The following is a 230,686-nucleotide window of genomic DNA, read 5'->3' as shown; positions in this document are numbered from 1 at the left end:
ACTGTAGTTCTTAACTTCTTGACTGATGGCCCCGATAAACATATCGATACCTTCAGATTCGGTCTTCTCTTCACCATATTTCCGGACTGAAACACTGCCATTGGCAACTTCTTGATCACCGACAACAAGCAAGTATGGGACTTTCTTCGTTTGTGACTCACGAATCTTATACCCCATCTTTTCGTTACGGTCATCAATGTTAACTCGGATGCCAACTGCGGCTAAACGACGCCGAACGGTTTCAGCATAAGCACCATGGGCACCATTGTTAACTGGAATAATGTTAACTTGCTTTGGTGCTAACCAGGTTGGAAAAGCGCCTTTGTAAATTTCAGTTAAGTAAGCGACAAAGCGTTCCATCGTTGAAACTAAGCCCCGATGAATCATGACTGGTCGATGTTCTTCACCATCGGCACCGACATACTTCAAATCAAAGCGTTCAGGCAACAAGAAGTCCAATTGAATGGTTGATAATGTTTCTTCGCCACCCAAGGCCGTCTTAGTTTGCACATCCAACTTAGGACCGTAAAAGGCTGCTTCACCTTCTGCTTCGAAGTAGTCTAAGCCCATGTCATCCATAGCTGACTTCAACATCTTTTGGCTGCGTTCCCACATGGCATCGTCATCAAAGTATTTTGCCTTGTTTTCAGGATCACGATAGCTTAAACGGAAACGATAATCAGAAATGTCAAAGTCATCATAAACTTGCACCATTAAACGTAAGATATTCTTGAATTCTTCTTCAATTTGATCCAACGCCACGAATGTATGACCATCATTTAATGTCATTTCACGTACCCGTGACAACCCAGTTAAAGCCCCGGATTTTTCGTAACGGTGCATCATACCAAGTTCAGCAATCCGCAATGGTAATTCACGATATGAGCGAATATGGTGATTGTAAACTTGAATATGTGACGGGCAGTTCATTGGCCGTAATTCCAATTGTTCGCCATCGCCCATATCCATTGGTGGGAACATGTCTTCACGATAATGATCCCAATGGCCAGATTGCTTGTAAACATCCAAGTTAGCTAAAACTGGCGTGTAAACATGTTGGTACCCATTAGCGACTTCTTTGTCGATAATGTAACGTTCGATTTGACGACGAATCGTGGCCCCATTTGGCATCCAGTAAGGAAGACCGTTACCGACCTTAGGATCAACGAAGAATAAATCTAAATCATTCCCAATAACCCGGTGATCACGTTCACGCGCTTCTTGCCGCCGTTTAAGATCTTCATCTAAAGCTTTTTGCTTTAAGAAAGCCGTCCCGTAAATCCGTTGTAACATTGGATTGCTGGACTTACCTTGCCAATATGCTCCGGCAACAGATAATAACTTAAAGATTTTAACCTTACCCGTTGAAGCCAACTGTGCTCCAGTTGATAAATCAACAAAGTCACCTTGCTTGTAAACAACGACTTGACCGTCATTTTCAGCAGCTTGTTCATTAACTAAATCTTGTTGGTAAGGATTATCGCCAACTAAGTCTAAGGCTGCGTCCTTTGACAGAACTTCACGAACGATTGGTAAATCTTTTTTGATGATAGCTTGCATCTTAATACTAATCGCTTCAAGGTCATCTTCACTCACTTGTTTACCATCAGCATTATCTGTGTCAAAGAAGAATCCATTCGCATTACCAGCGCCACTCCCAAAATTAACTTTTGGGAATAATTGATGGACTGCATTAGCTAATACTTGCGCCGCAGTTTGACGTAAAACAGCTAAACCTTCATCACTATCGGCTGCAATAATTTCGATGCTACCATCCGTTGTGAGGGGTTGTCGATAATCAATCACTTGATCATTGAACTTCCCTGCTACTGACCGTTTAGCCAATGAGGGACTGATAGATTTTGCGATATCTTCGGTGCTAACGCCAGCATCAAATTGCTTTTCAGCGCCATCTGGAAACTTAACCTTAATACTTGCCATAAATTGACACACTCCTTCAAAATTTACTCATTCACCAAAACACACCGCGCCGGGACGACAAAAAAGTCCCTGATACCAGCATTAACTAGTATCAGGGACGTGATTGACGTGGTTCCACCCGATTTTTCAGTGACTTAAAGCCACTGACTCATTAGCGCTAATAACGGAAGCGTTCCGGCTCGTTTGAGCATGTTCACAAAAGTGGTATCTCAACCAATCCGGTCCGGAACTTCCAGCTTAGGTTCCGGTCTCTGTCACCAATGATTGGTTGAGCATGTCTTTTGCATCTGTTTTTATTAAACCACTTTTAGGTTAAAAGTCAATCTTAATTCGTTGAATCCAACCGACGATTTTGACCGATCATTTCGATTTCAGTGGTTAAGAACCGAATCCGTTGCATAATCCGCTGGGCTTTAATCGGTTCCTCATCGCCTTTTTGTGAAACAGTTAAGTAACCATCTTGTAATTCTTGCATAGAAAAGTTAGATGAAAAACACGTTGGTAACTCTTCTTGCATCCGATATTCCAAGATAACCCCGAGCACATCATCACGAATCCAAGTTGATGAAGCATCCGCGCCAATATCATCAATCATTAAGATTGGGGCCCGCTTAATCGCATCAACTTTGTCGCCTGACGTATTATTACTAATTGACCGTTTCATTTCCACTGCAAAGCTTGGAAAATGAATGAGTGTCGTTTGAAAGCCACGAGTCGCTAGATTATTAGCCATTGCCCCAAGTAAGAATGTCTTGCCAACCCCAAAGGACCCGTACAAATATAACCCACGATGGAACCGTTTAGGCGCTTGCGTATACGCATCAATAAAGTCTAACGCCGACATCAAGGCTGTTGCCCGGTCGCCATCTTGATCATAGGCCTTTAAATCAGCTGACTGAATATTTTTAGGCATACTAATCGAACGGACCCGGTGTTTTAATTCACGTTCCGCCTGGGCTTCTTGAAATTGTGGTGTTGGTTGATAAGCAATATCAATCAAATGATTACTCATCACTAATTCTGGTTGATAACCTGGTGCTTGGGTTGGTTCGTGCCGCGCTACTTTTTGCTTTTCTTGACAAAACTCATAGAGCTTCGTAGCACTTCGCTCCATGGCGTCACTAGATAAGTCGTCCTGATGAGCTGCTAAAAACTGACGAACATCGGGATCCTGATAAACCGTCGTCATGAGTTCCTGGTATTGTTGATTTAGGTGGCGCTTATTCATCAAGGTTTTTAAGCCCTCAGAAATATTCTCCATGTGTTAGTCCTCCTCATCTGAATTAGGATCTAATTTCGCGACCCGTTCTGCCAATTGTTTGCGCTGTGCAGTTGTTAACTGATTACCGCTGCTCGTTGCAGACTTGGTTCCCGTTGTTTTTTGCGCCCATTTCGGCACAATTTCTTTCCGAGTTGGCCGACTATGCCGTTGATTATTCCGTCGCGTCGTTGACTTTGGCTGTTGCCGTTGTTGCAAGTAAGCCAAGGCCGCTTCTGGAGTCATCACGTCATGTTGTTGCCAATCATTAGCAACAGTCTCTAATAAGTTCCGGTTTAAAGCCGCTAATTCACGATTTTGTAATAAATAATAGATCACCATATTAATGACCGCATTTGGTAACACGCCTCGATTAACCAAATCATGGACCAGCCGTGTTTCACCATTAGTTACAAAGCCATGCTTGGCGTTCTTCAAATCGGCTAAAAAATCATACGGTGATTGTTGTTTCGCTAGTGCCACCAGTTGTTGTTCAGCCGTTGATAGCTGGGTTTTAGCAGTTGCCGGGGTGCTTGCTGCAGCTGCCACAGCCACATGCTGTTCAGTGGGGGCCGTCGGGCGTTCGTAGCGGCGGGCAATTAAAAGCTTCAACTGACTTTCATCAAATCGGCCCGTTGTTAGACTCGCGACTTCGCTAATCAACTTAGCCATTTCAACTTCACTAATCCCGTAAACACGACTTTCCGTCATAATCAGTTGACGCGAACTGGCGACCTGTTTTAGATCAACATAGTTTTGTTTCAAAATTTGGCCTAAAACTTGCCAATCGAATGCTTCATCAGTTAAATCAGGCGTCACTTTTGTGGTTGCTGGTTCTGGTAACTGCTGGCGCACCGCTTTAATCTCATTAGGCACATGCGTCACTTTTTGACTGTCAATATGAAAGACATCTAATAAATTCGCAGTGACCTCCGTAGCTTGCGTCAAATCCACCGCTGCCGGAGTAAATGCGGTCGCTAATTGTTGATACCGCAATTCACCGACGGCATCTAACAATAAAACACTGAGAAGATCATCTTCAAAGAATTGCGTCACCGGCATAGGAGCCTTCAACTCATAAATATAGACTTCCCCAAGTTCATCTTTTTGATAGTAACTATGGAGTAATCCTGTGGCTTCCAACTTACGCCGAGCTGCTAAAACCGTGGGCAAATCAACGTTTAGCATGCCCAATAATTCAGCGTGACTGCGGCGATTACTTAAGTCACTGGTTGAGCGCTGTAGCGGCCGTAAAGCCGCATACAGACTATAAGCCAGCGGACCAATCAGTGGTAAATAGAGCTCAGCCAAAACGGCCTGCTCCGTGGCACTTAACGCTAATGTCGGTGGGACAACTAAGCCCGCTTTCGGCGTTAAGTTTGGATCATCTTTAGGCATGTTGTTCACCAATCTTCATAACTTAATCTTTTTTGGGCTTCGGCGCATCCCCATTTTTAGGTGTTCGCTTCGCCAATTTTACTTTATCGCGTTCCATCATATCTTGTAGTTCGTTTAAGAAGACGTGCATGTCTTTAAATTGTCGATAGACGCTGGCAAAACGAATATACGAAATTTCATCAATATCTGCCAGCTTTTCCATGACGTATTCCCCAATCACTTGGCTAGAGATTTCATTCTCGCCGAGTGATCGAACTTGGTTTTCAACATCATCAACCACGCTAGTCATCGTCTCCATGCTAACGGGACGTTTTTCGGCCGATCGAATAATACCGCGCAATACTTTCTCGCGATTAAATTCTTCCCGCGCCCCATTCTTTTTAATAACTAGTAATGGGGTCGCTTCAACGCGTTCAAACGTCGTAAAACGAAACCCACAGTTTTCACATTCACGCCGTCGCCGAATCACCCGACCATCATCGGTAGGCCGGCTATCAACTACGCGGGAGCCATTATGATGACAATGTGGACATTGCATAGACTTCTCACCTCATCTTTGCTAATCATTGTTTAAGTTTCAGTTAGTTTTTATAGTTTCCAGCCATTTTAACACGCTAGTTCTTGTTTTATCAATGTTTTCCCCATTATCAATCACAATATCCGCCTGTTTAACTTTTGCAGCCAAGGGTAATTGACTCGCCATACGTGCTTTCGCTGCCGCCACCGTCAAGTGATTACGCGCCATTAACCGTTGTAAAATCACTGCATCAGCCGCAGTAACGACCATCACTTGATCACATAACTGTTCCCAGCCGTTTTCAAACAATAACGGAATATCTAAAATAATGGCTGGCGGTGCAGGGGTCACTTGGCCCAGTGACACAATTTTTTCTAAAATAGCATATTGAATCGGTAATTGCGTGATTGCCGTCAACGCAGCCATGGCTTGGGTATCACTAAAGACCAGCTGGCCTAGCCAAGACCGATTGAGCTGACCATCCGGTTGTAGCGCCTGCGGGCCGAAGTGCGCCACGATTTTTTCGGTCGTCGGCATCCCTGGGCCTTCAACTTGCCAGGCTAACTTATCAGCATCAACAATCGGCAGGCCGGCAGTTGCGAGCATTGCCGATACCGTCGACTTACCGCTTGCAATGCCACCTGTTAAACCAATTAATTGCGTCATTTTAGCCTCCTACAACAGTTGTTCGTGGGGACAAAAATGGGTCCCTCGTTGCGCCACTTTAATTTTTTCAATTAACGTCCCACAGCGTTCGCAAGGTTCCCCTTCCCGGCCATACACGTGTAGCTGATTTTGAAACTGTCCCGCTTCACCAAATGCCGTCGAAAAAGAATGCACGGTCGTACCGTGCCCCTTAATCGCCATCGCCATTTCAGCAATAATACTTCGCCGTAATGCAGCGATTTCCATTTCGGTCAAACTATTAGCCGGCCGCATCGGATGGATTTTACTCATCCATAACGTTTCATCCGCATAAATATTGCCAATTCCAGCAATCTTGCTTTGATCCAACAAAAATGGCTTAATCATTTTCTTGGATTTCGCCAAAACAGCTGTTAAATAAGCCATAGTTAACTCACTGTCAATTGGTTCGGGACCCATGGTCTTTAACCCACCGACCGTCGTTTCTTCACCGGTTGGTACTAGTGTCATCCGTCCGAACTTGCGGGTGTCGTTATACAACAAATCTCGCTGATCAGTCAGGTGAAAAATAACGTGCGTATGCTTAGTTTGACCTTCATCCTTAGGCATCACGTTATACTTACCTTCCATCCGTAAGTGCGAGACCATCGTCAAGCCATGATTAAAACGGAATAATAAATATTTCCCCCGCCGATCGACTTTTTCAATGGTCGCATTCACTAAGCGGGCTTTAAAACTATCAACATCATTATTGACAATTCGTGGCCAACGGACTTCAATGCTTGCAATTGTCGCCCCTTTGACAAGGCGATTCAGCCCACGCCGAACCGTTTCAACTTCTGGTAATTCAGGCATCTCTTCACTTCCTATTTTGCATCATACCAAGTATTGCCAAAATGACTTTCAACTTTCAATGGTACAGCTAACTTAATGGCCGAATCCATCACACTTGGCACCAACTTTTCAAGCGTTGGAATTTCAGCGGCTGGGGCCTCAAAAATCAATTCATCATGAACCTGTAACAGCATCGTCGCTTGTAGCCCAGAGGCCTTTAATTGTGCTTGCATATTAATCATCGCAATTTTAATAATATCGGCAGCGCTACCTTGAATCGGCGTGTTCATCGCTGTTCGTTCTGCAAAAGCGCGTTGATTAAAGCTAGCCGAATTAATGTCTGGCAAATACCGGCGTCGATGCGCAATAGTTTCCACGTAGCCTTGTTCTTTGGCCGTTTTAACAATATCAGTCATGTATTGCTTCACACCTGGATATTCCGCAAAGTAAGCGTCAATAAAACTGCGTGCTTGCTTGCGAGTAATGCCGATATTTTGTGATAACCCATAATCACTAATCCCGTAGACAATTCCAAAATTGACTGCCTTGGCTTGGCGGCGAATATTAGGGGTCACGTCAGCCGGTGACTTCAAATTAAAGATCCGCATTGCAGTTGCCGCATGAATATCATCACCAGCTTTAAAGGCCGCCTGCATATTTTCATCATGCGTGATGTGCGCTAAGACCCGCAGTTCAATTTGGGAATAATCAGATGAAAAGATCTGCCAACCGGCATGACTTGGCACAAAGGCTTGACGAATCCGTCGCCCTTCCTCTACTCGGACCGGAATGTTCTGGAGATTAGGGTCAACGGAAGATAATCGACCCGTTTGCGTCAACGTTTGTAAGTACCGAGTATGCACTTTTTGGTCGGTTGAGTGAATGGCATCCAATAACCCTTCGACATAAGTCGACTGAATCTTCGAAATTTGGCGGTACTGTAAGATATTCGCAACAATTGGGGCCTCAGGAGCCAACTTCTCTAACACATCAACCGCCGTTGAATAGCCCGTTTTGGTCTTTTTAAGCACTGGTAAATGCATTTCTTCAAATAAAATTTTCCCTAATTGTTTAGGTGACTTAATATTGAATTCTTGGCCAGCTTCTTGGTAAATAACTTGTTCAATTTCACTGAGCCGCTCTTTGAACTGACTCCCCATGGCCTTCAATCGACTACTATCCACCGTAATCCCAGCAATTTCCATTTGTGCTAGAACCAAAGCCATCGGTTTTTCAATATCGTGATATAACGGGGTTTGTTCATTTTCATCTAACTTCTTTAAAAGGTCTGGTTTTAATGCCGCAATTGCCGCTAACTTCCGAGCTAAATGGCTAAAGAAAATATGATTATCTTCTGGAATCGCCCGTTTAACCCCTTTACCATAGACCTCTTCATCCGTTGGTAAATCTAGGTAGCCATGCTGTTCCGCCAAGTTACCCAAGTCATTACTATTATCATTCGTATCAAGCAAGTATGAGACGAGTAATAAATCAAAGTCAACCGCCTTCAAGCTAAGTCCTAAGCGGTTCAACCCAACCATGGTTCGTTTCATATCAAAAACGTTTTTCTGAATCGTCGTGCTAGCCAATAGTTCGGCTAATTCTGGCTTGAGTAATAGCTCAACATCACGACTGATATACCACTGATCGGCATGGCCAATCGCAAAACCCGCAACCGCTGAGGTATGGTAATTGGCGGCAGGCAACTCTAAATAGAATTCCACATGGGTCTTAAATTGTGCTAACTCGTTTAAATTAGCCGTTGTTAACTCGGTGTACGCAATCGGCTTAGCTGGTTCATTCGTCGCAATTTTTATTTTTTTTAAGAAAGATTGAAAGTCCATCGCTTGATAGAATTCAGCCAATTGGTCGATATCTGGTCCCGTATACGCTAAGTCAGCCAAGCCCACGGTAATCGGGGCATCCCGCTTGATAGTCGCTAAAACCTTGGCCCGTTCAGCCAGTGCCTGATCCTCAATAAGATGTTCTTTCATCTTGCTAGGCTTCATCGCAGCAACATTTTCGAAGACCCCTTCAAGTGACTCATATTGTTTCAACAATTTCAGGGCAGTTTTTTCACCGACTTTGGTGACGCCCGGATAATTATCAGAAGTATCCCCAGTTAGTCCCTTCATATCAATGATTTGTGTCGGCGTAATGCCTAACTTTTCTTGCACGTGTTCAGGGGTATAGCGTTCAACTTCCGAAACGCCTTTAACGGTTACTGCAACCGTGGTCTGATCCGTTGTTAATTGGGTTAAATCCCGATCACCAGTCACGATAGTAGTCGTATAACCCGCCTCGTCTGCGGCTTTCGACAAGGTACCAATAATATCATCGGCTTCAAAGTCTTTTAATTCATAATGTTGAATACCATATGCATCCAACAATTTTTTAATGTAGGGCATTTGTTCAGAAAATTCACTCGGCGTTTTCGCCCGGCCACTCTTGTAACCATCAAACATGCCCGTCCGAAATGTCGTTTTACCCGCATCAAAAGCGACCAACATATCAGTTGGTTCGACCGCTTTAATCATATGATCAAGCATCGTATTAAAGCCATAAATGGCCGTCGTGTGTAAACCATCGGCGTTTACAAACCGCTCAAGTTGATTGTGTAATGCGAAAAACGCTCGAAACGCCACGCTATTCCCATCAATCAATAATAATTTTTTTGCCATTACCGAATGCTCCTTTAAGTCGAACGATTTCTTTAATTGTACCAAATTATCGTGTCTAACGGGGCGCGTATGATTTTAAAAGCTGGCCAATCTCAAATTACGGATTTACTTGCTATTAACTGCTAAAGAAAAAATCAAGATTATAGATTTGTTCCAACACTTGCAGTATCTCCAAGCACTAGTTTTTACGTATTAGAACTTATCTATTTTTGTTACTTTTGCATCCACATTAAATAGTGTTAGGGTTCCTTACTTTGACGTTTGAATGGGTCTTCATATTTCCATACACTCATGCAATCCAGCATATAATCACGCTTTTTTTAATTTTGAATATACCTCACTTACATAATTATCCAACTAATTATAAATGTCGATAAGGCTGCGAAATAACTAGCCTTTAAAAAGTGAAAATGGACGTACAGCCGAATTTGGGTTGTACGTCCATTTTTGCAGCTTGTTTTTTCTCGTTTAAGCTGACCTACTGCGGTCAACTCACGGATATTTAGTGCCATAACAACGATTCCGGCCTCTTTTCTGACCTTGTCAAGGCCTCGGACCGAGAAACGATTGAAATACAAATAAGCTTTCATTTTCCAAAAATTGGCTCCACATCAATCTTACGCTGAGCACAGATTGATCTAGCTTCTGGTGTTGACAGCAGTTTGCGTTCCTTAGCTTTAAAATACTCCCATGTTTCCATTGATCAAGATACGTCGTAGGTTTTCTTTGGACGTGAGAACGGTTGGGACCAGTTGTTGATTTTATCATATTTCTCGGCAACATATTCTTTAAACCGCCGGGTAAAACCATATTTATCAGTTTGTTCACGATAAGCATTAATGCTTAATCGTACGCCTTGAGGGTTAAGAAAATAGTCTTCACTATCATAGTAATCCCAATTCATAGCTTTACGGTCATCATTTTGCCACTGGCGGCTATTTTCTCTAAGCATAGTGCCGTATGGCACTAGTATGGTATGCACATCGAGTTCATCTTCACAATACCGATAATTACTTTCTGAACCACAACCAGCATCGGCAGCGATGATCTTTCCAAGGACTTGTCGAGATTTTAGATGGGCTAAAAATACTGGAAATGTGCGAGCATCTATCGGATTTTGAAAAAGATTGTAGCCTGTGGTGAATTGATTACTAGTGGCAATTTGTAGGTTGTATGCTGGTTTCAATTACCCGTTTTACATCGGATCTTCTTTGACTAGCATGAATGTGGCGTCATGATCTGTTTTCGAATAACTATTTCTTTGACCATAAATTGCTTGCTGTACTTGATGTTCCCGCATCTTCTGGCAGCATTCGTCTAACTTACGTTTCTCTTAGCTTTTAATGCTCTTCGCTGTTGCTTAGCTGGATTGGGAGAGCCCTTTTGGGTAACTGAACCTCGTCCGTCATCAAGTGCAACTGATCTGTCTTCAACCATGCTAATAACCGCGTCTAGCATTTCTGGAGTTAAGTCTGAATTATTAGGAACTGCATCAATCAACTTAGCTTCATGAAGTTCGCCTAATGAGGTATTTATCAAACTTTAAGAGCACAACATCACCTGAAAACATTTGGTGAGAATAACTAAGCAACTACATCTTTAACACCACTCTCACTAAACATTATGGAAAACTAGTCTCAGTAATCATCCGACAGTCGAGTTTTCCTTAAAACCGCTTAGAGAAGTTTCAGAAGAATTATCTCAGATAGGGTATCGAACAACGGTCCACACAGATCAAGGCTTCCAATATCAGCACAAGATTTTGGGAAAACCGCTCAAAGAACACCGCGTTATCTAGGCATGTCGCGCAAAGCAACATGCCTAGATAACGCGGCGGTTGAATTTTTTCCACATCATGGTCGAATCGAAATAAAACTGGATGGCAAGCAGCGTAAATTCTGTGTCTAGCTTTAAATCCTTTATCATATACCGTAATTTAAAATCTGATTGCATACTTTTATTGTCTTGAACCTGCTTCAATTTTGAACTAGCAAATAATGACATCCATCCATCTGATTCAACAATATGATTAACAAGCGATAAATCCTTTCCGTATTCAAAGTTCTCCGGATTAAATTCTCTCAGTGTGTAAAGCATGACAGCGCCCCACGCATTATACATAAGTTTAAATCTTGTAGGATTTACACGATTGTGAAAATTGTATTGTTTTGTAGATATAGCTTTACAAAATTCGCAAAAAATATTTTTGTAATATATATTTTTTATTTCAGAATACAGAAACAAGGGGAGTGTACCATTTTCAGCTCCAATACGACTCCCAGTAATAGGAACTTCAACCGCTGTAAGCTTATTTTTGTCGACAAGTTTATACCAGTCTTCAATACACTTCATACTAAGTGATGACAATTCAATACATATTGAATTGTTTTCCCTAAGACTTTTTAAGACACTTTCCTCTGACCAAAAATTAAATGACTCCCTATCATTCTTAAAACACCCGATGACTAAGTCATAATCCCCAGCAAAGGTAGACATTACCGTACAATTTATTCGTTCAGTTAAATGCTTAGATACAATACTTACATCAAAATCAGTCTTACTTAAAATGTTTTTTACAATTCCCGTAGTCATAATGCCATATCCCACAACAATTATTTTATTTTCCATATTTGAACCTCCAAAAAAAATTGCAAAAATCGATTTATGATAATATAATTAGAATATAGTTAGTATTATTAATTTCGAATGTTATTATATTTACTTTTTTTAATAAAAGTCAAATTTTTTAGGGAGAATCGTTAAAATGAAAATTTTTATTTATCGTTATTCACCGGCTAGTATTGCACTTGACCAACTAGATTTTTCTGCTTGGCTTGTGATTGCACCATTGAATCAAAGGGCAAGTTACTCAGCATACCTAACGACGCAACAATTGGAAAGTTGCTTTTTTTTAACCGATTTTCAATTGGCAACCGTTTTTAAAAAAGTCAAAGAAATTGATGTTTTTTCAAAGATAACCGAAATCACAACCTTAGCAGAAGAAGACATCCAATGGGTTGGTTTCTTAAATGATTTTTTTACCCGCAATACTCAAACTGCTTTTTTGGTAGATACCTGTTTCAAAGACAAGTATTATATGCGAACTGTTTTGCAAGATGTTATCTATCAACCAATTTTTTCTAACCTGTTGTCTAAAGCACAACTCAAAACTTTCTTTAAAACTAACGGTAAATGTTTAATCAAGCCAAGAAAATCGGCTGCCGCCAATGGCATTCAGATGATTAAAAACATGAGCGATATTGATGCTATTGATAACACTTTTTTTGATACCAGTTATCTGGTCGAAACCTATTCACCTTTAAAAAACATGTGCACGTGTGACGGTTTCTCACTTGATGGCCGAATAATTAATTTTTCGGTACATGAGTATGAATACGGCGTACTGGACAGTTTCACAAATAAGAAACCTTTTATTATCCGAACCAGTAAATTATATGCAAGAAAATCAATGATTCATAAACTATTCGCTGAAACTCAAAAAATAATTGCGACGACGGTTTATAAAAAGGCTTTTCCATTTCATTTTGAATTTTTTTACGATGAAGCATCTGACGCTTTGATTTTTTGTGAGGGCGCAAAACGTTTTGGTGGACAAGGTGTCATTAAACTAACTAAAAACGAATACCAGCTAGATTTCTTAAGCGACTTTTGGCACAACTATGATTTACCAATCAATGAACGACCTAAAACAAAAATATTTGATCCCGGTCAGCGAATTTGTGCCTGGTTTCAAGTTTTTATTCCCGGTGGAACCCTCACTAAAAAACCAGATTGGCCATCGAAGCCTTGGATTTCAGCAGTCTATGATTTTGTCCAAATAAATCAAAATTATGCCACACCACCAGATGCGTCCTCAATCTGTTGTTCAATTGCATTTGAAGCAAATTCAGAACCGGAATTCCAGCAACGAGTTAACTTTTTATCCAAACTAAGTCAAGACTATGTTTTTAAAAAATGAGGTGCTACTTATTTCAACTGAATATAAAATAATTACGTCAAAAACAGTGTCATTTATTGGTACGCTTGGCTTTAATGCTGTCTTAAACATTTGGATCTTACATTACTTTCACTCCAGCGCCATACTCGGAAACGCCAATGCCTACATTGGTGCCTCGGCATTTATATGTAGTATTGTTGGCGGTTATATTGCTGATGGCAAACATCTAAAAAGTGCATTGCTTATCTCAGATTTAATCGCTTGCCTGGTTTGTGTTATTAGTGCGGTGACACAGGCTTTCAAAGAACTACAAATAATGTATGTCATTGTATTCTTATTAAATATCAACGTTTATCTAAATTCACCACTTTTCAAAACATTATCCGGACATTTGATTGCAAAAGATCAACTGGTAAAATTCAACGTTAAGCTTTCCTTTTTGATTCAACTAGTGACAATTATTATCCCGCCAATTTTTACAAGCCTCTATAGCGCTTCGTTACTATCTTTTCAAACTGTACTATTCGTCAATGCTGCCTCCTTTTTCATTTCTTTTATTTGTGTCTACCAATTACCAAAAATTCATAATAAGAAAAAAGGTATCAATTATCAAAAAGCACTGTCAAACATCCTTAAATATCGCGTTTTATTACTCTTAATCATCACTGGTGGACTCTTAAACCTTATCCTCTCAGGATTCAATATACTTTCACCTATCTATGCCACTCAAACTTTGCATAATTCAAATCTATATGGCTATTTTCTGGCATTTGAATCGGTTGGGGGAATTCTCGGTATCTTATCAATCAAGTGGATCAAATTATCGGATAATATTTTATTCGAACGCTGGTCGCTGGTATTTTCAGCACTATCACTGCTGCTTATCATTTTTTTCAAAAGCACCCTACTATTCATTTTTTCAATTTCAATCTTGTCAATGTCTATTTCAAGATACAATGTATCCGTTCAATCCTTTATTCAAAAAAAGGTCGCACTAGTTCAACTTGGCAAAGTATTTTCAATTTCATTTATGTTTGCCAATCTCGGTACTATTATTGGAAGTTACTTATTCGGTCAACTTTTCACCCTATCATTACCAGCCGCAATTATCACAATTTGCCTTGGCTTAGTACTGATTGATTTAGTTTGGTTAGCAAAGGAGTGAACAAAATGAATTTAGCAATTTTATGTCCAGCAGGTCCCAAATACTATCATTTTATCGATTTTTTAAATCAGCAGTCAAACGACTATTTTTATTTGTTCGTGCCACAAAGTAAGCGAAAAAATTTTTCTCAGGTCTTATCCAATCGTCGTGTTAATCTTGTCGGCATTAAAGAATGGCAGCCAAAATCAGTTATTTCCTCGGTGGAAGCTAATTTCCAACAACATGCTTTCGATAGGATTATCGCCTTAGATGAATTTGACATCGAAACGGCAGCCTTAATTCGCAATCATTTACACTTACCCGGCCAAACACGTTTATCTGCGAATGCTTTTAGAAATAAAATTTCGATGAAGACTCTGCTACGTCGTCATAACATTAAAACGGCTAACTTTATTTCAACTGACAATGATACGAAGACCTTAGAAAAATTTGCACGTTCATGCAGTTTTCCTTTAGTAGGTAAACCCCAAAATGGTGCTGGTTCAGAAAACGTCGAAATTATTAGAGATCACTCCCAACTAAAGAAATATCTTGCTAAGCTTGTGTCACCAGCAAATAATATGCTGGAATCATTTATTAATATGCCAACCTATCACATTGATGGGTTAATGATTGACAATCAATTCATGTATGTCATCCCATCAAGATACTTTCACGACTGTTTAAGCTTTATTCAGGCTAAATCAGTTGGCAGTATCCAACTAAACGACTATGATCCTGATACAAAGCGCTTAGTTGAATATGCTAAACATGTTGTTTCCGACTTTCCGCATCCCGATAATCTACTATTTCATCTAGAAGTTTTTTACGATGGTCAAACTATTATTTTCAATGAGATTGGCTCCCGACTTGGTGGCGGTAAAATTCGAGATTGTCTTGCCGTTCAAATTCAACACAATCCGATTAATTTATTGCTTAACGCAGAACTCAAACGTCCTGATTATAATCATCCCTTGTCTTACACAATTTTAAAGCCTTGTGGTTTTATATTAAGTGCGCCTCAGGTGGGAACTTTGACTAATCTCCCAAATATGGCCAAAGTTATATTCAAAGACCACATCTTTGCTTGCCAGCAGTACACTCATATTAATGCGTTTTATAAATCTATTGACCTGAGTGCTTTATGCACTTTTGCGGTGGCAGTACAAAGTTCTTCGGCCCAAAACACTGAAAAGGAACTACTTGCCATTGATGATTGGATCAGAAAACAATCAACTTATCACTAGTCTCAGGCCCTTAAGTTATCTAAAAAGAGGCCCAATTCGTAAATGAATTGAACCTCAATTTTCCTCATCAACACCGGTTGATAAAGAACCTATTTTAGAACCAAATTGTACAAGAAAACGCCTAGCCACAAACGTAGCTAGGCGCAATTTTGTCTCTAATATACGGTTCTATGATATTTGGTGTTGATGGAGAAATCCAGCGACACCATTTTTGTAAAAAAAAGAGGCATACCACCTCTACGTGCTACAATCAAGTCGACGAAAACTAATTGAAAGCGAGAAGATTAATATGTCTCAAGACCAGTCTACAAGAATTCTTCTACAAATTAAAGACCAAAATATAACTAATTTTAAAATTCAAGATAATAGCCGGGATGTTTTACGGATTTACGCAGATCTTTCCTATTCAATTAGTGTTTGCCCACGTTGTGGGCAACACGAAATCGTTCGAAATGGTTTTAAAACAGTTAATATCAGAATTTCCAACATCAGCGAGCGAACGGCATTATTAATTTTACGTAAGCAACGCTTTCTCTGTCAGGCTTGCGGTCATAGCATACTTGCCCAAACCCCTGTAGTGGCCAAGCAGCATCAGCTTTCTCAACATGTTAAGCACCGTATTACTACAGCACTAACAGAAGACCGCACAATGGTCAATATTGCCGCAGAGTATAATGTATCAACTAATACTGTCAGTCGTCAATTAGTTGCTTTGGGGAAACAAACTAGACCAGCCTATGATGGTCTACCAACTACTTTATGCATCGATGAATTCCGTTCTACCGGGAAACAAATGAGTTTCATCGCTATTGATGCACAGAAACACGACCTCATTGCCATTCTTCCAGGACGTAGAACTAAAGAGATTAAGGCATTCTTCTTAAATCATTACTCCTTGAAAAATCGCCAGCAAGTGACCCAGGTTGTGATGGATTTTAACGCAAACTACTACACCATTATGCACAGTATTTTTCCTAACGCCAAAGTTGTCGCCGACAACTTTCATTTAGTTCAAATGGTCTTACGATCCTTAAACCAGACTCGTGTTCAATTGATGAAAAGATTTGCCCCAGACACTCGTGAATACCGCGTGCTTAAGTATTACTGGCGGCTCTATCTCAAAGATTATTCAAAACTTGAAAAAGATAAACCACAATGGTTTTCGCATTTAAAAGACCATCTAACTCAGGAACAACTAATCCTGGAGGGACTGGATCTGAATGAAGAATTTGCGAACACTTATTATTCAGCTCACGAATTAGTCGAGGCCATTCGTAGTCGAAACTATGTCGCATTTATTGAAGCTTTAGGTAGAGTTGAGAACGTTAGTCCTCAGCTCTTACAAACGATTAAGACCTTTATCAAGAATAAGCAATTTATTAAAAACATGACGGAATGTTCACTCTCAAATGGGCCTATTGAGGGTGTTAATCGTAAAATCAAACAAATAAAACGAACAGCTTATGGCTACTGAAACTGGATGAATTTTAATTATAGAATACAGATTGAATTCAAAATAAAAATAAAAAAAAGAGGCCCAATTCGTAAATGAATTGAACCTCAATTTTCCTCATCAACACCGGTTGACAAAGAACCTAATATACAATTAATAACGATTTAATCACGGCTAGATCCAGCAAAGATTTGAACGAAGTATAAGAACAAGTTAACGAAGTCCAAATAAAGTTGTAACGCCCCGGTGACAGCTAACCCAGTTGAAGAAACTTGGTCGCCATATTTAAGGTACATATCACGCATCCGATTGGCATCCCACATGGATAGGCCGGCAAAGATTAAGACCCCAATGTAAGAAAAGACGTAACTAATCATGGCGCTTTGCAAGAACATGTTAACGACCGAAGCAACTAACAAACCAATCAATGCCGCTATTAAGTGCGTCCCTAACTTAGACATATCCCGCTTGCTAGTGGTCCCAATCACGGCCATGGTTGCAAAAACCGCCCCAGCAGCTACGAAAGCCCCAAAAATAGTGGCTTTGGTATAAAGTGCCAACGTAACGGACATTTCAACCCCAAAAACAACGGCAAATAGCATTAATAATGAAAAACTAATTGCCGGATTGCGGGTCGCATTGACTTGAATCCCACCAATCATCGCAAACATGCTGACCATGAAAATAATCAAGAAAATTAACGGATGTTGCCCAAAAGCAGCGTTAATTTGCGTCATGAAGACGTTCATTGCCAAGTATACCGTCACTGCTGAAACTAAAACAGCTAACGTCATGTAACCATACATTTTAGTTAAGAAGCTCCGTAACCCGACTTGCGTGTTAATGGTACTTGGTTGCGGACCATTTTGAAAATTATTCATAGAATCCCTCTTTCGCCTAAAAATTTAACTGTTGATACTTCAAAAGCCTAAGTTTAAGGTACTAATTGCCGTCGTCATCACGGATTGTCACTCACTAATAATCAGTCAGTGACCGACCTGACACTAGTTTTTCAATCACATGACTGCGTCTTAATCTTTCAGACATTGCCAATCAGTCACCTCAACTTTCTTGTCATCTAGTTTATCAGATTAGTCAAAGAAGGTAAAACAGTTAGGTCGATAAAGCTTTAAAATTTTTGTAAAGGTCAACGCAATAATTAAGCGACGCTTAGGACCTAGTCCCAAACGCCGCTTACTCACCGACTGGAATGGTGTCACCATCCCAGTCGGTTTGCTTATTAGCCAATCAATGCTTCATAAGCTTTTTCATATTTTTGAATATCACCAGCGCCCATGAAGACCACAACGGCATCATGATACTGGGTTAAAGCAGACATATCGTCAACGGTCACAATTTCGCCACCATTAGGTAACTTAGCCGCCAAGTCTTTTGATGACACATCCCCGCTCTTTTCACGCGCTGAACTAAAGATGTTCGTCAAAAAGACATGGTCTGCCTGACTTAAACTCGTGGCAAACCCATCCATGAGAGCCTTGGTCCGAGAATAAGTGTGAGGTTGAAAGACCGCTAAAATTTGCTTATCTGGATACTTTTGCCGAGCAGCGTCTAAAGTGGCTTTAATTTCTGATGGATGATGTGCATAATCATCAATCATCATCATATCGCCCACTTTTTTCTCGGAGAACCGCCGCTTGACACCACTAAAACTTAATAGTTCGCGGCGAATTTCATCTAAATCAACTTTTTCAAAGTAAGCCACCGCAATTACGGCCGTGCTATTCAAGACATTATGTTCTCCAAACAACGGAATTTCGAATTCACCCAGTGAGTCACCATGATAAGTCACCTCAAAAGATGACCCCTTCGTTGTCCGCTTAATGTTAACCGCTTGAAAATCATCACGATCCTTGGTGCCATAATAATAAACAGGTGTGTCGACGTCTAGTTGCCGTAAGCTTTCATCGTCGCCCCAAGCAAAAATGCCTTTTTTGACTTGGCTGCCAAACTGTTTAAAGGCAGACTGAACATCCGCCAAATCATGATAATAATCCGGGTGATCAAAATCAACGTTGGTCATAATGGCGTAATCAGGCTGATAAGCGACAAAGTGACGCCGATATTCATCCGCTTCAAATACAAAGAAGCGGGCATCGGGAGTCCCTTTTCCAGTCCCATCACCGATCAAGTAACTAGTTGGGGCAATATTACTCAATACATGGGCTAATAACCCCGTAGTTGATGTCTTACCATGGGTTCCAGCAACCCCAATACTCGTGTAACCAGCCATTAATTTACCTAAAAATTCATGATAGCGATAAACGGGTAACCCCATTGCCCGAGCTTTTTTAATTTCAGGATGGTCATCAGTGAAGGAATTCCCAGCAATAACTGTTAATCCCGCATGAATATTAGCCGCTGAAAATGGCAACATTTTAATTCCAGCCGCCGCTAATCCTTTTTGCGTAAACGTGTATTGTTCAATATCTGAACCTTCAACTTGGAACCCCTTATCATGCAAAATCAAAGCTAATGAACTCATACCGGAGCCCTTAATGCCTACAAAATAATAAACTGTTGCTTTATCCATTGTTATTAATCTCCCATATTTGTTATTCATTAATTAAACCATGAATTGTTAATTTTTATTTATGAGTTAGCTTGTAAGTTAGTTAAATCATCCGCCGTAAAGTAAACATCACGTGGTTTCGATCCTCTAGCTGCCGAAACATAATCGCGTTGCTCTAAGTCATCGATGATATTTGCCGCCCGATTATAGCCCACTGAAAAAGTTCGTTGCAGTTTTGAGGTTGAAACGGTATCTTCCTCGGCTAAATAAGCCAATACTTCAGGCATTAAGTCGTCTTGACTCTTAGCGACTTCTTCATGTTTCGCTAAGTTATCCGGCTGAAATTCATAATGAGGGGCCGCCTGTTCACGGACAAATTGCGCAATATCATCAATTTCACTGTCCACATAAGTCCCTTGTAATCGAATTGGGGTACTTTGCCCATTACCAAGGTACAACATATCGCCACGCCCTAATAAGCGCTCCGCCCCACTCGCATCTAAGATGGTCCGCGAGTCAATCTGACTGGCCACCATAAAGGCAATTCGTGTTGGGATATTATTCTTAATCAAACCAGTTACGACATCCACACTTGGTCGTTGCGTTGCGACTAACAAATGAATCCCCGCTGCTCGGGCCTTTTGCGTAATCCGAGCAATATAATCTTGGACTTCACTAGACGCCACCATCATCAAATCAGCCAATTCATCAATCACAATCACGATATACGGCATTTTAAGGCCATCTTCATGATGGGCCACGGCCATTTCATTGAATTGTTCAATGTTCCGAGCACCGCCAGCCGCTAACTTATCATAACGGTTGTCCATTTCATCAACGACCCATTTTAAGGCCGCTGACGCTGCTTTGGGTTCTGAAATAACTGGGGCAAGTAGATGTGGCACCTTATCATAAGGGGCTAACTCAACTGCTTTTGGATCAATTAGGAGCAACTTAACTTCTTGCGGATTAGCCTTATACAACAATGAAACTAAAATACTGTTAATAAAGACTGATTTCCCCGAACCAGTTGCACCAGCAATTAAGCCGTGTGGCATCTTCCGTAAATCGGTAACTTGCGGTTGCCCAAATAAATCCACACCCAGAGCCACGGTTAAAGGTGACTTACTATCGCGGAATTTATCTGAATTGAGCACTTCTGACAACATAACTGGTCGTGATTTCTTATTGGGAATTTCAATTCCGACCGTATTCCGACCGGGAATTGGCGCTTCAATCCGAATATCTTTCGCCGCTAAGGCCAATTTTAAATCATCATTTAAATTCGTAATTTTGTTAACTTTGACACCACGTGCTAATTTTACTTGGAATTGGGTAACAGTTGGTCCAATCGTCCAATCAACCACATTCGCATCGACGCCAAACGCATCAAGCGATTCATCCAGGGCACTCGCCTTGCCTTCAATCCAATCATCCATTTCGGATTCATCTGGAATGACTGGTGCTTTTAATAAATCTAGTGGTGGCAAATGATACGCCGCTAGTTCTTGCTTAGCTAATACCGGCGCTGCCGAAGTCCCGTTATGGGCCGCGGAGACTGGCGTTACGTCAGCTTCAACACTAGCACTCGTGGAGGCTGGTGTTGTAGTCGTTCGTGGTGTTGACGTTGGTGTTACTGGTGTTGATGCCACTACCGGATGCACGACCCCGACTGGTTGATAAAGGTCTGCTTCGGCCACCGGTGTTGTTGGGGCCGGTTGCTTACTAGGCTCATCTTTAAATAGCGCCAAGTCTGCCTGTGCATTATGCTCTTCCGTCATAATTGCATCGAGCGATAACCCTAATCCATGGGTAGGCTTAGCCGCTGCACTGGTCACATCACTGGTTGGTGCTACCGTCGTGACAGCACTAGTCGCCACGCTTTGCGACGCTGCTACTTCACTAGTAACTGTGATAGCAGTATCAACAGCACTCGCAACCGTCCTACTTGGCATAGCAGATTCAGGCGTAGTGGGCTGCTCAACTTGATCAATTGACTGCACTGTGGTCACTGGTATTGAAACGGCACTATCAGCCGTTGTTGGCAATACTCGATCAGTTAAGTCAATTGGGTGGGTCGGTTCAAAAACAACCGTCGGCGCACTGCTAGCCACGGCTACCGATGCGCTACTTACTGCCGCTACCTGTTCGGGTTCAAAGACCACCGTCGCTGCATAACTAGTTGGTGTCAAAGTTACCGTTGGCGCTGCCGGCGTAACCGGGGCAGCAGCCTGACTCGGTTCAAGCTGTGATGATTCAGTATCAGCCCGCTCAATATCGGTCGCCGTTGCAAACAGTAAATAACTGGTCGCAGCTTTGTGCAAGCTTGCTTCAATCTCCAAGTAATTAGCTTGATCAGTTGGCATGACGCTCCCCATCAAGTGAGCCGTTGGCGCTAATTGGGCTGGCACATGTGACGGATGAAAAATGCCATGCGTTCTTTGCGTAGCAGGTGCCGAACTAGCTGATGTAGCTGGCATCGCTGGCGTTGATGCCGGGGCCGCTGGTGCACTATTCGGTGGCGTATCCACCGGTGGTGTTGGTTCAACGACCGCTGGCGATGGTTGTTTTTTAGTTGTTAGTTGGTGATATTTCCGGTAAAAAGCCGGGCCATCATAATGGGTCATTTTCAATCATCCTATTTAATAGTCTCATCGTTTAAGCAGTAAATAAAGTTTGGGCCCGTTCAAAATCAAACGGTTCGCCAACTTTTTGATAATCAGCCGGTAAAATTAAAGCCCCCGGCCGTTGTGGTGCATCCGGTAATCGAAGTTCCCGTCCAGAAACGATCATCCCGTTACTAGCCACACCCCGTAATTCACCTGGCCAAATAATTAGCCCATCCGGCATCATTGCCCCGACTTTCGCCACGACAACCAAAATATCAGCTTGCATATTTGGTGACCCACTGACAATTTGTAATGGCTGATCCGTACCAATTTGTGTTTTTGTCACTAATAAGTGATCAGATTTTGGATGGTCCGCTGCCGTTTCAACATAACCGACGACGAATTTTGGCGTTGTATCTAAGACCAAGTCGGCCTCAAAATCATTGGCCGTTAATAACGCATTTAATTGTTTAACTTGGGGCGCAGTTAAATGCACTTGACCATTCACTTCTAAAGCGCCCAGGGTCTTTGAAACATCAAAAAAGTTGTAGCCCAGCGTTTCACCCGTAGCAGTATCGCTAATACGGGTCACGTTTTGATGCGTTTCGATTTTTTGATCAGCAGTATCTGGTCGTAAAATGGCGATTAAAGTATCGCCTAACTCGGTTGGATTATAACTTGTAATTAACATTTGAAACCCCTTTACTCTCATTCTAGACATTCATTTTAATATTATAGCCTATTTTGCCTATATCTTACGGATTAATTATGACTTTTATTTGTTTTATCGTCAATCATTGGTATACTAATTCTGAACAAAAAAATCCCGCATTGAGTTGGTCGAAAGGAGCACACAATATGCATAAACAAATTCAATATGGCGGCTTGTTAGCAGTTGGCATGGCAGGGATTGCTGGTGGCTTTTCCGTTAGTGGGCTATTTAAACGCTTACGCCGACCAACCCCTAATCAAATTTTAAGCCAGGTTAAACGCGCTTTTTTAAAGGAAGCCCCGATTGAAGGTTCTTGGATTGAAATGAAAAAAGCCCCTTTACAGAAGTTCGCCTTACGAACGGATGTCTATTATGGTGGCGTGACACGTTATGAGGACGGTCAATTGGTCCAGTATGAATTCTTAGCGGATGCTAATACTGGTAGTATTTTAGATATTTATCGTCTCTAAATTCAGAAAACAAGCTATACTTAATACTTTTAAAAATAAACCTAGTGGCTACAATTAATAATTGTGACCACCAGGTTTATTTTAGGTTTGCTTAATAAAAATACTGATTACTTTACTAAAGGGTGATTAGTTCTAATACTTAATTATTAGGTGTATCTTTCCCTGATTTTTTTAGCAATATGCTCATGATCAGGATAAATAAAATCTTCAGTGACACCAATTTGTGCCAGCTCAGCTAAAATACTAGCTTTTTTGTTTGCACGAACAACAAATTTAATTAGCTTACCTACCTTGCTCACTCGCAACGTTTCAATTCGTCTCTCTGCAGTTTCTACGGCAACTTTTTCAGCTTCTTTGCTTAAATTCCCATAATCAATTGAATCTGCTAACACAAACGGTACGAATAGAAATAACCCTCGTTGATTATTGATACGATCGTCAATTATTTTTGGCGTAATAATTTTTGGCAGATAAAATGCTAACGGATCAATAATTTTATCAAAATCATGAATGTCCCGTTTAATTTCATGATATAACTTTACGATGCCATACGTATTGGTAAACTTATTATATTCGTTATTCTTAACTGTACCCGTTCCTGCTTTTTGAATTGCCTTATACTGTTGGTACCAAAGAACATCATTATCTTTTAAATATCGATAAAATTTAGTAACTGCTTTTAAAATTTCCTGTTTATCATAATATGTTAACCTTGCCATTGAAGCTTCAAGTTCTACCTGATCACTAAAAGCAGACCGTTCAATTTTCACCGCATTAACATTCTCACGTATTTGGGCGCTAGTTCCCTGACCTTTAAAAAATTCTCTTCTTAGTACACCCAAATTTTCACTTCTGAGTACTTTTTCCAATTGTCTGATATTTATTTCATTAGAAAACGGAAAAATTTCCCCGTTAGATCCACTTGACTGATTTCCAGAAACTGCAAAAAATAAAGCCACTAACGGATTACGGGTTAAGTCTAACAGACGAGTTGGCAACCCGTGATGTTGCATCACAGCCAACCGATCAAAGTTTGTATAGTTATTATCAAACAAACTTGGATCCCTAATTAAGAACTCCTTAAACAAATTATCTTCACGTTTGAAATATGAATTACGGAAAATACCTGATAAAGTATTGCCATATGGCTCAGCCTGTCCTCTATAGAACATTTCTTTTTCGCCACTGCCGATACTTTTTAATACATTCAAAAAATCTGGAACTGATGAAATTTGTTTTCTTCAACATCCTCAACCAAATTTCTACCTCTTCCTATATGAATGAATTCTCTTCCCCTCATCAACACATGTTGACAAAGGAAACTATTTAGTTGGAAAGGTCGCAATAATCTTATAAATCGGCCCTTTTGAACTATATTTTTGTTCATATTCAGTTTCAACATTTTCTTCAGGCGTCACTGCAGCATGCAAGTCTAACCAGACCTGTTCAAACTGCAACCCGAAGTTATTCATACTCGTTAATGAAAACTCAAATAACCCGCGATTATCCGTCTTAAATTCAATCTGCCCATGTGCCTTTAAAACTTCTTGATAGCTTGCCAAGAAAGTCTTATAGGTTAAGCGCCGTTTTGCATGTCGACTCTTCGGCCATGGATCAGAAAAGTTCAAATAAAGACGATCAACTTCCTGTGGCTCAAAAAAAGTCGTCACTGATTCACCATCTGCATGAGCCAGTTGTAAGTTTGGCAACGGTTCAGCGACTAATTTTTTCAAAATCAGTGCAATTACTGATGTTTGAATCTCAATCGCCACATAATTAATCTCTGGGTGACGTTTTGCCATCTCAATGATAAATTGTCCCTTACCACTGCCAACTTCAATCTGGAGTGGCTGAGGGGTCTTAAAACGGCTTTGCCATTTACCACGAAAATCCGCGGGGGTTTCAGTGATTAGTTCTGGATGGGCATTAATTAATTCCGGGGCCCAAGGTTTATTTCGTACACGCATATGTTCTTTTTAACTCCTCTACTCATTAAAATAGCCGCGAATTCCGCTTGGAACGCGCGACTATCAGGTTTGATTTTAGAAAAATGACAATTGTTGCTGCATCAATTCTTCTAAGAAAATAATTTCATGATTCATTTTGTGATATTGATTACGATAATAATTATCTTTAATATTCAATAACAAATTCACCTTAGCATACCAAATGACCCGTTGCTGCATTGCTGGTGTCATCGTCTCACCGTACTCCGCTAACCAAGGTTGCCAAGCGGCTAACGGCAAATATTCACATAATAATAGACTAATATCCGAAGCAGGGTCCGCAAACCGTGCCGCATCCCAATCAACTAAATATAATTGGCGATGGTCCGATAATAACCAGTTTTTATGGTTCAAATCACCATGACACACACGATAATCAGCCACTGGCAAAGTAGGCAGTTGGTTCTTTAACCCCGCTAAGACGTCGGCCATCAATGGATGTTGCCGCAAGTCATCTGGTAAATCACTAAGATATTGACGAATAAAATCTTGTGGTCGGACAACCTGACCACCAACTTTAGTTAACATTCGATGAAGCAACTTGGAATTGTGCACACGTGCCAATAAATGCGCCACTTCAGGCAGCTGCATTTGTTGCTTCGTTAAAGTTTGACCATTCAGCCATTCTTGCGCGGTCAAAGTATCACCGCTTGAGATTCGTTTCGTCCAGATTAAGCGCGGCGTTATTTCCTCCATTGAGAGTGCCGCTAAAAACGGCGAGGCGTTCCGTTTCAAGAATAATCGTTGTTGGTTCTTCTTACCCATAAAAGCTTTATCAGTATTACCATCAATCGGATAAACCGCCCAACCATCATCAAGTTCGAAATCCATCAGCCCACTCCTCTCAAAAAAATTCATTTTACGACCGGCTCCATAATTCACTTAACAATCACATTCTAAAGACCAAACTCGGCTACGTCAAGTCCTTTTTATTAAGACAGTCATTTCGGTGCTATCCCAGTCGTAGCTTGGTATACCATGCAACTAAGAGATAGATTTCAACGGCATTAATAACCGTCAAAAATCCGACTTGACCTAACGATGCGTTACTCAACCAAAAAGCCAGTAAAAAGATGAGGCCGGTGGTCCCCAAAATAACCGCTAACAGTCGTTGAAAGTTAGCACGCCGCTGTGTCGGTTGCAAGGGATAAATGTGGGTAAAGACAATATTATCGTAACGTTTATAAAACGGCAACAACTGGAACCCAATTAAGTAGATGAAGATAACATCTAGTCCCATTGCCAACCAACCATGACCGCTAAAATACAACAAGACCGCGCCAATTATGGTTAGTCGCGTAACTAGCCCGCTGAATTCCGTTCCTCGCAGCATCCCTCGTGTTAAGAGATAGCCAAAGGCATGGGCTTGATCTTGCGGTAACCAGCGTAGTAACCAATCTAAATAACGGCGGCGTTTGACCGTTCCTTGTACCATTGGCACATCCGTAAATAAATTAAAGAAGCGATAAATACCTAGCATGCGGTTCGCTTCTAACTTAATATCCGCTTGCCAAGCAATCACTGTTTTGGGCCAGATGCTAGCATGCCACCATCGTTGACCACCAGCTAACCCAGCCGCCAAAACGAGCCCTAACCACGGACTAACCAATAAGCTAAGGCCAATAATAATTAGCGCCAAGCCCCAATTCAAGCCCCATAACCATCGTTGTTGTAACCGCGTTAGCCGATACAGTGCCGTGACATAACCGGTCAATTGCCCGTCCTTCAACAGGAGTTGCGTCCCTAATAGGGCCAACAATGACCAGCCTGATAACTGATCCACTAATATTAAGATGGGAACGACTAGGCCAACTAGTATGACTTGGACCACTTGTGCCAACCACCAACTATAGCGCCATGCATGGATTAAATAGCCGTGTAAATCTTGTTCACGCGGTAACAAAAATACCGCATCTGCGGGTTCTAATAACGTGGCAACCCGGCCGATTGATAAGCCACCCCATAGTAAGAACCCCACCAATAACACAATCCACGTCATCTGTGGCGTCACCGTTTTGAGCCAATTAGAATAGGCTAAGCCCAAACCGCCCACAAAAAACATTAACGCAATCACAAAATGATCGTTAAAAACCAGTCGTAGATACCGTAACATTTGACGTAGGTGCCGTTGCAATCGACTTTGATAAAGCTTATTCATCTCGAGTCACCCCAGTCAAGCTGAGATAAATATCGTTCAAAGATTCCCCCGCATCTGGATAATTCGCTTTAATTTCTTCAAAACTACCTTGGGTTTGAATCTCACCGGAGTGCAGTAAAACAAACCGATCACAGAATTTTTCAGCGGTATCTAACACATGCGTCGACATTAAAACTGCGGCCCCTTGTTCCTTAACAGTCGCAATCAACGCCAGCAAGTCATGTACCGCTAAGGGGTCTAAGCCTAAGAAAGGTTCGTCAATAATGAATAACTTAGCGTTAGTTATAAACGCACACACAATCATTACTTTTTGTTTCATCCCTTTGGAAAAGTTCGCCGGAAACCAACTCAGCTTATTATCCAAACGAAATGTTTTTAGCAACGTATGTGCACGCTCCCACGCGACTTTTTGATCCAGCCCATAGGCCAGCATCGTCATTTCTAAATGTTCTTTTAAAGTTAATTCTTCATATAAGACTGGCGTTTCTGGAATGTATGCTAATTGTTGTTTATATTGTTGCGGGTCCTGTGATAACGTTACATCATTTAATGTAATCGACCCTTTCATTGGCGTTAACAACCCGATAATATGATTAATAGTGGTTGATTTACCAGCCCCATTTAATCCAATCAAACCCACTAATTCACCCGGTTCAACTTGAAAACTAATATCTTTCAAGACCGGAATTTGAGAATAGCCACCAACGAGATGGCTTACTGATAATGCCATAAATCTAACCTCTTTCTGTATGGTGTAAGTTGAGCTCTATTATAGCATAGCCCTCTTAAGAAAATTGCCGATTAGGGCCGGTCCCCGGCGATTTGACCAACGCTTTAGCCACGGTCAAAAATTAAAGCGCCATCATTTTCAAAGGTGTTAGTGTATAATAGAACTAAATTTTAGAAAAGAAGGTCATCAAATGCCAGCTTTTGAACCCAAACTCGATGCCGATTGTATTTTTTGCAAAATCATTAACGGTGATGTGCCTAGTTATACTATTTATGAAGACAACATGGTCAAAGCCTTCCTAGACATTTCGCAAGGTACTCCCGGTCACACTTTAGTCATCCCTAAGACACATGTACCCGATCTATTCGCATACGATAGTGACTTAGCTAGTGCCGTCTTCGCCCGTATACCAAAGATTGCCCGGGCCATCAAAGCTTCTGATGACCGCATTATCGGCATGAATGTTATTAATAACAATGGTGCCGTTGCTTATCAATCGGTCTTCCATTCTCATTTTCATTTAATCCCTCGCTATAGCGATAAAGATGATTTCCGAATGATTTTTAAAGATAATTCTAAGAAATACGACGAAACTGACTACACGCGTTTACAAAATGCAATTAAAACTCAGTTAACCGATTAGGAGGCCTTCAGATGGCAAAATTTTTCCGTCGCAGTCTCGCCGGTCTTGGCCTCGGCGTGGCCGCTTATATGATTATCAATCGCAAGTCCCCTCGCGCGGTTTATACGGACGCCAAGGATTACATTCAAGAAGTCTTAGATGCTGCCGATCATTTACAGCAGGCTCGGGAAGATTTCGGTGAAGCTCAAAATAATCTAGGTAACGAAATGACGCATGCGAGCGATGTCTTAAATGACATCCAAACCGAAGTGGACAAATTCCAATTCAAACTAGAACCCCACTTGGCAATCATGCAAAAACATGCCGACCACTTGCAACAGACCCTTGACCAATGGACGCCAAAAGACTAATTTGACCGCTTAAGTTGTTGAATTTACAAGCCGTTTTCATTCAGTTTGACCTTAACCGGTGCTAAACTTTGTGAAGAGGTTGTGAATTATCTGAAAATTTTGTAAAGATTTCCAACCGCCTGCAGAAGCGAACTTACTTATGGTATAGTAGTCTGGTAAGTCTGCTAGAGCAGAACTATTTCAAGAATGGGATGTGTTGTCGGAATGAAAAAATGGCTTATTGCGCTCGCCGGTGTATTGTTGACCTTTACGCTTGCCGGTTGTGGCAGCAAGACAGTTGCGTCGACCTCTGGTGGTAAGATCACCGAAAGTCAATATTATAGTAGTATGAAGGGTACCTCTTCAGGTAAACAAGTCTTGCAACAAATGATTTTGAACAAAGTCCTCGAAAAGGACTACGGTTCAAAGGTTTCAACCAAGACAGTTACCAAGCAATACAACACTTATAAATCTCAATATGGGAGTTCATTCTCAACTGTATTGACACAAAATGGGTTGACTGCTAAGACCTTCAAGGAACAGATTCGTTCAAACTTGTTACTCAAAGAAGCCGTTAAAGATAAAGTGACGATTACGGACGCTGCTTTGAAGAAACAATGGAAGTCATACGAACCTAAAGTCACTGTTCAACATATCTTAGTTGCTAAGAGTGCAACTGCTGATACTGTTCTTAGTGAATTAAAGAAGGATTCTAGCCAAGCCAACTTTACGAAGTTAGCTAAGAAGTATTCAACTGATTCAACTTCTAAGAGCGACGGCGGTAAGTTAGCTGCTTTCGATAATACGAATACAAGCTATTCTTCTAAATTCCTAACTGCGGCCTTCAAGTTGAAGAACGGTGCATACACCACTTCTGCTGTTAAGACCAGCAATGGTTACGAAATCATCCGGATGATCAAGAACCCTGGTAAGGGTAAGATGTCTGATCACACCGCTGAATTGAAGAAACAAATCTTGGATAACGATATGAGTGACTCAACTGTCTTGCATAACGTTGTTGCCAAAGTGCTTAAAGCTGGGAATGTTAAGATTAAAGATAGTGATTTGAAGAACATCTTATCTTCATACCTCTCAACTTCATCTTCTTCATCTTCAAGCTCTAACTAATTTAAAGTAACTTAAAAGACGACCTGTTAGGGTCGTCTTTTTTTGTCGTCGTAAATTAGTCTTGTTTATCTGGTAAATCCTTGCTGGCATCATGTTCTGGGCGATAAAAGTTCCGCCCGTCCATTGCAAAGAGCCGTTCCGTATATTCACCCGGTTTCGCATGAATAATCGCCGTTTGCATCATCTGAATCGACGCATCCAACTCATCTAAATCATGTAAGATTTCGGCTTCCATCACATGTGGCCGTACCGGTGACCCATATTCCAACAACCCGTGATGAGCAAGAATCATATGCCGCAAAATCAAGACTGATTCAGCCTGCTCATCAATCTTTAACTGTTGGCACGCTTCAACAATTTGTTCATCAATTAAAACAATGTGTCCGACTAAGTTGCCCGCCAACGTGTAAGTTGTTGCCACTGGTCCAGACATTTCAATCGTCTTCCCCATATCATGCAAGATTGCCCCGGCATAGAGTAGTGAGCGATTAACATGCGGATATTCGTCAGCGACTGCTTTTGCTAACCGTAAAATGGATAACGTATGATACGCCAAGCCCCCGGCAAACGCATGATGATTCTTTTTAGCCGCTGGATAACTGAAAAAGGCATCATGAAATTGCGTTAGCAAATGCCGGACAATTCGGTTCCAATTCGGCGTCGTGATTTCAAAGACATATTGATTCAACTGCTCTTCCATCGTGGCCGTATCTAGTGGGGCGTGCTCAACAAATTGCTGCACTTCTTGGGGCTCTCCCGGTTGGGTTAACCGCATTTGTTGAATCTTAATTTGGGGATTACCTTGATAATTTTCCCGTTTCCCTTTTAAATGTACAATTCGTCCAGCTTGAAAATGCGTTACATCTTGATCACTTGCATCCCAAAACTTCCCAGAAATTTCACCAGAAGTATCTTGAAAATTAATTGCCAAGAATTTTTTACCCGTCTTAGTGACCCGCACTTCTGAATCCTTCAACAAAAAGAATCCCTCAACGGTCTCATCGAGCTGATAATCAAATAGTTTTTTTGTCATCATCATTACCCCCAAAATTAGGTTAATTTATGCACAGTTGTTGCGTTCATCGCCGTTAAGGCTGCCGTTTCATTCGTAAAGTACAAGATTTGATGCTGGGTCGCCACGGTTGCTAATAATTGCCACGCCAACAGGCGCCGTTCCTCGTCAAAGTTCACAAAACCATCATCAATCATGATCGGTAAAGTGGCCTGATCACCTAAGTGTACAATCAGAGCTAATCGTAAGGCTAAATAAAGTTGCTCCTTGGTCGCCGTTGATAACTCTGCGACCGCAAAGGCTGGACCAGTCGTCGCTTGGACGACCAAATCATCACCAACCAATTTGATTTCATTATACCGCTGTCGGGTCAATTGCGCGAAATAGGTCGTGGCTTGGCCCATAATCGTTGGCAACTGCTGATTGGTTAATTGCTGTAAGGCTTGCTCTATCCAGGTCGCTCCTAATTGTCGGGTAAGCCATTGACGCGCTAACACCGTCATTTCAGTTTGCTGATTTGCTTGTTGTTGGCGTAATTCAGTATAGCGCCCATCCGCTGTTAATTGTGCTAATTGCGTTTGTACGGTTACTAATGTTTCGGTTTGTTGTGCAAGTTGCGTCTGCAATTCAGTTTGCTGTTGCCGATTGGTCGTAACTGCGGCCTGCAAATCCGATAAAGTCTCATACTGTGCCAATGCCTGTTGCTCCGTAGTGGTTAGCTGCCCTGCTAATTGTGTTAAATTAGTTTGACGTGTCACTTGGTCCGCTTGAGCAGCAATCGCGGTTCCCAATGCCGTCGCATCCGCCAATTGATTTTCAGTTGCCAACTGCTGTAATTGTGCCGTAACTGTCCGTACTTGGGCAGTCAACTGTTGCACCTGTCGTTGTGTATAAGCAAAATCTGGACCGGCCATTGTTTGCGTCTGCATCATTTGATGAATTTGATCATAAAACGCTGTAATGCGGTCAACACTGTCCACTAATTGCTGATCATTAACAGGTAACCAAGCCGCTGCAAACTGATAATCCGCTAAGGCCTGTCCAACTGTCACCGTTTGAGCCGCTAATTGTTGTTCTGCTTGAGTAACCGTCGCTTGGGCCCGTTGCAAGGCATCAATTAATGCCAGTTGAGTCTGCGCTGCTACCGGATCTAAGTCTGGCGCTAACCCCGCCGCCGTTAATTCAGCACTCAAGGCAGTCTCATTGGGCACCACGCTTGCAGACTGATGGGCTGAATGCCAGCCGACCCATCCCAATAAACCGACGCCCACTAAAATCAAACACCATAAGAGCCATTTGAGCCCAAACACAGGTAACCCGAGCACAGCTACAACGCCACCAACCGCATACAGCCGCCAATCTAGCTTAACTTGGGGTGACTTAGTGGTTTGACGTTGCTGTTGACGTGACGGACTGGTTAGTAAAGCCGTTTTTAAAGCCGTTAGCGCTGCTTGACGCTGTGGCGACAAACTCGCCGTTAATTCCGGATGCGCTGATAATTGTTGCTGATAATCTGCTTTAGCTGCCGTCGCTTGCCCCGCCAAAGTCCGATAACGCCCTAGTGCTTGTTGCAATTGCGGTAATTGCGCTTCCAAAGTCTCAAATTGAGCTTGATGGGCAATGTAAAATCCTAATACCCCTTGTGAGTCCCGATCAACAGGCTGTTGGCTTAATTGCTGGCGGGCACTCGCTAACGTATGCTGCAAATCGGTTTGGGTTGTGCTTAGCTGTTGATAACGGTGAACTGTAGCCGCTGACAATGCGGGGTCTGTCGCTGTTGATTGTGCCTGTAACTGTTGCAATTGCTGGTAAACTGGCCACTGGTTCCGTAAATTAGCCAGTGTTTGTTGGGTCGCATTAGCGGCTGACAAGTGCTGATTTAATTGCGTTTGTTGCGCAGTTAATTGTTGGACTTGTTGCTGTAACTGTTGATAATCAGGATAGCGCTGGCGGGCCGCTTGAACTTGGTCGGTTAACCCTTGATAGGCTTTTAGGCGCTGATTAAGCTCAGGCTTACGACCACGCGGTTTATATAGCGTATCTGCACTCGTTCGTAAAGCCGCCGCCGTGGCACGCCATGGTGCACTCCCCAGCGTCCCGACTTGTTGTAATTGTTGATTTAAATCCGTCGCACTCAGTGATTTTAAAGCCGTTAATTCAGCCTGATTAAAGGTAAATAATTGCTTATAGCTAGTCTCATCATAGGGCATTAACCAATGCGCCAATAGCGATAACGGTTGTGGGGCCATCGTGCTTAGCTTAACTAGCTCAGCCGGCTGATCACCTAACCGCGTGAGCCGATAAAGTTGACCTTGAACCATTAAATCTAGCGAACCACCGTACTGGCTGGTTGTTTTTGGTTCATAACGGGCCAACAAATAGCGCCGAGATGGAAAACCAAATAACAGGCCTAAAATAAAAGCCCGCAACGTGGACTTTCCCGTTTCATTAGCCCCATAAAAGACTTGTAACCCACTCGACAGGTCAAAAGTCTGCTGGCTAAATTTGCCAAAACCGGCAATTTCTATGCGTTTAATTTGCATCATCGGCCTCCGTCGTTGTGAGCTGATATTGATCAGCTAATAGTGCCATGACGCGTTGTTGCCATTGTGCTGGCGTTAACGTTTCTAATAGCGCCTGATTTAAAAAGGGTTCATCTAACAGATGTCCCGCTAGATCCGCAATATTGGCGGCCGTTATCACCTGTTGACCAGCCTGTTCCCAAGTCGCCGTCGCCACGCCAAACGTTGCTGGCGCCGTCGGTAAGGTCGCCAGCTTGAGCGCCACCGGCCAAATCGTTGTCGCCGCTAATTTTGTTTGTAACTGCGTCAACAAGGCACCCTGTACCAGTGCTAGATTAGCACTGGCGGTCAGTTGCATGCTCGTTGGGAGTTGAATCGTCAATAATTGCTGCTCATTCGTGGCTAACGCTGTGAGTTGGTCAGTTAATTGCGCCAGCAAAGTAGCTCGATCAAGTTCGCCGCTTAACGTTGGTGTCCAATCAGCCCAGCTCAAATCTGTTAATGACTCAAAAGTTGGCACTAACCGATGATCTGCTTGACTCGTTACAATCAGACAGCCTTTATCACCTGTTTCATGACGTTGTCGGCCTTGAATATTGCCGGGATATTCAATTGGTGGGACGGCATTTAACTGTTGCCGTTGATGAATGTGCCCAAGCGCCCAATAATCATAGTGCTTCGCTAATAAATCGGTGACATTAAAAGGCGCATAATGGTCGCCAGCCGTCCCAACCTGACCATGTAACATACCAATTTGATAGTCCACGGTTTGATCTTTAAGTGGAAATGCCGGTGCCATTGGGGTCGTAATCCAACGCTGCGCATAACTAAAGCCACTGATAGCAACCCGTTCTTGTTGGGCCGTTGTTAACGTGACCGTCTCCACTTGGGCACCTAAAACGTGCACGTTATCTGGAAACCGCCAAACCGTCAAATCTGGTTGAAAGTCATGATTCCCAAAAGAGAGTACCACCGGTATTTCAGCTGCCTTTAACTGTTCTAAGGCCGTCATTAAAGCCGCTTGAGCTTGCACACTTTGGGCTTGCTGATCGAACAAGTCACCTACTAATAAGACAAAATCCACTTGTTGTGCAAGTGCCAAGTCAACTAATCGTTGCAATGCCCGTAGCGGTGCCGCGATAATCTGCTGTTGTAGTGTGGCTGGTAAGGCCGTTAACCCTTGGAACGGGGTATCTAAATGTAAATCCGCTGCATGCAAAAATTTCATTTTTTCCTCCATTAATCAAAAAAAGAGGCAATCACGAAAAAGATTTCGCCATTGCCCCCTTTTAACCTCAATCGAACTAGCTTTGATATAATTCTTGGACGGGTTTCGTAATCACTTGATTCAAGTCATTCATTAACTGGTTCAAGTTACGTTCCTTACCCATTAATGTTTTAATTTCATCAACATTGCTGACCTTATCAGCTAAGTCATGGGCTTTTTGAACTTCATCATCCGTGAGGTCTTCGCCATTCATTTGTTTTTGTGACAATTGCATTTGAATTTCTTGGAAATCCTTAAACAAATCAAACGCACTGGCATTTGTTTGCATGGTCGCATAAGCGGCCTTCAATTCCTTAAATTCTTTCGTGTCACGTAATTCTTGTTCTAATTGGTTTGCAGTATCATAAATATTTACGGCCATGATTAGTTCCTCCTCGAGTATGGGTCCTAACTATTTTAGCATTTTTGAAAGCCCTTGAATAGCCTTAACCCGACTAGTTACCAATCAATTTTTTAGCCTGTGAGAACCAATTTTTAGCCGTACTTTTAACCGCTTTACCCACTTGTCCGGCACTATCTTCAACATTATTCCAAACTGAGCTACTGCTATTACTACTGTTACTATTAGCCGCTCCTTGTTGTGCCAACGTTGCCGCATCGGTCGTATCGAAGCTGGTATTCTTCGTATTCGGTAAGATATTCGTCATTTCATTCTTGAATAATGCTGACAATTGATTTTCTGATAAACTCTTCAAGTAATGGGTACTATTAGTTGAGTCAAAACCTATCCACGTTGTGACAACCACATCCGGCGTATAGGCAATCATCCACTGATCTTTCGTCCCAGAACCAGTACTATAATCCGCCTGCGTACTCCCAGTCTTACCAGCAATCTTATACCCATAAGGCTTCGCTGCCGCCCCGGTCCCGCTATTATAAACTCCCAGCATCATACTGGTCATTTTCTTAGCAACACTGGCTGACATGACACGTTTACTACTGGTCTTCGTGTTATCGACAATGGTCTTCCCGCTTGCATCTACAATCTTGGTAATAAAATGCGACGTCGTTTTCTTCCCACCATTGGCAAAAGCGGTATAAGCACTCGCCATTTGCGCTGGCGAAACCCCCGTCGTTAAACCACCAAGCGCTAAGGCCAGATTATCATCCGACTTAGTCACTGGCAAGCCAAACTTTTTAACAGACTTGTAACCTTTATTGACCCCGATTTTATTCAACAACCAAACGGCCGGAACATTCATACTTTGGGCCAAGGCCTGATACATCGGTACTGAAGTCGAATAAATATTATCATAATTTTTCGGCGCATATTTATTCGACCCAAATGTCTGTTGCTTATTGGATAACGACGAATCGTAAGTATACCCACTTTCCAAGGCTGGCGTATACACCGCTAACGGCTTAATCGTCGACCCTGGCTGCCGCTTAATCTGAGTCGCTCGATTAAAGCCCCGGAAAACATGCGTCCCACGTCCACCAACAACAGCTAAGACGCCTCCCGTTGTCGGATCAACAGCGATTGAGGCCCCTTGCACCTTCGTCCCATCACTTGCATTATCCGGGAATAAGGTACTATCTTTGAAGGACGTTTGCATCTGCGTTTGATCATCTTGATTAAGTGACGTATAAATCTTATAACCACGATTCATGATATCAGATTCACTTAACCCGTACTTATTAATCGCTTCATCAACGACCGCATCAAAGTAATAGGGGTAATTATAGCCACTATTATAATGATAGTTATCACTCAGCGTCATCGCTTTTTGTGAATAAAGCTGATACTGACTTTTAGTTAACTTATTATTATTAACCATATTATTTAAAACAACATTTCGCCGTGCCGTTGACGCTTTGGGATGACTAATGGGGTCATAACCACTTGGTGAGCTTAACATACCTGCCAAAGTTGCGGCCTGATCCACAGTCAACTCGGAAGCCGAGACGCCAAAGTACTTTTCGGCCGCATCTTCCGCACCCCAAACCCCGCGGCCAAAGTAAGCATTGTTGAGATACATGGCTAAAATCTGTTGTTTCGAATAGACATTTTCAGTTTCAATCGACAAGAAAATTTCACGCAATTTTCGTGAGAAGGTTTGCTGCTGAGTCAAGTACGCGTTTTTTACCAATTGTTGCGTTAACGTACTCCCACCACCACTGATGTAATTGCGCCCAAGCGCTTTATTCATCACTAATAGTAAAAAGGCCCGCCCAATACCTTTAATTGAAAACCCATGTTCTTTATAAAAATTACGATCTTCCGTGGAAATCACGGCATTTTGTAAATTTGTCGAAATCTGACTCAAATGAACGTAGGTCCCTTTTTGAGAATAGAGCGACCCGGCTTTTTTATTATCGGTATCATAAATCACCGTGGTCTTTTCTAACTCAGCCTGTAAGTTCCCAATCTTAGCCGTTTTAGCTTCAAATGTAAGATAAGCGCTCCCGACTAAAATAATACTGAGCACTATAATAATGAGCCACCGAGTAACTTGCCGCCGGTGCCATTGATAGCCAACCACTGCGGCAAAACGTTGCCAATATGGGTGTAGCCAGTGACCAATAATCCGTAAGCCGGACTTGATAGTGGCCCAAAAACCATTTTTTTGCATAATCTTCCCCTTGTTCAGAAGATAACCGACCCACCATCAAAGGCGACGGGTCGCGGCCATTGATCATTATCATGGCGCTAGTTATCTCCGTTACTTGTTAATTCTCAATAATTGTATCATAAATTCAATTATGCTAACTAAATCGCTCAAAGTTTGACAAAATCTTCAAAAATACCCACTAACAAAAAAGCCTGAGTGGATTAACTCAGACCATTATTTCCGGCGGACACCACGTCGGCTCGCATTCAATTCGTTTTGTTGCTTCTTAAACTTTTCAAAAGTGGCATCCCGTTGTTTTTGATTTTTCCGGGGGCTTTGTTTTTTCGTTCGTTTCATCTTAAACACCTCCACCCCTAATTAATTAGGTAGGTCAACTATACCGTGAACTAGGCCGAAATGCAAAAAAGACTCCCGCCTGACAGGCCGTCGTCTTAATCACTAATTACTTTAATCTTCATCCGTTTGCACATGACTCATTAGTAGGTCATGCAAACTCTTAGCTACCGTTACACTAGGACTCACAATAAAAATTGTATCATGTCCTGCTAACGTACCACTCACTTCTGGTAACTTCAAATCATCAATAATCGCTGCCAATAAGTTCCCATTACTCGGCAACGTATGAATGATATTCATAAATTCAACGCGATCAACACCAGTCACCACTTCATGCAGACTTTCAAATAACCGATCTTGTTCATTCTTATTATTTGCTTTAAAAATCATGTATCGCGCCTGACCACTTTCGTCTGGCGACTTCACAATTTGCATTTCACGGATGTCCCGCGAAATGGTCGCTTGCGTCGCTGCAATCCCCTCAGCTTTGAGTCGTGCCATCAAATCTTCCTGCGTCGCAATTGGATATTGATGAATTAATTGTTCGATTACAGCTTGCCGTGCCGTCTTCTTCATTCCCGGGACCTCCCCTGATAAATTATGAATACATTATAGCAAATATTCACCTAGCAAACTACGTTATGGACTTAAAAAGCATATTTTCACGGTTTTTAAACCGGAAAATATGCTTTCAAATTGAATAACTATTAATTTCATTTATCATAGCGACGTAAAAATTGACTCAATTTTGTCAACCCGGTTTTTAACGTTTGGGTATCGGTACAATAGCCCAAGCGGGCATGTCCCGGCCAATCAAAGCGAGACCCTGGGACTAGCAAGACCCCTGTCTCAGCCAAAAGTTCACGACAAAAAGTTTCATCATCAATCGGGATGATCAACTTAATACAAGAAACTGAGATGGCCTGTGGTGCGATCAACGTTACCCGCGGTTCTTGCGCAACCCAAGTCGTTAATAGGGCTAAATTACGAGTCACAATTTCACGATTTCGTTGTAAAATTTCAGCTCGATGTTGTAAGATCAACACCGCCACTTGATCATTGAGGACCCCACCACAAATCATTGTATAATCGCGATACTTTCGAAACAACTCGGTTAATTCAGTTGATTGCGTCGCCGTCCAGCCCGTTCGAATTCCAGGCGCCGAATACGTTTTCGATAGACTATTCACTGCAATGCCCTTTTCGTAAAGATCAGCAATCGAGGTGAACGGCGTGTCATCTAAGGGTTCATAAACTTCATCAGCTAAGACATAAGCGCCCACTTCACGTGCTAATGCCACCACTTGTTTTAACAAGGTTGCGTCCAATAAACTCCCGGTCGGATTGACCGCATTATTCAACAGAATCATTTTGGTTTCCGGTCGGATCAACCGTTTCAATTCTGCAATATCTGGTAACCATTGCTGGTCCTCATGAATGTGCCAATAATCAACGGTCGCCCCTAATGACTTTGGCATATCGTATAATTGTTGATAGCTCGGATACAACGCAATCACATGATCGCCAGATTCAATTAAACTATAAATTGCCAACTGATTCGCACCTGTAGCACCATTCGTTTGCAGGATATTTTCCGCCGGCACCTGCGTATACAGGTCACTAACGAGCTGTTTAAAGGCTGGTGAACCTTCAATCCAACCATAATCTAAACGCGTTTGATTGAGTTGGGCATAAAATTGTTTGCCTTGATGCCCATCCAAAGCGACGAGTTCCGCCATTGATAAAGCGGCAATTGAACTTTGACTAATATCAGTCGTCGCCTGTTTTTCATATTGATTTAACCAAGACTCAACCCCAAAACCAGCAATTTTCATCTACTCATCGTTCCTCTCCTGAAAAATCCAATACGACTAGCATACCGATTGTTTCAGTTGGCTGCAACTATATTTTAGTGATGAAGGTCGCTATTAATTTAACACCATATAGCATAATGACAATCCCACATAAGCGATTAACCCATAATAAAACTTTTGGTTGCATTAAATGCTTAAACCGACTAATTAAGCCAGTGAGTCCGAAGAACCAAGCGATTGATGCTAGGATGACGCCCACCATAAAGGCATGCGCTAAATTACCTGTCAGTGAGACTCGAAAGGCGCCCAATAAAACAGAGCCATCAATTAAAGCTTGCGGATTTAACCAAGCCACCGAAAAAGCCGTTACAATCGTTGCTTTATACGAAAAGCTCGTAGTCATCGTTCCCATCGCCACTGTTTTTTGTCTGACCAATCCCCAACCAATGTAAAAGACCAGTAAACTGCCAATTAATAACACCGCTAACTCTAACCACGGAGTCGTCTGCAATAACTTGCCGACGCCATAAAAACAGGCTAGCGATAGAGACGTGTCAAATGCAATCACAATTAGTGCCACTTGAAAGGCCCGCTTACGCGGTTGCTCGATAGCAGTTGAAACCACGAATAAATTCTGCATCCCAATCGGTGCAATGTAGACAATCCCAAACAGGAGGCCTTGTAGAAATACTTGTAACAAATTTCCATCTCCAATCCAACCAATTAAAAAAGTCAAAATTGTGTTTTGGCTTAATTGGCTTTAATTCATGAGATGATTATAATAGAGCTAATGAACATTGTCCCCAACCAATTCTTAGTTTTATTCCCAACCATTTAAGGAGGTTCTTAATTAACATGACGCCAATCAAAATTAACTGGCAGCCTGATAAAACGACTACAACTCCAATTTATCAGCAAATTACGGCTTTTTTCCAACGCAAGATTGCCAATGGTGACTGGCCCGTGGGCGCTAAATTGCCGGCCCAACGAAAACTTGCAGAACAGTTCGACGTCAACCGAAGCACCCTGATCACCGCACTCGATGAGTTAATCGCAGTCGGCCTAATTACCAGTAATCCTGGCTCTGGCATGACTGTTTCTGGGAACCATTGGTCGAGCTTATTAGCTGAACACGTCGACTGGACCCAATACGTCAAAGCTGGTCAATTCAAGCCTAATACGCATGCGCTCCAAAAAATCAATCAATTTGAAACGGATGATATCATCCGCCTCAGTACTGGTGAACCAGCCCCCGACCAATTTCCACAAGCCCTATTTCAAAAGGCCTTTGACCATCTAGGCCGGCACTTAACTAGCTTAAATTATACGGAACCCGCTGGAATTTTAGCCTTACGGGTCCAAATTGCTCGCCACCTCGCTAAAGTGGGCATTCAGACGCAACCTGCGAACATACTGATTACTTCGGGATCGTTACAGGCACTACAATTAGTCTCATTATCACTATTTCCTAAGAATGCGACCATCTATACAGAAGCACCGACCTATGTTAAGTCACTGCAAGTCTTTCAGTCAGCTCATACGCAACTATCTGGCGTACCGATGGATAGTCAAGGGATGGCTTACTGGCAATTAACGCCACCTAGTAACGGTTCCCAAGCTATCATGTACACCATTCCAACTTTTAATAATCCCACTGGCATTGTCATGAGTGCTGAACGCCGTCAACAAGTTTTGACGTTTGCCCAAGACCACCAAATACCAATTTTGGAAGATGCTGCTTATCAAGATGTTTGGTTTGACCACCAACCGCCACAGCCGTTAAAAGCCATGGATACGACAGGTAACGTTATTTATTTTGGCAGTATTTCCAAATCACTGGCACCCGGGTTACGACTGGGATGGACGGTAGCTAGTCAACCAGTCATTGATCGCTTAACCGACGTCCGGATGCAAACAGATTACGGGGCGAGTTCCTTATCACAACTCGTCCTCGCTGAAATTCTAGCTAATCCGGATTATGAGACTTACCAAGCAAACTTCCGCGCCGTCCTAGCGCAAAAAGCCAGCGCGGCTCAAGCTATTCTGCATCGCTATTGGGACAATGGGATTGCAACGTGGCAAGCACCGACTGGTGGCTTTTATTTATGGGTCCGGTTAGCAGATCACATTAACATTCCCAAGCTATTCGACCTTGCCACCACTCACAACGTCCTCTTTAATCCGGGCAACATCTACGATTTCCAGCCCAATCAGTCGATTCGCTTGAGTTTTTCATTTGAAACTACTGAACGCTTTGAACGTGGCATTCAAATTTTGACCCAATTGATTGAACAACACTTTCCTGCCTAAAGTAATTTTTAAATAACTAACGAAAATTCAACTTAAGCTGACTTCAATTGCTAGGTAATCAAATATTTTACACCCACTATTTGGTTATCATAAAAAGACAGCTAATAGTAACCAATTTAGGTTATTATTAGCTGTCTTTAATTTATGACCTGTTTTTCAATTTTTAAAACAGCCGAATTAGAGCCACGCCGCCAATCATCACAACTAAACCGAGCACTTGCATGACGGTAATCGATTGCCGCTTAGCCCCTAACCAACCAAATTGATCAATAAGCAAGCTCCCAGTAATCAAGCCGACCAACACAATGACTACGGCCAAGCCCGTGCCAACCATTGGAACGAGATACACGTTGCCTAGCACATACAGTGACCCAATCATTCCACCAATCCACATCCACCATGGATTAGCCTGCTTAGTGGGCCGACTTAAGGTTAAGGTGGGGCGTAAGACTAGATTAATTAGCACTAGCGCAATCGTCCCAAACAAAAATGAAATCAACGCTGCTTTTAAGCCAGAATTCAAGACTTGCCCCAAATGCCCATTGACAGCTGTTTGAGTAGCACTAAGCATCCCGGCACCAACCCCTAATAACCGCCAAAACCAAAGGCCACCACCAACTTGATTAGTCCGTGGTTGGTGGCGGGTCGTCAGCCATTGACTAACTGCCACCGTAATCACAACCCCTAACAAAACGCAGGCAGCTCCTAATAGGCGCACACTCGTTAAAGGTGTCACTCCGGAATAGAACCAGCCAAAATTATCAATTAATAATCCCATCAAAATTTGACCACAAACAGGCATAATTACGGTCTGGACGCTACCTAATTTAGGAAACAATAAAATATTTCCAGTAAGATAGACCACCCCAAATAAGCCTCCCAGCCATAGCCACCACGGCTGACTGACAAATAATTCATTGGAGAACCAGATTGAATGATCTACGCTTAAAGTGATGAGTCCTAAAAACACCGTACCAATCGCAAAAGAGATTAACGACGCTAAGAATGGTGAACCGACTGATTGCCGTAACCGTGAATTAATACTGGTCTGAATTGGCAACCCGATTCCAATTGCGATTCCAATCATGACCGCTAACATCGTGTCACCTGATACTTATTTAAAAATTTAACTGCCATGTTTAGACGCTCCCACGTTGCTGAATTTATTGCTAGCAGTATTGTACAATACATCGCTTGGAAATGAAAAGCATGCTCCTCGACTGGCTTTTCACCTAACCATCTTTTAATTTTTCAAATTCCGCTGATGACACTATCAAGCTAATTTTATCGAATTTCTGATTTTAGCAAATATTAACATCCTTAATGACGAAAAAACAATTGCTTCAAGAATTTTGTGATTTCTTACAGCAATTGCTTTTTATTCAAACTTCTGTTCAATAAAATTAAAATCAAAGTTCGTCTTATCCCAAGAGCGCTTTTAAACCTTCTTTAGCATTGTTATATTCAGCATAGTCTGTGCTGGCTAAAGCCGCTTTAAGACGTTCCGTTGGTTTTTCAATTCGGAATGGTAGTCGTCCAGTTGAAATGGTTGCTGCTACAAAAAGCTGAAAAGCTTGTTCCGGCGTTAAGCCTTGCACTTTAAAAATATCTTCAAGTTCGTGTACAGTAAATTGATCTAACTCAATCGTAACCTTTCTACTCATCCCCCCACGCTCCCTTTCATCATAATATTCGCTCTGCAAAAACAATATAACTCGTTGGTGATTTCTCTGAAAAGTGTAGCAACCTAAAAATCCATATTCTTTTAAGCAACAGGACTATAATTTCAATATTAGTCTACCTGCGTAAAAAGTACTTAGCCTTTAACTGGCGTTAACCCCCGAACTAAAAATTCAGCCGCCTCTTGACTGGCCTGTTCAGTATCAAAATCAGTTGACACTCCTAGCAACTGTGGTGCAATATAACTTGCGATCGTACTGGCAATATAGCGACCAATTCGTGGCAACGGCCAGTCAACAAGTTGCCCACTTTCCTGAAACTTATTAAATAATTGTCCAAGATCACCAGTCAATAATTGTTGTAATCTGGCTGCCATGGTTTGAATGATTTTCGGATCACGACTCATTTCTTGAATAAAAATCTTAACTTGTTTTTGATTAGCCAAAGCAAAATCCATTCGATCACGACTCACATACGTTACAAATTGTCGAAAATCATTAAATTGATTACTATCAATTTCGGTTACAAACTCTGTAATCGCCAGCGGAATAATTTCAGCGACAAAAGGTTTCATTAAGGCTTCTAGAATGCCTTTTTTGGTTTTAAATTGTTTAAAAACGGTCCCTTCCGAAACCCCCGCCTGTTTAGCAATTTCACCGGTACTGGTCTTATCAAAGCCTTGTTCGGCAAACAAGGTTAGGCTGGCCCGCAGAACAGCTTGTTGTTTTTCAGATAGGTTTGATGCTTGCAACGTCCGTTCGAATAACACTTCAAAGTTATTAACTTGCATTATTTGTTCCTCCGTTCAGACTTAAAAACACACTTTAATAAGCATACTACAGTCTTAATATTTATTAAACTTACCGGTAACGTCGCATTACTAATAAATTCAGACCTAAGAACACCGCACTAAACACTACCAAAATACCAATATTTGGTAACACATCCATTAACTTAGCACCCTTAATCACGACTGCGCTCATACTAGAAGCCCCATAATACAACGGCATAATATAGGTAACCGGTTGTAACCAATCGGGTAAGGAACTAATGGGAATAATGCCAGCAAAGAAAATCTGCGGAATCGCAACAATTGGAATAAATTGAACCATTTGGAACTCACTAGCCGCAAAACTAGACACCAAGAGCCCTAAAGTCAACGCCACTAACGCTAACATGACATTAATCAACAAGACGGTCCAAATGCTCCCTAAAATCTGGATTTTAAAGACCCCCATCGTAAAGAGGACAACTAGTAACGTTTGTATTAATGCAAAGGTGCCATAACCAATTAAATACCCAGCTAAAATTTCACCACGTTTAACGGGGGTTGCTAATAACCGATACAAAGTCCCCGTCGTCCGTTCGCGTAATAGCGCAATCCCAGAAATTAGGAAAACAAAGAAGAAGACAACAAACCCCATCATAATCGGCAAGAGCGTATCAAAGAAAGTCGAATTCTTACTTCCATAAAGATAATGATAGGTCGGATGATACGACGTCGTCCCTTTAATTTTTTTCGTCGTACGACTGGTCTTCGTGGCTAGTGTGCTGACTCCTGCAGCTTTAGTTGCCGTGGCTAAAGTACGTTGTAATCTTTTTATCGCAACGGCTTGCGTTTTAATCGTCGTTGCCGCCACTTTAGTTTTTAATTTAATTTGTGCAGCTTGTAAACTTTGTTTAACCAAGGCCGCTTTAGTTTGGTCATCATTAGCCAACGTAATCGTTAACTTATCACCCGTTTGAGTCATCATTGCATCATAATTATGAGTGCGAATGAGCGCCTTTGCGGACTTTTTAGTCGTCACCTGATGAATCTTAATATGCTTCCCTTTAACAGCCGAAACTAAGGTGCTATCGACATTCCGAGTTGCTAGCGATGCCGTCGTTGTCGCATTACCTTGAAATAAGAAGTAAACTAATGACAAAATAAATAATGGTGCAATAAACATTAATGCAATTGTTCGTTTGTCCCGTAACATTTCACGGAAAACTCGTTTAATCATTGCTGCTGTGCGCATCTTGATCTCTCCCCGCTTGTAAGAATACTTCCTCGACTGTCGACACTTGATACTGTTTGATTAAGTCAGCTGGCGTACCTTGTGCAATTGCTTCACCGCCGCGAATCATCATTAATTGCGTGGACTGTTCAGCATCTTCCATCACATGAGTCGTTAACAAGATTGTCTTGCCTGCATTCGCAATCCGATGTAATTCCCGCCAAATTTGTTGCCGAAGCTCGGGATCAATTCCCACGGTCGGTTCATCCAGAATTAGAATTGGTGGATCCGCCAGCAAAGCAATTGCAAGTGACAATCGGCGCTTCATACCACCCGAATAATCCTTAACTCGGCGATCTAATTGTGGGATTAAATTCACAATTTTAGCGGCATAAAGAATCCGTTTTTTGAGTTCAGCTGGTCGCATGCCCTGCATTTCACCAAAAAAAATTAAATTTTCACGTGCTGATAAATCCGCATATAACGCATCACTTTGAGCCATATAACCGATTTTTGCTAACATTTTTCGGTTGGGCATTAGTGTGTCCAATAAAGTAACCCTACCTTGCTTCGGCTTTAACATGCCCATAATGGTCTTAACCAGGGTAGTCTTACCGGCACCACTAGGCCCAATTAAACCTAAAATATCGCCATTTTTCAAAGATAGATTGATGTCTTTAATAATCACGGTCTTACCATAGCCTTGTTGTAACTCACTCACTTTAATAATTTCTTTAGTCATCCGACACACTCCTTCAAAGCTAGCCTATTTTCAAATTAGTGAGTAATCAGTCACTCACTAGTAAAACCAATTATACCCATTTCGACGCAACTGTCAACTTTCTGCAAAAAAACGCATGACTTAAAAGTCAATTCGGGTAGTTTAACCAAAAATCGGCGGTCATTCCAAGAAAACAGAATGACCGCCGATTTCAGGTTAATGCTCAAAACGTTAATCTTTTTATCGAGAAATACGAGTTATGTCCCGGACTCATTCAATCGTGGATGCATAAAAAGAAGAATCTCGATAGCTTCCATAATTTTGACCATTCATAAGGCTAATTCTAGGCATATCAGTTTTACGGTATTTTTGACGATTAAGAATAAGTATATTTTCGGCTATTTTTTTCATTGTGGGTTCATAAACTTTACCAGTAAGAGGTAAATTAGCTTTTAAAAATACTCGTAATTCATCATCTAAATCAAATCTTACAGATTCGTTTAGATTAGAACGTTGTACGCGTGCAATACCGAAAGCGTTTGGCATTGCCATACCTTCCTTAATAAAAATTTCTTTGAATGTTTTCATGTTTAACATACCTCCTATTTGGTTCAAAGAGTAAGATACTCTTAAACCTGTTAACTAAATAATAAAAGATGAACATCATCTTTTATTTAAAACTTCATGCTTATAGTAATAAAACACAACCAATTTTATGACGAAATTTAATTGAAGATTACGTTGCATGTTAGCTGGTTTCAATTCCCACTGTAATCGCTCTAGGCCCTCCAGTATATCTGTACCTATCAAAAATCTAGGCGTGGTACTTCCAACATCTAAATCTCCAATTTCCTTCTTTGCAGTTTTTTTGCATTCTTCCGATATAACTGACCAATCAGAAGGGGATAAATTTGAACTCATACAATAATTATAAGCAGCCTCCAACAGGCTACCACTAGAGGCGGTTATGGATAATGTAGGAGAGTAATTTTTAAATTCGTCATTTTCACGAAGCAAATCTTCATACTTAGTAATTAATGATTCTTTTATGCCTTTCAATTGTTCTTCATGAGTTGCTATTAAATCATTCAACCACTTCTTTGTTTCATATGCTAGACGTACTGTCTTATAGACTCGTGGCATTTTCTCACCGCTTCCTATTTAAAATAGTGTAAAAGTAGATTACACTATTACAATAAGTGTTTATTGGAAGATTGTCAAGAAAAAAGTTGTAGAAAAACATGTCTGAATTATTCTATTTTTATCAAAGAAAATCCATATTACAATTCTAAAAGTCTTGATATAACTGGATATTTGAGTATAACGGTAGTGCCAATATTTTAAAGTTATTGCTCACAAATAGCCTAACTTTTGGCCCCACTTTTAAAAGACCTATTCTGCTGCTAATGCGGTAATCGGATTCAAATTAGCTGCTCGCCGTGCTGGCAAGATGGCCGCTAACCAGGCAATCACTAACGCAATTACGACAACTAGCCCTACATCAATCGGGTGAATCTGAATGAACTGATAACCAGCAATCCGATATAAGATATGGTTGAGACCGGCACCAACACCATACGCAAGTCCTGTGGCTAACATAGCACTAAACCCGCCAATCATTAACGCTTCGCCCGTGAACAACCGCCGAATATCCCGGCGACTTTCACCTAATGCCCGCAAAATTCCAATTTCTTTCATACGCGCACTGACAGACATAAACATTGTTACAACAATCATCAAAATCGAAACCAATAATGAAATGCCCGCAATGGCCGCTAAGATGGTCGTTGCTAACGTCACATAGGTATTAACCGTATCCAGAGCTGCGGCAATACTGGTTGCGGCAAATTGGGGCTTACCATTCACCTTTAACCGATTAATAGCGTTCACAACAGTTTCATTTTGTTGCCGTCGCGTAATTCTGACGGTTACAAAAGTCGGTTGCTGATTAACATTAACTTGCGCACGCATTGCTTGCATCGTCGCATAATTAACGGCATTTAAACCGGCACCAGCCGTACTATCTGCAATTCCGGCTACTGTTAATTGACGTTGCACCGTGACGGGACGACCTTGCGCATTAGTCGCTTGATAACTAACCGTCACCGATTTGCCAATTAACTGCCGCCAATTTTTAGCCGACCATTTTTGTGCAATTGTACTCTTATCAACGACAATCTGATTATTTCCGGCCACTCGACCAGCTTTTAAATTTGCCGTTTGATCAGCACTGGTCCACGTCGTTAATTGCGGTGCCGAATAACTAGTGCCCGCAATCTTAATCATGGCATTACTTGCCGCAATCCCCGGCTCTAGTTTCACCACCTGCGACAAATCCCGCAACTGTTGTAATTGAGCCGCTGAAAATGTCGGCATATGCGTTGCAATACTCCCAGCCGCTTGTGGATCGGCTTGGGCAGCGAACTGTTCTTCTTGGTCCTTAGCACTATTAACATACCGCATGACTGTAATGGATTGGGGATCAACTAATGAATTAATTTGATGATTGATGTAACCTTTAAGACCATTTCCTAAACCGGCAAATAACAAGACTGCAAACAACCCAATCGCCGTTCCTAAAACAATTAATGCGTTCCAACTTAACGTATGACGAAAATGTTTAAATGCCGTCGCCAATGAGACGCGCCATGGTAAATTTCGAGCCGTTAATCGTGGCTGGGGGTTAACGGGCGCCAATGCTGTTTTCAACGCCGTATCTGCGACAATTTTGCCGCCTGTCAACTGAACCATCCGGGTCCCAGCCTGAGCAACAGTCGTCGAATGGGTGACACAAATCACTAAGCGCCCACTCGCTGCAATCTTTTGTAAGATTGCCAACACTTCTTGCGTATTTTGCGCATCTAAAGCCCCCGTCGGTTCATCTGCAATAATAAGTTGTGGATCACTTGCCAAAGCCCGGGCAATCGCGACCCGTTGCTTTTGCCCACCTGACAGTTGTTGCGGGTATTTCTTTAACTGATCTTGTAACCCCACCTGAGTCAGCAAGTCCTGCGCACGCGCTAACCGTTCCGCATGTTTTAACTGGGTCATATCCAGCGACAACATCACATTGTCTAACACGGTTAGGTGACTGATTAAGTTATAAGCCTGATAAATATAGCCCACCGTGGCGCGCCGATATTGATCTAACTGGCGATCATGACGATGGTCTAAAAGTTGACCTTGTAACCGCAGTTCGCCGTCAAAATCACGATCCAAGCCGCCAATAATGTTCATTAAGGTTGATTTACCCCCACCAGATTCACCTAAGATGGTCACAAATTCACCCAAGTTAAATTTTAAATCAATCCCATTCAAGACGGGATAAGCTTGCTTACCAATATAATAAGCTTTATGAATCCCATGTAATTCTAAGTAACTCATCTAAAACCCCCACTTTTCCCTGCATGCAATCTCAGCTCAACTTAAAGCTTAGCACTGCCATGAACCGGGACGGGTCGTAAACTTTTAGTATCGAAAGTTACCTAATTAGACCCTTAAAATCAGTGGACGCTAAAAAGTCGTTTGGGAAGCACTCCCCAAACGACTTTTCGACTAACACTTACATTTCGTCAGGTGCTTTAACACCTAATAACCGTAACGCTTCTTTCAAGACGATGCTAACACTCTTAACCAAGGCTAAGCGTGCTGGTAATTCAGCATCTTCCACTAAAATTTTAGTATTACCATAGTACTTATTGAATGCTTTAGCCAAATGAATCGCATACTTGGCAATGACAGATGGTTCGTAGTCATCACTGGCCCGCACAACGGTCGCTGGGAACTCGCTCAATAACTTTAAGGTATCCCAAGCGGCTGGATCCGCTAACTGTTGATTAGTGGCGTCAATCGCTGGACTACCGGCCTTACGCAAGATACTTTCAGCCCGCGCATGTGCATATTGGACATAAGGACCCGTTTCACCTTCAAAACGTACCACTTCTTCTAAATTAAAGTCAAAACTATTCATCCGTTCGTTCTTCAAATCATGGAAAATAACGGCACCAATCCCGACTGCATCCGCAACCGCATCCTTATTAGCCAAATCTGGATTTTTCGCTTCAATTTGTTGATGCGCTAACGCAACGGCATCATCTAGCACCTTATCTAACAAAATGACCCGACCACTCCGCGTCGATAATTTCTTACCGCCTTGGGTAATTAAACCAAATGGGATGTGGTGGATTTGATCAGCCCAATCAAAGCCCATTTCTTTTAGCACAGCCTTCAACTGCTTAAAATGGTTGGTTTGTTCATTACCGACCACGTAAAGTGATTGGACAAAATCATAAGTCCGCTTCCGATAAACGGCCGCAGCCAAGTCCCGAGTAATATACAAGGTGGCGCCATCAGATTTTTTAATCAAGGCTGGATTCAAGTCGTATTTGCTCAAATCAACCACTTCAGCGCCTTGGCTTTCATGCAATAAATCTTTAGCTTCCAAAATATCGACAATTTCCGCCATTTTATCATTGTAGAATGCTTCACCCTTGAACGAATCGAACTCAATATCCAAGCGTTGGTAAATTTGTTTGAAGGCTTTTAACGATTCAGACCGGAACCATTCCCATAAATGAGTCGCTTCGGCATCTCCATTTTCAAGCTTTTTAAACCACTCACGCGCTTCATCATCCATCTCAGGATGGTCGACATCTTCTTTATGAAAACGCACATAATATTTCAATAAATTATTAATGGGATCGGCCTTAACTTCAGCTTCACTCCCCCACATTTTATAGGCCGTGATTAGCTTCCCGAATTGGGTCCCCCAGTCACCTAAGTGATTAATTTTAACAGGCTTATAATCAATTTTACTTAAAATATTGGCCAATGAATTCCCAATGACCGTTGACCGTAAATGGCCCATTGAAATCGGCTTGGCAATGTTGGGTGATGACATATCAATCGGCACTTGGCCTTGATTCCCAATACTTGCCGCCCCAAAATCAGCGCCAGCCGTTAAAATTTGACCTAAAATATCAGCTGAAAAGGCCGTCTTCTTAAAGAAGAAGTTGACATATGGGCCCATGGCAACCACTTTTTCAAAGTTACTTTGATCCAACTTTTCAACCAAAGCGGTCGCAATCAATTGTGGCGCTTGATGCATAGTTTTAGCTAAAGTAAACGTTGGAAAAGCTAAGTCACCTTGTTTTGATGTTTTCGGTTGTTCAATCTTTTCAGTAATTTCAGCCACTGATAATGCTGGTAATGCGGGTGCTAAAGCCGCCGCAACTTGTTGTTTGTAATCCATATTGTCCTCCTTGAATTTGAGGGTCACAAGACAAAAAAAGCCCCTTACATATTCTTGAAACATGTAAGAGACGAGATGACCCGCGGTACCACTCTAATTGACGTTAAGATCCACTTATTATCTAATTGTCGTCCTCAAAAGTGCGCTTCAATCAACCGTCTGATTCGGCTCCCATCACCCCGAACTCGCTTGCCAGTTAGCTGACTTACTTTTCTTTCTCATAAGACGTTTTACATTTTAAACCATGCGCTAGTATACCAAATATTACACCGTTTGACTAGCATCAGTTCCAGTACCGACCTTCAAAATCATATCTTGGTGCGGAATGCCGTCCTCTAAATAAACTTCTGAGACGGGAACAAACCCAAATGACCGATAAAAGCGATCCAAATAATGTTGCGCTTGAATATTAATCTGTTGCGTTTGGGGCCACAACTGCTGAATCGTCGCAATGGCTTGCCGTAATAACGCTTGGCCTTGACCAGCGCCACGCGCAGTCGCTCGCACGACAACGCGCCCAATGCGCGCTTGCTGCTGCGGCTCAACCATTAACCGCGCATAAGCCTGTAATCCAGCCGGAGTAGTGCCTAACAAATGTACCGCCGTTAAATCTAAATCATCCACATCTTGATACGGACAAGCCTGTTCAACCACGAAAATTGCCACCCGTAATTGATAAATGGCATTCAACTGGCGTGGCGTTAGCTCATCAAACTTAATCGCTTGAAAAGTCATCATGAGATTCCCTCCTAAATAAAAAAGCTAGCAACGTCGAGTGACATTACTAGCAACCGTATTATTAATGAAGCGGGTGACGAGAATCGGACTCGCGACTCAAGCTTGGGAAGCTTGTATTTTACCACTAAACTACACCCGCGTTGACAACAGAAAATAGTATAGCATATATTTTCAGTGTTGTCATTGAAAAAATTAAAAAATTTAAGCTTCTGAGTCAGGAACCTCAACGGGAGCCGGTGCGGCCTTAATCATCTTGATATCCGCCTTACGTACAACTGCCCGATGATTATATTCATTAACAATTGGTGCATCTGATTTGTCGAACTCTTTGATTAAAATTAAAACTGAATTTTCGTAGACCTTTTCAATTTCACCACTAAAATCATGTTCAAGTGAAGCAAACTTTTTACCTTGGACGTAATCGCCAATTTTTAATTCCACAGCCATTAGAAAACTCCTCAATTCAAATTAATACCACATACTAGCAAATTCCCACTTGAGTTGCAAGTAAAAGATTAGTTTTTGGACACAACTTCAACTGTTGGCGTCGTCGGGGTAGCGCGCGTTTTTTCGTCTCGCGCCCGTTGATGCAGCTCACGGACGGCTTGTAAATAAGCTGGTAACAAGACTGCGACGGACCCTAGCCAAGCTAACGGTTCTGACGCACAGGCACCGGGATAGGCAAAGAAACGGACTAAAATTAACGCTGCAAAGACTCGCATAAATAATTCAGCCGCACCCGCCAAAGTTGGAATAGCACTGCGGCCTAAACCTTGGAGTGTATTCCGCATAATGAATAACATTGACAGTAAAATATAAGTACTCCCAATGATATTAAAATAAGTTTGTGATAAGTTTAGGACCGCCATATCTTGGTGCCCAACGAAGAGCCCGACCAATTGCTTGCCCCATAAAATTTCGATTAATCCTGCCGCTACACTAAAGCTGCCGGATAACCACATGGTTTGTCTTACCCCTTTGATAATGCGTTCATACTGATGGGCGCCAAAATTTTGCGCCGCAAAGGTGGCCATCGTCACCCCAAACGACATTAAGGGTTGCGTCGCTAATTGGTCAATCTTTTGGGCCGCAGTAGTGGCCGCCACCGAGTTAGTCCCCAAGCTATTTAACGCTGCTTGTAAGACAATTGTCCCAATCGCAATAATTGACATCTGAAATGCCATTGGTAATCCCACTCGAAGATGCCCTTTAAGTTCAGGCAGCCGCAAGTTAAAGTGCCGGCGACCAATGTGTAATATTGGCACTCGCATGATGATATAAACCACACACATCAAGCTCGCAATTAATTGCGCGAGAATCGTCGCCCACCCGGCCCCAGCAATGCCCCAATGAAACTCTAAAATAAAAAGCAATTCCAGACCAATATTAATCACTGAACTAATCATTAAAAACCATAACGGTGTCCGACTATCACCGAGCGCACGAATGATATTAGACAGTAAGTTGAAGGCAATTGGTGCCAACATGCCGCCTAACATGATTTGTAAGAAGGTTCGCGCATCGTTAATAATATCGGTCGGTGTCTGCATTAAGACTAAGATATGGTCAACAAAAATTAAGGACACAATTGTTAAGATAATCCCCACGACCAAACTAACCACGATACTAATGGCAAAACTACGCCGGACAGCTTTAAAATCTTTGGCACCATAGTGTTGAGCCGTTAAGATTGATAAGCCGGCGGTTAAGCCTTGGGCAAACCCAATTATTAAGAATTGAACACTCCCAGTTGATCCAACGGCCGCTAAGGCTTTAACACCCAAAGTCTGACCAACAATCAACGTATCTGATAAACTATAAAATTGCTGAAAAATGTTACCGATTAATAATGGAATCGTAAACCAAAAGATTAGTTTTAACGGGTTCCCCTTCGTTAAATCGTTCATTTTTACGCTCCTTTCATTAGGTGAAGTTGTCGCTAAGAAAGCGTTTTCTTTTTTAAACGATTCCTAAGCAAACTTTGCCAGTATACCAACTTTATCATCGTAATACTAGTCATTTATTCTAAATTATTAAAGTTCTTGTTTTTATAACAAATTTGCCGCCATATCAACTATTTAAAAAGCAAAAAACTGCTGTCAATCCGCAAGGTTTCCCTTGAAGATCAACAACAGCTTGCACACCGTTCTAGACGAGATAGAGATAATACGTCACAAAAACGCAAATCACCATACAAATGAGATTCAATGGAATCCCAACTTTGAAGTAATCAGTAAATTTATAATGACCGGGACCATACACAATCAAATTGGTCTGGTAGCCGATTGGTGTTGAAAAGTCAGCCGTCGCCGCAATCGTAATTAGCATGACGAGCATCATCACAGGTAAATCCACAATTTTTGCGGCCGAAATTACAATGGGAAACATTAATGAAATTGCAGCTGCATTTGACAAAATCGCCGTTAAAAAGTTCGTCACAAAGTACAGCAAGAACATAAACAAAATCGGCGTTGATGTCCCTGCCACGTTAACTAACAGCTTCGCAATATATTTATCTGCGCCCACATTGGACATCGCTAACCCTAAGCCATAGCTACTGGCAACGAGAAATAAGACATTCATATCGACCGCCTTGACCACATCCTGAACCGAGACACATTTCGTTAAGAATAAAATCACGCAGCTCACTGCCAAACCAACAAATAGTTCAACAACGTTCATGGTCGATAAAACAATGGTCATGACTAATAATAAAATTGGTAAAATATCTTTGTAACTATTTTTCTTTTGTTTGTTTTTAGTTTTTTCAACATTGAATACCTGTACATCTCGCATCGCTTCTAATTGTTCCGGTTCGTTTGTGGTAATTGCAACCAGATTATCGCCTGCTTTTAATGTAATCCCGCCAATTTGCTCATGTAACTTCACAGCATTACGATGAATGGCAACGATGACACTCCCATAGACATTCCGAAAGTTGGCCGATTTCACACTCTGGTTGATCAAACTCGAATTATCCGGGATTGAAATTTCAACTAATCGTGCCCGTTCATTCGTAATATCCGCCATATTAATTTTTTCAGTACTGGGAATCAATCCTTTAATCTGTAATAGATCATTAATGCAATTCACAGGACCTGTAAAATAAAGCCGGTCCCCTAGACGCAAAATCGTATCATCTGTAACGGGGACAATGGCTTGACCTTCGCGATTAATCGCCGCTAGATAAACATTGGTTAAATGGCGCAATTTGGCCGCTGCGACCGTCCGATTCAAGTAATTAAAATCCGTCCCAATCGACATTTCAATCAGATATTCATTGGGCGTTTTGACCACTTCATCGATTGAATTGCCTCGATAAGTCGGCAATAATTTATAACCAATCGTCACCAGGTAGACTAGACCCACCACGGTAATTGGAATCCCGACGACAGCTAAATCAAAAATACCAAATTGCTTCAAATTATACTTAGATAATAACCCTTGCGCCACCAAGTTAGTCGACGTTCCCAAAACCGTCGTTAACCCACTTAAAATCGTAATATACGATAATGGAATTAAAAATTTCGAAACCGCGAGCCCTTTTTCTCGGCACCAGCGTTGAACCATGGGGGTCACCGTTGAAACAATCGGCGTATTATTCATAAATGGTGAAATGACTCCGACACTCACTAGTAACTTTAATAATGATAGCCGTTCATTTTTGCCATTTCCTAAGATTCGATTAAATAGGTTCGTGATGACATCACTTTTTGCAATTGCATAGGCCACAATATACATTAGCGCAATCGTCGCTAAGCCATCATTAGAGAATCCTGACAGGGCATCCGTTGGCGAAAGAATCCCAACGAACATCAGGAAACTTAAGGCACACAAAATCACTGCGTTGGGCGTCGTAATTTCTAGTGCCATCAATACGAAGGCAACTAATAAAGTTATTAAAACAATGGCAATTTCTAGGGTCATACGCATTTCGCTCCCATACTCAGCTTAGTTTAGATGACATGTTACTCGCAAAGCTGCCATCGTCGAAAAATGGCTTAGCGCTTTATCAACATGCTTTACATTGTAGGCTTGTAATGTGAACGAATTAACGACACAGTGTGAATTTATTCGATAATAAATTGTCACAACTAGGTCGTTTATGATTTTTTTTTGAATAAAGGTTGAAACAACTAAATTTTGATAAAAAAAGTCGATTTAAAGCCCTCATAATCAGGCTTCAAATCGACTTTTCACATTTAAACAGGGTTATTCATTAATCCCATAAGCATGCTTAGTGGGATACAGTGAGAACCGTTCAGCACGATAAACATACCCGCCACTGCCAAGATTCGTCAACTTCACATTAAAGACTTCTTGTTGCGTCTTTTGATCATATTCAATAATATTAGCGGCTTTACCACTATCTAACCAGCCAAAGTCAATCAGTCGATTAGTCGCACTCAAGTAACGGTTAGAGCCAATGATATCGGCAAAGTTGGCCTTGCCTAACGATTTTCCATAGCTAGCCACTTGCTTAATGGTCTTCGTCTTTTCATTGATTCGATATTCAACCCCCTCAGAATACTTTCCTGATGAAGCGGCTAAGGACTTTTTAGTCGTCCCAACTGCGATATTATTGTTAAAAATCAAAAGATTCAAGGAATTTTTATTCTTCAACGTCGTTGGATTGACGATAGCGGCATGTTGACCACCTGGCCAGGCAATCTTACCACTCGCCTTCAATAAATATTTCCGGTACGACTTCGGCCAAGCCGAGCGCTTTTTACCAGACAAAATCCATTGAATTTTTTCCGTCTTATAATTAATCTTCATGACTAAATTCTGGTTTCGACTAGAGATAATCAAACTATTGTCCGACTTCGTATAATAAACTGAATTTTGATGGAACCAATCCTTTTTACCCATATACTTATTTGAACTGGTCGCATTATAGGTCGTATAGAATTTCGCCGGTAATATTTTTTTCAAATTGATGACTTTGATAATTTTACCCGTCCGATGTGAAATCACAATCATCGTATCTTCCACATAGGTCCGACCACCATCAGATACGGTGGCAATCAAGTCCCCATTGGCTAACTCCGTCACATCATGATGGACTTGGTTATGATTTTGCTTCTTTGAGCCCTTCGTTTTACCCCAAGCCTTATGATTGAACTTGTAAGTCTTGTAGACTTTTCCGGTATAATCCATTTCAACTAATTCATCAAAATATGAATGACTACTCTTTGATTTCGTCCAAATCAATAAATGCCCATTCGTTAATTGCTTAAAAATATGCGACGTTGGTTTCGTGGTATACCAGCGAATTGCCCCATCGGCATCAAGTCCAAAGGTAAAGTTCTTCGCTTGGTTCTTCCCAGAAATCGTCGTCCGCACCATAAACGTTAACTTCGAGTTACCAGTGCCCATAACCATCTTTTGTTTGTTCGCTTTTTTAACATTGATTTTTACACTGGTTAATGAGCTCGGCAGCTTAGCTGTCTGCAAATGAATCGTTTTCGACGTGCTGGAGCCATCTTTATAGGTCACCTTCACGTTCACTTGATTATTGGTATTTGCATACAGTCCTAACACTTGCAGCTGGTGATGGGTTGAATACTTACTTTGCGTATTCGTAATTGAAGTTGCTTTGCTTTTACCAACGACAGTATAACTAATTTTAGCCACTTTGGTAGTTTGAAAAATCACTACTGCCGACAACGGCGAGGTGCCATATGGATTGACCTTGGTATACATGTTATTGATTGTGTACTGCTCATTATTTACTGCTTTTTTCAAAGTAGCCTTCATACCTGACTGCGATTTAATCTCATTAGTCACCAACCGAGTATTGATATCTTTCTTAACCGCTTGATCGGATCGAATGTTACTCGTCGTAGTCTGCTTAGTGGTAGTTGTTGACTGATAGTGCTTGTAGCCATAGCCGCCACCAATTGCCACTAAAACCACCACGATTACCGAAATAATTATGCCTTTTTTTCGCATTTCGCGCTTTCCTCCTAATATCTCCCAATATAATTTTTCATTATTTAATACAACCTTTATTATGCTTTAAATTACCGCTAAAAACCATTTAAACCCCATAATTTTATTACGGGGTTTAAATGGTTAATATGATTAGTTAGCTCACAGAAATGCGTTTGAGTAATCAACTTTCTTTTTTCATGAGCACCTGAACATGCTGAACCACCGATTGGACCGTTGCTAAATCCGGGATAAACGCCCCACTGGCTAGCGGATGACCGCCACCATGATAAACTTGGGCAACTGAATCAATCGCAAGTGATTTAGACCGGAAATGTACCCGATATTGACCATCTGGTTGTTCGATAAATAATAACCAGACAGCGACATTAGTCAACTGTCCCGGTAATTTAACAACCGCATCTTCTTCACCGGGTAACAAGCCAAACGCCGTTAATTGGGCCTGAGTTAAAATAACTTGACCTAATCCAGCTGCATCCACTTGAATTTCACTTAAAACGTAGCCAAATAGCTTGCTCAATGCTGGTGTCAAATCCATCTCGTGATGGCTGACCTTCGCCACATCCACACCAACTGCAACTAAGTCGGTAGCAGTCTGCAATGTTTGCGCCGTCGTTTCAGGGGTTGAAAACCGGACCGTATCACCGATAATTCCCGCATACAATTGCGTCGCCGCAATCGGTGTCACCGTTAACTGGGCCGTTTGCGCGAGCCTAGCAATTAATTCCGCACAACTTGCCACTTGCTCATCAACCCAATTCAAATCACCATAAGGATCACGATTAGGATGGTGATCAATTTTGATGACTGGCGCGCCTGCCGGTAGTCTACCATCAATCCGCTTTTGATTCGCACAATCAACCACAATCACTAAATCATCGGCAGTGGCCGTGATGGTTGTGGATATTGGTTCACTCAGCCACTGAAGAGCCGGCGGAACTGCCCCCATCGCCATCACCATTTTAGCTGGGAAGGTTTGTTGGAGCACCGTGACTAAACCAAATTGCGTGCCAATCGCATCCGGATCAGGATTCGTATGCCGATAAACAAAAATTCGATCATATTTTTTGATAGTCGCAATAATTGCGCTAATCAATAGCTTCAAAGTCCTTGGCGTGATCTAAATCAATATAATCATTTTCATGTAAATAATCCAATACCTGAGCAACAGAAGCTGCTAACGGTTGCTCAGCAGTATTAATCGTAATTTCTGGATTAACTGGCGCTTCATAGGGCGCATCAATACCTGTAAATCCAGTGATTTCACCACGCCGAGCTTTCGCATATAGCTGCTTAACGTCGCGTTGTTCACAAACTTCAATCGGCGTATCGACATAAACTTCGATGAATTCATCCGCCGCTAATAGCGCCCGGACCTTATCTCGATCAGCACGGTAAGGCGAAATAAATGCGGTCAACGTAATCACCCCGGCATCTACAAACAGTTTTGAAACTTCACCAATGCGACGAATATTCTCTTGCCGATCATCTGCTGAAAAACCCAAGTTACTATTTAACCCAAAACGGACATTATCGCCGTCCAAAACATAACTACTGATTTGTTGATTAAAAAGCTGTTTTTCGACCTCATTGGCTATTGTTGACTTTCCTGAACCGGATAACCCGGTGAACCATAGTACGGCACTCTTATGACCAATCAAAGCTTGCCGCTGGGTCTTGTTAACTTTTGAATCCTGCCACGTAATATTTTCAGATTTAGTCATACTTAGACCTCCATTTCGCGTTTACGCTTCAAACCATCAATTAAGACTTGGGCCACTTCTGGACGAGAGACCTCTTTCGGTGGTACAACGCCATCACTCAGCATCTTCCGTACTTTAGTACCACTTAATGAAACATGATCGGCATCATCATGCGGGCAAGTTTTGCTGGTCGCCATTGAACCACATTTCTGGCAATAGAAAGAATTATCAAACTTGAAGAAATGCATATCCATTTCATCTTCGACAGTCGCAATCAATTCCTGTGCTTCATAAGTACCGTAATAGTCGCCCACCCCAGCATGATCACGGCCTACAATAAAGTCGGTACAGCCATAATTTTTACGTACAATTGCATGCAAAATAGCTTCTTTAGGCCCGGCATACCGCATGGCAGCGGGATAAATAACTAACCGGACCCGATCAGTCGGATAATAATACTTCAAAATGGTTTTATAACTTTCCATTCGAACATCCGCCGGGATATCATCTGCCTTCGTTTCGCCAACTAATGGATTGAGGAATAAGCCGTCAACATTTTCTAAGGCTAATTTTTGAATATATTCATGGGCTCGATGAATCGGATTCCGGGTTTGGAAGCCAACGATAGTCTGCCATCCTAAATCATGAAACATTTTTCGAGTTTCAATTGGTGCCATGTAATAGTCGGCAAAATCGCCATGGGTTGGCTTTTTAAGTAGCTTAACAGCACCGCCTAGATACACATCGCCATTTTCAAATAATCGTTTAACCCCAGGATGGGCAACTTCAGTGGTCCCATACACATTCTGTGCTTCAAGTTGCTTATCTGGTACATATTTATCTTCAACTAAGAGCGTGCCATAAATGGTGCCATCAGCAGTTTTTAAGGCAATTTTTTGATTTAATTCAATTGTTGCAGCAACTGCTTTTGAAACTGGCAACGTGATGGGAACACTCCAGATAACGCCATTATTTAAATGCATCGTGTTCACCACGGCATGGTAATCATCACTAGTCATAAAGCCAGTCAACGGGCTGAAACCGCCAATTCCGATTAGTTCTAAGTCAGATAAATTCCAAGCATTGATCGTTAAGCTAGGCAACTTAGCTGCCTCAGCTTGAGCAGTAGCTGAATAGTCTTCCAAATTAATTAATTGGCCACCATGAGGGGTAATACCATATACTTTTTCCATTATTTATCACCTATCTGTTTTAAAATTTTAGTTGCATTCACATCAATAAATTGGTTTAATTCGGCCTGACCCGTGCTGCCTTGACTAGCAACTTCACATAAACGAGTTACATTTTCGGCCACTTTTTGCCAATCAAGCGGTGTTTTCAACGTCATGGGCTTGCTAGTTGCCAGTACCTCCGGTTGATCCACTTCTACGGTATTGACAAACGTTTGCATCTGCTTTACCGTCGCTTCACTCTCCAACTCCTCAGCTAGTACCACTAAATAGGGTCGTTGTTGAACTGCTTGGACCGTCCGGATTAAACCCTGCAACGCTGTTTGTAGTTGCTCTTGATTCTCAATTGCCATATAGTCTTCAGCAATCACGACATTATGCGTATCAGCACCAATCTCAGCACTGACTGTGGCAATCATTTCGGGTACCGCCATCATCGCAGCATCACCAATGCCCCACAGTGCCGTGTGCTTGGCATTACGTCGTAAATAATTGTTCAAATTCTCTTTCCGTTCAACTAAAGAAAAATCCTTAGTATACGTCTTAATGTCAGCCACACCGGCCTTTAATGACTGATTAAGGGCAACGACATCATCATGACTATCAGCGGTCTGATCATTCTCCATAACCACGCCATGGTTAATCAATTGCGCATTAACTTGATTGATTTCAGCTTGATGATTGCCAAAAACAAAGAATGTTTTATGCGTAATTTTGGCATTAAAATCACGGTATAAGGCACCATAAGTCGTCAGATAAGTCGTCGTTAGCGTCTCAATCTGGTGAGAAAAATCTGCCGATTCAAAGAAATTTTCATCGCTAGCAGCTTGTCGACCTAGCAAATACAGCGCCTTAACATCCGGCGCAACATCGGTGCGGGCTTCAAAGTCAGCCAAAGTTTCACCACTATCACTCTTCTGCAAATCTGGGTCAATAAAATTATTGATTTCTGTACTCAACACTGTTTCATCGGCTGGCCAAGGTAGGCCTAGCTTATTAGCAATGCGACGCAAAGTTGCTAAAGGTTGGTTAAACAACTCTTCATACGTGACTAAAATTCGATTTTGATCATGCGTATCGCGTAATGATAATAGCGTCCGTACCTGCCATTGTCGCATCGCCAACGTCGTATCACGATGCCAAGCGCGTTCGTTGGAACTAACAACGTCCATCGGATTACGCAATAAAATAATTTCAGCCGGTTGAACGTCAATCTCAGCCAACACTTGCTGCCATAATTCGATGTAATCATTCATGCGGGGGTCCTTAATTGCCAAATAAGACTCATTTTCAAAAAAATTAGTGAGGTAATGCGTTAGGTCTTGCCGGTCTCGTTTGATTTTCGGGCTGTCATAGTACCCTTCAAAAGCCGGCCGATAACGCAACTTACCACCTAATGACTTGTGAATCTTGATAATATCCTTATTCTCAAAATAACCTTTCGGATTAATCTTCTTGCTTGGTGCTAATAAATTATCGGTTCCTAATGAAACACCCATCAAGTTAATGCATTTGGTCAAAACCGACGTGCCAGAACGACCACTACCTAAAATCAGCACCGCTTTTTTGGTTTGATGTTTTGCAAATAGTCGTTGTAAAATACTTTTCGTCATTTTGATCATCCTAATTTTTTATTTTTTTAAATTGCTTAAGTGGGCTCAATCAATATCCTAGCAATAACTTTGTTTAAAGCTATAACCATATCTCGAAAATAATATGACTAATTTATGACTACCCATCGTTTGTCAACGTACGGTCGCTCGAAAAAATGGGGTTAGCCACCCGCATCATTAATGGACAATTACTAACTTAGTCCCCCGACATCAGTCAATTTTGAATTTGCCAGTTTGGTTAATGATTGACCTTAACTATCTAGAAAGTAAAAAAAAGCTTGTCAATCGCGCAAATACTCAACTACACGATGACATTACGATGATAAAAATGGCTAAACGGTTAAGATTTAATTTGACTTCGCCTAATTTAGGTGGTATTTTCTAGTCAACCTAAAAATAACAACGTCTTGATGAGGAAAGTAATTGAGCAGTCCTGAACAGTGAGCTTGGATTAGTGCAAACCAAGCCAGGCAACGACGCAACGAAAATGGCCTCTAAACGGCACCACTGAGCTTTTTGCCAAGTGATGACAGCCAGCCACTGTTAACCCGCTACCGTATGATATGTACGGGATAAGATCAATATCATGAGATATTGATGAATTAAGGTGGTACCACGAACGGTAACTTCGTCCTTTTGCGACGTGGTTACCGTTTTTTTATATTTAATTAGATTAAAGGAGTGGTCAAGATGACAGTAATCAGTAGTAATTTGGGGTATCCTCGTTTAGGTGAACATCGAGAATGGAAACATTTATTGGAACACTTTTGGCAACAACGTTTAGCTGCGCCAGAATTTCACGCAACGGCAAAAAAATTACGCTTAATCAATTTAAAGAAACAACAAGCCTTGGGCGTGACTTACATTCCTGTGGCTGATAACTCGGACTATGACCATGTTTTAGATACGTTGGCCGCCTTTGGTGCCATCCCCAAACGTTTTGGAAAATTCACGCACCGTTTAAGCTTAACTGATTACTATGCAATTGCCCGCGGTACCGATACCGCTGTCGCCGCTGAAATGACAAAATGGTTCAACATTAACTACCATTACATCGTGCCAGAATTCGATGACGTTCAGTTTAAATTACTCGACAATCGTTGGTTACGCTACTACCAAGAAGCTAAAACCGAACTTGGCATTGATGGCAAACCAGTAATTTTAGGCCCAGTTTCATTCTTAAAACTGGGTAAACGCCACGGCCAATCCCTAGATGCTGCCGCAATCACAGCCTTGTTACCACAGCTATTACCGTTATACACGCAAGTCTGCCAAGAGTTAGCCGCTGCCGGCGCCCACTGGATTCAATTAGATGAACCGACCTTAGTGCAAATAACCACTCCGGCTGAATTGGTCCCGTATCAAACGGCCTTAACCGCCTTACATCAGGCTGTACCAACTTTGAATATTGAATTGCAGACTTACTTTGACAGCTTGGATTTGTATGATCAAGTGGTACAATTGCCAGTCCAAGCCATCGGTTTAGACCTTGTGCATGACCATGGTGAAAATCTCGCTCACCTCAAAACCACCGGCTTCCCCAGCAATAAAATTTTAGCTGCGGGCATTATTGACGGCCACAACGTTTGGGCCAGTGATTTACATCAAAAATTCGACTTAGTCCAGACGCTACAGAACTTAGTGCCAACAGATCACTTATGGTTACAACCGGCCAATTCATTGCTTCACGTCCCCATCACCACCGCTAATGAACCACAAGCTGATCCCGTCTTACGGCATGGTTTGGCATTTGCTGACCAGAAGTTACAAGAATTGAGCACGTTAACGACAGCTGCTAATCACGGGATTCAGGCTGTCCAAACCGCCTTTGATCAAAACCAAGCTGCCTTGCAAGCCCTAAACGCCTCCAGTCATCGAAATAATCAGACGGTTCGTACGGCTGAAGCACAACTATCGCAACAAACCTTTGAACGTCAAGCGCCCTTTGCCGTTCGGCGGCAATTACAACAAACTCGGCTCAAGCTCCCCTTACTACCAACCACAACGATTGGTAGCTTTCCACAAAGTGCCCAAGTCCGTGAAAAACGAGCTGCTTGGCGACGAGGCAAACTTAGTGACGCCGACTACCATGCCTTTCTAAAGGACGAAACTAAGCACTGGATTCAATTACAGACTGAGCTGGGCTTAGATGTCTTGGTCCATGGTGAATTTGAGCGAACGGACATGGTGGAATATTTTGGGCAACAATTAACGGGATTTTATGCAACTCAAAATGGCTGGGTCCAGTCCTATGGATCCCGGGCCGTGCGACCACCGATTATCTTTGGCGACGTTGCCTATACTAAGCCCATCACAGTTGCGGCCTCCGTTTATGCGCAAAGTCTCACGGATAAACCGGTGAAAGGCATGCTGACAGCCCCCCTGACGATTATTAATTGGAGTTTTGTCCGTGATGACTTACCGAAAGCACAAGTTCAAAATCAAATTGCTTTAGCCTTACGTCAAGAAGTTCAAAATCTAGAAAAAGCTGGCATTAAACTGATTCAAGTCGACGAACCAGCACTCCGAGAAGGGTTACCACTCAAACGGCGTCATTGGCAAGCCTATCTGCAAGAAGCCGTTTATTCATTTAAAATTACGACGACTGGCGTTGCCAATGAGACGCAAATTCATACCCACATGTGCTATTCCAATTTTGCAGACATCATTGAGACAATTAAAGCGCTCGACGCTGACGTCATTTCAATTGAAACTGCTCGTAGTCATGGCGAATTGATTAGTGCCTTTGAACAGACCGGTTATAACCAAGCAATCGGGTTAGGCGTCTACGATATCCATAGTCCCCGAGTCCCGAGTGTGGCCGAAATTGAATCCAATATTCAACGGGCGCTACGAGTGATTGATGTGCATCAATTTTGGATTAATCCTGATTGTGGGCTTAAAACCCGGCAAGCGCCCGAAACAGTCGCAGCTCTGAAAAACATGGTTGCGGCCCGCAATGCGATTCGCGCGGCACTGCCGACATCAGTGCAATAAGGAGTGGTCAAAATGAACTTACGACAAGCTTTAAAACAACGCGTTTTGGTTGCAGATGGGGCAATGGGAACTTTACTGTACGGCAATTATGGGCTCTCATCCGCCTTTGAAAATCTGAATTTAACCCATCCGGATACGATCTTACGGGTTCACCAAGCTTACATTAATGCTGGTGCTGATGTGATTCAGACCAATACTTACGCAGCCAATCGCTTAAAATTAACACGGTATGACTTACAAGACCAAGTCGTTGCGATTAACCAAGCAGCCGTTAAATTAGCGGTAACGGCCCAACAAGCAGCGGATCATCCGGTCTATTTATTAGGAACTCTAGGCGGCCTCGCTGGGGACACCGACCAGACCGTTCAACAAGCGACGCCAGCTGCAATCACTGCTAGTTTAACGGAACAATTAAATGCATTATTAGCGACAAAAGCCTTAGATGGCATTTTATTAGAAACTTACTATGATTTACCAGAATTATTGACGGCTTTAAAAATCGTCACTGCTCACACGACACTTCCGGTCATCACGAATGTTTCAATGTTAGCGCCAGGCGTCTTACGTGATGGCACCACTTTTGCCGATGCGGTCATTCAACTAGCAGCCGCTGGGGCCGCAGTTGTCGGGACTAATTGTCGGTTAGGCCCTTACTATCTAGCGCAATCATTTGAAAACCTGCCCATTCCAGCTAATGTCCAATTGGCTGTCTATCCCAATTCCGGCCTACCTGGTACCAATCAAGCCGGACAGGTGGTCTATGATGGCGAGCCCAGTTATTTTGAAGAATATGCGGAGCGCTTCCGCCAACTAGGCTTGAACTTAATTGGTGGCTGTTGCGGGACCACCCCCTTACACACGGCCGCATTAGTGCGCGGTCTGGTTAGTCGTACCATCGTCCCCCATTCCAATCAAAGCGTTCCACCCATTGCGACGCCACTGACCCCCACTGTCGGTCACCATCCTTTCTTAAAAAAGGTCGCTCAACAAAAAACCGTTTTAGTGGAACTTGATCCGCCGAAGGACTTTGCGACTGCGCGTTTTTTCAAAGGAGCCCAACGGTTGAAGGCGGCGGGCGTGGATGGCATCACCTTATCTGATAATTCGCTGGCAAGTGTCCGCATCGCTAATACTATGATTGCTGCGCAACTCAAGCTCAACTACGGCATCACGCCGATTGTCCATTTGACGACGCGGGACCAAAATCTAATTGGACTGCAATCTGAAATCATGGGGTTACACAGTTTAGGCATCGAAGATATCTTAGCCGTAACCGGCGATCCGGCTAAATTAGGTGACTTTCCAGGTGCCACCTCAGTTGGCGATGTCCGTTCCGTGGAGCTGATGAAACTCATTAAGCAGTTCAATAGTGGGATTGGCCCCACTGGGAACTCACTCAAACAGGCCACCGACTTCCGCGTAGCTGGCGCTTTTAATCCGAATGCATTTCGAACCAACGTTTCGACCAAGTCAATCGAGCGCAAGATGGCTTACGGCTGCGACTATCTCATTACCCAACCCGTCTTTGATTTGGAAAAAGTTCATGACTTGGCAGTGGCTTTACAGGCCAGTCACTTGAACATTCCCGTTTTTATTGGGGTAATGCCGTTAGTTTCAAAACGAAACGCTGAATTTTTACATCATGAAGTCCATGGTATCCGCTTACCAACATCGGTTCGCGAGCGGATGGCCCAAGCGGAACTCGCTGGTAACGAAGCCGCGGTTGGCCTCCAAATTGCTAAAGAATTAATTGATGGCATCTGTACTGAATTTAACGGGGTACACCTCGTGACACCTTTTAATCGGTTCAAAACAATCATTAAGTTAGTCAATTATGTGCAACAAAAAAATCTAACGGTAACCAAATAAAATCTTAACGCCTCCGAACAACACTTTCATGCTAAAATTAGACATGTTAGGTTGATTGGAGGCGTTAAGATGTTTTTATGGATTCATTTATTAAGTTGGCTCTGGTTAGTCATCATGGTTAGCCTAGGACTTACACGACATTCCGTTAAATTAGCCAATCGTTATTTAATCTTAAGTCGATTGGGCTACTTATTATTAATCATTAGTGGCGTCTACTTAGCAACTAAAACGGTCGGCCAAGCTTGGTTCTTAACTTTGTTAAAATCCGCCTTGGGGATTGGTTCAATCGGCTTAATTGAGGTCGCCTTTGCGCGTAAACAAGAAAGTCACCTCTCCCGCCAATTGATTATAGTCTTAGTTAGTGGCCTACTTTTAACCCTAATTTGTGGTGTCGGATTACATTGGCTACTAACTGGTCAAGTGATTTAAACCTGATTTGGGTGGGTAAAAAAAGTGTCTGGACCGATGCCTAAACACTACTCGTTGCGATTATTGAGCCGTTTCATCAATTGCTGACGAATACGCATTTTTTGATTATGTTCCATAAAAATCAAGCGTGATGTGCCGTAATTGAACAGCCCCACTAATAGCTGATCAATAATTTTTACTAACATGGGCCCCCAGAATAAAACTGAAATCCCAACAAACATTAGCAATGTATCAAATAGGTAGGATAACCCGCGGGTCAACATGAAACTAATAAACTCACGACATCCCTGCCAAAAATTTTTAGATTTTGATTGGAACACGACGGCTTTATTCGTAAAAAAGCTGAATAAAGTTGCTAAAATCCAAGCAATCGTATTAGAAAACAAATAATGTTCTAGCAATACCGAATGTAAGACCCAAAAGGCCAGGACGTTCACTAACGCTCCCATAAAGCCAAACAAGGCATATTTCCAGAAATACCGATATCGCCGGTAGATTTTTGTTAACGCTCGCACTGCCGTTCGCCGCCATTTCCTATAAAATAGTAATAATTAAAAGTCATTTATGGCTTATCATAACCTATTTGACTAGTAACTGACAAGTTCAGGCGCAAAATTGGCGCTAGTCGGCGCAGTCATTTATACTGAAACTAATTTGCAATTATTCTTGGAGTGAAATTTTATGACAATTTATCTGATGCTCATTTTTGGCCTACTCGCCTGCGTGTTATTGATTGCTTTATTGATTATCGGCGTCCATTTGCACCGCGTTAAAAACGCTGCTGGCGATCAGGCGATGTTATTAAAAACGATTCGAACTAAACTCGTGCGACAAACTTTATTAACTCAGCGTCAAGAAACCACGATTGCTGAATTGCAACAACAAAATACGGCTTTCAAAACTAGTTTAGTCAAAACAAGTACGCAGACCGCTAACAGTCCCCAAAATCACCGGATTGATGCGAATTCACGGGCCATCTTCCGCTCTTACGTGGTTGGTCTGGACTATTACCAAAAAAACTTTGAGGCCGCTCTGACGGACGCTAGTCAACGGGGTTATTTTAAACCTTATGATAATTACAACGAAGCCGGCTTAAAAGCAGACTACTTATATGCAAAGAAATATCGCGTCGATGCCAACGCCAACATTGGTGAAATTCAATTGGTGGAAGAAGTCGACGGTGCCCAACGTTCCGTGCGAGTCGAGTTAAAAATTGCTGAACATGGTTATGTGATTGGCTACTTACCAAAAAAGCAAGTCAACGAAGCTTTCAATGTAATTGATATTTACGCCAACTCCGTCATGACGCTATCGTCTAAGACCCGTTTAACTGGTGGGCAATGGAAAATGGCAATTGATGCCGTTGACGAAATTCAGTACATGAATGACCCCAATGCGCAAAATCGCGCCCTCCCCGATTATGGGGCGGCGGATACGCCATTACGAATCAAAACGAGTCAAAAATCATACTTTCTACAATTTACTTTATATGAAATGGCCGTCGCAACAAATCAGGTGCCACTCTATAGTCTGGTGGACACCGTCAATGGTCAACGTGGTTCTGTCGTGACGGTCCTTAGCAATCCGACTGCTTATATGGTAGCGGTCGAAGCTGGTCCTAATACCGGTGACCAAATTCGCGTGACGCCGGACCAAATTGATCGCGTTATTTGGGTCCCTAACTGGAAATGATTGGAGCGCACCAATGAAGAAATTACTGTTAACCGTGCTCTTACTGATTAGTATCTTAATAATGGCTCATGCGGACTATCAAATCATCACAACGGCTCCTTACCCTAGTCTCTCACAAGTCCAATGAATGGAGATGTTCAACTTGTTCGCACGTCATTTAAGTAGCTGGGTCAGTTTAATCGCACTGACCGGCTTACTTAGCGGTTGTGCAGCGTCTGTGCAGCCACACATTACGGCAAAGAAAACGGCCCAAATTGCGGCGGCTAATCGTCAATCCGAAGCAACCGTTAATGCCCAAACACAGGATGCCAGCGCCGCCAAACGTACTGGCAAACAATATACCGCCGCTAATGATCATATTACCAGCGCGACTAGTGCCGCTGCTGCCGTCAAACAGGTATTAGCTAACCCTAGCCAGCGCTTGTTCCAACCCGTCCCTGCTGTCAGTACGGATGCGCAAGGCCATCATTACTATCAAGTTGATGCTTACACGCTAACTGCGACCGGACAACGCGGCCATCTTTTGCAAAGTTACTTCGTTTATCCTAATGGCGTCATCACAACTAAACAAGCCGATTAACAAAAAAAGCTGGTCACCTGAGTAAAATCAGGTGACCAGCTTTTTTAGCTTAAGGGCGGTAGGTGGGAATCGAACCCACGCGTGCCGGAACCACAATCCGGTGCGTTAACCACTTCGCCACTACCGCCAACAAGTTAGTTAGTAATAACCAACAAAGTTTAGTATACACTACTTTGGGCCTTAAACCTACTTATTTTTTAGAATGTTGGTATTTACGGCTAAAAAGCGCCGTTTTAGTGTGACTGAGTGCTTACAGTGTGCAGAAAATGTGCAGAAAAACTTATTATTATCACATTTTCTCATGCAATAAAAAAAGTAGCACCCCCGAGAAACGTTGAGTTACCGGGATTGCTACTTTTTTAAAATGTTCTCATTTATTCTAAAATGCCCCAGGCAGGATTCGAACCTGTACATTGTTGCCAATACAGCGACCTGAACGCTGCGCGTCTGCCAGTTCCGCCACTGGGGCAAGTGGTTATTCAGCAACAGTCTTAATTATAGCGAAACTTGCTTTAAAAATAAACCTTTTTCTATATTTAACCCATTTCACACCGTTAATCAGCGAGTTTCACAACGGTGCCGTACCCGGTTACCACTAAAAATCGTGGTGCGACACTCATTTGAGCGATTTCAGTATTAAAATTAACATAAATCAGGCCGTCGCCGTCTAACGCTTCGGCCTTCTCAATCAAGGCCTTTTTAACTTTTTCAATTAACTCATCAAACAATTCAAATTGATCAATACTATCAGATTGAAACATTAAATGTGACGTTGCAGATACGACTGATTTAATCATATGTGAACGTTGTAAATCACCAGTTGTTAAAAACATGCCGTTACCTCCTGTTTAGCTTAAGTTTACTTGAAATTCTTGCTTCCTGCAATCCCAACTGGTCGTCTTCAAAATGCTTTTAAAAATATATTTATTTCTTTTTTATAACTATAAGTAATATATAGTTTGCAATTGACGAATTAATTGCGTACAATATAATAGAATATAAAAAAGGAGGTTGGTTTAATGGCTACGCCAACAAAAAATATTTTACTTGATGAACAATTGTGTTTCGCTTTATATACTGCGAGCAAACGCTTTAATCATTTTTACGCAGAAGCACTCGCGCCATTCAAGCTTACCTATCCCCAGTACATCACCCTGTTAGCCCTTTGGGAAAATAGCCCGATGACTGTCCGGGAACTAGGCTCGCACGTTAACTTAGATAGTGGGACATTGACACCACTACTTAAGCGGATGCAAACCCAAGGCTGGGTTGAACGTAATCGTGATGAAAACGATGAACGTCAAGTTAACATTTCACTTTCAACTAAGGCCATTGATGCCAAACCAGAAATTTTTGCACATGTAAACAACTGCATGGAATTACTTGGCATGGATGAAAAGACTTACAATGAAACTCGTGAAACGGTCAACTTTGCGGCCGATCGGATTAAGCACGCCAATCCCGAAAAGATTAAATATACTGGCAACGACTTTTAATTAATTGCGTGAGTTTGGGATAAAACCTAAACCCACTTTTTTTATCACAATTTGTACACCAGAACCGGCCCTAGTTGCAACGCCCCTTTTTAAAGCAACAACGATCCTAACATCAAGGCCATTGCGCCGGCATTGATAATGAAATGGATAATAATCGAATTTTGAATCTTGCCCGATAATCGATAAACACTAGCTAATACTAGGCCCATCATCACATACATTAAAAAACTAGGAATAGTCGAACTACTATGCAAACTGCCGAAAACCAGCCCACTCAGCCCGATTTTTAGCCATTCTTGCTTAAAAAATAAGTTTGTTAACGCACCTCTAAACACTAATTCTTCCATGATAGGTGTTAAAAAAACTGCCCCGATTGCCATGAGCCACATTGCAGTGGAACTCCCATTCATTAACGTTTTAATGGCATTATTATTTTGAGTCTGCGTTTGATGGTATACCAAAACATTGATCATTTGAAGCAGGCCCTCAGATAAAATAATCGCTAAATAACCGCCAAAGACGAACCCAACATCCTCATGATGTAGTCGTTTTAGCCGATAAGTGCCACTATAATGCCGGTACACCACCGTTGCCAGACTAATGACGCCCAAATAAACTAGGAAATACACCCCAATTAGGACCAACCGCCAAATTTCAGTTCCCGACTGCTGACTAAGCGCATTAATTAATCTCAATAGCATCGGTGGCACCATTACCCCAACAATTAAGCCCACCATAATTACCACTCGCCATAGCCAACTCAATCCACGATCAACCACTTGCATTACCCTCACCTCTTCAATTTTTATTCTACCGCAGTCATCCGTGAGTTACACACTTTCACATGTCTAAGTTTAGTAATATTAATTTGTTAAATATTGAAAATTATATGTTTAATACATGTTATTTAGATTGTTAATCAAATCGGTTGCCACATTTGACACTTTAACTGATAAAAAAAATTAGGGTCCGTTTGGGGGCCGCACAGCATAAAAAAATGACTCTACTGCACGAGGCAGTAGGGCCAAAGAGTTAGGTTTAAGTACAATATGGGGGATTGTACTTACTTGCCCACCCACTTTGGGGGAGTAAAATGGACAAGTGTATAATTATTAGGTACATGTATATCCTATTATATAATTGTGAAGAAATTGTGAATTTTAGGCCAAAAGGTGCTAAAAATATTAGAATTATTTTAAAATTATTACTGATGGTTCCATTTATTATTAAAATCATAAGGATTTAATCATTTATAAAAAAATCAGCTCGCTGACCAAACTAATAACACATCAAAAAATAGAAATAACAAATTGAATTGTAACAGCCACCAATTCATGAGTCCTTTTTCACGCCACATGCCTAGCCCAGCCAGTGCCATACCGACTAATGGAATGAGACCACCTTGTAACCCGCGATAAATCAATAGATACACGGTATTAGTCGCTAAAGCTGACCCAAATAATTGCCCTAATAAGACAAAAAATAAAAAAACACCGATATTTAATAGCGCACAGGCAAAGGCCGTCTCGGTAACAGCGCCCATTGATAAGCGATAGTGGCACTTAAACCGTAAGATGCCCGTTCCAATCAGCCCCACGATCAGAATAATGCCAACAATTAGCATGGTTATTTCACGACTCCTTCTTATTGTCCCATTAACCATACCGTATTTCTGGTAATCCGCCTACCGCTCCACTAGAAGCTTAAGTTTTTTTTAGCAAAAAAAGACCCGCAAGTTTCCTTCCGGATCAACCCCATGAATACTTATCAACCTAACGCTTTGACGCTACTGGAACGGTTAAAACGACTGCTTTTAGCCCCTTCACTTGCACTACGACTCGCTTTTGACCTTTAACGGCTAGTCGGACTAAAAACCGACCATCTTGTTTGTTCGAAATCACCTGTCGGACCTGCTTACCCCTACGAATCGTCACAATCACGCCTTGTTTGGTTCGCCCGGTAATCGTCGTTTGTTGCTGCTTCTGATTATAGGCAATCTTGGCCACGACTTGATGCCGATAATGGTGGTCATCACCCTGCAAACTATATTCCGAACCGAGAATTAATAAGCAGCCAGCGAGCACCATCAATGTTAGTGACCAGAATTGCCTCATTTCTATATCCCCCTCTAATAACTAGCTTCCATGGCTAATTATTTCGATAGGTTTATCATAGTTGATTCGCCCCCAAAAAACTAAAAAAGGCGCAAAGCCTGAAATAGCTTGCACCAACGTCACTCTTATTTTAATTAGCAGCACGATTTTGTTACATTAAGGTTATTAATCTAGTTTAACGGTTAACTGAGCCTGTTTAATTAAGCCTAATAAGTCATGCATTTTCCGTGAAGAAATTGACACCGTCTCACCATTCTCAAAACAGCCTAACTGGGCTTGCTTATCAATTCGAACTAATCGCTCAGGATTAACAATAAAACTCTTGTGCACTCGAAATAATTCCGGATGTGCCACCGTCTCATCGCTAATTTTGCCATTATATTGCACGATCCGATCCACTAGATGCAAGATCAGCTTATTCCGACTAGGCCCGGTTTCAATAAACAAGACTTGGTTCACTGGTAGATTGAATAACTGGCCCCCTTTAGAATAAGCAAACATGGCCTTGCTAACGACCCCTTGCTTCAAATAACGCGCATATGCAATTCGAATATCTTTCTCAACTTTTTCTTTAACCGTTGCTTGTCCTAAATCTTTGACAATAAAATCTAGCGGTTCAATCCGACGCTCAAATGTTAAAAAAGCCATCTCTGAATGCGTTGACACGAACACAATCTTAGCATTAACATCCAATTCACGAATCTTAGTTGCTAACCCTAAGCCATTTAACGCCTGCCCTGGATACTCAATATCCAAGAAATATAACCCTTCAACGGCCCCTTGTTTTTCAAGATAGTCCAGTAACGTTTGCGCCTGATTCGTTGCTAAAACTAACGACATTTCAAAATCATTAATCATAATATGATTATCAATGATTGCTTTTAACGTTGCTAATTGCTCCGGATCATCTTCAACTACAAAAGTTTTTAACACGCGCCCTCACTCACTTTCAATACTGATTACAAATTCGAATCGCTGACTAGCGCCTAACTCAAAGGTCACATTTTCTAAGGGATCCAGTAATTCTCGTACGGTAGCTAGTCCCTGACCATGACCTTGACCTTTCGATGTATGTCCGGCTACCAATAATTCGTCTAACCGCTTAATCGGGCCTTGTAGCGAATTAGTGAAAATCAATTCAACCATCCTTGGGTATTTGACAATTGCCACGGCGATTTCGCCACCGCTTTGACCCGTGACAGCTTCAATCGCATTATCCAATAAAATACCGCTGACCCGTGCTAATGTTACAGGATCAATGGCTAAATCAGTAATCGCATCAGTTGCTTCTAAGCGAACTTGAATGCCCGCCTGCCGGGCTATCGAAAATTTATTTTGAATAATCGCTTTTAACGACTTATCTTTAATGCGATCTAAATTATCAAAATGACCAAAATCACGCGTCAAACTCTGCTTAGAGCGATCAACCACTTGATTAAAATATTGTTTTAATTCTGAACTATCGGTTGCTTGGATGTACTCCCCTAATGATAATAAAATATTTTGATAGTCATGACGGAATTTACGTAAATTTTGATAGCTACTTTCTAGATTTTTAACATAGATATCATATTGATGCCGTTCTAACGCCTGCCGATGGGCTTGTACCCGCATCGTATAACTGTAAAAAAGATAGATAAAGGTCCCACCGTTAATTAACAGAATGGCAATCATAATCAGCATTAATATCCCTAAAAAGCCGGAACCAATGTTATAGTTGTCCGCTGCCGTAGCAATCGTAAAGAAAGCAATTGCGGCCACTACTAACGCACTCATAATAACATTCAGCATGACCTCGTCGCGAAATTGTTTGACATGGCGCTTATACAACAATTGAAAACTGACCGCGACTGCCAACATACAGGCCGTCACAATCGCCTCCCCAACAATTTCAAATAACCAGCCACTCCATTGGTCAATACCTAAATGGAATAAATGAAAAATCGTTTCGGTTGCAAAATTACCAAAGAAACTAAATAAAATATAAGCGAGTGTCGCTGTCAAACTCGTCACAATAAAATATTTTTTATCCCGGACGAACCACAATAGCCCTAAATTGACTATAAAAGTTGCAATATCAGAATAATCATCATATAACATGTAAAGTCCGGTTAAGAAACTTGCCATTAAGACTACTGCAAGGTAAACACGCCGTTGCCGTAATTCTCGATTAATCAAAATTTGTAGCATAAAAACCAGCATGACCGAATACCAATGATCAACTGCTGCGATATACCAATAGACATAAACGATGATTAAGCCCCTCCCCAGAGTACCGATAAACCAATAGTCTTATTGTATCGAATCCCTGACCATTTGTATATTTCATCTGATGGAAACTTAACAATCTTTAACTAATCTTTTCGAGTCTTGGTCAAACCAAAACACACCGAACCATAACCAGTTCGGTGTGTTAGAACTTATTTTAATGGAAGTCACCGGGCATATAGCGCTCAATAACGGCTGTAATATTAAAGGTTTCAAAACTATGCAAGCTTGCTTCGTCAATTTCTGCATAACGAACAGCAATTTGGGGCCGTTTAGCCAAGTTAAACAAATCCACATAATTGAATTCTAAATATTTTTTATGTTCACTATGAATGAAGCCGGTATAACTGTCGCCGTGCTTTTTAATACGACCAGATAACTGAATCACTTGGTCTTGCTTGAAGGCCATTTTGAGTAGTTTTTTGAGTAAAGAATGCTTGGACTCTTTTTTCAAAAACTTGGTGACTAACCGCTCGGTGTTCCAAACATCGAAATAGCCGCGTTGTTGCGCTAAACTAACGATTGTCGCCATACTCTTTAGATAATCGGTACCAGTCACTACTTTAGCCAACGTGGCCTTCCGAAAAACGACTAGGCCATCTAACTCACCGTCAACATTAATGGTTTCGACTAAAACAAACTTTTCATCTTGTTGTATAACATAGCCAACACTAAATTGTTCGTTGGTCCCTTTAGCATAGATCTCAACGAGGTGTTTGTTTTTAATGGCTTGGGCTAAATTGTCTTGAATCGCACTCATGCGCGTTCCCCCATTTATTAATGTCCAGTGCGTAATCACTGGCAAAATTATAGATTTTATCCTATTTTCATTAGTTATCATACCACTTGTAAAAGCTTCAATCCAAACACACACCATTATAGTCCGATTACTATTTTATTTACAAGATAAATTTATTAATAATTTCAGCCATCGCATCTTGGTTATTAGTTGCGACCGTCACGTATTTAGCAGCTGCTTTAACTGACTCAATGCCGTTAGCCACACTAATCGGCAAGCCAACCGCAGTAAGCATCGGCAAGTCATTACTGTTATCCCCGACCGCAATAATTTCATCAGGTTTAATTCCCAGTTGTGCGCCCAATTGAAGCGAGGCAGTCCCTTTATTGACCCCGGCCCGATTAAATTCCACGTAACGGTCCGAAGAATAGGTCACGGCCAATTCAGCTGGATTCACTTGCGCTTCCACGGCAGCTTGCATCTGCTGTCTTTGCGCCATCGTTGGTAACGCCATAATCACCTTCATCACGTTCGCCGTCTTGAAACGATCAAAGTCCGCTGTGGTTAAGGCCGTGAATGTGACACCTCGATTAGTCAAATAAGCCGAATCTTCCGGTGTGGCATGATAAATATAGAGTGTATCCTGCGTATAAACATGGGTCGTTGCTTGTGGATTAGCCGCGCCAATTTCAAAGACTTGTTTTGCCGTTTCGAATGGCATCGCATTTACTGCCATAACCCGATTCCCAGCATTTTCCAAAATCAAGCCACCATTATACGAAATCGAATATTGATCCGCTCGGTCTCTTAACTGCATCTGTGCTAAATCATTTTGAAATGATGTATAACTTCGGCCTGAATTAGGCACAAAGTACACACCTTTTTTTGTAGCCGCCTGAATCGCTGCCGCGTTGGCCGCCGAAAGCGTGCCGTCATCGTTCATTAAAGTTTCATCCAAATCACATACGATCATTTTATACATGCCAATACCCTCTCAATTCTTAATCTACCTTTCACTTTATCGAAGTCCGTTTACAATTGCAACCGCTTTATCCAACCATTTAACGCAAAGCAGTTGAGTCTCTTAGGAGATTTAGCTATACTATTAATGACAAAATTGAAGGGAGCACTTATACCATGATTGAAGAATTTAAAACATTTATTGCTCGCGGCAACGTCATCGACTTAGCAGTCGGGGTTATTATTGGGTCGGCATTTACCTCGATTGTTAAATCTTTGACGAATAACTTAATTAATCCATTTATTGGGATTTTTCTAGGCCAGATTGATTTATCTAACCTTAAAGTTAGTATCGGTGAAGCCACTTTTCGCTACGGCGCCTTTTTGAATGCGGTCATTAACTTTTTTATTGTTGCCATCGTCGTCTTTATCTTAGTTAAGATTATCAATCACCTTGTTAAACCGGAACCGGTCGCTGAAGAAGAACCTGACTTATCCGCTCAATATTTAGCCGAGATCCGTGATTTATTGAAAGAACAAGCTGAAAATAAGCATTAATTTTAGCCCCAAGCAAAGTTTCGCCCAAAAGTCTATATGGTATTGAAACTTTTTTTGTTATACAATGTGTAGTGCAATTTTCTATAAAGAGGGGCTATCATGGTGATAATAACAGCAGGAATGATTGGGGTCGGCAAAACTACTTTAACTGGTTTAATTGCCGATCACCTTGGAACTAAGGCTTTCTACGAACCCGTTGGCGACAACCCAGTTCTGCCACTATACTATTCGGATCCTAAGAACTATGGTTTCCTATTACAAATCTATTTCCTAAACAAACGCTTTGCAATGATCAAAAAAGCATTGGCCGATGACAATAACGTCCTCGACCGTTCAATCTATGAAGATGCTTTATTTACGACCGAAAACAATGCTGAAGGTAATATTTCAGATACGGAATTAGATGTTTATCTGCAATTGTTGGATAATATGATGACTGAATTAACTGAATTACCTAAGAAAGCACCTGATTTGATGGTCTATTCAGAAACCGATTTTGATACTATCCTTTATCGCATCAAAAAACGTGGTCGGGATTACGAACAGTTTGATCACAATCCTGAATTAGAATCCTACTACTACAAGATGTGGACTGCCTATCGTAAATGGTTTGATGCTTACGATGCAAGTCCTAAGATGAAGCTTGATTTGCAAACTTATAACTTAGAAGATCCCGCTAACCAACAAGCCGTCTTAGCTCAAATTGATGCTAAGCTAGCCACTGTGCGGAACCCAACTAATGTTTAATTAAAAAAAGTTCTCGTTGAAATTATTTAACGAGAACTTTTTTTATCTAAACTTCAGCGCGGACATCTTGGGCTAACTCAAAATTATTCGTAATAACCGCACTCACCTGATGATCAAACAGTTGGCGCATGGCATCAGGGTCATCAACTGTCCAAACCCGTTCTGAAACATGGCGCATAGCTTGATAATGCTCTAGATGCAACCCTTCCAAATGCTCGGCCGCACAGAACCCCTCAGGATCACCAATCCGCGCCGATGACAAGAACGCATATTTCTGATTGGCATCAATTCGATACCCACGTTCAAGACTTCTTAAGTTAAACGAGGAAAAAACCACCGGATAAACTAAATCCGTCTGGTGAACCAATCGTAAAACAATTCGTTCAATCCCCTGATAGTAATGCTGATCCGTTTTAAACTCTAGATTCAGCCGAACAGGCTCTCCGCTGACTAGCTGCAATAATTCAGATAAAGCTGGCACCGGTTCCCCATTAGTTAACTGAAATTGACGTAACTCCTGATAACGATAGGCGGAAATTTTTCCCTGCCCGTTGGTTGTCCGATCAATGGTCTCATCATGCATAATAACAGGAACTTGATCTTTGGTCAGATGCACATCAAATTCTAACCCATCAATCCCCTGACTAATGGCATAGGCAAACCCTGCCAACGAATTTTCTGGAAACTTAACGGGCACCCCACGATGCCCATAAATTAATGATTTAACTGTCACTAAAATTCAACTCTTTTCTTTTAGTTACGATTATTCGATTTTAACACTTGATTATACGAATTTTCAGCAGTTTTTAACGTGCGATAACTATCTTGACCAGCAAAACAAAAATCGCCATTAATTGCTATTAATACTAGTAGTTCCGTCTGATTATACGTCTTCACTCCCCACAATTCAGTTGTGATTCTGATGTGTGAACCACTCCTTAAATCATGACAGATAAACATGTCAATCCTGTCGTATTGTTGTAAAATTCATGTATAACTTATGTAAAACACACATTTGCAAAATCGCCCCTTTTATTGCGTGCGTGCTCAAAAGAAAAGAGCTCGGGATTTTAAGCCCAAACTCTGTATTCGTAATATGAACTACTATTAAAGTTTGCGGATCAACCGTTTTTGCTGTGCAACCGCCTGTTGGTTCAAATCAGTTCGGACAATCAACGTATCGCAAGCCGCATTGCGAACCACATAGGCCGCATTCGATCCAATCAAGATACGAGAAATGGCATTCAGCCCCGTGGCGCCAACAATAATTAAATCGTTGCCATACAGTTCCGGTAATGTCGTCGCCAATAGCAACTTGGAATTACCAGAATGCAAATGCACCCGGACCTCAGTCACACCAGCTTTTTCAGCGGTCTGACGAGCAGCGGCCAAGTTCGCCTTTAAATCAGTTGTTAGGTCATCTAAAATTTGGGGATTCGTGGCACCAAACCCCATTGGTCCTTGTGTAATGCCGATAAACTTTTCCGTGTTAATAATCGTCACAATGTCTAAAGTGGCTTGATTTTGACTCGCAATCGCAATTGCTTTATCTAGGGCAAGTTGTGATTGTTCAGAAGTATCGATACCAACGAGAATCTTTTTATATTGGGTCATAGGATAGCCTCCTCAAATTATAGTGCCTAGTTGCTTACTTGTCTGTCGCTAAGACGGCAATTGATTCTCCATAGATCGCCATTGCAGCCATCAGGTCATCAACTGGTTGAAATTCATTCGCTTGATGCATCGTATCTTCGGTGTGTGGGAATAAAGCCCCAAAAGCCACGCCACGCTTCATCATCCGGCCATAGGTGCCACCACCTACAATTTCTGGTTGTGAGTTATGATCACCCGTTTGACGCCGATAAACAGCCATTAAATCCTTAACAATCGGATCTTCGGGATCAACGTAGTGCGGTACCATAAAGTCACCTTGGCTAACCGTCGCCTGTGCGGGTAATTTAGCTTGGACGCCAGCCGTTAATTCTTGTGGTTCAATCCCCTTAGGATAACGGAAATTTAAGGTTAAGTCGCCACCAGCCTGGTGGTCAAAGTGCAGTAACCCGACGTTCATCGTCAAATCGCCCATCACATCATCCGTAAAAGCGAGTCCTAATTGATGCACCCGTGAGTCATCATGTAATTGATTGGCAGTAAATGCTAGAAAGTCTCGTGCATCACCAGCAAAAGGATATTGATTTAAGAAACTTGCAAGGTAAGTCCCGGCATTGATGCCGTTTTTAGGTTCCATGCCATGCGCCGCTTTACCAATCACTTCTAGTTGAACCCCGTCAGCAACTACTTTTAATTCACCAGTAACCGGTTGTTGATCCAAGAATGCCGTAAAATCAGCAGCTAATTGTTCATTAGCCGAAGTAGTCACAACTGCGACTGCTTCACGTGGCACCATGTTTTCACGTAGCCCAGAATCAAATGAAACTAAGTTAAGATCACCGGTATCCGTGTTACCAAAGTGAACTTGTAAGCTAACATTCCCTTTTTCACCATTGATTAATGGAAATTCCGCATCCGGTGAAAATCCTAACGTTGGCGCTGGTTCCACTTCAAAGTAACGCTTCATCCCAGTCCAATTGCTTTCTTCATCAGTACCAACAATAAACCGAACTTTTTTATTTAATTTTAACCCTAATTCTTTAACTAATTTTAAGCCATAGTAAGCTGCCATACCCGGGCCTTTATCATCAGAAGCCCCACGTGCATAGAGCTTACCATCTTTAATCGTCGGTTCAAAAGGATCGGTATCCCAACCATTACCAGCAGGCATCTCATCAACATGAGCTAAAACTGCCAACGTTTCATCGCCTTCGCCATATTCCGCATAACCCACTAAGTTATCGATATTTTTTGTCTTAAAGCCATCACGTGCCGCAATCGCTAAGAACGTGGTTAAAGCTGCTTTGGGGCCTGGCCCTAAAGGTGCCTCTGCCGTTGCTTGACTATCATCTCGAAAACTCGGTACGCGTAACATGGTCGTTAAGTCAGTTAAATAATCCGCTTTGTGTTCAGCCGCTAGTGCTTGCCAATCAATTGTCATCTATTGGTTCCTCCCAAAAGTATTAATACCTTAATTTTAGCATAGGTCACGCTAACTTAATAATCAGACGCAACCGGTCTCAATAATCATGGTATACTCGACTAAAATAAGAAAGCTGGCGTTATTTTGAAACCAATCACATCAGCACTAGTCCGCCAAACAATTATCAAGCGACCGGTTGACTCTTATAAAGGGACATTTGGTCGGGTCATGCTAATTGGTGGTAATGAAAACTTCGGCGGGGCCATTATCATGGCCGCAATGGCCGCTACTTATAGCGGAGCTGGCTTAGTCACAGTAGCCACGGCTGCCAGTAATTTTACTAGCTTACACGCCCATCTACCGGAAGCAATGGCATTAGATTACACCCAAACAACGGCTGTATTAGCGTTATTACCGACCATGGATGTTATTGTCATCGGTCCCGGGCTCGGTACCGAACCTTTAGCCGTTCAGTTATTACAACACGTCTTACAAACAGTGACACCCCAGCAACGGTTAGTCATTGATGGCTCCGCAATCACTTTATTAGCCGCAGCGCAAACAAGCCTACCAGTCGCACAAATCGTGGTCACACCCCACCAGATGGAGTGGCAACGCTTGAGTGGCCTAAAAATCGCTGACCAAACACCAGCTGCTAATCAGGCAGCCCAACGACGCTTGCATGCTATCGCAGTCGTTAAGGCCCACCATACAACCGTTTATACGGATACTGATGCTTGGGAGAACCGTGGCGGAACACCAGCTATGGCAACAGGTGGCATGGGCGATACATTAGCCGGTATGATTGGCGGTTTCGCTGGGCAATTCGCAGATTTTACGGATTCAATTTTGAGTGCCGTCTACTTACACAGTGCGATTGCTGATGATTTCGCCAAAGACCAGTACGTGGTCTTGCCTCATCAAATTAGTCATGCTATCCCTAAATACATGCATGATTTCGCGCAATAGTGGCTTCGTAAAGCTAATCTGTCGAAGCTTTATAGGCATAAGCATCTTGCTTACTAACTTAACTTTAATTGCAACTATTCAACACCAAATATCATAGAACCCCAAAAACGACCATCTATCTATTGAATAGGTGATCGTTTTTTGATTGACTGCTTTAGTGTGGTCGTTGCTGATTACCAGTTTTCCGCTGACTTGCTGATATTTTACCGGTCATTTGACGAGCAACTTTAACTAAGCTGATTTGGCGCTGGCGCTTATTTTGAAAAGCCAAGTAAGCTAGCCCAATATTAGCCGCTAGACTACCACCTGAAACTAATTTTTGCATGTTAGTTCCCCACTTTCTAAGTTTGACTGCACTTAGTGACCACCTAGCAATGTAGTTTTAATTATAATAACCATAAGCAATAAATCATTCAACTGATGTGCTCATAGCCGCTAAAATGAGACCAACTATCCCAAAATGTGACTTAATAAACTGGCCGTTCCTCACCCTGAGTATCAGGATCAGCAATCCCAATACTATCCCCTACATATTTATCAGGATTTTTAACTAGGTCAACCACAACAGCCGCAATACTGGCCCGCGATCCAGAAACACCGTTGTAGGGTTCATTACGAGTCGTAATCAAATACTTAGTTTCATCATGATCATTTAACCATGGCAAACGTAAGGTCGTGTAATCTAAGCCAGATGCTGCTAATAGCTGATCAGATTGTCGTGCCGGTGCCATTCCAGAACCAATCATTTCGGCATTCCAACGACCAAATTCACCTGGAACTTCGTCGTACAGGCCAAGTACATTAGTGAATAAGACCCGTTTGACATGATTCGTCTGCATTGCCTTAATCACGTTTTTAGTTAACCGATTGCGTGAATCATGATCCACAACCGCCACAAAGACAATATCTTGATTGACCATGGCTTGATTGATAGCGGATTCGTTAGTCATATCACCATCAATTAAGGTGACCCGTTTACTGCCCTGTAGCTTGTCTAAACGATGCGCATTTCTCAAAAACAAAGTTAAATTGATCGCGTTAAATGCTGATTCATACAATAACCGTTGTTCAACGATTTGAGCAATTTGACCATTAGCTGCTAAAATTAAAACATTTTTCATTAGTTAAAACCCCTTTAATAACCGAATTTAGTGGTGATTAGACCAAATGGATTGGCTTAATCAATGACTATACGTTAAACCTTAATGTGCACTTTAAGGCAAGGACCTTGCTAAATAAGTTTCAATTTTATAGGACGAATTTACAATTGAAGTACAACACATAATTGAACAAAAAAGCCTAAGCTGTCACACTCAGACTTTTGACGCCTTAATCTTCATCAGGATGCCCAGCATCCGCCTTTAACGCCACTAGTTCAGCATCCGTTAACGCTCGGTAATTACCAGCAAGTAATCCAACCGGTAATTCTAAAGAGCCAAAGGCAATCCGCCGCAATTGCACGACACGCTCACCTAAGGTCCCAACCATCCGTTTGACTTGATGATACTTACCTTCATGGATTTTAATCCGTAATGTCGTAAAGTTTTCAATCTCATGGAAAGCAACAATTTCAGCGGCTGCGGGTTGCAATTGCGTTCCATCTTTTAAAGTAATGCCATCGTTAAAACCAGCCACTTGCGCAGCCGTAATTTCACCAGTTACTTCGGCTTCATACACTTTTGTGACGTGATGGGCTGGTGCCAACAAAGCATGGGACAATGCCCCATCATTGGTAATCACTAACACGCCTTCTGTATCTTTATCTAAACGACCGATTGGAAACAAGTCGTCACGATAATCCGTTGTATTAAATAAATCCAAAACCGTCTTCGCCTGATCGTCAACCGTTGCGGTGATAACCCCGACTGGTTTATTCATCACATAATAAAAATACTGTTGATAACTGACAGGCTTTTCATCTAAGCTCACCACGTCATTGACCGGATTAACTTGTTGCTTCCCCGATAAAACGCGCTCACCATTGGCCGTAATATGGCCGTCTTTAATCAAACGGCGGACTTGGGTTCGCGTCCCAATTCGCATCGCATGTAAAAATTTATCAATTCGCATCATTCACCTACTTAATCCGGAGCTTACGCCGCAATCCATCGGCCTTAGCTCCAATCATTATATCTGCCAAACGGGACCGCAAGGCAAAGTATACGTACACGCCGCCACCAATCGCCACCGCTATTAATAAAATAATTAATGCTTGCGTCTGACGTTGTTCGTTAAATATTAAGTTTAGCCCGTATACGGCAACTTTGGCAGCCACATAAGTCACAATCGAATACATAAGAATCCGATTGATTTTAGGCAATAATTTCACGTAACGAACGCCAAAGTTAACCTCTAAGTCATGCAAGATTAAGAGACTTGCCACCAGCATCCCAATCGCTGTTGCCACTAGCGGACCAGCCGCTGAAAGTAACGCAATACAAGGCCATTGCAGGACTAACTTGACTCCCAGACCAATCAAATAAAATCGAATAACATCTCGATTCCGCGACAACCCTTGCATTAACGCTGAAACGACAGTAAAGAGCCCGAGAATAATCGCCGTAAAAGCGGCAATTTGTAAAATCACGGCCCCCGTTTGGTCGTAGCCATAAAATAACGTATTCAAAGGTTGCGCGACCGCTGCCATGCCTAACGCGCCCGGAATCATAATGAACAGGAACAAAATAATCGCATCTTCTAGTTGTTGCCGAATATTACGCAAGTTTTGTGCCGCTAATGATTCTGATAATAATGGCACCACGGTAATTGCAATCGCAGAGGCTAACGAGACAATAATCATCACTAATTTATTGGAATTAAAAGCAAATAACGCATAGAGCGTATTGATACTTTCCACCTTAATATGGAAAGTCGCCTGCATGATTGGCTGAAAAGTCGCTTGATCTAATAAGTTAAAGACCGTCGTGGCCGTATCAATCACAATAAATGGAATGGCTTGCACAATAATATCTTTAAATAGTTGCCAAACCGGAATAACTAACTTGGCCTCACTCTGAGCGGCCAACCGATTGAGTTCCGGTCGTTGACGGTAATAATACCACCCTAACAGTAAACAACTGGCAGCGGCCCCAATAAAGGCCGCAAAGGTCGATTGCATAATCGCATTAACCCAGTCACCATTTTGAATACGCATGATAAAATACGTGGCCGCCAACATGTAGACGACCCGAAAAACTTGTTCAACAAACTGAGAAACCGCAGACGGTGCCATTTGCTGGTAGCCCTGAAAAAAGCCCCGCATTAAAGACATCGGTGGAATAATCACCAAAGCAATCGCCAAAGCCCGTAGCACCGGAATCACATGGGGGTCGCCACCGCCAAAAATCAAAGCGATCGGTTGCGCACCAAACCAGAGAATAGCCCCAGAGGCAATCCCCATCGCACCAGCTAATAATAACCCACGTTTAAAGAGCCGTTGGCCGACGCCATATTCATTAATCGCATTATATTCAGAAATTTGTTTAGAGATGGCCGAAGGAATCCCACCGATGGCCACTAACAAGAAGAAGCTATAAATATTATAGCCTTTGGCATATAGCGCATTACCTTGCATCGAATTGCTGCCTAACCACATGACCCATGGAATAATATAAATGGCGCCAAGAATTCGTGAGAAAAGACTGCCCGCCGTCATCCAAGCTGACCCGCGCACCATTTTTTGATGTGCGTCAGCTTCGGAATTAACGTGGCCACTTTGCGGTTGATCGGCTTTTGGTTCCTCAGACATGTTTTGTAACCCACTTTCTTAGTTCAATCTTAACTATTTTAGATGAAATATAGTGAACTTGCAATTTAATTCTAAACTTCTGGGCGACTTTAATCGAACCTTAACGAACCGCAACCTGATCAGACAAAAAAAGCCTGAGACTTCGCCTCAGACTTTTCGCATTATTATCAACTTTAATTAGCGACAATATTAACTAATTTGCCAGGAATCGCAATCACTTTGCGAATCGTTTTACCTGCCGTAAATTCTTGCACCTTGGCATCCGCTAAAGCTAATTTTTCAAGTTCAGCTTGACCAAGATCTTTGCTAACTTCCGCATGTGAACGGACTTTACCATTAACTTGCAAGACAATTTGCACCGTTGCTTCGACTAGCTTAGATTCATCATAAGTTGGCCACATCGCATACGTAATCGTCTTTTCGTGACCTAACAATGACCAGAGTTCTTCAGCCAAATGCGGCATAATTGGCGCAATTAACTTCACAAGCCCTTCAATGTAAACGATTGGTAAATCATCCACTTTGTAAGCTTCGTTAACAAAGACCATCATTTGTGAAATAGCAATATTAAACCGCATCGCTTCATAGTCGGCCGTAACCTTTTTAACCGTTTCGTTATAGACTTTCGTTAACTTACCGTCGTTAAAAGTCGTTACCCGATCACGGACGCGATTATTTTCATCCACAATTAATCGCCAAACCCGTTCAATCCACTTATTAGCACCATGTAAGCCATCCGTGCTCCATGGAATCGATGCTTCCAATGGTCCCATAAACATCTCATAGAGGCGTAACGTATCGGCCCCATATTGGTCCACAATATCATCTGGATTAACAACGTTACCACGTGACTTAGACATCTTTTCATGGTTATCGCCTAAAATCATGCCTTGGTTAACGAGCTTTTGGAATGGTTCTTTGTTTGGAACCACGCCCAAATCATATAGGAACTTGTGCCAGAATCGTGCATACAATAAATGGAGCACCGCATGTTCAGCACCCCCAACATACAAGTCGACGGGTGACCAATACTTGAGCTTGTCATAATCGGCTAAAGCATCTGGATTGTGCGGATCAATGTAACGTAAGAAGTACCACGAACTCCCTGCCCATTGTGGCATCGTGTTCGTTTCACGCTTCCCTTTACGGCCATTTTCATCGACCACATTAACCCAATCGTCAATGTTAGCTAATGGACTTTCTCCGGTTCCGGAAGGTTCCAAGTTCTTAGTTGCTGGTAAGCGTAATGGCAATTCATCTTCTGGCACTAATGTGGTTTCGCCATCTTCCCAATGAATTACAGGAATTGGTTCACCCCAATACCGTTGCCGTGAGAAGATCCAATCTCGTAACCGATAATTGACTTTCTTTTCACCACAGTCATGGGCAGCTAACCAGTCGATCATTTTATCAATCGCTGGTTGCTTTTCGAGACCATCCACGAGACCAGAATTGATATGAACGCCATCGCCCGTGTAAGACTGGCTAGTATAGTCATTCTCACCAGCAATAACAGGTTTGATTGGTAAGTCGAACTTCTGGGCGAACTCAAAATCACGATCATCATGCGCTGGTACAGCCATAATGGCCCCAGTCCCATAAGAAGCTAAAACGTAATCAGCAATCCAGATGGGGAGTTTTTCGCCGTTAACTGGGTTAATGCCGTAACTCCCAGTAAAGACCCCGGTCTTATCTTTGTTTAGATCAGTTCGTTCCAAATCAGACTTGGTCGCAATCTTAGCCTTATAAGCTTTAATCGCATCAGCCTGAGCCGGCGTGGTTAGGCTTTCAACGAGGGCATGTTCTGGTGCTAATACCATGTAACTAGCACCGTATAACGTATCTGGCCGAGTTGAGAAGACTTCGATGACCTGATCGTCATGGTCCGCAACTTTAAACTTAATCGCAGCCCCGATCGAACGGCCAATCCAATTCCGTTGTTGTTCTTTAATATTTTCAGGCCAATCAATATCATCTAAATCATCAATCAACCGATCAGCATACGCTGTAATCTTTAAGCTCCATTGTTTCATTGGCACCCGATAAACGTCGTAGCCACCACGTTCAGTCTTGCCATCAATGACTTCTTCATTTGAGACTACAGTCCCGCCCATCATATCTGGCGCCCAGTTAACGAGCGTTTCAGATTCATAGGCTAAGCCTCGTTTGTATAATTGTTCAAAAATCCATTGGGTCCATTTGTAGAACGTCGGGTCCGTCGTATTAACTTCGCGATCCCAATCATAGGAAAATCCCAATGACCGAATCTGACGTTTAAAGTTTTTAATATTTTGCGCTGTAAAGTCCTTCGGGTTGTGACCCGTTTTTAAGGCGTACTGTTCGGCTGGTAGTCCAAACGCATCCCACCCCATTGGATGTAATACGTTGTAGCCTTGCATCCGTTTCAACCGTGACATGATATCCGTCGCAGTATATCCTTCTGGATGACCGACATGCAACCCTTGACCAGATGGATATGGGAACATATCCAAAGCGTAATATTTCTTTTTATCCGTTGTATCTAACGTCTTGAACGTTTTGTTAGCTTTCCAATAATGTTGCCACTTGCGTTCAATAATTTGATGATTATATGCCATGCTAGTGCCCCTCTCTTGGTACTGGTTTATGTATCTAAGTGTCAGTTGGCGACTCAGGTTACAAAAAAAGCCTATAAGCAAAAAGCGCTTATAGGACGAAAACAGGTTCCGCGGTACCACCTATGATTCCACGTTGCCGTGGCCTCTTGGGAATCTTAACGCGAAACCACGTCCGTCTTGTAAGTTGAGCCGGAAGACTCGAAGGTAAGTTCAGCGTCGCTAATTCCTCGTTCTCAGCGCCCACGAGGTTTCTGAAAATCAGCTTGGCTTACTAGTCCTTGTCAGAGTCGTAAAGTTATTGCTACCTATGTTAGCAAATTCGGCTTACTTTTTCAAGGGCTCGCACGGTTAAAAACGTGGTTTCTCACGCACTGGACCCGGTTACAACGACAAAACATGCTATAATCAGGACAAACAATCTTGATTGGAGGACTCCGATGGCTAAACTTCATTGGCAACGACGTGATGGGGCAATGTTAGTCGTGTTTTTACTATGGCTCGGCTGGACCTGGGCCGTTTGGCGTCAAGCCTCGTTTATTAAAACTTTTGATACGCACATCGCATGGCCGCTACATCAAAGTCCGGCTTGGTTACAAAACGGACTAGTTGCCTATACACAGTTGGGAAATTCAGTGCAAGTGACCTTCATCACCGTAGCAATCGGCTTGCTATTAGTTTGGTGTCATCAGCAACGGGCCACACTATTTTTTTGGATTAATACTTGGGGCTTAGCTGCTTATGGCAATTATTTTATCAAACAACTGATTCAACGTCCCCGGCCAACTGCATGGCGGCTCATTGAGATTGGGGGCTATAGTTATCCCAGCGGCCACTCCACAACAGCGACCGTATTAGTCGGTAGTTTGTTAGTTATCGCCTATGATCAACTGCAGAACCGCTCGTTAAAACGCGGCCTGTTAGTCGGCGGTTGCGTCCTGATTTTACTAATGATGATCAGTCGCATCGTCGTCGGCGTCCATTACCCTAGCGATACTGTGGGAGGCGTCTTACTTGGGAGCTGTCTCTTATATTTGAGTACCCGCTTGAGTCAAGGACAACGTATTGGCCCCTTAACCCCGAAAAATGTGCCATAAAAAACCGTAGTTTGAACGTCGAAATAGGCGCCAAGCTACGGTTTTTATTAAACTTTAGTTAGTTTGCTTTATTTTTTAACTTAGCCGCATGTTGCGCCGCAGTCAGCTGTTTGCCACGGTCAAAACTATTCACAATTAGCGCTAAAATCACGAGACCAAGACCAATTAGATAGACCCAATGCAGCCCGGTATAAAGAATTCCATGTAGCGTTGGTCGGAGCTTTGCGGGTAAACTCGTCGCCGTCTGTGGATTAATCAGTTTATTCATCATTGCCATATTAGTACCTGCATGCTGTTGAATGCCTTGATTCATCCCGACATTTAGAGCAATCCCAAAGATCGAAATCATTAAGGTCTGTCCGATTGTCCGACTCAACGTGTTAAACGATGTCGCTACCCCCACATTTTCTGGGGCGACGAGGTGCTGTGACGTTACCGTCGTTGCGGTGATGGTAATTCCAAAACCAACGCCCCCAATCGCGGTAATCAAGAAGAACCAGCCAAAGGCCGTTGAAACCGGTAAGAGTGCCAGGCAAATACTAGTAACCAGAATAAACATTAAACTTAAATAGATAATTTTCCGTGGCGCCCATTTAGCCAACAATCGGCCCGTCACGAAAGACCCAATAATCCACATTAACGAACTTGGCGTTACCGCAAAACCTGCTAGGGATGCTGGCACACCAAGAATACCTTGAGTCCACGTGGGAATGTATACTTCGACGGCCATCAAGAAGCCACTCACTAACGCCGCCACGGCATTTTGAATGACAAACGTATGATTCTTGAATAAGTCCAACGAAATCACAGGTTCTGCGGTACGACTCTCACGGCGAATAAATAACCACAGACTAAAGCCGCTTAACAGCCATGCCATGATAACCGTAGCCCAACTAATTGTCGCATTTCCAAGTAATTGGAAACTCAACATCAAGCATAGTAAAAATAGCATTAACCAGAAACTACCCAAATAATCGACTTTACCCTGCCGCTGCCGCTTAGGTTCTCGTAAATAGACTTGAAATAAAACTAAGGTAATCAAGCCCACGGGCACATTGATGAAAAAGATCCAATGCCAACTTAACTTATCAACAATGATGCCCCCAATTAAGGGCGCCAAGACTGAGGCAATCCCCCAAGCCGAACTATTAAAGCCCAGCACTTTGGCCCGCCGTTCAAATGAATAAATGTCCGCAATAATGGTCATGGCTACCGGCATCAGTGCACCAGCCCCAATTCCTTGGATGGCTCGCCAGAAAATCAGGACTGGCATGGAATCAGATAGGCCACTCATCATCGAGCCGATAATAAAGATAATCAATCCGGCTTGCATAACTGGTTTACGACCAATTAAGTCCGTTAATTTGCCATAAATTGGCGTCATCATGGCGTTGGTCAATAAATAAATTGAAAAAACCCAGTTCATTAATGCAACCCCGTGCAGGTCGCCGACAATTGTTGGCAAGGCCGTTGACACGATGGTCCCTTCGATAGCGCTCATGAACGTGGCCACGTATATCGCAATCGTAACCGCGATGACGTTGGTTTTACGTTGTTGCATGTGTTTTACTCCTTCTATGTTTGAAAAATAGCACAACCTGCTCGTTACTCAGGCCGCAAAAAAAGCGACCTGTTAAAACAAGGTCGCTTTTAGCGTCGAGTACCTACAGACCGTAACGAAAAATCGTTACGTTTATTTAGTTAAATTCAGCTTTTAAAGCAGCTACTTTATCAGTATGTTCCCAAGGCAAGTCAACATCCGTCCGACCGAAATGACCGTACGCAGCAGTTTGCCGATAAATTGGGCGTTGTAAGTCTAACATCTTAATAATCCCAGCGGGCCGCAAATCAAAGTTTTGGCGAATCGCTGTAATTAACGCATCATCACTGACCTTACCGGTACCAGCCGTATCAACCGCAATTGAGACTGGTTCGGCAACCCCAATAGCGTATGCTAGTTGGACTTCAACCTGATCAGCCAAGCCAGCAGCAACTAAATTTTTCGCAATGTAGCGAGCCGCATAACTTGCAGAACGGTCCACTTTGGTCGCATCCTTACCAGAGAAAGCCCCGCCACCATGATGAGCGAACCCACCATAAGTATCGACGATAACTTTCCGACCAGTTAAACCAGCATCCCCTTGGGGCCCACCGATAACAAAACGGCCAGTTGGGTTAACCAGATATTTGGTTTGGTCATCTAACAATTCGGCTGGAATGACTGCCTTGATTACTTGATCAATCACCGTTTGTCGAATTGTGGTTAACGAAACGTCAGGATCATGTTGGGTGGACAAGACGACCGTGTCAATCCGCTTAGGTTGATTCTGAGCATCATATTCAACCGTAACTTGGGCTTTCGCATCTGGGCGCAACCACTTGATGGTCCCAGCCTTGCGTAAAGTTGCAATTTGACGCATCAAACGATGACTTAAAGCGATTGGAAGTGGCATTAACTCAGGTGTTTCGTTAATCGCATAGCCAAACATCATCCCTTGATCGCCGGCCCCAATTTGATCCAATGGGTCCGCGTCACCTTCACGAGTTTCCAAAGAATCATCAACACCTTGGGCAATATCTGGTGATTGTTCATCCAACGAAACTAAAACGGCACAGTTATCACCATCAAACCCATATTGGCCATCAACATAACCAATTGATTTAATCGTATCACGTACAACTTTTTGAATATCAACATAGGCTTTGGTCGATACTTCCCCAAAGACTAATACTAACCCAGTGGTTACTGAAGTTTCAACAGCAACCCGGGCTTGTGGATCTTGTTCTAACATGGCATCTAAAATGGCATCACTGATTTGATCCGCGATTTTATCGGGATGACCCTCAGAAACTGATTCAGATGTAAATAGGTGTCTTTCACTCACTTTAAAATTCCCCCTTGAAAAATTGCGGTTACAAGGCATCTAAGAGTAACTACCACGGCTACTTTCACAGCCATTGCCAGTCCGTTGCGACGTTTCCAGTCTCAACCTCTTATCCTCTCGGGAACGGCTCATAACTATATTACACTATCACAATCAACAGAATTTTTAAAGAATCTTACCAAATTATTGACTGGCTCGCCGTCTATCGTTAGGATTGTAATAATACCTACAGAAAGACGTTGGCCATATGATTCGAATTGGAAAAATAAAATTAAACCGTGACTATGTTCACCTAGTCCTTTTCATGATTGTTCAAAGTATGATTTGTTGGTGGGCTGCGCTGGATTACGGGCGTTCCTTCCAAACTGCACAATTCTCATCCGCACAACTCCCGCTCATCGGGTATACGTTAGCCATCACGGCAACGATTTTTATTATTTTGGACCGGCGAATTGCGCCCCAATGGAGTTTAGTTGCCATTGGTATTTCGGTGGCATTGGCCCTGACAAGCATCATCGCTAAGGAATCCGAATTATTATACTTACTGTTAACAGGGAGTGCGTGGTTGCTGATTATGGCTATTCCCCGTTTTGGCATGCAAAATTATTTCGGGTTAACCGTCTTCAGCATTGTCATGACGTATACGATTCCAGTGGCCGTTTTTTATTTACAAAATAATTATTTATCGACGACCTTTTTATGGAAATTAGCCCCGTTAATGGCGAGCTATCTTTTCTTATACGTGCCAAGTTTTAGTCATCAACGCCAGATTAACCAGCTTATTTCAGCGATTACCGGTCTTTTATTAGTGGTCGTCATCTTTTTACAACCTTTGACTTGGCAAACTATCCTAGCAATCTTAGTTACCATCGCCGTTTGGTTTAGTCAACAATCGTTCGGACGGATGCGGTTTCATTTATTAATTAATGCAGCCGTTCAACTAATTCTCATGTTCTTACTTTATTAATCCCATTTTGACCGACCTGATAGTCAAATAAAAACAGGCCCTGCAAGCAGTTTATAACTTCTTACAGGGCCTGTTTTATTTTTTTAGGCCTTAAGCTGGCTCATGAATCAAGCTAGCAACGGTCTGAATATCGGTTGGGGTCGTCCGACAACACCCACCAATAATTTGGGCACCGGCGGCCAACCAAACCGGGACAAATGATGAAAATTGATGACTTAAGCTTGTCGTTTGCCACGTTTTTGTAATCGGATCATATTCATCGCCTGAATTTGGATACACGATCAATGGCACCGACACCGCTGCTCGCAACGTTTGCAGGGCTGGTTCAATATTTTCTAAAGTGGTACAGTTCACCCCAACCGCTACCACATTTGGTTGCGAAGCGACCCACTGGGCGGCCGTGGCAAGGCTAGTCCCATCACACAACGTTTGCGCATCGCGAATACTAAAGCTAACCCAGTAAGGCTGGTTGGGATAAGTCGTTGTCACTAAGTGCACCAATGCTTGAACTTCTTTAAAGTTAGGCATCGTTTCTAAGGCCAGTGTATCAACTCCAACCGCCATCATTAACTCCAGCCGTTCCCGGTGAAATGCTTGATAGTCCTGCGCCGTTAACTGATAACGACCGGTGTATTCACTACCATCCGCTAAATAGGCCCCATAAGAGCCGATACTGCCGGCCACAATCCCCGCAAAGTCAGCGTGTTGCGCCGCATAGTCATCACGTGCTTGATTTGCGAGTTTGACCGCTGACTGAATTAACTCGCGCGCCTGCGCTGCTGGAATCCCAGCAGCTTCAAAGGCTGGCACGTTAGCTTGATACGTATTCGTAATCGCAATCTGCGCGCCGGCAGCAAAATAACTTTGATGTACCGCCGTAATTGCCGCTGGTTGGGTGAGCATGGCCGTCGCTGACCATAAAGCGCTGTCGGTCGCAACACCTCGTTTTTCTAATTCGGTCGCCATCGCCCCATCCAAGACAGCGGGACCCATTTTTAATAGCGTTTTCAATGACTTTTTTGTCATACTAATATTCCTTTCTGACCCAAAATTATGGTATTCTAATTGCATTAATAGTTTACTCATCTTATTCTAATTATTTCAAACTTGCAAGGAGTGCCTTTATTTATGTCTAAACAAACTCATCTTAATCGCCAAATGGAATCACGGCACGTCTTAATGATTTCACTCGGTGGGGTCATTGGGACTGGACTCTTTCTCAGTTCTGGCTATACCATTCATGAAGCGGGCCCAATTGGGACGCTACTCGCTTACACCATCGGTGCCGTCTTAGTCTACCTAGTGATGCTGTGTCTGGGTGAACTAGCGGTTGCCATGCCTTACACCGGGGCGTTTCACGTCTATGCCAAAAAATATATCGGTCCCGGGACTGGATTTACGGTCGCCATTCTATACTGGCTGACTTGGACGATTGCGTTAGGTTCCGAGTTCACTGCCGCCGGGTTAATCATGCAGAACTGGTTCCCACACGTTGCCACCTGGCTTTGGAGCTTACTTTTCATGGTCGTCATTTTTACCGTTAATGCCCTATCTGTCCGCTGGTTCGCTGAAGCCGAATTTTGGTTTGCCAGTATCAAGGTCGTTGCGATTATTATATTTATCATTTTAGGTGGCTTAGCGATTATCGGCTTACTGCCACTGCAGGGACATTCGAGTGCCCCTTTGCTTGCTAATTATTACAAAAATGGGTGGTTTCCCAATGGCTTTGGTGGCGTCTTTACGACGATGCTCACCGTTAATTTTGCCTTTTCAGGAACCGAGCTCATCGGCATTACTGCAGGTGAAGCCAAAGATCCCGCCCATACGATTCCAATTGCTATTCGGACCACGTTATGGCGTTTGATCATCTTCTTTGTTGGTAGTATGTTCGTGATGGCTGCTTTGATTCCTTATCAAAAGGCTGGTGTCACCCAGAGCCCCTTCGTCTTGGTCTTTAAAGAAATCGGCATTCCCTATGCGGCCGACCTCATGAATTTTGTCGTGTTAACGGCCATTATGTCCGCCGCTAATTCCGGCCTATATGCCTCAACGCGGATGTTATGGTCGCTCGCCAATGAAGGCACGATTCCCAAAATATTTAAACGGACTACTCGCCGAGACGTCCCTTTGATTGCCCTGATAACGAGTATGTTAGGTGGCATTCTCGCATTACTGTCTAGTGTGTATGCGGCTGGTTCTGTTTACCTCGTCTTAGTCTCAATTTCCGGTTTAGCAGTGGTCATTGTTTGGATGGCAATTGCCTTATCAGAAATTAATTTTCGTAAGGCCTACGTTAAGAGTGGCAAAAATCTGGCTGACTTAACTTATAAAACACCTGGCTATCCGGTAGTGCCTTGGCTCGCCTTTATTTTAAGCGGCCTGTCTTGCATTCTGATTTGGTTTGACCCCAATCAGCGTATTGCGCTTTACTACACGTTACCCTTTATCGCGATTTGCTACCTCGGCTATTACCTCAGTCAAAAAATCAAACAACACCATCAAAATTAATGCAAAAGTCTGACAAATTGTCAGGCTTTTTTGTTTGAACGCAACCCCACTATTACTAGCCTTAAACTGATTAATCAATTAACACTGTCACACTGCATTTTATGCTAAAATAAAAACCGTCGTCATCCCGGAGGACAACCACGGCTTTGAAACGAATTGGCTTGAATATACGTGCTAATATATTACTTCGTTCCGTAATATAGTATACCAGATTTAAGTGGCGTTGTATTTATCAGCGTTGGTTGCTAACCGATTTTTAACGAATAGTAAACTTTACTAACCGCATCAACTGTTATTCACGAAAGGATTTCTTTAATATGCAAAAAATTGCAGTTCTATCTGATATTCATGGTAATGCGACCGCCCTTGCTGCCGTTTTAGCCGACGCTCAAGCACAAGGGGTAACCGAATACTGGACTGTTGGTGATATTACTGTCCGTGGTCCAGAACCCGAGCAGTGTATGGCTTTACTCGATCAAGTCCAGCCAACCGCTTACGTTCTTGGGAATCATGAAGAAAATTATGGTAAAGTTTTAACCGCCACCCCCACTGACTTTAATCAACCCAAGCAAATCATGGCAACCATCTTAACCGCTTACGATCGCCAACAATTAACTTCAGCACACTTTACGAAACTTTTACATTTACCCTTAACGGTCACTAAGCACATCGGTTCGCTCACAATTCGCTTGCAACACGTCTTACCACAGCGCACACGAGGCCACGCCTTAGCGCCAACTGCTGAACAAGCTAACTTTGACCAAGCCGCCACTGGACAGCCAGATATCGTCATCTACGCCCATACGCATCAGCCCTTAATGCGTTATTCTACTACCGGCCAATTGATTTTAAATGCCGGCACCGTTGGCTTACCGACTGCACCATGGCCGGCGTTAAGATCACCCCGGGCCATGTATTTATTACTAACATTTGACGCCCAGGGTCTAACTAGCATTGACTACCGAAAAGTAGCCTTTGATTGGCAACAAGCGATCAAGATTGCACAGGAACATACCCTACCCTATTTAGAATTTTATGAGCGCACACTCCGTACGAATGCCTACCAGTACGCGCCAAATACCGTGGCCGCCTATAATGATGCTCATGCGATGGCCGCCCGAGCACAAGCCATTCTGGCAACTAACGATTAATTGAAAAATTACTAAGAAACAGGATTAAATAGTTCCAATCTCGTGTGATTTCTGTATACTGTTAAAGTCAGCGTTTTAAACACAAACGTTGGGCAGTTAAGAGAGGAGTCACAGATAATGTATTTTAAAAAAGCAACCCTTGATGATATTGACACTATCATCGATATTTTAAGCGATGGGCGTAATCAATTAGCCGAGGCCGGTGTCAACCAATGGCAAGGCGATTACCCATCACGCAATCAGATTACCGCCGATATCATGCAAGGATCCGCCTACTTATTCAATGCGGATGATAGTGCTACAGTGGGGGCAGTCGCCGTGGTACCGTCGCCAGATGCTACCTATGACACGGCTAATGCCACTTGGTTAAACACCACGGCGCCATATGTCGTTATCCATCGCGTGGCAATCCATTCCAGCCACGCGGGGCATGGTTACGCCACCCAACTTTTTGAAAAAATCATTGCACATATTACCAAAGAACATCCAGCTATTAAAAGTATCCGGATTGATACCCATGCCGATAATTTAGCCATGCAGCATTTGATTGCTAAAATGCAATTTGAGCGCGTTGGCGAGATGGTTGGGGTTTACCATCAAGACGATACCTGCTACGTCTATGAGAAGCTAATTAAGTAAGATAAACACCGATTAATCAATCAGACCAATCCGTCTGTTAGATTAATCGGTGTTTTTTAAATATCGGTGTTAATATTGAGACTGCCAGTCGATGCTGGTCTGATTAAATCCAGGTTGTTGCAACAAAAAGGCCAACTGGAATTGTCGAGTTGGTTGATCCAAAAATAGATACTGCCGGGGCACCACAAAGTTTTCAAACCGATGCCTCAACATCGCTAAGCTAATTTTAGGAATTTGAACAAATGCTATAATTGGCAGAATTAGCCCCGTATTCTTAGCAGCAAAGTAAGTTTTAATTTCATGATAGTCATCATGCTGAAATTGTTGCCCTAGCCGTGCCAAAGTAGCCGCATCTCCAGTAATGGGCTGATTGCACTTAATAAACAGCTCAATCCCACCTTCAGCGCCTGTAGTATAAACGAATGCTTGAAACGGCTTTTGATAGAAGCGCCGGCGATACTCAATAATCTTCGTCTGATTAATAATAGCTTGCGTATTTTCTGGATGTAGTGATAGTAGTAAGGTTGGTAGATCTGGATCATATATCGTTAAGGTCAATTTATCCCCTCCTTTTTTTGCTAAGGACGAATCTACAATTGAAGTGCAACACATAATTGAACAAAAAAATCCCATAGCGGGTACAATTACTCAACAACCAAGAAAAGCAAAGGGGTACTCGCTATGAACTATCACCATTTACTATATCTGAACAAGAAAGTATCTTAGAACTTTCTGCTAAAGGCATAACAATTCGGGCAATCGTCTTACGATCCACAGCAAACCGTACAACAGTATCTACTCGTGTCATAGTCGGCTTCTGTAGATAGAGAATACCGGATAGTGCCGATGTAGCCTTACGTCCTTACTGCGCTGGCACTCTACCTTGTATTGGGACAATCGATAAACTTAATCATGATTTTGGATCGTACATGATACCTTAGCAGCGACTTGATAGACAACTGGTCTTTAGGCAGAACCGTTGCATATTCAATGTCATCCTCCATTAACTCTGGTAAACCGACGTTCACGTGTCTTCCAAGTAATAGTAATTAGTCAACACTGGCTTTGTATTACGTAGATTTTTTTGATACTCGGACTTCACCGTACGTTTATGACTATCACGATAAGCCTTAACTCCTGCTTTGGCCCCTAGGATTGCAATTGCTTCAATTTGTTCATTCGTCAGCTCTGTCAAGCTACTCTCACTCCTCATTTACTTAGTTAATATCGCACAACTATCATTTTGATCTGAAAAAGTCAGTTAAGTTAACACACCTTTTGTGAATTAACTTAATTAAGCTCAGGTAATTATTTCATTACTAACCTAAAATTAAACACCTTTAATTTTAGGTTTCTTTTGCTCTATCCACACAGCTACAAAAACACTAAAATCTATATTTACTCAATCAATATTTGGAACTATACTCTCCGCATCAAATTAATTTGAAATCATTTTACACGGAGGATACATTTATGAAATCTGCATTTAAATACTCAACACTCTTGTTAGCCTCAGCCTTAGTATTAGGTATCAGCACCTCTTTTGTGAAGGCCTCTGCAGACACAGCTACTAACTCTATTGTTACTACAGAAACAACTATTCCCACCACAGCAAGCACAGCTACACTTCCAGCAATTCATCCTACAACTCGTATGTGGGTCGATTCTGATGGCGATGAAGTTACGCAAGATTGGCAAGAAATTATGAACGGCGCTTGGGCGGGTGCAAACGTAGAAAGCGGCGGTCATTACTTTGATTGATTTTATATATTCAATCTAAAATTTAAACAAGTTTACTTTTTATTAATTTAAGAAACATGGTGAGCGGTGTGCATAACCTACTTCAGTTATTTAAAGACTACTTATCTAGCTTACCAATCTTCATAATTAGTTTTTACTTTGTAACAGCTCAGCCTAGTGGTCACTTTGTTTTTATTTTGAATCCACTTAATCTTTTACTTCTATTTTCCTACTTGCTAACATATCCGGTAGCACTACATTGGTTGCCTGCCTTGCACAATGATTCTCTTTACATGCAATCCTATGTTACACGGGGAATTAGTAATAATCCACGACATACGATACTACACGATCAACTAAAATTTCGCGATGATATAACCAATATGCTAGTTATTTGGGCCTTGCATGGGATTCTTTTTATAGTTTCTATTCCTGTTGTAGCAGTTATGGGTAGCACTAAAATCGTGAATTATTTAGTTCACAATAGATAACTACGATGAAAGGTCAGCCGGTGCGGCCTCGTGTCAAGTAGACAATCAAATAATTAAAATTATTATGCAATTTTCTTGACGGCATGATTTCGGTATTCTACTGGGGTCATGCCGTTTAGTGTTGTTTGACGGCGAGAATTGTTATACCAATCCATAAAATTCGCTACTAACCCAATAATCGCTTTCAATGATAACGGCCTCTCAAAGTCAAAACATTCCGTCTTCATATGGCTCCACAGGCTTTCCATTGGACTGTTGTCACCGGGTATTCCTGGACGAGACATACTATGTGTCACGCCGGCTCCGGGTTTTCACTTTGCATGGTCTCGCATGGATTCCGAAAATACAAAAAAACCTTCATATCAAAGATATGAAGGCCATGCAAAGGTACCGAAATAGCTATTAGTACCGGCGATGGTGATTTCTTGCCTACAAAAACTAAATCATCCAACCGAGTTGTTACGGCACCACCCTACCTCATTAAGTTACTTGGTAGCCTGCATCAAGAACAGATTGCAGCAGGTATTCAGAATAACTTACACCTTGTTTTTATGGGGAAATTTAGCAGTAAAGTCCCTAGTGATAATTCAGTCAACAAATCACTTAGGGCGGCACATGAAAGACTTGGTATTAAAAAGATTACCTTTCATGGATTACGTCACACACATGCAAGCTACCTACTCTACAAAGACGTGTCTATTTATATAATTGCACAACGTCTGGGACATTCGGACGTAGGCATCACACAGCGCGTCTATGCGCACGTCATTGCAGAGCTTGCACAACAACAGGCAGTTAAGATAGATAACGCACTAGAACAATTTTAATATGTAAAAGAACCCGGGTTAGACCCCGGTTTTCTTGTCGAAATTTTAGAGCATATAGTTAAAAAGTGCACCAAACATGCACCAAAGTGCACCACCATAAGTGCACCATAATTGCTGTACATCATGTGGCACAAGGGATTTAAGTACACGGTTTGATTTGGGAGACCATCCCTAACTTTGTAATATTGGAAAAGCCGAAAAGTGCACCAAAGTGCACCATGAACTTATTTTGGTTCTATGATATTTGGTGTTGATGGAGAAATCCATCGACACCATTTTTGTAAAAAAAAAGAGGCATACCACCTCTACGTGCTACAATCAAGTCGACGAAAACTAATTGAAAGCGAGAAGATTAATATGTCTCAAGACCAGTCTACAAGAATTCTTCTACAAATTAAAGACCAAAATATAACTAATTTTAAAATTCAAGATAATAGCCGGGATGCTTTACGGATTTACGCGGATCTTTCCTATTCAATTAGTGTTTGCCCACGTTGTGGGCAACACGAAATCGTTCGAAATGGTTTTAAAACGGTTAATATCAGAATTTCCAACATCAGCGAGCGAACGGCATTGTTAATTTTACGTAAGCAACGCTTTCTCTGTCGGGCTTGCGGTCATAGCCTACTTGCCCAAACCCCCGTAGTGGCCAAGCAACATCAGATTTCTCAACATGTTAAGCACCGTATTACTACAGCACTAACAGAAGACCGCACAATGGTCAATATTGCCGCAGAGTACAATGTATCAACTAATACTGTCAGTCGTCAATTAGTTGCTTTGGGGAAACAAACTAGACCAGCCTATGATGGTCTACCAACTACTTTATGCATCGATGAATTCCGTTCTACCGGGAAACAAATGAGTTTCATCGCTATTGATGCACAGAAACACGACCTCATTGCCATTCTTCCAGGACGTAGAACTAAAGAGATTAAGGCATTCTTCTTAAATCATTACTCCTTGAAAAATCGCCAGCAAGTGACCCAGGTTGTGATGGATTTTAACGCAAACTATTACACCATTATGCACAGTATTTTCCCTAACGCCAAAGTTGTCGCCGACAACTTTCATTTAGTTCAAATGGTCTTACGATCCTTAAACCAGACTCGTGTTCAATTGATGAAAAGATTTGCCCCAGACACTCGTGAATACCGCGTGCTTAAGTATTACTGGCGGCTCTATCTCAAAGATTATTCAAAACTTGAAAAAGATAAACCACAATGGTTTTCGCATTTAAAAGACCATCTAACTCAGGAACAACTAATCCTGGAGGGACTGGATCTGAATGAAGAATTTGCGAACACTTATTATTCAGCTCACGAATTAGTCGAGGCCATTCGTAGTCGAAACTATGTCGCATTTATTGAAGCTTTAGGTAGAGTTGAGAACGTTAGTCCTCAGCTCTTACAAACGATTAAGACCTTTATCAAGAATAAGCAATTTATTAAAAACATGACGGAATGTTCACTCTCAAATGGGCCCATCGAGGGTGTTAATCGTAAAATCAAACAAATAAAACGAACAGCTTATGGCTACCGAAACTGGATGAATTTTAATTATAGAATACAGATTGAATTCAAAATAAAAATAAAAAAAAGAAGCCCAATTCGTAAATGAATTGAACCCCAATTTTCCTCATCAACACCGGTTGACAAAGAACCCTTATTTTCTATAGTTTTGCATGGTTTATGAAAAAACAAAAAAGCCGTTATATCAATGATATAACGACTTCTCAAAGGTACTTAGAGCTTCCTGAAAACCTCTTAGTACCGGCGATCGGGGTCGAACCGATACTCCCTCAACGGGAACTGGATTTTGAGTCCAGCGCGTCTGCCAATTCCGCCACGCCGGCAAAATGGAACTAAATATGAAACTGATCAGGATTATAACCTTTTCAGGAAAGGCGGTAACCGGATTTGAACCGGTGATGAAGGTTTTGCAGACCTCTGCCTTACCACTTGGCTATACCGCCATCATTTTTTGCCCAACCCAATTGGGTTAGCTGGATTCGAACCAGCGCATGATGGAGTCAAAGTCCATTGCCTTACCACTTGGCTATAACCCAATCAAAGGGCGGTATGTGGGAATCGAACCCACGCGTGCCGGAGCCACAATCCGGTGCGTTAACCACTTCGCCAATACCGCCAACATGGCAGGGATAGTAGGAGTTGAACCCACACCGACGGTTTTGGAGACCGTTGTTCTACCATTAAACTATATCCCTATGAAAAAAATGGAGGGAAGTGGATTTGAACCACCGAACCCGAAGGAGCGGATTTACAGTCCGCCGCGTTTAGCCAGACTTCGCTACCCCTCCATAAATGGCGCGGGACGGAATCGAACCGCCGACACATGGAGCTTCAATCCATTGCTCTACCGACTGAGCTACCGAGCCAAATAATCATTATGATGAAGTCTATTCAATTTTTCTAACGGCCTAAGCCATTAAATGGAGGATACAGGGCTCGAACCTGTGACCCTCTGCTTGTAAGGCAGACGCTCTCCCAACTGAGCTAATCCTCCATGATGACCCCTACGGGATTCGAACCCATGTTACTGCCGTGAAAGGGCAGTGTCTTAAACCACTTGACCAAGGGGTCATATTTACTATATCTAACTAACGGAGAGTAAGGGATTCGAACCCTTGAAACAGGTATAACCCGTTTACAGCATTTCCAATGCTGCTCCTTCAGCCACTCGGACAACTCTCCATGGCTTACGTAGATAACTCCGACAGGCGGGCTCGAACCGTCGACATCTTGATTAACAGTCAAGCGCTCTACCAACTGAGCTATGTCGGAATATTGCATGGCAACGTCCTACCCTCGCAGGGAGCGATCCCCCAACTACTCTCGGCGCTAAGAAGCTTAACTTCTGTGTTCGACATGGGAACAGGTGTATCCTTCTTGCCATCGTCGCCACACTATTGAGAAACTTGTGCTCTCAAAACTAGCTAATATCAAATTGTATTTTTCATCTTACCGGAACACCAATTACTTGGTTAAGTCCTCGACCGATTAGTATTAGTCCGCTTCACACGTCACCGTGCTACCACTTCTAACCTATCTACCTGATCATCTTTCAGGGGTCTTACTTCCATAAAGGAATGGGAAATCTCATCTCGAGGTGTGTTTCACACTTAGATGCTTTCAGCGTTTATCACATCCATACGTAGCTACCCAGCGATGCGCCTGGCGGCACAACTGGTACACCAGAGGTATGTCCATCCCGGTCCTCTCGTACTAAGGACAGATCCTCTCAAATTTCCTACGCCCGCGACGGATAGGGACCGAACTGTCTCACGACGTTCTGAACCCAGCTCGCGTACCGCTTTAATGGGCGAACAGCCCAACCCTTGGGACCGACTACAGCCCCAGGATGCGATGAGCCGACATCGAGGTGCCAAACCTCCCCGTCGATGTGGACTCTTGGGGGAGATAAGCCTGTTATCCCCAGGGTAGCTTTTATCCGTTGAGCGATGGCCCTTCCATACGGTACCACCGGATCACTAAGCCCGACTTTCGTCCCTGCTCGACCTGTCTGTCTCGCAGTCAAGCTCCCTTGTGCCTTTACACTCTGCGAATGATTTCCAACCATTCTGAGGGAACCTTTGGGCGCCTCCGTTACTCTTTAGGAGGCGACCGCCCCAGTCAAACTGCCCACCTGACACTGTCTCCCACCACGCTAAGTGGTGTGGGTTAGAGTGGTCATACAGCGAGGGTAGTATCCCACCAACGCCTCCACCGAAACTAGCGTTCCGGTTTCTATGGCTCCTACCTATCCTGTACAAGCTGTACAAACACTCAATATCAAGCTACAGTAAAGCTCCATGGGGTCTTTCCGTCCTGTCGCGGGTAGTCCGCATCTTCACGGACAATATAATTTCACCGAGTCTCTCGTTGAGACAGTGCCCAGATCGTTACGCCTTTCGTGCGGGTCGGAACTTACCCGACAAGGAATTTCGCTACCTTAGGACCGTTATAGTTACGGCCGCCGTTTACTGGGGCTTCAATTCTGAGCTTCGCCGAAGCTAACCCATCCTTTTAACCTTCCAGCACCGGGCAGGCGTCAGCCCCTATACGTCATCTTACGATTTTGCAGAGACCTGTGTTTTTGATAAACAGTCGCCTGGGCCTATTCACTGCGGCTGATCTTGCGATCAGCACCCCTTCTCCCGAAGTTACGGGGTCATTTTGCCGAGTTCCTTAACGAGAGTTCACTCGCTCACCTTAGGATTCTCTCCTCGACTACCTGTGTTGGTTTGCGGTACGGGTAGTTAAATACTCACTAGAAGCTTTTCTCGGCAGTGTGACATCAGACGCTTCGCTACTAAATTTCGCTCCCCATCACAACTTGTCCTTAAATTGATAAGCATTTGACTCATCAAAAGACTTGTTGCTTGGACATCCTAATCCAACAGGATGCACATCTTAGCCTACTGCGTCCCTCCATCGTTCAAACGCATTTAACTAGTACAGAAATATCAATCTGTTATCCATCGTCTACGCCTCTCGGCCTCGACTTAGGTCCCGACTAACCCTGGGAGGACGAGCCTTCCCCAGGAAACCTTAGTCATTCGGTGGATGGGATTCTCACCCATCTTTCGCTACTCATACCGGCATTCTCACTTCTAAGCGCTCCACAAGTCCTCACGATCTTGCTTCACCGCCCTTAGAACGCTCTCCTATCACGTGACCTAATGGTCACATCCACAGTTTCGGTAGTATACTTAGCCCCGGTACATTTTCGGCGCAGAATCACTCGACTAGTGAGCTATTACGCACTCTTTAAATGGTGGCTGCTTCTGAGCCAACATCCTAGTTGTCTGTGCAACTCCACATCCTTTTCCACTTAGTATACATTTAGGGACCTTAACTGGTGATCTGGGCTGTTCCCCTTTCGACGGTGGATCTTATCACTCATCGTCTGACTCCCGGATATGAATCAATGGCATTCGGAGTTTATCTGAATTCAGTAACCCAAGACGGGCCCCTAGTCCAAATAGTGCTCTACCTCCATGATCCTTCATCCGAGGCTAGCCCTAAAGCTATTTCGGAGAGAACCAGCTATCTCCAAGTTCGATTGGAATTTCACCGCTATCCACACCTCATCCCAGCAATTTTCAACTTACACGGGTTCGGTCCTCCAGTGCGTTTTACCGCACCTTCAACCTGGACATGGATAGGTCACCTGGTTTCGGGTCTACAACCTCGTACTAAAAACGCCCATTTCAGACTCGCTTTCGCTACGGCTCCGACTTTTAAGTCTTAACCTTGCACGGGATCGTAACTCGCCGGTTCATTCTACAAAAGGCACGCCATCACGCATTAACGCGCTCTGACTTATTGTAGGCACATGGTTTCAGGAACTATTTCACTCCCCTTCCGGGGTGCTTTTCACCTTTCCCTCACGGTACTGGTTCACTATCGGTCACTAGGGAGTATTTAGCCTTGGGAGATGGTCCTCCCGGATTCCGACGGAATTTCACGTGTTCCGCCGTACTCAGGATCCTGAACTGAGAACGTTTAATTTAATCTACTGGGCTATCACCATCTATGGCGGATTTTCCCAAATCCTTCGACTATCAAACGTTTTGGTAACTCAAATGTTCAGTCCTACAACCCCAAAGAGCAAGCTCTCTGGTTTGGGCTGTTCCCCGTTCGCTCGCCGCTACTTAGGGAATCGAAATTTCTTTATATTCCTGCTGCTAATGAGATGTTTCAGTTCACAGCGTTTACCTCCGACTAGACTATGTATTCATCTAGCGGTAACAGTTGATTAAAACTGCTGGGTTGCCCCATTCGGAAATCTCCGGATCATAGCTTACGTACAGCTCCCCGAAGCATATCGGTGTTAGTCCCGTCCTTCATCGGCTCCTAGTGCCAAGGCATTCACCATGCGCCCTTGTTAACTTAACCTCATTTTCCTAACGGAAAATGCGATTAATGAGTTTAGCGATTTAAAACTTCTTTAAAAAACTCAAAAAACGCGGTGTTCTCGGTTTAATTATGAAAAATTATATTTGATATTATCTAGTTTTCAAAGAACAAGTTTCATTGACAACCAATGTTGTCAATGGAGAATAACGGGATCGAACCGTTGACCTCCTGCTTGCAAAGCAGGTGCTCTCCCAGCTGAGCTAATTCCCCATAGTGATGCAAGGACAAAAAATCCTCGATGGGCCTAAATGGACTTGAACCATCGACCTCACGCTTATCAGGCGTGCGCTCTCACCAACTGAGCTATAGGCCCAAAAGCGTTATTAAATTGAGAGTTAGACCTCTCAAAACTAAACAAAGTTTCAACAATCATGTGTAAGGTTTCCGTAATATTCCTTAGAAAGGAGGTGATCCAGCCGCAGGTTCTCCTACGGCTACCTTGTTACGACTTCACCCTAATCATCTGTCCCACCTTAGGCGGTTGGCTCCCGAAGGTTACCCCACCGACTTTGGGTGTTACAAACTCTCATGGTGTGACGGGCGGTGTGTACAAGGCCCGGGAACGTATTCACCGCGGCATGCTGATCCGCGATTACTAGCGATTCCGACTTCATGTAGGCGAGTTGCAGCCTACAATCCGAACTGAGAATGGCTTTAAGAGATTAGCTTGCTCTCGCGAGTTCGCAACTCGTTGTACCATCCATTGTAGCACGTGTGTAGCCCAGGTCATAAGGGGCATGATGATTTGACGTCATCCCCACCTTCCTCCGGTTTGTCACCGGCAGTCTCACCAGAGTGCCCAACTTAATGCTGGCAACTGATAATAAGGGTTGCGCTCGTTGCGGGACTTAACCCAACATCTCACGACACGAGCTGACGACAACCATGCACCACCTGTATCCATGTCCCCGAAGGGAACGTCTAATCTCTTAGATTTGCATAGTATGTCAAGACCTGGTAAGGTTCTTCGCGTAGCTTCGAATTAAACCACATGCTCCACCGCTTGTGCGGGCCCCCGTCAATTCCTTTGAGTTTCAGTCTTGCGACCGTACTCCCCAGGCGGAATGCTTAATGCGTTAGCTGCAGCACTGAAGGGCGGAAACCCTCCAACACTTAGCATTCATCGTTTACGGTATGGACTACCAGGGTATCTAATCCTGTTTGCTACCCATACTTTCGAGCCTCAGCGTCAGTTACAGACCAGACAGCCGCCTTCGCCACTGGTGTTCTTCCATATATCTACGCATTTCACCGCTACACATGGAGTTCCACTGTCCTCTTCTGCACTCAAGTTTCCCAGTTTCCGATGCACTTCTTCGGTTGAGCCGAAGGCTTTCACATCAGACTTAAAAAACCGCCTGCGCTCGCTTTACGCCCAATAAATCCGGATAACGCTTGCCACCTACGTATTACCGCGGCTGCTGGCACGTAGTTAGCCGTGGCTTTCTGGTTAAATACCGTCAATACCTGAACAGTTACTCTCAGATATGTTCTTCTTTAACAACAGAGTTTTACGAGCCGAAACCCTTCTTCACTCACGCGGCGTTGCTCCATCAGACTTTCGTCCATTGTGGAAGATTCCCTACTGCTGCCTCCCGTAGGAGTTTGGGCCGTGTCTCAGTCCCAATGTGGCCGATTACCCTCTCAGGTCGGCTACGTATCATTGCCATGGTGAGCCGTTACCCCACCATCTAGCTAATACGCCGCGGGACCATCCAAAAGTGATAGCCGAAGCCATCTTTCAAACTCAGACCATGCGGTCCGAGTTGTTATGCGGTATTAGCATCTGTTTCCAGGTGTTATCCCCCACTTCTGGGCAGGTTTCCCACGTGTTACTCACCAGTTCGCCACTCACTCAAATGTTATATCACTCAGGTGCAAGCACCGTCATTCAACAACCAGAGTTCGTTCGACTTGCATGTATTAGGCACGCCGCCAGCGTTCATCCTGAGCCAGGATCAAACTCTCAAATTAATGATGAGTTCTAAAAAAGCTCATTTAGTACTTGATTTAAAAATTGTTTGTTTACGAATTGACTTCGCAAATGTTTGCTACCAATTCAAGAATTGATAGACCCTACACATTTGATTTGTCGAAACTTTGTTCAGTTTTCAAAGGTCTAATTTGTTGGTTGATTACCTCAACACAACTACTAAAGTTTATCATCATCAGAAGAACATGTCAACAACTTTTTATAACTTATTTTGAATAAACATTCAAGATAACGGTTAAACCGACTCGATATATTCAAAATAATGAGTATTGTTGCATGTCGTTCTTAACGACAAGAAATATAATATCAATAATTACGACTCGGGTCAAGCCTTTTTCTCTAATTAATTGCGAAAAAAGTTTAAAAGTCCTTAGCCATGACAATATATTCTATATTACGGCGAATGTTGCCAAACTTCAAGCCACATTTTCAGACTCCAAAGCCCCCAGTAAACACAAAAAGAGATGTCGCATAAACGACATCTCTTTGAGCAACTAGTTACTTGAGCTTGACTCCGAACTCGAATCAGCACTGGAACTAGATAGTTCTGGTGCATCCGTCTTATACAGATCAACCGTTGACTTGCCTTTATTCTTCGACAAAACACTCGTCTGCTTCTCAGCTTGAAGTTCCTTCAACGATTTCAAAGTCTTCGTAATCTTATAGCTGTAGTTGGATTTATTGACTTTCTTAAAGCCCTTCGGCGTATAGAAACGCAATAAATCACCTTGAATAACCCGATCAGACAAGGACAGTTCCGTTGTTACATGGTTCTGCATCTGTTTGACCGTCTGCTTTTGGGTGTTGGTCATGTTCTTCAACTGTTCACCAGTCTTAGTGTCATAGACCGTACCCCCGAGCTTCGTATAAGTTGGTGATACAAAATCACCATTTCTAAAGGCAACCGTTTGATCATGTTGTTTCGACAGTAAGTCAGTCCCAAACTGAATGTACCCTTTATTCTTAATCCCTAATAAATCAAAGATGGTTGGCAACGCATCGATTTCGCCACCATAGGTATGGTTAACCCCACCCTCAATTCCATCCGCATGAATCATAAACGGCACTTTCTGGAATTGTGCTAAATCAAAGTTATTGACGGATTTCTTACCCAATAGCTGGGCAATTGCCGCACGATGATTATTTGAAATCCCGTAATGGTCTCCGTACAACACAATCATACTATTCTTATATAAGCCGGCCTTCTTCAAATAACTAATGAATTCAGCAAAAGCTTGATCTAAATAGTGTGCGGTTTGCACATAGCCATCGACGGTAGAATCACCAGTCGTCGTCTTATCAATGGATTGATTTTGCTTATCTAGTGTATACGGATAATGGTTAGTCAACGTAATCAGCTTCGCATAGAATGGTTGCGGGAGTTGTTCCAAATACTTCACTGAATCTTTTAAGAAGATTTTGTCCTTCAACCCATAACCAATGTTATAACTCGCCTTCTCTTTATAATACGATGAATAGAAGAAGTAATCATATCCCCATGATTTGTAGGCATTGTCTCGATTCCAGAAACTGGCGACATCCCCATGAAAGGCCGCCGTCGTATACCCTTTTTGCGCTAAAATTGCTGGCGCTGCTTGAAAGGTGTTCGACGTCCCATATTGTGTCATTGCCGAACCAGTTGGTAACCCAAACAAGGAGTTTTCCATCATCATTTCAGCATCTGAAGTCTTCCCCTGGGCCACTTGGTGATAAAAGTTATCAAAACTCAACGTGTTCTTATTATGATAGAACTTGTTTAAGTTCGGTGTTACTTCTTTACCATCGACCTTATAATCAATTAAAAATTGCTGGAAACTCTCCAAATGAATCACAAAGACGTTCTTACCTTTAGCCTTACCAAAGTACTTGATATTCTCACTAGCCTGGTTCTTCTTTAGATAAGCTAGCACACTCTTCATATCACTACTGCTAGCCTGAGCTCGCGTGGCACTTTCTTTTTCAGTCTGATAAAAGCTGTAACCCGCGTAAGTATTTAACCCTAAATACTTCACGATGTAATTATTATCAAAAGTCCGGGTTAGTAAATCAGAACGGTCATGCTCTGACATCCCCAAATCAACTGCAAACAAAGCGACCCCAATCATCGTTAGCGTTGCAGCATAACGAAGCTTGAACGGCCGAGGATCAATCCGAATTACCTTAAATACTAATAATAAAATGAGTATCACGACATCGGCATAAACTAAGAAGTCGGTGCCACGGATAATCTGGCTTAAACTGGTGCCAAGATTAGTGCTTGAAGCCCCTGAACTCTTGATTACACCAGCTGACATAAAATCAGAAAACTCACGGTAATACAAAATATTGGCAAACAACCAGGTTGTCTGTAAGGCATCGATGATCATCATCATCCAATATTTTAAGCGACCTCTAAAGTATAACGCCACCCCCAACAGTACAATCGCTGTTGGAAACGGGTTAAGAATCAAAATAAATTGTTGCACGGGACCTTTAACCCCAAGCGTAAACTCAGTTTGATAGGCGATATACGTCTTTAGCCAAAATAAGACCACTGTTAGGATAAAGAAGCCAAGGGTTGTATTGACCTTTCCAACCGTGTTTTTTATAAATTTGGGCATCATAATTCCTCCGTCATTGCTATTAACAAATCCATATTATAACGGTTGAGGGCTAGTTAGCAATATCTTGAAGATTTCTTCAACAATTCTTCACTATTCAACGCATAATATGGATCAGTCTTTTAAAATATCTAATTGGCGGAAATGTTAATTATCGGTTAACAAGTCATATAGTTCAATCGCAACTAAGTCGATGTTATCGAATTCGAACGTTTGATCAGGATTAACTTCTTGGAGCGTGTACGTTGATGTTGCTGGGTCATAGGCAACCTGACCGCGTTCAACACCTTCCTTTTCGAACCGTCGTGATTGAACTTCCGTAGCTTCCGAGGTCCGCATTGCTTCTAGTCGTTTGAGAATTGCTGATAATTCAGATTTTTCCATTATTATAATCTCGCTCCTTAAGTTTTGTTTTTATTCTAGCAAAAAATGAGACCAATGGCACGTCTTTTTAGTGAGTAGCCCCGTTTCAAAGCAAATTATCACATTTAATTATACCGCAAAGCAACCGTTTGTCCTTGTGAAGATGTGATAAACTTAAAACAATTTATAAAACAAAGGAGTCTTGTTCATGACATTGTTTAGAGATGATCTCAACGATACCATTGCTCAAATTCAAGTATCCACCATTCGCCAATTTGACGAGGAAGTCAGTGCTATTCCTGATATGGTTAAATTAACTTTAGGGGAACCCGATTTTAACACCCCCCAACACGTGAAAGACGCAGCAAAAAAAGCGATTGATGATAATTTTTCACACTATACTGGGATGGCTGGCTTACTAGAACTACGTGAAGCCGCCGCTAATTTCCAAGCGAAAAAATACGGGCTACATTATAATGCTGCCGACCAAGTCTTGGTCACAGTAGGCGCGACTGAAGCCATTGCCACGGCATTAACCACCATTTGTAACCCTGGCGATGCGATTATCGTCCCTTCACCAATCTTCCCGGCTTATATTCCAATCATTCAAGAAGCCCGGGCAACCCCTCTATTTATGGATACTGGGATCAACGACTTTGTGATTACACCTAAATTAGTCGATGACTTTATCGCAGCACACCCTAATGAGCACTTCAAAGGCATTATTATGAATTATCCAAATAATCCTACCGGTGTGACATATATTGAAGACGAAATTAAAGCGTTAGCAGCTTGTTTCAAACGCCATAACCTCTGGGTTGTTTCCGACGAAGTGTATAGTGAATTAACTTATGGGAGTACCCACGTTTCAATCGCAAAATACATTCCGGATGAAGTTATTTTAATTAATGGGTTATCAAAATCACATGCGATGACTGGGTGGCGGATTGGCTTCTTGTTTGCGTCGAAAGAAATGACCGACCAAATGAAGAAAGTCCATCAATATTACGTGACTGCTGCCACCACGATTGCCCAAAAAGCCGGGATTGAAGCTCTAACTAACGGCATGGATGACGCGCTCCCAATGCGGACCGAATATCAAGCGCGCCGTGACTTTGTTTACAAGACAATGGCCGACTTAGGTTTCAAAATTGCCCGACCAACAGGTGCCTTTTATATCTTTGCTAAAATCCCAGCCGGCTTTAATCAAAATGCGATGGCCTTTTGCAAAGACCTAGCACGTAAAAATAAGTTAGCTATTATTCCTGGGACTGGTTTTGGTGCTCAGGGTGAAGGTTACGTCCGGCTGAGTTATGCTGCTAGTATGGAAAAATTGCAAAAAGCAATGGCGCGACTAACCGCCTACATGCAAGATTCCGCTAACCAAACTGCTTAACTCACGACAATCTAAAAACGAGCTCGGGAACTAACTCCCCAGCTCGTTTTTTCATCGCCAAAATTTGATGACAACGTTATTTTTTATTCGTTCATGGCAAATGCGGTATCCAAATTTAAGATTGGCTTAGCATTGTCGGTCGTCGCCCATTGAATCGGTCCTAACAAGGTCACGGCTTGCGGTGTTTGATACTTCACCGTACTGGTTGCCCCCGATAATGGATCCGTTAACTGAACTTTCATCACCGTCGTATGGGCGGCTAAATAATTAGGCCGGTCACGGTGCATCGGCCAAACTGCCACCGTTGTTTTTTGAATGGGCTGTTGCTGATTCGTCCAACGATGACCATCCGATTGCGCTACTAATTTGACCGTTGTTTGGGTCCCTGGAATCTGATAATCGAGTGTTTTGGGGACCACCGTGCGATACTGTTCCTGCTGTTTTAGCTTGAGCCGCAAGTTATTATTCGCAGTAAATTTCCAAGTGGACCCTAACGTGGTCGCAATCATCCGCCGACCATTTTGGTGGAACGTCGCCACTAAGCATCCACCAGCTTGCGCCGTATACCCTGTTTTAAGGCCATCTACAGGCACGCGCCCATCATAGTAGGATTGCCCCTTTAAGATTAGAACTGACGTTGGAACCCGATATTTATGGACTTTAACCGCACTCTGGTTAGAAACCTGTACAATACTTGGAAATTCATTGATCAAATGCCGCGCAATCGTCGTAATTGCACGCGCTGAAACCATATTCTGGGCCTGATCACTCGTCCCCGGCAAATTATAATGATACGTCGTTAAATCCGTATTATCTAATCCAGATGCACTCACAAAATTAGCCGCTAAATGCCATTTTTGGGCCTGTTGATTCATTAATTGGATGAATTTAGCATTACTACCACCTAAATATTCACCCAACGCAATCGCACTGCTATTGGACGAACCCACCAAAGTTGCGGCAACGAGTTCTTTAACGGTAAAACGCTCATTAGCCGCCATCGGCATCGTGGATAACGTGGCACTGCTCGCCATCTTACGCACCTGTTTACTGATTGGCACATTATCCGTCCAATTGATTTTGCCTTGTTTGACTGCCTGTTCAACTAAATATAAGGTCATCAGTTTACTCAATGACGCAATCGGTAACTTTTGATCTGCATTTTGTGCGTAGACCGCCTGACCAGAATTGGCATCAACAATATACGCCGCCTTAACCGCATCCGCTTGGTTTTTCTGAGCGTGAACTGGCTGGGTAATTAGCCCCACACCACTCAATCCTAACCCTAACATTAACCAAACACGTACCCGTTGGTGTTTTTTTAACTTCAACATACTTATTCCCCTTTAATCAACAAAAAGCGCCGGCAAGTCGCTAGCGCTTCATCCTTACTCATTCGGTCTATCTTTTATTTCTTCCGCTTTTTCTGGGCGCATCGCCATCGCAAACATCCCTAGGAATAAGCCTAGATAATAAGTTAAAATCCGCCAAATGAGCATGGCCAAAATTAATTTACTATGACTAGGAATAAACTTCGCAAACAGCTCGGTAAACCCAAACTCAGCACCCCCAGCGCCCCCAGGAATTGGAAATAGCGACGTCACTAAGAAAATCAACACGTTCAAACTAGTGACCATAATAATATTAATGCCATGATATCCCATGGCCCGCATAATAAAATACGGAATCATATAGTAAAACAATAGTTGAAAGAACGTAATCAGCGAAATTTCCACTAACATTCGCCAATCCTTAGTCATGCGGACACTTTCTTCATAAAACGAATCAATTTTTTCACTGATTGTTGTTTGTAACCGGGTAAAACGGTCGCCATGCATGAACCAGCCAACCGGAATTAAAACAATCTTGACCGCTTTTTTAGTGAAATTATACCAATACATCACTAATAACAAGCCAACAATCACAGCAAAATGAATCAAAAAGCCTAATAACACGTACAACGATAAGTAGCTTAACTTTTCAGCTAGATAATGAAAACCGACCAACATTGCAACTAAGAAATTCAATACGACCATCGCTTGAAACACCACGAACTTCATTAACGCCACGGAACTTGCGCGCCCCGCATCAATGCCGGATTGGGCCATCACAAAAATTTGAGCCGGCTGGCCCCCGGATGAAAACGGCGTAATCCCATTAAACAACTGTTCTGCTAAAGGAACCCGCAATGCACTCTTAAAAGAATAATGCCGGTACCGATGACGAACAAACTTCTGCACCACGACTGCTTCTAAGCCATAGTAGAGCCCCACACAACCTAGTGCCACCAATAGCCACCACCAGTTTAACTGGGTGATGTCGGCCATTAAATGGCTGAGTTGGACATTACGTAGTGAATACCACGAAATGCCGACCCCGATTAAAATCATGGCTAGTAAAGACCACACATTTTTTCTAGTCATGGCTACCCCTCTTTTGCCTGCTGTAAGTAAAAATCATGCCAGATTTTAGCTAACCGCTGTTCAGAATAATCCGCCGACGCTAAGACAGCCTTATCATGTAGAAATTGTAAGCCGGCCGGATTCTGACGTAGTTGTGAAATCTGCTGCTGCATCTCATCGACATCCGCCGCAGCTTGATAATAACCGTCAATAATCGCCCGGTATAAGTCTAAGTCCCGTAATAAGACGGGCGTCCCGCAGCTAAACGCTTCTAACACTGACATGGGAAATAGTTCATTATACGATGGCAAGAGGAATAAATCCGCCATGTTATAATAATCGACTAATTTTTCTCGATCGACAATACCCGGAAACGACAAGTTGGCCGGTGGATTATCGACTACTTTTTTTAATTCTTGATAGCCATCCGTAATCCGCCCGAACGAAAAACCCCCGGCCCAGACAAATTGAATATCTGGATTTTGACGCGCTAACTTAATAAAATCCGGTACCCCTTTGCGGTCTTGAATTTGACCAGTTCCCAAAATCATAAATTTATTTTGGTCATACCCATAGGCTTGGCGCAACTTGACTTGTTTTGGTTGTGCCATTTCATAGAACTCACGTTTACTAACAAAGTTTGGAATATAGGTCACATCAGCCCGCTTAATATCGTAGGCTTCCAGCTTCGGAATAAACGTCGGATTAACGACAACGATATGATCCATGCGCTTATAAAACGAAATCAAATAACGGTTAAAAATCGCTTGCAGTGGCTTGGGCAACTTTAAGCTCCCCGTTAACGTTTCCGGTAAAAAATGGACATAACCAATTTTACGTCCCCGGTTGGGCATAAATGTCGACAAATAAAACATCGGATTAACCGTATGATAATGTGAAATCGTCGAACGACCGTAACGATTAACTTTGAGATTGAATTCGGTCTGCCAATGAGTCTGCAATAACCGCATCAATTCTTGGTACGCACTCCCGACCCCTTGACCTTTAACTGAGTCAGCTTTCGAAAACATCGTAATGTTTAGCATAATTCGTCCCCTTAGTCACTGATATCGGCTGACTTCCCTGCTGATTCTGAATAGGTCAACTGAACATCTTGATAGTAATTAATTACTTGTTTGCCAAAATACTCGGCTGAAATCTGGTAAAGCTTTTTTTGGCGTGGTTTTGGATCATCAAATGCATGTGGATGCTGTAAATATCGGACCACATCTCGAACTAACGCCGACTCACTAGTAAACGTCGTCCCTAATGAAGGGTCATCCAACAGTTGATCCGTATATGGACTACTCGTAACTACCATTTTAAGTCCCGCTGCCATCGCTTCAATATAGGTTAACCCCTGTGACTCCGAATTTGAAGCCGCCACAAATAAGTCGGCCATTTGATAATAATTATAAACTTCATCATTATCAATCTCACCGGTGAACTGCACATGCTCGCTCAGATTGGTAGCTTTAACTTGGTTTTCCAACGTTTCACGTGCTGGGCCATCACCCACAATAACTAATTGTGCCGCTGGCACTTGCTCTAATACTGCTGGCAAGGCTGCAATAACTTCATGGATATTCTTCTCATAGGCTAACCGACTTAACGATAATAGTACCGGTGTTGTGGCGGCATAGCCTAATTTTTGCCGATAATCAGCGGTTGGCGCTTGTTCATATTGATTAATATCAATACCCGTTGGAATAATCCGACTCGGTGTTTTAACGCCATATTTTTTTAAGGTATTGGCGACCCGTTGACTGGGCGCCACAATGCCATTTAAATGGTAACAATAAGCCCGCGTCGCCTCTTTAACATGGTAAGGCTTCAATAGTTTGCCATTAGCGATATAGTGTAAATAGTCCTCATACATCGTATGGTAGGTATGGACGCATGGCACCTTTAATTGTTTCGCGACAAACTTACCAATCATGCCCATCGAAAATTCAGTTTGCGTATGCACAATATCTAAGCCTAAGTCTTTCGCAACTTGGTAGGCTTTGAACAACCCACGAACAGCAATCCGTCGATCCGTAAAGGACACGAACGGAATACTCGTAAACCGAAAAATATTGCGTTCATAGATATTTTTATCAACATGGGGATCCGTGGTCGTAAAGATATACACTTGATGACCAGCCCGCTCAAGTTGATTGCGCAGCACCTTGATCGACGTTGCTACCCCACTAACTTGTGGATAGTATGTATCTGTAAATATCCCGATATTCACGTAGATTCTCCCTTTATTTCCGAGAACTAATTGAAGCTGCCAATTAGTCTTCGTTGCTTCAATCAGGCATTAAGTCCATTTGATTGAGCATTCTCGATCACTTTTGATAATTAATTATAACAATTATATTGGTTCAGTATCAGAGTTGCAAATAATCTTAAGATAAATTAAGAGTTCCCTGTGGATTCCAGCACTGGATGCCCTATTTTTATGTAAAAAAAAGATGGATCATGATGATCCACCCGTTTAAAGAAGCGCTTATTTATTAAAAACGTTCTTTTCAACTAATGCTTTAACTTCTTCATTGGTCACACATTCGTTAACGGCTTTGTCAGCTAATTTAGCCATTTCAGTCGTATCAATGCGTTTCATCAATGAGCGTGTCTTCAGCACTGAAGTTGAACTCATTGAGAATTCATCCAAACCTAAGCCCATTAATAATGGTACCGCGATTTGGTCTCCAGCAACTTCACCACACATCCCAGCAATCCGACCATTGGCATGGGCCGCGTCAATAACATGCTTGATTAACCGTAACAACGATGGGTTGTATGGTTGATACAAGTATGAGACGTGTTCATTACCACGATCAGCAGCAAATGAATATTGGATTAAGTCGTTGGTCCCAATACTAAAGAAATCAACTTCTTTAGCAAATTGGTCAGCAAGAATAGCAGCAGCAGGAATTTCAATCATGATACCAAGCTTGATATCATCAGCAACTGGCGTCCCGGCAGCGACTAATTTCGCCTTTTCATCCTCAAAGATGGCTTTAGCTTGACGGAATTCATCTAGGGTCGCAATCATTGGGAACATAATCCGTAATTGACCATAGTGTGAAGCCCGTAGCAATGCCCGCAGTTGCGTCCGGAAAATATCGTCACGATCAAGTGAAATCCGAATCGCCCGATACCCCAAGAATGGGTTCATTTCGTCTGGAAGTGGCAAGTAAGGTAAATGCTTGTCGCCCCCGATATCCATGGTCCGCACAATCACTGGCTTGCCTTGCATGCCTTCGACAACCTTTTTGTAGGCTTCGAATTGCGTATCTTCATCAGGTAGTTCCGCACTGTTCATGTACAAGAATTCTGATCGGAATAAACCAACTGCTTCAGAACCGGCTTCCAAGACACCATCCATATCGTCAGGCGTCCCAATGTTTGAAGCTAATTCAAAATGCTTACCGTCTTTTGAAACGGTCGCTTCATTCTTAAGCTTTTCCCATTCAACCTTTTGGGCAGCGAAATCTTTGGCTTTTTGTTGATAGTCACTGATTTCAGCATCGGTTGGGGCTACTAAAGCTTCCCCGTTAATCCCATCAAGGATAATCGTCGTCCCCGCTTTAATTTCAGTTGTAGCAGATTCAGAACCAACTACCGCTGGAATTTCAAGCGTCCGTGACATAATCGCAGAGTGACTTGTCCGACCACCAATATCGGTGATGAACCCTTTGACGAACTTACGATCAAGTTGCGCCGTGTCACTAGGCGTTAAATCATGGGCAATTACGACGACTTCAGAATCGATTAAGGCAGGACTTGGTAGGGTGACCCCTAACAAGTGACTCATAACGCGCTTAGTCACATCGCGAATATCGCCAGCTCGTTCTTGCATATATGCGTTGTCCGTCATTGCTTCAAACATGCCGATGAAAGTATCAGTAACTTCCTTCAAAGCTTCTTCAGCATTGACTTTATCATCCTTAATCTTACCTTCAATTTGACTTAACATTTCAGGGTCAGATAAAATTGTGATATGAGCTTCAAAAACTTCTGCTTCTTCGGCACCTAAACTCTGAGTTGCTTTGTCTTTAATGACTTTTAGCTCAGCTTTAGAGGCATCAAAAGCATCATGTAACCGTTGGATTTCGGCATCAATGTCGGAAACCGTCGTTTTTTCGAATGACAAATCTGGATCAACTAGCATATAGGCCTTAGCAATTGCAATCCCATCACTGGCAGCAATTCCTTTTAGTACCTTTTCAGCCATTATTCAGATAAGCCTTCTTTCTTCATCGTATCAGTTAAAGCTGCAATTGCGTCAGCTTCGTCAGCACCTTCAGCAGAAATCGTAACATCTGCATCTTTACCAACACCGAGTGACATTACACCCATGATAGACTTCAAGTTAACTGACTTGTCTTGGTATTGCAACGTAACTTCTGAGTTGAACTTACTTGCTGATTGTACCAATAAAGTAGCTGGACGTGCGTGGATACCTGTATCTGCGATTACGTGAAATTCTTTCTTTTCCATAGTTATTCGATCTCCTTCAAAGATGTAAAATTTAAATTGGTTCTGAGTCAAACCGAGTTGCCGCCAACACATTTGCTCAAGAGCCCTTAGTATTGATGATAGCAATTATCCAATTGAAATACAAGCCCTTTCATTCATTCAATTGCGATTAATTGGTAGCCTTACCATCCTTGTCAAAGTGGTAAACAATATGGCCGTCTAATTCCGCCATACCAATGATTCGTTTGCGATACTCATAACCCATATAGGCATCATGAAACGCCATAAAGTCGTCCGGATCAACGCTAAAATTTTCTCGTTTTCCCGTCCGCAAGTCTTCCATTAACTGTTCAAAATCTGGTGCCACTAAGTTACCCCCTTCTACAAGCCCGATTGCCGGGATCAATTTATCTGACTTAGACCAGTCTAACACGGGCTTTTGCCATGCAAAACTAACACTTTGTACTATAATATAATTAGTTTGCCAGTACAACGGCTGGTCTAATCAGAAGTTTAATATACAACTGATTTCTGTGAATGACAAGCCTTTTGACTAGAACCAAAAAAGACTTCAGAAATAATTAAATTGATTGGCTCAGTAACTCGATTAGTATTACGAAACCTGGTTGCAAGCCTGTCTTGCTCGTCAAGACTTTTGAGTTGCATCACGGTTAAAAATCATTATACTAATAGTCAAAGGTCAGCAAAGGTCAAACAGCTTTTGAACCTTTAATTAAATTGAACCTAAATTTAGTTATATTTCTGATATGAAAGGTGTGACAGCAAAATGCTTTGTGACAACTGCCATAAGAACGAAGCGACGATTCATTTATATACGAACGTCAACGGTCAGCGGCGACAAATTAATCTTTGTCAGAATTGCTATCAACTACTAAAGAATCAGGAACAGCATCCAAATAACGGAGTTGGAGGTACTGATATGGCACAAGATCCATTTGGTTTTGGCGGTCTTGACGACATTTTCCGCGCAATGCAAGGCGGTGGCGTCACCCCCGATGATACGACGAGTCGGCAACAACCGACGCAACCTGCTGGGCCAACTAATGGTGGTAACCGACGTGGTAACAATAACGGCGGCGGCCTCTTAGGGCAATATGGCTACAACTTGACGGAACAAGCCAAGCAAGGCAAAGTCGATCCAGTCATCGGTCGGGATAACGAAATCAACCGCGTCATCGAGATTTTGAACCGGCGGACGAAGAATAACCCGGTCTTAATCGGTGAAGCTGGGGTTGGTAAGACGGCGGTCGTCGAAGGCCTCGCACAGAAGATCGTTTCGGGACAAGTTCCCCAAAAACTATTAAATAAAGAAATTATTCGGTTGGACGTGGCATCACTTGTTCAAGGCACCGGTATCCGGGGTCAATTTGAACAACGGATGCAACAACTCATGAAAGAAGTTCAGGATAATCCGAATATCGTGCTTTTCATTGATGAAATCCACGAAATTATGGGTGCCGGTAACGCTGAAGGCGGCATGGACGCGGGTAACGTGTTGAAGCCGGCATTAGCCCGGGGTGACTTCCAATTAGTTGGGGCCACAACCTTAAACGAATACCGCGATATCGAAAAAGATGCCGCCCTCGCCCGGCGGTTCCAACCAGTAACGGTTGATGAACCTAGCGTCGACGAATCCATCAAGATTTTACAAGGGATTCAAAAGAAATATGAAGACTATCATCACGTCACCTATAACGCTGATGCGATTGTCGCAGCGGTCAAGCTATCAAACCGGTATATTCAGGATCGTTTCTTACCGGATAAGGCGATTGACTTGCTTGATGAAGCTGGCTCACGCAAGAACTTAACCTTGAAGACGGTTGATCCTCAAACCATTCAAGAAAAGATCGATGCCGCTGAAAAGCAAAAGCAAGATGCTTTGAAAAAGGAAGATTATGAAAAAGCAGCCTACTATCGTGACCAAGTAGCCAAGTTAGAAAAGGCCAAACCAGACGACAATGCTAAAGCTGACAGTGCCGATGCAGCAGTGGTCACCGTGGCTGATATGCAACAAATCGTTGAAGAAAAGACCGATATTCCAGTTGGCGAATTACAAGCAAAGGAACAGGCTCAAATGAAGACCTTAGCGGCTGATTTGGAAGCCAACGTGATTGGACAAAATCCAGCAGTTGAAGCCGTTTCCCGGGCCATTCGGCGTAATCGAATCGGCTTGAACGGTACTGGTCGGCCAATTGGCTCCTTCATGTTTGTCGGCCCTACTGGGGTTGGTAAGACTGAATTAGCCAAACAACTCGCTAATGAACTCTTTGGTTCAGCGGATGCAATGATTCGCTTTGACATGAGTGAGTATATGGAACCCCATTCAGTGGCTAAGCTGATTGGGTCACCACCTGGCTATGTTGGCTATGAAGAAGCCGGTCAATTGACAGAACAAGTTCGGCGTCATCCGTATAGCTTGATTTTATTAGATGAAATTGAAAAAGCCCATCCGGATGTCATGCACATGTTCTTACAAATCTTAGATGATGGCCGCTTGACCGACTCACAAGGTCGCACGGTCAGCTTCAAGGATACGATTATCATTATGACGTCAAACGCTGGGACTGGCGATGCTGAAGCTAATGTTGGTTTCGGTGCCGCTGCTCAGGGCAAGACGCATGATATTATTGACCGCTTAACCCAATACTTCAAGCCAGAATTCTTAAACCGGTTTGATGATATTATCCAATTCAATGCCCTTTCCAAGGAAAACTTGATGAAGATTGTGGCCTTGATGATTGATGATGTCAACGGCATGCTTGCCAACCAAGACTTGCATGTCCATGTCACTGAACCAGTGCAAGAAAAATTAGTCGATCTTGGCTACAACCCACAAATGGGTGCTCGGCCATTACGGCGCGTTATTCAAGAACAGATTGAAGATCGGATTGCCGACTTCTACTTGGATCACGGCGATGTTAAAAACATGGTTGCCAAAGTTGAAGATGGTAAGATTACATTGGCGGCGGAAGAACCCAAAGCTACTAAATAAAGTATTTAAAAACGGTTCTTTGTCAACCGGTGTTGATGAGGAAAATTGGGGTTCAATTCATTTACGAATTGGGCTTCTTTTTTTTATTTTTATTTTGAATTCAATCTGTATTCTATAATTAAAATTCATCCAGTTTCGGTAGCCATAAGCTGTTCGTTTTATTTGTTTGATTTTACGATTAACACCCTCGATGGGCCCATTTGAGAGTGAACATTCCGTCATGTTTTTAATAAATTGCTTATTCTTGATAAAGGTCTTAATCGTTTGTAAGAGCTGAGGACTAACGTTCTCAACTCTACCTAAAGCTTCAATAAATGCGACATAGTTTCGACTACGAATGGCCTCGACTAATTCGTGAGCTGAATAATAAGTGTTCGCAAATTCTTCATTCAGATCCAGTCCCTCCAGGATTAGTTGTTCCTGAGTTAGATGGTCTTTTAAATGCGAAAACCATTGTGGTTTATCTTTTTCAAGTTTTGAATAATCTTTGAGATAGAGCCGCCAGTAATACTTAAGCACGCGGTATTCACGAGTGTCTGGGGCAAATCTTTTCATCAATTGAACACGAGTCTGGTTTAAGGATCGTAAGACCATTTGAACTAAATGAAAGTTGTCGGCGACAACTTTGGCGTTAGGGAAAATACTGTGCATAATGGTGTAATAGTTTGCGTTAAAATCCATCACAACCTGGGTCACTTGCTGGCGATTTTTCAAGGAGTAATGATTTAAGAAGAATGCCTTAATCTCTTTAGTTCTACGTCCTGGAAGAATGGCAATGAGGTCGTGTTTCTGTGCATCAATAGCGATGAAACTCATTTGTTTCCCGGTAGAACGGAATTCATCGATGCATAAAGTAGTTGGTAGACCATCATAGGCTGGTCTAGTTTGTTTCCCCAAAGCAACTAATTGACGACTGACAGTATTAGTTGATACATTGTACTCTGCGGCAATATTGACCATTGTGCGGTCTTCTGTTAGTGCTGTAGTAATACGGTGCTTAACATGTTGAGAAATCTGATGTTGCTTGGCCACTACGGGGGTTTGGGCAAGTAGGCTATGACCGCAAGCCCGACAGAGAAAGCGTTGCTTACGTAAAATTAACAATGCCGTTCGCTCGCTGATGTTGGAAATTCTGATATTAACCGTTTTAAAACCATTTCGAACGATTTCGTGTTGCCCACAACGTGGGCAAACACTAATTGAATAGGAAAGATCCGCGTAAATCCGTAAAGCATCCCGGCTATTATCTTGAATTTTAAAATTAGTTATATTTTGGTCTTTAATTTGTAGAAGAATTCTTGTAGACTGGTCTTGAGACATATTAATCTTCTCGCTTTCAATTAGTTTTCGTCGACTTGATTGTAGCACGTAGAGGTGGTATGCCTCTTTTTTTTTACAAAAATGGTGTCGATGGATTTCTCCATCAACACCAAATATCATAGAACCTTAAAAACGCGTCATTAGCCGTTAAGGCCAATGGCGCGTTTTTTGTTAAGATGCTAGTTATGGCAGACGTTTTACTTTTCAGTTTGGTCTGCTTTCCAATTGTCGACAATTGTTGTCATTGCGGATACTGATTGTTGTTTTTGTTGGTCATTAACTGGGTGCGATGCAGCTGCCGACTTAGTTGTTATTCGTGAGGATTTAGCCGGTGTGGCCGTTTTTGCAAGTAAATCTCCCTGCCCATCATTAGGGCTCGTCGGGGTTAACTTGACCGTCGCATTTTGAACAGAAATTGGTTGTCCCGCCTTCATTTGGTCCATCGTCGTATTCAATAACTGATCGACCGCATTATTGCCACTAGTATTGGCATGTCCCTTAACCCATTTAAATTCCAAGTGCTTAAAGGTCTGTAACTGCTGATAAACAGCCTGCCAAAGTTCAGCGTTGATCAGTTCACCTTTAGCTCGCCGCCAGCCGTGTTGCCGCCAACTTGTTAGCCACCCCTTTTGAATGGCATCTAAGACGTATTTTGAGTCCATAATCACTAAGATTGTTGCAGTCGTTTTATTTAACTTTGTTAGCCGATCAAGTGCTTGTAACAAAGCCATGATTTCCATCCGGTTATTGGTGGCCCCCCACTCGCCACCAGTCCCCGTTAATTGCTCATCGGCAGTTTGAATCTGATACGCCCAAGCTGATTTGTCGGTCGAACGCACTTGGCCTCCTTGGACATTCCCAGTATTTCGATTACCACCATCCGTATAAACGGTAATCTCACTTTTTTTAGCCGCACTCACTTTTAAACTGGTTTTAACCGCTTTGACCGACTTAGTTGGCGTTGCTTGACCGTGCAGATACGCTTCGGCTTCGGCGCGGGTCACAAATCCTTTGTATTGGGCACCGCTATAGCCGTTAATCTGCTGCTGACACGCCGCCCAAGTCTGATAAATCCCCGTTTTATAACCGGCACGAACTACATAAAATTGTTTTTTTGCCATTATAATCCCAACTTTCTGATAACTAGTAAGTTTTATTATACCGCGATTCGTCATTAATTAGGCAGCAAAAAAATACGGTTAACATCTGAAGAAAGATGTTAACCGTAGCTGACATTACTGCTGCGCCGCTTGCCAACGACTCAATTGCTGTTTGACATGGCCGCGCCCTTCACGCCAATTACCACGCAATTTAGTTTTGGTATCCCCATTCAGGCTACCTTTAACTTGTTCCGCTTTACCTAAAAGCTCGTCGTCCAAGCCATGAGCTTGAGCTTCCAGTCGTTCCTTATTGCGAAACAGCCAATAAACCCCACTACCACCTAGCACAAAACCAATGATTATCAGTAATTTCTTCATGAGGTGCCCTCCTAGTTGGCTAGTAACATCACTTGCTTGTCATTTACTATACTAAAATCAGTATGACATTTCAAAGGATATGCTTATCGTTAATATAACATTAATCCGTATGAAGTTAAGCTTGCTGATGATAGACTTTTGCAAATTCAGTCGCAAAATCAGTTAGCTTGGTTGGACCTAAAATTGGTTGCTGGGCATGAAAATCTGCATAAAATTCTTGATCATGGTCGCGTTCAAAGGCCATCATTTTAACATATTGCGCGACAAAATTGCTGGTGTCGTGAGCATTCGTTAAGCGGTCCAACAGCTGTTCATCACTAATCAGGACCGCTTTCAAATCCGGCATTCCAATCGCTTGGCCCAATATCTGAGCAATTTCAGCATAGCTTTTTTCATCACTAGCGACGTATTGAACCGTGGGGGCAGTGACCGGTGTCGTTAAAGCTTGGCTGACTACTGGTACAATATCGCGCGGTGCGACCCATGAGCCCGGTTTATCCACCCGACTAGTGGTATAAATCGCATGAGCTTGTCGAATGGACGCCAAGCTTCCAAACAAATTATAGAACATCCCAGTTGGACGAATGAACGTTAATTGTACGTCTGGTAAGCCTTGGCTTAAAGCAGTTTCGATAATCTGATAAATATGCAAAGCCCCGACTTCCGGACCTAAGTTCGCACCCACACTGCTTAAATTAACGACTTTTTTAACCCCAGCAGCTTGAACTGCTTTTACATACACTGCAGCCTGCTGTTGACCAGCTTTAAAAATATCCCCACTATTAGTTCCAGTAATCATTAAATAAACCGTATCGGCTCCCTTAAAGGTGGCCGTGAGAAACTGACTGTCGGCAATACTACCAATAGCTGGCGTCGCACCTAGCGCTTTAATATCAGCAGCACGCTTAGGATTATGACTAATCACGGTGACTTGATGTCCGGCTTGGACTAGTTGTGTCGCAACCGGTTTACTGATATGACCCAATGATCCAGTTAATACAATTTTCATAATGAACACTCCTTAAAATATAGACTTATCTTTAATGCACATTTATTATAAGAGATAGACTTATCTCTTGTCAACTGTTAAACTTAACGTAACCTAATTTCGGAGGGTTCAATTAATGAAAGTTAAAGATAATCAAAAATATGATCGCCTGATTCAAGCCGCAATCCAAGTACTAGCTACGGACGGGTTAGCCCGCTTTTCAACAACAAAAGTCGCCAAGCTAGCTAAAATTCCACAATCCAACTTATATATTTACTTTAAAAATAAACAAAGTTTGTTAAATGCGACCTACCAAGTAGCGGTCCATCAAATGAGCGTTGCCGTCGTCGCCAACTTTACCCCGTCAATGCCCCTCCTAGACCAAATCAGTGCCAGCATTACGGGCCTTTATCACTTTGCGCTGGTCCAACCAGCTGCGGTCACGGCCATTCAATTATTGATTGATGATGTTCACTTCAAGCAACAAGCTCAGCTCAAACAAACCGACAGCGAAAATCAACAAATCCAAACCCTACTACGACAAGGGGTCGACCAACAATTACTACAACCAGTGGCACTTAACCTACTGCGCTACTTTTTAACACGCCCCGTCTTTCATTACGCTGAAGGCATAAGAGCGGGACAATATGCCGAGACCCCAGCCACTTTAGCAGCATTAACAACCATGGTTATGGGTGCAATCTTACGGCCAACGGTTTATCTAGATTGGCTACAGACGCAAAAATAAATTGACGCCATAAAAAAACCGCCGAGCTAATTTGCTCAACGGTTTTTGAAAATACACACACTAATCAGAAGTCACTAAACCTGCTTTAATCGCCCGTTCAGTATACATTGGAATTTCATCTTCACTGGCCCGGACAAAGTGCCCTGGCGCAATTTCGACCATCCGCCGCTTTTTATCATCCATTTCACGGGAATCATCATATGGCACTTGCTTCCGATTCCGTTCAAATTCAGGATCTGGCACTGGAACAGCTGAAATCAAGCTTTTGGTATAGGCATGCAACGGATGGGTATAGACTTCATCCGCGGGACCGATTTCGAGAATCTTCCCGTAATGCATCACCCCAATACGATCGCTGATATATTTAACCATAGATAAATCATGGGCAATAAATAAGTAAGTCAAATTGTGCTTCACTTGTAATTCTTTCATCAAGTTAACCACTTGGGCTTGGATTGACACATCTAAGGCCGAGATTGGTTCATCCGCAATGATAAATTTCGGTTCGACCGCTAAAGCCCGGGCAATCCCGATTCGTTGGCGTTGCCCACCGGAGAATTCATGTGGATAACGACTAGAATGGTCCTTATTTAAGCCCACGGTTTCCAACAAGTCTTCCACTTGTTTCGTCCGGTCGGCGTCATCTTTGGCAAGACCATGAATATCAATCCCCTCGGCCACGATATCTTTGACCTTCATCCGGGGATTCAAGGAGGCATATGGATCTTGGAAAATCATCTGCATATTACGCCGAAAAGCATGCTTTTCCGCCTTAGTATGCAACTTAGAAACATCTTGACCATCAAAGAGAATCTGACCATCAGTTGGTTCATATAAGTGGATGATAGAACGACCAGTGGTGGTCTTACCGGAACCAGATTCACCAACTAACCCGAACGTTTCGCCTTCATAAATATCAAAGGAGACGTCATCAACCGCCCGAACTTCGTCTTTTTTGCCAACATTAAAATATTGCTTCAAATGATGGACTTCTAGAATTTTTTTGCGTTCATCTGGCATCATGATTACTCCTTCGTTGCTTTCTTAATCGGTGGTTCTGGTCGTTGCATTGTCGCAAATTTCTTTTGCCGCCGAACAATTTCAGCCGGTGGTGTTACTTTAGGGGCATCGGGATGTAATAACCACGTCGCCGCATAATGCGTATCAGATACTTTGAAGAACGGTGGTTCTTGTTCCGTATCAATCTTCATCGCATAGTCACTCCGGGCCGCAAAGGCATCACCAACAGGTGGTTCCAATAAATCCGGTGGTGTCCCAGGAATCGCTTGTAACGAGCCACTGTCCGTATCCAACGTTGGCATCGAGTTCAACAGGCCCCAAGTATAGGGATGTTGCGGATTGAAGAAGATTTCATCAACCGTCCCATATTCCACAATTTTCCCAGCATACATAACTGCAACGCGGTCCGCCATCCCAGCAACGACACCTAAATCATGAGTGATAAAAATAATTGACGTATCAATTCGATTTTGTAAATCCTTCATCAAATCCAAGATTTGTGCTTGAATGGTGACATCTAAAGCGGTCGTTGGTTCATCGGCAATCAAGACTTCGGGGTAACAAACCAAGGCGATGGCAATCACTATCCGTTGGCGCATCCCACCGGAGAATTGATACGGATAATCATTAATCCGACCTTCAGGATTGGTAATCCCGACTAATTTTAGCATCTCCAAGGCTTGCGCAATGGCTTCTTTTTTCTTCAACCCTTTATGCTTCATTAATGGTTCTGCAATTTGCATCCCAATTCGCATCGTTGGGTCCAATGACGTCATTGGATCTTGGAAAATCATCGCGATATCTTTACCACGAATATGTTGCATTTCTTTTTCAGACTTTTTAATAATATCTTCGCCGTGAAACATAATACTGCCGCCTTTTACTTCGGCATTTGGTGCTAGTAACCCCATCAATGACCGGGTGGTAACTGACTTACCAGAACCGGATTCACCAACAATGGCTAATGTTTCACCTTTACGTAAATCAAAGCTGACATCACGAATCGCTTTAACCTCACCTGCATAGGTGTGGAAATCAATTTTTAAATGACGAACTTCAATGACATTTTCAGGATTTTCCATGTTGTTGCCACCCCCCTATCGTTTCGATTTCGGATCAAATGCATCCCGCATACCATCGCCTAATAAGTTAAAGGCCAGCATCAAGACAATCAAGACGATTGCTGGATACCACATCTGGTATGGTAGGAATTGGAAGTTCTTTTGACCATCAGAGATCAAAGTCCCTAATGACGCTTGTGGCGAACTAATCCCAATCCCAATGTAACTCAAGAACGCTTCAAAGAAGATCGCATTTGGAATCGTAAACATCGTTTGAATAATGATGATACTTGATAGGTTTGGCAACAAGTGTTTCCAAGCAATCTTAGTTGAAGACTCACCCAACGTTCGCGCTGCCAAAATAAAATCTTGGTTTTTCAATTGTAACGTCTGTGCTCGAGTTAGGCGGGCCATCGTCGTCCAGTTAATTAATGCTAAGGCCGCAATGATTGAGGCCATCCCCGTTTTTTGGAAAGCGGTCGCCATCAAAACCATCACAACTAGCGCGGGAATGGACGAGAGGATTTCAATAATACGCTGCATAAACAAATCCACGCGCCCACCACGCCAACCGGAGAATATCCCGAATCCGACCCCAATGGTCAAATCAATCAGCGTCGCAATTAAAGCAATTTCCAACGAAACTCGGGTCCCATACATAATCCGTGCCAATAAGTCACGACCTAAATAGTCGGTCCCTAAGAGGTAATGGACGTTGGAACTCGCGCCGGCTTGCTTATAGGCATCCACATCTTCACCTGATTGGGTAATATGCCCGTTCAAGCCATGAATGCTGACACCCGGAATCTTCGGTGGCAAGTTCGCATACTTCGGTGATTGATCATTTGGATTGTGATGATAGACCGTTTGCCCAGCAAAAGCCATCAAGAAAAGTAGGATTAAGACGATAAAACTGGTAAAAGCCGTTTTATTCGACTTAAGCCGCCGCCAAACATCTTGCCCGAACGTTAAAGAAGGTGCAGCGATTTTTTCATTATCAGGCCCGGCCTGCTTATCTAATGGTTCAAAAGCCCCGGGCTTAATTTCAACATCATTTACATTATCTGCCATGAACTAGTCTCCATTTCCACTTAATCGAATCCGCGGATCAATGATGCCGTAGACGATATCAGTCAATAATAATAACAAGCAAAGTAAAGCGGAATAGAAAATCGTCACACCCATGATGGTTGGGTAGTCATTGACCAGGATTGATTTGACAAATTGTTCCCCAATCCCTGGAACCGAGAAGATATTTTCAACAACCATCGACCCAGTCATCAGAGCGGCGGCAAGTGGCCCAATTAAGGTAACCATTGGAATCAAACTGTTCCGCAACGCATGATGATAAACAATGCCAAACTTGGAAAGACCCTTTGCCTTAGCTAATTCAATATAATCTGAGCTCAAAACATCCACCATATCAGTTCGAATGAAACGGGCGGTTTCGGCTAACGGACTGGCCGCTAACGCTAAGGTTGGCAAGACAGTATATGCAAAGCCCTCCCAACCAGCAACTGGGAACAAGTTTAGCTTTAAGCCCAGGTAATATTGCAATAGAATCGCCAAAACGAAACTTGGTACTGCAATCCCTAAGATTGACACTACTGTTGCTAAACGGTCCGCCCAAGTATCTTTACGAATGGCCCCAATAGCCCCAAGGATAATCCCAAAGACAACCCCAACAACCATCGCTTGCCCACCGAGTTGCATGGAAGGCCCCATCCGACTACCAATCAAGTAGCTAACGGCTTGATCACTAAATTGGAAGGATAGACCGAGACTACCTTTAAAAATACCGCCAATATAAACCAGATATTGTAACCAGACCGGCTTATCTAAGCCATACTGCGCTAAAATCGACGCTTTTTCACTAGCAGTCAACTTGGCTTCATTTTGTAGCGGCGTTCCGGGCATTAGCTTCATCAGGAAGAACGTGGCCGTAGCCACAATGAATAATGTCAGGAACAAGTAAAATATCCGCTTTAAGAGATACTTTCTCATTAAAATTCCTCGCATTCTATTAAATTAGCCTTAAAAAATAATGACATATTTGATTATAAAACAAAATGGTAAGGATTAACAATATGTCAACCCTTACCCCTTTCGTTTCACATTCGTTAAGTTGAAACACACACACTAATGACGATATCTTTCGGTTCTACTTAACGTACATGTACTTGTAGTTATATTGTGAACCCGCGGTATTGTAGATGATGCCCTTCAAGTTGGTCCGCATCAAGTGCGCTTCCGTCTTTTGATAGATTGGTGCAATCCCTTGATCCGTCATCAATTGCTTTTCAGCAGTGACCATGTCATTCCAACGAGTCGTGGTATCGTTAGCATCTTTGCCCTCAGCATTGTTAACCGCTGTATCGTAGGCAGCACTGTTGTAACGACCATTGTTATATGAGTTGTCAGAAGTGAAGAGTGACAAGAATGAGATTGGATCAGTAAAGTCGGCATTCCATGCAGAGATTACAGTATCAAAGTCGCCATTTTGTGACCGTTGTAAACGTGTCTTGAATGGCACATTTTGGTTGGTAACCTTAATCTTAGATGAAAGTTTCTGCCACTGACCTTGTAAGTACTCAGTCGACTTCTTACCACCGTCAGTATCATCAGAAAGTAATTTAATGTTTAAGCTAGATTCCCCGACTTCTTTAAGCCCTTCATTAAGTAACTTACGGGCCTTCGTCATGTTGTATTCAACACCACTAGCAACATAGGCATCATCCGCAAAGTCTTTCTTATTAGTTGGACTCTTAGCTAAATCAGATGAAACATAACCCTTAGCAGCCGTTGAGCCATCAGCCAAGACATCATTGACGAATTGCTTCCGACTGATTGCCATTGACAAGGCTTGACGAATCTTCTTATTCTTGAAGGCCTTAGCTAAAGCTTTATTACTATCGTTTTGGTTGAATTCAACATAGAATGTTGAGGCACTCTTACGGGCAATAAAGTTCTTGTTGTTCTTGTAACTCTTAACTTGGGTCCCAGAAAGGGTAATATCATCAACCTTGTTTGAGTTGAACAAGTTCAAACCAGTTGAAGCATCCTTAACAACTTGGAACTTCAGGCTGCTCATCTTAACGTTCTTAGCATCCCAGTAATCCTTGTTCTTATTCAAGGTCCAAGTTAAGTTGGTCCCTTTCCAGCCAGTCATCTTGTAAGGACCATTGTAGACCATTGCTGAACTTGTAGTCCCATACTTAGAGCCATATTGCTTAACGGCTTTTTCGTTTTGTGGGAAGAAGTTAACAAAGCCCATTAATTTCTTAAAGTATGAGATTGGTTTATCCAACGTAACGGTTAACTTGTAATCGCCGTCTGCTTTAATCCCCAAGGTTGAAACATCTTTTTTACCGGCCACGATTTGGTCAGCATTCTTGATACCTGAATATAAGTATGCGTATTGTGACGCAGTTTTTGGATTAACAGTTCGTTGCCAACCATAAACGAAATCTTTAGCGGTAACTTTGTCGCCATTGCTCCATTTGGCGTTCTTTCGTAACGTGAACGTATATGTTTTACCATCTTTGGAAACGGTCGTTGATTTAGCAATCCCAGGTGTGATCTTACTATCTTTGCCCAACCGGTATAACCCTTCATTGGTGTTATTCAACATGTTGGAACTAACCACATCAGTTGATTTTGATAAATCCATCGTTGGCAATTCGGCCGATTCAGTAATCGTCGCGGTCTGCTTACTTGATGTTGATGATGAGTTACTCTTTGAACCGCACGCTGCCAAGAACAACAAGGATGCCCCGGCAACGACAGTTACTTTAGCAGCTGTCTTTAAATTCATAAAACCCCAACCCCTCTGACTTTTAATGTTGTGTGTGTGCTTTTCCCTCGAAAAGTTAAAGTAATTGTATATTATAAATAAATTAAAATCAATGCTAAACTCTAATTTTTATCATCATTTCGTCATAATCAACTCAGTTAAGTCAAATTATCAGCATTTAAAAATCGATTTTTCCACTTACAAACGCCTTAATATCAACTTTCTAATTTGATTCACTTTTTTACTATCTGGTATAAAAAAATTTGCCGATTTTTTTAATAAATAATTCAAAGTCACTTAAAATCCCCCTAAAAAGCCATTAAATGACTTAGTCAAAACAACTAAAAAGCCAAAATAAAAGAGAACACCGACAATAATTATCAGCGTTCTCTTATTATATTAAATTCAACGCAATCAACCTAATGCCCTAAGTAGCCGATTACTGATGCAATGATTAAAATAACTAAGACTAATGTCGTAATCCAAACATAGAGATGATCCTTTTCAATCGCAAACGCATAGATTGACACCACAACACGTAAAGTGGGCGTCAAAATCAGTAAAAACAGACCCAGCATAATAACTGCGTAGGGCTTTAAAGCTATGACGCCGTTAAAAATAGACCGAAATCCCGTCGGTTGAATCCCATTAGGATAGCCACCATTGCCACGCATCACCATTAAAATAAGGCCTAAACCAATCACTAGTGCTGATACGATGACCCCAATGCGTAAGATACGACCAATTAGCCGTTCTACTTGTTGCATTTCGGCAACTTTACTATTCTTTTGAATCATTAGATGGTCACCCCAAATCCTTTAGCAATCATTTGGATTCCCAAATAAAGCATGACTGGTACGAAAATCATCCGAATTAACCGTGGTTTTAAATGTTCCATAATACGGGTTCCAATTAAGGCCCCAACTAAGATACCAATCGCTAACGGTGCGGCAATCCCAGGTTTAATTGAACCATTAAAAAAGTAAACCATCGCACTGGCAGCCGCAGTAACGCCCATCATTAAGTTCGATGTTGCTGATGAAGGCTTGAGCGGCATGTGCATAATCGTATCCATCGCTAACACTTTGAAAGCACCACTCCCGATACCTAATAACCCACTCGCAAAACCAGCCCCAAACATCATGGTAAACCCACCAGGAACGTTTTGAACTTGATAGTCAACTTGCTCTTTAAGCGCCTTATCGTAGTATGTCCCGTTTAAATTGAGTTTCGTCGCTAACTGATCAGCTTGCACATCCTGAGCATCACTAGCCTTACTGAGTAACTTGCGAATCATATTGTAAGTTGTGAAAACTAATAACGCTCCAAATAAAAAGTACAAAAAGTTGGCATGCACGAGGCCCGTTAATACAGCACCTAAGACGGCCCCCACTGTTGTCGCAATTTCTAAGAACATCGCCACTCTCAAATTAAGCATGTCATCTTTTAAATACGCAATGGTGGCACCTGAACTAGTCGCAATTACAGCAATAATACTGGCCCCAATCGCATATTTAATATCTAGACCCATCCCTAACGTCAGAACCGGTGTAATAATTAAGCCCCCACCAATTCCTAGAATCGCACCAAAAATGCCAGCTAATAAGCCGACGCCCAACAATAATAATAATGAATATGTCACGTGTGTCACCCTCACCTTTTAATTTTCAATTTTTAGTGTACCATTTAATTTCACGACGACCTAATGATTAAGCATACATAGGCAAACACTTGTCATATCAAGCAATCAGCGCTTATTTTAAGACCATCCGGCTATCGGCATGAAAAAAATGTAATCGTCAACATCCCTAAGTAATCAACTTTTCTAAAAAATAGCCATTAAAAAGTTAGATAGCAATCTAAAAAAATTAGTCTAGTACTTGGGCTTTGGGAAATTGTGCCATAAAACCAGCAACCAATGGCGTCGCCAAGGATTCCGGCGTCGTGGCTAAGACTAATTGCGTATCGAATCGCCGGTCAGCTAATGACCGAATCATCACTTGACCACCGTCATACGTTTCAGCTAAAGTGCGGGGCACTAAGGCCACCCCAATCTGTTGTTCGGCCCAGTGCATCGCTGTCCGCGCATCATCACAAGTCATCACATAGGTTGGCTCAAATGCTTGTTCCAAAAATGCCATATGAAATAACTCGTTAAAACGCCGATATTTGATGAGTGGTAACTGTTCAAGGTCACTTAACCGCAATTGTCGCCGTTGCGCAAATTGTGAATAACGCCGGGGCAACACCGCAACCATTCGTTCCGCCGGGAAATACCGACAAACTAAGTGCTGCTGATTGAACGGTGTTCGCAATATGGCGACATCTAACAGCCGTTTATGAAGATCATCTAATAATTCATATGTATTCCCCTCGGTTAAGTCTAACTGGACATCTGGATATTGCTTCAACCATTGCAACAAAGCCTGATTCGGCATAACGCCCGCCGACGATGAGACCGTCCCTAAATTCAAGGTACCCGTAATCCCCTGAGCCAACGCTCGGATCTTATTTTCAGCAGTCGCCGACAATTGCGTTAACTGCTGGGCGTAACCAATTAATAATTGCCCGGCCGCCGTCACCGTAACGCCTTGGGGTAATCGCTTAAACAAGACCACCCCAAGTTCTAACTCTAGTTGTTTAATCTGATAGCTCAATGGTGGTTGCGCCACATGCAGGCGCTTCGCAGCAGCTGTCATCTGGCCCTCTTCAGCCACCGCTAAAAAATACCGTAACTGTTTTAAATTCATTGCCAACTTCCCCCTATTTAATCTTAGTATACACGAGATTGGCGACTCACTTTTTACAATTCACTTAAACCATGCCAGAACGGTAATGATTGCGTTATACTGTATTTAATAAACTTTTTTATGAAAGGAGTGGTCTTGTGCATTTTCTCGATCGTTTAAAATCAATGTTGCACGACCTCAATAATCCAGTCAGTGTGGGACCGAAAGTGGTCGCTGCGACTGCTGCCGAAACGACCACAGCAGAACCAACCAGCGACCGAGCCGCGACGCCTGCTGTTCAACACAAGGATGCCCTAATTTTAGTCCATCACTTGGATGACACTGGTCACGAATTACAACCGACTGAAATGATTGCCGGTTTCGTTGGGGCCGAGATTCACCTGCCAGAAGTCAGCATTCCGGGCTATCATCTCGTCAACATTGCTGGCCTAACCCGGTGGTTCACCACGCCACAAGCCCAAATCATCTTAACTTATGAACGCCAAGCCGGACAACCAGTGTGGGTTTATGCCTATGATATTGATCAACGTCAACTCATCGGCCTGCCGATTATGACCCGTGGTAAATTAGGTCAGCCTTACCAAGTCACGGCGCCCACTGTAGCCGGTTTCAAACTGCTACGCTCCGTTGGGGACTTGACTGGTGAATATACGACCCATTCAAAAACGGTCCTCTTTTTTTACCGCAATCAAACTTGGCTTAAAACTGATTTAAGCACCGGCTTTATCCAAATTAAAACTGTCACACCAGTGCTACCATCACCGGGTGCCACTACGACCACTTATTTAACAGCGCTACAACCCGGCAGTATTTATAAAACGTATATGCGGGTGCAGCTCACTGACCAGACCATCTGGTATATGATTGGTGATAGCCAGTGGATTCCTGAAAGTCATTTACAATTAACTAACAGTCAACAATTATTACCCAAACTACCCGCTAGTTATCAAGCGCGCAACAAACGACAAGTTCGTCAAACTGGTCGCGTCAGCTTTGTCCCGAATAAACAAGTGCACACTTACTTGGAACCTTATGGCCGCTATCTAACCACCGTCACTCATGGTGAACGGGTGGCATTAACTGAACGACTAGTTGATGACAATGGCGTCGTGTGGTATCAGATTCAAGACCGCGGTTACTTACCCGGCCGTTATTTAACTGATTTAGATCCAGCTGATTTTATTTATTAATACCAGAAAAACGAGCTTGGGGATTTTTTCCCCCAGGCTCATTTTTTATTACCGTCATTTGCTGACTAGCACATCTGATTAATGTTGCAAGGTCAGCCACCGTTGCCCCCACGCTGATTAAGCAGGGGCGACGACCCTACTCGCTTGTCCGACCACTGGCGTCGAAAATACCCGCACGTGCGCCGGTATTAATAAAATAATACTACTAATAATAATGAGTACCACTTGCCACTGCCATTTTGTCATCCGCATCCCCCAAATCAAAAAGCTCATCTCAGGACCTAGTTTAGTTCAGGTCCGCCGCTTTTTTCACGTCATGACCATTGTTCAGACAATTAATTTATGCCAGCAAAAAAGACGCTTGCGTTTTTAGCCCAAACGCCTTGGAAATTTTTTTATAAGAAGGCCGTCATCACACTGCCGACTACGATCAAAGCCAGCCCAATAATAGTCAACCGTAATTCCCGTCGTGATTTCGTCTCATGTAACACTAGCATGCCACCTAAAGTCGAAATAACCACACTCAACTGGGTAATCACAAAGGCCGTTGCTACACCATTGGCTTTAGCTGAGAAGATATACGCTAAAGCAGATAACCCAAAGATTAACCCGGCAAACACATTCAACCAGCTGGTCCGTTGTTTAAATGCCACCGCGTGATGACTCAAAAGCACGTACAAAACGGCGGCCAAACACATGCCAACCATCTGTGGGAAGAAAATAGCGACGCCAGACGCCGAAACCGCTTTTGGTAATGCACTGTAAATCCAATAACCAATCGTTGTTGGCACTAGAACCATTAACCCGCTGGCTAATCCGGCCCGACTATCTGAATTATCAGTAACCGCCGTTAAGGCCACCCCGACAATCATAATAATAATCGCCGCAAAGCCAACTAACTTCGCCGCCACACCTGACCATTCGCCAAACATCAAGACCCCGATTACGGAAGTCCCGACTAATTGAAGTCCCGTTGAAATTGGCATCGTCGAACTAACACCCATTCGTGAATACGACGTATACTGGCCAATTTGACCGAGCACCCAAAAGGCCCCTGACAATGCACTTAGCCAGAAAGTAGTCGTTGACACAGTGGGTTGAAAGATGAGTTGGACAATAATCCCAACAATCACCGCTCCAATTCCAGTTCCAAGCGTTTGATTGGCAGGCTTCCCGCCAATCTTCGATAATAACAATGGATTTAATCCCCAACCTAATGCCGGGATGAGCGCAATCAAAATATTCAAAAAAATAGCCTCCTACAATCATGGTAATCAAAAAAGTTATATTAACTAGTTTAACATTATCCAACCAAAAGCTTAACTGAATAAAAACGGAGCTTACCGCAATCAATTGCTGTAATCCCCATTTAAGCCATTAATTTATAATTTAGCCGTTAACTTCACGTCTGGATACTTTTCACTAAACCAACGTTCGGCAAACGCATTTTCAAATAAGAACAGTGGCGCCCCGGCTTGATCCTTCACAAGTAAGTTACGTGAACTAGACATCTTTTCATCTAATTGCGCTGGATCAATCCAGCGTGCGGTCTTATTCCCCATTGGTTCCATGACAACTTCTGAATTATATTCATTTTGCATCCGGAACTTGAAGACTTCGAATTGAAGTTGACCCACGGCCCCTAGCACATAGTCGCCCGTTGAATACGAGGTATACAATTGGACAGCGCCTTCTTGTACCAACTGTTCAATCCCTTTATGGAAGGACTTTTGTTTCATGACGTTCTTCGCAGTGACCCGCATAAAGAGTTCCGGTGTAAATTGTGGCAACTTTTCAAACTGAATCGCTTGTTTGCCATCATAAATGGTATCTCCAATTTGGAAGTTCCCGGTATCATATAACCCGACAATATCTCCCGCAACCGCCGTCTCAACCGTTTCACGCGTATCGGCCATGAATTGTGTCGAATTATTTAAACGCATCTTCTTGCCCGTTCTTTGTAAGAAGACATCCATCCCACGGTCAAATTCACCGGAACAGATTCGAACAAATGCAATCCGATCACGGTGATTAGGATTCATATTAGCTTGAATTTTGAACACAAATGCTGAAAATTCATCATCAGTTGGCTTGATAATCGTATCCGCACGCGTCTTATGCACATTTGGTTTTGGTGCATATTTCAAATAGGTCTTCAAAAACGTTTCAACCCCAAAGTTAGTTAAGGCTGACCCAAAGAAGACTGGGGTCATATCCCCATCAGCGATTTTTTGTTCATCAAATTCATTACCGGCTGCTTCGATAAGTTCCATCTCATCCAAGACATCTCGATAAATACTATCCTTAGTCAAGTCGTTTTCGACCGTGACTTCTCCCGCTTCATTCAATGGTAAGAAAGTCCGACCATGGGCTTCATTATGATAGAGTTCAATCCGATGATTATACCGGTCGTATAAGCCTTTTAGCCCTTTACCCATCCCAATCGGCCAATTCATTGGATACGTTTCAATGCCCAAGACTTCTTCGACTTCATTTAAGAGGTCCAACGGTTCACGGCCATCGCGATCCAACTTATTCATGAAGGTAAAAATCGGAATCCCCCGCATTTTACAAATTTGGAAGAGTTTTTTCGTTTGTGGTTCGATTCCCTTGGCTGAATCAATGACCATGATTGCTGAATCAACGGCCATTAACGTCCGATAGGTATCTTCGGAAAAGTCCTCATGTCCAGGAGTATCCAAAATATTGATGCGTTTGCCATCATAATCAAACTGCATCACCGAACTCGTGACAGAAATGCCCCGCTTCTTTTCGATTTCCATCCAGTCAGATTTGGCAAAACTACCACTTTTACGGGCTTTAACCGTCCCAGCTTGGCGCACAACGCCCCCAAACAACAGCATCTGTTCAGTAATCGTCGTTTTCCCAGCATCCGGATGAGAGATAATTGCAAAAGTCCGGCGGGTGTCAACTGCCGCTGCTAATTCTGATTTATTCATAAAAATTCCTTTCAAAAAAACTGTCTTTTGTTCATTGATTTAATTCGTCATCGAAGGGATTGCCCCAAAAAAATCCAATGCTACCCACACTGGATCTTAAGTTGATGACCTATTCAGTTCAATCTGGTACACCGAGATCTTTTTTGATTTTAGAGGTTGAAATTCCCGCCGTACGCGGTAGGTAGACGACTTCACAGTAATCCTTTAGGAAATCAAACTTACCTTCCCAATCGTCCCCCATTACAAAAACATCAATCTGGTGGTCAACCACGTCACTAATTTTTTGATCCCATGTTGTTTCTGGAATCACTTCATCGACGTATTTAATGGCTTCTAAAATATACTTGCGATCCTCAAAGGAGGTATACGCATGTTTGCCCTTTTGGGCGTTGAACTCATCCGTCGAAACACAAACAGTAAGATGATCGCCCAGCGCTTTAGCGCGTTTTAAAAGTCGAATATGACCCTTATGCAATAAGTCAAACGTGCCATACGTAATTACTTTTTTCAAAAAACTCACTCCCTGCTACATCGCCAGGATGTTGATCGTTAGTATTCATTATAGCATAGCCATTCAATCGGTTAATCACAGATTCAGATATTTATGCTTTGGTCTTTTTAGCGGCTGGTTGTGTGGCTTTAGCTCGTTGCGGTTGGTACACGGTGGTCTGCATCCGTAAGTTTTCTGCATTTCGCAATTGGACAATATTAAACAGATAAACGACGACCGTCCGTACCACTGCGTAGAATGGAATCGCTAAAATCATCCCTAAAATTCCTGCAATATTTCCAGCTGCTAATAAGAGAATGATAATGGTCAACGGATGAATTTTCAGTGTCCGGCCAATAATGTTCGGGTAAATTAAGTTCCCATCAACTTGTTGCACGATGACGACAATAATCACCACGTAGACGACCTGCATCGGTGATTGCGTAAACGCAACAATTAGCGATGGCGCAATCCCAATATATGGTCCTAGGTAAGGAATAATGTTCGCCAACCCAGCGACGACCCCAAGTAATAAGCCATACGGTTGCGAGATCAACATGTAGCCAATCGCAGTAAAAGTCCCAACGAAAATACATTCGATCACCTGACCACCAATATAACTAGAAATCGTGTCGCCCATTTTTTGGATAAGACCGACGATTTCAGGCCGTTGTTTCCGTGGCAAAAACCGACTGATGGCTGGAATGAACTTCTCGCCATCTTTTAGCATATAAAACAACACGACTGGAATCGTGATTGCCATAATCGTTACACTAGTAATCGTCGAAATAACGGTCACGATACTAGTCGATAATGAGGCTAAAAAGTTTTGCGCATACTTACTAATTTCCCCATTAAATTGACTAACATAGGAACTTAGATCAACTTTTTTCAAAATACTACTATTATTAATCATTTTAGTGGCGGCTTTTTGGATCTCCGTCGTCAAGCTCGGCAAATTATAAATTAACTGCGTCACCTGCGTCACCAGACGAGGAATTAATGACACGGCGCCATAAGCTAGCACCCCTACTAGCAGCACAAAGACAATCGTAACCGCTCCCGTTCGTGAAATTCGAAACCGTTTATAATGGACCTTGGTTAACATTTTAACGAGTGGATTGAGCATATAAAACAAAAATCCCGAAATAACAATGGGCATGAAAACCACATTCAAAAATGTGCCAATCGGCTGAAATAAAAAGCCAAGTTTCGTACAAACCCAGATTAATGCCGCCACAATCAAAATTTCGAGCGACCAAAACATTAGCGAAGACTCTTTTAGGCGCTTAAGCACAGCTGCCCCTCCTTTAAAATAAAACATAATAATGGTTTTAATTATAACCTAATTTTACTTTTAGTGGGACCCATGCCACTCCTTTATCACGAAAAGCATTTATATTTGATGAGAATAATGGTAGTTTAGTTAAGAAGATCTAAAAATCAAAAGGAGTGTTACTCATATGTCACGAAAAATTGCCATTATTGGCATGGGTCATGTCGGTTCAACCGCTGCCCATTACATCATTGCCAACGGTTTTGCTGATGACTTGGTCCTGATTGACCCTAATACGGGCAAAGTTGAAGCGGATGCCTTGGATTTCAAAGATGCCATGCCCAACCTACCGACCCACACCAACCTCATTGTTAATGATTACGCCGCCCTAAAAGACACCGATGTCATCATTTCAGCCTTAGGAAATATTAAGCTCCAAGATAATCCCACCGATGACCGCTTTGCCGAACTTCCCTTTACCAGCCAACAAGTCAAAAGCGTGGCTGCTAAGATTAAAGCTAGTGGATTTAACGGCATTATTGTCGCCATCACCAATCCAGTCGATGTCATCACGTCCATCTATCAGGCCGTCACAGGGCTCCCCAAAGCTCACGTGATTGGTACTGGCACCCTATTGGACTCAGCACGGATGAAACGAGCCGTCGCTGACCGCCTCCACTTAGATCCACGGTCTGTGACTGGCTATAATTTAGGCGAACACGGTAACTCTCAGTTCACCGCTTGGTCAACAGTTCGTGTCTTCGACCAACCAATTACAACGCTAGCCGCCGACCGCGGGTTGGATTTAGCAGAATTGGATACGGAAGCACGTCGAGGTGGCTTTACCATCTTCCATGGCAAGAAGTATACGAGTTACGGGGTTGCAACGGCTGCGGTACGCCTCACCAACATTATTTTAAACGATGCCTTAACTGAGTTACCCGTTTCTAACTATCGCGACGAGTACGGCGTCTACCTCTCCTATCCGGCCATTGTTGGCCGTAACGGGATTGTCGAACAGGTTCAACTCGACCTCACCCCTGAAGAATTACAAAAATTACAAGTTTCAGCGGACTACATCAAAACTAAGTTTACTGAAAGCCAAACTAACTAATTTGAAAATCCCTTACAACCGCAACTTAATGTTGGACTTGTCAGGGATTTTTAAGCCAAAAAAACGAGCTCAGGGGTTAACCCTAGGCTCGTTGGTTTATTTTTCAAGTCAATGCGTTAGCTAAATTCCATATCATGATTATTTTGTTTGGCTAAGGTTGCGACAATCTGTAGCCAATCTTTCATACTAACCATCACAGCTGAATCCTGCGTATTAGGATTCTCAACCTCAATCGTATCATGGCCTTGGTTAACGATTGTTAACAGCTGGTTGATATTTTTCTTTGCCAAGGTACTTGTGACTTTTTTCATCTGCGCCATCTCCCAACTTGTTGACTGATTGAGGATATTGTGCCTCAATCTAATAGACACGTCAAGCATTTTCGAAAGCTTTTTGACGACTGGAAAATGACTTGAATAACTGATGATAATTTTACACTAACCATTCCTGGGTTGCACTTAATCTGGTCGCATTTAAAGAAGAAATTAAGATTGTCCGCGCTCAAACATCGTTTTTAACACATTACGAATAATTTTAAGTTGGGCGGGTGAGACTGGTTGCCCATTATATTCAAACTCATTCTTCTGATTTTCAACGACTTTTTTTAAATCAACTGCGGTCACTTGATCATTACGCGACCCTTTACCCACTAACTTGGCATAGCTCGTCCCGAGGACTTGCGCAACTTCTTTTAAGGTCCCTTTCGATGGCGTATGCTGCTTCCAACTATAAATAGCACTAACGCTTAGACCAGCTAGCGTCGCGACCTCGGCTAAAGTTAACCCATTTTTTTTCGCGAACCGTCGAATATTTTTTAATAACTCGCCATTATCTAGCTTCATGAAGGCCATGTGACTTCCTCCGTTTCTATTCATCTTAATGCAATATACGCAGAATCTAGCCAAAAAGCAAGTCCAACGCTTAAAATTGCATAGGCGCTAAAAAAGACACCCACTGGATGTCTTTTTAGTATTCAATTACGCCACTGGCTAACGCCAGCAGAGCTATTGCCGACGTGATAATTCTTGATAACGGCTATACCAAATATCAATATATTCTTGTGAAAAAGGCCCCTTTTTATGTTTGATCCAATCAACGAGCACCTTCACATTAGCCTTCAGAATTTGGTCGGTTTCAGTTGGATATTGCCACTTAGCCCCATGTTCCTCATACTCATCAACGTCCAATAAGCGACGTTCACCATCCGGAAAGACCTTGACGTCCAAGTCATAGTCGATGTACTTCAAGGCTTCTTTATCTAAAACGTATGGTGACGCTAAGTTGCAATAATACGAAACGCCGTTATCGCGAATCATCGCCACGATATTAAACCAATAATGCTTATGAAAATAAACGATTGCCGGTTCGCGGGTCACCCACCGACGGCCATCATCTTCGGTGACCAGCGTGTGATCGTTACAACCAATTAAGACATTTTCGCTTGTTTTGAGTACCATTGTATCGCGCCAAGTTCGATGTAAACTCCCGTCGTGCTTATAGCTTTTGATCGTAATGAAGTCGCCTTCCTTAGGTCCCTTAGCTTCGCGCGTCATGTTGTTTAGCCCAACTTTCCAAAAAATAGGGTAAAAATTCATCGAATTTCAATAAACATTATACCAGATTTTAATGAGCTGCGTGTAGCTATTTGTCGCTTTTCATTCGCCATCAACCTGTTCATCAATAAATTTATTAATATCATCCATTAAGAAACCTTTTTGATACAGATTACGCTTCGTGCGCTGCCGTCGTTCTGAAAAAGCATACTTCCGGTTACGACGCCATAACTTCTCACCTTGCGTCACGAGCGCATCCCATTGGGCATCCTCATCGGGGGTTAAGGCTAACGCCGCAATAGCCGCCGTGATTGTTTCGCCATCGAAGCCTTTGGTCATCAAGCCTTGTCGAACTTTTTGTTGCATTGTTTTAAATGCTTGCCGTTGATAACGTTTAACCAGCTTTTGAGCAGCTGCAGTTGCATTTTCAAGTCGATCATCTGAACTAAATTGCGTCGCTAAAGCATCATCAATCAATTGTTCCCCGACCCCTTTAAGACGTAACTTTTGCCGAATCACATATGGTCCTTTATCGGCCGTCGCCTTAACTGTACGCACATAGGCGGCCGCATACTGAGCATCGTCTAACAAATTCAGCTCACGTAATTGTTGCATGGTCGTTGTGATGACCCCTTCATCCAAGTCCTCATCGCGTAACTTATCATGAACTTCTTTTTCCGTCCGCAACTGACTTGAGAGATAATCCAACGCCCGTGAATAGGCTTTGGAAATGTCATCTGCGGCAATTAATTCCGCTTGCAACGCCTCATCAACTTCCATCCCTTTGAAAACACGAAACTTAATCATAACCGTTTCACTCATTGGAAATGCATACTTATCGTCTAAATAAACGTTAAAACGTCCAGAACGCTTTTGCGCCATAATCTTTGTAATCTTTTTTACCATGGTTGTTTTGATGCCTCCGTAAATTACTCTGCTCTTTTAATTTACCAAATTTGACGTCATTTACCAAAGTAACTGTTTAGATAACCTTCAATATCTTGTGCGGTCGTCGGATGCTGGGTCTGGAGCATCAAGTCAATCGCAAATTGTCGGAATCGATCTCGCGCCAGCTCACGAGAAAAAATCGGTTGCGTCATGACCACTGGCTGTTCAAAATAAAAAGGGTGCTCACCGGCTCGTTCTGATAAGAGCAACGTCTGTAAAGCTTGTGCCCGTTCCAACTGTCCCATCAACATTTTAAAGTTTACCGTCGTTTTTAGATGAATCCGGCGGCAAAATACTAGCTCTGTCCGCCGAGCTGATAACGCCAACTGATCCGTTAACTGATGTGCGCCTAACCAACTGGTCGACGCCCGCGTCACGGCACCTAACGGTAAGAGCTGTACATCACCTTTGATGAATGGCAGCTTACGTTGGGTCTGGTTGAGATGCAAAGCTAACCGTTCAATGTCTTGCTTCAAGCCAAAATCAGCTCGTAGCCAGACCGCTTGTAGACAGCGGCGACTTGTTTTGTTCGTTTTAAGTAGTCCACGCTGCGTATCAAAAATGACCGTATTAGCAGAACAGTTTTCCTGACTGACGTCAAGGACAAAAAAAGTATTTAAAAAGCTAAGTTGCACACTCTCAACCGGTTTTGCCCATGCGACAATCGCCAGTGGCTGGTTAAGATCAAAGACGTCTGGTAATTTTGACCACACTAAATCGTTATAATTGAACTGATTATGCTTGATGACATTCAATGGATAATTCCTCCAATTGCCGATTAAGCCGACATTAACACGAGATGGCGTGCAGTTGTGATAACCGTAACAGCCGCTTTCATCAAGTTACCCATACTATACCTGTTTTGTATGCGACAATCGATAACTTAATTGAGTTCTCTTTACATTCTTAGGCTACTACCATAAAAGCGTTCGGTTATTGCGTTTTTAGGCCTGCTTTTTCAGCTCGCCAGTGTCACCATCAACTGGTTATACTGAGCACAACCTTGGCCAAGGTCACTTAAGAAATGAGGACTTAATCATGCGCACTGATCGCTTTGAAAACCAAACCGCCTTTAACTTATTAGCCGAACCGCCTCACCAACGCCTCTTATATGGCGCTTTAAAAGCCGCCAATGTGACCAAGGGCCATCCCCAATTTGAGGATTGTGTGACTGTTGCTCATTTAACTTGGCTTGCAGCTTATCAAAATTATGTGCCGGCCTTACCTGAGAATTTATCAGACTTTCGTAAATTTGCCTTTCGCCGCATTAAATGGCGCACGGTGGATTATCTTCGTAAACAAACCCTACGGACCCAAGTTCAAGTACCGCTGGAAAAAGCCGCTGAATTAAGCATTACACCGATGGCCCTGTGCGAACAAACTTGGCAATTGACCGACTTGCTAACACGGCTACTCGCGCAATGTCGCCCCGGGGAACGGATTTATTTAGTGGAATTCTTCTTAGCTGAACAGTCCGTCCCAATGATTATGCGGACCCATGGCGTTAGTCGCCGGACCGTCTATAATTGGCGAGCGAGCCTCCTCGTCAAAGCCCGGGCTATCTATGCGCAAGCCCGCTAAGTGCACTTTTACGATTGCCTAACCGTTAGTATCCTGTAAGCTTACAAAAAAATCAGCCGAAAGGAGGCACCCCCATGCAGAATTGGCGTGCAAATCAATTAACCATTTCAGTGGCTGCGGACGACCCCAAAGCCACCAAGCGAACTTTCAATAACTTGAACGAAACCATCACGGTTGACCAAGTTACCGTTTTAGGCCAATCAGTAGCCACCCTAGTTGCCGCACCATTTACTGGTGCCAGCTTAAAAACGACCCGCCAGTTTAGTTTCTAATCGCCTGCACTTTTATTGCCAGCTAACCGTCTCTATCTATGTAAGCTGGCCAGCCTACAAAAACCGCTAGGAGGACTCACCTATGAATAAGATTTGGAAAAAATCGGCGCTAGCCGTTGAATTGCAAAATGCCGCCGGTGAAACGCACAAACAACTGTTTACGGCCATTGTGCAAGACGCGACGGATGCCCAATTGACCACCTTTAGTAAGGCCTTGGAAACCTTAACGGCTCATCAATTTGTCAACGCCGAAGTAATTGCTTATTACGAATACAATGCCGTTACGACCGTCTAATTAGGAGGACTTAATTAATGAAAATCTTAGATATGAGCTTTAAAACAAGTACCAATAAGATTCATCACTTGAAGTTACGCTACGCCAGTGATGGCTTGACTAAAGAAGTGGTCACCAAAGCAATGGCCGATTTAGTTGCCACTAACCTATTCAACAAAGAAGGTGAAAACTTGATTGTTGAACCAGTTGCTGCTAAATATGTTGAAACCCTTGAGACACCCATCGTTGATGCTCCGACTGCTTAATTAACTCACTATTACTGCTACGAAATAGTCCGGTCCGCACCTGAAACTTAGGTGTGGGCCGGACTATTTATTTTTATGCCATGTTTAATTGATTGAAAAAGTTGCGCCTAACCAGTATGCTAAGCGCAACACTATTTTCAAATATCACACGCCAACCGAGTACCCTTCGAGGTCTCTCGTTGGACGTTATAAATTTCAACAATGATACTATTCCCTACCGGATGCCAATCAATGGCTTTCACCAACCGCCGCATAAAATTACGCGTAATCTGCGTTTTGATTGAAATCCCACTCCGTTCCAAATCATCATAAAAAATAACCCGTTGATCGAGTTTGTCAATTTTGAAATAATAATAGGCATAATGCGCCGTTCCTCGTTGAAGAATTAAATGATATGAGGAATTGAAATCCGCTGGAAAAACTGTGATACCATCATCGTTCATGTCCATAACATCCTTTTGCTAAAGTTTTTTCACGCGTTCACTCATTAGTTCAATTGTACCGTGAACCAAGCGAAAAGAACACTCCAAAATGACAGCGTGACTTCGATACCTTAGTTATTTCTAATCAATAAACTGGTCGTAATTTACTTAAAGCATCAAAAAACAAATTGTTATTAAGCTTTATTAATAACCTTAAAATGCAGATATACCAAGCAATTCGACCATTTAACACTCAATCTTTACATTCCCGAAACAAAAATAGTATTCCAAAATAAGTCATTTTTGGTATAATGTAGTCAATTAGAAGTTTGGACTCATGAATTAAATCGTGTTTACTTTAGCATAAGTTCGTATTATACTTTTTAATTGCATGCTTTTTCTAAATGACGTAAACAACAATTGGCACTGCTAATTGAACTTGTTTTTATTTAAACGCCACCCCGCGTGTGCTGGGCACACATGTCACGCTAATTACAGGTTAAACTTTTGTAATAACCGGGGAATAATCAGAAGGAAGTCTAGGGTGTTACTAATGGAATACAAAGAACGGGAAATTCGACCAATTACAATTGATGTTGAAAGTCAGCACCACCGCTACGGCTATCGCCTAGTAAAACGACTATTCGACTTCGTGGCCAGTTTAGTGGGCTTAGTGATCTTATCACCATTGTTCCTAGTCGTCGCAATCGCCATTAAAGTAGAAGACCCTAAGGGGAGCGTATTCTACTCACAGATTCGACTAGGCCAAGGTCAACTACCCTTTAAAATGTACAAGTTTCGCTCCATGGTTTCTAATGCTGATGAATTATTGGCACAGCTACTTAAAGAAAATGAAGTCGACGGTGCCATGTTTAAAATGCGCGATGATCCCCGGGTCACTCGGACTGGACGCTTCATCCGTAAATACAGTATTGACGAACTGCCACAATTACTCAATGTTCTTTTGGGCCAAATGAGCTTAGTTGGGCCACGGCCACCGTTGCCACGTGAAGTTGCTGAATATACTGATTACGATAAGCAACGGCTCACCGTTAAGCCCGGTTGTACCGGCTTATGGCAGGCTACGGTACGTAACAGTGTTGGCTTTGACGAAATGGTCAAGCTAGACTTGATTTACATTTCCCGCCGGAGCGTTGGCTTTGATTTGTACGTCCTCTTTAAAACCGTCATGGTCTTTATTCGGCCCAATGGTGCCTTTTAATTAAAACCATTTAAATAAACCGGTCTGAGATTTCTCTCAGACCGGTTTATTTTTTCCTCAGATTTCAGGTTTGTAGTTAAGATAGGCAAGCCGATAAACCCGTGGCACATACCGTAACGTCAAATATGCTAATTTATATTTCCAGGTAATCAACCGATTCGTTAACATCGGCAGCGTTTTAAGTCGGGCTGCTAGGAAATGGCGTTCCCACTGCGGCGACCATTGAGGATTATTTACCAAATAATGATGACTGACGTGTAATAACAACCGACAGCGCAATGCCGTTAAAATAGCTTGCTGCGTCTGGTCGGCATAGTGCAACTCAGTTAACGTTGTTACTACACCCCGGTAATACCGCTGTGCCCGTTCAATAATCGCTGGCGAAAACTGGCTAGTCGTTGTATTTGCATGCTTATTCAGGACGTAGAATGGCTTTTCAATGTACCGGATATCTTTGGGGGTGACATGTGCTAGAAAGGCTAAGACAAAGCTGCTGTCCTCAAAGAAATTACCATTTGAAAATTGAAACTGATAATGATCAATCATCGCTTTTGAAAACACCTTGTTCCAGACGCCAACATCCATTTCAACATTTTTAGCCAAATAATTTTGAATGAGTTGTTGCTGATTATGACTCCCTTTAGTACCCGACTGCACTTCTAAAACTTGTTTTTGGTCATAGTCCTTTTGAATACCAAAAATCGTTAAGGCCTGCTTTAAGTCTGGAACCACCGCTTCGAATAAGCCCGGTAGCCAGTAATCATCCGCATCCGCAAACATGACATAGTCCCCTAGCGCATGTCGTAGCCCATTATTACGTGCAGCGGCTTGCTTCTGATTGGTCTGCCGATAGCAACGTATCATAGGATGTTGACTGGCTAATTCTTGCAACCGCCCCCAAGTTTGATCGGTCGAACCATCATCCACACAAATAATTTCGTAGTCCTGAAAACCAGTCTGCTGAATAATTGAGGTAATCAGTCGATCAATGGTTGCTACAGAATTATAAGTTGGAATAATAATACTAATTTTTACCATCACGTTCACCTAGCTCTCAAACCCCCATTAGGGTCAATATTTTATGACGTTTGTTAATTCATCTAGCTTTGGCATCCCAAACCAGTAGCGATGCAATCTTGATTAATCCTGCAACTAGATAAGAATATCCGCCTGGCAAGGGTCCCAACCACTTTCTGCCCAGCCCATTATAGCGCGCTAAAGTCTAAAATAATATTAATTATTTATCATTAATTAACATATTTATAACGCCTAAAAAACTTACAATTCCCATTTTTGTACTTCTATTTTATAGTGAGTTACTATGATACAATACTAAGGATGTCGCGGTTTACGCCCATTCGTAGGCAACTGCGATACCTTTATATGACTTAGGAGCTTGGATATGAAAATTATCAGGAATTACTTTTATACGGTCGGTTATAACATTTTAATCTTATTAACACCATTATTAACAGTACCGTACATTTCACGGGTACTAGGCCCAACCGGGGTCGGAATTAATGCGTCTACCAATTCGGTCATCACTTACTTTTTACTTTTTGGGACAGTTGGTATTACCATTTATGGCAATCGAGAAATCGCCTTTATCCGTGATAATCGTGCTAAACGCTCACAAACCTTTTGGGAGATCGAGGGATTACAGCTGATTACGATTAGCCTAGCCTACCTGGGCTTCTTAATTTTCTTATTGGTTGAACGGCAATTCAAAGTTTATTTCTTTTATCAGTCTTTTTACATTATTGCCGGTGCATTTGATATTTCTTGGTATTTTATGGGCCTGGAAGACTTTAAAAAAACGGTTTTGCGTAACACCTTAGTTAAGTTGGCCTCACTGGTCGCTATTTTTGTCTTTGTTAAGACCCGCCAAGATACCGGTATTTATATTTTAATTTTATCCTTATCACAATTACTTGGTAATTTGACTCTTTGGCCCTATTTACGGCGATCAGTTAATCGACCAGTATGGGCCAAGTTACACTTATTTCGCCATTTACGGCCATCCATTGCCTTATTTATCCCACAGATTGCCACGACTGTTTATCTGGCTTTGAATAAAACCATGCTTTGGCAATTAGATTCTGTCACAGCCTCTGGTTTTTACGACTACTCCGATAAACTCATCAAGCTCGTATTAGCCTTAGTCACAGCTACTGGGACCGTGATGCTACCACATATTGCGAACCTTTACATGAAGCAACAGATGGCTAAGGTCAAAGAATACTTATACGCTTCATTTGATTTCGTACTAAGTATCTCGATTCCCATGGCCTTTGGGATTGCTGCCATTGCAACTTCGTTAGCACCGTGGTTCTTCGGTGTCCAGTTCACAGCCGTTAACACCCTCTTGATGATTGAAGCACCCGTCATTGTTTTAATCGGAATGAGCAACGTCTTAGGTCAGCAATTCTTACTGCCAACCCGGCGGACACGGGACTACACGATTTCAGTCACGATTGGTGCTGGTGTTAACATTTTATGCAACATCCCACTAATTCTCATGTGGCATGTGCAGGGCGCCATGCTGGCCACCCTCCTGTCAGAAATTTGTGTGACGGCTTATCAGCTATTTGTGACTCGCCATGATTTACAATTAGGGCGCTTAATGAGTTGCTTTGGTCAATATTTCATTGCTGGGCTAGCCATGTTTCTCGTAGTCTATACGCTGAATCAAGTCATGTTAATTTCAGCAGTGAGTCTCTTTGAACAAATCGTCATTGGTCTATTAGTTTATCTGGGATTGATCTTCATTCTACAACCAAAAATTTTAGCCGAAGCGCACCATTTACGCGCATAACCACGGTTGACTGATAAAAACGCTTCATTCGAGGGAGCAATGCCAGTCGAATGAAGCGTTTTTTCAACGTGCTGCTATCGCCATGAGTTGCGCAGAAAGTCGAGTGTAATACGCAGCCGTGCTTAACCAAGTCATACTGTCACGAACTTTGGCCCGTTCAAAAACGACTTGACCATCAATGAAGTCTTGTAAAATAGTCGTCAATCGCGCACTATCCCCCATCGGATACAAGAAACCATTCGTTCCTGGTTGAATCAAATCAGCCGGACCAGTCGGACAATCACTGGCGACTGCCGGAATGCCCCGAATTAAAGACTCAATTAAGCCCATCGGTAATCCTTCAAACTTCGAGGTTAGTACACTACAACTTACATCTGTTAAGCCTTCCCAAGGCGCAGCTTGCCAGCCTAATAACTTAACTTTACCAGTTAAATGCGCTTGCTGAATAAACCTTTTAACCGTTTCATCATCATCACCGGATCCGATGACGTTTAGTTGCCACTGCCCATGTAACTTTGGTAAGGCGTTAAATAACTCTTGTAAATTTTTTTGTTGGTGCCACTGAATCCGACCAATATATAAGAACGTCACCGGTGTTGCCGGCTGCCGTGTTGGTACCAACGGTACATCCAAATTAATCGGATTATAAATTACCGTAATCTGTTGGCGCGGAATCCCTAAGTCGATTAACTGCTGCTGAATGCCACGACTAATTGCTAAATGGTAATCAGCACACTTTAATAACCCCGTTGAGACCACGTCCCCACCGACTAGCGAAAAATGTAACCACGAAATCACCGTATAAGACTTATGCCACAAACGTTTAACTTGGGCCGCTAAATAAACTAAGCGGGTACTCATACAGATGATTTCATCTGCTTGTGACTGGCGTAAGAAGTTCATAATTCGCAACACATTGGCCGCTTTTTTAACTGTGGATTGTTGTTCCAATTTTGGGTCATTTAATACTTGATGCCGATTCACAAAACGCCGTAAAAAGTCCTTGTTTCCCAATCCCTGACTAAAATAGACCTGTAGCTTAATCTGGGAATCCTGATCATAATGATTAACCACAGCGGTCAAGACAGTTTCCATGCCCCCATGGCCGGTTAGATACGGTGCCATCACGACTGCAGTGACCGATTTTCGTTTGGATTGAACCCTAGCTGTCAAATTAAGTCACCTAACTTTATCTGGAATAGCGGTTACCTGTGCTAAAGCCTGCTCGACTGCGGTAACCGTATATGTGCCGGCTCGTAGTTGCGCGCCAACTTTAGCCACTTGGATCTGCATCGTGTGATACTCATCGGCTGTGACCGTGGCTAACTTAGTCGGTAATTCTGATAATCCTGAAATCACTAGGCCAACTTGCTGTGTCGTGACAAAATCAGCAATTGCAGCCTCAGCTGGCACAATCACAGGTAATCCTGATGACAAGTACAACGAGACCTTATGTGGATTATTATACTTTAAATATTGGCCAGCCAAACCAGTTAGCTCATCCGGTGTGTCACCATCCCAGACCAAACCAAACCCGTCTGGTAAACGGTCTTTTAAGTCATCCGGTGGAAAAATCCCTTGATAATGTAAATTAGCCTGTTCAAATTGCCGTTGGTTATCCAACATGCCAAACAAAAATAATTGATAAGCATCAGTGCTTGGTAACTGATACAAAAATGACGATTTATTCAAATTACCCGCAAATGAAATTTGATTTTGATCTGGTCGTACCCGTGGCATGTCCCGCGGCGCCTGCAAATAATCATAAATTTTTAGCGTAATCATGGGTAATGTTAACCCATGCGCTGTAAGTAATTGACTCATGGCTTGATTAGGCGAAATTAAAACCATGCCCATATTCAATAAACGCGTGACCCATTCAAGATTTTTATACCGTGGTAAATTAGCGACCCGGAGTACATCCACGTCATGTAATAAGATGATGATCTTAACGTTTTTTTGCCTTAATTGCTTAAATAATCGTTTTTCCCAGAAATGACCAAAATAAGTCGGATACTGGATTAATAAGACGTCCCCAGCTTCAACTTGTGCACAGATTTGATTGACCACGTGCTGACCCTGTAACTTTTCCAACTTAGACCTGAATTGAAATTGCTTAATTTCCTTAAACTGTAATTGGGTTAACAAAATCGTCGTCACATCAGCCTTAGCTTTGCTACCAGCATTATTTTTCTCATCGTAAACCACATTCAAGACAAACTTATGCATTACACTCACCCATATCCCTATCCTTATTTCGGCATATAATCATGATTAGCCCCCATCTTATGCCGAAAACCATCCAAAACACCACTTGCCGTCACCCGTAAAGCTGCACCACGTTGCCCTCGATACCGTCGGCCATCACGGACGATTTCAATCCCGCGCTCAACAATTTGCCCCAAGGCCCATAAATTGGCGCCAAGGCGATGCCGCCCAAGTTCGCGTACGGTTACGGTCCGATTGCGAAACCAATAATACTCTTTCCAATTCTGTTGGTACCCCTCATCCGGTCGTGGTTTGACAGTATGATGGACTAATACCGCTGGTGACACGTTCAAAATTTCCGTATTTTTCCGTAAGCGAATGGAATATTCAATATCATCCCACCAAATAAAGAAATCTTGACGTGGCATCCCAGTTTTAATCATTAAATCAAAGTTTATCACACAACCACAAAAGGTAAATAAATCGATGAAAAAATCATGCTGATAATCTAATTCCGGCACAGCTTGAGCATCAAAATGCGTCCAATTTTCCAGTCGTTGCCGTTGATCTAATTGCTTTGTTCCGTCCATAAATTCAACTGTTCCCGCAAAAGCCTTAATAGTTGGATGTTGCTTGGCGGCTTGGGCAATTTTTTCAAAATAGTCAGGCTCAAAAACAGCATCATCATCTGATAGTGACACCCAATCGGCTGTGGTTCGATAACGCTTAGCCACTTTAATCCCTTGGTAGAACCCACCCGCACCCCCGACGTTCTGTGGTAGCCGGATATAGTGTACCTGCGCATCTTGATAGTCGGCCATCATGGCGGCCGTCCCATCAGTTGAAGCGTTATCCACCACAATAATCTGCTGTGGTGGCAAACTTTGATTACACAGACTTTCAATGGCTTGCTTTAATAGTGCTTGCCGATTAAAAGTCACAATTACTGACACATATTTCATTGCGATTAGTTCTCCTTAAAAATGAGTGCGCTTTTTGGCGTTCGGTAAAAATTTTCGTTTTAATAAATTGAATCCTTTTGCCACTAATTGTTGTTTTTCCATATACATCACTGGAACTTCTGCACAAGAAATCTGATTCTTATGCAACCACACATCCAGTAATAATTCTGATAAATAACCGAACGCTCGGGCTTCAACCGCATCATAGTCCGAAATATCGATTGCCGCATCCACCGCAAATAAAATCGAAAACAACCATTTCGCATAGGCATCAAAATCTTTAGCTGACATGATCATCATGTTAAACATATGTGCTGAAGTCCGATGCATTACCGTATCGTAGCTATCTAAATAAGCCGGACACAGCTTTGCAATCACGACTCGGGCTTCATCGAGTGGTGCCGCCTGATGGGCATGAATATAATGTGAATAGTTCGATTCAATATAGTAATGCCGCTTTTTAGGGACAATGACTGTCCGATCATGTAGTAAATGGTCAATTTCAGTCTGGGTCAAAATGCCAGTTAACCGGTCTTTCGGTGTCAACGCTAAATAACGCCGATACTGCATGAGACCTTTAACTTCAGCATGGCAATTCTTCCAAATCCAATAAAGTGCCGTTAATTCGTTATAATTTGGATTTTTAGCTGAAATATTATCGCCGATATTATCCGCTTGATAGCCCATTGGTAACGTCCCATTAATATCCGCCCCAACGAATATTGGTTGATAGGTTTTATCAATTGGCATTTGGTAGCTTTTATGTGCTGCCACAAATATTTTAGTTGTCATAGTTTCCCCATTCTTTTGACTACGTTTTTATTAATCATGATGTATTCCCCAATAATTATCAAAGAAAAGCGGTGTTGCCATGGCGTTAAACCAATAAAAGGCTAAATTAAAAAAGTGGTTTAACTTACAATGTTTGTAATGATTTGTTTACTCACTGGTTTCAGCATTGTACACTGACGCACAGACCAGATTAGTCTGTGTGTCAGTTAATCTTTAACCATTTTCCGACGTAAATTAATTGTAAACGGATATTGCCGCATTAAATAACAACTCCGAATAACGGGTACTTTTGGCACTAAGAACATCGCAACGGTCACAAAACCAATACGATATAAAATCGTTACCACTGTGGCCCCGCCAGCCCCCATTAACAAGTCAACACGATGATATAGATGCCCCTCAATCCCGATCACGTTTAAATCAATCAGATGAAAACAGAGAATGATTAACGAGAGGCGGCCATACTGTTCGAGTAACTTTAAACCAGGACGACCATCAAACCGTGCTAGCCATGTACTCACTCTAAAAATACAGAGACTACCTGCAATACCGCCTCCAAAACTTAGTAATAGATTGGGCGAACTTGGCACATTCAAATTAAAATACCCCGAACGTGCACTGAGCACCCACAACAAGATGAACCCAATATAGTGCCAAGATTTAAGCCAATCTAAAATGTGATACTGCTTAATTAAAAAGCCTGCATATAAAAAGGATTGCGCAAACAATGCCGCATTCAAGGCCCACGGTAAGTAGATGACTTGGCCTAATCGACCGCCTAAAACAGTTAAGCCAACTACCCAGCTTAAACGAACTGCCACTGGATAATGTGTTCGCTGGGCAAGACTCATACCGCCATTAAAAAGCTGCATGGCAACAAACATACTTAGCAAAAACCACAACGCTCCGAGTGGTTGGACGGTTAATTGCCATGGTGCGAAGACGGCCGATCCCGCACCATATAAAATCGAAACAACGCCCGCCTTGGTTGACGTAAAATACCCCATTATCAGCGGATTGGCTGGCAATTGTAGGGCTACTATACTGATTAACAAGACTAAAATACTGGTGATGGCGTAAGGCACTAATAAATTCAAGCTGCCATTTTTCAATTCGCGCTGTAGTGGCCGCTGATGATATAAATAGCCACTCAAGATAAAGAAAATTGGCATGTGAAAAGCAAAAATCAAACTCCCAAGAAAGCCACCGGTATAAGGACCTAAAGTATGCCCCACGATGACTGCTAAAATAGCAATACCGCGGGCAATATCAATCCATTGAATCCTTGATTTCATTATTGTGGGCCTCCGTAAAGTCCATGAAAATGCTTGGAAACAGCTTGGTAATACCTGCAATGTGACTTAATACCATTGCAACTAAATAACTTATCAAAATCGTGGTCAGCACCCAGATTAGACTACCGATAAAAGGCCCCAGATACGGCGTTAAATCCATTAAGATTACTTTTAACGGCGCCAACACGACCCCTGTAATCAATAAAACACCATAACTCAAGCGTAAAAAATTAGTCGGCCGTAACCGATGCTTAGTGCTAAGTGGTCGATTTAAAATAAACGTCTCAATCGTGATGAAGAAGGTTAAGCAAGGAATCGCTTGAAACGTTTGCGTAAAGTTTTGCATGGCTATGACACCGAAATCACCTTCAAGTACAGATTGATACAGCGTGACCGCAATCATAATTGTGTAACAAACTAGTGATAAAATCCAAGCAATTAGGAGCTGTTCACGGGTAATCTTACGTACAAAATCCGTATGGACTAACCAATAACCCATTAAGGGAAAGAACGCCCCACCCTGTAACGCAACTGGGAGATTAATATAAATACTCGACAGCCCAAATAAATACCCCACAACCGGGAAAACGCCCACAAAAATCAATTCGACAATCACTAAATATTTGATTGTCATCGCATCAGCATGCTTAGCAACTACTCTTAAAATCGGTAGTGTGACGAAAAAGGCGATAATGCCATACAACGTATCATACGTGCTGAATGGTCCCTGAACGAGCTCTGAAAAAAAGGTTGCTGAATTAAAATGATGCAATTGTTGCGTTGTTGCTAACCCATAAACGTAATAAATTAACGAAAATAAGGTAATCCCGCCAATAATGGTGATAATATACCGGACCAAGCGAGCAAAGGAATAATTCGTCTGCTTTAATTGATAAGCACCTAGCGCCATTAACAACAGGTCAGGCCCCGCCGCCACTAACATGGTCACCACCATTTGCGGATAAAATCCCAGCTTTGTGGGTTGTAAAGCGAAGGCGAACAAGCCATCACTCCCGGTACTAGCAAGCAGGATTAGAAAAATTGCCAATAAAACTACGGTGTACTGTAACCAATAAAATTGTCGCCTACTCATAGTGCCTCCTAAAATTTGGTTGCCGATGCGACTTGGCCTGCTCAGTTTCCACATTTGTACTCGCTGGTAACATTACAACTTGCTTTTCAAATGCCGGACCAATCTGTGTCTGGTAACGAGGTAAAACCGCAAAGAACGCCAGAATAAAGATATTATAAGTCACCTCCAACAAATGTTGATCGAAACCACTACTAAAGGCAATGGCGACAAAGATAATGGGCAGCAAGTAGTCGTTAGCTTTACTACGCTGATAGAGGAAAAAGCTTGTTCCAATCACAATAACTAATGTTAGTAAGACCCCATACGCAATCAACATATTCAAATAAGAAGAATCAATATAAAAATAGGTTAAATCCCCAATGCCATTTTTAAACGTGGCTACCCGGGACCCACCCCAACCATTGACATAAATTGGCGATTGACCCAGCAATTTAAAGCCATAGGCCAAGATCGCATTATTGCCTAGCGATAACCGTGATGAAAACAAGGTGTTTAATTTCAGAAAGATGCGCTCGTGATAATTAAAGCCGGCCGACAGTTGCACAATCACAACACTCATAACTGGCATCGCTAAAAATGCATAGCGTAGTATTACGGCGATGAACCAATGCTGCTTTAATTGACGCCGATAAATGTAAATGACGTATAACACTAACAAAACTAGCATTGCCAAGACATCGGTCAACGTCTTAGTAAATAAGTAAACAACCATTAGCGCCAGCCCCACCGGCAACAAATCAATAATTCTAAAAGCCTGAGCTCGCAAATATAAATAAGCACAACTCAAGTAAAAGACATGCGCCGCAAAATCGGTCGTATATACAACCCCAAAAGACTGCCGGACGCCATCACTGGTTACAAACGTAATATTGGCGATTAGCCCCAGTTCAGCCGCAATAAAAGCTGCCAACAAAATGCCCCCAACAACAATCAGATACAACTTAACAATTTGTCTAAAAGAAACTTGGCGGGCCGCCATGGCTAATAATACCGTCGTCATTAAGTAATGGGCCCCCGACGTGAGCGCTACCACCACAACCAACCCTAACAAACTAAGCTGTCGTATCACTTGGCCACTGGTTAAATCATCTAGCCCAACAATTTTGGCAAACATAACCGCGATCGTGCCTATCTGAATCAACGATCCAACAATGTGCGGGTAATACGCATTAAACGTTGTCGTTTGAATAGTGACTGAAATCAAGTAAGCAGCTAAGGTAATGAGATATAAATTCTCTGGTTTTAGTAGGCGGCTTTTAGAAATTTGCTTTTTTATTTTTTGCATGCCACCCACCTTTCTCGCCAGTGAAGTACGCACTGACGTACGGCACTAATAGTGCCAAGATAAGACCCACAATTAAGGAGAATTTATAAACTGAACCTGTAATTCGATTAGGTTCAAAAATCACCGCACGCGTCGTTGAACTGATTCGATACCGTTTTAAGTGCCGTAACGACTTTGTCACCGCATAATCAAATGCCACCGCATTCTGTTGGGCAATCGTTTTAGACGTACTTGAAACTGACAGTCGTAACACGGGTTGCTGATGACGGGCCACAGCTTGAACGGACTCACTTAAATCACCAACCGGTTGCCAAATGCCAAACCGCATATAGGCATACTCACTGGCAGTATATAAAACGTCCGGTTGACGTGGCATAACATTAAATTGGGTGACATTGTTAATATCCTGGCGACGCATTTTTTGCCGTTGCTGCTGCGTTTGCCGCTTGGTGGCAGTTTGTTGAATGCTAATATCAACTCGGGCCGTATATACCGGCTTAGCTAATGTCCGATTAACCAGCCAACCACCACCAAGACTAAGTAGTAACACAAATAACTCGATTGGTAACCACTTCCAAGCCAGCCGTAACCGCTCTTTAGGTTTATAGACTAACATTCACATTCCTCACTAATACTCATGATTAACGACCTCAAATCGATACCATGAAAAATCGGTTATTAGATCACGTTGCCGCCCAGTCGGCTTAAACTTGGCCGTTAACTCCCGATAAGCCGGCCCAGATTGAACACCCTGGCGATTAATCACGTTATATACCAAGCGATAACCGGTTTTGCGTTTGGGCAACAAAGCCACTGAATTAACCGTAACTTTAGTCGGCCGTTTAACTCGTTTCACTAATTTAAAAGGTCCCGTTAATTTTTTCGCCTGATAAATATTAAAATAACGTTTGGTCGTCTGAACGGTATAAATCCGCTGATTACGCTGATTCATGGTAAAAGTAACGGGTTCAATGGTTGATTTCAGGTGAAGTGATTGCCAGTTAGCCACTGTTAAACGGGCCGACTTAACGCGCCCAGCATAATACTGACGCTTACCTGAACGGCGATTTTTACCAGTTACCACCAGTGTTGATGCCCCGTTCTTGGCTGGCATCGTCGCAATCACCTGACCATCCTTGAACACCGAATTACTAAAAGTCGTGGTACTTTGATGCCAATCAACAAAATTCGTAGTCATATAGGTCTTGGCGCCGTCAAATAAATACAAGCGTTGTTGCACATAGAGTATTACCGGCTTAGTCATCTTAGTTTTAGGATAACTAATCGGTAATTTTGTCCAAGTCTTACCATCATCACTCGTACTAATCCGTGCCACTGTGTTTTTATTTTTGACATTAACCAGTTGTTGCCCATTTAGCACCGGTTGATTAACCGATTGCGTGCCAACGCTCAAATATTTAGCTGTCGCTAACCGATGCTGAATCTGAGTTTGGCTTAAGGTCGATTTATAGGTCAGGTGCACCACTTGATTCTGCCGTGGCAACCGCGTTGGCAACGGATTGGCTGTCGTTAATTCATAGCCACTAAGCGTTGCCTTAAATAGATTGCGGTGCCCAGCTTTCCCCACCAACTTGATTGGTGAGGGCGACACAATCGGCGTGCCATTCTCATCCTTTTGATAAATTTGAATGACGGTATCTTGACCCTTTTGGATACTGATTGCATAGATTGAATAACCTAAGATTGCGATGAAGCCAAGCATACCAACAATAATTACTGCTAATCTCTTTTTCATATAACCCCCATCAGAAGAAAATTGACCTCAATTTCTGTAGGTGTTTTTCTACTTTATGCCGCTTTAATTCAATTCAGCTGCCACAGTCACTAGTGCAGCGTGAATTACTTGATGCATATCATAATAACGATATTGTCCTAATCGTCCACCGAAAATAACATGACCTTCTTGTTTTGCTAATGCCGCATATTGCTTATATAGCGTGTTATTTCGGGTGTTATTTACGGGATAGTAAGGCTCATCACCCCGTTGCCAATCAGCGGGATATTCCCTAGTAATCACAGTCTTATCTTGATTGCCCTTACCAAATTCAAAGTGCTTATGCTCAATAATCCGCGTATATGGCGTTTCGGCGTCCGTATAATTAACCACCGCGTTACCTTGATAGTTATCAACAGGCAATGTTTCACTTTCAAAGCGCAAAGAACGGTAAGCTAACTCCCCTAATTGATAGTCAAAATATTGATCAATCATACCGGTAAAAATCACTTTTGGGGCCATTTTTAGATAATCAGCCTTATGCGCAAAGAAATCGACCCCTGTTTCAACGTCAATCTCAGGATGAGCTAGCATTTTTTCAACGATTTGCGTATAACCACCAACGGGAATCCCCTGGTAAGTGTCATTGAAATAATTGTTATCATAGGTATAGCGTACGGGTAAGCGTCGAATAATAAAAGCCGGCAAATCAGTTGCTTTTTGCCCCCATTGTTTTTCGGTATAGCCCTTGATTAACTTTTGATAAATATCGGTTCCAATCAATGCGATGGCTTGTTCTTCCAAGTTCTTAGGTTGCCCGCTAGCTTGAACCGCCGCTTTTTGAGCCTCTATCTTCGCCTTGGCTTCCGCAGGGGTACGCACGCCCCATAATTTACTGAAAGTGTTCATATTGAACGGCAAGTTATACATTTGTCCCTGATAATTCGCAATCGGACTGTTCGTATACCGATTGAACGTCGCAAACTGATTTACATAGTCCCAGATACTTTGATCTGACGTATGGAAAATATGAGCGCCATACTGATGAACCTGGATGCCTTCAATTTCTTTCGTATAAATATTGCCGGCAACGTGATTGCGCTTTTCAATCACCTTAACGTGCTTGCCACGTAGCGCAGCTTCATGCGCAAAGACGGCCCCAAACAATCCAGCCCCCACGACAAGATAGTCATATTTCTTATTCATAAATGGTTTCCCCCAAATAAACTTTTATCGTGATATTATATCAAAGAAATGCACGAAAAGAAGCCATTTACATACGGGTATCCCTGTCACGACGGCTTTTTACTGGTTGTTTTAATTAACTTTACTTTCTTGAATAATGAAATAATAATATTTAATTTTTGGAAAATTAGGAAATGATTTGTAGACATAGTATGTATTTTTAGCTGATGTGATTTGGATAATGTTTTTGGCATGGATGATGGCGTGATGTAATTATTTATGGGTAGAAAAAAATTAAAAAATATTGCAAAAAAACATCCAGTCAGCAAAGTGGCTAGATGTTAGCTTACAAAAAGTTCATTTAAAATGAGATACCATATTATCTAACAAGGACTTCATAATAGGAATGAAAGGTTTTAGATTAATTAAAGCTATAGAAATAATTGTTATTAGCGTAACAGCAAAGTTTAATGGCGTTAATTTAATATAAAGCAACCCGATTTCGACAAATATTATTAATTGCGAAAAAAGGAGTTTTTTCCAATTAATATGTATACTAATAAACTTTCTCGTTCCACGAATTCTCAATATCATAACCATAAAGAAAGAAATCGCTGCTCCAACACCTGCACCCACTACACCAAACATTGGAATCATAATAAGATTCATGGCGACATTGACTATTGCTCCAATTATTGTCGTTGTAAAAAGTTCTCCAGTTCTCATCGATGATGTATAAACCGTTCCTAAAAATGATGAAATGCTTGAATATAAAACAGCTAAGGCAAGCCAAGGTACAATCTGCCAAGCGGAAAAGTAAGCTGGTGTTGAAAGTAACTTGACCAAAACTTTAGAAAATACGGTTAATAAAGAAACGCCGACTAATAATGCACTAAGGGTTGCATTTAACACTGTACTAAAGAATTGGCCCGCATGTTTATTCCTAAATTCCTCAACAGCCGATATCTGCCAAGCCTGCGTGAATATTGTATAAAACACTGAAATTAATGATGGTATCTTATTAGCAACCGCATAAATACCATTTGCTGAGGCACCTATCATTATTGAAATAAAAATTTTATTTGCCGAATTGCTCAACCACCAAGAAACCATATTGGGAATTAACGGCATACTATAAATGAGCATTCTAATCACAAGCTCTTTATTAATCTTGCTAATTTTAATAAAACGCCATGCTCTTAATTCTATCACCAAAAACACAGCACCACTAACTTGAGCAATTAGCATAGACGCTAAATAGCCATTTAGATTCCAACCTAAAATGACAATTAATATAATATTGCTAATAACTGTAATTAATGTCATAAATATGCCAGTAATCGCATATAACCGTGATTTTCCGACACCGCGGGCGAATTGCTGAAACATAGATTCAATAGCACTAGCATAAGTTAAAATACCAACATACACTGCATAATGGAAACGTGAAATTATGGGTAATAATAATATAAATACAGCAATACTTAACAAACTTAACAGAACACCATTTGTTAACACTTGTCCATTGTCAGAATCTTTATCCATAGCAAATCTAAAAACAGCATCAATAATTGATAACGTTAAAATAGGTGTTAATAAGCTTACTAATGTTGATAACACATCTGATTGACCATACTGAGAAGTAGTTAAATATCTAGTATACAACGGAACCATTACAAAGGTAATCATCTTACTACCTAAATTACCTATTGCAAAAACAACTGAGTTAGAAAATAATTTTTTATATTTATCCATGTCCACCCCTCGTACAACTAACCTTTTCCGTGAAGTTTCATGTAACGATCCAGAAAGTAAAACTGCTTTTCAGCTATTTTGCTGATTGGCGTAACATCATCAATAGTATTCATTTTATTCTCATCAAATTCGACTTTCTCGTTAGACAATATTAATAAATTTGTATAGTATTGCTCTTTAAAAATATCCTGAACAACCTGTTCGGTTTTATCACTATATGATAATACCCACTGCTTAATACCAAATAGCCAGCCTAGAATCATCGAATGATACCGTGTGCTAATTAATAATGAACTATTTTTAATGCATTCGACTTTTTTCATATTATCAGTTGTATTCAAAATTTCTATATCAGCTTCTGGAAAAACACTTTTCACTTGAGTTGCAATCTTTTTACTGATTACAAAATCATTTTGATTATTACTAAAGGGTACAAACTTTATTGCATATTTTTGGACGATCAATTTCATCAAAGCCTGTTTAACCACCGCCTCGTATTCAAGTGCTAGTGAAGACAGCCCTTCATCACGTGAAGCATCAGTCATTGATAAATCAATGACTGACACTGCCACATATTTTCTTTTCGACAAAACCATATGCGTGATTATATTTTCAACAGGTTTCATCGTAAAAACAACATCAGGCGCATATTCAACATTGCCTAAATCTGAAAAAAGTGAAAATGTTTTTTTATCTCGAAAAACAGAACCTTCTATTTGATTAAAGAAATCATGATAAGATTCAAAAAAATCATTCGAATGAAAGGGGCCAAAATTACTGCCAATCACAAAATAATGTTCAAATTTAGAAGCCAAGTATTTTCTTTCCAAATCTACACCCGAATGTTCAGGCCGTTCAGGAAAAATTGAACCTCCAATTTCCACAATTGCATGATATCGATAACTCAATAAGCTATAAATACCACCCTTCAGAAATATTTTTGTGAAACGATTAATAGCTCTAAAAAAAATCCCTTTAGTAATAACTTTTACATTTGAGATATTGTTGTATGCCTTTTTAAACTCAGGATCAACAAAAACTTCAAAATTTGTATCAGGATACCTTTGCGCTAAAATTAATAAGAACAAATCATCGCCCAGATTATTCTTCAAATAACACTTCACTAGTATTTTCTTTGTCATTATCCACCTCCTAAACAATACCCAAAATCATTATAAAATACTTACGAGCACTAACTTTAATTTTTGTTTTATATTAAACTCAGAACTTTTAAGTGCTAATCCAAGATTAGCTTGAATAAAATGTTTCATTTCTAATTTCAGCCTAGTGTTAAATTTATATTTTTTGATTCTGCCAAGTAACTTATTGGCTACCCTTATTTTTTTCATGGTAAAAAGATTACTTTGAAAAATATAACCATTGGTAGCTTGTCTTAGCGATTTCTGCGCCTGAATAAGCGCTTGCCATTCAGATAACCATCTTTCATCAAATTCAGTCGCAACTTTATAATTTTGCATTGTATTTTGTCCAATAAAATAATGATATAGCGTATCGGGAATTTCAGTCCAGCATTCAATATGGGTAATATAATCAACCAAAAAAAGTAAATCTTCGCCAATAGAAATTTCAGTGTTGAAATAAATAGAATTTTTTTTAATGATTTCCTTAAAAAAAATTTTATTCCATAAGGCTGAACATACACTATGATGCAGAATCACTTTCTGAACGAGTACATCCAAGTTTTGATAATTAGTTGTTTCTGAATATTTAAATAATTCAATATTTTGACTAGTAACTTCTGTATAACCGCACGTTACTAATTCAACTGGTCTATTTTTAGCAGCATTGGCTAATTTCTCCACATAGGTTGGCTCAAACTCATCATCAATATCTACGAAAATTAAAAATTCACCTTTTGCTTCACTTATTCCACGATTGCGAGCTTTTGAAACACCAGCATTTTCCTGATGAAAGTACTTCACTTGAGGATTTCTATCACTCGCAACTTTCAGCTGTTCCAAGGTTTTATCACTGGATCCATCATCGATTAACAACGCCTCAAAATTTTTATACGTTTGATCCTGAATCATTTTAAAAAATGAAGTTAAATATTGCGAGGCATTATAAACTGGTACAATTAGAGAAACTAAAGCATCCATTATTTCCATCCTTAGATTATATTTACCAAAAGCTCGAGATGTTTTTTGCAGGGATTCCGCCCACAAGAGTACTGGCAGATACATCCTTTACTACTACGGCTCCTGCAGCCACCACTGCGTTATCGCCAATATGAACCCCCTTAGCAATCACCGCATTGGCACCAATCCAAACATTATTTCCAATACAAACGGGATTACAAATATAACCATTATTGGACTTACGATAATCATGATCATGATCAATAATTACAACATTATTAGCAATTTTACAATCATTCCCAATAGTAATACTTTCCAAGGCAGTAATGCTGACATTATAATTAAAAAAATTATTATCTCCAATCGATATGACAGCATCTTTAGTTTTTAACTTCAAACCTTCACGAACATTATTATTAGCACCAATATCAATGTTTGATTTTCCATCAATTGATATTCTCAACCCTTTTTCCCAACGCCTTTGACCTGGATTAACCTGTAATTTACCATGATTAAATAAACGAATAAAAGAAAATCTTAACCAGGTATAACTCATTTTTATAACCTTTTTCACATTATTCTCCATTATCTAATTCTAAAGGATCGTTTTCCTGGGTACCTAATTCCCGTAACTGTTGTGCACATGAACAAAGTACGGGTAAAATATAAAAATAGGCATAATAACTTGTTATTTCAGTCAAAACTGCAAAACAAGTAGCAAGAACTGCGGCAGTTAATATATTAGCGGTTCTTTTGTCGATATTTCTTAAATTGTTTACAGCTAAATAGTATGCCAATAGTAGTAACGCACAGGAAATCAGACCGCCATCATGCAACAATTGTAATAACATATCATGTGCGGGAGCTAACGTTGGTGCCCACCATACATAAACAAAGCCACCGTCACCCTTTTCTCCAAAACCAGTGAATAAACTTGTTTTGATCACTTTTATAGCAGCATTCCAAATTTCAATGCGTCCATGAAAATCAAGTGATTTATGAAGTAAATTAACAATAATAAAAGAAAAAAGACTTTGAATTCTGAAAAAGACAATTGATATTATAAAACCAATTCCAACAAGCAACGAAGTTCTCGGCGGAATTCTCCAAGAATAATGATCACTAATCATAACTACTAATAATAGTATTAGAACAACGAAGATGCCAGTTGCTACCCACTTTACCAATAATTGAACTACTACTATTACTAGCGCGGTAATGCTAATTTTTGAAAATAATTTGTGCTCACTGAACCATGATAATAATAGAGAGAGAGTAATTAACGGTACCGCACTATCCGTAAACCGCGTTCGCAATCCAAAAACATAATATGGAACCCCATTATTAACTACCATACCGTTTGTAAAACAACTTAGTAAGTTAAAAGAGGATAAACCAAGCATGACATAAAATAATCCCCATAACGTATCCATAGGTGCACTTTTAAGTCCAAGTTCAATTGCTAATGTTAATCCTAAAATAAAAACAGTTCGTCCTAACGATGTTTTATCAATATTGCCATTCTTAATTAAAGAAATTAATCCGATGTAAAAGCGCCATAAAAATATCACTCCAAAGTAAGGAGAAAATTGTCTTTTCTTAATATAAATATATATTAAGAAAAGACAATTGAAAATCTCCCACAATAAAAAGAATGCATTGATTCTAGCATGAAAATTTAAAAATTCTGGCTCTAAAAATGGTAGTATTAAAAAAACTATAAATAATCGATTATTTAATGACACCTTTTTTATTTTAGTCATACACCCATCCCAATCCTAAAGTCTAGCTCAACCTATTTATTCTCATAAATTTTTTCTAAGTCTTGGGCAACTTGTGTTAGTGAGTACCCGGCTTCCATAACCATCTTTACTTGTACTCGACGCGCAACAGCATCGTTTTTATTAGCTAACATTTCATTTATTCTTTTTGCCCACTCTGTTTTGTCAGAATTTAACGAGATAAAATCATTACGTTGTGTTAAATCTACTTCTGAAGTAATAACATCTGAAAAAACACAACCCATTCCAGCTGCTTGAGCCTCTACACCAACTACCGGTAACCCTTCATAAAGAGATGGTAACAACAACAAGTCACTCATGCTCATTAATTGACTAACATCCTCACGTAAATTTAAAAATAAAACTTTTGAAGATATACCCAAATTATTAGCTAATTGCTTAATATTATCTTGAAGTTCTCCAGCACCTACCAATACCAATCTAGCATTGTTATTAGTTTGACACACTTCACTAAATACTTTCAAAATAAATTTATGGTTTTTTTGTTGTGTAAACCTGCCAACATGCAGAATAACATCCTTATCAACCAAATCTAATTTTTCACGATACTCATCTCTTATAGCTTTTGAAAACTCAAATTGTTTAATGTTAACTGCATTTTTTATTAATTCATATTGTTTTTTTTCATATCGTTGCTTAGTAAACATATATTTTGCAGCCTTATTGGAACATGCAAAATAATCCGTTGGTCCCCATTCTAATAACGGTCTTGCAAACGACATCATCAGCTTTTTTACATGACTATCATTACCAGCATTATGTGAATGTACAATAATTTTAGGAACACCACACAACTTTGCAATCCAAGCAACTTGGATATTAAATAACGTTGATCCTGAATTGATATGAACGACTTGATACTGTTGATTTTTAATTAATTCACCCAATCGATGAAAGAATTCCCATTTCCGTTGTAATAGATTCCCGGACGTCTTTAATTCAATAATTCTCCCGCCCATGGCTTCAATTCTATTTTTTTTCGTTGTAAACGATGATTTTTTTGGTGCCACAAAGTCAAATGTGATTTTTCTATGATCCATTTCTGAATATAAATTAAAAAGCATTGACGAAACTCCACCAAAAGACTCACCTAGATTAATTTGCATAACTTTCATTGTATTTACTCCACCTAAACTAAAGCTTGCTGACTCCCGAAAGTTTTAATGCTCTTTTAGCATTCATACCATCTTGATATTTATTAGCAATATTATTAATATTAACTCGATCCATTTCAAATTTGTCATCATCTTGTATAACCGATTCAATAAATGAATACAAATTTTCTTTTGTTTTCATTTTTGCACCTGGTCTGAATTTATCAGGATCATTCACGGCAAATCCACGATTGTTTTTGTAATCTTGTTTATCATCTTCGGTAAAACCAATTGGTCGATTTAATAATAAGTAATCATAAAAAACAGAGGAATAGTCAGTAATCAAGGCATCAGCTTGTTTTAGAACTTGATACAAGTCCCAACCATACTTACTAAAATCATCATTTGAATAAAGATTTAAATTCGTAAAACCACCTTTTATATTTGAGGTGTCTTGTAAAGGATGCAGCTTAGCAATGACTCTCACATTCCTTTGAGCTAACCATTGATCAAAGGACTTAAAATCATCAGTTGATAATAATGGTAAAATTAATTTGCTGTCTCCATTACTTTGTCCAAGTTTACTAGACTTTCTAAATGTGGGTAACCATAGTATAATACGCTCAAAATCTCCCAAATCATAGTGAGTATGCTTATAATCAGTCAATAATATATCTGTTCTTGGATGCCCACAAACTACAATATCATTTCTGTCTATCGCAAATTTTTTTTCAACAATAGGTATAAAATAATCTGAGCTTGCAAACACTTGCGTATAAAAACGATGCTTCTTATTACTCGTTTGTGTTTGATTTTTGGCAAACCCTTTAAACGACGTACCATGCCACATTTGTGTCACTTGCTGATTTTTTCGCGGTTCAATTGGAATACGTCCAAAACTATAAAAAACATGCCCACTCTTCCAGTAATCAAAAATACCAGTTACCCGATTTACAAATTTAACATTGTCTGGAGCTGTATCTTTATATTTTTGGTAATCATTTACTGCACAAACTATCTGATACTTATCATTGTATCCATTCTTAATCATGTAATCGTAAATTGATTTAGTGTTATCACGGAATCCCAAATCGGAATACAATAAAATCTTATGATCATTTTTAGGAATAATACTATTAATTCCAGTAAATAATCGAAATACTGTATTAATCAAGAAGTTTTTTAGAGCAACGTTTCGAATCAATTTCAACCCTCAATTCTGTTAGTTTCAACTTTTCGAAGCCCAGTAGAACAAACACCTTTTGTTCTCGGTAGATAGACGACATCAACATTATACTTTGCTAAGTCTTTTTCAGTCTGAAGCCATCGAGAATCGCCCTTCCAATCATCTCCAATAAAAATAGCATCGAAATCAACCTTTTTTAATTGTATTTCCTTATCCAAGGTTTCTGCAATGACAACATCATCCACTGCTTTAATATTTTGAACTATCAATGCTCGCTCCTCTTCAGGAATCACAGTCTTTTTATTCTTATAACTCTCAACTAATTTATCAGCGTTTACACCAACAACTAGTGTTTCACATTGATTTTTGGCATGATTAATTAGATTAAGGTGACCAACATGGAACATGTCAAAAACACCCTGTGTATATCCCCGTTTATATTTTTTCATTTTATCTCTGCTCCTCAAACATTTCTGCAACAAGTTTAGTTAACTTACGATTAAAAACATCATTATGATTATTTATTTTTCCAGTCTTCATTTGCGATATTTCTCTATAGTTAATAATCACATCGCCTAACTCTTCAATATCTTCAACTACGATTATATTTCCAATTCGTTGTTCAATCTCTCGTGCAAAGTCTAATTGATGATCATTCACATGCTCATGGTACTTAGCTAATCGTGGAACAACAATTGGAATTTTTCCGTATTGCAACGGCATCACAAAGCTTGATGGTCCCCCGTGTGTAATCACAATATCAGCATTCCTAACTAAGGTCTCCATTTTCTGATATGGATAAAATTTAGAACTAATACAACTTTTGGGTATATACGTACTGTATCCGGTTTGAATAGTAACATCTTCATTAATTGTTTTCGTCGTTTTTAACTCATCAATTTTTTTAATCAGTCTATTAAAGGGCTGTTCATGCGTACCCACAGTTACAAAAATCATATTATCTCCTAAAATATACTTCCAAAATTAATTGCTTTTGGATACACTTTTTTCATTTCTTCCCATTCTACAATGAACTTATCTGTAATCGGATAAACTAACCTCCCTGTAATCGTTGGTTTATCAATCCGATCAAAGACCTCAATATAAATCACTTTTGCACCAAATAATTTTCCAATATAAAAAAACGGCACCGCCACTGCCGCTCCGGACGAAATAATTAAGTCTGGGCGTTCTTTTCTTATGATTTTCCATGCGAGTATCGTATTTTTAATCAATGCTTTTATACTTCTATTGGTTGGAAAATAACATCCATATAGTTTTTCCCCTTTTAACTGGCTAATAGCATCAGCTTTTTTAAACGTTACCCAAAATCTATCTTTATCCTGCAAAAACGGTTTTAACATCGTCAAGTGTGTCAAATGACCACCGCTCGAACCAACCATACACACCTTCATTTTTTTCAAAGAAAAACCTCTCATTTCTATTTCTAATTATCAAATTAAAAGTTTAAACAAATTAATATTTTTTTAAATATAAAGATAATTAAAAAATAAATGTAACGGTTTAATTCTATCATAAACAAAGCAATGCATAAACTTAATTATTATACTGTTCGATAAAGATAATTGCATCCAAGATATACGCTACCTGCACCTATAATACGAGAACTATTTTAATGGCTAACAACATCAAGATATCTATCTCCAAAGATATTTTGATCTGTTAAATCGAAGTCACTCACAATGAACTTACTAGCAAAGTGTCCCGATATCACTTCATTTTTTGAAATGTTAATACTAGAAACTGTTTTTTTTGATGAATTTGAACCAATCAAGATATATTGTTTTTTAGCATCTACATTTTCAAAATAATTATTTGTAATATTCAACTGGGACATCTTATAACTATCTAGTGGGTTATTTAATCGTATATAACTCGTTGATCCTGATGCCAATTGATTAATGAAGTAATTAGACTTTATGACCAAATTAGAAACACCATTAAAATTTAACGTAGCCTCCTTAGTCCCATTCTGTGGCCTAGGGTCTATAACTGTATTATTAACAAACGTAACATTATGAATTACACCTGCAATTCCTTTGTCATAGGTATCATGTTGTCCAATAGGATTAGGTGCATAGAATTTAATTTTTCCTTTTTTTATAATTGGCAAGAATTTGCAATTCTGAACCTTTACATCATAAGATGGTAAGTTATCATATTTATCCCCTGGCAATTGGTACGACATAGCTACCAAATTTGAATAGTCAATTTGGATTGCTTCCTTGTACGCATACTTTTTACTGCTATTAAATCCAAAAAAATTAGAATTATTAACATTAATTCCGTGACTACCATCAATATCTAAATAATGTCCCATTGGATACTCTGCATTATAAAAAGTACACCCATTAAAAGTGACATTAGAAGCATGATTCATGCTCTGAACAATCCCACTTTGTTTATCCCCATTAGCTTCACCTTTAAATACAGCATTATTCCACACTACGTTCTTAATGCCACCATTGTATCCTTTAAATTTACTTGGATAGGAAAAGCTCAGAAAATTACCATTTTCAACTGAAAAAATTGCTCCTTTTTCAAAATTGAAAATTATATTTGAATGCAATCGAATCGCTCCACTCTTGAACAAGTAATTCCCTTTAGGAATATTTATTACGAGATTATCGTTTCTATTATCATCAATAATCTTTTGAAAAATTTTATTATTATTTTTATTCGAATTTGAATCTAATCCTTTAGATTCTGCGTTCACTACAGTATCTGCAGAAATACTTATTTCTAATACACTCGAAATAAAAGTAATAGTTAATAATATTTTAACCAATGCACTACAAATTTTTTTCAACTTCACTTTCTTGATCCCCCAGACATCTATGACTGCCATATAGAAGATTACCTCTATGGCATAAATAAAAACAAACAGAGCTAATCCGCAATCAACTCGAATTAACTCTGTCTAAATTCCAACTTAAATGTCATCAATCTTGATGTCTCGCTTTAAACATCATTTAACTAATCTATTTAATGAATACAACAATTCTGGTGCAGAAAGATTTTTATTAGGAAAATTTGTTCCTAAAATAGTCATACTATCATTACTTTCATTATACACTACATAAATTGCTTGATTAAATACTGTTGACGAATATTTAGTTACATTTTTGTATTTTTTTTGTTGAATTCCAGGAATTTTATTTTCAGATTCAATAAAAACATCTTGATATTTTTTTGAAAAATACTTATTGGTAATAATAGCCCGATATGTGACAGCAATATCTGTCAATGACATTCTCATATCATCAATACCAAATCGAATAGTTCCCAGACTGACCTCGTTCTTTTGCACTGGTAATCCAGAAGATCGAAAGTAACCATAACTATTTACATCATTCGCTTGTATATCATTTTGTCCACTAATCAACCTGGTATGCATTAATCCAAGCGAATTAACCATCATCTCATCTATAGCATCTGAATAAGATTTATTCAATGTTTTCGAAATAAGTACAGCTTTCAAAACATTGTTGGCAAGTAACGTATCTTTACTCTTTTTCTGGGTTAATTCTAAATCAGACATTGATGCATAATTTGAAGCCTTCAGTTTACTTATATTTTTTTTAGTAATATAAACCTTTGTCTTATTAAGTAACAGTGTATGAATTGTAAGCTCTCTAGGAACCCCAGGGCTTAAAATCTTATTATACACCTTAGTAGATAGCTTTAGTTTCCCATTATCAACCAATTTAAGTATTATCGCATTATTTAAAAACTCTTGATAATGCCCGGTTAAAAATTGACTGTCTTTCTTTAGGGTGGCCTTACTACTTACGTTGGCATAACCATTAGATCCCATAAACATAACATTATTTTGTTTAAGACCCAAATAGGACCCAAAAAATCTCCTGTTACTTATATTTGAATAAAGATTTTTCAACCGCTTCTTATCTTTCCCAGTTAGATTATTTACATGAGACTGGGTCTGACTTAAAACAGCAGTTTCAATATCAGAAGTTTGAATTTGAGCCGCATTCTTACTCTGCTCTTTATTGTAGTTCACATTCAGTTTTAATTCCGCACCAATCCCAAAAACTGCCACAATAATAAGAATAATAAGAATAACACCTATTCTTAATGGCTTCTTTTTACTATTCATACGGTCCCTAGCCCTTCTTTACTTCAACATAGCCAAACAACTTCGCATTATGTTTTCTAAGGGCCTTCAATATATTATAAACCACACGCTTCTGTGTATTACCTGAAGAAATTGTGAGAACAAAACCATCCGAAGTATTTATTAAACTGTCTAATGAATCAATTTGTTTAAAATTAGGTGTGTTAATCAACACACGATCATAATTTTCTGCTAAATATGAAATTAATGCATTAAATTTTGGATCAGCAATTAAATAATCAGTATCAGATTCAAGCAAACTGCCTGACGGAATAATATCAACACTTTGTCCTGAAATATTCTGAATTACTTTTGAGAAATCAGAGATTTGACTATCTAAAAAATTTGACAAACCAAATTCCGATCTAATTTTAAACGTATCTTTCATCCTGTCGCTATCAAAATCAGTATCTACAATAATTACCTTTTCGTTAGCATAAGCATACATAAGTCCCATATTAACCATTAAGGTTTGTTGAGCTATGTTATCACTAGTAGAAACAAAAGTTATGGTTTTTTTATCACCACTAATTCTGGATATACCGGCATTTATCTGTCTAATTGCTTGTTTTATGCTATTCATTAGCAGTACTCCTCCATATTAATGTTCGTTAGAACTAGTCATTTGTAATGTTCCTAATTTTTTCAATTGATAAACATCTTTAACATAATCTGCATCGGTTATGTTACCAACTAAAATTAATCGGTATAGGCTAAAACAAAAGCTTAGAACAACACCAATAATAAAACCAACAATTCCAACTTTAACAAGTTTGCCCCCCATATTTAAACTTTTTGCTTCAGAGGACTTCATAACAACTGAAATATTAGCTCCAGAGAAATATGCACCTACATTAGATGTAAATACACGCGATGCTTCTTCTGTTAAATACCTTGCATAAGTTGGATTATTCGCCGTTACACTAATCGTAAAAAAGGGAGAAGTAGTACTTTTTGCTGTAAAGTCCACACTATATTCTTTGCTATACGGTTTGTTTTTCCAAGAGCTTTGATCTATCTTCTTATCCAAGAGTTTTTTAAACTTATCAGATTCTGTAAACTGGTCATAAGATTGAACCAAATTATAATTATTGTCATTTTGTACTAGTGAACTGGTTGATGCATATTGTATACCTTGGATTTTCAGATATGAAAAAAGTCCGATTAACGCACAAAACACACCAAACAAAACTATTAAAGCTGTATATTTTTTTAAAAATCGAAAAATTAGGGCCTTATTTATTTCATATATTGAATTCATTTTTTCCTCCAAAAATCACCTTTTAAGTACAATAAGTCAGTCAACACAAACACACCTATACATAAAACCATGATTTAATTCTAACAGTGTTTTTACATAAAAAAAACAACAATATTAATTTTGTTGTTTACCTATCCAATTCCAAAGAATCCATGCATAAACAACGCCGCACAAGCAGCCCCAACGAATGGTGCAATCCCAGGGACGATAATCCCGTATTGCCAGTCGCTGTCAGCTTTGTTCTTAATTGGCAAGATAGCATGCGCAATCCGTGGTCCCATGTCTCGAGCTAAGTTCATGGCGAATCCGGTTGGCCCACCAAGGCCCATCCCAATTGCCCAAACTAACAACCCCACGCCGATCGGTACAATCCCCGGTGTCTTCACTTCAGAAATAGCTAAAATCCCAGAAATAAAAATAAAAGTATCAAAAAATTCAACGAAGAAGTTCCGTGGTAAGTTCCGAACGGCTGGTGCAGTTGAGAACAAGTTTCGAATTGTAATTGGTGAAATTTCACCAGCAGAAGCAGCAAAGTGATCCGCATACATGATCCAAACAATCACGGCACCGACAACCCCACCTAACACTTCAGCAACGGAATAAGGAATAAACATACTCCAAGGGATATTCCCTAAAAGACATTGGGCAAAGACCATGGCCGGGTTAATCGAGACATCCCCAAAGATAAAGAGCGCAATGGTAATCCCAAAACCCCAAGTGGTAATCGCAAAAATATGCCCAGAACCACGATACTTGGTCCCCTTTAAAACTTCACTACAATGGACCCCAACACCAAAAATAATCATCAAGGCGGTTCCCATGAACTCTGCCAGCAGTTGATGAATCACTATATTGTCCTCCTGTGGCGTTCGTGACGCCGTTTTATTTTGAATTAAGTACCGTTAACTAACTTTCTGAAAGTAACGCGTCTTTTTTCACACGAACACCATTATACACAAAAAACTAACCGTTTAATACGTGAAATTGATAAAATTGCCACTTTATACGCAAATTTAGCCCTTATTTGACTTGCGGACCCGCCCCAGTCGCCGCCAAATGCGCTTCATCATCCGTGGTGACTTCGCCTGAATCGTCTGTTCAAACCATTCCTGGACGGTGGCATTCACGACCCCACCAAACATCAGCAACATCCCAGAGAAGTTCAACCAAAACATTAAGACGATCAGACTGCCAATCGTCTGATACGACGTCACCCGTTGTGCGAAGAGCTCGACATATAACCGGAACCCTTGGGAGATCACAATCCAGCCAATCGTCGTGACTAACGACCCAATCCACACATAGCGGAGCTTCACGATGGCATTCGGGACAAAATAATACAGCAATAGGGCTAACACAAACATCCCCACAAAGGTAATTAAGTTTTTATTGGCTAGTAGGCTTGTCCACCACCCCGGAATAAAGGCTTCCGATGTATTTGTTAGCCGCAAGATAGCGTCCATGATCACCTGGCTGAGCGTAAAGAAGATTGCCAAGCCGACAATGAGCACTAATAGCCCCAAGGTCAGTAAGAAGGCCATCAGTCGCGTCACAATGGCCCCCTGTGTATCCTTAACCCCATACGCCTCATTCAAACTCCGCCGAACGGCTGCAATAATCTGTGACGCCGACCAAATTGTCACCACAATCCCAATTGACAAACTCCCGCTCCCACTAGAAGATAGGAAAGAAACTAAAATTGGTTTAAAGATTGAATAAATGTTGCTTGGGATAAACTCTTTAGCGTAGGCTAAAATCTGGCCGGTTTTTAAATCAAACCGAGCCACGATATTACCAACAATCAAAATAATCGGCGCAATTGACATTAACGCATAATAGGCTAAAATAATGGCATTGTTACTTACATTAGCTTGATTATATCTTCTCACAATTATTTCAATCCATTTAGCAGTTTTGGGGTAGCGTGTTTTAAGACTCATCTGATGTTCTCCATTAATTTAATTAGTATTTTCCATTATACAATGGATTGAAAATCGAAACAGCTTAAATACATTGTGGTAAGCTATTAAGTAGTCAAAAAGGGAGTTAGGAGCTTAATATTTATGAAAACTATGAGTTTAATTGTGCCCTGTTATAATGAAGAGCCCACAATTGAAATTTTCTTTAACACCGTTGAAAAGGTGATCAGTGCGCATCCGACTGAATTCGAAGCCATTCATCATGAATACCTATTCATTAACGATGGCTCAAGTGATGGGACCTTGAAAGAATTCCGTAAACTACAGGCTGCCCATCCGGATATCGTTCATTACATTTCATTTTCACGTAATTTCGGCAAAGAAGCTGGCTTAGCCGCTGGTTTACAAAACGCACATGGGGATTACGTCGCCGTTATGGATGTCGATTTACAAGACCCGCCTGAATTGTTACCTGAAATGTTAACCACGATTGAGACTGGCGACTACGATTGTGTTGGGACAATGCGAGAAGATCGCAAAGGTGAACCTGCCATTCGTTCCTTCTTCTCACGGTCATTTTACGCAGTCATTAATAAGATTTCAAAGGTTCAAATCATCCCGAACGCCCGGGATTACCGCTTAATGACCCGTCAAATGGTAGACGCTGTTCTTGAATTACCGGAATATAATCGTTTTTCGAAAGGGATTTTTAATTGGGTTGGCTTTCGCACGACCTATCTCAAATTTGAGAACGCCCCCCGATCCGCTGGTGAAACCCATTGGTCTTTCTGGCAGTTATTCAACTACTCGATTGAAGCCATTGTTGATTTCTCTGACGTCCCGCTAAAGATTGCCACATTCATTGGTGGCTTATTCGCCGCCATCTCCGTGGTTAGTATGATTGTAGTCATCATCCGGAAGATTCTCTTCGGCAACAGCGTTGGTGGTTGGGCTTCGATGGTTTCTATCTTACTCTTTACTGGTGGTATCCAACTCTTCTGTATGGGAATTATTGGAAATTACCTCGGCAAAATCTACTTGGAAACCAAGCATCGACCGCAATATATCGTACAAGAACAAAAATAAGTTAAATCAAAAAATGAGCTAGCGAAAGTTAATCGCTGGCCCATTTTTAGTTTAGTTAAAATGTTCGGCAATCGCCTTTAAGATATAGGTCGCCGCATGGCCGTCACCATACGGGTTCTTGGCCATCGCCATCCGATCATACTCATCTTGATCGTCTAACAACTGTGTCATCGCAGCTTCAACCCGGTCGCCATCGGTCCCCACTAACTTCAGCGTACCGGCATCAACCCCTTCTGGTCGCTCAGTCATGGTCCGCAAGACCAAAACAGGTTTATTGAGCGATGGCGCTTCTTCCTGCACGCCACCAGAATCCGTCATGATAAAGTAGCTCCGAGCCGCCATATTATGAAAGTCAACGACATCTAACGGCTCAATCAAGTGAATCCGGTTAGTCTGACCTAGTACCCGCTGCGCAATTGCTTGTACCACTGGGCTTAAATGCACTGGATACACGACTTCCACATCCGGATGACTTAAAACGACCCGCTTAATGGCTGCAAAGACGGCTTCCATTGGGGCGCCCTGATTCTCACGCCGATGCATGGTTAATAAAATCATGCGGTGTCCTGGCTGAATCAAGTTCAACGCGGCATGCTGATAATCCGCATTGACCGTTTGCTTTAGCGCATCAATCGCTGTATTCCCAGTAATCGTAATCTGTGCTGCTGGGTGATTTTCTTTGAGTAAATTGGCTTGACTCAGCGTGGTTGGGGCAAAATACATATCAGCCAACACATCCGTTAGCTGGCGATTCATCTCTTCCGGATAAGGCGAATACTTATCCCAAGTTCGTAGGCCTGCTTCCACATGACCCACTGGAATTTGATGATAAAAGGCACTAACACTGGCAGCAAAGGTGGTAGTCGTGTCGCCATGGACTAAAATAATATCGGGTTTAGCAGTCGCTAACACCTCATCTAATTTCGTCAACACCCGACTCGTAATCCCCGCCAAAGTTTGATTTGGGCGCATAATATTTAAATCATAATCCGGTTTAATCTTAAAAATGGTCAACACCTGGTCCAGCATTTCACGATGTTGCGCGGTCACTACCGTAATGGGCGTAAATTGCGCCGATTGCTGCAACTGTAGCACGATGGGGGCCATTTTAATGGCTTCCGGACGCGTCCCAAAAATAGTCATTACTTTAATTTTTTTAGTCATCCTTATGTTCACCTATATTCTCATGATAATTTTTGTCAAATTTATTAAACTAGTTACCGTTATGATACCGTTAAACGCAATAACTAGCCACCACAACTTAGGCGCTTAATAAATTCTAAACCTTAATCCGCCGCAATCAAGGTCGCAATTTGCTGAACTAGTTGCTGAGCCAACTGGTGGTTCGCTTGATTCATGAAAAAGACCACTGTCACCCCACCAGCTGCGGTCCGCTGATAAAAATTACTAATGTCATTATCGTAGCCCGAGGCATGTTGTCCGCCACCAGCCCCATAATACCAGCCCGCAGCGTAAGTTTTCGCCCGAATTCGCGTCAACTGCGTGCGCATGTGGGCTGATAACAAAGTCCCGTCGTTAAAAGCTGCTACAAAGCGGTAATAATCCATCACCGTAGTCCCAATATCGCCAGCCCCTAGTTCACTAGATAATAACGGCAATGAAATGCGATGCGCTGGCGTCGTGGCACGGGCCGTCGCCACATAGGGTAAGGCAATCTTTTGATGTGCAAACTGACTCCACGGTGCTGTTTGCGTCATTCCAGCTGGTTTTAAAATCCGTTGCTGTAAATTTTCTGCATATGTTTTTTTCGTCACTTGCCGAATGACCCCTGCCAATAACGTATAGTTAGCACTACAATACTGCCAACGATGCTGGTTGGTGGACGTTAAATGCTTCAACGCCCATTGGACAGCCGCCACTTCTGATAAGGGCCGAGCTGGTGCCACCTCGTTCATCACAATGCCTGAGGTATGGTCCAACAACTGTTGTATCGTGATCTGCTTCGCATACGGTACCTGCGGGTAAAATTTTGCCAACGTCGTGGTCAATGTTAACTGATGGCTTTGAATCAACTGACCAATCATGACGCCCGTCATTGCTTTTTGCAACGACGCAATCGGATAAATGGTCGTTGGCTTATCCAAGGTCGCCGTTGGTCGGCCAGTCGTGCCATAATCACGGACAGTCGGAATCGTTTGACCTTTTTTAGCGACTAACAATGTGCCTTGAATTGGTTGGGTTGCAATTAGCTGGTCAATTCGCCGCCAAGTCTTGGCCTTAATCGGCGTCACCGCAGCCGCTTGATAGACGAAAGGTTGGGCCGCTACCCAACCATATGGATGCTGATTGACTTGTAGTAAATAATATTGGCCAACACTCGTCTGCGTCGTGCCAATCACCTGAACTGCTGGCTCAGTTAGCTTCTTCGCAGCTACGCGCTGTGTCACCGCAGTTTTAGTCGTGCCCGGCGGTCCAGCTAAAGTAACGGTAACCGGCCGGTCTGGTTGGATTAAGGCCAAATGACCGTTACGCTTTTGTGTGCCCCAGCGCTTTAAATAACCTGCAACTAACGCTGGTTGGACTGGTTGTAGATCCGATTGCTTGACCCATCCGCGCGGCTGACCCGTTAACGCTTTTAAATAACGGTAGGTGGTGTGCCGACTGCTGACCGGGAGCGTGCCACGATATAGTTGACCTGGTCGTACCAAGCGTGATTGTGACCGCTTGGCTGACGATTTTGCTAACGTGGCCCGAACTTGAACCCGCGCTGACTTGACTTTAAAGTACGCCGCTACGTCGCGTGTCTCAGTCGCAACTAGGCCCCCCAATTGTAGGCCGATTAAACCGCTCACAATCACTAACCCCACCTGTCTCAGTCGACGCAACCACATCTTAACATCCCCCATTTTACTAGTGCTTAAACCGTTCAGCTCGGTTTAAAATCGCTTGAATCTCATAACCAACGGCATTATCTCGTTTAAAATTCCCTTGATTATCGAATAAGACGACTCCCACTTGGCCATTCGTCGTCCCCATATAGTAGGTGTGAAAACCATTGTCACTCCCACCAATGCGGACTCTGTCTTGACCTAAATAATAGACCCCTGCCGCATAAGTCAACTGCTTATTTGCCGTTAACATGTTAAGCCCCGTCTGACCGACTAATCGGCCCGAAAGTAACGCCTGCATAAACCGATAATAATCGCCCACACTAGCATATAAGCTCCCACAACCCAATTCACTAGACTGTAAAGGCTTCGACAAAAATACCCGCTGTAACCCCAGATTAGTCAGCCGATAACCAACTGGATTGGTGACATTAGCTGGAACCTCATTGTAGGCGTATGTGTGTCGCATTCCCAATGGCTTTAACACCTTTGCCTGTAAATTAGCTTGATAGGAACGACCGGTTACTTGGCGAATAACGCCAGCTAACAACGTAAAATTCGCATTAGAATACGCATAAGTATGATGATTTGTTGACTTCAAATGGGTCAATGTATAATTAAGTTGTGCTGGTTCCGTTGGCAGCAACTTTGGCGGCGTGGTCTCCTTCATTCGGATACCAGATGTATGATCCAATAACTCACGAATTGTAATCTGATTGGCATAGGGCACCTGCGGCAAATACATACTGAGTGGCGTGGTCATTGACAGGCGTTTTTCATTGATTAACTGTTGAATCATGGCACCCGTCACGGCTTTTTGTAATGAAGCCAACGGATAGGCTTCATTAGCCGTATTTGGTTCAAGTGGCGCCACGTTGGCAGCGCCAAACGACTTAATCTGAACACCGGTCGGTCCATTGTTCGTCACTAGTAACGTTCCCATAATTCGTCGCCGCTTAACCAAGGCCGTAATTTGAGTCATCGCCTGGGCTTGCGTCAATTGCCGCGTGGATGCCATATCAGCCATCGCTGTCTTTTTGACCACCGGTTTAGGCGTCGTTACCGAATTAACCTGCGTCGTCCGAATACCGTGAAATGCCAGCCCCATCAGGCCAAACACGACTACGCTACCGACTACTATTTCCATGGTCAACCGCCATCGCTTCATAATTACTATAATCCCCCAATTCTTATTGTCGTAAGGATACGGCTCCTGCCGTCAGAATGCACGCAAACATTCTTTTGTGTTAAGCGACCGAACCATTTTTCGTTTTGACGGGTATAATCACCAAAATTCCGATGCAAATTAGCTGATTTAACTCGTGCAATTTCCGAACAAAACCAGTAAAATATGAATGATAGTTAACTTATGTATGGAAGGATGATTATATTGAGTAAAGCAACCGATTATTTACAACATGTTTATACTGTGATTGAGCACCGTGATCCGAACCAAGCTGAATTTTTAGAAGCCGTCCATGACTTCTTTCAAACGATGACGCCGGTCTTCGAGCAACATCCAGAATACATTGATGCCAACATTCTGGAACGATTAACCGAACCAGAACGGGTTATTCAGTTCCGGGTGCCTTGGTTAGATGATGCCGGTCACGCTCAGGTCAACCGGGGCTTTCGGGTCCAATTCAACTCAGCCATTGGTCCTTATAAAGGTGGCTTACGACTCCACCCTTCCGTCAACCTAAGTATCGTTAAGTTCTTAGGCTTCGAACAAATTTTTAAAAATGCCCTAACCGGCCTCCCAATTGGTGGTGGCAAAGGCGGGTCTGACTTTGATCCTAAGGGGAAATCTGATCATGAAATCATGCGTTTTTGTCAAAGTTTCATGACAGAATTGAGCAAATATATCGGGCTAGATACGGACGTTCCCGCTGGTGATATCGGTGTTGGTGGCCGTGAAATCGGTTATCTCTACGGCCAATACAAGCGGTTGCGTGGTGCCGACCGAGGCGTCTTAACCGGTAAAGGCTTAACTTATGGCGGTTCTTTAGCTCGCACCGAAGCCACCGGTTATGGCTTGGCCTACTATACCGATGAAATGCTCAAAGCCAACCACCTCAGTTTTACGAATCAACGGGTCGCCATTTCAGGTGCCGGTAATGTGGCGATTTATGCCATTCAAAAAGTTACTGAACTAGGTGGCAAAGTACTCACCTGTTCTGATTCCAACGGGTATGTTGTGGATGAAAACGGGATTGACTTTGAAATCGTTAAACAGATTAAAGAAGTCGATCGTGATCGGATTAAAGCTTATGCTGACCAAGTCCCAAGTGCGACCTATCATGAAGGTTCCGTTTGGACTGCCAAGCTCGCTTATGACATTGCCTTACCTTGCGCAACGCAAAATGAAATTGATGCTGACAATGCAGCGACCATTATCGCTAACGGGGCTAAAGCCGTCGCTGAAGGTGCCAATATGCCTAGTACCCCCGCAGCGATTGCGGCCTACCAAACAGCTGATGTCTTATATGGTCCCGCTAAAGCAGCCAATGCTGGTGGCGTCGCCGTCTCTGCTTTGGAAATGAGCCAAAACAGTATGCGCTTAAGCTGGTCTTTTGAAGAAGTCGATAACCGCCTAAAGACAATTATGCAGACTATCTTTGCTCAGTCCGTCACCGCTGCCGATGAATATGCCGTTAGTGGCGATTATTTAAGTGGTGCGAATATTGCCGGCTTCACAAAAGTTGCCGAGGCCATGCTTGCCCAAGGGCTGGTTTAAAAGCGCCTAATTCAACTCAAATCTAAAACCCCCGTGCCAAGTAGCCGTTACTAGCGGCTACTTGGCACGGGGGTTATTTGTTTAGACGACTGATAGCTGTTGGAACCAACATCATTAACCACATTTACATGCCAAATAGACAATTATCATAGAGCCATGTTTTAATCATCGTTAGGTCATTAGTCCGATAATACGTCGCCAATTGCCAACCATACCAATGCATTTTATTTTCAGGGATGGATAAAAATCCAGCTTTCGCTTGGACTAATAACTATTGATAACCACGCTTCAAATTTAAAGCTGTGGCAACGTTGTTGGCAAGTTTTCAAATTTTCCGGTTAACATGCCGCAATACACACCTTCCTATTTTACTAATTGCCATTATTATATCATCTTTCGCAACCAACTTTTAAACGCCAATGCATCAAAAAAGAATCCCCTAGTTATGCGAGGCCTGATCACATGGCCTAAGCTAACTAGTGCGATTCTTATTTTAAGCTAATCGTCATTTATTAATCCGGATAGCCGGTATGTTTCGCTAACTGGGCATAGGTTTCATGGAGTGTCTTAGCAGCGACTTGCCACCCAACCTTCAATAATGGGATTAAACGTAAGGGGTCTTCAACCGGAATGCTGTGCGCATGGGCGAACTTAAAAATAGCTGGTAAAACTTCCATATCTGAATTTGCAAAATAATAGTTTCCCGCATCCGTCACAACAAAAATGGTTGCGCGAAAAGCATGCCGCGGATCAAGTCCCTGAGTGACATGCCAGCGAATAGCCCCCACTTGAATGAGTTTAATATCGGTTAACGCCATTTCACCCAAATTACGGCGCTCTGGCGACCATAAAATCACTTTCGTCGGTGTCAATTCAACCATCGCATAGTGCTCGCTCCGGGTCCCCGATAGTCGACGTAACCAGTTTTTTTCCGGTACCGGCTGTGGATATTCAGTGCCTTGAATTTCAAAGTGAAACGGCACAATGCATTGTTTGGCTCGGTCAATCGCACGATAATGACCAGCAATCTGATGATTTGTAAAAATTGATGCCATTGGTTTAAACATGATCGTCACTCCTCTCACCGTTAGTATACGCTTTCATTACGGATTTTACAGCTTTTTAATCGCCTTAATTTAACCCCCAAGATAATCAAAAATGGCTACTGAATTACCAAGTTGTAATTCAATCGCCATTGACCCTGCGGACACCCGGGGTTCTCATCCTATGTGCGCATCGTGCTTTTAAAAGTATGTGTGCTGACGAATTAACGCTCGTTAAACCGCCACCCCCAACTTTGACAACCAAGGGTGCCGTCAGTCCGTAGATAATTGCAAGCTACCGCTAACAATGCCTTTTGACCTAATCCCAACCAGCTAATGCTATTGGGGTCAATTCCCATTATATCACGATTGTTAACGATTGCACAAACGGTTTTGTAACTTCGTTTTTTCACTTAACAAAGCTATTAGCCCAATAAAAATAACGTTTGAGACTCACCCAAACGTCATTTCTAAGACTCAAAATTTATTAGCCAAAACTTAGGCTGGTTTAGGTGCATTTTCCTGACTGTCATCAAAATCTGCTGGCATCACCGCAAAATTGCTAGCTTCGGTTGAGAACAAGGCGGCATAGGCCCGTACTTTAGCTGACAAAGCTGGAATGATCGCACCGTTTAAGTTATCTAGCATCCCTTTTTCATCATCTTCTAACGGCTTGTTATTAGATTGCCGTTCAATCATGCTGACCATTTCACCACTTAAACGCACAATAGCAAAGACCGTTGCCGATAAATCGTACATTTCTTCTTTATAGGTCACGTCCAATTGGGCTTGTACGACGTCATCCCCAAAAGTCTTTTTGACATCCGGATTAGCTGGTGTGTAACTAAATTGCCCTTGGCCAGGTTCATCTTTTGTTTCATCACGATCATAAATAATTTGAAAATGTAAATCTTGAATCGCTGAGTTTAAAATTTCAATATTCATTTAAGTAAACCCCTTTTTTATAATATCTTCACCATAAAGGAAATGTGACTAAAATACAATCACATTTCATCGGTTTTCGTTAATTCTTTGTTAACAGGCCGTAAAAAGATTGTAAACGCCATCATTATCCCCTGAGATTGACGGCAATGACAATTACTTATAAACTAATGAAGCAGTTTAGTTAGGGGGAAACGAATTTTGAAAACACGACGACTCATTACGCTGGTACTCATTATGGGGATTGGCGGCAGTCTGGCTTTCGCACCAGCGACCACGATTGATGCCGCTCGACGGCCTGCACCACGGACCTTGATGCGTTTACGTTTAAAACTCAAACGGCCAGCCAAACATCGGTCAACCACTAAGAAAAAGATTGGGACAAAGCACCACGTTCCTGTCCATCACCGTCGTTAACTAATAAAGTGACTCAAACAAAAAAATTGCGACAGGAATTTTGTGAATTCTTGTCGCAATTTTTTGTTATCGCGGCTGCCAAAAGTTAGTTTGTAACCATTACTGCTTCATTTGTTGGGCATTTTGCCGCCGAATTTTATCTGAGACATTTTCATCAAGCAGATATTGCCGAATCAACGCCACAATCTGCTTATTTTGTGGCAGATCAGAATGCACGGCGTTAGCACCCGTAACGGTCACTTCAGTAAAGTGTTTCACTTGGTCTTGAAAGATATACTTGCCATAATTCACACTATTGTATGGGACCGTCCCATCACTCGTGTAATTTTCGGTTCCCGCTATTGAATAAACCGTTAAAGCTTTCGGCAATCCTTCGCGATACCGGTACAATTCTTTAAACATCCCGGTCTTTGCCGTGGTACTCGTGGATTCCATATTATATGGCGTCCCAATCGTCATTAAACGATCAATTCTAACTTGCGGTGATTGCTTTAGATAACGCGCTAAAAACAGCGTCCAGATTAGGCCCCCGTTGGAATGTCCCAATGCCCGAAAATGATTAAAGCCGTACGTTTTGACTAATGCTTTAAACGCCGTATTCAACCAAACCGCCTGCTTATCAATATTAGTCTGCCCGTCTTTATTATTTTCAAAGCTAATCACAATAAAGGGGGCCGTATCACGCCGACTCAAATTACCACGATACTGAATCGTGCCATCCATCTTAACCGTTAACTTCAGTACACTGTGCTTTTGCGGTATCTTTTTACCCAATTCCGTAATCAGGGTATCAAAACGATTTTGCGTCGCACTGGAACCCGGAATCATGATGACTGGTGCCATCCGTGTTCGACCCGCATTCTTCAACGTTTTAATATCAGCTTTTGACCAGTTATAGGCTGGCCAACTGATTCCCACCAAAATAATGACCCCTAATAACCAACGCCACCAATTATGCTTCATTAGCTAGCGCCTCCTTTAACTGCCTGATTGTCTAACCAAATGAACGGTAAATAAATAGCCGTGGCAACTACGAGATTCACCACACTCACAAGCAAGGCGTGCCAATCGCCCCCGGTACCCAACCACCCCATCAAGAATCCCGGTGTGGTGCGGTGAAGTGGATAAACCACTGGTGGCATCCATTGTAACTTCAATGCAATCCATGTTATAAGGGTCGTCACTAAGGGCGCCACTAAAAATGGAATCGCTAAAATTGGTCGCAAAATTAAAGGTAACCCGAATAATAAAGGCTGATTGAAGTTAAACATGCTGGGTAACCAACTGGCTTTAGCCACTTGGCGATACCGTCGATGCTGCGATTGCCAAAGAATAGCGATAATTAACGCCAACGTCATGCCCGGACCGCCAACATTAGCAAAACTATCAAAAATCGTGTGCACCGTAATTGGATTGGGGGCGCCCCATGCCGACCCATGCTGTAATGCATATTCTAAATTCTGAATCGTACTAACGGAACTATTCCCACTAAAATCAAGGGGCCCTACTAACCCGAGTAGCCAATAGGAATTGCTCAAAAATGTGACCCCTAAGATCCCCCCAGCACGGTGCCGGGATTCACAAACGGCCATTGGCTAGCTAAGTAAAGCAAGCCGTTTACACCGGTCTTGTTCACCAAACTACTGCCATAACTCAACAAGCTGAACGCACCTAAAGTCAAAACTAACGGTAGCCAATTCATTTTAACGCGAGCTAACCACTGGCGCTCACTAAAAATCGGCTGACTAGGTGCACTCAACTGATTAAACAAAGCGCCGGTGATTAACCCAACCAATAATGCGAGTAAAAAGCCCCGCATGCCTAAATCAGTCGTCATAAATGCCGTGCCCCCGGCTTGATCCGTTTTAGTTGCGGTCCCAAAATTAAAGTTCAACATCATGAAACTCACAGTCGCCGTCATCCCAGCCAATAAATAATCCCGTTGGGCTGACCGCACGACAAAATTTGCCGCCGCAAATGCTGCGACAACCGCAATCAAGCCATTCAGACTAGTGCTTAATAACGTCGTATACCGGGCAAAATGTGAAAACCCGGGTAACCAATGACTGATGGCATAGATTTGATTAAGAAAGCCATTTTTTTGAAAAATCGCTTGATTCACACTGTCCACGTAAGCCCCAAGTAAAACGATTGGAAATAATAATTGCAAAGTAGCTTGAATCGCTTGAAAGTACCGTCGTCGGTTCAGCCAGGCTTCCATTCTCAGTAATTGTTGCCCCATTTTATGCATCATCCGTTGCTTCCTCCCCTCAACTGTTTTAAATATACGCTACCCCATTGACGCTGCCTACTAAAATCACTAAAAAATGCATTTAACTTTCCAAGTAGCATCACATCAGGTATGATAAAAAGAAATTACTGGAGGTGGGCAGCATGCCTAACAACTACAAACACATTTTAGTTCCCGTTGACAGTTCCGCCCAAGCTCAGGTGGCCTTTGAAGCCGCCGTGAACATTGCGCAACGCCATCACGCTAACTTAACCGCACTTTATGTGGTTGATGATAATGCCTACCATGCGCCAGCTTTAGATCCGGTCCTCAATGAACTACTAGATGCCGAAGCCGCACATGCTCGGGCCGACATGCATGACCGCCAACAATTTGTGGCGACCACCCCCGTTCCTGTTTTTAAAACCGAAATTACCTATGGCAACCCGAAACGGTCCATTCGTGATTATGCCAAGCAACACCCTGACATTGAGCTGATCGTGATGGGCGCAACTGGCAAAGATTCCCCACATCGAGTGGCAGTCGGCTCAACTACAAGCTATGTTGTCGACCAAGCACCATGCACAGTGACCGTTATTCGCTAATTCACCTTAACCAAAAAATCGCGTGTTGAGATAAGCTCTCACATGCGGTTTTTTTATACCTGTACGGTGGCCGCAACAATCAGCTACTGCTAAGGTTTGTTCGCCTTTATCAGGTAAGCTGACAATCGGGTTATTATTTTTTTGATCGCTATTGACTAGTGAGTCAATAATGACTATGATGGGATTCATCAATTAGGTACGTTTTGAAGGGAGTGCTGATAATGACAGCAATTGTTAACATCCAAGGACTACAAAAAAAGTTTGGCAAATTTCAAGCGCTAAAAGATATTAATTTTACCGTTAATGCCGGTGAAGTGGTGGGGTTTATTGGACCGAATGGGGCCGGTAAATCGACCACGATTCGCACCCTATTAGGAATTATCAATCGCGATGCCGGTGACGTTACAATTTTTGGCGAAGATGTCTGGCAACATAGCGTGAAAATCCATCAGCACGTCGCATACGTCCCCGGTGACGTTGCGCTTTGGGGCAATCTTACCGGTGGCGAAATTATCGACCTATTCATGCGGCTACACGGCCACGGTCACCCCGAAAAGCGGGATGCACTCATTAAACGCTTTGAACTTGATCCAAAGAAAAAAGCAAAAAATTACTCTAAAGGGAATCGCCAAAAAGTTGGCTTGATTGCCGCCTTATCAGTCGACGCTGACCTCTATATTTTTGATGAACCCACTTCTGGGTTAGACCCCTTGATGGAGGCTGTTTTTCAAGCAGAGGTGGCCCAACTAAAAGCCGCTGGCAAAGCCATCTTGCTATCCTCACACATTTTAAGTGAAGTCGAACGGCTAGCGGATAAGGTCGTCATCATTCGTAAAGGCACCATCGTTGAATCCGGATCACTCGCCCAACTCCGGCATTTAACTCGGGCCACGATTACGATGGTCACGGCACAAGATTCAAGCAGCTTACAAGCTCTACCCGGCGTGCATGATTGGGTCCAAAAAGGTACACACACCACTTTTTCAGTCGATAACGAGGCTCTTAACACCGTTTTATTAACCGCAACCAAATTTGATGTTAAAACCTTTACTTCCACGCCGCCGACGCTTGAAGACTTATTCATGCGACATTATCAGGACTAGGAGGGACCTAAAATGCAAGAAAGTTTTGGTCGTTGGCCACAATTATGTTGGCAAGCCGTCCGTCGAGATTGGCAAAAGATAATCGTCTGGGTCATCGGGCTGGGGCTATTTTCAGGAGCCTATGTTCCCGCTTTCAAAGCAATCAGTCAAGGTCAGGGCTTGCGCGGCATGTATCTCACCATGCAAAACCCAGCAATGATTGCGATGGTTGGGCCCACACCCATCAAACACGCTGCCAATTATACGATAGGCGCGATGTATGCAAATGAAATGCTCTTATTCTGTGGCTTATTCGCTATGATTATTGCCGCCTTACACGTGATTAGCCATACTCGCCAAGAAGAAGAACGCGGCTTAACCGAACTCGTGCGTTCTTATCAGGTTGGTCGACAAGCGAATGCGTTGGCTATTATTTTAGAAACCATTGTCATCAATGGCCTATTAGGCTTGTTAACGGCTAGCGTGATGGTTAGCTTTGGCGTTAAATCAATCACGTTAGCCGGGGCGCTGTTATTCGGCGGTGCCCTCGCCTTAGCTGGCATACTAGGTGCGAGCTTGGCACTCGTTTGTGCTCAATTAATGCCAACGGCGGCCGGCGCTACCGGCACCTCATTAGGCATTATTGGCCTGCTTTATTTAAGTCGTGCCGGCACAGATATTAGTCATTTACAGGCGTCGTGGTTTAATCCCATGAGTTGGATCTACCTCACTGCCCCTTTTACACATAACAACTGGTTACCGCTCTGGTATAGTCTGGGCTTTAGTGCCATTCTCATCATCATCGCCTTTATTCTCGGTAGTCATCGCGATATGGGCGCAGGTTTCTTACCAGAATTCGCTGGCCGCGCACATGCCGGAATAACCTTACGTTCAATTCCCGGGCTTAGCTGGCGTTTGAATCGAGGACCACTAATAAGTTGGCTACTAGGCTTTATCGTCATGGGTGCGGCTTATGGATCCATTTACGGTGACTTACACACGTTTATCACTAGCAATCCTTTAATCAAACAAGTTTTCACTGCCGCTAACCAGTCCATCGAAGCCGCCTTTACAAGCACCATTATGCTGGTCATGTTAGCGTTAGTTGCCATTCCGCCAATTATGATTATGATCAAGCTCTTCACTGAAGAAAATCGTGGTCATTTGGATCAACTCTTCGCCACTAAAATCAGTCGTGGTCAATTATATTGGTCGACACTGGGGCTGGCTTTAGTCACTGGCCTCATTGGCACCGTGATTGCCACAACAAGTTTAGGTGCGGTTGCTTTGCATAGCTTATCGCATACGACACTGACATTAACCGATTTTTGGGCAGCAGGTTTTAACCTCTTTCCTAGTGTGTTATTTATACTCGGTCTGACCAGCTTTTTGTTAGGTTGGTACCCACGCCTCAGTAAAATCAGTTACGTCTATCTGGGCTATGCCTTTGCACTCAACTACTTCGGTAAACTGTTGCAGCTACCCGATTGGTTCGCTAAAACTGCCATTCAAACTTGGTTGCCACGATTACCGATTGCTAACTTTGATGGTCCAACTTTTATCACCATTACCTTAATCAGTATTGGGTTAATGATAATTGGCTGGATTGGCTACCGTCACCGTGACATGGTGATTGGCGCTTGATTTTACATTAGTTCTACAAAATTGGGTGTTGATGGAATTTCATTAACACCCAATTTTTTGTGTAAAATAAAAAAAGGAAATCAATCCGTAAACGACTTGATTTCCTTTTAATAGTGCGCCATCAACAACCGTTGACCAAACACACCTATTTATTGTTACCAACAACGATTAACACAGAATCCTTTTGAGCTTAACTTTCTTATCTCAGTCTTGCGACTTTGACTAATGCTTGCGGTACCAGTAACCTGAAAAACCAAGTAAAGTCAGCAGTAAACCGCCTAACATCGCCCACCAACCAGTCGGCGTCTCATTCGTTTGTGGCAAAGACGTCGCTGATTGTGTTTTCATCGGTCGTATCATGGCTGGTTGCGTTGGCGTTAATTCAGTTTGCCGCTCATTAGTCACTACTTGAACAGTATTGGCTGTTAAGGGCATCGCTAATACGGATTCTGGCTTTAAAACAGTATTTACTGTATCGGCATTTGAACCAGCGTCTGACTTTGAATCCAAGGCTGGTACTGGTATTGGATCCGGCGTTGGTGCCGGTGTTGGAGCAGGATCTGGCTTTGGCTCTGGGTCCGGCGTTGGTTCTGGGTCCGGATCTGGTGTTGGCTCTGGGTCCGGATCTGGCGTTGGTTCTGGATCCGGGTCCGGTGTTGGTTCTGGATCCGGGTCCGGCGTTGGTTCTGGATTCGGGTCTGGTGTTGGCTCTGGGTCCGGATCTGGCGTTGGTTCTGGATCCGGGTCCGGCGTTGGTTCTGGATTCGGGTCTGGTGTTGGCTCTGGGTCCGGATCTGGCGTTGGTTCTGGATCCGGGTCCGGTGTTGGTTCTGGATCCGGGTCCGGTGTTGGTTCTGGGTCTGGGTCTGGATCCGGCGTTGGCTCTGGGTCCGGGTCTGGTGTACTAGGATCGGTGATTGCCTGATAAGTAACCGTAACTTGACTATCATCCTGATCAGCAGTAACCCCGCTCATCAACGGCACCGTCAACTGGTCAGCTTGATAACCAGCAATCACTGGCGAAGTCTGAGCAGCAAAGCTCGTTTGTTCTGCTTGCCAAGCCGCCCAGCTGGTTGTCCAGTCGACTAAATCTCGTTGACCAGTTCGCGTAAATAGGAGCTGCTGGACCTTATCAGCGGCCGCCGAAGTACCGTCAGCATAAACATAATGAATGGTTCGGGTCACGGTCTTAGTCTCAGTTATATCAACAATTTGATGGCCCAATCGCACCGTATAAGTTGGCGCTTGATCATCAAAAACTATCCCAGCACTGGGAAAACCATCTTCAATCAGTTCGTAGCCTAAATTAAAATAATGTTGAATCATGGCATCAGTTTGATATTCGCTAGTACTGCCCTGTGCGCCGGTAATAGTTTGTTCAGTCAAAGTCTTACCCGTAGTACTGTCAACATAAACAATCGTTACTTGCCCATCTGCGACTGGGATAACCGCATCTTTTTGATAAATATAAATCACGGTCCCACCAGCTTGCGTTAATGTCCCATTGGCTGCTAAACCATGACTGTCAATTTCTTTAAAGGTATAGCCATCAATTGTCCGTGCCGTTGTTGTATAGGCTTCATCGACCCATTGCCCCGCCGGATAGGTTGCGGTATCAGTTGCTAACACGTTGCCAGCTTCATCAACATACTGAACCTTCACATCACCTGCTGCCTGCTTAGCCACTGGCGAAAAATACAAATTAATCGTTTGTGGATCAGCCGTATACGTCCGTACCAAGTTGTCAGCATCCGTTTTGACATAATCGTAACCTGTCAGAGCCGTATATTGGGTTAAATCCACCGTGTCACCAAGTTTTTGATTAACCCCTAATGTCTCGGGATTTTTAATCACTTCCCCAGTCGTAGCATCTAAATAATTAACTTGAATACTAGGATTATCCTGCCAATTCGCCTGCCGGTAAATCATAGCATCCGTGATTAGTAGCAACCCCTGACCATAAGGAATCCTAAAATAATAGGTGCCAGCAGCGTCGGCCTGATGCAAATAACCCCATTGACCATATGACAGGTAATCATCTGTTTGGACTGGCGCGTCAATTTGATACTCGCCATCACCTAAATAGGTAATTGGATTCCACTCACTACCATTTCGAGGAACACTATTAGATTGCGTATTTTGATGGTATAGGGTCTCACCATCTAACCCAATTTGTTCGGTCGCTTTGAAGACCAGCGGCTGACCAGTCACAACATTAATCAGATTAGGACTGCGATAAGTCTGTGCAGCGGCAAATACCCAAACGTTCGCTGACTGGTTGATACCACCTAGCACTGAAAAATCGGTTAAGCAATTTCCGGATAAGTTCACTTCCCGAAAAACACTTGGATTGGTATATTGATAACCATTATTCAAAAAATCCGTCACCCAACTACTAATTTGGGCCAACTGAGTATTGGTCATGCCATCAAAATTTTGATGATAGTTTGCATAGATATCGGTAGTACTTGCAGCTAACGTTACGGATTGTAAGTTGGCCGTTGCAATTTTAGTTAACGGCGTTAAATCAACTTTACTAAAATATCGCGTATACAAGGATAGTATATTGAAATTGATGTTTTCTAACGGTGCCAAATCAAACCCGTTTTCAGCCTGAATTTTTAGCTCTAACGAAAGTTTCACACTGGTTGGTAACTCTGCCAAGGCTTCTAAACCAGTTAGTGACGTAATCTCAGGATTAGCCGCACTAGTCTGACGAATCGTTATGCTGGTCTTTTGGGTATGCCGAATGTCCCCCATTGTTAACGAAGCATCGGCCGCCAGACCTAGGCTACTCTTAACGCCCGCTAACAAATTAGCATCCGCCATCGTTACGACGGTTGCATCATCATCAGCTGTGGTTGTCGCAGCGGTTGGCTTTACTGACGCTGCAGTGGCCCTAGTTGCAGGCTGAGTTGACGTTACTGATGCCACCGTAGCCTTGGTTGTAGACTCAGACGTGGCTTCACTAACATCAGCAGTAGTGGCAGTAGCGACACTAGTCTGACTCTGGGGCGATTCACTGGTTGCCGCCGCAGCACTGCTGGTCACCGTTGAAGACGTGGCTACCGCCGACGTTGCACTAGTTGCGAGTGAGGCACCTGCTGTGACGGAAGTCGCTCCAGCTGAAACTGAGCTAGCCGTTGTCGCTGAAACCGTTGACCCCACCGCTGAATGAGACGCTGTCGAATTCGCCGCAAGATTAGCTGAACTAGTTTGTGAAGTATTGGTTGCACTAGCTGGCGCTTGACTTTCGGTCGCCTTCAGCGTCACTTCACTTTGTTGCAGTTGATTAGCTTGTTGATCATTTTGAACGGTATCCGTTGTTACCGAGGCGGATGTTGTCGCCGCTTGCACACGATCTTGTACAGCAAAAATTGTCCATGACAATGCGACAACCACACCAGTTGTTACCCAAGTTGACTCATTTTGCGTGTTCACCAGTCGACTATACATCCACATCTGTATCTCCCCCTGAATTTGTTGAATCTGCCCCAATTAATCAATACGGTACTTTTAAATTAGCGTGCTTATAAGTTTATTACCTTAATCATTATATTCCATCACTAAAACAATGTCTATATTCATCATATAATAACAATTAATAACATTATATAACTAAAAAAATTCTATGATTTCTATTATTGGTAATCAGGCTAAGTCTTGATTGTTGACAACGGTCTGCTTTATTTCAAACAAAAAAGGCCCAATTCATAATTGAATTGAACCCTAACTAGTGAACTTAATCGAAAATATGATTTCAATGACCCCATCCGGACTTGAACCGGAATCAACCGCTTAGGAGGCGGGTGCCCTATCCAGTTGTGCTATGAGGCCAAAAATCAATCCGTCAAGTATCATCTCACGGATTGAAATAAATTACAATTACTTATCGCCGAAGCGGTCACGATTCTTCTTCCGCATGCCTTTTTTCTTGGAATGCTTATTGTGACCTTTTTTCTTTTTCCCGTTAGCTATTGGTGCTGCTGATTCAGCGGGTGCTGATGTTGCTAAGGGCTTAGCTTTACCGGTGACCACAGTTGGCGTAGCCTTAACTGATTGACCACTAACCGACGTTGCGGTGGCGGTAGTCGCTTGGGCTGGTGCCACTGGTTGCACTTTGGCGGGCTTCGTATCAACAATTTGATAATCAACCAAATAACCTGGTTTAATCTCATAATCCGTGGACTTCATCAGCTTCTTGAAGTCCCGCACATCATGATCGTCCCCCATCGTCAAGACCAAGCCAGCGGCTCCCATTCGACCAGTCCGACCGCTACGATGAATATAAGTGGTTACATCCTTAGGCAACTGATAGTTAATCACTGCGGGCAACTTTGGTAAATCTAAACCACGCGCTGCCAAGTCAGTCGTTAACAATAACGCCACTTTTCCTTGACGGAACAACCGCAGAGCCTTTTCACGTTCAACTTGGCGTTGACCACTCGTTAAAGCCACATAACTCACATGTTGATGCCGTAATTCTAACGCCACGTGTTGTAGCTCTTGCATCTTATTGAAGAAAACTAAGGCCCGGAACTTATCGGCCCGACTAATCCGTTTCAACAACTCAACCCGATGCCGATTCCCAACTTGTAGCGTGCGGTGACGAACGACCCCCTGGGTCTGATCAATCGCCCGCACATCAATTTTTTCAACCTTTTGACCAAACCAACGTGGTAATTCATCTAAAATTTTAGTTTCGGTGGCAGAGAAAAAACCTAATTGTAATGTTTCAGCGAAGGTGGCATCCAAGATTTCACGAATTTGATCCAACGTCTCATCCGTCAATAATTCGTCCGCTTCATCAATAATCATCATCTTCAAATGACCCAGCTTGAGCTTGCCATCCGCAATCAGATTAGTCACCCGACCAGGGGTCCCAACCACTACTTCTGGATGTTGCTTGAGCTTTTCTAATTGACGCTTAATATTAGCGCCCCCGGTAATGGCTAGTACCTTAGCATCAATTAATTGGGCCCAGTCTCGGACCACAGCGGTCGTTTGCATGGCAAGTTCTTGTGAAGGCGCCAAAATCAACGCTTGGGTGCCGCCCCCAACCGTTAAGCCAGCCAACATTGGCCAAGTAAATGCCAACGTTTTTCCTGACCCGGTTGGTGCTAAACCTAAGACAGACGTTCCCGCCGCCATTGGTTCCGCCACTGCAGTTTGAATTGGTGACTGCTCAGTAAAACCTTGCGCAGTGAATTTTTCTTTAAATACGTCTAACATAGTTCCTCATTTCTAATTAGCCGGCGTATCCCGTTCGGTAGCCTTAAAATAAAGCTGACCGGATTGCCGTAAATTAAATAGTAGTTTATTAACATTGCGACTGAGTTGTCGCCAAGCTTGATAGTCTTCCTGATGAGCCATGGGATCATTAATCACGGCCGCAAAATCACGAGCTTCAGCGATCATCGGATTTTTATCCGGGGTCACCCCAAGATTAATGGCTAACCCCTCAGCATCGTAGTACGTAACCCGGCCTAACTCCGCCGCATTATCCATAACAATTGTATCGCGCAGACCATTGATTTCGGATGACAAATAAGAATTACTCGTCTTCCCCACATTCAAGGTAACCGTAAAGCTTGGGTAACGCAAAACGGCGACACCTTTACCATCAACCTTAGTCCTGGTTAAGGTCGGATAATAAGCCACTTCATCAGGCATTCCGAACCAACCAACCGCATCATAAACCAAGTAAACGCCTAAGTCTTGCAAGGCGCCACCCGCAAATTTAGGTGAGAAAATGTTCGGTTCCTCCCCCGCCAGTACCGCATCATAGCGTGAAGAATACTTCATGTAAGTTAACGTGGCTCCTTGAAGCTGATCAAGCTTGGCGATTTGCGCCTGCACGCGTTTGAAGTTTTCTTCATGAATCTGACGGGCCGCTTCGAACAATAACACTTGCGGATGAGCCTTTAAACACTCATCCAATTGTTCAAATTCGGCTTGATTAGCAACCGCTGGCTTTTCCACAATGACATGCTTGCCATTTTCAATTGCTTGTTGCGCTTGGCTAAAATGGAGACTGTTTGGGGAAGCGATATAGACTGCTTCAAAAGTCGCCGCCTTGAAAAAATCGTCGAGGTTATCAAAAGTGTTCGTCGCCCCATTTTTAGTGGCAAATGCTTTGGCCCGGTCTAAGTCACGCGAATAGACCGTTGTTAGTTGCCAGTCACCTGACTCATGGGCCGCATCAATAAATTGTTGCGTAATCCAGTTAGTCCCAATGATTCCTAATTTTAACATACTAAGACCCCTCTCGATTTTTTGTAACCGGTTTAATTTTGATATCAGTAAGATTACTTATGATTACAGTTTAACAGTTTTACGGCATAAATATTACTATATTACCTAAAAGTAACACTAGTTTAAAAGCTTTACTAAAAACACCATATTTCGTGACGTTACCCATTCTTTAGTGGTATATTTTAGAGGTAAACTATTATGAAAGAAGGTTGATCCGGTGAAGCGACGTGGCGCTATTTTATTTGGCTTATCCTTACTGGCAGGACTCTCAAGCACCCTCATCCGCAAACAACACCCTTCAAAAACGAACCGTGGCGATTTAGCTGTTTTTTACGCTGGGACTTGGACCTATCGCGATGAAGACCATCACCGGGATCACAAATTAGAGATTGACCCTAATATGATTATCCGGATTGATGGTCGACCAATGCCGGCAACGGTAGAGTCGATCTCGCCAAGTGCTCTAGTCTTACTTGATAAATATGGCTTTCATTTAGAAATCAAAGCCAACGAACAACGGCCGGTTACGTTATTTGATGAAGCCGATAATCGTAATTATGTGATTTTATCACCCAATCAACTCGATAAAATCAGTGACTAAAATTAGCCTGGGCTAAAAACCCAGGCTAATTTTGACTGCCAAAACGGCTTAATTCAAGCCAACCCCAATTAATTTTTGAAACGCTGACTCATCGCCATTGTAGATTAAACCCGTAAATTCTTGACTAACACCACTTTGCCGATAAACGGCTCGCTTCGCATAACTCATAAATAGGACGCGTTGCGAACGGCCATGCGTTTGCGTCGTATCTAACCATAACGGCGTTTTTTTGATGACTGGCTTAACTAACGTGTCAGCTAAGCTGGGCGTGACCCAAATCACACACTGCCGCTGGTAATACGCCGTTAGCTTTAAAACTAACTGCCGTAACTGGCGTTGCACCCGTTTGGTTGCAATAGTCTTCGCAGTATAATCACCATAATATTGAACTTGAATGCCAATGGGGAGATTCCCAATATTATCATTAACTGTTTTTTCAAAGTAAGCGGCCTGGGCTTGCCCTGACGTTGAAAAGCTAAACACATGATACACGCCGACCCCTAAACTCGTCCCCAAAATCCGCGAATAATTATTCGAAAAGTTATCATCCGTATAGCTCGCACCTTGTGTTGACTTGAGGTAAACAAATTTTAAGCCATCATTTTGTAAGGCGGCAAAGTCTAAATACCCATCTGCCTGTGTAACTGCCACGCCACGGACATTGAACCCGCTAACCACGGCACTGCGTCTCAACTGTAGCCATTGCCAGCCCCCAAAGATCAGCCCCAGCATCACTACTAGTAAGGCCCACCAGCCTAAGCGTCGCCGCCACTTAGCAGCACGCGTCTGGGCATAAATTGGTTTAAAAGGTTGTCGTTTTGCCATCCTATTAATCATCCCATCTTGAAGAATACTGACCTAAGGCAGCTTAGAGTTCCGTTCGTGTTTGACTGATTGCATCACGGACCCGGCCCAAACTAGCCGCCATTTCAATATTTCCATGCACCGCCGTCATCAAAAACAAACTATCTATAATACTCATTTGCGCAATCAACGACGTCAACCCTTCAGAGCGATAATTCACTTCTTCTGCAACTGAAATGAAAGCCACCGTGCTCGCTTTAGCCAATGGTGAGTTGCCAAAACTGGTTAAAGCAATAACCGGCACCTGTTGGCTTGTCAGCGTACTTAAAAGTTGTAAGGTCTGTTGATTCCGACCGGTATGTGAAATGACCACTGCGACGTCTTTAGTAGTCATTTGCGCAGCCTGCATCAATTGCATATCATAATCACTGTTATAAGCACAAGAAATCCCTGTACGGATGAATTTATGATAGCCATCAAGCGCAGCTACTGCCGAGCCACCGAGCCCATAAAAACCAATCGTCCGCGCACCCAATAATAAGTGCACCGCTTGTTCTAAATCGGCTTCAGTCATCACTTGACTGGTCTGGTCAAGTGAACTACGAATACTATTAAACGCAGTTTCAGCAATACCTTTAAACGTCGTTTGTTTTTCGACATCTTGAAAAGCTTCGGCATTGGTGCGTTCTAACGGTTCTGCGGCCGTTAATTCACGTGAAAAATCACGAAAGCTATTAAAGTTAATTCGTTTGACAAACCGTGATACTGTGGCCGTTGAAACGCCCACGGCTACCGCCAAACTCGAAATTGATTGGGCCGCCGTCTTAACAGGGTCCTGAATAATGTAATCGGCAATTTTTCGATCCGTCGGACTTAAATTAGGATAGTACGACCGAATCAAGGTCAAAACTCGATTACGATGTGTGGATGCTTGTCTAGGCAATCTGACCACCTCCATGACCAAATTTTACCACAGTTTCGCAACCGACCACAGCTCACCCCAATCTTCCGCAGTTCTCTTTTAATTATCCGTCGCACTTATTAAACGTTTCTGCTTACTGCTTTGATGATCCAAAATATATTCTTGAATCAAGCGCACAATTTGTTGATTCTGGGGTAAGTCTGAATGCTGCGCATCGCCACCAGTCACCGTAATTTCCGTGTAATGCTTGACTTGGCCCTGATACACATACTTGCCCGCCTCAACACTACGCGCGGGAACTAAGCCATCCGTGTCATAGTTTTCCGTTCCCGCAACTGAATAGACCGCCAACTTTTTGGGTATTTTTTCGCGGTACTTAATGAAATCGGCTAGCATTTGCGTTTTATGACTCAAGTTAGCTTCCGAAAAGTTATACGGTGACCCAATCGTCATCATCCGTTTCACCGTAATATCGTCACGTTTAAAATAATGCTCCAAAAAATACGTATAGATTAAACCACCATTGGAATGACCAATCGCTTTAAAATTATTAAATTGGTATTTTTTAGCCAACTGCTTAAAGGCCAGTGAAAACCAATAGGCTTGTTTTTTAATATTATTATAACCATCTTTATTATTCTCAAAACCGACCACAATAATTGGTTCATTATCATGCGGTCGCAAAGCACCCGAATAAGTAATCCGATCATCGGTGTGTACCGTTAATTTAATTAAACTATGCTTTTTTTGAGTCGTTTTATTCAGCCGTGTCACTAAGGTGTCAAACCGATTCTGAGTTGCACTACTCCCAGGAATCATAATCACAGGTGAAAGCTGTGAATCATGACGCCCGGCCATCGACGCGACGTTATTCTTGGTCCAGGTGTAAGCCGGCCAGACGAATATAGCCAAGAAAAGCAGTGCGATGCCAAGAACAATCAAGAACCGCCGTTGCGTTAGTTTAGCCTTCATGGTCAATCACCTCCGAGCGTCGCTTTTCGACTTCCGCCGCTTGGATGGTGGCTTCCGCCAAATGCATGAACGGCAAATAGATTAACACTGACAGACACAAATCAATCAATCCCAGTGCTAAGGCAACCCAGTTACCGTTGGTGCCAATAAAGGCCACCAGCGGTCCCGGAGTCCCCACTGGCACGGGATACACCATCGGCGGCAACCATTTGGCGCCAATGACTAAGGCCGCTAGCCCCATATTAACTACTGGCGCTAACACAAAGGGAATCAAGTAAACGGGATTATATAAGACTGGTAATCCCGTCATTAGGGGGCCATTGTTATTGAATAGTGCCGGTAACACACCCAATTTAGCAACAATCCGATAATGCGGTTGCTGACTACGTAAATAGATTGCGATGACGAGAGCCAGTAACATCCCGGTCCCGCCAAAAGTCCCGAAAGCATGGTAGAGCGTATTGGCTGTATCTGGATAGGGGACATGCATCGCAGAATGATGACTCAAAGCATAATTCAAATTAGCCGTCGTGGCTGGGCTATTAACCATCAAGCGTTGTTGATACGGCCCAGCAAAACCCAAAATTTCTAATAATAAGGTCAAGATTGCCATACTAAAGGTCAACCACAGGCTATGACTAGTGGTTGCAATTTTTTGGACAGTGCCAAATAATTGCTCCGGATAATTGACAATAAAGACCCAATTTAAAATCAAGCTCACCCCAACTGCTAGCCCTAAGACTAATACCATTGGCAGTATGGCGCCTAACGTCCGATTTAATATTGACGGGGGTGTCATTACTTTAGCACTCGGCGCTGGCTGTCCTAGCCATTGAAAACAAGCCCCCGTCACACTCCCCACTAAGATAGCCCCCGTAATCCCGTTAGCGCCTAACAACGCTGTGGTAAAGATGCCATGCGATTGGTCGGTATAACGGTAGGCGATTAACAGTAGTGCAATCGCACCAGTCAAGCCGGCTAACTGGTCATCGCGATGATGTAATTTGGCATGATACTTGGCCGCCCCAAAAGCCGCAATAATGGCAACACTATTCAATGTTAAATTCGTTAAATTATCAAACGGATAATGCCAATACCGATAATATGGGACCCATTTCGACAAATGAAAAATACTGGCGATGAACCCCGTTTTAGTTAATATCGTCACTTGAATAATTTGACTAAATGAACCAATCAACACAAATGGAAATGTCAGCATGACAGTCCGTTGCACAATCTGATAAAAGTTCATTTGCCGCACGCGCACAATCGTTGGTACTAATCGCTTAATTAATTGTTGTTCACTCATCCCCAACATCTGGTCCCCCACTCCCCTTTAAATAACCTAACTAGATTATAGGCCGTTTTGTCCCTAAACTGGTAGTAAACTTATCCTGAAGATATCAAAAAACGTTTGGACAAGCCAAACGTTTTTTGATAATTACACGTTAATATAATCGAATTGAACCCGACGTGGTCCGACCTTTGACTTGATATTTTGGCGTCGTGCCGACTTGCCCAGCTTGATAGCCATCGGCGATATGATCCTTGACTGCATTAGCTGGAGCGACCACACGACCACTATGGGCTTCCAACTCAAACCGATAGCTGGCATCCGCTGGTAAGGCTAACTTAATCGCACCACTTTTGGCATCCAAATTAATAGCGCCTGTTAAACGATCAAAGCTAAGTTTAATCGCGCCTGATTTGGCATTCCAACTGCCACCGCCAACTAATTGCGTCCCTTGAATACTGCCACTCGTTGCAGTTGCGGTAAATTGCCCAGCTTGAACATCGGCCAACCGCAGCCGGCCACTCTTAACCAACATGCCTAACTGTTCAGTCACGCGCAATTGATCCAATTGTAAACTGCCCGAAACAATATCAGCGCTTAAAGCGCGGGCACTGACCGTTCCTATTCGACAACTGCCACTAACGACCCGTAAATTCACCACACCTAAATTTTTCAATCCAGCTATTAATAAAGCGCCTGACCGACTGGCAACACTGAGGTCACCCATAAATTTAGCCGGCACGTGAATTTGAACGTGCACCCGTAATGGAATCAGGAAGGGCACCTTACCTTGTGCCACACTTAGTGCACTGCCAGCTTGATTTGTTTGGGCATAGTAGGCGGCATTATTATGATTCATATATTCGCGCACAATGATTTCATCATCCGCGCCCACAGTTGGTAAGATTTTTACCCGTGCTGAACGATAGGCAATTGACAATGTCGTTAGCGCTGCTATCTCAAAACGCTGTTCATTAACCAAACGCAGATTATCCTGATATTCACCCGCCAAATTCAAGGGCTGCACGGGATCACCAAAGTTAGGCCTAACCCCTGGCCGACCCTCAATATTAATCCCATCTTCATTAAAGATGACCTTCCCAAGCTTTAAGCCGGACGCATCCGCCTTAATTGCCCCATGATTAATCGAAACACCGTTTGCATCCATTTTTAGCATTTCACCATCATCAATCATCAGGCTATCGTCATCAATCGCCACCCGATGGGCATGCAAGTTGGCAGCCGACCCATTTTCTGCATTAACTTGCGCAATCAAGTCATGGATATCACCAAAATCACTAAAAGCGGCAGCAACGGCGGCTTCGGCACTGCCACTCGTTGCCTGCTTATCATTGGCCGCCTCGTTTAAATCCGTTGCTAATTCAGTCTTTAATTCCGTTAAGGCGGGGGTCATTGTCTGCTGCTTAAAATACGTGGCTAAGCGCATCGCCACCAATTGTTCAATCTTTTCACTCATGCTGATCAATCCTTCCTAAAATCAAATCATCAATCACACGTTTGGCAAATTGCCATTCTTCGGTATTATGGGCCAAAGTTTGTTGGCCTTGCGTCGAAATCTGATAATATTTACGACGGCCGCCTTGAGTCTCATTACCCCAATAACTCGTAATGTCACCATTCTTTTCTAAACGTCGAAAAACGGTATATAACGTGGCTTCATTGATATCGTAAGCGGCATTGCTCAACGTCTTAATTGTCTTTGCAATCGCATAACCGTAACTATCACCCTGATTTAAAATATTGAGGACAATCGTGGTCGTATGCCCACGAATGGTCTCTTTTGAAATCGCCGGTTTCATGCTTAACTTCCTTTCAAAACAACTATTATGTGTCACACAGTAATTTGATGTTAATAATGTAACACCAATTACTATGTGTGTCAAAGTAATAAAATCAAAAAAGCCTCAAGTTGGTTGACCATTAACCAACTTGAGGCCATCTTGACTTTATTTTTTGTTTTCTTGATCAATTGCCAATTGCATGGTTTGCGTAAACCGCACATCCAATGCTGCTGCCGGCATCGTAAAGAAGCCACCAATTTCCTGGATAATAAACCCAAATAAAGTTGACCGGTATAACGTATTTTCTACCCGGGCACTGTCGTCTAGTTGTAACGGACGGAACAAATCTTGATATAATTTAATCAGTGCTTTTTGCGTCTTGGGACTTTTAACATTAGCTTTTAAATTTAATAATAATGGTGATAGTCCCACGTGTTGTTTACAAGCTGCCCGAAATTCTTGTGCAAAGACCATTAATTTTTCTGCTTCGCCGGTCTCGGCAAGTTTTTCGACGATTCGATCAGAAACACTCTGAACAAACTGTAAGCCAACTTGATCTAATAAATCGCTCAAACTATCAACATAATTATAAATAGATTGTGGCCGAACATCCAAGGCCATCGCCAAATCACGAATGGTTAATCCATCCAATCCGTGCGTTTCAATTAATTGGTTAGCGGTTGCTAACACCTTGGCTTGTGTTAAGGTTCTTCTTTTTATCATGCGCTTCCCCACCCTTAAAATTAATTCGTTTATTATTATAACGCATTAACGGCTTTAATTATGATTTTAAGCATACCCCTAAAATAGGAATTAAACCACATATAAAGCGTTTACAAGTCCTAACCTTAAAGTTTATTTAAATTCAAACTGATTGTCAGTTAATTTATATAAACATCACTGAACAGTTTAATTTTGACACAAAAAGGATTATACTAGCGTCAAACTGATTTAGACAGTTTATTAAAAAAGGCAACGGAGGTTGCATACATGGATACCAATGGTAAACGTTATAGCCAATTATGGCTAACAGTTACATTATTACTGGGAACATTTTGTACGGCGCTCACGACTAATATGCTCGTGACCGCTTATCCGACACTAATGGCCCGCTTTTCAATTTCTAGTGCGACCGTTCAATGGTTAACGACCGGTTTTTTGCTCGTCATGGGTATCATGATTCCGGTCAGTGCTTGGTTGCTCAACAACTTTAGTCTACGGCTAATCTATACGGCTGCCTTAGCCTGTTTTTTAGTTGGCCTGATTATTAGTTACACTGCACATAATTTCCAACTGATCTTATTAGGCCGGCTGGTTCAGGCCGTGGGAATTGGGATTACCTTTCCAACCATCCAAACAGTACTCCTCGTTATTTTCCCACCTGAAAAACGTGGGACCATGATGGGACTTGGAGGTATTGTTATCGGATTAGCCCCCGCCTTAGGACCAACCGTCTCTGGTTGGATTCTTGACAATGCGAGCTGGCGTGATCTTTTTGGCATGATGATTCCCCCCGTTGCCATTATTTTAGTATTGGCATTTTTCACGGTTAAACCAGTTATCCCTATTAAGAAATCGCCGATTGACGCTTGGGCAATTGCCCTATCGACGATTGGATTTGGGAGCTTACTTTATGGTTTTTCATCCGTCGGCAACCATAGTTGGACCTCGGGTATTGTTATCATCAGCATTATTATTGGGATAATCTTTATTGGCTTATTCGTTTGGCGTGAATGGCCACGACAATCACCACTACTAAATATTCGCCTTTTAAAAATCCCGTCATTTACAATTGCTTCCATCATTACGGCGTTAGCGAATACCGCCATGATTGGAATTCAAGTGGTTTTACCCATGTATTTACAAAACGTCCGTGGCCTCAGTCCTTTAGATTCTGGCTTAACCATTTTACCAGGTGCTTTGCTTTATGGTGTTATTAGTTTAATTAGCGGTCGCGCCTATGATAAAATTGGTGGCCGCCAACTCGCCTTAATGGGCATGTTCTTACTAACACTAGGGACCCTGCCATTTTCAATGTTAACTCAGCATACACCTTACACTTATATTATTTTTGAATACATTATCTTAATGAGCGGCGTTGGCTTAGTGACAATGCCATTAACCGCAGCCAGTTCGATTGACCTAAAGGGCATTCAACTCAGTCATGGGACTGCCATTAACAGCACAATGCGTCAGGTGACAACTTCGATGGGAACCGCCATCTTAGGCAGTGTCTTAGCTAACGTGACCAGTAATGCCAATCCGCTCAAAAGTCTCCTGCACACCGCCCCGCTAGCTTATCAAAAACAAGCTTATAGCGCAGCGATGCAAGGCTTTCACGCAGCATTCCTGGTGGCAACCGCAATCGGCTTAATTGGGTTGATTTTTGCCTTCATGGTTAAAGACTCACCTAAAGGAGGTCAAACCGCATGATTTTAATTATTTTACTAATCGGTTTATTCGGTTTTATTGTGGGCTTCTTGGCACTGAATCGACCACTGCAAAAAATTATTGTCGGTGGTGGTGGGTTATTAATTTTAACCGCAGCCGCAGTTTTAATGATTGGAAACGATAATTGGCATTGGGGCATGCATACCACCACTACTACAACGACAACCACGTTAAACTCCGCCGTCAAAAATAATTACGTTGATTTATTATTATATGAACCTGTCAAAAAATCTAATACTGAAAAAGTTTACGTTTATCAGACCCCAGCAACGACTAAGCAACAGCACACCGCGGTTAGCTTGACCACCAGTAATCACGTTACCACGACGGCCAGCACCAAGGCCAAAATGGTCACCACAACCAAACGTTGGACTTATAACAACAATATTTGGCGTGAACTTTATCGCTGGACCGGGACGCATCGGACCTTGATCAGTCACCACAATACCTTTAAAATACCGAGCACTTGGGCCACATTAAGTGTGAGTCAAGCCAAATGGTTGGCTAGTCAGGCCAAAACAATTGATGCTCAGGCCAAGACGCAAGTCACGGCAGCCATGCAGGCACAAGTCAAACAAGCCGTTGCCGCACAACCAAACATGACTAAGACTCAGATTGCAACTTTGACGAAAACTATTACAAAAAAAGCCACCGCTCAGGCTGAGCAACAAGCCCCAGCGATGATTGCAAAATTAGTTAAACAAGCGCAAGCCCGGTCCATTCATTAATTATGATAAAATCACCTAATCCAGATTAAAATAACCCCCCAAGGTTGGACATCAAAGCCAATCTTGGGGGTTTTTGCTATATAGCGAATTTACAACTGACGTGCAACACATAAGACAACGTTGATAAGACCGATAACAACAGATGTTCTGGTAACTGCGGTGATTGTTATCAAGGTTGAAATTTTATTGTTTGCTAGGAAATTCACTCCCCAAATTGGCTAGTCCAATATTTCGTATCTTCAGTCTGATACACGGTTATTTTCATTCATGTTAATTATGGTCCGTTCGGCCAAGTCATTCAGCCCATTCAATAATTTCTAGAACACCCTTCTTCTCGATGACAATTAGATATTTCGTTCCAATAACTGACTAAGTTGCGATGCAATGACATCGATCGAAACGGCAGCATCATGTAAAAGATAATCCTCAGCAACACCAATAATTGCTGACCCAAAAAAGGTGAGGATTAGACCTTCATCAATTTCAGTATTTTGTCCTTTAAAAATATTTTTATCGTGTTTTAATTGTTCGATAATCAATGCTAGAAAATATTTTCGAAAGGTTAATGCACCCGGACCTTTTAGCATCGTTGAAAAAAACTGTTGATGGTCTTTTAAATACTTAAACCAAATAAGATGGGCGGCTTTAAAACTAATTGTGTTTTGCGGCTGACACAGGCTTCTAAGCGCCTGCATATGATCTGCAATCAGCTTATCTTGCAAATCATATTTATCAAAATAATGAAGATAGAACGTCCGATTACCAACATTGGCAACACGACAAATATCTTTCACAGTAATCTTTTCAAAATCCTTTTCAGTCATTAGCGTGACTAAGGCATTTTTTATTGCTAGTTGTGTCTTTAAAATTCTACGATCGGTTTTTACCATTATTAAGCCTTCTTTTTGAGTAGATACTACACACTTTTTTAAAATCAGTGTATTAATGCTTGAATTCATCGAAATTAACGATTGAAAGTTAAGCCGCTACAGCTTATTATACACACATGAAAGAATTAATGCATTGCCACGTATTAATTCTTTCAAGCGTAACTTAACTTATGACATATTATTAGCAGAAAAGACAGTATTTAGCTGCTAACTATTGATTATTCATTTTGTAAATATAAGGAGTTTAAAATGACAAAAAAATTAAACGCACTTCATAACGGATTTAAGCCCCAAACAGTTTCTTTTCCCAGCAGTGATGGCACAGTTGTCGGCCATCTTTACGTCCCAAAAGATTATAGTGCCTCTCATCAATACTTGGCAGCAGTTATTGGTGGCTCATTTTCATCCGTCAAAGAGCAGATGAGCGGTATTTACGCCGGCGAAATGGCCCGCAGAGGAATTATTGGACTAGCAATCGATTATCGAAACTACGGTGAAAGTAGCGGTAAAATTCGTCAATTTGAAGATCCCGAAAGTAAGGCAACCGATATTTTGGCTGCACGTACCTACTTACAGCACCGTCAAGACATTTCCGCAGTCGGTTTGCTGGGTATTTGCACATCAGGGACAACAGTCCTTCAGGCAGCTGCAGCTGATCCAAGCGTTGAGGCTGTTGCAACTGTTGCCGGCTCATTTTTTGAGCCCAGTCTATTTAATGGTGTTGAAAAAAAACATGCTGCTGCTAAAGCCGCCCGCACCAAATATGAACAGACTGGTATCGTTGACATGATTCCCGCATACCATCCAATTAACCCTAAGGCGGTTAATACTGTACCGATGCCATATTATTTATCAAAACAACGAGGGAATGTAACGCAATGGCGCAATGAAATGGCGGTTATGGCATGGGATGCTTTTCTCACAACTGATGCGATTACTAATGCCGCTAAAGTAATTGCACCTACACTAATTGTTCATTCCAAGATGGCTGCCTATCCAGCACAAGCCAGCAAAGTCTATGAACAGCTTGCTGGACCTAAACAATTAATTTGGGACAAAGGACAACACTTTAGTTTTTATGACCATCCGAAACAAGTTCGACAAGCAGCTAATCAGGTTGCTGAGCATTTCAAAAAGACATTAACTAATCAGTAAAAAGAACAAAAAAAATCACCATCTTTAAGCGCTACATGGAGTTCACGTTCAAAGATGGTGAGGTGCTTAAAGTTAAGATGTGAAACTTTAGAATGCGCGGCACTCGGCTATTTTGGCTGGGTGCTGTTTTTTGTAGGCCAGTTTTTAAACTGATCTAGTTCTATCTTTACTGGCTTAGAAAACTCAAACTTGTTAGTCGGTCGTATACCCCATCGTGGATTACTATGTAAAATCGCTTCTAGTTTAGTAATTCTATTAGTTGGAACAAAGGTTACTATGCTATTGAAACTCCTTAACTTAGATGTCTCTTCATCTAAATCATACTGACTAATTTCAACTGCTTGAATTATGCCTTGCCCGATAAAAGTATCAAAAAAACCGATATACATTTTGCCATCGTCCATTGTAACTTTTACTTTTTCGCCGATAGGATTGTCAGTTAATTGATCGAAGTCACAAGAATATTGCTCAACGATTTTTCCCGATAGATTATACTGAATAAATTTCATAAACTTTTCCTCATTTGGCAGCTGCCTTTAATCTTTATCCAAATAAAACTCCTTCAGCCGGTAAGTCGTTACTGGTTCAACATAGTAGTTGTACTTTGCAACCAAATCACAGATCTGATCGCCATTAATCAATGTAATAATACGAGTACCTGCCCGAGCTGTCCTAACTGCCTCCCTGGTAAAATCAGAATTAGTGATGAAAATACCAAATTCGGCGTTAAACTTATCCATCGCTCCACGAAACTTATCAATCTCTGGAGCTGATACTTTCCCTTGCCAACGCTTGGCCTGAAGAGCTACCCTCGTAGTGCGGTAATCATCAGAACGAACATAGCCAAAACCATCTAGACCGCCATCCGCTACATACTGAACGCCAACTTCATCGTTGACATCTATGCCCATTTTGGTAAGCAATCCCCGACAAAAAAGTTCAAACTTCTTAGGATTCATCTTCATCAATCCACCCAATAATTGCTGACGCCACGGCTCTTCCATTTCTTCTGAATCATCTTGATCAGTATCTGAATTGGTAACATCAGTTTCGATATTAACCTTTGATTTGTGATGAGGCCACTTACTTGCAGAAACCGATCTTACATCCCTATCAGCATCAAAATTAATCAAATCCACATTACGGCCCTTTTTAGAAAGTTCCAACTCGTGTCCACTCTCAGTATCAATGCATCCAGAAAGAATCAGATATTTTACTGCGAAGTTAAATTTCCATTGAAATGGGTGGTAAGGTTTGCCACTTTTCTTCGATATCCGAACCTCATCGATTTGTTTCTCACTGAACACCTCAGAGTTATCACGAAGTTCTTGCAGTACTTGTTTTCTTGTAACCTGTCCGCCAAGGTTATGCATAGCAATGAGGATTTCTTTCATTGCTTTATTTTCTATTTCAATTTGTCGATTTGCCATCCTGCTACCTACCTTAATAATCTTCGTTTATTAATATTATACGTCGAGTACACAAATGTCCTGCAAATTTTCCTTCTTTCAAGCAAAATAGCTAAAATGCAATATCGTACTTGTCAACTCAACCCGCTGCACTAAATCAGGCTATTTTCTCACCCGCCACAAAGGGTGCCCATATCAACTCTTAACCAAACCTTCACTACCATAATTAATACGACTTGCCAAACCGGACACTCGCATACTCAACTATCGAAATAGGACTTAGAACACCCGACCCGCCAACAAAAAAAGTATACTAATTCCAATCATCAAAATTAGAATTAGTACACTTTCTGTCATTGCTAAATGCCATAGCACCAGCGTTTAATAACTATTTTTCTGTGCGTTCTAAGACAGTCACACTTTCAATATGTGGCGTTTGTGGGAATTGGTCCACTGGTTGAATTGGCGCGCTAATATGATAGCCGTGTTCGCCGAAACGTTGCACATCACGAACCAACGTTGATGGGTTACAACTAATATAAACCACCCGTTTAGGCCCCATCGCCGCTGTACTCTCAATAAAGGCTTCGTCAAGACCCTTACGTGGTGGATCAACGACAACGACATCCGGCTTAACGCCGTCTTCTTGCCACTTAGCCATTACTTTTTCAGCACTGCCCAAGACAAACTTAGCATTACTAATACCATTTTTATCCGCATTTTGGCGGGCATTATCAATCGCTGCAGGTACAATATCGACCCCATACACTTGCTTAGCATGTTGTGCCATGGTTAATGAAATGGTCCCAATCCCAGAATAAGCATCAATCACAGTTTCATTACCGGTCAACCCAGCCTGGTCAATTGCCATTTGGTAAAGCTTTTCAGTTTGCTGTGGATTCACTTGATAAAATGATGGTGCTGAAATCGCAAACGTCAATCCTAACAATTGGTCATTAATAGTGGACTTACCAGCTAACACGTTGTTAACCGGTCCTAAAATGACGTTAGTCCGCTTTTGATTCACGTTTTGGATAATGCTTACGACTTCTGGTAAAGCAGCTTGAATCTCTTCTACCACTACATCAGCCATTGGTAAATGTTTCGTCCGCGTCACAATGACAATCATCATTTCATGACTGTAATAGCCCCGACGAACCATAATCGTCCGAATGGTCCCACTATGGTGAAATTCATCGAATGGTGTTTCGTGATACTTCCGTAAGATATCGCGCACAATAACGATTGCCTTATCAATCTCAGGGTCCTGAATATAATAATCTTCAATCGGCATTAATTGATGACTACCCTTTTTGTAAAAGCCAGTTGTTAATTTACCTTGCACCTGGCGGACTGGCACTTGCGCCTTATTCCGATATTGCGTCGGATTTTCCATCCCAATGGTTGGTAAGACTTCCACATCATCCATGTGAATCTTAGTAAATAATTCTTCAATCTGATGTTGTTTGAACTTTAATTGTTCACTGTATTCCAAATGTTGCAAAGGTGCAATCCCGGTTTGACGATAAACACGCCCCTTGGGATTAACCCGATGTGGACTAACCTGTTTGATTTGTTCAATTTCACCAAATGCAAAGTTCTTAGTCGTTTTAGTGACCTTAATGGCCATCTTTTCTTCTGGTAAGGCATTTTCAATAAAGATTGGGTAGTTGTCAACTTTAGCAACTCCCATGCCTTGATAAGTGAGGTCCATAATCTCGACATCTAAGACTTGGTCCTTATAAACTGGTAAAGTGGTTTTCATTAATTTCCTCTTTTTTCTTTCTGATTAGATGAGTTTTTATTTTTTTGAAACGGTCTCGGTTAGCCATTTTCCACTAGCCGTGTTAAAAAAATTACCGTCCACCATTGTATCGGTAAACGGTAATTTAAGCAAGCTATTCAGTTTCTGAATCAGCTGCGGCCTTTGGTAATTGGTCTACCGCAGAAACAAAATTACGTTCAGCATCTTGAATTTCAGGATCTGTGATGGCTTCATCAGGAATCCGATCCGTATCCGCAAACATTTCAATATGTTGCTTCAAATCACGGAAAATCATCGGCGCATCACCGCCGTATTCGCCGTCCAGGTTAATCATTAACCGGTCTTTAACTGGTTTAGCAACGACCTTATTCGTCTTCACATAAATAATGCTAGGATCATTGATATGCCGACCGCCATTTAAGACTAACGTCATTAAATGTAAAATTTTAGCGAGATTACTCGTCTTCACGATAATCATCGTAAATTTGCCATCATCCAACGAAGCATCTGGGACAATTTGTTCAAAGCCACCGACCGAATTAGTCAGGGCTAAGAAGAACATCGAAGCTTTCCCGGTGAAATGACCGTCGTCATATTTCAAGTCCATCTCAACTGGCTTCACCCGGGGTAATAGCTCGGCACCCTTAGCTAAGTAGGCTGCATAACCAAAGATTGATTTTAATTGTGACGGGACATCATAGGTCAATTCCGTCAATAAACCACCAGCTGCGATATTAATAAAATACTGCTCGCCAGCTTGACCGATATCCATGTTGACCGTCTGATTCTTTAAAATAACTTTAGCCGCTGCAACTGGATCATTACGGGGAATGCGTAACGCCCGAGCATAATCATTCGTCGTCCCAGCTGGGATAATAGCCATTTTAGGTCGTCGTTTCAGCCCTGCAATCCCGTTAACCACTTGATTGATGGTCCCATCACCGCCAGCGGCAACGAGCAATTCAAAGCCATCTTTCGCACACCGACGAGCTTCATCAGCTGCTGAATTAGGTGCTGGCGTAGTGGCATAGGCACTGGTTTCGTACCCGGCTTGTTCAAAGATATCTAAAATTTCAACGAGGTCGTGAGCCAAGGCTTCACGGCCAGATGTCGGGTTATAAATGATTCGTGCCCGTTTACGCATGTTAATTCTTCCTCCGCGTCTGACCATAATTTTTAGAATTTACCGTGCTTTTAAAGCCGTCATTAATAATTGGTTAACGACTTTCGGGTTAGCTTGACCATGGGTTTGCTTCATGATTTGACCTACTAAGAAGCCAACTGCTCGGTCTTTCCCGTTCTTAAAGTCATCAATTGATTGTTGATTATTGCTCAAAACACCATCAATAATCGGTTGTAATTTAGCTGGATCTGACAATTGAACTAAGCCCTTGTCGTTGACCCACTTAACCGGATCTTCACCTTGCATGATTGCCTTGAAGACTTTCTTCGCGATTTTACTTGAAATCGTTTCGTCCGTCAACATCTTAATCATACCGGCTAAATTCTTTGGCGTGAGCTGCGTTGCTTGTAAGTCGACCCGATTTTCGTTCAAGAACGCATTAACGTCCCCTTGCAAGTAGTTCGAAGTCAACTTAGGATCTGCACCAGCTGCAACCGTGGCATCAAAGAAATCTGACATTTCTTTAGTCTGCGTCAAGACACCGGCATCATAAGCCGTTAAGCCAAAATCGTGCACGTAACGTTCGCGCCGTGACCCAGGCATTTCTGGTAAGTCACGCTTGATTGAAGCAATCCAGTCATCACTGATTTCAACAACGGGCACATCTGGTTCTGGGAAATAACGGTAATCATCGCTACCTTCCTTAACCCGCATTAAAATAGTTTGACCCGTGGTTTCATCAAAACGCCGCGTCTCTTGTTGCACTTTGCCACCAGACATTAAGACCCGTTGTTGGCGTTGTTCCTCAAATTCGAGGGACTTGCGAACGTAGTTGAAAGAGTTCAAGTTCTTCATTTCGGTTTTGACCCCGTATTTATCTGAACCTGCTGGTCGAATGGAAATATTGACGTCGACCCGCATTGACCCTTCTTCCATCTTAACATCGGAAACCCCAGTAAATTGCACCCGTTGCCGTAAGGCTTCACAGTATGCATAAGCTTCTGCTGGTGAACTCAGTTCTGGTTTCGACACAATTTCAATTAATGGTGTCCCTTGTCGGTTCAAATCCACGTAAGAATAGTCATTTTCATGGGTATTCTTACCCGCATCTTCTTCAATATGCATTTCTTCGATACCGATTCGTTTCTTTTCGCCATCGACTTCAATTTCAAGCCAACCATCATGGGCTAATGGCTTTTCGTGCTGTGAAATTTGATAAGCTTTGGGATTATCTGGATAAAAGTAGTTTTTACGATCAAAATAAGTTTCAGATTCAATCTGGGCATGTAAGGCTGTTGCCGTTTTAATCCCAGCTTCAACAACCCCTTGGTTAGCCGTTGGTAAAACCCCTGGATAACCCCAGTCAATCACGTTCGTATTGGCATTAGGTTCCGCCCCAAATTGAACGGGTGACGGACTAAAGATTTTTGAATTGGTTTTTAATTCAACGTGGACTTCTAGCCCAATAGTCGTTTCAAAATTCATTAATGCGTCCCTCCTAACGTGGGTGTCGCTTGATGAAAGTCAGTAGCTTGCTCAAAAGCATAGCCGGCTTTATAAAGCGTGCTTTCATCGAAGGACTTCCCAATCAATTGTAAGCCAACTGGCATGCCATCGGCAAAACCAGCTGGAATTGACATCCCTGGTAACCCAGCTAAGTTAACTGGAATCGTCAAGACATCATTCATGTACATCGTAATCGGGTCAGAAATTTCGTCACCCAGCTTAAAGGCCGGCGTTGGCGCGGTTGGTCCGATAATTAAATCATAGTCTTCAAAGACTTTATTAAAATCATTAATAATCATCGTCCGGATTTGCCCAGCTTTGTGGAAATAGGCATCGTAGTATCCGGCTGAAAGCGAGAACGTTCCCAACATAATTCGCCGTTTAACTTCATCACCAAAACCTTCAGAACGACTCCGAACATAGACATCTTCTAGATTCTTAACATCTTGGGCCCGGAAACCATACCGAATCCCATCAAACCGTTGTAAGTTAGATGAAGCTTCTGAAGACGCAATAATGTAGTAAGCTGCGACGCCGTACCGACTATTTGGTAATGAGACTTCTTCAACCGTCGCACCTAAGGCTTCAAACTGCTTAACAGCTGCTTGAATGACTGCCCGAACTTTAGGATCAATCCCAGCACCCATGTATTCCTTAGGTAACGCAATCTTCATGCCCTTAATATCGCCCGTTAACCCAGCAGTAAAGTCTGGTACGGCCCGTTTAGAACTCGTGCCATCATGTGCATCATTACCAGCAATCAAGTTCAAAGCTGTCGCATTATCCTTAACGGTCCGCGTCATTGGACCAATTTGGTCTAATGATGACCCAAAGGCGATTAAGCCCCACCGTGAGACGCGACCATAAGTGGGTTTCATCCCAACAATGCCGTTAAATGAGGCAGGTTGCCGAATCGAACCACCCGTATCAGAACCATAGGCAACGGGCACTTGACCAGCAGCGACTGCGACCGCTGAGCCACCCGAAGAACCACCGGGTACCCGCGTCAGGTCCCAAGGGTTTTTCGTCACTTTAAATGCTGACGTTTCAGTCGAACCACCCATGGCAAATTCATCCATGTTAGTCTTACCAACAATAATCATATCGTGAGTTAACATCTGATCCACAACCGTGGCATTATAGACAGGCACAAAATTAGCCAGCATCTTAGAAGCTGCGGTGGTCGTAAGCCCTTTGGTAACGATATTATCCTTAACTGCAACTGGAATCCCAGCTAAAACATTGTCAGCGTTAATTCCGTTCGCATCTAATTGTTGGGCCTTAGTTAAGGCAGCTGCTTCATTCAAGCCAAGAAAAGCATCGACTTGAGTATCAGTTTTCGCCAAATTAGCAAAGGTTGCTTGCGTTAATTCGGTGGCACTAAGCTTTTTGTTCACTAAATCCGCATGGAGACTTGTTAAATCTTGGTCAAAAAAATCCATTATTCACCGTCCCCACTTTCATCAATAATTGCTGGCACTTTAATTAACCCATTTTGCGTTTCAGGGGCATTCGCCAATAAGGCGGCCCGGTCGTCACTTTTAACTGCGACATCTTCACGTAAAGCATTCCGACGATCACTCACTTGTGAGGTCACGGGAACTCCCGTCGTATCAACCGTACTTAATTCCTCAAACATACCAATGATTTTTTCAAGTTGGCCCGTAAAAGTTTCAAGTTGTGCTGGTGTAAATTCAAGCTTCGCTAAGCTAGCCACATGGGCAACTTGTTCAGCATCAATGCGTTCTTCAGCCATCAATTTTCCTTCTTTCTACCAATTATCATTTAACTTAATTATTACCCTGATCACTAAAGACATGGGTGTAATAAGAGCTCCCCTTGGCGGTCCGAGCTAAGAAGCTCTGAATATCACCATTAGCACTCTTAACCGTAATCTCAACCGGTACGCCCGATGGCAAGTAGCGTTTGGCAGCCGTTGCCAAGTATTGCGTAAAGCTGATAATTTCAGTCTCACTATAGAACTTAGTCGTGATATTAACACTCAACTTACTCAATGCCTTGTCTTTGTAGTGCGCATTAGCCGTGACACCCGATAAATTCGGGAAGAAGTTTTGAACGTGAGTCTTAAAGGAACTAAAATCAGACGTATCCGTGCTATTGGCACCGGCATTCTTCGATTCAGTCGTTGCTGGGAAGACATAATTATTCCAATTGAGGGATTTCCAATCACTGACACTGGTGGACCCGTTCTTAGAAACGGCATAAGCCACCATATTCCCACCTACTAGACTATCATTTGAAGATTGCTTGTAAAGGGCCAAAACAATTGGCACACTCTTCAAGGCTGATTTTTGTCGTAAGCGTTGCAAGACGGTATTAGCCATCCGTTTACCTTGTGCAGTGAGTTCGGTAGTTGAAATATTGGTCTCATAAGTCGCGCCATATTCAACTTTTGTATAGTAATCGACCGAGTTCAAGCCTAACCCAATGGTCACGCCACCTAAAGTAAGCTTACTGCCGCTTTGAATCATATAGTCTTGTTCTTCCAATTGTTGTAAATAAATTGGATTCCGAGTACTGGCACCGGTTTTCCCATTGCTAGCAGGGTTCAATCCGGTTGCATTACTCTTGGACTTGCGGCCCAACCAATTTTCAACCGTGGACGTGCTCAGATATTGCCCTTCTTGATAAACGTATTTACTAGTGGAGAATTCTTTCTTTGAAACGTCTAATAAGCCCGTTTCAAAGCTCTTCAAGTTCATCACGTTATCATTTTGGGACACATTGACGCCCCGTGATTTGCTGGTTCGATACTGGCCGTTTTTAATGACCCCTTGATAAAATTCAGAATCCGTTGAGCCAGTCGTGGTCGTCGTTTTCGACCCCGTTGTCGTGGTACTCGTACTATTTGATCCAAATGACGAACTCTTTAAATTTCCACAAGCGGCTAATACGATTGCGGCAACTGCCACTAAGCCAATCGTGCGTATGCGTTTGACATTCACGCTCATGCATCCTCCCTCATTGTTGTGCTGAACCGGGCTTCATCCCAAACCGTAATGTTCAACTGTTCTGCTTTTTGCAACTTACTGCCCGCGTCTTCACCCGCAATTACTAAATCAGTCTTTTTAGAAACACTGCCGGTCACTGTTGCCCCGTGTGCTTCTAACCACTGACTCGCATCCGTTCGTGTGAACCGCTGTAACTTACCCGTTAAGACCACTCGTTTCCCAGCAAACCAACTGTCACTATCATTGACAACTGTTGCACTGGGGCCTTGATAGGTGGTATTAACGTTAACAGCATGTAACTCGGCAATTAAGGTTTGCACCGCCGTACTACCAAAATACTGGACAACCGCATTGGCAATAATATCACCCATGGAATCAATCGCTGCAATTTCAGCTTGATCGGCGGCCATCAGCGTTTCGATGGTGCCAAAGTGCTGCGCAATTAAGCGGGCAACCTTAGCGCCCACGTGCCGAATACCCAAACCAAATAATAACCGTTCAAGTGAATTATTGCGACTACGGTCAATCGCTGTCAAGAGGTTTTCAGCAGATTTATCTTTTACTTTATCTAAAGCGAGTAGTTGGTCTTTCGTTAATCGATATAAATCAGCAACATCGCTAACCAAGTGATTGGTATACAATTGTGCAATCAACTTAGGTCCCAAACCCTCAATATTCATCGCATTACGTGATGCAAAGTGGACTAGGCCTTCTTGAACCTGGGCCGGACATTTCGGATTAATACACCGCAATGCGACCTCATCTTCTAAATGAACCAACGGTGCCCCACATGAGGGACAAGTGGTTGGGATTTCTAAAGCGACAGCCTCTGCTGGTCGTTTCGTCAAATCAACGGCCGAAATTTCTGGAATAATATCGCCAGCTTTATGCAACAATACCGTATCACCAATCCGGACATCTTTGGCTTGCACATAGTCCGGATTGTGTAAGGAGGCCCGTGCTACCGTGGTACCAGCTAATTGCACCGGTGTCATGACGGCGGTCGGGGTAACGACTCCGGTTCGGCCAATCGTCCATTCAACCGCTTCTAAAAGGGTCGGCTGTTCATCTGGTGGGAATTTAAACGCAATGGCCCAGCGTGGCACCTTAACCGTTGCTCCTAAGGCGCGCTGTAAGGGTAATGGATTGGCTTTAATCACAATTCCGTCAATCCCATAAGCCAAGTCCGCCCGTTTACTTTGATACCGGTCAATATAGTCAAAAACCTCAGTCATTGTATGGGCCACTTCGAACGTCGGATTAATGGCTAAGCCCAAGTCTGCAAACTCAGTCAACAAATCACTTTGCGTCCGGGCCGTTAAGGGCGCGTAATCAGCGACATTGTACATAAAAGTACTGAGTTGGCGTTCAGCTGTCACCCGTGGATCTAGTTGGCGTAACGTCCCCGCGGCTGCATTTCTTGGATTCGCAAAAACACTCTCGCCAGCGGCTTCACGCCGTTCATTCAAGGCCGCAAATGCGGCTTTAGGCATGTAACACTCACCCCGAACTTCCACCGTTAACGGGCGTTTTAATTGGTGTGGGATTGACGCAATCGTCATAATATTGCGTGTAATATCTTCACCAACTGACCCATTACCACGCGTCGAACCTTGTACTAAGCGGCCATTCTCATATTGTAAGGATAAGGCTAAGCCATCAATTTTTAATTCACAATTATAATCAAATGGGTCATCAACATTTTGGCGTAGCCGCTCATCAAAGCTTTGTAATTCAGCTTGTGAGAACACATCGCCTAACGACAACATTGGAATCGGATGCGGCACTTTGGCAAAACCAGCCTTGACCGTGCCACCGACAAGTTGGGTGGGTGAATCTGGCGTGACTACGGCCGGAAAAGCCGTCTCTAAAGCCACTAACCGGGCATACACTTGGTCATAAACTGCATCATCAACTTGCGGCGCATCATGATCATAGTAATCTTGCCGCCACTGATTCAGTTCAAGTCGTAATTGACTAGCCTCAGTTGCAGCGCTAGTCGCGTCTAACTGCGTGATGGGCGTTTCTGCCATGTTAATTAACCTCCTCTAACAAAACTTCTAGGCTTGGACCTTTTTAATTGGCGCAAAGGCTGCTAACAGTCGTTTGATGCCTTCAGATTTAAATGCAATATCCAATTCAGCATCTTCGCCCGCACCGGTAACTTTAACCACCGTGCCAGTACCCCACTTACGATGAGTCACCTTGTCGCCAATTGACCAGCTATTCTTATCGGCACCAGTACCACTGGCTTTTTTAACCGTTGCCCGTGTCCCAACTGGGTGTTTCTTATACGCTGGCGTCAACGCCTTTTTGGTTGCAAATGGGACGTCTAATTGACTGTCTCGCGACCCGTCTAGCGTATTATCATTTTTAATCAAACTTTGATCGATTTCTTCCACAAAACGTGAGGCTTGATTACTTTGACGACGCCCGTATAACATCCGTGAATACGCATTCGTCAGATACAACTTCTTTTCAGCCCGCGTAATCCCAACATAGGCTAATCGCCGTTCTTCTTCAAGCTCGTCTTCGTCCATCATCGCCCGTGACAACGGGAAGATGCCCTCTTCCATCCCAATCAAGAAGACAACTGGAAATTCTAGACCTTTAGCAGCGTGTAGGGTCATTAACGTCACCGCTTGTGGTTCTTCTTCGACATTATCCACATCCGAAACTAATGCTAAGTCAGCTAAGAAGTCGACATATTTATCACTATCTTCTTCTTCTGGCTGGTAACTATCATCAAATTGCTTCGTGACGGATAAAAATTCTTCAATATTTTCAATCCGGGCCTGAGCTTCAAGTGACTTGGTTGCTTTGGCATTTTTTAACGCCTTCATATAGCCCGTCCGGTCTAAGATTTCTTGTGTTAAATCCGTGACAGAAAGATACGCTCGCATTGCCCGCAATTCATTCAAAGTTGTGGCAAATTGGGTTAAAGCGCCCTTAGCACGAGTAGAAATACCATTCGCCATATCCACATTGCTAGCAGCCTCTAACATCGAATAGCCTGCTTCGTCGGCAAAAGCGCGTAACTTGTCGACACTGGTCTGACCAATGCCCCGTTTCGGCTCATTAACCACCCGTTCAAAGTTAAGTGAATCCTGATCATTAACAATCAGGGCTAAATACGCCAACACATCACGAATTTCTTTACGATCGTAGAACTTATTGCCCCCAACCATCATGTACGGCATGTTCGCTTTAACTAAGGATTCTTCCATCACTCGTGACTGCGCATTCGTCCGATACAAAATGGAAAAATCACCATAATTATAATGATTTTCAGCCATTTCAGCTTGAATTTGTGCAATCACATAATGGGTTTCGTCATTTTCACTCTGGCCCCGGTAATAAGAAATCTGATCACCGGTGGTATTTTCAGTCCATAATTTTTTCGGTTTACGCGTCGTATTGTTATTAATCACTTTATTAGCGGCCGCCAAAATTGTTTTGGTTGACCGGTAGTTTTGTTCCAACATCACGCTATCAGCTTGCGGATAATCCTGCTCAAAGTTCAGGATATTCTCCATATTGGCGCCACGCCAACCATAGATTGACTGATCAGCATCACCCACGACACACAAGTTATGGTACTTATCAGCCAATAAATTGACTAACGTATATTGCGCATTATTGGTATCTTGATATTCATCAACGTGAATATAATGAAATTTATTTTGATACCAGCTTAACGTCTCAGCATCACTACGAAACAACTGAATGGTCAACATGATTAAGTCATCAAAATCAACCGCTTGGTCCGCAGCTAATTCTCGTTGATACTGAGTATAGACGTCCGCTACAATGCTCTCAAATGGACTAGCCGCAGCTTCTTGATACATGGCTGGCGTTTGTAAATCATTCTTTGCATTCGAAATCGCCGATAAGATTGACCGAGGATCGAATTTTTTGGAGTCAATATTTTGATCATTCAAGATTCGCTTCACTAAGGTGCGTTGTTCGCTAGTCCCCGCAATTGTAAACGCACGGTTATAGCCAATCTTATCAATATCGCGGCGTAAAATACGCACACATAACGCATGGAACGTCGAGACCCAGACGTCACGTGCGGCTTCGCCTAATAATGTTCCAACCCGTTCACGCATTTCACGAGCGGCCTTATTAGTAAAAGTAATCGCTAAAACATTCCAGGGATTGACCCCACATTCTTCAATTAAATAAGCCACACGATGTGTTAACACTCGTGTCTTGCCTGAGCCAGCGCCGGCCATAATTAATAGCGGCCCCTCAGTGTCTAAAACGGCTTCTTGTTGCTTGTCATTCATTCCAGCCAATAAGCTTTCTTTTGACACGCTGTTCGCCACCCTTTCTAAAAATCAGTCACCAAATATTATAGCAAATTTTGGCCGTCAATGCTTAGTTTTAGCGTGTAAAACCCACACCAAAATTTCAAAAAAATAGCCGTCTCAGCTCCTTGGCCTGACGACTATCTCATTTAATTCAAATTTAGTCACGTTGTGCGTCACTATCAGCTGCATCCGTGGCAGCGCCTAAGCGCCAAATGCCAGTATCATCAACTTGATCCAACGCATCTTTCACGCTGTCGGCCTCAATTAAGACATGGCCAGCTAGCACCGCTTTTTCAGCTTGTAATTTCGTCCGATGGTAAAAATTAAAGAACCAGTTTGGTTTGATCTGCCATTGCGTCCGAATCCCATTAAGTTGAGCTGACGTAAAGTATACGGCCACAATCGGCATCACTTGCTTAATCGGCATTAACGGTAACCCAGCGATTGCCCGTAAATGCTGCTCAGCCATGCTGATATTCGTTGCCCGGTCAAAGACATAGCCGGCCTGATGCATAGCAGGGACAATCCGCTTAATATATAAGTTTCCACTGGCAGTCAAGAAAAAGGCCACTTCAAAAATCCCGGTATAAGTTAAATTATCGCTAATTTCAGTCGTGATTCGTAAGATTTCATCATTAACAGCTGAATCAATCTGGGCCGGTACAATCGTTTCCAATAAGTCATGGTCGCGATACCGATTCTCAACAATTGGGAAAAATTCTGTCTCCGTAGCTGTTTTCGCCACAATCACGGACAACTCTTTTTGATAAGGAATCAGTGATTCTAATAAATAAGTGCCCCAATCCAATAAATCAGCGGCTTTTACAATATCAGTCTGCGTCTTAATGACGAGTTGCCGATTTTGCCCCAACCCTTTTTGAATTGGTTTTAAAATGCTGGGGTACCCAATTGAGCCAATTGATTGATAGACATCATCCAGACTAACAATCGTCGCTGAGGGCGCCACATTTAAGTTCAGTTGGCTGAAAAAGGCCCGTTCCAGTGACCGATCTTGCATGATTTCTAAAGCATCCGTCCCTTGAGGCACGCGCGTGTGCGCCGCTAAGAAACTAATGACTGCTGCATCAATGGTTTCAGATTCATACGTTACCATATCGCAACGTTCCGCGAAATTCTGTAATTGTTGCTGATCCTTTAGGGCCCCGACAACGCGAAAATCTGCCAGTTCCATGGTCTCAGTATTTTCATTATCACCGTAAACCCCGACATTAATGCCAGCATTACGCGCGGCAATTACCAATCCAACACCGTTGGTACTATTGCCAATAACACCTAAAGTACCGCCTGGATTTAAAACTGAGTTGTCCACATCCGTCCCTACTTTCTTGTAAATAAATAGTCACCTAATTAAAAAGCTTATCTGCTTATAATCATACGTTTCACCCGCGTTGCTTGCAAGTTTTAATCGTGTTTACCTATGCTTGTTCGGAAGCAAAATGAACCCGGTCACCTTCAAAAGAGGTAATTTGAGCTAAAGATTCTAGGCGGACGCCCCGTTTTTCAACTAATTGATGCCCAGTCTGGAAGACTTTTTCGATGACAATCCCAACCCCGGCAATGGCAGCCTGAGCTTGATCACAAATATCAAATAGCCCTTGGACTGCTTGCCCATTTGCCAAGAAATCATCAATAATCAAAACCTTATCCGTTGCACTTAAAAATTTCTTGGAGATTGAAATATGATTCGACGTTTTTTTAGTGTAAGAATAGACCTCGGCTGTAAACAGATCGTCAACTAACGTGACCGACTTGTGCTTCCGTGCAAAGACCACGGGCACATGCAACTGAAGGCCGGTCATCACGGCGGGCGCAATCCCGGATGATTCAACTGTCAAAATCTTAGTGATCCCCATTTCACGGAATAACTGCGCAAATTCAGACCCCATCGCAAACATTAAGTCAGGATCGACCTGATGATTTAAAAATCCATCCACTTTTAACACTTCGCCAGGTAAGACCCGACCGTCCTGTAAAATACGTTGTTCAAGCTGTTGCATAGTGTCCTCCTGATGATGTGATATTTTTTATTATAAAACACTTACTACTTATCATACCTTTGTAAGTTATATTTTTGAATAATATTAATTAATTTTTGGGCATAATTCGGATCAGTTGCGTACCCAGCAGTGACTAACGCCTGCGCGGCCGTCTGATAATCCTTGGCCTGAATCACCGCCTGATAATGATTAGCATCCCAACTTGGGCCGTTGGCAAGTCGTTTGGCATGACCAACCATTGACGCATCCCAACTTGAATAGACTCGGAATCGCTGCTTAACCTGATGATAAGCCCCATCATAATATTCTTTGGTCATCATTAGTTTGCCTGGTTCATCAGCCGTCGCCTTAACCCCGAACAGATTGTAATTCTTAGTGGCATTGGTACTTTTCCCCCAATCCGATTCTAAAATGGCTTGACTCAAACTAATACTCGCTAGCACATGGTATTTTTTCTGCATGCGTTGCGCAGATGGTGCAAGCTTTTTGATAAAACCAGCATGCGTCGTCACTGCTGGCTGCGCTTTAGCTGTCGTAGTTGGCTGTGACTGGTGGCCTTTAACTAACCAGACAACCCCGCCAATCAAACAAATCAAAATGAAAATATTCAACCATTGCGGTTGACCATGATGGACTAATAATCCACCCGTATCACCTTTAGCCCGCCGTTTAATTTTGAATGCCATTCATCCGCTCCCTTCGTTGTGCAACTTGTTGCCAACTAACTCACCTATGTACGCACTCAACTGACACCCCACTGGTATCAGCAACTACCTCTATTCTACAGACTTTCACCACAAAATAAAATATCGGTTAGTGGATTGCCAAAACTTTTCCACCTGCTAAACTAGAGACAGATCAAACCTAAATTTCAAGGAGGACTTTTTTATGTCAAAAACTTATCGGTGGGCCATTGTTGGGCTTGGCAATATTGCAAGCAAATTTGCCGCCGCCTTTGATCAACCAGATGGTGAATTGTACGCCGTTTGTTCACGTTCGCAAGCCAAAGCCACGGCCTTTGCGCATGACCACGGTATTCCTAAAGCTTACAGTGATTTAACATCATTATTAGCGGATGACCAAGTCGACATCATTTACGTGGCCACGCCCCATAACTATCATATCGACACTATTTTACCAGCGCTACGAGCCGGCAAACACGTCCTTAGCGAAAAAGCTATTACCTTAACTAGCGCCGAACTCGCCGAAGCCACCGCCCTCGCTACCAAAAATCACTTGATATTAACTGAAGCAATGACCCTTTATCACATGCCATTGTATCAAAAACTTCATAATTTTGCGGTTGAACGCGAATTAGGCGCTTTAAAAATGGTTCAGGCTAGCTTCGGTAGTTTCAAAGATCCCAATCCGACTAACCGGTTCTTCAATCCCCAACTTGCCGGTGGTGCCTTACTTGATATTGGTGTCTACGCCCTCGCCTTTGTCCGTGAATTTTTAACAGCAACACCCGTGATTACTGGCACAACCATGCATCGCTTCAGTAGTGGCGTGGATGAAGCCGAAACAATTACACTCCGGACGGCCCACGATGAACTCGCAACGGTGGCCTTAACGTTTCGCGCTAAGATGCCCAAACAAGGCATCGTCGCCTACGAAAATGGCTTTTTCACGATTGATTCCTACCCCCGAGCCGATCAAGCGCAGTTTACTGCTGCTAATGGCGCAACTGAAATCATCAAAGCCGGCACAACCGCACAAGCCATGGCTTATGAAATTGATGACATGCAAAAAACGGTTGCCGGTGAACTCGCCAACACCACGTTAGCCAAAACAACGGATGTGATGGCCGTCATGACCGCCGCTCGTAATCAATGGGATTATCGCTATCCTTTTGAAAAATAAGGTTTAAAACGCCATAATTTAGGCCCACGACACAGTTTGCAGGCCTAAGTTATGGCGTTTTGACGTTAAACGATTAGCCCAATTCCCATGAAAACAATAAACGATAAACAAATTAATGTTGCATTTTTGATGGCTAAGCTAAACGTTTCCCGTTTGACTTGTTTTTGCATAAAGACACGGGTATTTTTGAAAACTGGGATAGCACTGAGTAAGGTCAGCAAGCTTAACGGCGGTAAAACACCCAGCCAAACCGCGCCGACTAAGCACCCATACCCAGCGACATAACTCCAGGCAAAGACTTGTAGCATCACTGGCTTACCTAGATAATACAAAATCGTATGTCGGCCCAAGGCTAGGTCTTCGGCCTGATCACAGATATTATTAGCCAGCATAATATTGGCAATGGCAAAAATTGCCAAGCCAGATGCCACCAACACTTTCAGACTAGCACCCCAGGTCAACGGGGCCACATCAAACGTATTTATATAGACAGCAATCCAAAAAATCATGAAACCCATGGTAAATCCCGAAAAGAATTCGCCAAACGGTCCCGTTGAAATTGGCTTGGGACCGCCCGCATAAAAATACCCGACAGCATATGAGTAAAGGCCCATCCACAATAGCGGCCACCCCGTCTTAGTCACTAACCACAGGCCCAAAAGTAATGATAACCCTGCCAAGCCAAAGGTCACAGTGCGCGCCTGGCGAATCGAAATTTGATGCACCCCGACGACATTAGTCGCTTCCAAAAAGTCCTGATTATCCGCATTACGTGGCGCATGAATAAAATCTTGATAGTTATCATTGGCATTGGTCGCCATATGGAATAACGAAGATGCCACAAAGAACAAACTCAGATAGCCCAAATGAAATTGATGATAGTTATAGCTTGCGTACAAACTGCCTAAAACAAATGGTAAAACGCTAGCAATCAACGACTTAATCTCCACAAATTCCAGAAAAACTTTCGGTTTCAAGAAAATGCCTCCCCCTTTTATTTGACAACGTTTCCAGTTATTTGTACCTTTAATATAGATTGTATTTTAGAATAGGTGGGGCTGCAAGGGTTGATTCAGCCCACCCGTATGGAGTGACGGTGCATGATTCAAAATATTTGGCGGTCCAATACTCAAATTCACGACCAATTAACAGCGCTAAAACCTTATTTACTGGCAAATGTGCAGATTGATAATGCGGCCATCAATGACCGAGTGCACACGCTATTAGCCGCTGGCGGTAAATTTTTACGCCCAGGATTCTTTTATATATTCAGCCAATTTGGCGCTGATCAAGATCCAGTCCGGTTACAAGCAGGCGCAGCGGCGATGGAGCTTTTACATGTCGCCACCTTAATTCATGATGACGTCATTGATGAAGCCCCTAAGCGCCGACAAATTACGACCATTCACCAAGATTACGGGCAACGCAATGCTATTTATGCGGGCGATCTCTTATTCACGTG

At 42.3% G+C, this 230,686-nt stretch carries 209 protein-coding genes, 17 tRNA genes, 3 rRNA genes, 2 pseudogenes, 1 riboswitch and 2 other annotated features (2 of these 234 running past the window's edge); of the genes and pseudogenes, 50 read left to right on the top strand and 181 right to left on the bottom strand.

Annotated features, from left to right (window positions below):
• The 9 genes from thrS to C5Z25_RS11670 all read right to left on the bottom strand — a co-directional run.
• On the bottom strand, window positions 1-1,941 hold the 5' portion of the coding sequence (gene thrS, locus C5Z25_RS11720) for a threonine--tRNA ligase (protein ID WP_105452738.1). The gene continues 18 nt to the left of window position 1, outside the view; the window shows 1,941 of its 1,959 coding nt (coding positions 1-1,941); the start codon lies at window positions 1,939-1,941; its stop codon lies off the left edge, out of view.
• 325 nt (window positions 1,942-2,266) lie between these two features.
• Window positions 2,267-3,202 (bottom strand): primosomal protein DnaI, encoded by a 936-nt coding sequence (gene dnaI, locus C5Z25_RS11715; protein ID WP_105452737.1) that lies wholly within the window; start codon window positions 3,200-3,202, stop codon window positions 2,267-2,269.
• Between the two features lie 3 nt (window positions 3,203-3,205).
• Entirely contained in the window at window positions 3,206-4,597 is a 1,392-nt protein-coding gene (locus C5Z25_RS11710; protein WP_199774915.1) for a replication initiation and membrane attachment family protein, read from the bottom strand.
• A gap of 22 nt (window positions 4,598-4,619) precedes the next feature.
• The gene (nrdR, locus tag C5Z25_RS11705) at window positions 4,620-5,135 is read right to left on the bottom strand and encodes a transcriptional regulator NrdR (protein ID WP_105452735.1); all 516 of its coding nucleotides are present in this window, start codon (window positions 5,133-5,135) and stop codon (window positions 4,620-4,622) included.
• A 39-nt stretch (window positions 5,136-5,174) separates the two neighbouring features.
• Window positions 5,175-5,780: a dephospho-CoA kinase gene (gene coaE / locus C5Z25_RS11700; RefSeq protein ID WP_105452734.1), complete on the bottom strand. Its 606-nt coding sequence runs from the start codon at window positions 5,778-5,780 to the stop codon at window positions 5,175-5,177.
• Between the two features lie 9 nt (window positions 5,781-5,789).
• Complete coding sequence (mutM, locus tag C5Z25_RS11695; RefSeq protein WP_105452733.1) at window positions 5,790-6,614, bottom strand: DNA-formamidopyrimidine glycosylase; 825 nt, start codon at window positions 6,612-6,614, stop codon at window positions 5,790-5,792.
• An 11-nt stretch (window positions 6,615-6,625) separates the two neighbouring features.
• Window positions 6,626-9,274 (bottom strand): DNA polymerase I, encoded by a 2,649-nt coding sequence (gene polA, locus C5Z25_RS11690; RefSeq protein WP_105452732.1) that lies wholly within the window; start codon window positions 9,272-9,274, stop codon window positions 6,626-6,628.
• 703 nt (window positions 9,275-9,977) lie between these two features.
• On the bottom strand, window positions 9,978-10,460 hold the full coding sequence (locus tag C5Z25_RS12780) for a transposase (RefSeq protein ID WP_105452730.1): 483 nt from the start codon (window positions 10,458-10,460) through the stop codon (window positions 9,978-9,980).
• A gap of 635 nt (window positions 10,461-11,095) precedes the next feature.
• Window positions 11,096-11,902 (bottom strand): NAD(P)-binding domain-containing protein, encoded by an 807-nt coding sequence (locus C5Z25_RS11670; RefSeq protein WP_105452728.1) that lies wholly within the window; start codon window positions 11,900-11,902, stop codon window positions 11,096-11,098.
• 136 nt (window positions 11,903-12,038) lie between these two features.
• Here C5Z25_RS11670 and C5Z25_RS11665 point away from each other — a divergent pair, with 136 nt between their 5' ends.
• The 4 genes and pseudogenes from C5Z25_RS11665 to C5Z25_RS11650 all read left to right on the top strand — a co-directional run bounded on the left by C5Z25_RS11665 (window position 12,039) and on the right by C5Z25_RS11650 (window position 17,175).
• On the top strand, window positions 12,039-13,253 hold the full coding sequence (locus C5Z25_RS11665; RefSeq protein WP_105452727.1) for an ATP-grasp domain-containing protein: 1,215 nt from the start codon (window positions 12,039-12,041) through the stop codon (window positions 13,251-13,253).
• Window positions 13,237-14,397 (top strand): MFS transporter, encoded by a 1,161-nt coding sequence (locus C5Z25_RS11660; protein ID WP_105452726.1) that lies wholly within the window; start codon window positions 13,237-13,239, stop codon window positions 14,395-14,397. Before C5Z25_RS11665 ends, C5Z25_RS11660 begins: the two co-directional genes overlap by 17 nt.
• 5 nt (window positions 14,398-14,402) lie before the next feature.
• Entirely contained in the window at window positions 14,403-15,623 is a 1,221-nt protein-coding gene (locus C5Z25_RS11655) for an ATP-grasp domain-containing protein (protein WP_105452725.1), read from the top strand.
• A 289-nt stretch (window positions 15,624-15,912) separates the two neighbouring features.
• Window positions 15,913-17,175 (top strand): annotated as a pseudogene (locus tag C5Z25_RS11650) (ISL3 family transposase).
• A gap of 65 nt (window positions 17,176-17,240) precedes the next feature.
• Here C5Z25_RS11650 and C5Z25_RS11645 read toward each other — a convergent pair.
• The 4 genes from C5Z25_RS11645 to ytpR form a co-directional block, all read right to left on the bottom strand.
• Window positions 17,241-17,957, bottom strand: a complete 717-nt coding sequence (locus C5Z25_RS11645; protein WP_105452724.1) for a Bax inhibitor-1/YccA family protein — start codon at window positions 17,955-17,957, stop codon at window positions 17,241-17,243.
• A gap of 359 nt (window positions 17,958-18,316) precedes the next feature.
• On the bottom strand, window positions 18,317-19,627 hold the full coding sequence (murC, locus tag C5Z25_RS11640) for a UDP-N-acetylmuramate--L-alanine ligase (protein ID WP_105452723.1): 1,311 nt from the start codon (window positions 19,625-19,627) through the stop codon (window positions 18,317-18,319).
• A gap of 59 nt (window positions 19,628-19,686) precedes the next feature.
• Window positions 19,687-22,233 carry a DNA translocase FtsK gene (locus C5Z25_RS11635; protein ID WP_105452722.1) on the bottom strand — a complete coding sequence of 849 codons (2,547 nt, stop codon included), beginning with the start codon at window positions 22,231-22,233 and terminating at the stop codon, window positions 19,687-19,689.
• 31 nt (window positions 22,234-22,264) lie between these two features.
• Entirely contained in the window at window positions 22,265-22,906 is a 642-nt protein-coding gene (gene ytpR / locus C5Z25_RS11630; RefSeq protein ID WP_105452721.1) for a YtpR family tRNA-binding protein, read from the bottom strand.
• A 167-nt stretch (window positions 22,907-23,073) separates the two neighbouring features.
• Here ytpR and C5Z25_RS11625 point away from each other — a divergent pair, with 167 nt between their 5' ends.
• Entirely contained in the window at window positions 23,074-23,397 is a 324-nt protein-coding gene (locus tag C5Z25_RS11625) for a PepSY domain-containing protein (RefSeq protein WP_105448249.1), read from the top strand.
• Between the two features lie 146 nt (window positions 23,398-23,543).
• On the opposite strand, the gene C5Z25_RS11620 is transcribed toward C5Z25_RS11625, so the two are convergent.
• The 5 genes from C5Z25_RS11620 to C5Z25_RS11600 form a co-directional block, all read right to left on the bottom strand.
• The gene (locus tag C5Z25_RS11620) at window positions 23,544-24,608 is read right to left on the bottom strand and encodes an FRG domain-containing protein (RefSeq protein WP_105452720.1); all 1,065 of its coding nucleotides are present in this window, start codon (window positions 24,606-24,608) and stop codon (window positions 23,544-23,546) included.
• 111 nt (window positions 24,609-24,719) lie between these two features.
• On the bottom strand, window positions 24,720-25,364 hold the full coding sequence (trmB, locus tag C5Z25_RS11615; protein WP_105452719.1) for a tRNA (guanosine(46)-N7)-methyltransferase TrmB: 645 nt from the start codon (window positions 25,362-25,364) through the stop codon (window positions 24,720-24,722).
• 75 nt (window positions 25,365-25,439) lie between these two features.
• Window positions 25,440-26,234, bottom strand: a complete 795-nt coding sequence (locus tag C5Z25_RS11610) for a phosphotransferase family protein (RefSeq protein ID WP_105452718.1) — start codon at window positions 26,232-26,234, stop codon at window positions 25,440-25,442.
• 121 nt (window positions 26,235-26,355) lie between these two features.
• Window positions 26,356-27,561, bottom strand: coding sequence for an ABC transporter permease (locus C5Z25_RS11605; protein WP_105452717.1), 1,206 nt, complete (start codon window positions 27,559-27,561; stop codon window positions 26,356-26,358).
• On the bottom strand, window positions 27,554-28,291 hold the full coding sequence (locus C5Z25_RS11600) for an ABC transporter ATP-binding protein (RefSeq protein WP_105452716.1): 738 nt from the start codon (window positions 28,289-28,291) through the stop codon (window positions 27,554-27,556). The genes C5Z25_RS11605 and C5Z25_RS11600 overlap by 8 nt, the downstream gene beginning before the upstream one ends.
• Before the next feature lie 190 nt (window positions 28,292-28,481).
• Between C5Z25_RS11600 and C5Z25_RS11595 the strand changes: the two genes are divergently transcribed.
• The 3 genes from C5Z25_RS11595 (at window position 28,482) to C5Z25_RS11585 (ending at window position 30,391) form a co-directional block, all read left to right on the top strand.
• Window positions 28,482-28,934 (top strand): HIT family protein, encoded by a 453-nt coding sequence (locus C5Z25_RS11595; RefSeq protein ID WP_105452715.1) that lies wholly within the window; start codon window positions 28,482-28,484, stop codon window positions 28,932-28,934.
• A gap of 11 nt (window positions 28,935-28,945) precedes the next feature.
• Window positions 28,946-29,284 carry a hypothetical protein gene (locus C5Z25_RS11590; protein ID WP_105452714.1) on the top strand — a complete coding sequence of 113 codons (339 nt, stop codon included), beginning with the start codon at window positions 28,946-28,948 and terminating at the stop codon, window positions 29,282-29,284.
• A gap of 204 nt (window positions 29,285-29,488) precedes the next feature.
• Window positions 29,489-30,391 (top strand): peptidylprolyl isomerase PrsA, encoded by a 903-nt coding sequence (locus tag C5Z25_RS11585; RefSeq protein ID WP_105452713.1) that lies wholly within the window; start codon window positions 29,489-29,491, stop codon window positions 30,389-30,391.
• A 55-nt stretch (window positions 30,392-30,446) separates the two neighbouring features.
• On the opposite strand, the gene C5Z25_RS11580 is transcribed toward C5Z25_RS11585, so the two are convergent.
• From C5Z25_RS11580 to C5Z25_RS11540, 9 genes are all read right to left on the bottom strand, one after another.
• Window positions 30,447-31,424: a 3'-5' exoribonuclease YhaM family protein gene (locus C5Z25_RS11580; protein ID WP_105452712.1), complete on the bottom strand. Its 978-nt coding sequence runs from the start codon at window positions 31,422-31,424 to the stop codon at window positions 30,447-30,449.
• Between the two features lie 17 nt (window positions 31,425-31,441).
• Entirely contained in the window at window positions 31,442-33,946 is a 2,505-nt protein-coding gene (locus tag C5Z25_RS11575; RefSeq protein WP_105452711.1) for an ATP-binding protein, read from the bottom strand.
• Complete coding sequence (locus C5Z25_RS11570) at window positions 33,936-35,153, bottom strand: metallophosphoesterase family protein (RefSeq protein ID WP_105452710.1); 1,218 nt, start codon at window positions 35,151-35,153, stop codon at window positions 33,936-33,938. The genes C5Z25_RS11575 and C5Z25_RS11570 overlap by 11 nt, the downstream gene beginning before the upstream one ends.
• A 76-nt stretch (window positions 35,154-35,229) precedes the next feature.
• A complete protein-coding gene (locus C5Z25_RS11565) occupies window positions 35,230-35,574 on the bottom strand; it encodes a YlbF/YmcA family competence regulator (protein ID WP_105452709.1) in 345 nt (114 codons plus the stop codon).
• A 73-nt stretch (window positions 35,575-35,647) separates the two neighbouring features.
• The gene (locus tag C5Z25_RS11560; protein WP_105452708.1) at window positions 35,648-37,786 is read right to left on the bottom strand and encodes a transglycosylase domain-containing protein; all 2,139 of its coding nucleotides are present in this window, start codon (window positions 37,784-37,786) and stop codon (window positions 35,648-35,650) included.
• A gap of 213 nt (window positions 37,787-37,999) precedes the next feature.
• Window positions 38,000-38,122, bottom strand: a complete 123-nt coding sequence (locus tag C5Z25_RS12750; protein ID WP_105452707.1) for a hypothetical protein — start codon at window positions 38,120-38,122, stop codon at window positions 38,000-38,002.
• Between the two features lie 111 nt (window positions 38,123-38,233).
• On the bottom strand, window positions 38,234-38,698 hold the full coding sequence (argR, locus tag C5Z25_RS11550; protein ID WP_105452706.1) for an arginine repressor: 465 nt from the start codon (window positions 38,696-38,698) through the stop codon (window positions 38,234-38,236).
• Between the two features lie 137 nt (window positions 38,699-38,835).
• Window positions 38,836-39,957, bottom strand: coding sequence for an aminotransferase (locus C5Z25_RS11545; RefSeq protein ID WP_105452705.1), 1,122 nt, complete (start codon window positions 39,955-39,957; stop codon window positions 38,836-38,838).
• A 67-nt stretch (window positions 39,958-40,024) separates the two neighbouring features.
• Complete coding sequence (locus C5Z25_RS11540) at window positions 40,025-40,576, bottom strand: LysE/ArgO family amino acid transporter (protein ID WP_105452893.1); 552 nt, start codon at window positions 40,574-40,576, stop codon at window positions 40,025-40,027.
• A 215-nt stretch (window positions 40,577-40,791) separates the two neighbouring features.
• Between C5Z25_RS11540 and C5Z25_RS11535 the strand changes: the two genes are divergently transcribed.
• A complete protein-coding gene (locus tag C5Z25_RS11535; RefSeq protein ID WP_105452704.1) occupies window positions 40,792-42,246 on the top strand; it encodes an aminotransferase-like domain-containing protein in 1,455 nt (484 codons plus the stop codon).
• Between the two features lie 163 nt (window positions 42,247-42,409).
• Here the strand turns inward: C5Z25_RS11535 and C5Z25_RS11530 are convergent, their stop codons facing one another.
• The 19 genes from C5Z25_RS11530 to C5Z25_RS11440 all read right to left on the bottom strand — a co-directional run bounded on the left by C5Z25_RS11530 (window position 42,410) and on the right by C5Z25_RS11440 (window position 63,097).
• Window positions 42,410-43,345 (bottom strand): DMT family transporter, encoded by a 936-nt coding sequence (locus tag C5Z25_RS11530; RefSeq protein WP_105452703.1) that lies wholly within the window; start codon window positions 43,343-43,345, stop codon window positions 42,410-42,412.
• Between the two features lie 322 nt (window positions 43,346-43,667).
• The gene (locus C5Z25_RS11525; RefSeq protein ID WP_105452702.1) at window positions 43,668-43,910 is read right to left on the bottom strand and encodes a type II toxin-antitoxin system RelB/DinJ family antitoxin; all 243 of its coding nucleotides are present in this window, start codon (window positions 43,908-43,910) and stop codon (window positions 43,668-43,670) included.
• 152 nt (window positions 43,911-44,062) lie between these two features.
• Complete coding sequence (locus C5Z25_RS11520) at window positions 44,063-44,716, bottom strand: TetR/AcrR family transcriptional regulator (RefSeq protein ID WP_105452701.1); 654 nt, start codon at window positions 44,714-44,716, stop codon at window positions 44,063-44,065.
• Window positions 44,717-44,786: 70 nt separating this feature from the next.
• Window positions 44,787-45,947, bottom strand: a complete 1,161-nt coding sequence (locus C5Z25_RS11515) for an ABC transporter permease (RefSeq protein WP_105452700.1) — start codon at window positions 45,945-45,947, stop codon at window positions 44,787-44,789.
• Entirely contained in the window at window positions 45,925-46,668 is a 744-nt protein-coding gene (locus C5Z25_RS11510) for an ABC transporter ATP-binding protein (RefSeq protein WP_105452699.1), read from the bottom strand. Before C5Z25_RS11510 ends, C5Z25_RS11515 begins: the two co-directional genes overlap by 23 nt.
• Window positions 46,669-46,917: 249 nt before the next feature.
• A complete protein-coding gene (locus C5Z25_RS11505; protein ID WP_105452698.1) occupies window positions 46,918-47,235 on the bottom strand; it encodes a hypothetical protein in 318 nt (105 codons plus the stop codon).
• Window positions 47,236-47,310: 75 nt separating this feature from the next.
• Window positions 47,311-47,790, bottom strand: coding sequence for a hypothetical protein (locus C5Z25_RS11500; protein WP_105452697.1), 480 nt, complete (start codon window positions 47,788-47,790; stop codon window positions 47,311-47,313).
• A gap of 249 nt (window positions 47,791-48,039) precedes the next feature.
• Window positions 48,040-50,031 (bottom strand): ABC transporter ATP-binding protein/permease, encoded by a 1,992-nt coding sequence (locus tag C5Z25_RS11495; RefSeq protein ID WP_105452696.1) that lies wholly within the window; start codon window positions 50,029-50,031, stop codon window positions 48,040-48,042.
• Between the two features lie 178 nt (window positions 50,032-50,209).
• Window positions 50,210-51,898, bottom strand: a complete 1,689-nt coding sequence (argS, locus tag C5Z25_RS11490; RefSeq protein WP_105452695.1) for an arginine--tRNA ligase — start codon at window positions 51,896-51,898, stop codon at window positions 50,210-50,212.
• A gap of 264 nt (window positions 51,899-52,162) precedes the next feature.
• Window positions 52,163-52,636 (bottom strand): GNAT family N-acetyltransferase, encoded by a 474-nt coding sequence (locus C5Z25_RS11485; RefSeq protein ID WP_199774914.1) that lies wholly within the window; start codon window positions 52,634-52,636, stop codon window positions 52,163-52,165.
• Between the two features lie 68 nt (window positions 52,637-52,704).
• A tRNA-Gly gene (locus tag C5Z25_RS11480) sits at window positions 52,705-52,775 on the bottom strand.
• Between the two features lie 62 nt (window positions 52,776-52,837).
• Complete coding sequence (locus C5Z25_RS11475) at window positions 52,838-53,083, bottom strand: DUF2187 domain-containing protein (protein ID WP_105452694.1); 246 nt, start codon at window positions 53,081-53,083, stop codon at window positions 52,838-52,840.
• A 68-nt stretch (window positions 53,084-53,151) separates the two neighbouring features.
• Window positions 53,152-54,543 carry an MATE family efflux transporter gene (locus tag C5Z25_RS11470; protein ID WP_105452693.1) on the bottom strand — a complete coding sequence of 464 codons (1,392 nt, stop codon included), beginning with the start codon at window positions 54,541-54,543 and terminating at the stop codon, window positions 53,152-53,154.
• 241 nt (window positions 54,544-54,784) lie between these two features.
• Window positions 54,785-56,563: an SLC13 family permease gene (locus C5Z25_RS11465; protein ID WP_105452692.1), complete on the bottom strand. Its 1,779-nt coding sequence runs from the start codon at window positions 56,561-56,563 to the stop codon at window positions 54,785-54,787.
• Window positions 56,564-56,848: 285 nt separating this feature from the next.
• Entirely contained in the window at window positions 56,849-58,591 is a 1,743-nt protein-coding gene (locus C5Z25_RS11460; protein ID WP_105452691.1) for an aryl-sulfate sulfotransferase, read from the bottom strand.
• 163 nt (window positions 58,592-58,754) lie between these two features.
• Entirely contained in the window at window positions 58,755-59,687 is a 933-nt protein-coding gene (locus tag C5Z25_RS11455; RefSeq protein ID WP_234002745.1) for a DHH family phosphoesterase, read from the bottom strand.
• The gene (gene cysC / locus C5Z25_RS11450) at window positions 59,680-60,315 is read right to left on the bottom strand and encodes an adenylyl-sulfate kinase (RefSeq protein WP_105452689.1); all 636 of its coding nucleotides are present in this window, start codon (window positions 60,313-60,315) and stop codon (window positions 59,680-59,682) included. The genes C5Z25_RS11455 and cysC overlap by 8 nt, the downstream gene beginning before the upstream one ends.
• Before the next feature lie 2 nt (window positions 60,316-60,317).
• Window positions 60,318-61,487, bottom strand: coding sequence for a sulfate adenylyltransferase (gene sat / locus C5Z25_RS11445; RefSeq protein WP_105452688.1), 1,170 nt, complete (start codon window positions 61,485-61,487; stop codon window positions 60,318-60,320).
• Window positions 61,487-63,097: a sulfotransferase family protein gene (locus C5Z25_RS11440; protein WP_105452687.1), complete on the bottom strand. Its 1,611-nt coding sequence runs from the start codon at window positions 63,095-63,097 to the stop codon at window positions 61,487-61,489. Before C5Z25_RS11440 ends, sat begins: the two co-directional genes overlap by 1 nt.
• 398 nt (window positions 63,098-63,495) lie before the next feature.
• Window positions 63,496-63,736: a binding site (T-box leader), on the top strand.
• Window positions 63,737-63,787: 51 nt separating this feature from the next.
• Between C5Z25_RS11440 and metE the strand changes: the two genes are divergently transcribed.
• From metE to C5Z25_RS11425, 3 genes are all read left to right on the top strand, one after another.
• Window positions 63,788-66,094, top strand: a complete 2,307-nt coding sequence (metE, locus tag C5Z25_RS11435) for a 5-methyltetrahydropteroyltriglutamate--homocysteine S-methyltransferase (RefSeq protein WP_105452686.1) — start codon at window positions 63,788-63,790, stop codon at window positions 66,092-66,094.
• Window positions 66,095-66,106: 12 nt separating this feature from the next.
• On the top strand, window positions 66,107-67,963 hold the full coding sequence (locus C5Z25_RS11430) for a bifunctional homocysteine S-methyltransferase/methylenetetrahydrofolate reductase (RefSeq protein ID WP_105452685.1): 1,857 nt from the start codon (window positions 66,107-66,109) through the stop codon (window positions 67,961-67,963).
• A gap of 69 nt (window positions 67,964-68,032) precedes the next feature.
• A complete protein-coding gene (locus C5Z25_RS11425; RefSeq protein ID WP_105452684.1) occupies window positions 68,033-68,392 on the top strand; it encodes a DUF1516 family protein in 360 nt (119 codons plus the stop codon).
• A 47-nt stretch (window positions 68,393-68,439) separates the two neighbouring features.
• On the opposite strand, the gene C5Z25_RS11420 is transcribed toward C5Z25_RS11425, so the two are convergent.
• Window positions 68,440-68,907, bottom strand: a complete 468-nt coding sequence (locus C5Z25_RS11420) for a GtrA family protein (RefSeq protein ID WP_105452683.1) — start codon at window positions 68,905-68,907, stop codon at window positions 68,440-68,442.
• A 166-nt stretch (window positions 68,908-69,073) separates the two neighbouring features.
• On the opposite strand from C5Z25_RS11420, the gene C5Z25_RS11415 reads away from it, so the two are divergent.
• Window positions 69,074-70,084 (top strand): hypothetical protein, encoded by a 1,011-nt coding sequence (locus tag C5Z25_RS11415; protein ID WP_105452682.1) that lies wholly within the window; start codon window positions 69,074-69,076, stop codon window positions 70,082-70,084.
• A 142-nt stretch (window positions 70,085-70,226) separates the two neighbouring features.
• Window positions 70,227-70,664, top strand: a complete 438-nt coding sequence (locus tag C5Z25_RS11410) for a hypothetical protein (protein ID WP_234002744.1) — start codon at window positions 70,227-70,229, stop codon at window positions 70,662-70,664.
• A gap of 54 nt (window positions 70,665-70,718) precedes the next feature.
• Here C5Z25_RS11410 and C5Z25_RS11405 read toward each other — a convergent pair.
• The 3 genes from C5Z25_RS11405 to C5Z25_RS11395 all read right to left on the bottom strand — a co-directional run bounded on the left by C5Z25_RS11405 (window position 70,719) and on the right by C5Z25_RS11395 (window position 71,497).
• Window positions 70,719-70,791: transfer RNA gene (locus tag C5Z25_RS11405), tRNA-His, on the bottom strand.
• A gap of 258 nt (window positions 70,792-71,049) precedes the next feature.
• Window positions 71,050-71,133: transfer RNA gene (locus C5Z25_RS11400), tRNA-Leu, on the bottom strand.
• An 85-nt stretch (window positions 71,134-71,218) separates the two neighbouring features.
• Window positions 71,219-71,497 carry a hypothetical protein gene (locus C5Z25_RS11395; protein WP_105452681.1) on the bottom strand — a complete coding sequence of 93 codons (279 nt, stop codon included), beginning with the start codon at window positions 71,495-71,497 and terminating at the stop codon, window positions 71,219-71,221.
• Window positions 71,498-71,683: 186 nt separating this feature from the next.
• Between C5Z25_RS11395 and C5Z25_RS11390 the strand changes: the two genes are divergently transcribed.
• Window positions 71,684-72,160, top strand: coding sequence for a MarR family winged helix-turn-helix transcriptional regulator (locus C5Z25_RS11390; RefSeq protein WP_105452680.1), 477 nt, complete (start codon window positions 71,684-71,686; stop codon window positions 72,158-72,160).
• An 89-nt stretch (window positions 72,161-72,249) separates the two neighbouring features.
• Here C5Z25_RS11390 and C5Z25_RS11385 read toward each other — a convergent pair whose 3' ends face one another.
• From C5Z25_RS11385 to C5Z25_RS11355, 7 genes are all read right to left on the bottom strand, one after another.
• Window positions 72,250-72,945 carry a CPBP family intramembrane glutamic endopeptidase gene (locus tag C5Z25_RS11385; protein ID WP_105452679.1) on the bottom strand — a complete coding sequence of 232 codons (696 nt, stop codon included), beginning with the start codon at window positions 72,943-72,945 and terminating at the stop codon, window positions 72,250-72,252.
• A 476-nt stretch (window positions 72,946-73,421) separates the two neighbouring features.
• Window positions 73,422-73,784, bottom strand: coding sequence for a hypothetical protein (locus tag C5Z25_RS11380; RefSeq protein WP_105452678.1), 363 nt, complete (start codon window positions 73,782-73,784; stop codon window positions 73,422-73,424).
• Window positions 73,785-73,932: 148 nt separating this feature from the next.
• Window positions 73,933-74,274, bottom strand: coding sequence for a hypothetical protein (locus C5Z25_RS11375; RefSeq protein WP_105452677.1), 342 nt, complete (start codon window positions 74,272-74,274; stop codon window positions 73,933-73,935).
• A gap of 165 nt (window positions 74,275-74,439) precedes the next feature.
• Entirely contained in the window at window positions 74,440-75,207 is a 768-nt protein-coding gene (locus tag C5Z25_RS11370; RefSeq protein WP_105452676.1) for a LytR/AlgR family response regulator transcription factor, read from the bottom strand.
• A gap of 6 nt (window positions 75,208-75,213) precedes the next feature.
• Window positions 75,214-76,464, bottom strand: coding sequence for a sensor histidine kinase (locus C5Z25_RS11365; RefSeq protein ID WP_234002743.1), 1,251 nt, complete (start codon window positions 76,462-76,464; stop codon window positions 75,214-75,216).
• Between the two features lie 235 nt (window positions 76,465-76,699).
• Window positions 76,700-77,302, bottom strand: coding sequence for a hypothetical protein (locus C5Z25_RS11360; RefSeq protein WP_105452674.1), 603 nt, complete (start codon window positions 77,300-77,302; stop codon window positions 76,700-76,702).
• A gap of 139 nt (window positions 77,303-77,441) precedes the next feature.
• Window positions 77,442-78,263, bottom strand: a complete 822-nt coding sequence (locus C5Z25_RS11355; protein ID WP_105452673.1) for a Cof-type HAD-IIB family hydrolase — start codon at window positions 78,261-78,263, stop codon at window positions 77,442-77,444.
• Window positions 78,264-78,418: 155 nt separating this feature from the next.
• On the opposite strand from C5Z25_RS11355, the gene mscL reads away from it, so the two are divergent.
• Window positions 78,419-78,799, top strand: coding sequence for a large-conductance mechanosensitive channel protein MscL (gene mscL / locus C5Z25_RS11350; RefSeq protein ID WP_105452672.1), 381 nt, complete (start codon window positions 78,419-78,421; stop codon window positions 78,797-78,799).
• A gap of 99 nt (window positions 78,800-78,898) precedes the next feature.
• Window positions 78,899-79,546, top strand: coding sequence for a deoxynucleoside kinase (locus tag C5Z25_RS11345; RefSeq protein WP_105452671.1), 648 nt, complete (start codon window positions 78,899-78,901; stop codon window positions 79,544-79,546).
• A gap of 46 nt (window positions 79,547-79,592) precedes the next feature.
• Here C5Z25_RS11345 and C5Z25_RS11340 read toward each other — a convergent pair whose 3' ends face one another.
• The 3 genes from C5Z25_RS11340 to pepV form a co-directional block, all read right to left on the bottom strand.
• Complete coding sequence (locus tag C5Z25_RS11340) at window positions 79,593-80,279, bottom strand: glycerophosphodiester phosphodiesterase (protein ID WP_105452670.1); 687 nt, start codon at window positions 80,277-80,279, stop codon at window positions 79,593-79,595.
• A gap of 374 nt (window positions 80,280-80,653) precedes the next feature.
• Window positions 80,654-81,160: a universal stress protein gene (locus C5Z25_RS11335; RefSeq protein WP_105448195.1), complete on the bottom strand. Its 507-nt coding sequence runs from the start codon at window positions 81,158-81,160 to the stop codon at window positions 80,654-80,656.
• A 34-nt stretch (window positions 81,161-81,194) separates the two neighbouring features.
• Window positions 81,195-82,598, bottom strand: a complete 1,404-nt coding sequence (pepV, locus tag C5Z25_RS11330) for a dipeptidase PepV (protein ID WP_105452669.1) — start codon at window positions 82,596-82,598, stop codon at window positions 81,195-81,197.
• A 126-nt stretch (window positions 82,599-82,724) separates the two neighbouring features.
• On the opposite strand from pepV, the gene C5Z25_RS11325 reads away from it, so the two are divergent.
• A complete protein-coding gene (locus tag C5Z25_RS11325; protein ID WP_105452668.1) occupies window positions 82,725-83,549 on the top strand; it encodes an NAD(P)H-hydrate dehydratase in 825 nt (274 codons plus the stop codon).
• A gap of 154 nt (window positions 83,550-83,703) precedes the next feature.
• Here C5Z25_RS11325 and C5Z25_RS12540 read toward each other — a convergent pair whose 3' ends face one another.
• The 5 genes from C5Z25_RS12540 to leuS all read right to left on the bottom strand — a co-directional run bounded on the left by C5Z25_RS12540 (window position 83,704) and on the right by leuS (window position 89,894).
• On the bottom strand, window positions 83,704-83,874 hold the full coding sequence (locus tag C5Z25_RS12540) for a hypothetical protein (RefSeq protein ID WP_158682946.1): 171 nt from the start codon (window positions 83,872-83,874) through the stop codon (window positions 83,704-83,706).
• 142 nt (window positions 83,875-84,016) lie between these two features.
• Window positions 84,017-84,670 carry an NAD(P)H-binding protein gene (locus C5Z25_RS11320; protein ID WP_105452667.1) on the bottom strand — a complete coding sequence of 218 codons (654 nt, stop codon included), beginning with the start codon at window positions 84,668-84,670 and terminating at the stop codon, window positions 84,017-84,019.
• A gap of 208 nt (window positions 84,671-84,878) precedes the next feature.
• Window positions 84,879-85,619 (bottom strand): pseudouridine synthase, encoded by a 741-nt coding sequence (locus C5Z25_RS11315; RefSeq protein ID WP_105452666.1) that lies wholly within the window; start codon window positions 85,617-85,619, stop codon window positions 84,879-84,881.
• 7 nt (window positions 85,620-85,626) lie between these two features.
• Window positions 85,627-87,297 carry a putative polysaccharide biosynthesis protein gene (locus C5Z25_RS11310; RefSeq protein ID WP_105452665.1) on the bottom strand — a complete coding sequence of 557 codons (1,671 nt, stop codon included), beginning with the start codon at window positions 87,295-87,297 and terminating at the stop codon, window positions 85,627-85,629.
• Between the two features lie 173 nt (window positions 87,298-87,470).
• Window positions 87,471-89,894, bottom strand: a complete 2,424-nt coding sequence (gene leuS, locus C5Z25_RS11305) for a leucine--tRNA ligase (RefSeq protein WP_105452664.1) — start codon at window positions 89,892-89,894, stop codon at window positions 87,471-87,473.
• A gap of 88 nt (window positions 89,895-89,982) precedes the next feature.
• Window positions 89,983-90,188 (bottom strand) — a binding site (T-box leader).
• Between the two features lie 143 nt (window positions 90,189-90,331).
• On the opposite strand from leuS, the gene C5Z25_RS11300 reads away from it, so the two are divergent.
• Complete coding sequence (locus C5Z25_RS11300) at window positions 90,332-90,988, top strand: phosphatase PAP2 family protein (protein ID WP_105452663.1); 657 nt, start codon at window positions 90,332-90,334, stop codon at window positions 90,986-90,988.
• A gap of 58 nt (window positions 90,989-91,046) precedes the next feature.
• Here the strand turns inward: C5Z25_RS11300 and C5Z25_RS11295 are convergent, their stop codons facing one another.
• Together C5Z25_RS11295 and metK are read right to left on the bottom strand one after the other, a co-directional pair.
• Complete coding sequence (locus C5Z25_RS11295; protein ID WP_105452662.1) at window positions 91,047-92,549, bottom strand: MDR family MFS transporter; 1,503 nt, start codon at window positions 92,547-92,549, stop codon at window positions 91,047-91,049.
• Window positions 92,550-92,685: 136 nt separating this feature from the next.
• The gene (gene metK / locus C5Z25_RS11290; protein WP_105452661.1) at window positions 92,686-93,873 is read right to left on the bottom strand and encodes a methionine adenosyltransferase; all 1,188 of its coding nucleotides are present in this window, start codon (window positions 93,871-93,873) and stop codon (window positions 92,686-92,688) included.
• Window positions 93,871-94,012, bottom strand: a riboswitch (SMK box riboswitch). Its footprint overlaps the gene before it by 3 nt.
• A gap of 108 nt (window positions 94,013-94,120) precedes the next feature.
• On the opposite strand from metK, the gene C5Z25_RS11285 reads away from it, so the two are divergent.
• Window positions 94,121-94,840, top strand: a complete 720-nt coding sequence (locus C5Z25_RS11285) for a hypothetical protein (protein WP_105452660.1) — start codon at window positions 94,121-94,123, stop codon at window positions 94,838-94,840.
• Between the two features lie 90 nt (window positions 94,841-94,930).
• On the opposite strand, the gene mmuM is transcribed toward C5Z25_RS11285, so the two are convergent.
• Window positions 94,931-95,866 (bottom strand): homocysteine S-methyltransferase, encoded by a 936-nt coding sequence (mmuM, locus tag C5Z25_RS11280; protein WP_105452890.1) that lies wholly within the window; start codon window positions 95,864-95,866, stop codon window positions 94,931-94,933.
• A gap of 102 nt (window positions 95,867-95,968) precedes the next feature.
• Here mmuM and C5Z25_RS11275 point away from each other — a divergent pair, with 102 nt between their 5' ends.
• The 3 genes from C5Z25_RS11275 (at window position 95,969) to C5Z25_RS11265 (ending at window position 99,138) form a co-directional block, all read left to right on the top strand.
• Entirely contained in the window at window positions 95,969-97,348 is a 1,380-nt protein-coding gene (locus C5Z25_RS11275) for an amino acid permease (protein WP_105452659.1), read from the top strand.
• Between the two features lie 317 nt (window positions 97,349-97,665).
• Window positions 97,666-98,499: a metallophosphoesterase family protein gene (locus C5Z25_RS11270; protein WP_105452658.1), complete on the top strand. Its 834-nt coding sequence runs from the start codon at window positions 97,666-97,668 to the stop codon at window positions 98,497-98,499.
• Between the two features lie 117 nt (window positions 98,500-98,616).
• Window positions 98,617-99,138 carry a GNAT family N-acetyltransferase gene (locus C5Z25_RS11265; RefSeq protein ID WP_105452657.1) on the top strand — a complete coding sequence of 174 codons (522 nt, stop codon included), beginning with the start codon at window positions 98,617-98,619 and terminating at the stop codon, window positions 99,136-99,138.
• A gap of 69 nt (window positions 99,139-99,207) precedes the next feature.
• Here C5Z25_RS11265 and C5Z25_RS11260 read toward each other — a convergent pair whose 3' ends face one another.
• Window positions 99,208-99,696 carry a hypothetical protein gene (locus C5Z25_RS11260; RefSeq protein WP_105452656.1) on the bottom strand — a complete coding sequence of 163 codons (489 nt, stop codon included), beginning with the start codon at window positions 99,694-99,696 and terminating at the stop codon, window positions 99,208-99,210.
• 466 nt (window positions 99,697-100,162) lie between these two features.
• Complete coding sequence (locus tag C5Z25_RS12535; protein ID WP_158682945.1) at window positions 100,163-100,333, bottom strand: hypothetical protein; 171 nt, start codon at window positions 100,331-100,333, stop codon at window positions 100,163-100,165.
• Window positions 100,334-100,611: 278 nt separating this feature from the next.
• On the opposite strand from C5Z25_RS12535, the gene C5Z25_RS11255 reads away from it, so the two are divergent.
• A complete protein-coding gene (locus C5Z25_RS11255; protein WP_105452655.1) occupies window positions 100,612-100,899 on the top strand; it encodes a hypothetical protein in 288 nt (95 codons plus the stop codon).
• A gap of 532 nt (window positions 100,900-101,431) precedes the next feature.
• Here C5Z25_RS11255 and C5Z25_RS11250 read toward each other — a convergent pair.
• Complete coding sequence (locus C5Z25_RS11250; RefSeq protein WP_234002808.1) at window positions 101,432-101,617, bottom strand: IS3 family transposase; 186 nt, start codon at window positions 101,615-101,617, stop codon at window positions 101,432-101,434.
• A 177-nt stretch (window positions 101,618-101,794) separates the two neighbouring features.
• Between C5Z25_RS11250 and C5Z25_RS11245 the strand changes: the two genes are divergently transcribed.
• Window positions 101,795-102,196, top strand: a complete 402-nt coding sequence (locus C5Z25_RS11245) for a site-specific integrase (RefSeq protein ID WP_158682944.1) — start codon at window positions 101,795-101,797, stop codon at window positions 102,194-102,196.
• Window positions 102,197-102,553: 357 nt separating this feature from the next.
• Window positions 102,554-103,816, top strand: a complete 1,263-nt coding sequence (locus C5Z25_RS11240) for an ISL3 family transposase (RefSeq protein WP_105452889.1) — start codon at window positions 102,554-102,556, stop codon at window positions 103,814-103,816.
• 150 nt (window positions 103,817-103,966) lie between these two features.
• Here the strand turns inward: C5Z25_RS11240 and C5Z25_RS11235 are convergent.
• The 18 genes from C5Z25_RS11235 to C5Z25_RS11150 form a co-directional block, all read right to left on the bottom strand.
• A tRNA-Leu gene (locus tag C5Z25_RS11235) sits at window positions 103,967-104,051 on the bottom strand.
• A gap of 49 nt (window positions 104,052-104,100) precedes the next feature.
• A tRNA-Cys gene (locus C5Z25_RS11230) sits at window positions 104,101-104,171 on the bottom strand.
• 21 nt (window positions 104,172-104,192) lie between these two features.
• A tRNA-Gln gene (locus tag C5Z25_RS11225) sits at window positions 104,193-104,264 on the bottom strand.
• Window positions 104,265-104,271: 7 nt separating this feature from the next.
• Window positions 104,272-104,344: transfer RNA gene (locus C5Z25_RS11220), tRNA-His, on the bottom strand.
• A gap of 5 nt (window positions 104,345-104,349) precedes the next feature.
• A tRNA-Trp gene (locus tag C5Z25_RS11215) sits at window positions 104,350-104,423 on the bottom strand.
• Window positions 104,424-104,433: 10 nt separating this feature from the next.
• Window positions 104,434-104,516: transfer RNA gene (locus C5Z25_RS11210), tRNA-Tyr, on the bottom strand.
• A gap of 5 nt (window positions 104,517-104,521) precedes the next feature.
• A tRNA-Phe gene (locus tag C5Z25_RS11205) sits at window positions 104,522-104,594 on the bottom strand.
• Window positions 104,595-104,649: 55 nt separating this feature from the next.
• A tRNA-Val gene (locus tag C5Z25_RS11200) sits at window positions 104,650-104,722 on the bottom strand.
• 4 nt (window positions 104,723-104,726) lie between these two features.
• A tRNA-Glu gene (locus C5Z25_RS11195) sits at window positions 104,727-104,799 on the bottom strand.
• Window positions 104,800-104,820: 21 nt separating this feature from the next.
• A tRNA-Ser gene (locus C5Z25_RS11190) sits at window positions 104,821-104,910 on the bottom strand.
• Window positions 104,911-104,927: 17 nt separating this feature from the next.
• Window positions 104,928-105,000, bottom strand: a tRNA-Asn gene (locus C5Z25_RS11185).
• A gap of 5 nt (window positions 105,001-105,005) precedes the next feature.
• Window positions 105,006-105,122 (bottom strand): 5S ribosomal RNA (gene rrf / locus C5Z25_RS11180).
• Window positions 105,123-105,196: 74 nt separating this feature from the next.
• Window positions 105,197-108,117 (bottom strand): 23S ribosomal RNA (locus C5Z25_RS11175).
• A 158-nt stretch (window positions 108,118-108,275) separates the two neighbouring features.
• A tRNA-Ala gene (locus C5Z25_RS11170) sits at window positions 108,276-108,348 on the bottom strand.
• Between the two features lie 29 nt (window positions 108,349-108,377).
• A tRNA-Ile gene (locus C5Z25_RS11165) sits at window positions 108,378-108,451 on the bottom strand.
• A gap of 87 nt (window positions 108,452-108,538) precedes the next feature.
• Window positions 108,539-110,112, bottom strand: a 16S ribosomal RNA gene (locus C5Z25_RS11160).
• Together the 16S, 23S and 5S rRNA genes with 13 tRNA genes alongside form the textbook arrangement of a ribosomal RNA operon.
• A gap of 513 nt (window positions 110,113-110,625) precedes the next feature.
• Window positions 110,626-112,731 (bottom strand): LTA synthase family protein, encoded by a 2,106-nt coding sequence (locus C5Z25_RS11155; protein ID WP_105452653.1) that lies wholly within the window; start codon window positions 112,729-112,731, stop codon window positions 110,626-110,628.
• 147 nt (window positions 112,732-112,878) lie between these two features.
• Entirely contained in the window at window positions 112,879-113,115 is a 237-nt protein-coding gene (locus C5Z25_RS11150) for a YkuJ family protein (RefSeq protein WP_105452652.1), read from the bottom strand.
• A 187-nt stretch (window positions 113,116-113,302) separates the two neighbouring features.
• On the opposite strand from C5Z25_RS11150, the gene C5Z25_RS11145 reads away from it, so the two are divergent.
• On the top strand, window positions 113,303-114,490 hold the full coding sequence (locus tag C5Z25_RS11145; protein ID WP_105452651.1) for a pyridoxal phosphate-dependent aminotransferase: 1,188 nt from the start codon (window positions 113,303-113,305) through the stop codon (window positions 114,488-114,490).
• Window positions 114,491-114,573: 83 nt separating this feature from the next.
• On the opposite strand, the gene C5Z25_RS11140 is transcribed toward C5Z25_RS11145, so the two are convergent.
• The 7 genes from C5Z25_RS11140 to C5Z25_RS11110 all read right to left on the bottom strand — a co-directional run bounded on the left by C5Z25_RS11140 (window position 114,574) and on the right by C5Z25_RS11110 (window position 121,729).
• Complete coding sequence (locus C5Z25_RS11140; RefSeq protein WP_105452650.1) at window positions 114,574-115,824, bottom strand: D-alanyl-D-alanine carboxypeptidase family protein; 1,251 nt, start codon at window positions 115,822-115,824, stop codon at window positions 114,574-114,576.
• 54 nt (window positions 115,825-115,878) lie between these two features.
• Window positions 115,879-116,913 carry a lysylphosphatidylglycerol synthase transmembrane domain-containing protein gene (locus C5Z25_RS11135; protein ID WP_105452649.1) on the bottom strand — a complete coding sequence of 345 codons (1,035 nt, stop codon included), beginning with the start codon at window positions 116,911-116,913 and terminating at the stop codon, window positions 115,879-115,881.
• Between the two features lie 2 nt (window positions 116,914-116,915).
• Window positions 116,916-117,938, bottom strand: a complete 1,023-nt coding sequence (locus tag C5Z25_RS11130) for a glycosyltransferase family 4 protein (protein ID WP_105452648.1) — start codon at window positions 117,936-117,938, stop codon at window positions 116,916-116,918.
• Between the two features lie 11 nt (window positions 117,939-117,949).
• The gene (locus tag C5Z25_RS11125; RefSeq protein WP_105452647.1) at window positions 117,950-119,128 is read right to left on the bottom strand and encodes a glycosyltransferase family 4 protein; all 1,179 of its coding nucleotides are present in this window, start codon (window positions 119,126-119,128) and stop codon (window positions 117,950-117,952) included.
• Between the two features lie 258 nt (window positions 119,129-119,386).
• Window positions 119,387-121,117: a phosphoenolpyruvate--protein phosphotransferase gene (gene ptsP / locus C5Z25_RS11120; protein WP_105452646.1), complete on the bottom strand. Its 1,731-nt coding sequence runs from the start codon at window positions 121,115-121,117 to the stop codon at window positions 119,387-119,389.
• Window positions 121,117-121,383 (bottom strand): phosphocarrier protein HPr, encoded by a 267-nt coding sequence (locus tag C5Z25_RS11115; RefSeq protein WP_105448163.1) that lies wholly within the window; start codon window positions 121,381-121,383, stop codon window positions 121,117-121,119. Before C5Z25_RS11115 ends, ptsP begins: the two co-directional genes overlap by 1 nt.
• Before the next feature lie 148 nt (window positions 121,384-121,531).
• Entirely contained in the window at window positions 121,532-121,729 is a 198-nt protein-coding gene (locus C5Z25_RS11110; protein WP_105448162.1) for a protein YkzS, read from the bottom strand.
• Window positions 121,730-122,149: 420 nt separating this feature from the next.
• Here C5Z25_RS11110 and C5Z25_RS11105 point away from each other — a divergent pair, with 420 nt between their 5' ends.
• Window positions 122,150-124,375, top strand: coding sequence for an ATP-dependent Clp protease ATP-binding subunit (locus C5Z25_RS11105; protein ID WP_105452645.1), 2,226 nt, complete (start codon window positions 122,150-122,152; stop codon window positions 124,373-124,375).
• A gap of 57 nt (window positions 124,376-124,432) precedes the next feature.
• Here C5Z25_RS11105 and C5Z25_RS11100 read toward each other — a convergent pair whose 3' ends face one another.
• The 4 genes from C5Z25_RS11100 to C5Z25_RS11085 all read right to left on the bottom strand — a co-directional run bounded on the left by C5Z25_RS11100 (window position 124,433) and on the right by C5Z25_RS11085 (window position 128,182).
• Complete coding sequence (locus tag C5Z25_RS11100; RefSeq protein WP_105452889.1) at window positions 124,433-125,695, bottom strand: ISL3 family transposase; 1,263 nt, start codon at window positions 125,693-125,695, stop codon at window positions 124,433-124,435.
• A gap of 197 nt (window positions 125,696-125,892) precedes the next feature.
• Window positions 125,893-126,816 (bottom strand): ribonuclease H family protein, encoded by a 924-nt coding sequence (locus tag C5Z25_RS11095; protein WP_105452644.1) that lies wholly within the window; start codon window positions 126,814-126,816, stop codon window positions 125,893-125,895.
• A gap of 114 nt (window positions 126,817-126,930) precedes the next feature.
• On the bottom strand, window positions 126,931-127,173 hold the full coding sequence (locus C5Z25_RS11090) for a CsbD family protein (protein ID WP_105452643.1): 243 nt from the start codon (window positions 127,171-127,173) through the stop codon (window positions 126,931-126,933).
• A 115-nt stretch (window positions 127,174-127,288) separates the two neighbouring features.
• Complete coding sequence (locus tag C5Z25_RS11085; RefSeq protein ID WP_105452642.1) at window positions 127,289-128,182, bottom strand: SDR family oxidoreductase; 894 nt, start codon at window positions 128,180-128,182, stop codon at window positions 127,289-127,291.
• Window positions 128,183-128,297: 115 nt separating this feature from the next.
• Here C5Z25_RS11085 and C5Z25_RS11080 point away from each other — a divergent pair, with 115 nt between their 5' ends.
• On the top strand, window positions 128,298-128,909 hold the full coding sequence (locus C5Z25_RS11080) for a TetR/AcrR family transcriptional regulator (RefSeq protein ID WP_105452641.1): 612 nt from the start codon (window positions 128,298-128,300) through the stop codon (window positions 128,907-128,909).
• Window positions 128,910-128,969: 60 nt separating this feature from the next.
• On the opposite strand, the gene C5Z25_RS11075 is transcribed toward C5Z25_RS11080, so the two are convergent.
• The 8 genes from C5Z25_RS11075 to C5Z25_RS11040 all read right to left on the bottom strand — a co-directional run bounded on the left by C5Z25_RS11075 (window position 128,970) and on the right by C5Z25_RS11040 (window position 137,533).
• Complete coding sequence (locus C5Z25_RS11075; protein WP_105448157.1) at window positions 128,970-129,929, bottom strand: ABC transporter ATP-binding protein; 960 nt, start codon at window positions 129,927-129,929, stop codon at window positions 128,970-128,972.
• A 5-nt stretch (window positions 129,930-129,934) separates the two neighbouring features.
• Window positions 129,935-131,011, bottom strand: a complete 1,077-nt coding sequence (locus C5Z25_RS11070) for an ABC transporter ATP-binding protein (RefSeq protein WP_105448156.1) — start codon at window positions 131,009-131,011, stop codon at window positions 129,935-129,937.
• A gap of 15 nt (window positions 131,012-131,026) precedes the next feature.
• Window positions 131,027-132,061 (bottom strand): ABC transporter permease, encoded by a 1,035-nt coding sequence (locus C5Z25_RS11065; RefSeq protein WP_105452640.1) that lies wholly within the window; start codon window positions 132,059-132,061, stop codon window positions 131,027-131,029.
• A 3-nt stretch (window positions 132,062-132,064) separates the two neighbouring features.
• Window positions 132,065-132,994: an oligopeptide ABC transporter permease gene (opp3b, locus tag C5Z25_RS11060; RefSeq protein ID WP_105452639.1), complete on the bottom strand. Its 930-nt coding sequence runs from the start codon at window positions 132,992-132,994 to the stop codon at window positions 132,065-132,067.
• Between the two features lie 157 nt (window positions 132,995-133,151).
• The gene (locus C5Z25_RS11055; protein ID WP_105452638.1) at window positions 133,152-134,804 is read right to left on the bottom strand and encodes a peptide ABC transporter substrate-binding protein; all 1,653 of its coding nucleotides are present in this window, start codon (window positions 134,802-134,804) and stop codon (window positions 133,152-133,154) included.
• Between the two features lie 398 nt (window positions 134,805-135,202).
• Window positions 135,203-135,580, bottom strand: a complete 378-nt coding sequence (locus C5Z25_RS11050) for a DUF1634 domain-containing protein (RefSeq protein WP_105452637.1) — start codon at window positions 135,578-135,580, stop codon at window positions 135,203-135,205.
• Window positions 135,580-136,425, bottom strand: coding sequence for a sulfite exporter TauE/SafE family protein (locus C5Z25_RS11045; RefSeq protein ID WP_105452636.1), 846 nt, complete (start codon window positions 136,423-136,425; stop codon window positions 135,580-135,582). Before C5Z25_RS11045 ends, C5Z25_RS11050 begins: the two co-directional genes overlap by 1 nt.
• A 226-nt stretch (window positions 136,426-136,651) precedes the next feature.
• On the bottom strand, window positions 136,652-137,533 hold the full coding sequence (locus C5Z25_RS11040; protein ID WP_105452635.1) for a LysR family transcriptional regulator: 882 nt from the start codon (window positions 137,531-137,533) through the stop codon (window positions 136,652-136,654).
• 137 nt (window positions 137,534-137,670) lie between these two features.
• On the opposite strand from C5Z25_RS11040, the gene C5Z25_RS11035 reads away from it, so the two are divergent.
• Complete coding sequence (locus tag C5Z25_RS11035; protein WP_105452634.1) at window positions 137,671-138,723, top strand: MucBP domain-containing protein; 1,053 nt, start codon at window positions 137,671-137,673, stop codon at window positions 138,721-138,723.
• A 117-nt stretch (window positions 138,724-138,840) separates the two neighbouring features.
• Here C5Z25_RS11035 and C5Z25_RS12745 read toward each other — a convergent pair whose 3' ends face one another.
• The 5 genes from C5Z25_RS12745 to C5Z25_RS11015 form a co-directional block, all read right to left on the bottom strand.
• Entirely contained in the window at window positions 138,841-138,969 is a 129-nt protein-coding gene (locus tag C5Z25_RS12745; protein ID WP_255414762.1) for a hypothetical protein, read from the bottom strand.
• A gap of 149 nt (window positions 138,970-139,118) precedes the next feature.
• Window positions 139,119-139,970, bottom strand: coding sequence for a GRP family sugar transporter (locus tag C5Z25_RS11030; protein WP_105452633.1), 852 nt, complete (start codon window positions 139,968-139,970; stop codon window positions 139,119-139,121).
• A 135-nt stretch (window positions 139,971-140,105) separates the two neighbouring features.
• On the bottom strand, window positions 140,106-141,683 hold the full coding sequence (locus C5Z25_RS11025; protein WP_105448147.1) for a peptide chain release factor 3: 1,578 nt from the start codon (window positions 141,681-141,683) through the stop codon (window positions 140,106-140,108).
• 118 nt (window positions 141,684-141,801) lie between these two features.
• A complete protein-coding gene (gene tagD, locus C5Z25_RS11020) occupies window positions 141,802-142,194 on the bottom strand; it encodes a glycerol-3-phosphate cytidylyltransferase (RefSeq protein ID WP_105452632.1) in 393 nt (130 codons plus the stop codon).
• Between the two features lie 91 nt (window positions 142,195-142,285).
• On the bottom strand, window positions 142,286-143,470 hold the full coding sequence (locus tag C5Z25_RS11015; protein WP_105452631.1) for an AI-2E family transporter: 1,185 nt from the start codon (window positions 143,468-143,470) through the stop codon (window positions 142,286-142,288).
• Window positions 143,471-143,636: 166 nt separating this feature from the next.
• Here C5Z25_RS11015 and C5Z25_RS11010 point away from each other — a divergent pair, with 166 nt between their 5' ends.
• The gene (locus tag C5Z25_RS11010; protein ID WP_105452630.1) at window positions 143,637-144,563 is read left to right on the top strand and encodes an L-lactate dehydrogenase; all 927 of its coding nucleotides are present in this window, start codon (window positions 143,637-143,639) and stop codon (window positions 144,561-144,563) included.
• A gap of 116 nt (window positions 144,564-144,679) precedes the next feature.
• Here the strand turns inward: C5Z25_RS11010 and C5Z25_RS11005 are convergent, their stop codons facing one another.
• From C5Z25_RS11005 to C5Z25_RS10985, 5 genes are all read right to left on the bottom strand, one after another.
• A complete protein-coding gene (locus C5Z25_RS11005) occupies window positions 144,680-144,874 on the bottom strand; it encodes a type II toxin-antitoxin system Phd/YefM family antitoxin (RefSeq protein ID WP_105448143.1) in 195 nt (64 codons plus the stop codon).
• Between the two features lie 174 nt (window positions 144,875-145,048).
• The gene (locus C5Z25_RS11000; RefSeq protein ID WP_105452629.1) at window positions 145,049-145,414 is read right to left on the bottom strand and encodes a helix-turn-helix domain-containing protein; all 366 of its coding nucleotides are present in this window, start codon (window positions 145,412-145,414) and stop codon (window positions 145,049-145,051) included.
• Between the two features lie 153 nt (window positions 145,415-145,567).
• Entirely contained in the window at window positions 145,568-146,116 is a 549-nt protein-coding gene (gene ntdP, locus C5Z25_RS10995) for a nucleoside tri-diphosphate phosphatase (RefSeq protein ID WP_105448140.1), read from the bottom strand.
• Between the two features lie 102 nt (window positions 146,117-146,218).
• Window positions 146,219-147,022 carry a recombination regulator RecX gene (gene recX / locus C5Z25_RS10990; RefSeq protein ID WP_105452628.1) on the bottom strand — a complete coding sequence of 268 codons (804 nt, stop codon included), beginning with the start codon at window positions 147,020-147,022 and terminating at the stop codon, window positions 146,219-146,221.
• Between the two features lie 56 nt (window positions 147,023-147,078).
• Complete coding sequence (locus C5Z25_RS10985) at window positions 147,079-147,819, bottom strand: hypothetical protein (protein WP_105452627.1); 741 nt, start codon at window positions 147,817-147,819, stop codon at window positions 147,079-147,081.
• 283 nt (window positions 147,820-148,102) lie between these two features.
• Here C5Z25_RS10985 and C5Z25_RS10980 point away from each other — a divergent pair, with 283 nt between their 5' ends.
• The 4 genes from C5Z25_RS10980 to C5Z25_RS10965 all read left to right on the top strand — a co-directional run bounded on the left by C5Z25_RS10980 (window position 148,103) and on the right by C5Z25_RS10965 (window position 149,457).
• Window positions 148,103-148,645, top strand: coding sequence for a sigma-70 RNA polymerase sigma factor region 4 domain-containing protein (locus C5Z25_RS10980; protein WP_105452626.1), 543 nt, complete (start codon window positions 148,103-148,105; stop codon window positions 148,643-148,645).
• A 74-nt stretch (window positions 148,646-148,719) separates the two neighbouring features.
• Window positions 148,720-148,917, top strand: coding sequence for a DUF1659 domain-containing protein (locus tag C5Z25_RS10975; protein WP_105452625.1), 198 nt, complete (start codon window positions 148,720-148,722; stop codon window positions 148,915-148,917).
• A gap of 82 nt (window positions 148,918-148,999) precedes the next feature.
• Window positions 149,000-149,212: a DUF1659 domain-containing protein gene (locus tag C5Z25_RS10970; RefSeq protein ID WP_105452624.1), complete on the top strand. Its 213-nt coding sequence runs from the start codon at window positions 149,000-149,002 to the stop codon at window positions 149,210-149,212.
• A gap of 17 nt (window positions 149,213-149,229) precedes the next feature.
• On the top strand, window positions 149,230-149,457 hold the full coding sequence (locus C5Z25_RS10965; protein ID WP_105452623.1) for a DUF2922 domain-containing protein: 228 nt from the start codon (window positions 149,230-149,232) through the stop codon (window positions 149,455-149,457).
• 137 nt (window positions 149,458-149,594) lie between these two features.
• On the opposite strand, the gene C5Z25_RS10960 is transcribed toward C5Z25_RS10965, so the two are convergent.
• Window positions 149,595-149,900 (bottom strand): hypothetical protein, encoded by a 306-nt coding sequence (locus tag C5Z25_RS10960; protein WP_105452622.1) that lies wholly within the window; start codon window positions 149,898-149,900, stop codon window positions 149,595-149,597.
• Window positions 149,901-150,432: 532 nt separating this feature from the next.
• Here C5Z25_RS10960 and C5Z25_RS10955 point away from each other — a divergent pair.
• Entirely contained in the window at window positions 150,433-151,101 is a 669-nt protein-coding gene (locus C5Z25_RS10955) for a sugar transferase (RefSeq protein WP_199774911.1), read from the top strand.
• A 57-nt stretch (window positions 151,102-151,158) separates the two neighbouring features.
• Here C5Z25_RS10955 and C5Z25_RS10950 read toward each other — a convergent pair whose 3' ends face one another.
• Entirely contained in the window at window positions 151,159-152,139 is a 981-nt protein-coding gene (locus C5Z25_RS10950; RefSeq protein WP_234002807.1) for a glycosyltransferase, read from the bottom strand.
• Window positions 152,140-152,503: 364 nt separating this feature from the next.
• On the opposite strand from C5Z25_RS10950, the gene C5Z25_RS10945 reads away from it, so the two are divergent.
• Window positions 152,504-153,916, top strand: coding sequence for an oligosaccharide flippase family protein (locus tag C5Z25_RS10945; protein WP_105452619.1), 1,413 nt, complete (start codon window positions 152,504-152,506; stop codon window positions 153,914-153,916).
• 63 nt (window positions 153,917-153,979) lie between these two features.
• Here the strand turns inward: C5Z25_RS10945 and C5Z25_RS10940 are convergent, their stop codons facing one another.
• From C5Z25_RS10940 to C5Z25_RS10815, 26 genes are all read right to left on the bottom strand, one after another.
• Window positions 153,980-155,089, bottom strand: coding sequence for a glycosyltransferase (locus C5Z25_RS10940; RefSeq protein ID WP_105452618.1), 1,110 nt, complete (start codon window positions 155,087-155,089; stop codon window positions 153,980-153,982).
• Between the two features lie 6 nt (window positions 155,090-155,095).
• Window positions 155,096-156,145, bottom strand: a complete 1,050-nt coding sequence (locus tag C5Z25_RS10935; protein WP_105452617.1) for a glycosyltransferase — start codon at window positions 156,143-156,145, stop codon at window positions 155,096-155,098.
• 23 nt (window positions 156,146-156,168) lie between these two features.
• Complete coding sequence (locus tag C5Z25_RS10930) at window positions 156,169-157,086, bottom strand: glycosyltransferase family 2 protein (RefSeq protein WP_105452616.1); 918 nt, start codon at window positions 157,084-157,086, stop codon at window positions 156,169-156,171.
• 15 nt (window positions 157,087-157,101) lie between these two features.
• Entirely contained in the window at window positions 157,102-157,878 is a 777-nt protein-coding gene (locus tag C5Z25_RS10925; protein ID WP_105452615.1) for a DUF4422 domain-containing protein, read from the bottom strand.
• A gap of 206 nt (window positions 157,879-158,084) precedes the next feature.
• Window positions 158,085-159,173: an acyltransferase family protein gene (locus tag C5Z25_RS10920; protein WP_105452614.1), complete on the bottom strand. Its 1,089-nt coding sequence runs from the start codon at window positions 159,171-159,173 to the stop codon at window positions 158,085-158,087.
• Window positions 159,148-160,266, bottom strand: coding sequence for a polysaccharide biosynthesis protein (locus tag C5Z25_RS10915; RefSeq protein ID WP_105452613.1), 1,119 nt, complete (start codon window positions 160,264-160,266; stop codon window positions 159,148-159,150). The genes C5Z25_RS10920 and C5Z25_RS10915 overlap by 26 nt, the downstream gene beginning before the upstream one ends.
• Window positions 160,259-161,551, bottom strand: coding sequence for a polysaccharide biosynthesis protein (locus C5Z25_RS10910; RefSeq protein ID WP_234002742.1), 1,293 nt, complete (start codon window positions 161,549-161,551; stop codon window positions 160,259-160,261). The genes C5Z25_RS10915 and C5Z25_RS10910 overlap by 8 nt, the downstream gene beginning before the upstream one ends.
• Window positions 161,523-162,167: a polysaccharide biosynthesis protein gene (locus C5Z25_RS10905; RefSeq protein ID WP_199774910.1), complete on the bottom strand. Its 645-nt coding sequence runs from the start codon at window positions 162,165-162,167 to the stop codon at window positions 161,523-161,525. Before C5Z25_RS10905 ends, C5Z25_RS10910 begins: the two co-directional genes overlap by 29 nt.
• A 12-nt stretch (window positions 162,168-162,179) precedes the next feature.
• Window positions 162,180-163,307: a polysaccharide biosynthesis protein gene (locus C5Z25_RS10900; protein ID WP_105452612.1), complete on the bottom strand. Its 1,128-nt coding sequence runs from the start codon at window positions 163,305-163,307 to the stop codon at window positions 162,180-162,182.
• Window positions 163,308-163,370: 63 nt separating this feature from the next.
• On the bottom strand, window positions 163,371-164,492 hold the full coding sequence (gene glf / locus C5Z25_RS10895; protein ID WP_105452611.1) for a UDP-galactopyranose mutase: 1,122 nt from the start codon (window positions 164,490-164,492) through the stop codon (window positions 163,371-163,373).
• A gap of 336 nt (window positions 164,493-164,828) precedes the next feature.
• Window positions 164,829-166,226 carry a lipopolysaccharide biosynthesis protein gene (locus C5Z25_RS10890; RefSeq protein ID WP_105452610.1) on the bottom strand — a complete coding sequence of 466 codons (1,398 nt, stop codon included), beginning with the start codon at window positions 166,224-166,226 and terminating at the stop codon, window positions 164,829-164,831.
• Window positions 166,227-166,243: 17 nt separating this feature from the next.
• Window positions 166,244-167,368: a polysaccharide pyruvyl transferase family protein gene (locus tag C5Z25_RS10885; protein ID WP_105452609.1), complete on the bottom strand. Its 1,125-nt coding sequence runs from the start codon at window positions 167,366-167,368 to the stop codon at window positions 166,244-166,246.
• 30 nt (window positions 167,369-167,398) lie between these two features.
• Window positions 167,399-168,346, bottom strand: a complete 948-nt coding sequence (locus tag C5Z25_RS10880) for a glycosyltransferase family 2 protein (RefSeq protein ID WP_158682942.1) — start codon at window positions 168,344-168,346, stop codon at window positions 167,399-167,401.
• Window positions 168,347-168,368: 22 nt separating this feature from the next.
• Window positions 168,369-168,899, bottom strand: a complete 531-nt coding sequence (locus C5Z25_RS12760; protein WP_304598424.1) for an acyltransferase — start codon at window positions 168,897-168,899, stop codon at window positions 168,369-168,371.
• 1 nt (window position 168,900) lies between these two features.
• Window positions 168,901-170,088: an O-antigen ligase family protein gene (locus tag C5Z25_RS10870; protein WP_105452606.1), complete on the bottom strand. Its 1,188-nt coding sequence runs from the start codon at window positions 170,086-170,088 to the stop codon at window positions 168,901-168,903.
• 32 nt (window positions 170,089-170,120) lie between these two features.
• Window positions 170,121-171,242, bottom strand: coding sequence for a glycosyltransferase (locus tag C5Z25_RS10865; RefSeq protein ID WP_105452605.1), 1,122 nt, complete (start codon window positions 171,240-171,242; stop codon window positions 170,121-170,123).
• A 19-nt stretch (window positions 171,243-171,261) separates the two neighbouring features.
• Entirely contained in the window at window positions 171,262-172,425 is a 1,164-nt protein-coding gene (locus C5Z25_RS10860) for a CDP-glycerol glycerophosphotransferase family protein (protein ID WP_158682940.1), read from the bottom strand.
• Window positions 172,426-172,427: 2 nt separating this feature from the next.
• Entirely contained in the window at window positions 172,428-172,856 is a 429-nt protein-coding gene (locus C5Z25_RS10855) for an FAD synthase family protein (protein WP_105452603.1), read from the bottom strand.
• A gap of 1 nt (window position 172,857) precedes the next feature.
• Window positions 172,858-173,364, bottom strand: coding sequence for a glycosyltransferase (locus C5Z25_RS10850; RefSeq protein ID WP_105452602.1), 507 nt, complete (start codon window positions 173,362-173,364; stop codon window positions 172,858-172,860).
• An 8-nt stretch (window positions 173,365-173,372) separates the two neighbouring features.
• Window positions 173,373-173,822 (bottom strand): PssD/Cps14F family polysaccharide biosynthesis glycosyltransferase, encoded by a 450-nt coding sequence (pssD, locus tag C5Z25_RS10845; RefSeq protein ID WP_105452888.1) that lies wholly within the window; start codon window positions 173,820-173,822, stop codon window positions 173,373-173,375.
• Window positions 173,823-174,040: 218 nt separating this feature from the next.
• Window positions 174,041-175,276: an N-acetylmuramoyl-L-alanine amidase gene (locus tag C5Z25_RS10840; RefSeq protein ID WP_105452601.1), complete on the bottom strand. Its 1,236-nt coding sequence runs from the start codon at window positions 175,274-175,276 to the stop codon at window positions 174,041-174,043.
• Window positions 175,277-175,396: 120 nt separating this feature from the next.
• Entirely contained in the window at window positions 175,397-176,545 is a 1,149-nt protein-coding gene (locus C5Z25_RS10835; RefSeq protein ID WP_105452600.1) for a hypothetical protein, read from the bottom strand.
• A 7-nt stretch (window positions 176,546-176,552) separates the two neighbouring features.
• Complete coding sequence (locus C5Z25_RS10830) at window positions 176,553-177,146, bottom strand: P-loop NTPase family protein (protein WP_105452599.1); 594 nt, start codon at window positions 177,144-177,146, stop codon at window positions 176,553-176,555.
• 18 nt (window positions 177,147-177,164) lie between these two features.
• Window positions 177,165-177,824 carry a YveK family protein gene (locus C5Z25_RS10825; RefSeq protein ID WP_105452598.1) on the bottom strand — a complete coding sequence of 220 codons (660 nt, stop codon included), beginning with the start codon at window positions 177,822-177,824 and terminating at the stop codon, window positions 177,165-177,167.
• Between the two features lie 131 nt (window positions 177,825-177,955).
• Window positions 177,956-178,672, bottom strand: coding sequence for a D/L-lactic acid transporter LarD (larD, locus tag C5Z25_RS10820; protein ID WP_105452597.1), 717 nt, complete (start codon window positions 178,670-178,672; stop codon window positions 177,956-177,958).
• 165 nt (window positions 178,673-178,837) lie between these two features.
• Complete coding sequence (locus C5Z25_RS10815) at window positions 178,838-179,764, bottom strand: YihY/virulence factor BrkB family protein (protein ID WP_105452596.1); 927 nt, start codon at window positions 179,762-179,764, stop codon at window positions 178,838-178,840.
• Window positions 179,765-179,887: 123 nt separating this feature from the next.
• Here C5Z25_RS10815 and C5Z25_RS10810 point away from each other — a divergent pair, with 123 nt between their 5' ends.
• Window positions 179,888-180,829 (top strand): glycosyltransferase family 2 protein, encoded by a 942-nt coding sequence (locus tag C5Z25_RS10810; RefSeq protein WP_105452595.1) that lies wholly within the window; start codon window positions 179,888-179,890, stop codon window positions 180,827-180,829.
• A gap of 51 nt (window positions 180,830-180,880) precedes the next feature.
• Here the strand turns inward: C5Z25_RS10810 and wecB are convergent, their stop codons facing one another.
• The 3 genes from wecB to C5Z25_RS10795 form a co-directional block, all read right to left on the bottom strand.
• Window positions 180,881-181,993: a non-hydrolyzing UDP-N-acetylglucosamine 2-epimerase gene (gene wecB, locus C5Z25_RS10805; RefSeq protein ID WP_105452594.1), complete on the bottom strand. Its 1,113-nt coding sequence runs from the start codon at window positions 181,991-181,993 to the stop codon at window positions 180,881-180,883.
• A gap of 122 nt (window positions 181,994-182,115) precedes the next feature.
• A complete protein-coding gene (locus C5Z25_RS10800; protein WP_158682939.1) occupies window positions 182,116-183,681 on the bottom strand; it encodes a serine hydrolase domain-containing protein in 1,566 nt (521 codons plus the stop codon).
• 19 nt (window positions 183,682-183,700) lie between these two features.
• Window positions 183,701-184,846, bottom strand: coding sequence for a serine hydrolase domain-containing protein (locus tag C5Z25_RS10795; protein WP_234002741.1), 1,146 nt, complete (start codon window positions 184,844-184,846; stop codon window positions 183,701-183,703).
• Between the two features lie 213 nt (window positions 184,847-185,059).
• Here C5Z25_RS10795 and gdhA point away from each other — a divergent pair, with 213 nt between their 5' ends.
• Complete coding sequence (gene gdhA, locus C5Z25_RS10790; protein ID WP_199774909.1) at window positions 185,060-186,415, top strand: NADP-specific glutamate dehydrogenase; 1,356 nt, start codon at window positions 185,060-185,062, stop codon at window positions 186,413-186,415.
• A 512-nt stretch (window positions 186,416-186,927) separates the two neighbouring features.
• Here gdhA and C5Z25_RS10785 read toward each other — a convergent pair.
• Complete coding sequence (locus C5Z25_RS10785; RefSeq protein ID WP_105448098.1) at window positions 186,928-187,482, bottom strand: hypothetical protein; 555 nt, start codon at window positions 187,480-187,482, stop codon at window positions 186,928-186,930.
• Window positions 187,483-187,956: 474 nt separating this feature from the next.
• Window positions 187,957-188,403 carry a hypothetical protein gene (locus C5Z25_RS10780; RefSeq protein ID WP_105452591.1) on the bottom strand — a complete coding sequence of 149 codons (447 nt, stop codon included), beginning with the start codon at window positions 188,401-188,403 and terminating at the stop codon, window positions 187,957-187,959.
• Window positions 188,404-188,601: 198 nt separating this feature from the next.
• On the opposite strand from C5Z25_RS10780, the gene C5Z25_RS10775 reads away from it, so the two are divergent.
• Window positions 188,602-188,817 (top strand): hypothetical protein, encoded by a 216-nt coding sequence (locus C5Z25_RS10775; RefSeq protein WP_105452590.1) that lies wholly within the window; start codon window positions 188,602-188,604, stop codon window positions 188,815-188,817.
• 99 nt (window positions 188,818-188,916) lie between these two features.
• Here C5Z25_RS10775 and C5Z25_RS10770 read toward each other — a convergent pair whose 3' ends face one another.
• From C5Z25_RS10770 to C5Z25_RS12645, 3 genes are read right to left on the bottom strand one after another with little or no spacing between them, the layout of a single operon-like run.
• A complete protein-coding gene (locus tag C5Z25_RS10770) occupies window positions 188,917-189,780 on the bottom strand; it encodes an alpha/beta hydrolase (protein WP_105452589.1) in 864 nt (287 codons plus the stop codon).
• Window positions 189,780-190,355, bottom strand: coding sequence for a PTS transporter subunit EIIC (locus C5Z25_RS12650; protein ID WP_234002740.1), 576 nt, complete (start codon window positions 190,353-190,355; stop codon window positions 189,780-189,782). Before C5Z25_RS12650 ends, C5Z25_RS10770 begins: the two co-directional genes overlap by 1 nt.
• A gap of 11 nt (window positions 190,356-190,366) precedes the next feature.
• Window positions 190,367-191,071, bottom strand: a complete 705-nt coding sequence (locus tag C5Z25_RS12645) for a hypothetical protein (RefSeq protein ID WP_234002739.1) — start codon at window positions 191,069-191,071, stop codon at window positions 190,367-190,369.
• Between the two features lie 140 nt (window positions 191,072-191,211).
• Between C5Z25_RS12645 and C5Z25_RS10760 the strand changes: the two genes are divergently transcribed.
• The 3 genes from C5Z25_RS10760 (at window position 191,212) to C5Z25_RS10750 (ending at window position 194,378) form a co-directional block, all read left to right on the top strand.
• On the top strand, window positions 191,212-191,652 hold the full coding sequence (locus tag C5Z25_RS10760) for a universal stress protein (protein ID WP_105452588.1): 441 nt from the start codon (window positions 191,212-191,214) through the stop codon (window positions 191,650-191,652).
• Between the two features lie 221 nt (window positions 191,653-191,873).
• Window positions 191,874-192,755 (top strand): ABC transporter ATP-binding protein, encoded by an 882-nt coding sequence (locus C5Z25_RS10755; protein ID WP_105452587.1) that lies wholly within the window; start codon window positions 191,874-191,876, stop codon window positions 192,753-192,755.
• A gap of 12 nt (window positions 192,756-192,767) precedes the next feature.
• The gene (locus C5Z25_RS10750; protein ID WP_105452586.1) at window positions 192,768-194,378 is read left to right on the top strand and encodes an ABC transporter permease; all 1,611 of its coding nucleotides are present in this window, start codon (window positions 192,768-192,770) and stop codon (window positions 194,376-194,378) included.
• 222 nt (window positions 194,379-194,600) lie between these two features.
• Here C5Z25_RS10750 and C5Z25_RS12815 read toward each other — a convergent pair whose 3' ends face one another.
• A complete protein-coding gene (locus C5Z25_RS12815) occupies window positions 194,601-194,663 on the bottom strand; it encodes a hypothetical protein (protein WP_490334655.1) in 63 nt (20 codons plus the stop codon).
• A 133-nt stretch (window positions 194,664-194,796) separates the two neighbouring features.
• Here C5Z25_RS12815 and C5Z25_RS12810 point away from each other — a divergent pair, with 133 nt between their 5' ends.
• Window positions 194,797-195,303 (top strand): hypothetical protein, encoded by a 507-nt coding sequence (locus C5Z25_RS12810; RefSeq protein ID WP_490334654.1) that lies wholly within the window; start codon window positions 194,797-194,799, stop codon window positions 195,301-195,303.
• A 53-nt stretch (window positions 195,304-195,356) separates the two neighbouring features.
• On the opposite strand, the pseudogene C5Z25_RS12805 reads toward C5Z25_RS12810, so the two are convergent.
• The 4 genes and pseudogenes from C5Z25_RS12805 to C5Z25_RS10730 all read right to left on the bottom strand — a co-directional run.
• A pseudogene (locus C5Z25_RS12805) lies at window positions 195,357-196,307 on the bottom strand (mucin-binding protein); the annotation flags it as partial.
• A 1,835-nt stretch (window positions 196,308-198,142) separates the two neighbouring features.
• Window positions 198,143-198,215 (bottom strand) — tRNA-Arg (locus C5Z25_RS10740).
• A gap of 48 nt (window positions 198,216-198,263) precedes the next feature.
• Window positions 198,264-199,610, bottom strand: a complete 1,347-nt coding sequence (locus C5Z25_RS10735; RefSeq protein ID WP_105452584.1) for a DEAD/DEAH box helicase — start codon at window positions 199,608-199,610, stop codon at window positions 198,264-198,266.
• Between the two features lie 12 nt (window positions 199,611-199,622).
• Window positions 199,623-200,633: a Gfo/Idh/MocA family protein gene (locus C5Z25_RS10730; RefSeq protein ID WP_105452583.1), complete on the bottom strand. Its 1,011-nt coding sequence runs from the start codon at window positions 200,631-200,633 to the stop codon at window positions 199,623-199,625.
• 217 nt (window positions 200,634-200,850) lie between these two features.
• Between C5Z25_RS10730 and C5Z25_RS10725 the strand changes: the two genes are divergently transcribed.
• Window positions 200,851-201,234: a DUF4828 domain-containing protein gene (locus tag C5Z25_RS10725; protein WP_105452582.1), complete on the top strand. Its 384-nt coding sequence runs from the start codon at window positions 200,851-200,853 to the stop codon at window positions 201,232-201,234.
• A gap of 48 nt (window positions 201,235-201,282) precedes the next feature.
• Here C5Z25_RS10725 and C5Z25_RS10720 read toward each other — a convergent pair whose 3' ends face one another.
• From C5Z25_RS10720 to C5Z25_RS10690, 7 genes are all read right to left on the bottom strand, one after another.
• Window positions 201,283-202,059 (bottom strand): GH25 family lysozyme, encoded by a 777-nt coding sequence (locus C5Z25_RS10720; RefSeq protein ID WP_105452581.1) that lies wholly within the window; start codon window positions 202,057-202,059, stop codon window positions 201,283-201,285.
• A 43-nt stretch (window positions 202,060-202,102) separates the two neighbouring features.
• On the bottom strand, window positions 202,103-202,981 hold the full coding sequence (locus C5Z25_RS10715) for a MurR/RpiR family transcriptional regulator (protein WP_370447195.1): 879 nt from the start codon (window positions 202,979-202,981) through the stop codon (window positions 202,103-202,105).
• Between the two features lie 78 nt (window positions 202,982-203,059).
• The gene (locus C5Z25_RS10710; RefSeq protein ID WP_105452579.1) at window positions 203,060-203,932 is read right to left on the bottom strand and encodes an alpha/beta hydrolase; all 873 of its coding nucleotides are present in this window, start codon (window positions 203,930-203,932) and stop codon (window positions 203,060-203,062) included.
• Window positions 203,922-205,250: a PTS transporter subunit EIIC gene (locus tag C5Z25_RS10705; RefSeq protein WP_234002738.1), complete on the bottom strand. Its 1,329-nt coding sequence runs from the start codon at window positions 205,248-205,250 to the stop codon at window positions 203,922-203,924. Before C5Z25_RS10705 ends, C5Z25_RS10710 begins: the two co-directional genes overlap by 11 nt.
• A gap of 130 nt (window positions 205,251-205,380) precedes the next feature.
• A complete protein-coding gene (locus C5Z25_RS10700) occupies window positions 205,381-206,703 on the bottom strand; it encodes a DUF4097 family beta strand repeat-containing protein (RefSeq protein WP_105452578.1) in 1,323 nt (440 codons plus the stop codon).
• Entirely contained in the window at window positions 206,696-207,046 is a 351-nt protein-coding gene (locus C5Z25_RS10695; protein WP_105452577.1) for a PadR family transcriptional regulator, read from the bottom strand. The genes C5Z25_RS10700 and C5Z25_RS10695 overlap by 8 nt, the downstream gene beginning before the upstream one ends.
• Window positions 207,047-207,193: 147 nt before the next feature.
• Entirely contained in the window at window positions 207,194-207,751 is a 558-nt protein-coding gene (locus tag C5Z25_RS10690; RefSeq protein WP_105452576.1) for a TetR/AcrR family transcriptional regulator, read from the bottom strand.
• Window positions 207,752-208,018: 267 nt separating this feature from the next.
• Between C5Z25_RS10690 and C5Z25_RS10685 the strand changes: the two genes are divergently transcribed.
• Together C5Z25_RS10685 and C5Z25_RS10680 are read left to right on the top strand one after the other, a co-directional pair.
• Window positions 208,019-209,461 carry an MDR family MFS transporter gene (locus C5Z25_RS10685; protein ID WP_105452575.1) on the top strand — a complete coding sequence of 481 codons (1,443 nt, stop codon included), beginning with the start codon at window positions 208,019-208,021 and terminating at the stop codon, window positions 209,459-209,461.
• Window positions 209,458-210,207, top strand: coding sequence for a DUF4811 domain-containing protein (locus C5Z25_RS10680; RefSeq protein ID WP_105452574.1), 750 nt, complete (start codon window positions 209,458-209,460; stop codon window positions 210,205-210,207). The genes C5Z25_RS10685 and C5Z25_RS10680 overlap by 4 nt, the downstream gene beginning before the upstream one ends.
• A gap of 344 nt (window positions 210,208-210,551) precedes the next feature.
• Here C5Z25_RS10680 and C5Z25_RS10675 read toward each other — a convergent pair whose 3' ends face one another.
• The gene (locus C5Z25_RS10675) at window positions 210,552-211,097 is read right to left on the bottom strand and encodes a TetR/AcrR family transcriptional regulator (protein ID WP_105452573.1); all 546 of its coding nucleotides are present in this window, start codon (window positions 211,095-211,097) and stop codon (window positions 210,552-210,554) included.
• A 249-nt stretch (window positions 211,098-211,346) separates the two neighbouring features.
• Between C5Z25_RS10675 and C5Z25_RS10670 the strand changes: the two genes are divergently transcribed.
• Window positions 211,347-212,252, top strand: a complete 906-nt coding sequence (locus C5Z25_RS10670) for an alpha/beta hydrolase (protein ID WP_105452572.1) — start codon at window positions 211,347-211,349, stop codon at window positions 212,250-212,252.
• Between the two features lie 107 nt (window positions 212,253-212,359).
• Here the strand turns inward: C5Z25_RS10670 and C5Z25_RS10660 are convergent, their stop codons facing one another.
• The 13 genes from C5Z25_RS10660 to C5Z25_RS10600 all read right to left on the bottom strand — a co-directional run bounded on the left by C5Z25_RS10660 (window position 212,360) and on the right by C5Z25_RS10600 (window position 228,047).
• Window positions 212,360-212,761 carry a hypothetical protein gene (locus C5Z25_RS10660; protein ID WP_105452571.1) on the bottom strand — a complete coding sequence of 134 codons (402 nt, stop codon included), beginning with the start codon at window positions 212,759-212,761 and terminating at the stop codon, window positions 212,360-212,362.
• Window positions 212,762-212,788: 27 nt separating this feature from the next.
• A complete protein-coding gene (locus tag C5Z25_RS10655) occupies window positions 212,789-213,682 on the bottom strand; it encodes a restriction endonuclease (RefSeq protein ID WP_105452570.1) in 894 nt (297 codons plus the stop codon).
• Window positions 213,683-214,049: 367 nt separating this feature from the next.
• A complete protein-coding gene (rlmD, locus tag C5Z25_RS10650; RefSeq protein WP_105452569.1) occupies window positions 214,050-215,426 on the bottom strand; it encodes a 23S rRNA (uracil(1939)-C(5))-methyltransferase RlmD in 1,377 nt (458 codons plus the stop codon).
• 133 nt (window positions 215,427-215,559) lie between these two features.
• Window positions 215,560-216,570, bottom strand: coding sequence for a diacylglycerol kinase (locus C5Z25_RS10645; protein ID WP_105452568.1), 1,011 nt, complete (start codon window positions 216,568-216,570; stop codon window positions 215,560-215,562).
• Window positions 216,571-216,609: 39 nt separating this feature from the next.
• Window positions 216,610-218,034 (bottom strand): Asp-tRNA(Asn)/Glu-tRNA(Gln) amidotransferase subunit GatB, encoded by a 1,425-nt coding sequence (gene gatB, locus C5Z25_RS10640; protein ID WP_105452567.1) that lies wholly within the window; start codon window positions 218,032-218,034, stop codon window positions 216,610-216,612.
• A complete protein-coding gene (gene gatA, locus C5Z25_RS10635) occupies window positions 218,034-219,497 on the bottom strand; it encodes an Asp-tRNA(Asn)/Glu-tRNA(Gln) amidotransferase subunit GatA (RefSeq protein ID WP_105452566.1) in 1,464 nt (487 codons plus the stop codon). The genes gatB and gatA overlap by 1 nt, the downstream gene beginning before the upstream one ends.
• On the bottom strand, window positions 219,497-219,811 hold the full coding sequence (gene gatC / locus C5Z25_RS10630; RefSeq protein WP_105452565.1) for an Asp-tRNA(Asn)/Glu-tRNA(Gln) amidotransferase subunit GatC: 315 nt from the start codon (window positions 219,809-219,811) through the stop codon (window positions 219,497-219,499). Before gatC ends, gatA begins: the two co-directional genes overlap by 1 nt.
• A 34-nt stretch (window positions 219,812-219,845) precedes the next feature.
• Window positions 219,846-221,021 carry a CamS family sex pheromone protein gene (locus C5Z25_RS10625; protein ID WP_105452885.1) on the bottom strand — a complete coding sequence of 392 codons (1,176 nt, stop codon included), beginning with the start codon at window positions 221,019-221,021 and terminating at the stop codon, window positions 219,846-219,848.
• Window positions 221,022-221,023: 2 nt separating this feature from the next.
• A complete protein-coding gene (ligA, locus tag C5Z25_RS10620; RefSeq protein WP_105452564.1) occupies window positions 221,024-223,060 on the bottom strand; it encodes an NAD-dependent DNA ligase LigA in 2,037 nt (678 codons plus the stop codon).
• Between the two features lie 27 nt (window positions 223,061-223,087).
• Window positions 223,088-225,346, bottom strand: coding sequence for a DNA helicase PcrA (gene pcrA, locus C5Z25_RS10615; RefSeq protein WP_105452563.1), 2,259 nt, complete (start codon window positions 225,344-225,346; stop codon window positions 223,088-223,090).
• A gap of 154 nt (window positions 225,347-225,500) precedes the next feature.
• On the bottom strand, window positions 225,501-226,673 hold the full coding sequence (locus tag C5Z25_RS10610) for a 5-(carboxyamino)imidazole ribonucleotide synthase (protein ID WP_105452562.1): 1,173 nt from the start codon (window positions 226,671-226,673) through the stop codon (window positions 225,501-225,503).
• Window positions 226,674-226,779: 106 nt separating this feature from the next.
• Entirely contained in the window at window positions 226,780-227,361 is a 582-nt protein-coding gene (locus tag C5Z25_RS10605) for a xanthine phosphoribosyltransferase (protein WP_105448066.1), read from the bottom strand.
• A 44-nt stretch (window positions 227,362-227,405) separates the two neighbouring features.
• Complete coding sequence (locus C5Z25_RS10600) at window positions 227,406-228,047, bottom strand: glycoside hydrolase family 73 protein (RefSeq protein ID WP_105452561.1); 642 nt, start codon at window positions 228,045-228,047, stop codon at window positions 227,406-227,408.
• Between the two features lie 202 nt (window positions 228,048-228,249).
• Here C5Z25_RS10600 and C5Z25_RS10595 point away from each other — a divergent pair, with 202 nt between their 5' ends.
• A complete protein-coding gene (locus tag C5Z25_RS10595; RefSeq protein WP_105452560.1) occupies window positions 228,250-229,224 on the top strand; it encodes a Gfo/Idh/MocA family protein in 975 nt (324 codons plus the stop codon).
• 65 nt (window positions 229,225-229,289) lie between these two features.
• Here the strand turns inward: C5Z25_RS10595 and C5Z25_RS10590 are convergent, their stop codons facing one another.
• Entirely contained in the window at window positions 229,290-230,201 is a 912-nt protein-coding gene (locus C5Z25_RS10590; RefSeq protein WP_105452559.1) for a 1,4-dihydroxy-2-naphthoate polyprenyltransferase, read from the bottom strand.
• Between the two features lie 123 nt (window positions 230,202-230,324).
• On the opposite strand from C5Z25_RS10590, the gene C5Z25_RS10585 reads away from it, so the two are divergent.
• A protein-coding gene (locus C5Z25_RS10585; RefSeq protein WP_105452558.1) for a polyprenyl synthetase family protein crosses the window boundary here: on the top strand, window positions 230,325-230,686 show its 5' portion. The gene runs 616 nt beyond the window's last position; 362 of the gene's 978 nt are visible here — the first part of the coding sequence; it begins with the start codon at window positions 230,325-230,327; its stop codon lies beyond the right edge, outside the window.

The organism is Lactobacillus sp. CBA3605 (assembly GCF_002970915.1).
GTDB lineage: Bacteria > Bacillota > Bacilli > Lactobacillales > Lactobacillaceae > Lactiplantibacillus.
This window is presented reverse-complemented; position numbering and strand designations above follow the sequence as displayed.

Bases quoted from the DNA above. Each gene is read 5' to 3' on its own strand.
- ytpR (WP_105452721.1), bottom strand. From the start codon at position 22,906: ATGTTAATTACAAGTTATAATCCAACCGAGTTAGGCGATACTTTAATC.
- C5Z25_RS11610 (WP_105452718.1), bottom strand. From the start codon at position 26,234: ATGGATTTCGAACTTGATGATGGTTGGGCGGTTTATCCGATTGATGGT.
- rlmD (WP_105452569.1), bottom strand. From the start codon at position 215,426: ATGAAAACCACTTTACCAGTTTATAAGGACCAAGTCTTAGATGTCGAG.
- C5Z25_RS11255 (WP_105452655.1), top strand. From the start codon at position 100,612: ATGAAATCTGCATTTAAATACTCAACACTCTTGTTAGCCTCAGCCTTA.
- C5Z25_RS11605 (WP_105452717.1), bottom strand. From the start codon at position 27,561: ATGAATAAGCTTTATCAAAGTCGATTGCAACGGCACCTACGTCAAATG.
- C5Z25_RS11240 (WP_105452889.1), top strand. From the start codon at position 102,554: ATGTCTCAAGACCAGTCTACAAGAATTCTTCTACAAATTAAAGACCAA.
- C5Z25_RS11300 (WP_105452663.1), top strand. From the start codon at position 90,332: ATGGCTAAACTTCATTGGCAACGACGTGATGGGGCAATGTTAGTCGTG.
- C5Z25_RS10710 (WP_105452579.1), bottom strand. From the start codon at position 203,932: ATGAAGGCTAAACTAACGCAACGGCGGTTCTTGATTGTTCTTGGCATC.
- sat (WP_105452688.1), bottom strand. From the start codon at position 61,487: ATGGAAAAAGTATATGGTATTACCCCTCATGGTGGCCAATTAATTAAT.
- trmB (WP_105452719.1), bottom strand. From the start codon at position 25,364: ATGCGTGTACGAAATAAACCTTGGGCCCCGGAATTAATTAATGCCCAT.
- C5Z25_RS11155 (WP_105452653.1), bottom strand. From the start codon at position 112,731: ATGCCCAAATTTATAAAAAACACGGTTGGAAAGGTCAATACAACCCTT.
- C5Z25_RS10815 (WP_105452596.1), bottom strand. From the start codon at position 179,764: ATGAGTCTTAAAACACGCTACCCCAAAACTGCTAAATGGATTGAAATA.
- C5Z25_RS11570 (WP_105452710.1), bottom strand. From the start codon at position 35,153: ATGAAATTTTTGCATGCAGCGGATTTACATTTAGATACCCCGTTCCAA.
- C5Z25_RS10900 (WP_105452612.1), bottom strand. From the start codon at position 163,307: ATGAAAAAGAGATTAGCAGTAATTATTGTTGGTATGCTTGGCTTCATC.
- C5Z25_RS11565 (WP_105452709.1), bottom strand. From the start codon at position 35,574: ATGGCCGTAAATATTTATGATACTGCAAACCAATTAGAACAAGAATTA.
- C5Z25_RS11040 (WP_105452635.1), bottom strand. From the start codon at position 137,533: ATGAATTTAAAACAGTTACGGTATTTTTTAGCGGTGGCTGAAGAGGGC.
- glf (WP_105452611.1), bottom strand. From the start codon at position 164,492: ATGAATAAGAAATATGACTATCTTGTCGTGGGGGCTGGATTGTTTGGG.
- C5Z25_RS11710 (WP_199774915.1), bottom strand. From the start codon at position 4,597: ATGCCTAAAGATGATCCAAACTTAACGCCGAAAGCGGGCTTAGTTGTC.
- leuS (WP_105452664.1), bottom strand. From the start codon at position 89,894: ATGGCATATAATCATCAAATTATTGAACGCAAGTGGCAACATTATTGG.
- C5Z25_RS10780 (WP_105452591.1), bottom strand. From the start codon at position 188,403: ATGAATATTGAAATTTTAAACTCAGCGATTCAAGATTTACATTTTCAA.
- C5Z25_RS11595 (WP_105452715.1), top strand. From the start codon at position 28,482: ATGCCAGCTTTTGAACCCAAACTCGATGCCGATTGTATTTTTTGCAAA.
- C5Z25_RS10965 (WP_105452623.1), top strand. From the start codon at position 149,230: ATGAAAATCTTAGATATGAGCTTTAAAACAAGTACCAATAAGATTCAT.
- C5Z25_RS11080 (WP_105452641.1), top strand. From the start codon at position 128,298: ATGAAAGTTAAAGATAATCAAAAATATGATCGCCTGATTCAAGCCGCA.
- C5Z25_RS10905 (WP_199774910.1), bottom strand. From the start codon at position 162,167: ATGTTAGTCTATAAACCTAAAGAGCGGTTACGGCTGGCTTGGAAGTGG.
- C5Z25_RS10645 (WP_105452568.1), bottom strand. From the start codon at position 216,570: ATGCGTAAACGGGCACGAATCATTTATAACCCGACATCTGGCCGTGAA.
- C5Z25_RS10955 (WP_199774911.1), top strand. From the start codon at position 150,433: ATGGAATACAAAGAACGGGAAATTCGACCAATTACAATTGATGTTGAA.
- nrdR (WP_105452735.1), bottom strand. From the start codon at position 5,135: ATGCAATGTCCACATTGTCATCATAATGGCTCCCGCGTAGTTGATAGC.
- C5Z25_RS10785 (WP_105448098.1), bottom strand. From the start codon at position 187,482: ATGTTTAAACCAATGGCATCAATTTTTACAAATCATCAGATTGCTGGT.
- C5Z25_RS11665 (WP_105452727.1), top strand. From the start codon at position 12,039: ATGAAAATTTTTATTTATCGTTATTCACCGGCTAGTATTGCACTTGAC.
- C5Z25_RS11095 (WP_105452644.1), bottom strand. From the start codon at position 126,816: ATGGCAAAAAAACAATTTTATGTAGTTCGTGCCGGTTATAAAACGGGG.
- C5Z25_RS11010 (WP_105452630.1), top strand. From the start codon at position 143,637: ATGTCACGAAAAATTGCCATTATTGGCATGGGTCATGTCGGTTCAACC.
- C5Z25_RS11590 (WP_105452714.1), top strand. From the start codon at position 28,946: ATGGCAAAATTTTTCCGTCGCAGTCTCGCCGGTCTTGGCCTCGGCGTG.
- C5Z25_RS10680 (WP_105452574.1), top strand. From the start codon at position 209,458: ATGATTTTAATTATTTTACTAATCGGTTTATTCGGTTTTATTGTGGGC.
- C5Z25_RS11070 (WP_105448156.1), bottom strand. From the start codon at position 131,011: ATGGAAAATCCTGAAAATGTCATTGAAGTTCGTCATTTAAAAATTGAT.
- C5Z25_RS10750 (WP_105452586.1), top strand. From the start codon at position 192,768: ATGCAAGAAAGTTTTGGTCGTTGGCCACAATTATGTTGGCAAGCCGTC.
- C5Z25_RS11495 (WP_105452696.1), bottom strand. From the start codon at position 50,031: ATGAGTTACTTAGAATTACATGGGATTCATAAAGCTTATTATATTGGT.
- C5Z25_RS11460 (WP_105452691.1), bottom strand. From the start codon at position 58,591: ATGCGAAAAAAAGGCATAATTATTTCGGTAATCGTGGTGGTTTTAGTG.
- C5Z25_RS10695 (WP_105452577.1), bottom strand. From the start codon at position 207,046: ATGAAACCGGCGATTTCAAAAGAGACCATTCGTGGGCATACGACCACG.
- cysC (WP_105452689.1), bottom strand. From the start codon at position 60,315: ATGACTAAATCTGAAAATATTACGTGGCAGGATTCAAAAGTTAACAAG.
- C5Z25_RS11515 (WP_105452700.1), bottom strand. From the start codon at position 45,947: ATGCGCACAGCAGCAATGATTAAACGAGTTTTCCGTGAAATGTTACGG.
- C5Z25_RS10865 (WP_105452605.1), bottom strand. From the start codon at position 171,242: ATGAAAGTTATGCAAATTAATCTAGGTGAGTCTTTTGGTGGAGTTTCG.
- coaE (WP_105452734.1), bottom strand. From the start codon at position 5,780: ATGACGCAATTAATTGGTTTAACAGGTGGCATTGCAAGCGGTAAGTCG.
- C5Z25_RS10840 (WP_105452601.1), bottom strand. From the start codon at position 175,276: ATGGCAGTCATAGATGTCTGGGGGATCAAGAAAGTGAAGTTGAAAAAA.
- C5Z25_RS10730 (WP_105452583.1), bottom strand. From the start codon at position 200,633: ATGTTAAAATTAGGAATCATTGGGACTAACTGGATTACGCAACAATTT.
- C5Z25_RS11585 (WP_105452713.1), top strand. From the start codon at position 29,489: ATGAAAAAATGGCTTATTGCGCTCGCCGGTGTATTGTTGACCTTTACG.
- argS (WP_105452695.1), bottom strand. From the start codon at position 51,898: ATGGATTACAAACAACAAGTTGCGGCGGCTTTAGCACCCGCATTACCA.
- C5Z25_RS11085 (WP_105452642.1), bottom strand. From the start codon at position 128,182: ATGAAAATTGTATTAACTGGATCATTGGGTCATATCAGTAAACCGGTT.
- C5Z25_RS10595 (WP_105452560.1), top strand. From the start codon at position 228,250: ATGTCAAAAACTTATCGGTGGGCCATTGTTGGGCTTGGCAATATTGCA.
- C5Z25_RS11285 (WP_105452660.1), top strand. From the start codon at position 94,121: ATGATTCGAATTGGAAAAATAAAATTAAACCGTGACTATGTTCACCTA.
- C5Z25_RS11135 (WP_105452649.1), bottom strand. From the start codon at position 116,913: ATGACTAGAAAAAATGTGTGGTCTTTACTAGCCATGATTTTAATCGGG.
- ligA (WP_105452564.1), bottom strand. From the start codon at position 223,060: ATGGCAGAAACGCCCATCACGCAGTTAGACGCGACTAGCGCTGCAACT.
- opp3b (WP_105452639.1), bottom strand. From the start codon at position 132,994: ATGAGAAAGTATCTCTTAAAGCGGATATTTTACTTGTTCCTGACATTA.
- C5Z25_RS11475 (WP_105452694.1), bottom strand. From the start codon at position 53,083: ATGGCTGTGGAATTAAAAATTGGCGATTACGTCCAAGGTAAAAAGTTT.
- murC (WP_105452723.1), bottom strand. From the start codon at position 19,627: ATGGATAAAGCAACAGTTTATTATTTTGTAGGCATTAAGGGCTCCGGT.
- mutM (WP_105452733.1), bottom strand. From the start codon at position 6,614: ATGCCTGAATTACCAGAAGTTGAAACGGTTCGGCGTGGGCTGAATCGC.
- C5Z25_RS10605 (WP_105448066.1), bottom strand. From the start codon at position 227,361: ATGCAACAGCTTGAACAACGTATTTTACAGGACGGTCGGGTCTTACCT.
- C5Z25_RS10755 (WP_105452587.1), top strand. From the start codon at position 191,874: ATGACAGCAATTGTTAACATCCAAGGACTACAAAAAAAGTTTGGCAAA.
- C5Z25_RS10930 (WP_105452616.1), bottom strand. From the start codon at position 157,086: ATGAAATATGTGTCAGTAATTGTGACTTTTAATCGGCAAGCACTATTA.
- C5Z25_RS11530 (WP_105452703.1), bottom strand. From the start codon at position 43,345: ATGTTAGCGGTCATGATTGGAATCGCAATTGGAATCGGGTTGCCAATT.
- dnaI (WP_105452737.1), bottom strand. From the start codon at position 3,202: ATGGAGAATATTTCTGAGGGCTTAAAAACCTTGATGAATAAGCGCCAC.
- pssD (WP_105452888.1), bottom strand. From the start codon at position 173,822: ATGAAGGTGTGTATGGTTGGTTCGAGCGGTGGTCATTTGACACACTTG.
- C5Z25_RS10950 (WP_234002807.1), bottom strand. From the start codon at position 152,139: ATGGTAAAAATTAGTATTATTATTCCAACTTATAATTCTGTAGCAACC.
- C5Z25_RS11535 (WP_105452704.1), top strand. From the start codon at position 40,792: ATGACGCCAATCAAAATTAACTGGCAGCCTGATAAAACGACTACAACT.
- C5Z25_RS11000 (WP_105452629.1), bottom strand. From the start codon at position 145,414: ATGGCCTTCATGAAGCTAGATAATGGCGAGTTATTAAAAAATATTCGA.
- C5Z25_RS10770 (WP_105452589.1), bottom strand. From the start codon at position 189,780: ATGAAGCATAATTGGTGGCGTTGGTTATTAGGGGTCATTATTTTGGTG.
- C5Z25_RS12645 (WP_234002739.1), bottom strand. From the start codon at position 191,071: ATGATGCATAAAATGGGGCAACAATTACTGAGAATGGAAGCCTGGCTG.
- C5Z25_RS11090 (WP_105452643.1), bottom strand. From the start codon at position 127,173: ATGAAGAAATTACTGATAATCATTGGTTTTGTGCTAGGTGGTAGTGGG.
- gatA (WP_105452566.1), bottom strand. From the start codon at position 219,497: ATGGATTTTTTTGACCAAGATTTAACAAGTCTCCATGCGGATTTAGTG.
- C5Z25_RS11390 (WP_105452680.1), top strand. From the start codon at position 71,684: ATGGCTACGCCAACAAAAAATATTTTACTTGATGAACAATTGTGTTTC.
- C5Z25_RS11310 (WP_105452665.1), bottom strand. From the start codon at position 87,297: ATGTCTGAGGAACCAAAAGCCGATCAACCGCAAAGTGGCCACGTTAAT.
- C5Z25_RS11440 (WP_105452687.1), bottom strand. From the start codon at position 63,097: ATGACGAAAAGTATTTTACAACGACTATTTGCAAAACATCAAACCAAA.
- C5Z25_RS11130 (WP_105452648.1), bottom strand. From the start codon at position 117,938: ATGCTAAACATTACGATGTTTTCGAAAGCTGACTCAGTTAAAGGTCAA.
- C5Z25_RS10685 (WP_105452575.1), top strand. From the start codon at position 208,019: ATGGATACCAATGGTAAACGTTATAGCCAATTATGGCTAACAGTTACA.
- C5Z25_RS11625 (WP_105448249.1), top strand. From the start codon at position 23,074: ATGCATAAACAAATTCAATATGGCGGCTTGTTAGCAGTTGGCATGGCA.
- C5Z25_RS11355 (WP_105452673.1), bottom strand. From the start codon at position 78,263: ATGTATAAAATGATCGTATGTGATTTGGATGAAACTTTAATGAACGAT.
- C5Z25_RS10980 (WP_105452626.1), top strand. From the start codon at position 148,103: ATGCGCACTGATCGCTTTGAAAACCAAACCGCCTTTAACTTATTAGCC.
- C5Z25_RS11295 (WP_105452662.1), bottom strand. From the start codon at position 92,549: ATGCAACAACGTAAAACCAACGTCATCGCGGTTACGATTGCGATATAC.
- C5Z25_RS10970 (WP_105452624.1), top strand. From the start codon at position 149,000: ATGAATAAGATTTGGAAAAAATCGGCGCTAGCCGTTGAATTGCAAAAT.
- C5Z25_RS10720 (WP_105452581.1), bottom strand. From the start codon at position 202,059: ATGGCAAAACGACAACCTTTTAAACCAATTTATGCCCAGACGCGTGCT.
- C5Z25_RS11385 (WP_105452679.1), bottom strand. From the start codon at position 72,945: ATGCAAGTGGTTGATCGTGGATTGAGTTGGCTATGGCGAGTGGTAATT.
- C5Z25_RS11580 (WP_105452712.1), bottom strand. From the start codon at position 31,424: ATGACAAAAAAACTATTTGATTATCAGCTCGATGAGACCGTTGAGGGA.
- C5Z25_RS11360 (WP_105452674.1), bottom strand. From the start codon at position 77,302: ATGAGTGCGATTCAAGACAATTTAGCCCAAGCCATTAAAAACAAACAC.
- C5Z25_RS11105 (WP_105452645.1), top strand. From the start codon at position 122,150: ATGCTTTGTGACAACTGCCATAAGAACGAAGCGACGATTCATTTATAT.
- C5Z25_RS10660 (WP_105452571.1), bottom strand. From the start codon at position 212,761: ATGAAATTTATTCAGTATAATCTATCGGGAAAAATCGTTGAGCAATAT.
- C5Z25_RS11345 (WP_105452671.1), top strand. From the start codon at position 78,899: ATGGTGATAATAACAGCAGGAATGATTGGGGTCGGCAAAACTACTTTA.
- C5Z25_RS11415 (WP_105452682.1), top strand. From the start codon at position 69,074: ATGACAATTTATCTGATGCTCATTTTTGGCCTACTCGCCTGCGTGTTA.
- C5Z25_RS10675 (WP_105452573.1), bottom strand. From the start codon at position 211,097: ATGGTAAAAACCGATCGTAGAATTTTAAAGACACAACTAGCAATAAAA.
- C5Z25_RS11005 (WP_105448143.1), bottom strand. From the start codon at position 144,874: ATGAAAAAAGTCACAAGTACCTTGGCAAAGAAAAATATCAACCAGCTG.
- C5Z25_RS11425 (WP_105452684.1), top strand. From the start codon at position 68,033: ATGTTTTTATGGATTCATTTATTAAGTTGGCTCTGGTTAGTCATCATG.
- mmuM (WP_105452890.1), bottom strand. From the start codon at position 95,866: ATGACAAAAAAGTCATTGAAAACGCTATTAAAAATGGGTCCCGCTGTC.
- C5Z25_RS11470 (WP_105452693.1), bottom strand. From the start codon at position 54,543: ATGAACGATTTAACGAAGGGGAACCCGTTAAAACTAATCTTTTGGTTT.
- C5Z25_RS11510 (WP_105452699.1), bottom strand. From the start codon at position 46,668: ATGACTAAAGAAATTATTAAAGTGAGTGAGTTACAACAAGGCTATGGT.
- C5Z25_RS10850 (WP_105452602.1), bottom strand. From the start codon at position 173,364: ATGATTTTTGTAACTGTGGGTACGCATGAACAGCCCTTTAATAGACTG.
- C5Z25_RS10855 (WP_105452603.1), bottom strand. From the start codon at position 172,856: ATGAAAAAATATAAACGGGGATATACACAGGGTGTTTTTGACATGTTC.
- C5Z25_RS11600 (WP_105452716.1), bottom strand. From the start codon at position 28,291: ATGGCATTATCAGTAAGCCATCTCGTTGGTGGCTATTCTCAAATTCCG.
- C5Z25_RS11250 (WP_234002808.1), bottom strand. From the start codon at position 101,617: ATGGAAAGCCTGTGGAGCCATATGAAGACGGAATGTTTTGACTTTGAG.
- C5Z25_RS11520 (WP_105452701.1), bottom strand. From the start codon at position 44,716: ATGCAAGTTAATAACTTTGAAGTGTTATTCGAACGGACGTTGCAAGCA.
- C5Z25_RS10870 (WP_105452606.1), bottom strand. From the start codon at position 170,088: ATGACTAAAATAAAAAAGGTGTCATTAAATAATCGATTATTTATAGTT.
- recX (WP_105452628.1), bottom strand. From the start codon at position 147,022: ATGGTAAAAAAGATTACAAAGATTATGGCGCAAAAGCGTTCTGGACGT.
- C5Z25_RS10890 (WP_105452610.1), bottom strand. From the start codon at position 166,226: ATGGATAAATATAAAAAATTATTTTCTAACTCAGTTGTTTTTGCAATA.
- C5Z25_RS10670 (WP_105452572.1), top strand. From the start codon at position 211,347: ATGACAAAAAAATTAAACGCACTTCATAACGGATTTAAGCCCCAAACA.
- C5Z25_RS11270 (WP_105452658.1), top strand. From the start codon at position 97,666: ATGCAAAAAATTGCAGTTCTATCTGATATTCATGGTAATGCGACCGCC.
- C5Z25_RS11670 (WP_105452728.1), bottom strand. From the start codon at position 11,902: ATGGAAAATAAAATAATTGTTGTGGGATATGGCATTATGACTACGGGA.
- C5Z25_RS11115 (WP_105448163.1), bottom strand. From the start codon at position 121,383: ATGGAAAAGAAAGAATTTCACGTAATCGCAGATACAGGTATCCACGCA.
- C5Z25_RS10735 (WP_105452584.1), bottom strand. From the start codon at position 199,610: ATGTTAGACGTATTTAAAGAAAAATTCACTGCGCAAGGTTTTACTGAG.
- C5Z25_RS11380 (WP_105452678.1), bottom strand. From the start codon at position 73,784: ATGCTAATTGTTGGCATTATTCTGATCGTGGGGCTGATTGGAACGGGC.
- C5Z25_RS12540 (WP_158682946.1), bottom strand. From the start codon at position 83,874: ATGCAAAAATTAGTTTCAGGTGGTAGTCTAGCGGCTAATATTGGGCTA.
- C5Z25_RS10975 (WP_105452625.1), top strand. From the start codon at position 148,720: ATGCAGAATTGGCGTGCAAATCAATTAACCATTTCAGTGGCTGCGGAC.
- C5Z25_RS11660 (WP_105452726.1), top strand. From the start codon at position 13,237: ATGTTTTTAAAAAATGAGGTGCTACTTATTTCAACTGAATATAAAATA.
- C5Z25_RS10600 (WP_105452561.1), bottom strand. From the start codon at position 228,047: ATGGCATTCAAAATTAAACGGCGGGCTAAAGGTGATACGGGTGGATTA.
- C5Z25_RS11365 (WP_234002743.1), bottom strand. From the start codon at position 76,464: ATGCTACAAATTTTGATTAATCGAGAATTACGGCAACGGCGTGTTTAC.
- C5Z25_RS11320 (WP_105452667.1), bottom strand. From the start codon at position 84,670: ATGAAAAATGTTTTAATTTTAGCAGCTAATGGTCAAATTGCTCAAATC.
- C5Z25_RS12745 (WP_255414762.1), bottom strand. From the start codon at position 138,969: ATGACAAAATGGCAGTGGCAAGTGGTACTCATTATTATTAGTAGTATT.
- gatB (WP_105452567.1), bottom strand. From the start codon at position 218,034: ATGAATTTTGAAACGACTATTGGGCTAGAAGTCCACGTTGAATTAAAA.
- C5Z25_RS10925 (WP_105452615.1), bottom strand. From the start codon at position 157,878: ATGACAACTAAAATATTTGTGGCAGCACATAAAAGCTACCAAATGCCA.
- C5Z25_RS11145 (WP_105452651.1), top strand. From the start codon at position 113,303: ATGACATTGTTTAGAGATGATCTCAACGATACCATTGCTCAAATTCAA.
- C5Z25_RS11500 (WP_105452697.1), bottom strand. From the start codon at position 47,790: ATGCCACGAGTCTATAAGACAGTACGTCTAGCATATGAAACAAAGAAG.
- gdhA (WP_199774909.1), top strand. From the start codon at position 185,060: ATGATTATATTGAGTAAAGCAACCGATTATTTACAACATGTTTATACT.
- ptsP (WP_105452646.1), bottom strand. From the start codon at position 121,117: ATGGCTGAAAAGGTACTAAAAGGAATTGCTGCCAGTGATGGGATTGCA.
- polA (WP_105452732.1), bottom strand. From the start codon at position 9,274: ATGGCAAAAAAATTATTATTGATTGATGGGAATAGCGTGGCGTTTCGA.
- C5Z25_RS10655 (WP_105452570.1), bottom strand. From the start codon at position 213,682: ATGGCAAATCGACAAATTGAAATAGAAAATAAAGCAATGAAAGAAATC.
- gatC (WP_105452565.1), bottom strand. From the start codon at position 219,811: ATGGCTGAAGAACGCATTGATGCTGAACAAGTTGCCCATGTGGCTAGC.
- C5Z25_RS11635 (WP_105452722.1), bottom strand. From the start codon at position 22,233: ATGACCCATTATGATGGCCCGGCTTTTTACCGGAAATATCACCAACTA.
- metE (WP_105452686.1), top strand. From the start codon at position 63,788: ATGACAGTAATCAGTAGTAATTTGGGGTATCCTCGTTTAGGTGAACAT.
- C5Z25_RS10810 (WP_105452595.1), top strand. From the start codon at position 179,888: ATGAAAACTATGAGTTTAATTGTGCCCTGTTATAATGAAGAGCCCACA.
- C5Z25_RS10705 (WP_234002738.1), bottom strand. From the start codon at position 205,250: ATGTTGGGGATGAGTGAACAACAATTAATTAAGCGATTAGTACCAACG.
- C5Z25_RS11465 (WP_105452692.1), bottom strand. From the start codon at position 56,563: ATGACCCTAGAAATTGCCATTGTTTTAATAACTTTATTAGTTGCCTTC.
- C5Z25_RS10885 (WP_105452609.1), bottom strand. From the start codon at position 167,368: ATGACAAAGAAAATACTAGTGAAGTGTTATTTGAAGAATAATCTGGGC.
- C5Z25_RS10825 (WP_105452598.1), bottom strand. From the start codon at position 177,824: ATGAATTCAATATATGAAATAAATAAGGCCCTAATTTTTCGATTTTTA.
- C5Z25_RS11560 (WP_105452708.1), bottom strand. From the start codon at position 37,786: ATGCAAAAAAATGGTTTTTGGGCCACTATCAAGTCCGGCTTACGGATT.
- C5Z25_RS11645 (WP_105452724.1), bottom strand. From the start codon at position 17,957: ATGAATAATTTTCAAAATGGTCCGCAACCAAGTACCATTAACACGCAA.
- C5Z25_RS10800 (WP_158682939.1), bottom strand. From the start codon at position 183,681: ATGTGGTTGCGTCGACTGAGACAGGTGGGGTTAGTGATTGTGAGCGGT.
- C5Z25_RS11335 (WP_105448195.1), bottom strand. From the start codon at position 81,160: ATGACCCAATATAAAAAGATTCTCGTTGGTATCGATACTTCTGAACAA.
- C5Z25_RS11140 (WP_105452650.1), bottom strand. From the start codon at position 115,824: ATGTTGAAGTTAAAAAAACACCAACGGGTACGTGTTTGGTTAATGTTA.
- C5Z25_RS11055 (WP_105452638.1), bottom strand. From the start codon at position 134,804: ATGAATTTAAAGACAGCTGCTAAAGTAACTGTCGTTGCCGGGGCATCC.
- C5Z25_RS11540 (WP_105452893.1), bottom strand. From the start codon at position 40,576: ATGCAGAATTTATTCGTGGTTTCAACTGCTATCGAGCAACCGCGTAAG.
- C5Z25_RS11655 (WP_105452725.1), top strand. From the start codon at position 14,403: ATGAATTTAGCAATTTTATGTCCAGCAGGTCCCAAATACTATCATTTT.
- pepV (WP_105452669.1), bottom strand. From the start codon at position 82,598: ATGACAATTGATTGGCAAGCACTAGCGGCTGAACACAAAGCGGATTAT.
- mscL (WP_105452672.1), top strand. From the start codon at position 78,419: ATGATTGAAGAATTTAAAACATTTATTGCTCGCGGCAACGTCATCGAC.
- C5Z25_RS11050 (WP_105452637.1), bottom strand. From the start codon at position 135,580: ATGATTCAAAAGAATAGTAAAGTTGCCGAAATGCAACAAGTAGAACGG.
- argR (WP_105452706.1), bottom strand. From the start codon at position 38,698: ATGAAGAAGACGGCACGGCAAGCTGTAATCGAACAATTAATTCATCAA.
- C5Z25_RS10835 (WP_105452600.1), bottom strand. From the start codon at position 176,545: ATGAATAGTAAAAAGAAGCCATTAAGAATAGGTGTTATTCTTATTATT.
- C5Z25_RS11505 (WP_105452698.1), bottom strand. From the start codon at position 47,235: ATGAAAACATTCAAAGAAATTTTTATTAAGGAAGGTATGGCAATGCCA.
- C5Z25_RS11575 (WP_105452711.1), bottom strand. From the start codon at position 33,946: ATGCAAATTAAACGCATAGAAATTGCCGGTTTTGGCAAATTTAGCCAG.
- C5Z25_RS10700 (WP_105452578.1), bottom strand. From the start codon at position 206,703: ATGAGTGAAAAGATTGAACAATTGGTGGCGATGCGCTTAGCCACGTAT.
- C5Z25_RS11275 (WP_105452659.1), top strand. From the start codon at position 95,969: ATGTCTAAACAAACTCATCTTAATCGCCAAATGGAATCACGGCACGTC.
- C5Z25_RS11265 (WP_105452657.1), top strand. From the start codon at position 98,617: ATGTATTTTAAAAAAGCAACCCTTGATGATATTGACACTATCATCGAT.
- C5Z25_RS11485 (WP_199774914.1), bottom strand. From the start codon at position 52,636: ATGATGACTTTTCAAGCGATTAAGTTTGATGAGCTAACGCCACGCCAG.
- C5Z25_RS10915 (WP_105452613.1), bottom strand. From the start codon at position 160,266: ATGAGTAGGCGACAATTTTATTGGTTACAGTACACCGTAGTTTTATTG.
- C5Z25_RS10830 (WP_105452599.1), bottom strand. From the start codon at position 177,146: ATGAATAGCATAAAACAAGCAATTAGACAGATAAATGCCGGTATATCC.
- C5Z25_RS11075 (WP_105448157.1), bottom strand. From the start codon at position 129,929: ATGCCAGATGAACGCAAAAAAATTCTAGAAGTCCATCATTTGAAGCAA.
- C5Z25_RS10935 (WP_105452617.1), bottom strand. From the start codon at position 156,145: ATGCATAAGTTTGTCTTGAATGTGGTTTACGATGAGAAAAATAATGCT.
- C5Z25_RS10795 (WP_234002741.1), bottom strand. From the start codon at position 184,846: ATGAAGCGATGGCGGTTGACCATGGAAATAGTAGTCGGTAGCGTAGTC.
- C5Z25_RS11100 (WP_105452889.1), bottom strand. From the start codon at position 125,695: ATGTCTCAAGACCAGTCTACAAGAATTCTTCTACAAATTAAAGACCAA.
- C5Z25_RS11315 (WP_105452666.1), bottom strand. From the start codon at position 85,619: ATGCGAATTGATAAATTTTTACATGCGATGCGAATTGGGACGCGAACC.
- C5Z25_RS11525 (WP_105452702.1), bottom strand. From the start codon at position 43,910: ATGAGTAGAAAGGTTACGATTGAGTTAGATCAATTTACTGTACACGAA.
- C5Z25_RS10690 (WP_105452576.1), bottom strand. From the start codon at position 207,751: ATGATAAAAAGAAGAACCTTAACACAAGCCAAGGTGTTAGCAACCGCT.
- C5Z25_RS12750 (WP_105452707.1), bottom strand. From the start codon at position 38,122: ATGAAACGAACGAAAAAACAAAGCCCCCGGAAAAATCAAAAACAACGG.
- C5Z25_RS11065 (WP_105452640.1), bottom strand. From the start codon at position 132,061: ATGGCAGATAATGTAAATGATGTTGAAATTAAGCCCGGGGCTTTTGAA.
- C5Z25_RS11395 (WP_105452681.1), bottom strand. From the start codon at position 71,497: ATGTTTTTAACAACTGGTGATTTACAACGTTCACATATGATTAAATCA.
- C5Z25_RS10960 (WP_105452622.1), bottom strand. From the start codon at position 149,900: ATGAACGATGATGGTATCACAGTTTTTCCAGCGGATTTCAATTCCTCA.
- C5Z25_RS11430 (WP_105452685.1), top strand. From the start codon at position 66,107: ATGAACTTACGACAAGCTTTAAAACAACGCGTTTTGGTTGCAGATGGG.
- C5Z25_RS11375 (WP_105452677.1), bottom strand. From the start codon at position 74,274: ATGAGGCAATTCTGGTCACTAACATTGATGGTGCTCGCTGGCTGCTTA.
- wecB (WP_105452594.1), bottom strand. From the start codon at position 181,993: ATGACTAAAAAAATTAAAGTAATGACTATTTTTGGGACGCGTCCGGAA.
- C5Z25_RS10910 (WP_234002742.1), bottom strand. From the start codon at position 161,551: ATGCAAAAAATAAAAAAGCAAATTTCTAAAAGCCGCCTACTAAAACCA.
- C5Z25_RS10945 (WP_105452619.1), top strand. From the start codon at position 152,504: ATGAAAATTATCAGGAATTACTTTTATACGGTCGGTTATAACATTTTA.
- C5Z25_RS10880 (WP_158682942.1), bottom strand. From the start codon at position 168,346: ATGGATGCTTTAGTTTCTCTAATTGTACCAGTTTATAATGCCTCGCAA.
- C5Z25_RS10760 (WP_105452588.1), top strand. From the start codon at position 191,212: ATGCCTAACAACTACAAACACATTTTAGTTCCCGTTGACAGTTCCGCC.
- C5Z25_RS11545 (WP_105452705.1), bottom strand. From the start codon at position 39,957: ATGAAAATTGCTGGTTTTGGGGTTGAGTCTTGGTTAAATCAATATGAA.
- C5Z25_RS11025 (WP_105448147.1), bottom strand. From the start codon at position 141,683: ATGAATAAATCAGAATTAGCAGCGGCAGTTGACACCCGCCGGACTTTT.
- C5Z25_RS11150 (WP_105452652.1), bottom strand. From the start codon at position 113,115: ATGGAAAAATCTGAATTATCAGCAATTCTCAAACGACTAGAAGCAATG.
- C5Z25_RS10920 (WP_105452614.1), bottom strand. From the start codon at position 159,173: ATGAAATCAAGGATTCAATGGATTGATATTGCCCGCGGTATTGCTATT.
- ntdP (WP_105448140.1), bottom strand. From the start codon at position 146,116: ATGACGCGCGAAGCTAAGGGACCTAAGGAAGGCGACTTCATTACGATC.